General features: G+C 58.3%; 216 protein-coding genes and 6 pseudogenes (2 of these 222 running past the window's edge). 117 read left to right on the top strand and 105 right to left on the bottom strand.

Annotated features, from left to right (window positions below; translation table 11 throughout):
• The 11 genes from ABOK31_RS24595 to ABOK31_RS24545 form a co-directional block, all read left to right on the top strand.
• Positions 1-110, top strand: partial view of a DUF1932 domain-containing protein gene (locus tag ABOK31_RS24595; protein WP_349959267.1) — the 3' portion only. The gene continues 775 nt to the left of window position 1, outside the view; 110 of the gene's 885 nt are visible here — the last part of the coding sequence; its start codon lies off the left edge, out of view; the stop codon is at positions 108-110.
• A complete protein-coding gene (locus ABOK31_RS24590; protein WP_349959266.1) occupies positions 107-1306 on the top strand; it encodes a LysR family transcriptional regulator in 1200 nt (399 codons plus the stop codon). The genes ABOK31_RS24595 and ABOK31_RS24590 overlap by 4 nt, the downstream gene beginning before the upstream one ends.
• A 252-nt stretch (positions 1307-1558) precedes the next feature.
• Complete coding sequence (locus ABOK31_RS24585) at positions 1559-2179, top strand: cupin domain-containing protein (RefSeq protein ID WP_174182364.1); 621 nt, start codon at positions 1559-1561, stop codon at positions 2177-2179.
• A 122-nt stretch (positions 2180-2301) separates the two neighbouring features.
• Positions 2302-3243, top strand: a complete 942-nt coding sequence (locus ABOK31_RS24580) for a substrate-binding domain-containing protein (protein ID WP_174182363.1) — start codon at positions 2302-2304, stop codon at positions 3241-3243.
• Positions 3244-3332: 89 nt separating this feature from the next.
• Positions 3333-4130, top strand: a complete 798-nt coding sequence (locus ABOK31_RS24575) for an ATP-binding cassette domain-containing protein (RefSeq protein WP_174182362.1) — start codon at positions 3333-3335, stop codon at positions 4128-4130.
• A gap of 2 nt (positions 4131-4132) precedes the next feature.
• On the top strand, positions 4133-5140 hold the full coding sequence (locus tag ABOK31_RS24570; RefSeq protein ID WP_349961285.1) for an ABC transporter permease: 1008 nt from the start codon (positions 4133-4135) through the stop codon (positions 5138-5140).
• Between the two features lie 5 nt (positions 5141-5145).
• A complete protein-coding gene (locus ABOK31_RS24565; protein ID WP_349961283.1) occupies positions 5146-6234 on the top strand; it encodes a phosphotriesterase-related protein in 1089 nt (362 codons plus the stop codon).
• A 25-nt stretch (positions 6235-6259) separates the two neighbouring features.
• Positions 6260-7030, top strand: coding sequence for a glutamine amidotransferase (locus ABOK31_RS24560; RefSeq protein WP_349959263.1), 771 nt, complete (start codon positions 6260-6262; stop codon positions 7028-7030).
• A 5-nt stretch (positions 7031-7035) separates the two neighbouring features.
• On the top strand, positions 7036-7950 hold the full coding sequence (locus ABOK31_RS24555; RefSeq protein WP_349959261.1) for a ribokinase: 915 nt from the start codon (positions 7036-7038) through the stop codon (positions 7948-7950).
• Positions 7947-8789 carry a BtpA/SgcQ family protein gene (locus ABOK31_RS24550; RefSeq protein WP_349959259.1) on the top strand — a complete coding sequence of 281 codons (843 nt, stop codon included), beginning with the start codon at positions 7947-7949 and terminating at the stop codon, positions 8787-8789. Before ABOK31_RS24555 ends, ABOK31_RS24550 begins: the two co-directional genes overlap by 4 nt.
• Complete coding sequence (locus ABOK31_RS24545) at positions 8786-10048, top strand: Zn-dependent hydrolase (RefSeq protein WP_349959257.1); 1263 nt, start codon at positions 8786-8788, stop codon at positions 10046-10048. Before ABOK31_RS24550 ends, ABOK31_RS24545 begins: the two co-directional genes overlap by 4 nt.
• A 110-nt stretch (positions 10049-10158) precedes the next feature.
• On the opposite strand, the gene ABOK31_RS24540 is transcribed toward ABOK31_RS24545, so the two are convergent.
• From ABOK31_RS24540 to ABOK31_RS24530, 3 genes and pseudogenes are all read right to left on the bottom strand, one after another.
• Positions 10159-11154, bottom strand: coding sequence for an aldo/keto reductase (locus tag ABOK31_RS24540; protein WP_349959255.1), 996 nt, complete (start codon positions 11152-11154; stop codon positions 10159-10161).
• Between the two features lie 316 nt (positions 11155-11470).
• Positions 11471-12252 (bottom strand): annotated as a pseudogene (locus tag ABOK31_RS24535) (SDR family oxidoreductase).
• 70 nt (positions 12253-12322) lie between these two features.
• The gene (locus tag ABOK31_RS24530) at positions 12323-12853 is read right to left on the bottom strand and encodes a TetR/AcrR family transcriptional regulator (protein WP_349959253.1); all 531 of its coding nucleotides are present in this window, start codon (positions 12851-12853) and stop codon (positions 12323-12325) included.
• Between the two features lie 461 nt (positions 12854-13314).
• Between ABOK31_RS24530 and ABOK31_RS24525 the strand changes: the two genes are divergently transcribed.
• From ABOK31_RS24525 to ABOK31_RS24510, 4 genes are all read left to right on the top strand, one after another.
• Positions 13315-15513, top strand: a complete 2199-nt coding sequence (locus ABOK31_RS24525) for a molybdopterin cofactor-binding domain-containing protein (RefSeq protein WP_349959251.1) — start codon at positions 13315-13317, stop codon at positions 15511-15513.
• A 17-nt stretch (positions 15514-15530) separates the two neighbouring features.
• A complete protein-coding gene (locus ABOK31_RS24520) occupies positions 15531-15995 on the top strand; it encodes a (2Fe-2S)-binding protein (RefSeq protein ID WP_349961281.1) in 465 nt (154 codons plus the stop codon).
• Entirely contained in the window at positions 15992-16603 is a 612-nt protein-coding gene (locus ABOK31_RS24515; RefSeq protein ID WP_349959249.1) for a hypothetical protein, read from the top strand. The genes ABOK31_RS24520 and ABOK31_RS24515 overlap by 4 nt, the downstream gene beginning before the upstream one ends.
• Positions 16604-16728: 125 nt before the next feature.
• The gene (locus ABOK31_RS24510; protein ID WP_349959248.1) at positions 16729-18045 is read left to right on the top strand and encodes an alginate export family protein; all 1317 of its coding nucleotides are present in this window, start codon (positions 16729-16731) and stop codon (positions 18043-18045) included.
• 99 nt (positions 18046-18144) lie between these two features.
• Here ABOK31_RS24510 and ABOK31_RS24505 read toward each other — a convergent pair whose 3' ends face one another.
• From ABOK31_RS24505 to ABOK31_RS24465, 9 genes are all read right to left on the bottom strand, one after another.
• The gene (locus ABOK31_RS24505; protein WP_349959246.1) at positions 18145-18261 is read right to left on the bottom strand and encodes a hypothetical protein; all 117 of its coding nucleotides are present in this window, start codon (positions 18259-18261) and stop codon (positions 18145-18147) included.
• A gap of 24 nt (positions 18262-18285) precedes the next feature.
• Positions 18286-18495 carry a hypothetical protein gene (locus ABOK31_RS24500; protein ID WP_349959245.1) on the bottom strand — a complete coding sequence of 70 codons (210 nt, stop codon included), beginning with the start codon at positions 18493-18495 and terminating at the stop codon, positions 18286-18288.
• A gap of 89 nt (positions 18496-18584) precedes the next feature.
• Positions 18585-19286 carry a YafY family protein gene (locus ABOK31_RS24495; RefSeq protein WP_349959243.1) on the bottom strand — a complete coding sequence of 234 codons (702 nt, stop codon included), beginning with the start codon at positions 19284-19286 and terminating at the stop codon, positions 18585-18587.
• 61 nt (positions 19287-19347) lie between these two features.
• The gene (locus ABOK31_RS24490; protein WP_349959241.1) at positions 19348-20280 is read right to left on the bottom strand and encodes an NAD(P)-dependent alcohol dehydrogenase; all 933 of its coding nucleotides are present in this window, start codon (positions 20278-20280) and stop codon (positions 19348-19350) included.
• A 41-nt stretch (positions 20281-20321) separates the two neighbouring features.
• Positions 20322-20699, bottom strand: a complete 378-nt coding sequence (locus tag ABOK31_RS24485) for a nuclear transport factor 2 family protein (protein WP_174182345.1) — start codon at positions 20697-20699, stop codon at positions 20322-20324.
• 468 nt (positions 20700-21167) lie between these two features.
• The gene (locus ABOK31_RS24480; RefSeq protein ID WP_349959240.1) at positions 21168-23051 is read right to left on the bottom strand and encodes a monovalent cation:proton antiporter-2 (CPA2) family protein; all 1884 of its coding nucleotides are present in this window, start codon (positions 23049-23051) and stop codon (positions 21168-21170) included.
• Positions 23048-23656, bottom strand: coding sequence for an NAD(P)H-dependent oxidoreductase (locus tag ABOK31_RS24475; protein WP_349959238.1), 609 nt, complete (start codon positions 23654-23656; stop codon positions 23048-23050). The genes ABOK31_RS24480 and ABOK31_RS24475 overlap by 4 nt, the downstream gene beginning before the upstream one ends.
• 67 nt (positions 23657-23723) lie before the next feature.
• Complete coding sequence (locus ABOK31_RS24470) at positions 23724-24443, bottom strand: carboxymuconolactone decarboxylase family protein (protein WP_349959237.1); 720 nt, start codon at positions 24441-24443, stop codon at positions 23724-23726.
• 159 nt (positions 24444-24602) lie between these two features.
• Positions 24603-25241, bottom strand: a complete 639-nt coding sequence (locus tag ABOK31_RS24465; protein ID WP_350019282.1) for a flavodoxin family protein — start codon at positions 25239-25241, stop codon at positions 24603-24605.
• Between the two features lie 92 nt (positions 25242-25333).
• On the opposite strand from ABOK31_RS24465, the gene ABOK31_RS24460 reads away from it, so the two are divergent.
• The 4 genes from ABOK31_RS24460 (at position 25334) to ABOK31_RS24445 (ending at position 28123) form a co-directional block, all read left to right on the top strand.
• Positions 25334-26251 (top strand): LysR substrate-binding domain-containing protein, encoded by a 918-nt coding sequence (locus ABOK31_RS24460; protein WP_174182340.1) that lies wholly within the window; start codon positions 25334-25336, stop codon positions 26249-26251.
• A 346-nt stretch (positions 26252-26597) separates the two neighbouring features.
• Positions 26598-27512 (top strand): aldo/keto reductase, encoded by a 915-nt coding sequence (locus ABOK31_RS24455; protein WP_349959234.1) that lies wholly within the window; start codon positions 26598-26600, stop codon positions 27510-27512.
• Between the two features lie 89 nt (positions 27513-27601).
• Positions 27602-27757, top strand: a complete 156-nt coding sequence (locus ABOK31_RS24450; RefSeq protein ID WP_350019281.1) for an AraC family transcriptional regulator — start codon at positions 27602-27604, stop codon at positions 27755-27757.
• 111 nt (positions 27758-27868) lie between these two features.
• Positions 27869-28123 carry an AraC family transcriptional regulator gene (locus ABOK31_RS24445; RefSeq protein ID WP_350019305.1) on the top strand — a complete coding sequence of 85 codons (255 nt, stop codon included), beginning with the start codon at positions 27869-27871 and terminating at the stop codon, positions 28121-28123.
• Between the two features lie 231 nt (positions 28124-28354).
• Here ABOK31_RS24445 and ABOK31_RS24440 read toward each other — a convergent pair whose 3' ends face one another.
• The 6 genes from ABOK31_RS24440 to ABOK31_RS24415 all read right to left on the bottom strand — a co-directional run bounded on the left by ABOK31_RS24440 (position 28355) and on the right by ABOK31_RS24415 (position 32575).
• On the bottom strand, positions 28355-29374 hold the full coding sequence (locus ABOK31_RS24440; RefSeq protein ID WP_349959233.1) for an amidohydrolase family protein: 1020 nt from the start codon (positions 29372-29374) through the stop codon (positions 28355-28357).
• 22 nt (positions 29375-29396) lie between these two features.
• Positions 29397-29816: a lipocalin-like domain-containing protein gene (locus ABOK31_RS24435; RefSeq protein ID WP_174182338.1), complete on the bottom strand. Its 420-nt coding sequence runs from the start codon at positions 29814-29816 to the stop codon at positions 29397-29399.
• 61 nt (positions 29817-29877) lie between these two features.
• Positions 29878-30537, bottom strand: coding sequence for a type 1 glutamine amidotransferase domain-containing protein (locus ABOK31_RS24430; protein ID WP_350019280.1), 660 nt, complete (start codon positions 30535-30537; stop codon positions 29878-29880).
• 39 nt (positions 30538-30576) lie between these two features.
• Positions 30577-31626, bottom strand: coding sequence for an NAD(P)-dependent alcohol dehydrogenase (locus ABOK31_RS24425; protein WP_349959231.1), 1050 nt, complete (start codon positions 31624-31626; stop codon positions 30577-30579).
• A 52-nt stretch (positions 31627-31678) separates the two neighbouring features.
• On the bottom strand, positions 31679-31978 hold the full coding sequence (locus ABOK31_RS24420) for a superoxide dismutase (protein WP_174182335.1): 300 nt from the start codon (positions 31976-31978) through the stop codon (positions 31679-31681).
• 21 nt (positions 31979-31999) lie between these two features.
• On the bottom strand, positions 32000-32575 hold the full coding sequence (locus ABOK31_RS24415) for a flavodoxin family protein (protein ID WP_349959229.1): 576 nt from the start codon (positions 32573-32575) through the stop codon (positions 32000-32002).
• A 198-nt stretch (positions 32576-32773) separates the two neighbouring features.
• Here ABOK31_RS24415 and ABOK31_RS24410 point away from each other — a divergent pair, with 198 nt between their 5' ends.
• Together ABOK31_RS24410 and ABOK31_RS24405 are read left to right on the top strand one after the other, a co-directional pair.
• The gene (locus ABOK31_RS24410) at positions 32774-33712 is read left to right on the top strand and encodes a LysR family transcriptional regulator (RefSeq protein ID WP_174182333.1); all 939 of its coding nucleotides are present in this window, start codon (positions 32774-32776) and stop codon (positions 33710-33712) included.
• Positions 33713-34034: 322 nt separating this feature from the next.
• Entirely contained in the window at positions 34035-34802 is a 768-nt protein-coding gene (locus ABOK31_RS24405) for a carboxymuconolactone decarboxylase family protein (protein WP_349959228.1), read from the top strand.
• A 6-nt stretch (positions 34803-34808) separates the two neighbouring features.
• Here the strand turns inward: ABOK31_RS24405 and ABOK31_RS24400 are convergent, their stop codons facing one another.
• Positions 34809-35699, bottom strand: coding sequence for a LysR family transcriptional regulator (locus tag ABOK31_RS24400; RefSeq protein ID WP_174182330.1), 891 nt, complete (start codon positions 35697-35699; stop codon positions 34809-34811).
• Between the two features lie 178 nt (positions 35700-35877).
• Between ABOK31_RS24400 and ABOK31_RS24395 the strand changes: the two genes are divergently transcribed.
• From ABOK31_RS24395 to ABOK31_RS24375, 5 genes are read left to right on the top strand one after another with little or no spacing between them, the layout of a single operon-like run.
• Positions 35878-36291, top strand: coding sequence for a cupin domain-containing protein (locus ABOK31_RS24395; protein WP_174182464.1), 414 nt, complete (start codon positions 35878-35880; stop codon positions 36289-36291).
• Between the two features lies 1 nt (position 36292).
• Positions 36293-36526, top strand: coding sequence for a tautomerase family protein (locus ABOK31_RS24390; protein WP_174182329.1), 234 nt, complete (start codon positions 36293-36295; stop codon positions 36524-36526).
• Entirely contained in the window at positions 36510-36980 is a 471-nt protein-coding gene (locus ABOK31_RS24385; protein ID WP_349959225.1) for a cyclophilin-like fold protein, read from the top strand. The genes ABOK31_RS24390 and ABOK31_RS24385 overlap by 17 nt, the downstream gene beginning before the upstream one ends.
• 2 nt (positions 36981-36982) lie before the next feature.
• Entirely contained in the window at positions 36983-37357 is a 375-nt protein-coding gene (locus tag ABOK31_RS24380) for a DUF2255 family protein (protein WP_349959223.1), read from the top strand.
• A 19-nt stretch (positions 37358-37376) separates the two neighbouring features.
• Positions 37377-38360, top strand: coding sequence for an aldo/keto reductase (locus ABOK31_RS24375; protein ID WP_349959221.1), 984 nt, complete (start codon positions 37377-37379; stop codon positions 38358-38360).
• 609 nt (positions 38361-38969) lie between these two features.
• Here ABOK31_RS24375 and ABOK31_RS24370 read toward each other — a convergent pair.
• Both ABOK31_RS24370 and ABOK31_RS24365 read right to left on the bottom strand, forming a co-directional pair.
• Positions 38970-39446, bottom strand: coding sequence for a hypothetical protein (locus tag ABOK31_RS24370; protein ID WP_174182321.1), 477 nt, complete (start codon positions 39444-39446; stop codon positions 38970-38972).
• A 377-nt stretch (positions 39447-39823) separates the two neighbouring features.
• Positions 39824-42187 (bottom strand): EAL domain-containing protein, encoded by a 2364-nt coding sequence (locus ABOK31_RS24365; protein ID WP_349959220.1) that lies wholly within the window; start codon positions 42185-42187, stop codon positions 39824-39826.
• A 147-nt stretch (positions 42188-42334) separates the two neighbouring features.
• Here ABOK31_RS24365 and ABOK31_RS24360 point away from each other — a divergent pair, with 147 nt between their 5' ends.
• From ABOK31_RS24360 to ABOK31_RS24345, 4 genes are all read left to right on the top strand, one after another.
• Positions 42335-43141, top strand: coding sequence for a transporter substrate-binding domain-containing protein (locus ABOK31_RS24360; RefSeq protein ID WP_113349759.1), 807 nt, complete (start codon positions 42335-42337; stop codon positions 43139-43141).
• 599 nt (positions 43142-43740) lie between these two features.
• A complete protein-coding gene (locus ABOK31_RS24355; RefSeq protein ID WP_349959218.1) occupies positions 43741-45690 on the top strand; it encodes a TadE/TadG family type IV pilus assembly protein in 1950 nt (649 codons plus the stop codon).
• Positions 45687-46286 carry a TadE/TadG family type IV pilus assembly protein gene (locus ABOK31_RS24350; protein WP_349959217.1) on the top strand — a complete coding sequence of 200 codons (600 nt, stop codon included), beginning with the start codon at positions 45687-45689 and terminating at the stop codon, positions 46284-46286. The genes ABOK31_RS24355 and ABOK31_RS24350 overlap by 4 nt, the downstream gene beginning before the upstream one ends.
• On the top strand, positions 46283-46720 hold the full coding sequence (locus tag ABOK31_RS24345; RefSeq protein ID WP_349959216.1) for a TadE family protein: 438 nt from the start codon (positions 46283-46285) through the stop codon (positions 46718-46720). Before ABOK31_RS24350 ends, ABOK31_RS24345 begins: the two co-directional genes overlap by 4 nt.
• Before the next feature lie 1005 nt (positions 46721-47725).
• Here the strand turns inward: ABOK31_RS24345 and ABOK31_RS24340 are convergent.
• From ABOK31_RS24340 to ABOK31_RS24275, 14 genes are all read right to left on the bottom strand, one after another.
• On the bottom strand, positions 47726-48181 hold the full coding sequence (locus ABOK31_RS24340) for a hypothetical protein (protein WP_349959214.1): 456 nt from the start codon (positions 48179-48181) through the stop codon (positions 47726-47728).
• Positions 48182-48213: 32 nt separating this feature from the next.
• Positions 48214-49740 (bottom strand): tyrosinase family protein, encoded by a 1527-nt coding sequence (locus ABOK31_RS24335; protein ID WP_349959213.1) that lies wholly within the window; start codon positions 49738-49740, stop codon positions 48214-48216.
• Between the two features lie 40 nt (positions 49741-49780).
• Positions 49781-51721 carry a multicopper oxidase domain-containing protein gene (locus ABOK31_RS24330; protein ID WP_349959211.1) on the bottom strand — a complete coding sequence of 647 codons (1941 nt, stop codon included), beginning with the start codon at positions 51719-51721 and terminating at the stop codon, positions 49781-49783.
• Positions 51722-52034: 313 nt separating this feature from the next.
• Positions 52035-52460 carry a hypothetical protein gene (locus ABOK31_RS24325; protein ID WP_174182313.1) on the bottom strand — a complete coding sequence of 142 codons (426 nt, stop codon included), beginning with the start codon at positions 52458-52460 and terminating at the stop codon, positions 52035-52037.
• A gap of 146 nt (positions 52461-52606) precedes the next feature.
• Entirely contained in the window at positions 52607-52843 is a 237-nt protein-coding gene (locus ABOK31_RS24320; protein WP_174182312.1) for a hypothetical protein, read from the bottom strand.
• Between the two features lie 82 nt (positions 52844-52925).
• A complete protein-coding gene (locus tag ABOK31_RS24315; protein WP_349961276.1) occupies positions 52926-53600 on the bottom strand; it encodes a GntR family transcriptional regulator in 675 nt (224 codons plus the stop codon).
• Between the two features lie 167 nt (positions 53601-53767).
• Positions 53768-54190, bottom strand: a complete 423-nt coding sequence (locus tag ABOK31_RS24310; RefSeq protein WP_174182311.1) for a Rid family hydrolase — start codon at positions 54188-54190, stop codon at positions 53768-53770.
• Positions 54191-54236: 46 nt separating this feature from the next.
• Positions 54237-54998, bottom strand: coding sequence for an SDR family oxidoreductase (locus ABOK31_RS24305; RefSeq protein ID WP_349959208.1), 762 nt, complete (start codon positions 54996-54998; stop codon positions 54237-54239).
• Positions 54999-55033: 35 nt separating this feature from the next.
• Positions 55034-55789, bottom strand: a complete 756-nt coding sequence (locus ABOK31_RS24300; protein WP_174182308.1) for an amino acid ABC transporter ATP-binding protein — start codon at positions 55787-55789, stop codon at positions 55034-55036.
• Entirely contained in the window at positions 55786-56442 is a 657-nt protein-coding gene (locus ABOK31_RS24295; protein WP_349959206.1) for an amino acid ABC transporter permease, read from the bottom strand. Before ABOK31_RS24295 ends, ABOK31_RS24300 begins: the two co-directional genes overlap by 4 nt.
• Positions 56443-56444: 2 nt before the next feature.
• Complete coding sequence (locus ABOK31_RS24290; protein WP_174182304.1) at positions 56445-57107, bottom strand: amino acid ABC transporter permease; 663 nt, start codon at positions 57105-57107, stop codon at positions 56445-56447.
• A 53-nt stretch (positions 57108-57160) separates the two neighbouring features.
• Positions 57161-57988, bottom strand: a complete 828-nt coding sequence (locus ABOK31_RS24285) for a transporter substrate-binding domain-containing protein (protein WP_349959204.1) — start codon at positions 57986-57988, stop codon at positions 57161-57163.
• A 68-nt stretch (positions 57989-58056) separates the two neighbouring features.
• Positions 58057-59148 carry an LLM class flavin-dependent oxidoreductase gene (locus ABOK31_RS24280; RefSeq protein ID WP_174182300.1) on the bottom strand — a complete coding sequence of 364 codons (1092 nt, stop codon included), beginning with the start codon at positions 59146-59148 and terminating at the stop codon, positions 58057-58059.
• Positions 59149-59204: 56 nt separating this feature from the next.
• Complete coding sequence (locus ABOK31_RS24275) at positions 59205-59708, bottom strand: flavin reductase family protein (protein ID WP_174182297.1); 504 nt, start codon at positions 59706-59708, stop codon at positions 59205-59207.
• Positions 59709-60094: 386 nt separating this feature from the next.
• Here ABOK31_RS24275 and ABOK31_RS24270 point away from each other — a divergent pair, with 386 nt between their 5' ends.
• Both ABOK31_RS24270 and ABOK31_RS24265 read left to right on the top strand, forming a co-directional pair.
• Complete coding sequence (locus tag ABOK31_RS24270; protein WP_349959201.1) at positions 60095-61021, top strand: SMP-30/gluconolactonase/LRE family protein; 927 nt, start codon at positions 60095-60097, stop codon at positions 61019-61021.
• 54 nt (positions 61022-61075) lie between these two features.
• Positions 61076-61831, top strand: coding sequence for an SDR family oxidoreductase (locus ABOK31_RS24265; RefSeq protein ID WP_349959199.1), 756 nt, complete (start codon positions 61076-61078; stop codon positions 61829-61831).
• 214 nt (positions 61832-62045) lie between these two features.
• Here the strand turns inward: ABOK31_RS24265 and ABOK31_RS24260 are convergent, their stop codons facing one another.
• Positions 62046-62963, bottom strand: coding sequence for an AraC family transcriptional regulator (locus ABOK31_RS24260; RefSeq protein WP_349959198.1), 918 nt, complete (start codon positions 62961-62963; stop codon positions 62046-62048).
• A 282-nt stretch (positions 62964-63245) separates the two neighbouring features.
• Between ABOK31_RS24260 and ABOK31_RS24255 the strand changes: the two genes are divergently transcribed.
• From ABOK31_RS24255 to ABOK31_RS24225, 7 genes are all read left to right on the top strand, one after another.
• Positions 63246-63887: an HD domain-containing protein gene (locus ABOK31_RS24255; RefSeq protein WP_349959197.1), complete on the top strand. Its 642-nt coding sequence runs from the start codon at positions 63246-63248 to the stop codon at positions 63885-63887.
• A gap of 88 nt (positions 63888-63975) precedes the next feature.
• Positions 63976-64800 (top strand): alpha/beta hydrolase, encoded by an 825-nt coding sequence (locus tag ABOK31_RS24250; RefSeq protein ID WP_349959195.1) that lies wholly within the window; start codon positions 63976-63978, stop codon positions 64798-64800.
• A 166-nt stretch (positions 64801-64966) separates the two neighbouring features.
• Positions 64967-65857: an NmrA family NAD(P)-binding protein gene (locus tag ABOK31_RS24245; protein ID WP_349959193.1), complete on the top strand. Its 891-nt coding sequence runs from the start codon at positions 64967-64969 to the stop codon at positions 65855-65857.
• 21 nt (positions 65858-65878) lie between these two features.
• Positions 65879-66253, top strand: a complete 375-nt coding sequence (locus tag ABOK31_RS24240) for a hypothetical protein (RefSeq protein ID WP_349959191.1) — start codon at positions 65879-65881, stop codon at positions 66251-66253.
• 69 nt (positions 66254-66322) lie between these two features.
• Positions 66323-67039: an SDR family oxidoreductase gene (locus ABOK31_RS24235; RefSeq protein WP_349959189.1), complete on the top strand. Its 717-nt coding sequence runs from the start codon at positions 66323-66325 to the stop codon at positions 67037-67039.
• Between the two features lie 109 nt (positions 67040-67148).
• Positions 67149-67610, top strand: a complete 462-nt coding sequence (locus tag ABOK31_RS24230; RefSeq protein WP_349959188.1) for a MarR family transcriptional regulator — start codon at positions 67149-67151, stop codon at positions 67608-67610.
• 699 nt (positions 67611-68309) lie between these two features.
• Positions 68310-68930, top strand: coding sequence for a diguanylate cyclase (locus tag ABOK31_RS24225; protein ID WP_234910372.1), 621 nt, complete (start codon positions 68310-68312; stop codon positions 68928-68930).
• Here ABOK31_RS24225 and ABOK31_RS24220 read toward each other — a convergent pair.
• Together ABOK31_RS24220 and ABOK31_RS24215 are read right to left on the bottom strand one after the other, a co-directional pair.
• Positions 68908-69303 (bottom strand): hypothetical protein, encoded by a 396-nt coding sequence (locus tag ABOK31_RS24220; RefSeq protein WP_349961356.1) that lies wholly within the window; start codon positions 69301-69303, stop codon positions 68908-68910. The genes ABOK31_RS24225 and ABOK31_RS24220 overlap by 23 nt on opposite strands.
• A 160-nt stretch (positions 69304-69463) precedes the next feature.
• Entirely contained in the window at positions 69464-69958 is a 495-nt protein-coding gene (locus ABOK31_RS24215; RefSeq protein WP_174182275.1) for a histidine kinase, read from the bottom strand.
• A 730-nt stretch (positions 69959-70688) separates the two neighbouring features.
• Between ABOK31_RS24215 and ABOK31_RS24210 the strand changes: the two are divergent.
• Positions 70689-70881: pseudogene (locus ABOK31_RS24210) on the top strand (IS6 family transposase); the annotation flags it as partial.
• Positions 70882-71072: 191 nt separating this feature from the next.
• On the opposite strand, the gene ABOK31_RS24205 reads toward ABOK31_RS24210, so the two are convergent.
• The 4 genes from ABOK31_RS24205 to ABOK31_RS24190 are packed head-to-tail and all read right to left on the bottom strand — an operon-like array spanning position 71073 to position 75671.
• The gene (locus ABOK31_RS24205) at positions 71073-72062 is read right to left on the bottom strand and encodes a substrate-binding domain-containing protein (protein ID WP_349959185.1); all 990 of its coding nucleotides are present in this window, start codon (positions 72060-72062) and stop codon (positions 71073-71075) included.
• A gap of 53 nt (positions 72063-72115) precedes the next feature.
• A complete protein-coding gene (locus ABOK31_RS24200) occupies positions 72116-73159 on the bottom strand; it encodes an ABC transporter permease (protein ID WP_174182271.1) in 1044 nt (347 codons plus the stop codon).
• Positions 73159-74676: a sugar ABC transporter ATP-binding protein gene (locus tag ABOK31_RS24195; RefSeq protein ID WP_349959183.1), complete on the bottom strand. Its 1518-nt coding sequence runs from the start codon at positions 74674-74676 to the stop codon at positions 73159-73161. The genes ABOK31_RS24200 and ABOK31_RS24195 overlap by 1 nt, the downstream gene beginning before the upstream one ends.
• A complete protein-coding gene (locus tag ABOK31_RS24190; RefSeq protein WP_174182460.1) occupies positions 74673-75671 on the bottom strand; it encodes a LacI family DNA-binding transcriptional regulator in 999 nt (332 codons plus the stop codon). The genes ABOK31_RS24195 and ABOK31_RS24190 overlap by 4 nt, the downstream gene beginning before the upstream one ends.
• Before the next feature lie 193 nt (positions 75672-75864).
• Between ABOK31_RS24190 and ABOK31_RS24185 the strand changes: the two genes are divergently transcribed.
• Together ABOK31_RS24185 and ABOK31_RS24180 are read left to right on the top strand one after the other, a co-directional pair.
• The gene (locus ABOK31_RS24185; protein ID WP_349959181.1) at positions 75865-76305 is read left to right on the top strand and encodes an RbsD/FucU domain-containing protein; all 441 of its coding nucleotides are present in this window, start codon (positions 75865-75867) and stop codon (positions 76303-76305) included.
• A gap of 235 nt (positions 76306-76540) precedes the next feature.
• Positions 76541-76702, top strand: coding sequence for a helix-turn-helix transcriptional regulator (locus ABOK31_RS24180; protein WP_349959179.1), 162 nt, complete (start codon positions 76541-76543; stop codon positions 76700-76702).
• Between the two features lie 166 nt (positions 76703-76868).
• On the opposite strand, the gene ABOK31_RS24175 is transcribed toward ABOK31_RS24180, so the two are convergent.
• On the bottom strand, positions 76869-77759 hold the full coding sequence (locus tag ABOK31_RS24175; protein WP_349959177.1) for a LysR substrate-binding domain-containing protein: 891 nt from the start codon (positions 77757-77759) through the stop codon (positions 76869-76871).
• Between the two features lie 104 nt (positions 77760-77863).
• Between ABOK31_RS24175 and ABOK31_RS24170 the strand changes: the two genes are divergently transcribed.
• On the top strand, positions 77864-78733 hold the full coding sequence (locus tag ABOK31_RS24170; RefSeq protein ID WP_349959175.1) for an NmrA/HSCARG family protein: 870 nt from the start codon (positions 77864-77866) through the stop codon (positions 78731-78733).
• Positions 78734-79013: 280 nt separating this feature from the next.
• Here ABOK31_RS24170 and ABOK31_RS24165 read toward each other — a convergent pair whose 3' ends face one another.
• From ABOK31_RS24165 to ABOK31_RS24140, 6 genes are all read right to left on the bottom strand, one after another.
• The gene (locus ABOK31_RS24165; RefSeq protein WP_349959174.1) at positions 79014-79304 is read right to left on the bottom strand and encodes a hypothetical protein; all 291 of its coding nucleotides are present in this window, start codon (positions 79302-79304) and stop codon (positions 79014-79016) included.
• A 228-nt stretch (positions 79305-79532) separates the two neighbouring features.
• Positions 79533-80816: an NAD(P)-binding domain-containing protein gene (locus ABOK31_RS24160; protein ID WP_349959172.1), complete on the bottom strand. Its 1284-nt coding sequence runs from the start codon at positions 80814-80816 to the stop codon at positions 79533-79535.
• A gap of 429 nt (positions 80817-81245) precedes the next feature.
• Positions 81246-82130, bottom strand: a complete 885-nt coding sequence (gene purU / locus ABOK31_RS24155; protein WP_349959171.1) for a formyltetrahydrofolate deformylase — start codon at positions 82128-82130, stop codon at positions 81246-81248.
• A 35-nt stretch (positions 82131-82165) separates the two neighbouring features.
• Positions 82166-83107: an electron transfer flavoprotein subunit alpha/FixB family protein gene (locus tag ABOK31_RS24150; RefSeq protein ID WP_349959170.1), complete on the bottom strand. Its 942-nt coding sequence runs from the start codon at positions 83105-83107 to the stop codon at positions 82166-82168.
• A 24-nt stretch (positions 83108-83131) separates the two neighbouring features.
• Positions 83132-83881 (bottom strand): electron transfer flavoprotein subunit beta/FixA family protein, encoded by a 750-nt coding sequence (locus ABOK31_RS24145; protein WP_349959168.1) that lies wholly within the window; start codon positions 83879-83881, stop codon positions 83132-83134.
• A 31-nt stretch (positions 83882-83912) separates the two neighbouring features.
• Positions 83913-86354, bottom strand: a complete 2442-nt coding sequence (locus ABOK31_RS24140; RefSeq protein ID WP_349959167.1) for an FAD-dependent oxidoreductase — start codon at positions 86352-86354, stop codon at positions 83913-83915.
• A 92-nt stretch (positions 86355-86446) separates the two neighbouring features.
• On the opposite strand from ABOK31_RS24140, the gene ABOK31_RS24135 reads away from it, so the two are divergent.
• Positions 86447-87391, top strand: a complete 945-nt coding sequence (locus ABOK31_RS24135; protein ID WP_349959166.1) for a LysR substrate-binding domain-containing protein — start codon at positions 86447-86449, stop codon at positions 87389-87391.
• Here the strand turns inward: ABOK31_RS24135 and ABOK31_RS24130 are convergent.
• The 10 genes from ABOK31_RS24130 to ABOK31_RS24085 form a co-directional block, all read right to left on the bottom strand.
• Complete coding sequence (locus ABOK31_RS24130; protein ID WP_349959164.1) at positions 87388-88671, bottom strand: FAD-binding oxidoreductase; 1284 nt, start codon at positions 88669-88671, stop codon at positions 87388-87390. The two genes, ABOK31_RS24135 and ABOK31_RS24130, sit on opposite strands and share 4 nt — an antisense overlap.
• Before the next feature lie 29 nt (positions 88672-88700).
• The gene (locus ABOK31_RS24125) at positions 88701-89846 is read right to left on the bottom strand and encodes an aldo/keto reductase (RefSeq protein ID WP_349959163.1); all 1146 of its coding nucleotides are present in this window, start codon (positions 89844-89846) and stop codon (positions 88701-88703) included.
• 30 nt (positions 89847-89876) lie between these two features.
• Positions 89877-90611 (bottom strand): aspartate/glutamate racemase family protein, encoded by a 735-nt coding sequence (locus tag ABOK31_RS24120; RefSeq protein ID WP_349959162.1) that lies wholly within the window; start codon positions 90609-90611, stop codon positions 89877-89879.
• A 71-nt stretch (positions 90612-90682) separates the two neighbouring features.
• Positions 90683-91522, bottom strand: coding sequence for a transporter substrate-binding domain-containing protein (locus ABOK31_RS24115; RefSeq protein WP_349959161.1), 840 nt, complete (start codon positions 91520-91522; stop codon positions 90683-90685).
• Positions 91523-91546: 24 nt separating this feature from the next.
• Positions 91547-92209: an amino acid ABC transporter permease gene (locus ABOK31_RS24110; RefSeq protein ID WP_349959159.1), complete on the bottom strand. Its 663-nt coding sequence runs from the start codon at positions 92207-92209 to the stop codon at positions 91547-91549.
• On the bottom strand, positions 92209-92853 hold the full coding sequence (locus tag ABOK31_RS24105; RefSeq protein ID WP_349959157.1) for an amino acid ABC transporter permease: 645 nt from the start codon (positions 92851-92853) through the stop codon (positions 92209-92211). The genes ABOK31_RS24110 and ABOK31_RS24105 overlap by 1 nt, the downstream gene beginning before the upstream one ends.
• The gene (locus ABOK31_RS24100) at positions 92850-93614 is read right to left on the bottom strand and encodes an amino acid ABC transporter ATP-binding protein (RefSeq protein WP_349959156.1); all 765 of its coding nucleotides are present in this window, start codon (positions 93612-93614) and stop codon (positions 92850-92852) included. Before ABOK31_RS24100 ends, ABOK31_RS24105 begins: the two co-directional genes overlap by 4 nt.
• Positions 93615-94865: 1251 nt before the next feature.
• Positions 94866-95162: a hypothetical protein gene (locus ABOK31_RS24095; RefSeq protein ID WP_349959154.1), complete on the bottom strand. Its 297-nt coding sequence runs from the start codon at positions 95160-95162 to the stop codon at positions 94866-94868.
• 154 nt (positions 95163-95316) lie between these two features.
• On the bottom strand, positions 95317-96054 hold the full coding sequence (locus tag ABOK31_RS24090) for a response regulator transcription factor (RefSeq protein WP_349959153.1): 738 nt from the start codon (positions 96052-96054) through the stop codon (positions 95317-95319).
• 617 nt (positions 96055-96671) lie between these two features.
• Positions 96672-97760 (bottom strand): hypothetical protein, encoded by a 1089-nt coding sequence (locus ABOK31_RS24085; protein ID WP_349959152.1) that lies wholly within the window; start codon positions 97758-97760, stop codon positions 96672-96674.
• A 610-nt stretch (positions 97761-98370) separates the two neighbouring features.
• Here ABOK31_RS24085 and ABOK31_RS24080 point away from each other — a divergent pair.
• From ABOK31_RS24080 to ABOK31_RS24065, 4 genes are all read left to right on the top strand, one after another.
• Positions 98371-98946, top strand: coding sequence for a PE-PGRS family protein (locus tag ABOK31_RS24080; protein ID WP_174182253.1), 576 nt, complete (start codon positions 98371-98373; stop codon positions 98944-98946).
• 103 nt (positions 98947-99049) lie between these two features.
• Positions 99050-100765 (top strand): type I secretion system permease/ATPase, encoded by a 1716-nt coding sequence (locus ABOK31_RS24075; protein WP_349959150.1) that lies wholly within the window; start codon positions 99050-99052, stop codon positions 100763-100765.
• Positions 100766-100779: 14 nt separating this feature from the next.
• A complete protein-coding gene (locus tag ABOK31_RS24070; RefSeq protein WP_349959149.1) occupies positions 100780-102225 on the top strand; it encodes an HlyD family type I secretion periplasmic adaptor subunit in 1446 nt (481 codons plus the stop codon).
• Positions 102215-102511, top strand: a complete 297-nt coding sequence (locus ABOK31_RS24065) for a transposase (protein WP_174182247.1) — start codon at positions 102215-102217, stop codon at positions 102509-102511. Before ABOK31_RS24070 ends, ABOK31_RS24065 begins: the two co-directional genes overlap by 11 nt.
• A gap of 717 nt (positions 102512-103228) precedes the next feature.
• On the opposite strand, the gene ABOK31_RS24060 is transcribed toward ABOK31_RS24065, so the two are convergent.
• Entirely contained in the window at positions 103229-103642 is a 414-nt protein-coding gene (locus ABOK31_RS24060; protein WP_234910393.1) for an SgcJ/EcaC family oxidoreductase, read from the bottom strand.
• Between the two features lie 388 nt (positions 103643-104030).
• Between ABOK31_RS24060 and ABOK31_RS24055 the strand changes: the two genes are divergently transcribed.
• The 4 genes from ABOK31_RS24055 to ABOK31_RS24040 are packed head-to-tail and all read left to right on the top strand — an operon-like array spanning position 104031 to position 108443.
• Positions 104031-105011 carry a sensor histidine kinase gene (locus ABOK31_RS24055; RefSeq protein WP_349959147.1) on the top strand — a complete coding sequence of 327 codons (981 nt, stop codon included), beginning with the start codon at positions 104031-104033 and terminating at the stop codon, positions 105009-105011.
• Complete coding sequence (locus tag ABOK31_RS24050; protein WP_174182241.1) at positions 105008-105661, top strand: response regulator transcription factor; 654 nt, start codon at positions 105008-105010, stop codon at positions 105659-105661. Before ABOK31_RS24055 ends, ABOK31_RS24050 begins: the two co-directional genes overlap by 4 nt.
• Entirely contained in the window at positions 105658-108003 is a 2346-nt protein-coding gene (locus ABOK31_RS24045) for a PAS domain S-box protein (RefSeq protein WP_349959145.1), read from the top strand. The genes ABOK31_RS24050 and ABOK31_RS24045 overlap by 4 nt, the downstream gene beginning before the upstream one ends.
• Positions 107994-108443, top strand: coding sequence for a response regulator (locus tag ABOK31_RS24040; RefSeq protein ID WP_349959144.1), 450 nt, complete (start codon positions 107994-107996; stop codon positions 108441-108443). The genes ABOK31_RS24045 and ABOK31_RS24040 overlap by 10 nt, the downstream gene beginning before the upstream one ends.
• Positions 108444-108579: 136 nt before the next feature.
• On the opposite strand, the gene ABOK31_RS24035 is transcribed toward ABOK31_RS24040, so the two are convergent.
• Both ABOK31_RS24035 and ABOK31_RS24030 read right to left on the bottom strand, forming a co-directional pair.
• Positions 108580-110106, bottom strand: a complete 1527-nt coding sequence (locus ABOK31_RS24035; RefSeq protein WP_349959143.1) for a SulP family inorganic anion transporter — start codon at positions 110104-110106, stop codon at positions 108580-108582.
• 4 nt (positions 110107-110110) lie between these two features.
• The gene (locus ABOK31_RS24030; RefSeq protein WP_174182233.1) at positions 110111-110800 is read right to left on the bottom strand and encodes a carbonic anhydrase; all 690 of its coding nucleotides are present in this window, start codon (positions 110798-110800) and stop codon (positions 110111-110113) included.
• Positions 110801-111436: 636 nt separating this feature from the next.
• Here ABOK31_RS24030 and ABOK31_RS24025 point away from each other — a divergent pair.
• The 3 genes from ABOK31_RS24025 to ABOK31_RS24015 all read left to right on the top strand — a co-directional run bounded on the left by ABOK31_RS24025 (position 111437) and on the right by ABOK31_RS24015 (position 115126).
• Positions 111437-111712 carry a hypothetical protein gene (locus ABOK31_RS24025; protein ID WP_174182231.1) on the top strand — a complete coding sequence of 92 codons (276 nt, stop codon included), beginning with the start codon at positions 111437-111439 and terminating at the stop codon, positions 111710-111712.
• 213 nt (positions 111713-111925) lie between these two features.
• A complete protein-coding gene (locus tag ABOK31_RS24020; RefSeq protein ID WP_349959141.1) occupies positions 111926-113173 on the top strand; it encodes an efflux RND transporter periplasmic adaptor subunit in 1248 nt (415 codons plus the stop codon).
• A 9-nt stretch (positions 113174-113182) separates the two neighbouring features.
• The gene (locus ABOK31_RS24015; RefSeq protein WP_349959139.1) at positions 113183-115126 is read left to right on the top strand and encodes a MacB family efflux pump subunit; all 1944 of its coding nucleotides are present in this window, start codon (positions 113183-113185) and stop codon (positions 115124-115126) included.
• 18 nt (positions 115127-115144) lie between these two features.
• Here ABOK31_RS24015 and ABOK31_RS24010 read toward each other — a convergent pair.
• The 8 genes and pseudogenes from ABOK31_RS24010 to ABOK31_RS23975 form a co-directional block, all read right to left on the bottom strand.
• Positions 115145-115282: pseudogene (locus tag ABOK31_RS24010) on the bottom strand (IS630 family transposase); the annotation flags it as partial.
• A 331-nt stretch (positions 115283-115613) separates the two neighbouring features.
• Positions 115614-116030: a DUF3830 family protein gene (locus ABOK31_RS24005; protein WP_349959138.1), complete on the bottom strand. Its 417-nt coding sequence runs from the start codon at positions 116028-116030 to the stop codon at positions 115614-115616.
• Positions 116031-116112: 82 nt separating this feature from the next.
• Positions 116113-116841, bottom strand: a complete 729-nt coding sequence (locus tag ABOK31_RS24000) for an amino acid ABC transporter ATP-binding protein (protein WP_174182223.1) — start codon at positions 116839-116841, stop codon at positions 116113-116115.
• Positions 116838-119759: an FAD-dependent oxidoreductase gene (locus ABOK31_RS23995; RefSeq protein ID WP_349959137.1), complete on the bottom strand. Its 2922-nt coding sequence runs from the start codon at positions 119757-119759 to the stop codon at positions 116838-116840. Before ABOK31_RS23995 ends, ABOK31_RS24000 begins: the two co-directional genes overlap by 4 nt.
• A gap of 2 nt (positions 119760-119761) precedes the next feature.
• Entirely contained in the window at positions 119762-120652 is an 891-nt protein-coding gene (locus ABOK31_RS23990) for a dihydrodipicolinate synthase family protein (RefSeq protein WP_174182218.1), read from the bottom strand.
• A 16-nt stretch (positions 120653-120668) separates the two neighbouring features.
• Positions 120669-121361: an amino acid ABC transporter permease gene (locus tag ABOK31_RS23985; protein ID WP_075854636.1), complete on the bottom strand. Its 693-nt coding sequence runs from the start codon at positions 121359-121361 to the stop codon at positions 120669-120671.
• A gap of 70 nt (positions 121362-121431) precedes the next feature.
• Positions 121432-122268, bottom strand: a complete 837-nt coding sequence (locus tag ABOK31_RS23980) for an ABC transporter substrate-binding protein (RefSeq protein ID WP_349959135.1) — start codon at positions 122266-122268, stop codon at positions 121432-121434.
• A gap of 106 nt (positions 122269-122374) precedes the next feature.
• A complete protein-coding gene (locus tag ABOK31_RS23975) occupies positions 122375-123028 on the bottom strand; it encodes a GntR family transcriptional regulator (RefSeq protein ID WP_174182212.1) in 654 nt (217 codons plus the stop codon).
• Between the two features lie 110 nt (positions 123029-123138).
• Between ABOK31_RS23975 and ABOK31_RS23970 the strand changes: the two genes are divergently transcribed.
• Entirely contained in the window at positions 123139-123807 is a 669-nt protein-coding gene (locus ABOK31_RS23970; RefSeq protein WP_349959133.1) for a GntR family transcriptional regulator, read from the top strand.
• Positions 123808-123864: 57 nt separating this feature from the next.
• Here the strand turns inward: ABOK31_RS23970 and ABOK31_RS23965 are convergent, their stop codons facing one another.
• From ABOK31_RS23965 to ABOK31_RS23950, 4 genes are all read right to left on the bottom strand, one after another.
• Entirely contained in the window at positions 123865-124656 is a 792-nt protein-coding gene (locus ABOK31_RS23965; protein ID WP_349959131.1) for an amino acid ABC transporter ATP-binding protein, read from the bottom strand.
• Positions 124653-125321, bottom strand: coding sequence for an amino acid ABC transporter permease (locus ABOK31_RS23960; RefSeq protein ID WP_174182206.1), 669 nt, complete (start codon positions 125319-125321; stop codon positions 124653-124655). The genes ABOK31_RS23965 and ABOK31_RS23960 overlap by 4 nt, the downstream gene beginning before the upstream one ends.
• On the bottom strand, positions 125318-125959 hold the full coding sequence (locus tag ABOK31_RS23955) for an amino acid ABC transporter permease (protein ID WP_349959129.1): 642 nt from the start codon (positions 125957-125959) through the stop codon (positions 125318-125320). The genes ABOK31_RS23960 and ABOK31_RS23955 overlap by 4 nt, the downstream gene beginning before the upstream one ends.
• Before the next feature lie 96 nt (positions 125960-126055).
• The gene (locus ABOK31_RS23950) at positions 126056-126883 is read right to left on the bottom strand and encodes a transporter substrate-binding domain-containing protein (protein WP_174182202.1); all 828 of its coding nucleotides are present in this window, start codon (positions 126881-126883) and stop codon (positions 126056-126058) included.
• A 230-nt stretch (positions 126884-127113) separates the two neighbouring features.
• Here ABOK31_RS23950 and ABOK31_RS23945 point away from each other — a divergent pair, with 230 nt between their 5' ends.
• From ABOK31_RS23945 to ABOK31_RS23930, 4 genes are all read left to right on the top strand, one after another.
• A complete protein-coding gene (locus tag ABOK31_RS23945; protein WP_174182200.1) occupies positions 127114-127857 on the top strand; it encodes a UTRA domain-containing protein in 744 nt (247 codons plus the stop codon).
• Complete coding sequence (locus ABOK31_RS23940; protein ID WP_349959127.1) at positions 127854-128795, top strand: LysR family transcriptional regulator; 942 nt, start codon at positions 127854-127856, stop codon at positions 128793-128795. The genes ABOK31_RS23945 and ABOK31_RS23940 overlap by 4 nt, the downstream gene beginning before the upstream one ends.
• 111 nt (positions 128796-128906) lie before the next feature.
• On the top strand, positions 128907-130247 hold the full coding sequence (locus ABOK31_RS23935) for an LLM class flavin-dependent oxidoreductase (RefSeq protein WP_349959125.1): 1341 nt from the start codon (positions 128907-128909) through the stop codon (positions 130245-130247).
• 11 nt (positions 130248-130258) lie between these two features.
• Positions 130259-130798, top strand: coding sequence for a flavin reductase family protein (locus ABOK31_RS23930; protein ID WP_349959123.1), 540 nt, complete (start codon positions 130259-130261; stop codon positions 130796-130798).
• Here ABOK31_RS23930 and ABOK31_RS23925 read toward each other — a convergent pair.
• Positions 130775-131938 (bottom strand): aminotransferase, encoded by a 1164-nt coding sequence (locus ABOK31_RS23925; protein WP_349959121.1) that lies wholly within the window; start codon positions 131936-131938, stop codon positions 130775-130777. The two genes, ABOK31_RS23930 and ABOK31_RS23925, sit on opposite strands and share 24 nt — an antisense overlap.
• Before the next feature lie 96 nt (positions 131939-132034).
• Between ABOK31_RS23925 and speB the strand changes: the two genes are divergently transcribed.
• Positions 132035-133090 (top strand): agmatinase, encoded by a 1056-nt coding sequence (gene speB / locus ABOK31_RS23920; protein WP_349959119.1) that lies wholly within the window; start codon positions 132035-132037, stop codon positions 133088-133090.
• A 1022-nt stretch (positions 133091-134112) separates the two neighbouring features.
• A complete protein-coding gene (locus ABOK31_RS23915; protein ID WP_349959118.1) occupies positions 134113-134721 on the top strand; it encodes a DUF2026 family protein in 609 nt (202 codons plus the stop codon).
• A 548-nt stretch (positions 134722-135269) separates the two neighbouring features.
• Here ABOK31_RS23915 and ABOK31_RS23910 read toward each other — a convergent pair.
• The gene (locus tag ABOK31_RS23910; RefSeq protein ID WP_349959117.1) at positions 135270-137123 is read right to left on the bottom strand and encodes an ABC transporter ATP-binding protein; all 1854 of its coding nucleotides are present in this window, start codon (positions 137121-137123) and stop codon (positions 135270-135272) included.
• Positions 137124-137924: 801 nt separating this feature from the next.
• On the opposite strand from ABOK31_RS23910, the gene ABOK31_RS23905 reads away from it, so the two are divergent.
• From ABOK31_RS23905 to ABOK31_RS23850, 12 genes are all read left to right on the top strand, one after another.
• Entirely contained in the window at positions 137925-138584 is a 660-nt protein-coding gene (locus ABOK31_RS23905) for a class I SAM-dependent methyltransferase (RefSeq protein ID WP_349959116.1), read from the top strand.
• A 484-nt stretch (positions 138585-139068) separates the two neighbouring features.
• A complete protein-coding gene (locus ABOK31_RS23900) occupies positions 139069-139911 on the top strand; it encodes a transporter substrate-binding domain-containing protein (RefSeq protein ID WP_113228799.1) in 843 nt (280 codons plus the stop codon).
• A gap of 56 nt (positions 139912-139967) precedes the next feature.
• A complete protein-coding gene (locus tag ABOK31_RS23895) occupies positions 139968-140630 on the top strand; it encodes an amino acid ABC transporter permease (protein ID WP_349959115.1) in 663 nt (220 codons plus the stop codon).
• 6 nt (positions 140631-140636) lie between these two features.
• Positions 140637-141296 carry an amino acid ABC transporter permease gene (locus ABOK31_RS23890; RefSeq protein ID WP_349959113.1) on the top strand — a complete coding sequence of 220 codons (660 nt, stop codon included), beginning with the start codon at positions 140637-140639 and terminating at the stop codon, positions 141294-141296.
• Positions 141297-141309: 13 nt separating this feature from the next.
• Positions 141310-142080, top strand: a complete 771-nt coding sequence (locus ABOK31_RS23885; protein ID WP_349959111.1) for an amino acid ABC transporter ATP-binding protein — start codon at positions 141310-141312, stop codon at positions 142078-142080.
• Between the two features lie 143 nt (positions 142081-142223).
• The gene (locus ABOK31_RS23880; RefSeq protein WP_349959110.1) at positions 142224-143027 is read left to right on the top strand and encodes an IclR family transcriptional regulator; all 804 of its coding nucleotides are present in this window, start codon (positions 142224-142226) and stop codon (positions 143025-143027) included.
• 274 nt (positions 143028-143301) lie between these two features.
• On the top strand, positions 143302-143598 hold the full coding sequence (locus ABOK31_RS23875; RefSeq protein WP_174182175.1) for a hypothetical protein: 297 nt from the start codon (positions 143302-143304) through the stop codon (positions 143596-143598).
• A 269-nt stretch (positions 143599-143867) separates the two neighbouring features.
• Positions 143868-144386: a DUF4142 domain-containing protein gene (locus tag ABOK31_RS23870; RefSeq protein ID WP_349959108.1), complete on the top strand. Its 519-nt coding sequence runs from the start codon at positions 143868-143870 to the stop codon at positions 144384-144386.
• A 7-nt stretch (positions 144387-144393) separates the two neighbouring features.
• On the top strand, positions 144394-144717 hold the full coding sequence (locus ABOK31_RS23865; protein WP_174182170.1) for an amicyanin: 324 nt from the start codon (positions 144394-144396) through the stop codon (positions 144715-144717).
• Positions 144718-144797: 80 nt separating this feature from the next.
• Complete coding sequence (locus tag ABOK31_RS23860; RefSeq protein ID WP_349959106.1) at positions 144798-145478, top strand: RNA polymerase sigma factor; 681 nt, start codon at positions 144798-144800, stop codon at positions 145476-145478.
• 589 nt (positions 145479-146067) lie between these two features.
• Positions 146068-146430, top strand: a complete 363-nt coding sequence (locus tag ABOK31_RS23855) for a hypothetical protein (protein WP_349959104.1) — start codon at positions 146068-146070, stop codon at positions 146428-146430.
• A 567-nt stretch (positions 146431-146997) separates the two neighbouring features.
• The gene (locus ABOK31_RS23850) at positions 146998-148785 is read left to right on the top strand and encodes a PAS domain-containing methyl-accepting chemotaxis protein (protein WP_174182164.1); all 1788 of its coding nucleotides are present in this window, start codon (positions 146998-147000) and stop codon (positions 148783-148785) included.
• A gap of 203 nt (positions 148786-148988) precedes the next feature.
• Here the strand turns inward: ABOK31_RS23850 and ABOK31_RS23845 are convergent, their stop codons facing one another.
• Complete coding sequence (locus ABOK31_RS23845; RefSeq protein ID WP_350019279.1) at positions 148989-149273, bottom strand: GNAT family N-acetyltransferase; 285 nt, start codon at positions 149271-149273, stop codon at positions 148989-148991.
• A 917-nt stretch (positions 149274-150190) separates the two neighbouring features.
• Here ABOK31_RS23845 and ABOK31_RS23840 point away from each other — a divergent pair.
• The 4 genes from ABOK31_RS23840 (at position 150191) to ABOK31_RS23825 (ending at position 152736) form a co-directional block, all read left to right on the top strand.
• A complete protein-coding gene (locus ABOK31_RS23840) occupies positions 150191-150541 on the top strand; it encodes a helix-turn-helix transcriptional regulator (protein ID WP_349959102.1) in 351 nt (116 codons plus the stop codon).
• Between the two features lie 186 nt (positions 150542-150727).
• Positions 150728-151396 carry a hypothetical protein gene (locus ABOK31_RS23835; RefSeq protein ID WP_349959101.1) on the top strand — a complete coding sequence of 223 codons (669 nt, stop codon included), beginning with the start codon at positions 150728-150730 and terminating at the stop codon, positions 151394-151396.
• Positions 151397-151491: 95 nt separating this feature from the next.
• A complete protein-coding gene (locus ABOK31_RS23830; RefSeq protein ID WP_349959099.1) occupies positions 151492-152265 on the top strand; it encodes a hypothetical protein in 774 nt (257 codons plus the stop codon).
• A gap of 72 nt (positions 152266-152337) precedes the next feature.
• Complete coding sequence (locus ABOK31_RS23825) at positions 152338-152736, top strand: hypothetical protein (RefSeq protein ID WP_174182158.1); 399 nt, start codon at positions 152338-152340, stop codon at positions 152734-152736.
• A gap of 231 nt (positions 152737-152967) precedes the next feature.
• Here the strand turns inward: ABOK31_RS23825 and ABOK31_RS23820 are convergent.
• From ABOK31_RS23820 to ABOK31_RS23810, 3 genes and pseudogenes are all read right to left on the bottom strand, one after another.
• Positions 152968-153158 (bottom strand): annotated as a pseudogene (locus ABOK31_RS23820) (LysR family transcriptional regulator); the annotation flags it as partial.
• A gap of 167 nt (positions 153159-153325) precedes the next feature.
• Entirely contained in the window at positions 153326-154114 is a 789-nt protein-coding gene (locus ABOK31_RS23815; protein ID WP_349959097.1) for a ChbG/HpnK family deacetylase, read from the bottom strand.
• The gene (locus ABOK31_RS23810; protein WP_349959095.1) at positions 154114-155064 is read right to left on the bottom strand and encodes a glycosyltransferase family 2 protein; all 951 of its coding nucleotides are present in this window, start codon (positions 155062-155064) and stop codon (positions 154114-154116) included. The genes ABOK31_RS23815 and ABOK31_RS23810 overlap by 1 nt, the downstream gene beginning before the upstream one ends.
• A 217-nt stretch (positions 155065-155281) precedes the next feature.
• Here ABOK31_RS23810 and ABOK31_RS23805 point away from each other — a divergent pair, with 217 nt between their 5' ends.
• A complete protein-coding gene (locus tag ABOK31_RS23805; protein ID WP_349959093.1) occupies positions 155282-156766 on the top strand; it encodes a glycosyltransferase family 39 protein in 1485 nt (494 codons plus the stop codon).
• A 126-nt stretch (positions 156767-156892) separates the two neighbouring features.
• Here ABOK31_RS23805 and ABOK31_RS23800 read toward each other — a convergent pair whose 3' ends face one another.
• From ABOK31_RS23800 to ABOK31_RS23760, 9 genes are all read right to left on the bottom strand, one after another.
• Positions 156893-157534, bottom strand: coding sequence for a transglutaminase-like cysteine peptidase (locus ABOK31_RS23800; RefSeq protein ID WP_349959092.1), 642 nt, complete (start codon positions 157532-157534; stop codon positions 156893-156895).
• A 374-nt stretch (positions 157535-157908) separates the two neighbouring features.
• Complete coding sequence (locus ABOK31_RS23795; protein WP_349959090.1) at positions 157909-159783, bottom strand: KUP/HAK/KT family potassium transporter; 1875 nt, start codon at positions 159781-159783, stop codon at positions 157909-157911.
• Positions 159784-160048: 265 nt separating this feature from the next.
• Positions 160049-161089: an ABC transporter ATP-binding protein gene (locus ABOK31_RS23790; RefSeq protein ID WP_349959088.1), complete on the bottom strand. Its 1041-nt coding sequence runs from the start codon at positions 161087-161089 to the stop codon at positions 160049-160051.
• Positions 161090-161093: 4 nt separating this feature from the next.
• The gene (locus ABOK31_RS23785; protein WP_349959087.1) at positions 161094-162890 is read right to left on the bottom strand and encodes an ABC transporter permease subunit; all 1797 of its coding nucleotides are present in this window, start codon (positions 162888-162890) and stop codon (positions 161094-161096) included.
• Positions 162863-163864, bottom strand: coding sequence for an extracellular solute-binding protein (locus tag ABOK31_RS23780; protein ID WP_174182147.1), 1002 nt, complete (start codon positions 163862-163864; stop codon positions 162863-162865). The genes ABOK31_RS23785 and ABOK31_RS23780 overlap by 28 nt, the downstream gene beginning before the upstream one ends.
• Positions 163865-163902: 38 nt before the next feature.
• Positions 163903-164793 carry a MurR/RpiR family transcriptional regulator gene (locus ABOK31_RS23775; RefSeq protein WP_350019278.1) on the bottom strand — a complete coding sequence of 297 codons (891 nt, stop codon included), beginning with the start codon at positions 164791-164793 and terminating at the stop codon, positions 163903-163905.
• Between the two features lie 251 nt (positions 164794-165044).
• Positions 165045-168146 carry an efflux RND transporter permease subunit gene (locus ABOK31_RS23770; RefSeq protein WP_349959083.1) on the bottom strand — a complete coding sequence of 1034 codons (3102 nt, stop codon included), beginning with the start codon at positions 168144-168146 and terminating at the stop codon, positions 165045-165047.
• Positions 168143-169345 (bottom strand): efflux RND transporter periplasmic adaptor subunit, encoded by a 1203-nt coding sequence (locus ABOK31_RS23765; protein WP_349959082.1) that lies wholly within the window; start codon positions 169343-169345, stop codon positions 168143-168145. The genes ABOK31_RS23770 and ABOK31_RS23765 overlap by 4 nt, the downstream gene beginning before the upstream one ends.
• Before the next feature lie 139 nt (positions 169346-169484).
• Positions 169485-170156 (bottom strand): response regulator transcription factor, encoded by a 672-nt coding sequence (locus ABOK31_RS23760; RefSeq protein WP_349959081.1) that lies wholly within the window; start codon positions 170154-170156, stop codon positions 169485-169487.
• Between the two features lie 135 nt (positions 170157-170291).
• Here ABOK31_RS23760 and ABOK31_RS23755 point away from each other — a divergent pair, with 135 nt between their 5' ends.
• Together ABOK31_RS23755 and ABOK31_RS23750 are read left to right on the top strand one after the other, a co-directional pair.
• Positions 170292-170975: a winged helix-turn-helix domain-containing protein gene (locus ABOK31_RS23755; RefSeq protein ID WP_174182137.1), complete on the top strand. Its 684-nt coding sequence runs from the start codon at positions 170292-170294 to the stop codon at positions 170973-170975.
• Complete coding sequence (locus ABOK31_RS23750; RefSeq protein WP_349959080.1) at positions 170962-172305, top strand: ATP-binding protein; 1344 nt, start codon at positions 170962-170964, stop codon at positions 172303-172305. Before ABOK31_RS23755 ends, ABOK31_RS23750 begins: the two co-directional genes overlap by 14 nt.
• A 1065-nt stretch (positions 172306-173370) precedes the next feature.
• Here the strand turns inward: ABOK31_RS23750 and ABOK31_RS23745 are convergent.
• Positions 173371-174138 (bottom strand): coniferyl-alcohol dehydrogenase, encoded by a 768-nt coding sequence (locus tag ABOK31_RS23745; RefSeq protein WP_349961236.1) that lies wholly within the window; start codon positions 174136-174138, stop codon positions 173371-173373.
• 90 nt (positions 174139-174228) lie between these two features.
• On the bottom strand, positions 174229-175701 hold the full coding sequence (locus ABOK31_RS23740) for a benzaldehyde dehydrogenase (RefSeq protein WP_349961234.1): 1473 nt from the start codon (positions 175699-175701) through the stop codon (positions 174229-174231).
• A 322-nt stretch (positions 175702-176023) separates the two neighbouring features.
• Here ABOK31_RS23740 and ABOK31_RS23735 point away from each other — a divergent pair, with 322 nt between their 5' ends.
• From ABOK31_RS23735 to ABOK31_RS23720, 4 genes are all read left to right on the top strand, one after another.
• Positions 176024-177811: a sigma 54-interacting transcriptional regulator gene (locus ABOK31_RS23735; protein WP_349961233.1), complete on the top strand. Its 1788-nt coding sequence runs from the start codon at positions 176024-176026 to the stop codon at positions 177809-177811.
• A 124-nt stretch (positions 177812-177935) separates the two neighbouring features.
• Positions 177936-178997 (top strand): aromatic ring-hydroxylating dioxygenase subunit alpha, encoded by a 1062-nt coding sequence (locus tag ABOK31_RS23730; protein WP_349961232.1) that lies wholly within the window; start codon positions 177936-177938, stop codon positions 178995-178997.
• Positions 178998-179000: 3 nt separating this feature from the next.
• Positions 179001-179744, top strand: a complete 744-nt coding sequence (locus ABOK31_RS23725; RefSeq protein ID WP_349961230.1) for a GntR family transcriptional regulator — start codon at positions 179001-179003, stop codon at positions 179742-179744.
• A 79-nt stretch (positions 179745-179823) separates the two neighbouring features.
• The gene (locus tag ABOK31_RS23720) at positions 179824-180810 is read left to right on the top strand and encodes a PDR/VanB family oxidoreductase (RefSeq protein WP_349961228.1); all 987 of its coding nucleotides are present in this window, start codon (positions 179824-179826) and stop codon (positions 180808-180810) included.
• A 68-nt stretch (positions 180811-180878) separates the two neighbouring features.
• On the opposite strand, the gene ABOK31_RS23715 is transcribed toward ABOK31_RS23720, so the two are convergent.
• Entirely contained in the window at positions 180879-181283 is a 405-nt protein-coding gene (locus ABOK31_RS23715) for a MarR family transcriptional regulator (RefSeq protein WP_234910367.1), read from the bottom strand.
• 407 nt (positions 181284-181690) lie between these two features.
• On the opposite strand from ABOK31_RS23715, the gene ABOK31_RS23710 reads away from it, so the two are divergent.
• Positions 181691-182530 carry a p-hydroxycinnamoyl CoA hydratase/lyase gene (locus tag ABOK31_RS23710; protein ID WP_349961226.1) on the top strand — a complete coding sequence of 280 codons (840 nt, stop codon included), beginning with the start codon at positions 181691-181693 and terminating at the stop codon, positions 182528-182530.
• Positions 182531-182543: 13 nt separating this feature from the next.
• Positions 182544-184700 (top strand): acetate--CoA ligase family protein, encoded by a 2157-nt coding sequence (locus tag ABOK31_RS23705; protein ID WP_349961225.1) that lies wholly within the window; start codon positions 182544-182546, stop codon positions 184698-184700.
• Between the two features lie 29 nt (positions 184701-184729).
• Here the strand turns inward: ABOK31_RS23705 and ABOK31_RS23700 are convergent, their stop codons facing one another.
• Positions 184730-185629, bottom strand: a complete 900-nt coding sequence (locus tag ABOK31_RS23700; protein WP_349961223.1) for an AraC family transcriptional regulator — start codon at positions 185627-185629, stop codon at positions 184730-184732.
• A gap of 244 nt (positions 185630-185873) precedes the next feature.
• Between ABOK31_RS23700 and ABOK31_RS23695 the strand changes: the two genes are divergently transcribed.
• The 8 genes from ABOK31_RS23695 (at position 185874) to ABOK31_RS23660 (ending at position 194397) form a co-directional block, all read left to right on the top strand.
• Positions 185874-187325, top strand: coding sequence for an aldehyde dehydrogenase (locus ABOK31_RS23695; protein ID WP_349961222.1), 1452 nt, complete (start codon positions 185874-185876; stop codon positions 187323-187325).
• 69 nt (positions 187326-187394) lie between these two features.
• Complete coding sequence (locus ABOK31_RS23690; protein ID WP_349961220.1) at positions 187395-188705, top strand: ABC transporter substrate-binding protein; 1311 nt, start codon at positions 187395-187397, stop codon at positions 188703-188705.
• Entirely contained in the window at positions 188698-189465 is a 768-nt protein-coding gene (locus tag ABOK31_RS23685) for an ABC transporter ATP-binding protein (protein WP_349961219.1), read from the top strand. The genes ABOK31_RS23690 and ABOK31_RS23685 overlap by 8 nt, the downstream gene beginning before the upstream one ends.
• Positions 189462-190190 (top strand): ABC transporter ATP-binding protein, encoded by a 729-nt coding sequence (locus tag ABOK31_RS23680; RefSeq protein ID WP_349961217.1) that lies wholly within the window; start codon positions 189462-189464, stop codon positions 190188-190190. The genes ABOK31_RS23685 and ABOK31_RS23680 overlap by 4 nt, the downstream gene beginning before the upstream one ends.
• On the top strand, positions 190187-191083 hold the full coding sequence (locus ABOK31_RS23675; protein WP_174182115.1) for a branched-chain amino acid ABC transporter permease: 897 nt from the start codon (positions 190187-190189) through the stop codon (positions 191081-191083). The genes ABOK31_RS23680 and ABOK31_RS23675 overlap by 4 nt, the downstream gene beginning before the upstream one ends.
• Positions 191080-192099: a branched-chain amino acid ABC transporter permease gene (locus tag ABOK31_RS23670; protein ID WP_349961215.1), complete on the top strand. Its 1020-nt coding sequence runs from the start codon at positions 191080-191082 to the stop codon at positions 192097-192099. The genes ABOK31_RS23675 and ABOK31_RS23670 overlap by 4 nt, the downstream gene beginning before the upstream one ends.
• 39 nt (positions 192100-192138) lie before the next feature.
• Positions 192139-192924: a coniferyl-alcohol dehydrogenase gene (locus ABOK31_RS23665; protein ID WP_349961213.1), complete on the top strand. Its 786-nt coding sequence runs from the start codon at positions 192139-192141 to the stop codon at positions 192922-192924.
• Between the two features lie 27 nt (positions 192925-192951).
• Positions 192952-194397 carry an aldehyde dehydrogenase gene (locus ABOK31_RS23660; RefSeq protein WP_349961211.1) on the top strand — a complete coding sequence of 482 codons (1446 nt, stop codon included), beginning with the start codon at positions 192952-192954 and terminating at the stop codon, positions 194395-194397.
• A gap of 337 nt (positions 194398-194734) precedes the next feature.
• On the opposite strand, the gene ABOK31_RS23655 is transcribed toward ABOK31_RS23660, so the two are convergent.
• Complete coding sequence (locus tag ABOK31_RS23655) at positions 194735-195052, bottom strand: hypothetical protein (RefSeq protein ID WP_350019303.1); 318 nt, start codon at positions 195050-195052, stop codon at positions 194735-194737.
• Positions 195053-195616: 564 nt separating this feature from the next.
• Here ABOK31_RS23655 and ABOK31_RS23650 point away from each other — a divergent pair.
• On the top strand, positions 195617-196096 hold the full coding sequence (locus tag ABOK31_RS23650) for a hypothetical protein (protein WP_349961210.1): 480 nt from the start codon (positions 195617-195619) through the stop codon (positions 196094-196096).
• Between the two features lie 304 nt (positions 196097-196400).
• Here ABOK31_RS23650 and ABOK31_RS23645 read toward each other — a convergent pair whose 3' ends face one another.
• The 3 genes from ABOK31_RS23645 to ABOK31_RS23635 form a co-directional block, all read right to left on the bottom strand.
• The gene (locus ABOK31_RS23645; RefSeq protein ID WP_349961208.1) at positions 196401-197381 is read right to left on the bottom strand and encodes an SDR family oxidoreductase; all 981 of its coding nucleotides are present in this window, start codon (positions 197379-197381) and stop codon (positions 196401-196403) included.
• A gap of 199 nt (positions 197382-197580) precedes the next feature.
• Positions 197581-198222: a DUF1109 domain-containing protein gene (locus tag ABOK31_RS23640; RefSeq protein ID WP_349961206.1), complete on the bottom strand. Its 642-nt coding sequence runs from the start codon at positions 198220-198222 to the stop codon at positions 197581-197583.
• Positions 198209-198766: a sigma-70 family RNA polymerase sigma factor gene (locus tag ABOK31_RS23635; RefSeq protein WP_349961204.1), complete on the bottom strand. Its 558-nt coding sequence runs from the start codon at positions 198764-198766 to the stop codon at positions 198209-198211. Before ABOK31_RS23635 ends, ABOK31_RS23640 begins: the two co-directional genes overlap by 14 nt.
• Positions 198767-199050: 284 nt before the next feature.
• Here ABOK31_RS23635 and ABOK31_RS23630 point away from each other — a divergent pair, with 284 nt between their 5' ends.
• From ABOK31_RS23630 to ABOK31_RS23600, 7 genes and pseudogenes are all read left to right on the top strand, one after another.
• Positions 199051-199638 carry a hypothetical protein gene (locus ABOK31_RS23630; RefSeq protein ID WP_349961274.1) on the top strand — a complete coding sequence of 196 codons (588 nt, stop codon included), beginning with the start codon at positions 199051-199053 and terminating at the stop codon, positions 199636-199638.
• Positions 199639-199766: 128 nt separating this feature from the next.
• On the top strand, positions 199767-200627 hold the full coding sequence (locus ABOK31_RS23625; RefSeq protein WP_349961203.1) for a cytochrome b/b6 domain-containing protein: 861 nt from the start codon (positions 199767-199769) through the stop codon (positions 200625-200627).
• Positions 200624-201400, top strand: a complete 777-nt coding sequence (locus tag ABOK31_RS23620; protein WP_092708181.1) for a molybdopterin-dependent oxidoreductase — start codon at positions 200624-200626, stop codon at positions 201398-201400. Before ABOK31_RS23625 ends, ABOK31_RS23620 begins: the two co-directional genes overlap by 4 nt.
• A pseudogene (locus ABOK31_RS23615) lies at positions 201399-201802 on the top strand (integrase); the annotation flags it as partial. The gene ABOK31_RS23620 and the pseudogene ABOK31_RS23615, both read left to right, overlap by 2 nt.
• 193 nt (positions 201803-201995) lie before the next feature.
• A complete protein-coding gene (locus tag ABOK31_RS23610; protein WP_349961202.1) occupies positions 201996-202493 on the top strand; it encodes a DinB family protein in 498 nt (165 codons plus the stop codon).
• A 44-nt stretch (positions 202494-202537) separates the two neighbouring features.
• Positions 202538-202672, top strand: a pseudogene (locus tag ABOK31_RS23605) (integrase); the annotation flags it as partial.
• 22 nt (positions 202673-202694) lie between these two features.
• Positions 202695-202982 carry a hypothetical protein gene (locus ABOK31_RS23600; protein WP_349961200.1) on the top strand — a complete coding sequence of 96 codons (288 nt, stop codon included), beginning with the start codon at positions 202695-202697 and terminating at the stop codon, positions 202980-202982.
• Between the two features lie 86 nt (positions 202983-203068).
• Here ABOK31_RS23600 and ABOK31_RS23595 read toward each other — a convergent pair whose 3' ends face one another.
• Positions 203069-203824, bottom strand: a complete 756-nt coding sequence (locus ABOK31_RS23595; protein WP_349961198.1) for a GntR family transcriptional regulator — start codon at positions 203822-203824, stop codon at positions 203069-203071.
• A gap of 185 nt (positions 203825-204009) precedes the next feature.
• Between ABOK31_RS23595 and ABOK31_RS23590 the strand changes: the two genes are divergently transcribed.
• The 5 genes from ABOK31_RS23590 to ABOK31_RS23570 all read left to right on the top strand — a co-directional run bounded on the left by ABOK31_RS23590 (position 204010) and on the right by ABOK31_RS23570 (position 208931).
• The gene (locus ABOK31_RS23590; protein ID WP_349961197.1) at positions 204010-204996 is read left to right on the top strand and encodes an ABC transporter substrate-binding protein; all 987 of its coding nucleotides are present in this window, start codon (positions 204010-204012) and stop codon (positions 204994-204996) included.
• A gap of 88 nt (positions 204997-205084) precedes the next feature.
• Complete coding sequence (locus tag ABOK31_RS23585; RefSeq protein ID WP_349961195.1) at positions 205085-205864, top strand: ABC transporter ATP-binding protein; 780 nt, start codon at positions 205085-205087, stop codon at positions 205862-205864.
• A gap of 7 nt (positions 205865-205871) precedes the next feature.
• Positions 205872-206795, top strand: coding sequence for an ABC transporter permease (locus ABOK31_RS23580; RefSeq protein WP_349961273.1), 924 nt, complete (start codon positions 205872-205874; stop codon positions 206793-206795).
• A 20-nt stretch (positions 206796-206815) separates the two neighbouring features.
• Positions 206816-208063 (top strand): kynureninase, encoded by a 1248-nt coding sequence (gene kynU, locus ABOK31_RS23575; RefSeq protein ID WP_349961193.1) that lies wholly within the window; start codon positions 206816-206818, stop codon positions 208061-208063.
• Positions 208064-208100: 37 nt separating this feature from the next.
• Complete coding sequence (locus ABOK31_RS23570) at positions 208101-208931, top strand: alpha/beta hydrolase (protein WP_349961191.1); 831 nt, start codon at positions 208101-208103, stop codon at positions 208929-208931.
• Between the two features lie 63 nt (positions 208932-208994).
• On the opposite strand, the gene ABOK31_RS23565 is transcribed toward ABOK31_RS23570, so the two are convergent.
• The 3 genes from ABOK31_RS23565 to uxuA all read right to left on the bottom strand — a co-directional run bounded on the left by ABOK31_RS23565 (position 208995) and on the right by uxuA (position 213024).
• Positions 208995-209426 (bottom strand): glyoxalase/bleomycin resistance/extradiol dioxygenase family protein, encoded by a 432-nt coding sequence (locus ABOK31_RS23565; RefSeq protein ID WP_174182079.1) that lies wholly within the window; start codon positions 209424-209426, stop codon positions 208995-208997.
• A gap of 142 nt (positions 209427-209568) precedes the next feature.
• A complete protein-coding gene (locus ABOK31_RS23560; RefSeq protein WP_349961189.1) occupies positions 209569-211659 on the bottom strand; it encodes an EAL domain-containing protein in 2091 nt (696 codons plus the stop codon).
• Between the two features lie 186 nt (positions 211660-211845).
• Positions 211846-213024: a mannonate dehydratase gene (uxuA, locus tag ABOK31_RS23555; RefSeq protein WP_349961187.1), complete on the bottom strand. Its 1179-nt coding sequence runs from the start codon at positions 213022-213024 to the stop codon at positions 211846-211848.
• Positions 213025-213141: 117 nt separating this feature from the next.
• On the opposite strand from uxuA, the gene ABOK31_RS23550 reads away from it, so the two are divergent.
• The 3 genes from ABOK31_RS23550 to ABOK31_RS23540 all read left to right on the top strand — a co-directional run bounded on the left by ABOK31_RS23550 (position 213142) and on the right by ABOK31_RS23540 (position 219773).
• The gene (locus tag ABOK31_RS23550) at positions 213142-213840 is read left to right on the top strand and encodes an FCD domain-containing protein (protein ID WP_174182072.1); all 699 of its coding nucleotides are present in this window, start codon (positions 213142-213144) and stop codon (positions 213838-213840) included.
• A 28-nt stretch (positions 213841-213868) separates the two neighbouring features.
• Positions 213869-216337, top strand: a complete 2469-nt coding sequence (locus tag ABOK31_RS23545) for a glycoside hydrolase family 2 protein (protein ID WP_349961185.1) — start codon at positions 213869-213871, stop codon at positions 216335-216337.
• A 175-nt stretch (positions 216338-216512) separates the two neighbouring features.
• Positions 216513-219773, top strand: a complete 3261-nt coding sequence (locus tag ABOK31_RS23540; protein WP_349961182.1) for a cellobiose phosphorylase — start codon at positions 216513-216515, stop codon at positions 219771-219773.
• Positions 219774-219857: 84 nt separating this feature from the next.
• On the opposite strand, the gene ABOK31_RS23535 is transcribed toward ABOK31_RS23540, so the two are convergent.
• A complete protein-coding gene (locus ABOK31_RS23535; protein WP_174182066.1) occupies positions 219858-220916 on the bottom strand; it encodes a GSCFA domain-containing protein in 1059 nt (352 codons plus the stop codon).
• Complete coding sequence (locus tag ABOK31_RS23530) at positions 220916-221767, bottom strand: WcbI family polysaccharide biosynthesis putative acetyltransferase (protein ID WP_349961181.1); 852 nt, start codon at positions 221765-221767, stop codon at positions 220916-220918. Before ABOK31_RS23530 ends, ABOK31_RS23535 begins: the two co-directional genes overlap by 1 nt.
• Positions 221768-222094: 327 nt before the next feature.
• Here ABOK31_RS23530 and ABOK31_RS23525 point away from each other — a divergent pair, with 327 nt between their 5' ends.
• Positions 222095-222751 (top strand): DUF2161 family putative PD-(D/E)XK-type phosphodiesterase, encoded by a 657-nt coding sequence (locus ABOK31_RS23525; RefSeq protein ID WP_349961178.1) that lies wholly within the window; start codon positions 222095-222097, stop codon positions 222749-222751.
• Between the two features lie 265 nt (positions 222752-223016).
• Positions 223017-224519: a DegQ family serine endoprotease gene (locus ABOK31_RS23520; protein WP_349961175.1), complete on the top strand. Its 1503-nt coding sequence runs from the start codon at positions 223017-223019 to the stop codon at positions 224517-224519.
• 58 nt (positions 224520-224577) lie between these two features.
• Here ABOK31_RS23520 and ABOK31_RS23515 read toward each other — a convergent pair whose 3' ends face one another.
• Both ABOK31_RS23515 and ABOK31_RS23510 read right to left on the bottom strand, forming a co-directional pair.
• Entirely contained in the window at positions 224578-225531 is a 954-nt protein-coding gene (locus ABOK31_RS23515; protein ID WP_234910366.1) for a sugar kinase, read from the bottom strand.
• A 3-nt stretch (positions 225532-225534) separates the two neighbouring features.
• Complete coding sequence (locus ABOK31_RS23510) at positions 225535-226554, bottom strand: SPFH domain-containing protein (protein WP_174182058.1); 1020 nt, start codon at positions 226552-226554, stop codon at positions 225535-225537.
• Positions 226555-226665: 111 nt separating this feature from the next.
• Here ABOK31_RS23510 and ABOK31_RS23505 point away from each other — a divergent pair, with 111 nt between their 5' ends.
• The 4 genes from ABOK31_RS23505 to ABOK31_RS23490 form a co-directional block, all read left to right on the top strand.
• Positions 226666-227373, top strand: a complete 708-nt coding sequence (locus ABOK31_RS23505) for an NUDIX domain-containing protein (protein ID WP_349961174.1) — start codon at positions 226666-226668, stop codon at positions 227371-227373.
• 186 nt (positions 227374-227559) lie between these two features.
• Positions 227560-228189 carry a DnaJ domain-containing protein gene (locus ABOK31_RS23500; RefSeq protein ID WP_174182056.1) on the top strand — a complete coding sequence of 210 codons (630 nt, stop codon included), beginning with the start codon at positions 227560-227562 and terminating at the stop codon, positions 228187-228189.
• 226 nt (positions 228190-228415) lie between these two features.
• Positions 228416-229912 (top strand): lipopolysaccharide biosynthesis protein, encoded by a 1497-nt coding sequence (locus ABOK31_RS23495; RefSeq protein ID WP_349961172.1) that lies wholly within the window; start codon positions 228416-228418, stop codon positions 229910-229912.
• A 92-nt stretch (positions 229913-230004) separates the two neighbouring features.
• Positions 230005-230686: the 5' portion of a galactosyl transferase gene (locus ABOK31_RS23490; protein ID WP_349961171.1), read on the top strand. 134 nt of this gene lie beyond the right edge of the window; 682 of the gene's 816 nt are visible here — the first part of the coding sequence; its start codon is at positions 230005-230007; the stop codon falls past the right edge of the window.

The raw sequence follows: 230686 nt of genomic DNA, 5'->3' as shown, positions 1-230686 counted from the left end.
CTGTTGCGACCGCAGACTGGCAGCGTCAGATCGGTGAACTCGCGATTCGACCCGAGGCGAGTACCCTCGAAGCAAGAGCCGACATGATCTTGGAGTCCTACCCGGATTGAACGACGAGAAACCTTCGACAGCGCAAATCCAGCACAATCTTCGGCATCTGCGGGTCTTCCTCGCCGTCATAGACACCAAATCCGTGACCAAGGCCGCCGCAACCAGCCATCTTTCGCAGCCGGCGGTGACGCAGGCGCTGACCAAAATCGAGCGTGAGCTGCGGACAACATTATTCACCAGGACGCCTCAGGGCCTGTTTGCAAACAGCCGGGGCGATCTTCTGGCGGAGCGGGTAAAGCGGGCCTTCGCCTACCTTGACCCGGCATTGAACGAGCTCAGTCCACGCCTAAAACTGGTTGCGACCGCCTCGCAGCTTCGAGCATTGATCGCCGTGCGTGAGTGCGAGAACTTCACTCTTGCGGCAAAGAAACTGGGTGTCGCGCAGCCAACCGTCCACAGAGCCGTCACTCAGCTCGAGGAAGAAGCGGGACGAGCGCTCTTCGAACGGACGTCCTATGGCATCGTGGCGACACGGACGGCGAATTCGGTGGCGCAGGCGGCACGTCTTGCATTGGCGGAACTGGCCCAGGCCGAAGTGGACCTTGCCGAGGCAAATCAGGAGGAGGCCGGGACCGTCGTCATCGGCGCGATGCCGCTTTCGCGATCCTTCGTGCTCCCCAGAGCCATTGCCGAGTTCAGAAAGCTTCGTCCACGAACCCCGGTCCATGTCCTAGAAGGCCCCTATGCCGATCTGCTTGCCGGGCTTCGGCGCGGCGAAATCGACTTCCTCATCGGGGCATTGAGAGAGCCTGCCCCGATCGGCGACGTCGAGCAGCGGGTCCTATTCACCGACACGATCGTCGTCGTCGCCGGCACCGGGCATCCACTGGTTGGGCGGGCAAAACCTACTCCTGAAGAACTCGCGTCCTATCCCTGGGTCGTCGGGCAGAAGGGAACGCCGATCCGCAAGCATTTCGATGCGCTGTTTGAGGGCTTAGCAAAACGACCGGTTGCGATCGTCGAATCAAGCTCCCTGATCTTGATGCGAGAGCTTCTAAGCAGGACAAATCATCTGGGATGCATCTCCTTTCTGCAGGCCCAGGCAGAGCTAAGCCGCGGCCTTCTCAAGGCATTGCCACTGCATCTGGAGCATACGGCGAGACCGATTGGCCTAACATTACGGCGGGCCTGGCTGCCGACCGTTCCGCAACGGTTGTTTCTGGACCTGGTCACACAGACCGATACCGTCCCCTAAGGACATTTGTTGACATAAGGCAAAACCAAGCGGCTCTTGATCGCGGGCTCAAGCACTGAAGGCCTGCTGATGGGCATACACCATCACGAGAATCTCAATATAGTACCTTGGTAGTACATTGCTCGGTAAGTGGATAATATATGGGATATCCGAGGTGCCAACTCGCAACGCATGTCACCGCTGTTCGAGATAACTGGACAGAGGCAAAGGGCTGGCGTTAAGCTTTGGTTTTGTAACAGCGATACCAGAACCATGAATATGATCGACCCCCCCGGGAAATCGGGAGAAGGCAATGAGGAAAAGATACTGACAAATCCGACGCGGCTTGGAGGCCGCCTGAGGCTCGCCAGGCAAACCCGTGGCTTGACCCTCAAGGCTCTCGCCCTAGCTGCGGATTGCTCTGAAAGCCTGCTCTCGAAGATCGAGAACGGCAAGGCTTCACCCTCTTTGCCAATGCTTCATCGGCTTGTCGGCGTTCTCGGCACGAATATCGGCTGGATGTTCGAGGAGGCCGACGGTGAAGAAGGTATTGTCTTCCGCTCCGGGACAAGACCGCTGATCGGGCTGGACCCATTGCGCAGGGGAGAAGGCATTTCTCTCGAGCGGATCATCCCTTACTCGCAAGGCCATCTTCTTCAGTGCAACATCCACCACATCGAAGCTGGCGGCCAAAGCGCCGGGCCGATCCAGCATATCGGCGAGGAAGTGGGTTACGTTCTTGCCGGCGAAGTCGAACTCATGGTTGGTGAACGCACTTTCCGGCTCTCGGTCGGTGACAGTTTCGTTTTCAATTCAGAGCTCCCTCACTGGTATCGAAATGTTGGGGGCGAGCGCGCGAGCATCTTCTGGGTCAATACGCCAGCGACTTTTTAGCACCCACATCTGTCGTGCGGGCGAACTCGCGATCATCTTCAGAATCATCAATTCAAGTCACTTGACATAAATTCAAGTTACTTGAATAATCCCTATGCAATCCAAAAACATGGGGAACGATCATGCATCTCAAGAAATATTTGTTCGGTTGCGCGGTTGGCGCAGCCATCGCACTTACCGGCAGTGCCGGCGCCGCGACAGCGAATACGCTGGCCCTGGTGACGATCAACCAGCAAGCTCTCTTCTTCAACCAGATCAATGATGGCGCCAAGGAGGCGGCAAAGAAGGCCGGCGCTGATCTTGTCATATTCAACGCCAACAACGTGCCCAGCGCACAAAATGACGCCATCGAGAATTACATCACCCAGAAGGTTGACGGCATCATTTTGGTTGCCATCGACGTGAACGGGGTGAAGCCGGCAATCACCGCCGCCAAGAAGGCCGGCATCCCGGTCATTGCCATTGATGCCCAGATTCCGAATGGCGACAACATCGCCTTCGTGGGTGTCGACAACACCAAGGCGGGCGAGGAGATCGGCAAGTTCTATTCCGACTACGTCAAGGACAAGCTGGGCGGCAGCGCCAAAGTCGGCGTCGTCGGCGCACTCAATTCCTTCATCCAGAACCAGCGTCTCGACGGCTTCAAGTCAGCGGTAAAGACTGGCGGCCAAAAGGTCGACTTCCTCGATACCGTGGATGGGCAGAACGTCCAGGATGTGGCGCTCAGCGCTGCGGAAAATCTCATTACCGCCAATCCCGACATGACGACGCTCTATGCGACCGGTGAGCCGGCACTCCTCGGCGCCGTTGCGGCCGTCACCAGCCAGGGCAAGACGGGTAACGTCAAGGTCTTCGGCTGGGATCTGACCAAGCAGGCGATCGAGGGTATCGATCAGGGTTGGGTGACAGCCGTTATTCAGCAGGATCCGGCCGGCGAAGGCAAAGCTGCCGTCGAAGCGCTCGTCAAGGTGAAAAAGGGCGACAAGATCGATCCGATCATCAATGTGCCGGTGACCATCGTCACCAAGGAAAATGTCGACAAGTTCCGGGGCATGTTCAAGTAGCTCTCGCACCTCGTCACGCCATGGCCGATCGCTTCGGCCATGGCGTTGTGGCATCATGGCTGAGGCCATTTCCGCAAGGCAGCATTGATATGACAAACGCTGATACCTACCGCGTCAGGATGACCGGTATTTCCAAACGCTATGGCACGATGCAGTCGTTGGACAATGTATCGTTGACCTTGAAGCCGGGCGAGGTCCTTGGCCTTGTCGGTGACAACGGCGCCGGTAAATCGACCTTGAGCAAGGTTCTTTCGGGCGCGGTGATCCCGGATTCGGGGACGATCGAGATCGACGGCAAACCGGTTTCCTTTACTTCGCCAGCCGACGCACGCGCTGCGCATGTCGAAATGGTCTATCAGGACCTGTCTCTTTGCGACACGGTCGATGTGGCGGGCAATCTCTTCCTTGGGCGTGAGCCGAAATGGAAGCTTGCGGGCATTCCGATCCTCGACAAAAAGATGATGCATGAACAGGCACGTCACATGCTGGAAGGACTTGGCATCGTCATTCCGGACACGCGTCTGAAGGTCGAAAATCTCTCAGGCGGCCAACGCCAGTCCATCGCGATCGGGCGTGCGGCTTCATTCAATCCATCGGTCCTCATCATGGACGAGCCAACGGCCGCCCTGGCTGTTGCCGAAGTCGAGGCGGTGCTGGAGCTCATCCGCACGGTCAGCGCCCGCGGCGTCAGCGTTATTCTGATCACGCATCGACTGCAGGATCTCTTCCTCGTCTGCGATCGCATCCAGGTGATGTATGAGGGGCAGAACGTCGCCGAGCGCCTTATCGCCGAAACGAACATCGAAGAAGTCGTCAACCTGATCGTCGGTCGCAAGTTCTCCGCGCGCTCGGCCGGCCAACATACCGAGCGAGGCGCTTCCGTATGACCATGACATCCTCTCACACCCAAACCAGCCCGTCGTCTCGCCTGCGCAAGGCACGTCTCTATGACAGGGCCATAGCCAATGGCGGTATCGTTTCGATCGCCTTGTTTTTCATCGTGGTCTGCGTCTTCTTCTCCCTCTTCACCAATGTCTTCCTGACCGCACCTAATCTCTTGAACGTCCTCAGGCAGTCGGCACCCTTGTTGATCGTCGCAGCAGCCATGACCTTCGTCATCACCACAGGTGGCATCGATCTTTCGGTTGGATCCGTATTGGCCCTTGCCGCCACGCTTTCGGCGGCCTGTCTTCAGGCGGGAATCGCTTGGCCTGTTGTCGTTGTTCTGATGATGCTTCTTGGCGCTGCGACCGGGCTGATTCAGGGATATTTCATCGCCTATGAGCGGATTCCGGCCTTCATCGTCACGCTGGCTGGGCTATCGGTCATCAGAGGCCTCGCACTTCTCATCACCGGCGGCTACTCGATCCCGGTCGCTCCGGAAAGCCCGTTCACGGCGATTGGCCAGGCCTGGTTCTTTGGCGTTCCAGCACCGGCAATGATTGCGATCGTTGCTCTTGCCGCAGCCTATGTCGCCTTCAATGAAACGCCCTTCGGGCGATATGTCACCGGCATCGGTGCCAATGCCGAGGCGGTGCGCCGCGCCGGCGTCAACACGCGACGCGTCACCTTGTTCGTCTATGTAATATCGGGTGTCGCTGCCTCGATCGCCGGCATCATTCTTGCCGCACGCCTGGGGTCGGGTTCTTCAAATGCCGGGCAAGGCTTCGAGCTCGATGTCATCGCTGCGGTGGTGCTGGGTGGCACGAGCCTGTTCGGTGGACGCGGTTCGGTCGTCGGCACGGTGCTCGGCGCTTTGACCGTTGCCGTCATCTCCAACGGCCTGATCCTCTCGCACATGTCGCCCTTCTTCACGCCGATCGTAACCGGCGTCATCATCCTCGTGGCGATCTGGTTGAACTTCCGCCTTTTCAAGGGCGCAACGAGGAGCCGCTGAGTATGATGGATCATCTCTTTGCCGACACGGCCAGAATGCGTCATGCCATCGGCGTTCACACCGGCTGCGCGATGACCGTGCTCGGTCCCATCCCCGTCGCTGATATGGGGATCACGCTCATGCATGAGCACATCTTCCTTGACGGAGCGACCTCATGGAAGTGCCCTTGCCATCCTGACGAAAAGGCGATCGCCGAACAGCCGGTTGGAATAGAGATCATCGGCGAGTTGCGGATGAACCCCTATATGAATCGCGACAACGTCTCGCTGGACGATCAGGATCTGGCCCTTGCCGAACTTTCTCGCTTCCAGAAGCTCGGCGGCCATACCGTGGTGGAAACCACCAACTTTGGCATAGGACGCAATGCCGAACAGTTGCGCCGCATCGCCCGCATGTCCGGTCTGAAGATCATCATGGGGACGGGCTTCTATCTGGAGCACACCCATCCGGAGTGGCTGAAGGCCATGGATCTGGACGAGGTCACCGCCTTCATCGTCAACGACGTCGGCGGCGGCGAGACCCAGCCCGACATCATGGCCGGCATCATTGGCGAGGTCGGCGTCAGCAAGGACTTTACGGCCGAGGAGCAAAAATCCCTGCGGGCATCGGCGCGAGCATCGCGGCTGACAGGCCTGCCGCTGTCCATCCATTTGCCGGGATGGGAGCGCCTTGCCCATCGTGTGCTGGATGTGGTCGAGAAGGAAGGCGCGGATCTGCGCCACACCGTGCTCTGCCACATGAATCCCAGCCACGATGATCTCGACTATCAAAAGAGCCTCGCAGAACGCGGCGCATTCCTGGAATATGACATGATCGGCATGGACTATTATTACGCCGATCAGGATGCTCAATCGCCATCGGACGAGGAAAATGCCAGGGCGCTCCGGGCGCTCGTCGATCTTGGTTTTGCCGATCGCCTGCTTTTGTCGCAGGACGTCTTTCTCAAGATCATGCTGACCCGCTATGGCGGCTTCGGCTATGGCTACATTCTCAAGCATTTCCTGCCGCGACTGAAGCGTCACGGCGTCGATCAGCAGGCGATCGACCAGATGCTGATCACCAACCCCCAATCGGTATTTTCCGCCTCGGCCTGAAGGTCGAGTGCATCAAGGAGCAGACATGAGCAAGAAAAAGGTTCTTCTAGCGGGTGAATCATGGGTTTCGACCGCCACCCACATCAAGGGTTTCGACCAGTTTCCGACGGTGACCTATCACACCGGTGCCGACGAGTTGCTGAAGGCATTGAAGGGCAGTGCCTTTGACGTCACTTTCATGCCGGCCCATGAGGCACAGCGCGATTTCCCGCTGACGGCCGAAGCACTCGCGGAATATGACGCGATCGTTCTGTCCGATATCGGCGCCAATACGCTGCTACTGCATCCCGATACCTGGATTCATTCCAGGAGGACGCCGAACCGGCTGAAGCTGCTGCGCGACTACGTTGCAAATGGCGGCGCGCTGTTGATGTTCGGCGGCTATTACAGCTTCCAGGGCATCAATGGCGGCGCGCGCTATCATAAAACGCCGGTCGAGGAGGTGCTGCCGGTGAGCTGCCTGTCAATCGATGACCGCGTCGAGGTTCCCGAGGGATTTTCGCCTGTCGTAACGGGCGATAACAATCACCCGGTCCTCAAAGGCCTCGGGAAAGACTGGCCCTACCTTCTCGGTTTCAACGAGGTCAAGGTGAAGCAGGGAGCTGAGGTGCTTGCGACGGTTTCAAGCGAATATGGTTCGCAGCCACTTTTGGTAACCGGCACCTATGGCGCTGGCCGGACGCTCGTCTGGACTTCGGATGTCGGCCCGCACTGGCTGCCGCCCGAGTTTATCGCCTGGAACGGCTACAAGACGCTCTTCGAGCAGATGCTGGCCTGGGCAACACTCAAGGACTGACGCCTATGCGCCTCCATGTCGTTGGCAATGTCTGCGTCGATACGAGCTTCCGGCTGACGCGCCTCCCGCGTCCGGGGGAAACGCTCAACGCGCGCTCGACAGTTGAAGGCATCGGAGGCAAGGGCACCAATCAAGCCGTCGCGGCCGCGCGAAGTGGTGCCGTTGTATGCCTCTGGGCTCCGCTGGGCGACGACGACATCGCGGGCAGAGTGACCGAGATGCTGAAGAGCGACCTTGAGGTCGATCAACTGGTGCGTCTGCCTTTTCCCACTGATCGCTCGACGATCCTGGTGGAAGAAGGTGGCGAAAACACCATCGTCAGCGCTGTCGCCTGTGCGCGAGCCTTCGATCCGGTTCGGCAAACGGCCCTCGCCAAGACCTGGAACAAGAATGACATCCTGTTGATGCAGGGCAACCTGTCGCGGGAGGTCACCGCTACCTGCCTGAAACTTGCCAAAGAGTCAGGTCTGAAGACGGTGCTCAATGCGAGCCCGCTGTCGGACTTGAAGGTCGAAGATCTTGCCGATGTGGATCTTGTGATTGTCAATCAAGGTGAAGCATCCGCGCTGACAGGCCGAGAAAGCCCGGCGATGGCGGCAGACCTGCTCTCTGACAAAAGGGCGAGAAACGTCGTCGTGACCCTTGGAAGTCAAGGAGGCATCGTTTGGGATCAGGCAGATCATGCTCCCATTATTCTTGAGGCGCAAAAGTGTGCCGTCGTCGATACCAGCGGTGCCGGTGACTGTTTTGCGGGCGTCCTCGTCGGCTTGCTCGCACAGGGAGAAAACTTGGTCGCGGCCGCAAAGTTGGCGACCAAGGCCGCCGCCATCTCAGTCGCCCGGCCTGGAACGCTCGCCTCCTATCCCTCGCGGGCGGAAATTTCGGAAATCATCAAGAGATCAGAACTGGAAAACACATGAGTGGGACAATGAAACCCATCGGGCAGCTAGCGGGCAACGCCCTCATCGATCTTTTCGGGCGTGACAAGGCGATCATCGGCGTCGTTCACCTGGCGCCGCTTCCCGGTGCGCCGCGCTACTCCGGCGAGGAGATCGAGGCCGTCTACCGGCGCGGACTTGACGACGCCCGCGCCTATCTTGCAGGTGGCTGCGATGCCGTGATCATCGAGAACCATGGCGATATTCCCTTTTCGAAGCCCGATGATATCGGTCCCGAAACCTCGGCCTATATGGCCGTCATCTCCGATCGTATCCGCCGTGAACTCGGCGGTCCGATCGGCATCAATGTTCTTGCCAATGCTGCCGTTCCGGCGCTTGCAATCGCCAGCGCGGCAGGCGCAGGCTTCGTTCGCGTCAATCAATGGGCAAACGCCTATGTCGCCAATGAGGGCTTCATAGAAGGGGAAGCCGCCCGCGCGATGCGCTATCGTGCACGGCTCAATGCCCATGGCATCCGCATCTTCGCCGATGCCCATGTCAAACATGGGGCGCATGCCATCGTTGCGGACCGACCGGTCGAGGAACAGGTCAAGGATCTTGTCTTCTTTGATGCGGATGTGGTTATCGCCACAGGGCAAAGGACGGGACATGCAGCCGATCTCGACTACATAAGAATGATCAAGCAGGCGGCGGGCCTGCCGACGCTCGTCGGCAGCGGTGTGACGCCAGACAATGTCAATGACATTCTGTCGGTCGCCGATGGCGTGATTATCGCAAGCTCTCTGAAGTACGATGGGGTCTGGTGGAATGCGGTCGATCCGCTGCGGGTGACGAACTTCGTGGCAGGCATCCGCCGATGAATGCATGCCCGAAGATCAATGCGCCGCGTCTGCTACAGCGTATTGCCGATTTTGCAGCCGTCGGGGCAACCCCAGCAGGCGGGGTGAACCGTCAGGCGCTGAGCGCGGAGGATCGCGCAGCGCGGCGGCTGCTTGCGGAGTTGGCCACTGCACGTGGATTCAGCATTCACCAGGATGCGATTGCCAACCTGTTCATCCGGCGCAAGGGACATGATCATTCACTGCCCCCCGTGTTGATTGGTAGCCATCTCGACAGTCAGCCCACGGGAGGTCGGTTCGATGGTGCGCTTGGCACGCTGTCCGCCTTCGAGGTATTGGAATCGTTGGAGGATGCGGGTGTCGTTACGGAACGATCCATCGAAGTCGTGTCTTGGACCAACGAGGAAGGTAGCCGTTTCTCTCCCGGCTGCATGGGCTCGATGGCTTTTGTCGGCGCGGGCGACATACGCGGATGGCAGGATATGCATGGCGTCGATGGTGCAAGATTCAGCGATGAACTCGCAGCAACATTAAATGCACTGCCGGAAGCCGCGACACAGCCGCTTGGCCATGCCGTGTCCGCCTTCGTTGAGGTGCATATCGAGCAAGGACCCGTACTCGAGCGTGCGGGCATTCCGATCGGCCTCGTCACCGGCGTACAGGGAACCAGGTGGCTTGAGATTTCCTTCAGCGGCGAGGCGGCCCATGCGGGCACGACCCCGCTGGAATTCCGCAGAGATCCCATGGCAGCCGCCGTTGCCGCGATCGCGCAACTGCAGCTAGCCGTGATGCCAACCGATCCAATGGCGCGGCTGACCGTTGGCCGAATGACCATCGAACCCAGCTCCGTCAACGTCATTCCGAGCAGGGTCACATTCACCATAGACATTCGCCATCCGCAGGAAGACGTGCTTTCTGCCATCGAGGCACAGGTCGATGCGGAATGTCGCGCGTCGGCAGAACGCCACATGGTCGGTGTCCACATCGAAAAGCGTTTCGACTTGGCGCCCGGAAAGTTCGACACGGCCATTGTCGATGTGATCGACCACGCTTGTGAGAGGCTCGGAGTTTCCAGCATGAAGTTGGTCTCGGGAGCCTTCCACGACGCACATTTCATTAGCCGCGTTGCGCCGACGGCGATGGTCTTTGTCCCGTGCCGAGACGGCATCAGCCATAATGAGGCTGAGTTCGTCACGTCAGAAAATATTGAAACGGGCGCAAAGATACTGCTTGAAACCGCCCTTTCCCTAGCTCGAGGAACGACAATAAATTCCGCTTAAGACCGTCCGACGATAGCTAAGATATCGGAACAAAACTGGCGCAAGCGAACGCCCGTCGCGTTGACCGCCAACTCCAGTGACGATCTGCCTCTCGGTATATATGCGCCGATCTACAGGTCAGTCAGCGCCTGATCGATTTCCGCCATCACATCTGCTGGCAACGGTCCCTTTGCCAGCGCTCCGGCGTTTTCCTCGACTTGGGCAACCGTACGAAAGCCGGGAATTGGCAGCGTGCGCGGCGAACGCGCCCACAGCCAGGCAAGCGCACCCTGCGTGAGCGTGCGACCGTCCTCAGTCAGCAGATTGCGGACTGCTTCCAGGCGAGCGGCAAATTCAGGAGCAATCCTGCCGTCCTTGAAGTAGACCATCCAGTCGAGGCTCGCACCACGCACATCCTTCTCGCCGACAGCCTTGTCAGGCGTGAACTTGCCGCTGAGCAGCCCCATGGCGAGCGGACCGCGATTGATGGAGATCAGACCATTGCGCTCAATGACATCGATCATCGCCGGAACCGGCTCGAAAACGTTCATCGTATGCTGAATCGAGACGAACCCTGCGCGATGCGCATGACGAGCAGCCCGATCTGGATAGTCCGTGCTCCAGCCGAAAGCATCAATCTTGCCGTCGGCTCGGAGCGCTTCGAGTATCTCAAAGACCTCGTCCGACGCTTCGAGCGGAAAATCGTTAAGATGGAACTGCAGCAGATCCAGCCGATCGCGGCGCAGGCGGCGCAATGACGTCTCAGTAGACTGCCGGATAAAGGCGGGATCGGAAAAGGCACCCGTCGCTTGCCTGGTCCTCTCGTCCGTCGCGAAGCCGAATTTGGTGGCGATGACGATATCGTCCCGATTGCCGAGCGCCCTGCCGACCACCTCTTCGGAATGCCCGGCCCCGTAATTCGAGGCGGTGTCGAAGAAGCGAATACCGAGATCCACCGCCCGGTCGATGGCACGGGCCGATTCATCATCATCGACTTCGCCCCAGCCGAGCGGCACATCGCCAGCGTAAAACGGTCCGCCGATTGCCCAGCATCCCATGCCCAGGCGCGGAATTTCCCGGTCATTCCAGAGTGTCATTGTGGTCGCGCTATCGGGTTTGGTCAGCATGTCATCCTCCACGAGCATCTACCGTTGCAGGCAGACATAGGGAGATATGCCTGAGTGATAAACAGCCAAATCTGCAGGATGTTTTTCATCAATGAAAAACAGTTGGCTGCGTTCAATTCGAGGAACGACACACAAATAAGATGGACCGCTGAGTCTACGGTTTACAAGATTTCTTCCGCCATTTCCTTGAACTGGCGAGCATTGCGGTAAAAAAAGCAAAAATCGCGCACTCAGTGAGAATGAAATGAAGATCAACCAAGCCTCAGAACACCTGACCTACGACATACTTGTCTCTTATCTTCATGATACCGTATTTTCAGAGTGCCTTGAGCGTGCCGCCGTCGATGACGTAGTCAGCGCCGACTACATTCGGAATCCTGTCGGAAGCAAGGAAAGCTATCAGGTTGGCCACCTCGTCGGCTTCGGTGATCCTACCGCTTGTCATTTGGAAACGAGCAGGTATTTCAGATAAAAGCGCCTCGTGAGTGACACCGAAGGCGGCTGCAACCGTGCTGCCGAAGCTGTCCGCCCCCTCCCAAAGCGACGTGCGCACCGCGCCTGGTGATACCGTGTTAATCCGCACGCCTTGAGGGCCGAACTCCTCTGCAAGCGATTTACTAAATGCTGTCAGCGCGGTTTTGCCGTAGTGTAGGCTATAGGCCCGGCCGATGGCACTTTCGAGTTGATCGACGATACGTTGATCATCGCACCCCGACTTTTAAGCAGTGCTGGCAATACAGCGCGGCTCATCCATACGGCGCTCATCAGGGTGATATCGAGATTGGCGTGCCATTGCTCGTCGGTGACATCAAGGAATCCGCCAAGGGCGACTGCATCACCTGCACCGACATTGTTGACGAGAATATCAATGCGATCGGACCGGCTGGAAATGTGAGCCATAAGCTTCGGCGCCCCTTCTGCGCTGGACAGGTCCACCGCAAGAGCATCAGGGCTTAGCGCCAGTAGCTCCGGTGTCACAGTCCTGGCCGCGCCAAAAACCTTGACGCCTTCCTGCACGAGCACCTTGACCGTTGCCAGCCCAATGCCGCGGCTCGCTCCGGTTACAATCGCCGTCTTGCCTTCGAGGCCGAGTTTCATATTCATTCCTTTCTGTAGCTTTGGGTACATAATTATGCGTGCTAATTTCGATTTAGATTCCCGCTAGTTTTCAGAGGAGACGAAGAGCCGTTTCGATCGCGCGTTCAAGCCTGTCCGGGGTGTCGGCTACCAATCCGGCAATCCGCAAACCAACGATAGTTGTCAACAACAGGCTCGCCAGCGAAACCGCATCTATATCGCTGCGGAACTCGCCCGCCGCCTGGCCCTCCCCGATCAGCTTCACCAGGGCGGCCTCCGTCCTGTTAAACATTGCCTGGACAATGCGGAGCGCGCTTTCGTCCGATGCGGCCAATTCGGCGGCCGCGTTAACCGCCATGCAACCCTTCCTCACAGGCCCGTCCAGATCGAACTTGATGAGCTGCTCCAGAGCACCTTTCAGCTTGGCCCTAGCCGATATCGGCTGCTTCAGAAACTCTACCAACGCCTCGGCCTGAGAAGCGCGATACCGCTCCAGGCACAGTTCGAACATGTGATGTTTGCTTTTGAAGTAGTTGTAAAAACTGCCTTTTCCTATACCGGCAGCCTCTAACAAATCCTGTGGGGTGGTGCTCGCATAGCCCTTTTGCCAGAACACCTCCATTGCTCTGTCAATCGCTGTATCGGGGTCAAATTCGAACGGTCTAGCCATAAACAACCGATAGCAATTATGTACTCCTAGGTAAACAATTTTTGCGAGGGCAGTATTCGTTATCGCTGCTTGGTGTCGTGTAGCATCCACGCCCCGCTATTTTGCTCTTGATGGAATTCGAACGGGCGACTAGCCGAATCTGCCCGCCAAACGACTGAAATCATTCACAGAAACCATCAAATGCGTCTATGATCGCAGTAGACATCGAGCATGTTTCAGTTCAGCAACGAAGAGCTCCATCGCCATTTATCGTAGATCTCCAATCTACCTGATGGGGAAAACTTATCACCACTGATAGCTGGGGTTCCTGACTATAAGATTCCTTCAAGGGCAGAGGACTATGGAGTTCGGTGGCGCTCCGGCAGCGCGTTTGACGTCCGTAGTTTCTGCTGAAATCCGGCGGAATCAAACCTATGCTCGACACTCCTTCGACTGACGCTATTCAACTCGACCGGCGCCGTTTCATCCAGTGTACCGCGTTGATGGCGGGCGGATTCATGCTGGGTCTTTCATCCTCCGTAAAGGCAGCGAAGCTGATCGGAGCCGCAACTACTCGGGCGCCTGCCGGCGAAGTCGCTCTCAATGCATGGGTACGGGTTCAATCCGACAATACAGTGACCGTCATCGTCAGCCAGGCCGAAATCGGCCAGGGCATCAGTACCACTCTCCCCGCGGTACTCGTCGATGAACTCGGTGCCGACTGGTCGAACGTCCGGCTGGAAACGGCGCCCTATGATCCTGCCTACGCCAATCCGCTGTTCAAATGGATGTTCACCGGCAACAGCATGAGCATCCAGGTCTTCTACGACATCATGCGCACGGTCGGCGCGAGCGCTCGCGAAATGCTGATGGCGGCGGCGAGCCAGGCATGGGGACTTCCGGCTTCGGAACTGGCCGCCGAGAAGAGCTTTATCGTCCACGCTTCGAGTGGAAAACGCGCGACCTTCGGAGAGCTGGCGGCGGCGGCGGCGAAAATCACGCCGCCGGAAAAGCCAATGCTCAAGCAAGACGCCGAGCTGCAGCTGGTCGGACGAGAGGTGCCTCGGGTCGACGTTCCCGCCAAGGTCGATGGATCAGCCGTTTTCGGGATCGATTTCAGGGTACCCGGCATGCTGAACGCCGCGGTGCGCACCGGGGCGGCCTTCGGATCAGTGCTCGACCTTAACAACCGCGATGCATTGCTGCGGATGCCAGGTGTCGTCGCGGTCGTGCCTGTCGAGGGAGGCTTTGCTGTTGTCGCGGACACCTACTGGCATGCCCGTAGTGCCATGCTTAAGGCCGAGACAAGCATCCATGAGCCCGCGTCCTCCACCGCGAAGGCAAACACGCCGGCTCTGGGCACTGAATACAAGGCCCGCCTCGACACCGGACCCTTCGCGACTGCGGTTGACGAGGGGCAGGCTCCTGCGCGCATCGCCGCCTCGAAAAAGACGGTGGAACAGGACTACGAGAACCCATTCCTTGCCCACGCGACGATGGAACCGATGAACGCGGTCGCGCATGTGACGGACGATCATTGCGTGGTGTGGGCGCCGACGGCAGGTCAGAACCTCGCGTGGTATGCATTGCAGGCTGCACTTGGGCTCAAAGGCGAACAGGTGGAAGTGAACCGGACGCCCTACATGGGCGGCGCGTTCGGCCGGCGTTCGCTCGCCGATTTCATCGTCCAGGCGGCGTTGATTTCCAAAGCGGTAAAGGCCCCGGTCAAGGTCCTCTGGGACCGTGAAGAAGACATGCGCAGGGACGGCTATCGTCCCGCGACGATGGTGAAACTGACAGCGGCACTTGAGCCGAATGGCTTGCCGGAGGCAATCGTCGCCCGCGTGGTATCGCCGACCATTATCAGTCTGTGCAATCCCATGATGATCGATGAGATCAAGAAGACCCATATCGATCCGTTCTGCATCGAGGGCATGAAGGAAACCCCTTATGCGATCGACCATCGCCAAGTGGATTTTCATCTGCTGGAAACGGATGTTCCCACGTCGGTCATGCGAACAACTGGCTATGGGCCGAATATATTCGCCTTCGAAAGCTTCATCGACGAACTGGCTGGCCTGGCGAAGCAGGACCCCTACGCCTACCGGCGGCAACTTTTGCGTTCCAACGCCAAGGCGTTGAAGGTCCTCGATCGCGCGGCCGAACTCAGCTCCTGGAACCAGCCCCTTGCGAAGGGCCACGGCCGGGGCCTCGCATTTGCACTCGCATTCGGAACACTGATCGCTCAGGTGATTGAGGTCCATGTGCGTGGCAATGAGGTAAAGGTCGAGCGGGTCACGTCCGTCGCTGATCCGGGCCGGGTGTTCGATCCGGGGATCGCCAGGGCCAACATCGAAGGCGGCACCGTATTCGGATTGGCGGGCTGCAAGTCAGAGGTGACTTTCGCGGACGGTGCAGTCCGTCAAACCAACTTCGACACGTATGCCATGCCTTATCTTGGCGAATGCCCGGAACTCATTACCGAATTCATTGAGAGCGGTGGACCACTCGGAGCGATGGGCGAAGTCAGCCCGGTCGTGACCGCTCCCGCACTCGCCAATGCGATTTTTGCGGCGAGCGGAAAGCGTCTTCGCACCATGCCCTTATCCCGAAACAATTTGCAATTTGCCTGACGACGACGGGAACCTCGATCATGAAATTCACCATAAACGGCCGTGACGTCGATATTGACGCTCCTCCCGACGAACCACTGCTCTGGGTCATTCGAGAGCTGGTCGGGCTTACCGGAACGAAGTTCGGCTGCGGCATCGGCGCATGCGGTGCGTGCACGGTCCATGTGGATGGCGAATCCGTGCGCTCCTGTACCTATCCGGCCGCGCTCCTCGAAGGCAAGCGTATCACCACGATCGAGGGCCTCTCGCCGGACCGGTCGCATCCGGTGCAGGTCGCATGGGTCAAGCATCAAGTTCCCCAATGCGGCTACTGTCAATCCGGGATGGTCATGTCAGCGGCCGCACTTCTCCTCAAGGTTCCTCATCCAAGCGATGAGGATATCAACCAGAGCATCACCAACATCTGTCGTTGCGGGACCTATTCGCGAGTGCGTCCGGCCATCCACACTGCGGCAGACCTCGCAGCGAAGGGCAAGCCATGACCTCTCTCGGGTATTCTTTCGCACACGGGGTCTTTGGCGCGTGCGCCATCAGCGCCATTGCCGTGGCGATCGCCGCTGTGGCCGCGCCATCTCCGTCCGCCAAGCGGGAAGACGGTTTGGCGCAATGGCGGGTGATGGAATCTGTCATGATGAGCCCGCGCTGCTCCAACTGTCATACGCAGACGAACTTCCCCCGCCAGGGCGACGATCGCCATCGGCATAATTTCGAAGTGGTGCGCGGGCCTGAGGGACACGGTGTGCCCGGCTCCCAATGCGCGATGTGCCACCACGACACCAATTCCGACGCATCCGGAGTCCCAGGCGCTCCGGGCTGGCACTTGGCGCCGCTGTCGATGCAATGGGAACGCGCACCGGGCGTGCCGATGACCAGTCGTGAACTCTGTGCCCTGATGAATGACCAAACCAGAAACGGTCATCGCAGCGCCGAACAGCTTGTCGAGCACAACGCGACCGAGGCACTCGTCTTGTGGGCCTGGTCACCCGGCAAGCGCGCGGATGGCACCCAACGCCAAACGCCTCCCATTAGTCACGACGCTTTTGTCGCCGCGACGCGGGCGTGGGCCAAGGCTGGGTCCCCCTGCCCTTGAAAATCGAGCGGCCTAAGATGTCGTTGAGAAGCGCTGACGGAGCCACACTTGCTCTATATGTCCTGTGTGCGCTCGCAGTTCCACACACAGCATCTGCTCAAGACCAAAGCCAGGAGCCTATTGCCTTGCGCCCCGCTATCATGTTCAACCGCTGGCAGGAAGATTGGGCGGTGCTCGCCGATCCGCGCGCTGCGCGTGAACCGCTCGACAAGCTCAAATATATCCCCCTCTCCGATGCCGATCCGCAGACCTATCTCTCTTTCGGCGCAGACACGCGTGACCGGTTCGAGTCCAACAATGCGCAAGGCTTTGGTATCGGTGGGAATCGAAGCCAGAACTATCCTCTCAGCCGCAACGAGTTTCATGCCGACCTCCACGTCGCAGATCAGCTGCAGCTCTTCTTGCAGCTCCAGAGCGATTTCGCGCCTTGGAAGAGCGTGCCGCTGCCGATCGACCAAAATCGTCTGGATCTGGAGCAGGCCTTCATTGCCGTTACGGAGCCCGTAGGGGATGGAACGCTGAGGCTGAGACTTGGACGTCAGCAAATCGGGTTCGACCTGCAACGCTTCGTATCTGTTCGTGACGGCCCCAACGTTCGCCAGTCCTACGACGGCGCCTGGACAGAGTACGAAACCGGCCCTTGGCGCTTTGAACTCTTATACAGTCTTCCGGTGCAAGTACGAGACGATGCGGCGTTCGACGACTATAGCAGCGTCGGTCAGCAGACATTCGCGGGCATGCGCGTCGAGCGCAAACTCTCCGACACCACAAGCATTAGCGCCTATTACGCAAAATTCACTCAGGCAGGCGGTCGCTATGCAAATGCATCAGGCGATGAGCGCCGGGACATTTTCGACGTGCGTGTCGCCGGTCGTGACAATCACATCGATTGGGATTTGGAGGCAATGAACCAAACGGGCCGTATAGGTTCTCGCCATATTGAGGCCTGGGCGTTCGGAGGTATTGCAGGCTACACATTTGCCGACGCGCCTTGGACGCCCAGACTGGGCATTCAAATCGATGCTGCATCCGGCGACAGCAAATCGGAGGGGGGCAATTTCGGCACCTTCAATCCGCTGTTTCCCAACGGAGCATATCTTATGCTCGCGGGATACACGGGCTACTCCAATCTCGTCCATGTGAAGCCTTCGCTCACGCTATATCCCACCTCGTCAGTGAAGGTCATGCTCGCTGCGGCGGCTCAGTGGCGCGAGAACACGGCGGATGCGATCTATACCTATCCCGCAGTTCCTGTGCCGAACACCGCCGGACGCCCTGGTGCCTATACCGGAAGCTACGGGCAGATACGACTCGACTGGACAGTAGACCGCACGACTTCGCTAGCGTTAGAGGCGGTGCATTTTGCGATCGGTGATGCCCTGCGACGTGCTGGCGGCCGCGATGCGAATTACGTTGGTGTAGAGTTCAAGCGCGGATGGTAGTGTCTGTCAGACCCGTGTAGATCAAGACGAGACGTTCTTGGTGCCTCGAAGGTCGCTTCGATTCCGGCTCTCGAAAGGCGTCCCGGTCAAACATGGAGTTCATCTCCCGTCGCCGACACTATCCAGAAACATCACGTTGAAGCCTAGCAGCATCGAGGCAAGACTTCTGGCGGCTTCATACTGCGAAGATGCATACCATTCCCGAGCGATGGTCATGGATGGGAACTCGATGGCGATCACCTAATGTTCGAGATCTGCGCCGTCGGCACTCTCGAGCTTTCCGCAGAGAGATGCGAACCTACCGCCGTAGAACTCGACCGAGGCGGCGGCCTGTTCCGTGTAGCGTTTGAGGGACTCAGGATGCGCGGAATCTCGATTCCACATCATGTAGTAAGCGACCATATTCCCCTGCTCGTCTGATTGTTGTTGTAGCACCTTGCCGACGGGCATGCATCGTCACTCGCAAGCCTACCGCGGCCACCTGACAGGGAATGTCAGCATGCGAGTGGCTGGCCATACGTGCCTGCAGATCCATCACCTCAGGACATTGCGGCCCTAGCCCGCTCCTCGGCTACCTGCGCGCGCCATTGCCCGTAGAGATCGCGGCGCTGGCCGGGATAGCGATCCGCCAATAGTTCCGCCTGCTGGATGCGATCGGTTCGGAACGCCCGGAAATCCTGACGCAGTTCGCACCAGGCGGCAATGACGCGCATCGTTTCAGCAAAGGCGATCCCGATCGGCCAGATGACCCGGTCGGTATCCGCCCCCTTGCCGTCCTTGTACACGATGCGCAGCTTCATTTGCTGCTGCATGGCCTTACGCAGGATCTTGAGGTCGATCGCCTCGTCCTTCCGTGACGGATAGGAAACATGGAAGTCAGTGTCATTGAGCTTATGGCGCAATTCCGAGGGGAGCACAGCCTCGATCTTGGCAAGCGCATTCTGGGCGGCGAACGACAGCTCGTCGTCGGTCTGGCGGCTCACCCATTGCACGCCGAGCGCGATCGCCTTGATCTCCTCCTCGGAGAACATCAGCGGCGGCAGCATGAAACCGGGCTTGAGCACATAGCCGAAGCCAGCCTCGCCTTCGATCTCCGCCCCCATGGACTGCAGAAGAATGATATCGCGATAGATGGTCCGCAGCGAGACACCCGTTTGCTGCGCCAGATAAGTCCCCGAAACCGCCTGCCGATGACGGCGGAGGATCTGAAGGATATCGAACAATCGCTGACTCTGGGACATAACCCTATCCTTCGACTCATCATGCTCCAGCCCATGCGGTGGGACTGGAGCATGACTCGTCCTAATCCATGCGGACGAGGACCTTTCCGTTGGCCTTGTGGCCGCTTTCCAGTGCCGTGATGATGCGGATTGCATCACTCAGCGGCACGATCTCTCCGATCGGAAGTCGTAGCTTGCCCCTTTCGGCGGCTTCGGCAATTCCGTCGAGAACATCCGCGCGGGCGGTACAGACAATCGGCTTCAGCTTGCGGCTGAAGATCGCACGGACGAACTTGCCTGGTGTCGGATTGATGTCCAGAAACACACCGCCGGACCGCAAAAGGCCGTAGGCTGTACCCGTGTCCATTGTGCCGGCCGTGTCGTAAATCACATCAAAGCGGTCTCTGATCCCCGAAAGATCGGTGGTGCGATAGTCGAACAACGGCTTCACACCCAGATCGGCCATGCGCAGCACGGCACTTGCGCTGCAGCTTCCGGCAACCGTCGCCCCAAGGGCCAATGCCAACTGCACGGCGGCCTCGCCGACCGCACCGGCACATCCATTGATGAAAACGTGCTGGCCAGCGGTTACTTTGGCTTTGTCAACGATACCGTTCCAGGCTGTGACACCCGGCGTGCCGAGACAGGCCGCTTCCTCGAAGGAGAGGGAATCCGGCTTCTTCGCGAGGAAGGTTTCCGGAGCGATGGCTGCTTCGCCGAGCGCACCACCGTCCTGAATCCTGACGGAACCGAAGACCGCATCGCCACGCTTGAAGCGGGTGACACCGGGTCCGACCGCCGTGACGATACCGGAGATATCGCTGCCCATGGCGCGCGGGAACTTCTTGCCGGTCATTATCTTCAGATAGCCGCTGCGCACTTTCCAGTCGATCGGATTGACGGAGGCGAAATTCACCTTCACCGCCATCTCGCCCTTGCCCAGCGGCCGAAGCTCGAAGTTTTCGAGTTTCATCTGCTCCGGGCCGCCGTATTGATAGTATTGAATCCGCTTCATGCTAGATCATTCCCCTTGAGGGTTGGCCTTGTGATGCAGACTTAATGCGGTTGAACCGCAGACATGTAGGCCGCATAGGGCGTGGCGTCGTAGATCACTTCCGTGGAAGCGATCTTGCCATCCTTGACCTGGATCAGCTCGGCGACGACCGAATGCGGGACAGGATAAGTTTCCACGACATAGACGAGCACAGCCTGCGTCTCGTCTCCATATGCCGCGCGGATGTCGAGCTTCTTGATCATGCGGGCAAAACCTTCCTGGAAGCCACGGAATGCAGCAGCCCCCGTGGTCTTGCCGATCGGCGAGATGCAGACGACGTCGTCTGCCGAAATCTTCATGATCGCGTCGACCTCCTTCTTTGCCATTGCCTCGCCATAGGCTCGGGCGATCTTTGCAGCGGTTGCGTTCTGTTCAGCCATGGTGTTGTCCTTTCCTAATCATCTGTTGGCTGAAACAGTTCTAGCTTGACCTTGCGACATCAGATGTCAGCATGTCACCTTCTTTGGTTGTATTTCGCCAGACAACGCAATCAAATAATACATCGGAAAACCCACTTTCCGCCACGGTTCCGGTGCTTTTCACGATCTTTTCACAGAGTGAATTTGATGTAATTCGACAAGCCGATTCCTCGCTGCGTGAACCGGCCGGATAATTTGTTCCCTACATGGGGAAGAAAATTCCACCATGAGGGTATTGACCGGCGCGCCTGCTGGATCGCATCGGAGGCATGGACTGGTCGATAAATCCCTGCGCAGAGATAAGCGACCGACCCCAACGATTCTGCGGGTTTGCTACTGACATTCTTCCAGCCTTGCAGTCCTCGGCGCATCGCCGTGAACCACGGATAGAAGCCATTCCATGTCGTTTCGGCAATATACGGAATGCTGCTAGCGCTCGTCCTGCGGCAGCCAGGCACGCCGCGTAGCTCCCCGGGCGGGCGCGCGGCTGACGGACATCTCTTCCTCTTCCTCGGCTCTAACTTGCCGTGCCAGAGCGACATAGGCCGGATTGGAGGTGAGAGAGCTCTCGGGATCGTAGAGTTCCGCCAGCCTTCGCATCGACCGCCGATCGCCCTTTACAAATGTTCGGACGATTTTCTCGGCCTCGTAGGGATGCACACCGAGCGCTTCGAGCGAGTATCGTCCCGCCCTTACGGCGCTATCGAATGTCTCGCGGACAATGTCGTTGCAACCAGCGTTGAAGAGTTCATAGACATTCAGCCGGTCATAGGCCCGCGCGACGATGTGAAGATCCGGACGCACATGCCGCGCATGTTTTACGATCGAAAGAGCATGATCCTTGTCATCGATCGCGACGACGAGAAGCTGCGCTTCGGAAAGGCCGGCGGCTTCGAGCAAGTCAGGGCGTGCGGCGTCGCCGAAAAAGGCCTTGACGCCGAAATGGGCAAGCGTGTCGACGGTCTCGGTGCTCAAGTCCAGGACGACGGTTTCATAGCCGTTGGAACGCAGCATACGATTGACGATCTGCCCGAACCTTCCGATGCCCGCGATGATCGCCACTCCTTTCACATCGATGGTATCCTCTTCGCGTTCCTGCTCGATCGTAATCAGCGGTACGATGACGCGATCAAAGAGCATGAAAAGAAGCGGCGTGAACAACATCGAGATCGCGACGACCAGCTGGAACAGGTCTGTCAGCGGCGCCGGGATAATCGCATTTTGCGCACAGAAAGATAGCAGGACGAAAGCGAACTCGCCGGTCTGCGCAAGTCCGATGGTAAATAGCCAGCGATCACTCCCGTGCAGCCGAAAGACCTGGCCGATCACCCAAAGGATCGAAGCCTTGACGAGTATGAGCAAGACCGTGAGGCCGACAATCAGGACTGGATTTGCAAAGAGCAGCGAGAAATCGATGCGCGCGCCCACCGTGATGAAAAATAGGCCGAGCAGAAGCCCCTTGAAGGGCTCGATATCGCTCTCCAGCTCGTGCCGGTACTCGCTGTTGGCAAGTACGACACCGGCAAGGAAAGTCCCAAGAGCCGGCGAAAGACCAACCAATGTCATCAGCAGGGCAATACCGACAACCAGCAGCAAGGCCGCGGCCGTAAACACCTCGCGCAACTTCGCCGACGCAATAAAGCGAAACAACGGTCGAGACAGATAGTGCCCTCCAACGACCACGAACGCAATTGCGGCGAGCGTCACAAGCGCCATTGCCCATTCCGGCAGACCTTCGAAAATCTGAAGCCCGGCCTGCTCATGCGCCGTCGCATCGATGCCACCAGCGTGAAGCAGGGCGGAGCTGGCCAAGAGCGGCAGAAGCGCCAGCATCGGGATGACCGATATGTCCTGAAACAGGAGCACCACGAAGCTCGCTTTGCCACCGTCGCTCTTCAGCAGGCCCCGTTCGGCCAGCGTCTGCAGGGCGATGGCGGTGGACGAACCCGTAGCCACCAGACCGATGGCGAGCCCCGCGCCCCAAGCAACACCGAATAGCCAGGCAACGCCCCATATGACGATTGTGGTTACCGCCAACTGCAAGCCACCCAAGCCCAGCAGGCGATGGCGCATTCCCCATAGCTGGCGCGGTTCCAGCTCGAGCCCGACCAGAAACAGCATCATGACGACGCCGAATTCCGCAAACTCCTGGATTTGTTGCGATTCCGCACCCACGAGACCGATCAGCGGCCCTATGCAAATTCCGGCGATCAGATAGCCCAGTACCGATCCGAGGCCTAGTCGCTTTGCCAGGGGGACTGCGATAACGGCGGCGCATAGATAGACGAAGGACTGAAAAAGCACGCTATTCATGACGCTTGTCCCATCAGCGCGGAGGAAAGATTGGCATCCGTTAGAATATCGGCGTGCTGCCCTGCCGCGATATCAAAGCGGTCATCACGCAACGCTTCGAGCAGCGTGACAAACCCCTCGATATGGGCCTTGCGCCTGGCATCCTCTACTCCGGCTGCGCCAAATAAAACATAGGGCGAAAGGAACGGCATACCGCACAGAGCTGCGGTGGCCTCGACGGGCGACAGCAGTTGCCGCAACGAGAACCGGTGCCGACCTTGATCGTAGGCTTCGGCGGACGCGCCCGCCGTGACCGCACAAAGCCATGGCTTGCCCCTCAGCGCAGTTCCCTTCTCGCCGTAGGCAAACCCATGTTCGAGAACGAGATCCTGCCATTCCTTGATCAGCGATGGCGGCGAGTACCAAAACAGCGGAAACTGAAGGACAAGTATGTCGTGTGCCGCGAGGCGTTCCTGCTCTCGGTCGATGTCGATCTCGTGGCGCGGATAATCCGCGTAGAGATCGACAACCGTGATGTCCGCGACCCGTTGCGCGGCTGCAAACATAAGGCGATTGGTGCGGGAATGCTGTATGGCAGGATGTGCGAAGATCAGCAGCGTCTTCATTCGGTCTCCGCGAAGAACTCACTAGAATGACATGCAATGGCAGGCAGATGAATCACCCTATCATCGATCAGCCTTGCGGTGCATCAAAGAACTGCGTCACGACCCGCGCAGCTTCGATGGCATTGCCCCAACCCGCATAAAATGCCGTGTGGCCGAGCAGTTCACCAATCTCAACTTTGGTAACTCCTTTAAGGATCGCCCGCTTCAGATAGGACGGCAGCGACGATGCCTGACCCGAGGCTGCGAGGATTGCAATCGATGCCAAGCCACGATCCCGCGGCGCAAGCCCTGGACGCAACCAGACGTTACGATATAGGAGATCATCGGTGAAATGTTGAAGTGCGGAAGACGCCGGCGCGATATTTGCCGCGATCATGGCGACGCGGGTTTCGTCGTTCGGTAGAGCCTCCTCGACCGTAAGCAGCTCGGGAGATAATTCGGGGAGTTGGTCCGAAGAAACTCCCCGCGCATCGAAGATCACCTTTAGCGCGGCAACGGCACCGAATGCGTAGGGCCAACTCGCGTAGAATGCCAAATGCGTGATCAGTTCCGAAAACTCCGCGGCCGTCAAACCGCTGTCGAGCGCCTTGTTAAAATAATAGGGATAGGCCATGGTTGCGTTGCGCGCCACAAGGGTCGCAACCGTGACCAGCGCCCGGTCTCGCTGAGCCAGCCCCGGCCTGTGCCAGAGTTCTTCCGTTATGTTTGCCTGGGTAAACGAGAGCAGGACGGGTGAAACTCCTGCAAGCATCTGTTCGAGCGGATTGCTGTTGGCTTCGTTGCCCATTTCACTGTCTCCCGCATGAAGCGATTGATGTCCGCAATACATTGTCTGACGCCTCATTCCGGCGGAGAGATCGTTGGAGGCGCGCTCACACCGGGCGGACCTCACGGCGTGAGCGCGTCGAGCGCGGCAAACATGCAAGCGCTCGGTCAAAGAGCGAACTCAAGCTCGCCCGGAGTGGAGCTGCTTGGTGATTTCGGCGACACGCTGGCCCAAATAAGCCGCGGTATTTAGATCACTTGGGATCGGAGACAGTTCCGGAGACTCGTCATTGGATTGCGCCATCGCGCCCAACCATCCACCGACGCGGTTCTGCTCATCCGCGCTCTTGCCGGGGAAGATATCCAAACCTACCCAGATCATCCCGTGCTGGGCGGCGAACAACGCCATCGTGACAAGAGAATTCAGCTTGTCGCCGTGCATGGCGCCCGAGTTCGTGAAACCTGCGGCAACCTTGTTGCGCCATTTCTGCGGGAACCAGGCTGGCCGCGTCGAATCCTCCATGAACTTCTTGAGGCGGGAAGAAAGCGTGCCGTTGTAGGTCGGCGAGCCAAAAATAATGGCGTCGCTCGCTTCCAGCACCTCCCAAGAAATCTCGTCATTCGCCACAGCAATGAGCTGTGCCTCGGCACCGGCTACCCGGCCAACGCCTTCCGCAACTGCAACGGCCTGTTTGGCGGTATGCCCATATCCACTATCATATACGATCGCGACCTTCATTTCGTCTGGTCCTGCTTGCTGTTTGCCAATTTCAAAGGTTGAAGTCGTGTGACGAGAGCTCCGCGAGCGCCTTGCGTCCACATTTCAGCCCGCTTCATAGTGTGGAATTTTGATTTGCGGTGCGGATAGTTTTTCGCATACATGTATCCTCAAATTCTACATTGGAGGCATGAGTGCGGGATCGTCTTGATGGCGTTGCAGTGTTTGTGGAAGCCGTCGAAGCGGGAAGCTTCGCGCGAGCTGGCGACAGGCTTGCCCTGACTCGTTCGGCCGTTGGCAAAACGATCGCCCGGCTGGAAGAGCGGCTTGGTGTCAGGCTGTTTCATAGAACGCCGCGAAGTCAGATCCTGACCGAAGATGGCCAAATCTACTATGAAAGATGTCAGCGGGCGCTCGGAGAACTGCGAACTGCGGAAAACCTGCTGGAAACAGGCAGGCGTGATGTCGCCGGTCGATTGAAGATAGCGCTTCCATTGCTGTTCGGGCGTCTCTGCGTTCAGCCAATTCTGCTTGACCTCGCACAGGAGCATCCAAAACTTGAGCTGGATCTGCGGTTCACCGACAAGATTGTTGATATCGTCGGCGAAGGATTCGACCTGGCAATCAGGAACACCAGCCCGGTCCAGAACAGCGGCCTACATGTTCGGAAAATCGCGACACAAGGGAAGGCCATTTGTGCGTCGCCGCTCTACCTTCAAAAGCACGGAATTCCCAAAACCATCGACGACCTCTCCAACCACGACGCACTCGTCTATTGGCGTAACGACCAGCATGTGCCCTGGACCTTGCGCAGCGACACGGGCGAATTGGTGGAACCTCACCTCAACTGGCGTCTGCAGTTCGACAACCATGAAGCAATAGCGGATGCGGCGGTGCGAGGCATGGGAATCGCCTGGATGCACGATTGGCTGGTCCACGACCATCTAAAATCCGGGCGGCTGGTCTCCTTGTTGGAAAAGTTCCCCTCTCCCCGCATGACCACCTACGTCTTATGGCCCTCCACCCAGTATATCCCCATGAAGCTGCGGGTAACCATAGATACGCTGGCCGCCAAATTGGACCAGACCGCCACACTTGGAGTTCCCATTTAGATGTAGCTCTGGAAGCTGGCTCCGGCCCGTTATCTTAGAGCAATTCCAGGAAAAGTGCGCAGCGGTTTCCGTCCGGAATTGCGTGAAAACAAAGAGATAGAGCGGCTCAGAGATTCCGTGAAAAGCTGAACCGCTCTAGGCCCTGACAATCCGCATCGGGCAAGTTTTGAACGCATCCCCGCAGGCTACGTATGGGGGAAGAGTTTTCGCCACTCGCAAGATCGCTTCTACATTAAAGTCCAAAACGGCTGCGTGGAAACGCGGGTATGCGTGCGACTAAAGGTTTTCGATGTCGCTCATTGGCTTGATCGGCCAGCCCGTGTCGCAGCAAGATTTGGAGACCCGCATGACTGCCACACAACAGACTTTTCCCATCAGCCCCACTGTCCAGATCCCGGCAATTGGCTTCGGGACGTATCTTGTCCCAAACGATGACGTGGGAGCCGCTGTTCGTACAGCCATCGGGCTGGGTTACCGTCACATCGATACCGCCGCAGTCTATCAGAATGAAGAGGGCGTCGGCGAAGGCATCAGGGCTGCCTTGAAAGACATGGGGCTTTCCCGGAGGGACATCTTCGTCACGACCAAACTCTGGCCAGGTCACGCCACCTGGAATCAGGAGCCAAAAACCGAAAGGGAGACCTTGGCTGAGTTCGACGCAAGTCTCGCGCGCCTCGGTCTGGATTACCTTGATCTCTATCTCATCCATTCACCACACGGTGGTTCGGCGCGCATCGGCCAATGGAAAGCTCTTCTTCAACTGAAGCAAGCTGGAAAATCCCGTGCCGTCGGTGTCAGCAATTTCAACGCAGCCCATCTTGAAGAGCTCAAAAACGCAGGGCTCCCGATGCCGGATGCCAATCAGATCGAACTCCACCCGTGGTCGCAGAAGCCGGATTTGATTTCCTACATGCACAACAACCGGATCGCCCCCATTGCCTATAGCAGTCTTGCGCCACTTTCGACGTGGCGCGCAGGCCCTGGAGAAGACAGTGCAAAGACGGAAGATATGAAACAGAATGACGGTGTCTTCACGGCCCTGGCCAAGAAGTACGGCGTTACCGAAGCGCAGCTCCTCCTTCGTTGGGGAACCCAGAACGGTTATGCAGTCCTTCCCAAGAGCCTTAAGCCCGAACGCATGCGGCAAAACCTTGATCTCGATAGATTCTCCATCGACGATGGCGACATGGCTCTGATCCGCACCATGGACCGTGGCGGCGGCATTGCATGGTCGATGGGCGATCCGAGTGCCGTGGACTGAGCGAAATCGCTTTACCTGATGTCTGATCTACCTATTCAAAGCATCACGGGTCACAATCGAAATCAAAGATAGGCGCAAGCGGGCATGGTATGGTGTTGGGCAACACAACCGCGGGGCTTTTGGCCGCTTTCGAACGGCTCGTCAGGCTACTGGATGAGCCCGAATTGATTCCAGCGCTGGCGCCGCTGGCACAGCGGGAAATCTTCTATCGCGTTCTGTGCGGCGACGCCGGAAGCCATTTGTAGCAGGTGGCCTCTATCGACAATCAGAACCAAAGCATCGGCCGAGCCATCAATTGGCTCAAGGCCAATTTCCGGGAACCATTGCGCGTCGAAGAACTCGCAGCCCGGGTAAGCATGAGCTCCTCGCGGTTTCATCATCACTTTCGACGTCTCACGTCGATGAGCCCTCTTCAGTTTCAGAAGTGGCTCCGGCTGACTGAAGCTCGACGCCGAATGCTGCTCCGAGGCGTGGATGCGTCTACGGCTGCTTATGAGTTGGGTTATGAGAGTCCGTCGCAATTTAGTCGAGAGTACACGCGTCAGTTCGGGACATCACCACGCCGGGATGTGGGAGGGCTACTGCGGCAGGACCTTTCGCCTATCAGTTAGCGGACGCCGCAGAAGAATTTATTGCGCACTGATCCAACATTCAGTGCAGGCCGTCAATTGAAATAATACTTCCGTCAATACGATGGATCAAACTGCCGACACGATTGTTTGAATGCTAAGCTGCCGCCTCAACAGTTAAATCAGAATCTCCGCGCTTTGACTTTCATTCCATCTCAATATGGCTTGAGACAGCACGAGTTCAGTGCTTGCGTCGATGCGTAAACGTCCATATCACCGCTCGTCAGGAGTAGCTGTATGCAGTCGTACTTGATCCTTGCCACCGCCTGCGGTCAAGCGCTCCCAATTCCGATAGGCGAATTTCGCTTTGCTGGCATCATCTAACTCCAGCCCCGCTACGAAACCACGTGCATCGCCTCCGGGACGGTATTGGTACGGATAGTCAGTCGAGAACAGGACACGGTCGATACCGACGGCGTCGATCGCCTGCTGCATATAGGTCGGACTGAACATGCCGCTTGCAGTCAGATAAAGATTGCTGCGAATATAGTCGATGAATGGCCGCTGGAGCTTGGACACACGATCAATCATCACAAGCCGCTCAAGATAGAACAGCACCAACTCGCCCCAATGACCCAGGATCACCTGAAGGGTTGGATAGCGGTCGAAGATGCCACCCAGGATCAGACGCACGAACTGGATACCCGCCTCGAAATGCCATCCAAGCGCGAATGTGGACAAGGCGAGATCGACGGGGGCGCTAAAACCGGCGTAATAGGACTCGCGCACGCTCATCCGCGGTATCTGCGGATGGATCAGGAGGGGCACATTGAGTTCGGCCGCACAAGCGAATGTCTGTTCGAAGATCGGATGATCCAGATTTTTGTCGCCGACCCGCCCGAAAAGAACGGCACCCTTGCAGCCAAGTTGCTCGACGGATCGCCTCAACTCCAGCGCCGCCGCATCAGCCTCCGAGGATGGCAGAACTGCCATCGCCTGGAAGCGGGACATGTTGGCAGAAACGGCTTCGGCCAGCAAATCATTGGCACGACGAGCAAGATCGATGCCGTGGTGACCAAGATTGTTGAGGCCCGGTGCCGTCAAGGAGAGAACCTGAACATCGACGCCCGTCTCGTCCATCAGAGCCAGCCGCTGTTCTCCAAAGTCGGCAAGCCGTTCGCCAATGATCCCTGGATTGAGGCTAAGCGTCCCATCATCGGCGCCGGGTATGGTATTCCAGGCCTGCTTCACCTCATTGGGGAGAACATGCTCTTCGATCGCGATGATCTTCATCTCTGAAACCTTTGGATTCGCATCATCCGCGGCGCCAAACGACGCGCCATTTTTCATCATCCCGCGTGGATGTGAGGATAAGTTGATCATCCACGAAGCTGTAAGCTCGCCGGAAGTCCTGTCCCACAAGCCCGCGAACCAACGCTCCTTCGACCCGATAGACAAAGACGCCGTTCAGGGCATCAAGTGCAATGCTGCCGTAGCTCGCTTCGTATCCAGCACTGCTATATGCGCTATCGACATGATCGGGTTCGAGGTTGCGAACCTGAACCGCCATTTGACCATCGCCTGTAAAGACGAGGAGGCCTTCTACGCTGGCGCTCCTCATCGCTCCGTTCGCGTCGGGCTGCTCGATGGTCACAAGATGCCAAGCGCCTTCCAATCGGGCAAGGACCTCAGCATCTGCGGTCATCTGCTTGCGCGTACCAGCAACGATCTCCATTGGTCGAGCTTCTCTATATTTTGGCCCTCGGCCGGGTAACCCTTTGCACGAAGGGCAGCGTTCAGCCTTTCGTCGTCAACTGATCGACGATAGCTTGGCCGACGCCGTGCGCAGAAGCCGGGTTCTGGCCGGTAATCAGGCGACCGTCGGTTACGACATTTTCCGACCAATTCGGTGCAGCCTGATGCAGCGCGCCGCGCTGCTTGAGAGTGGTCGCAAGGAGATACGGCACCACCTTCGTATATCTGACCTCGGCCTCCTCCTCATCCGTGAAGCAGGCAAGCCTCTTGCCAGCCACGAGATAGCTGCCGTCGGAAAGTGTGGCGTTCACCAGCGCGGCCGGGCCGTGGCAGACTGCCGAGACGATGCCGCCCGCTTCCCAGATTTCGCGGATGACCTTTTGCACGGCCTCGCTCTCTGCGAAGTCCCACATCGTACCGTGGCCTCCGGCAAAGAAGACTGCCGAGTAGCGCGATGGGTCGAGGTCGCCGAGCACCAGGGAATGCGCAAGTGCCGCGCGGAAGTGCTTGTCATTCCAGTAGTGAGCGTTAGCCGCATCGGAGAGGTCGAAGAAGTCGATCGGCGGATGACCGCCCCGGATCGAGGCGATTTCCGCCTGAATGCCGGCGGCCTCAAACACTTGCAGCGGATGGGTCAATTCGACCATCGCGAAGCCGGTCGGCTCGCCGCTGTCACCGCGGATCGGATGGCTCGTGACCACGCACAGAACGGGCTTGATGATTTCGGCATGGATTTTTCCTCAGGATTTAAGCGAGGCCATGTCGATGACGAAGCGATATTTCACATCGCTCTTCAACATGCGCTCATAGGCTTCGTTGATCTTCTGAATGGGTATGATCTCCACATCGGAGACGATGCCGTGTTCGCCGCAGAAATCGAGCATCTGCTGGGTTTCAGGCACGCCGCCGATGAAGGAACCCGAGATCGCCCGGCGGCCGCGTACGACATTTGCAGCATCGACCGGCGCACTGAGAGGTCCGAGATAGCCGACGAGGACCAACACGCCTTCCAGCGCCAGAGTTGGCATATAGGGATTGATGTCGTGATCGTAGGGAACAGTGTCGATAATGACGTCGAAGCGGCCGGCGACGGCCTTCATCTGCTCCGCATCGCCCGACAGGACGACATGGTCGGCGCCGAGGCGGAAAGCATCTTTCTCCTTGCCGGCCGAGCGGGTGAACAGGGTGACATCGGCGCCAAGCGCCTTGGCGAGCTTCAGCGCCATGTGGCCAAGCCCGCCCAGGCCAATCACCGCGACCCTGCTGTCCTTGCCGACATTCCAGCGGTGCAACGGTGACCAGGTCGTGATACCAGCACAAAGCAATGGTGCGGCGCCGACCGGATCGAGCCCATCAGGCAATGACAGCACGAATTTTTCGCGCACGGGGATGGAATCCGAATAGCCGCCATAGGTGATGCTGCCATCCTGCCGATCGCTACCGTTATAGGTGAAAGTCGGACCCTCGTCACAGTCCTGCTCCCAGCCGTTGAGGCAGGGCTTACAATGCTGGCAGGAATCCACCATGCAGCCGACCCCAACCATGTCACCAGCCTTGAAGCGCGACACACCTGCACCGACCTCACGCACCCGCCCGATGATCTCGTGGCCCGGCACGATGGGGTAAGTCGTGAAGCCGCCATGGTTTCGGGCCAAATGGAGGTCGGTGTGGCAGACGCCGCAGTAGAGGATGTCGATAACGACGTCATCTGGCCGGGGTGTGCGCCGTTCGAAGGCGAAACGCTCGAGCGGTCCAGTGGCCGATTGAGCCGCAAAGCCCAGTGCGTTCATGGTGTTTACTCCGAATTGTCGTGAGCCCGATAGCTCGGACGCGTACGCGGAATCAGGCGTTGCCGGGGGCGAACAGCGATTCCCAGTTCGTAAACGGACCGAGCGGGATCAGCTCCCAGTCGATCAGGCCTGCCTTGGCGAGGGGAAATTCGGCGAGCGCCGCTTTGGCCGCGTTGATGGACTCGGCTTCCGCGATGATGGCGACACCGGGACGGTCCTGCCGGAAGTAGATGTCACGGATGATCCCGCCTTTGTACATCTGCCAGGCGTGGCGGGCCTCATCCTGCATATGCGGCTGATACTTCTCCAGCGAGGCACCGGGCTGTGGGACGTCGAGGCAAAGCAGTTTCATAGTCAGAATCCTTCGTTTGGTTTATGATTGGGCGGGTTGAAACCGGCTGGTCGTCTCCGCCACGCGCCGGCCGAGATACTGAGCCGTCTTCAGATCGCTGCCGATCAGCGCGACGTCCGGGGCCTGGTCTACGTTCGATTGGGTCATGACCCCCAGCCAGCTTCCAAGCCGGTTGAGATCATCCACGCTGCCAGCGCTGCTGCTATTGCCCGGCATCATGTCGAGGCCGACCCAGATCATGCCGTGCTGGGCTGCGAACAATGCCATCGATATGAGCGAGTTCAGCTTGTCGCCGTGCTGGGCTCCTGAATTGGTGAACCCAGCGGCAATCTTGTTGCGCCACGTTTGAGCCGACCAGGCCGCCTTGGTCGAATCTTCGAAGAACTGCTTGAACTTGGCGCTGATCAGGCCGTTATAGGTCGGCGATCCGAAGACAATGGCATCGCTCCGCTCAAGTGTCGCCCAGTCCATCGGACCGTCCGCAACAGCGATGAGTTTCACCTCAGCTCCCGGTACCTCGCCAACGCCGGCCGCCACGGCTTCAGCGACGCGCGCGGTGTGGCCGAAGCCACTGTCATATACGATTGAAATCAACAACTTGATCGCCCTCCGGCAATGAGAATCCGCATGACGGGAGGGCGATTTGGGCCGTGCGCCCCTGATCGCCCTGAAAATGTCATTTGCTTGATCTCATCGATATCGTAGAATGGCATTCAGCAGTGGCGATTGTTTTTCACTTGTTTATTTCCCCAAATTCCGCAATCGCGTCACAAAAGCGTCTGAAAAGGTTTCGCCATGCGCGACAGATTTGACGGGATAGAAGTCTTTGTGGAAGCTGTCGAAGCTGGAGGGTTCAAAAGAGCGGCCGACCGGCTCTCCCTCACTCCTTCGGCTGTCGGCAAGGCCATTGCCCGCCTGGAAGAACGACTTGGTGTCCGCCTGTTTCAGCGAACGACCCGCACGCAATGTCTGACCGAAGATGGCCAGCAATATTACGAGAGATGCGTGCGTGCCATCGAGGAGTTGCGCACGGGCGAATCCCTGTTGGAAACCGGACGGCGCGAGGTTGTCGGCAAACTTCGCGTATCGCTGCCTGTATTGTTCGGCCGCTACTGCGTCGCGCCCATTCTGCGTGCCTATGCCCGCCAGCATCCGAAGCTTGAACTCGAGCTCAGCTTCAATGACCGCCAGGTCGATATGATCGCCGATGGCTTCGACCTTGCCATTCGCAACGGTGCACTCGGTAATGGAACCTCATTGCGCGCACGGCGGCTTGTCAGCCAACGCAAGGCGCTCTGTGTGTCCCCGGCATATCTGGCGGTTCGCGGACAGCCGCACTCCCTTGCCGATTTCGAGGATCACGACACGCTTGTCTATTGGCGCAACGATTACGCATTGCCGTGGCGGCTTCCTGATTTGTCCGGCAACCTCGTTGATGTGCCCGTTGCCTCCAGGCTCCGCTTCGACGACTTGGAGACGATTACAGACGCCGCCGTCGAAGGCATGGGGCTTGCCTGGCTGCCCTATTGGCTCGTCAGCGATCACATTCGCGCCGGCAATCTGGTTGAACTCTGGGCGGACAGGCCAAGTGCCACGATAGAAACCTACGCAGTCTGGCCAGTAGCGCAACATCTCCCACTGCGTTCCCGGCTGGCGATCGACGCTCTTGCAAGCGAATTACCGAAACGGTTCGATCAGGAGATCGATCAACCCGTTGGGCTTTCAGCGACATAGGCTTGGCATGGTATGAACGCTTTTGGATCGCGCGAATTCCGCTCATCACCCATTGAGCTTGAAGATCTCGGCCCGGAGTTTAAGGGCACCGCAGGTCGGATGATCACGTAGGCAGCGTCTTTCTCCACAACTGCTGCAGCTGTAGGCGGATACCGTGATCGCAGTCACGATCGCGTCGGCCCAATGAGGTTGAACAAATCTTGCTTTGATAGCCGATTAATGTACAGCGCACATAAGTCCTATCAATTTATGACGCTATATCACATAGGTCGACTGCCCTACCCTCTCGGGAAACCTAAAATCCCGTTATGAGAGGAATCCTATGAAAACCTCCGCCATCACCATGCTCGCACTTTCCATCGTGGGTTTCGATAGTGCCAACGCTCAGGAAAGCGTCGCGATCTACGCGCAGGCCATTCAGGCAGTGGCTCCCGCCCTCGACCGCTACACGTCGACAACGCTCCTAGGCGGGGTCTGGAAGCGCCCAGGCCTATCGATGCGCGACCGCAGCATCGTCACCGTCGCGATCTTGATCGCCCGCAACCAGACAACCGAACTGCCCTTCTACTTGAATGTCGCACTGGATAACGGCGTGAAGCCTGCCGAGCTGTCGGAAATTTTCACTCACCTGGCGTTTTATGCCGGCTGGGGCAATGCGATGGCGGCGGTCGTCGCGGCGGCCGACGTCTTCAAACAGCGCGGCATTGGCGCCGATCAGCTGCCAAGCGCGACGCCGGATCTGATGTCGCTCGATCAGGCAACTGAAGACCAACGGGCGGCGGCCGTGCAGGCAAATGTAGGGCCGGCATCGCAGAGCCTTGTTGACTACACTGGCAGCGCGCTTTTCCATGATCTCTGGCTCCGCCCGGATCTCGCGCCGCGCGACCGTAGCCTGGTGACGGTCAGCGCCCTGATCGCCAATGGCCAGGGGATGCAAATCACCTACCATCTCAACCGCGCGATGGACAACGGCCTGACCGAGGCCGAGGCGGCAGAAGTTCTGACTCAGTCGGCCTTCTACGCCGGCTGGCCGAATGCCATGAGCGCCGTGCCGGTCTTCAAGGAGATCTTCGCCAAGCGCGCCGGCTAGCTCGCGTCATTCGCGATGGCGCAGCGCGTCAACGAGAATACCGAACGCCGGCGAGCTCTGCCGGCGCGTCGGGTAGTACAGATGATAGCCCTCGAACGGCGCGCACCAGTCGTCGAGAACCTGGACCAGACGGCCGGTGGCAAGATCGGCTGCCACAAGGCTCTCTTCCAGATAGGCGAATCCGAAGCCGTCGAGAGCTGCGTTGTAGATATGGACGACGCTGTTGCAGATCAGCTGGCCATCGACGCGAACGCGCAGCTCCTCGCGGTCCTTTTCGAACTCCCAGGCATAAAGCCCGCCATGCGTCGGCAGGCGCAAGTTGATGCAAGAATGGTTGGTCAGATCCTGGGGCACGCACGGCATTTCCCGACCGTTCATGTAAGACGGGGCGGCAACGACGATCATCCGCATCGCGGGACCGATCGGCACGGCGATCATGCCCTGCGAGACTATGCCGCCGAGGCGCACGCCGGCATCAAACCGATCGCCGATGATGTCAGTCAGGCCGTAGTCGATGATGATCTCAACCTTGATATCGGGATAGTCGATCAGGCGCTGCAGCTTGGGGCGCAGAACCGCCATCACTGCGTAATCTTCAGCTGTGATGCGGAAATTGCCGACCGGCCGCTCTTGCCGCTCTGTCAGGGCGGTCAGTTCGTTCTCGATTTCTTTGAGGCGCGGACCGAGAGTCGAAAGCAGCAGGTCTCCTTCGGTGGTAGGTGCGACCTGGCGCGTCGTGCGCGTCAGCAGACGCAGCCCGAGGCGCTCCTCCAGCCCCCGAATTGCATGGCTCAGGCCGGATTGAGACATGCCCAGTTGCGCAGCGGCTCTGGTGAAGCTCTTTTCGCGCGCAACCACCACAAAGGCCAGCAGGTCATGGATGTTTTCTCTGAGCATTTATGTATGCCTTTCATAATTATGCGGGAATCTGCTGCGCCTCTGCCGAATAGGGCATGTTGTGAGCGCCTATTCATGTGCGCAACACATAATAGCTAGCATGATTTGCGGTCTAATCGGACCTTATGGCACGGACTAGAATCTATCCGAAAACAATCATCTTCCGAAGGAACGAGACATCATGGACATCACCAGGAACGGAAGTCAGCCTTCAGGCAAAGGCCCGGCCGAGTGGTTCACCGGAACCGTGCGCGTCGACCCGCTATTCGCATCGAACGACGCGCGCCGCGCCGCCGCTGGTAGTGTGACGTTTGAGCCGGGCGCCCGCACGGTTTGGCATACCCATCCTCTCGGCCAAACCTTGATCGTGATCGCCGGCCTCGGCCGTGTGCAGCGCGAAGGAGGCCCGATCGAGGAGATCCAGCCTGGCGACGTTGTATGGTTCGCGCCAAACGAGAAACATTGGCATGGCGCATCCCCCACGACCGCAATGACCCACATAGCCATCCACGAGCACCTGAACGGTAAACTCGTCGACTGGATGGAGCATGTCACCGACGAGCAATATGGCCTCACAGCCGGAGGGATGTGAAATGCCGCACGTCGTCGTGAAAATGCTGGCCGGTCGCCCCGAGGCTCAAAAGCAGGCGTTGACTGCCAAACTGACGGAGGCCGTCATGTCCGCTCTTGGCGTCGAAGATGCCTCCATCTCGATTGCAATCGAAGACGTCACGCGCGCTGACTGGACCGACAATGTCTATGTGCCGGACATCCGGGAAAAGATTGATCAGCTTTACAAGAAACCTGGTTATGACCCGTTCGCGTAAGGGCACCATGCTGGGCCGATCAGCTCGCATCAAGCGGACCGTTGTCATCATGGCAGCGGCTGCAGGTTCGGCTGTCAATGCCAACGAATTGGGAAATGCGATGAGGATCCAAATCTCCGCGCCTGGGGGAACCGCAATTGCGGTTCTCGACGACAACACCGCCGCGCGCAATTTTCTGGCGCTGTTGCCGCTCAAGCTTGTTCTTGAGGACTATGCCGCCACCGAGAAGATCAGCGACCTGCCGCGCCGGCTCTCGACCGATGGCGCGCCTGCCGGCATCACACCTTCGGCAGGCGACATTACGTTCTATGCCCCTTGGGGCAATCTCGCGATTTTTCACAAGACCTTTCGGTATTCCGAAGGCCTGGTGAAGCTCGGCCGGATTGAAAGCGGTCTGGACGCGATCGAAGCCCCAGCCCGTGTGCCCGTCACCTTTGAACGTTTGAAGGACTGACCATGGATTGGAACCCGCAAGAATTAGCCGCCATTGCGACCGCCGATGATCTGCACATCGCCCCGTTCCGGGACGATGGCATCACCTACGGTACGTTGACCTGGATATGGTCGGTCGTTGTGGATGGCGCGCTCTATGTCCGGGCTTACAATGGCAAAGGCTCCCGCTGGTACGGAGCCGCCATGAAGCAGCGCGCCGGCAGGATCACCGCCGCAGGCCTCGATCGGGACGTATCCTTCGACCCTGTCGATGGGCCGCTCAATGCGGCGATCGATGACGCCTATCGAGCGAAATATGCCGGCAGCCGGTACTTGGCTGCCATGATCGGCGACCGTGCGCGCGGGGCGACGGTTCGCATCACGCCGCGCAATCAGTAACACAAGAGGAGACTTAGCCATGCAGAAGCGTAAACTTGGACAAGGACTTGAAGTCTCTGCTCTCTCACTGGGCGCCATGGGCTATGGCAAGGCGCGCGAGCTGCCAGACCGAGCCGAAATGATCGCCCTGCTCCGCACGGCGGTCGAGCGCGGCATGGACTTTTTTGATACCGCCGAAGCCTACGGTCCCCTTACCAACGAAGTGATGGTCGGCGAAGCGTTGGCGCCCGTCCGCAACCAAGTCAAAATCGCCACGAAATTCGGGTGGGACATCGATCCGGAAACAGGCATCCACCTTGGTGGCGTCAACAGCAAGCCCGACCATATCCGCAAAGCGGTTGAGGGCAGCCTGAAGCGCCTGAATATCGAGACCATAGACCTGCTCTATCAGCACCGCGTCGATCCGGAAGTCCCGATGGAGGACATTGCCGGCACGGTCAAGAATCTGATTGCGCAAGGCAAGGTGCGCTGGTTCGGTCTTTCTGAAGCCGGCGCCGGCTCGATCCGTCGCGCGCATGCGGTGCAGCCCGTGGCGGCCCTTCAGAGCGAATATTCCCTCTGGACCCGCGAGCCCGAAGCCGAAATTCTGCCGACGCTCGAGGAGTTGGGCATCGGTCTGGTGCCATTCAGCCCGCTGGGCAAGGGATTCCTGACCGGCAAGATAGACGTGAGCACTCAGCTCGACCCTTCCGACATGCGCAACAATATTCCACGCTTCGCAGCGGAGGCACGTGAAGCCAATCAGCGTCTGGTCGACCTGATCCGGCGCATCGGCGACCGGCACAATGCCACACCCGCGCAGGTCGCGCTCGCCTGGCTGCTCGCGCAAAAGCCCTGGATCGTGCCACTGTTCGGCACTCGCAAACTCGAACGCTTCGAGGAAAACATCGGGGCACTCAGCGTCACCCTAACGACGGACGACCTCGCGGAGATCAAAGCCGCCAACATTAAGCCGCAAGGCAATCGGTATCCCGAAGAGCATATGAAGCGGGTCGGTCTCTAACGGGGCGAGGCAGAACCACCAAGGACGTCAGCCCCTTAGCGCCTGCTAACTCCTGCCTCACCGTCAGGCAGGTCCGCAGAAGGCTTGCGCCCAAACTCGAGAGTAAAGAAGCGCTATTTGCGATGCGCCTAATAGTGAACATGATCGACCTCACTCGTATCCATCCTGCCTCTCGCTTCGTTTGCAGCAAGAACGGAATCTTGAGCAGTACCGGAGTTGGGCAGCATGTTGGCAAACATGTAACAGTTTGCTCTTGAACGGGGTTGAACCGTATTCCTATGACTAAACTGCTCAGTGACAAAAGGCGCACCAGGGTGGTTGCATGGATAGACTGCGCTCGTATTTGCGGGGAACATAAGCCAGCCGCAATCCGGCCAAGACTTGGCGGACAGCCTCGCGCATTAGACCTTGATTAGCGGCGGAAGGATGAATTGGGGCCGGCAGCACTTACTGGTGAGGCGATTTCGCTCAATCGGAGAAATAGGGCGCCAACTAGGCGATCGATACTTCTTGATGTTCGAAATCGATATGCCCAAGGATCAAAAAGGTAAAGCCCGCGCGAAGCGGGCCAGGTGTTGCATTGAGTAACGTATTCAGATTCAGTCTTGCTCACTTCTCTGTTTCGGGTTTGCCAGCCCTTGCAGTCCGCTTTGTCCGTGATGCCTTGGTGGAGGCTTTTGCTGAAGCAGGCTTGATTGAACTGGGCCGCGATTTTGCTGCATTCAGTAGCGCGGCGCGGCGCGAACGGTTGTCCTCGAGTGCCTTTTGAAAACCGAGATCCTGTTCCGCATGCAGAGCAAGATCATCGAGAAATTCGGCGACTTCCTTGACGGACTCGACAACAACATAGGTCAGCCCTTCTCCGGCGCTAACCGCGTCGCGACCAATGCTGACGCCAAAGCCGCCTGGAACACGCTGAAACCACGTCGAACGCCATTTCTTAAAACCGGCTGCATCACGCTCATATTCTTCGAGATAATTCTTTTGTTCTGCGACTCTCAAACGAAAGGAATCAATCGCATTTCGCGTGCCAGCCTTCGGCTTATCGGCCCTCTTGGCAGACCACTTCTCAATAAAACTTGTCATATACATATGCTCCATAAGATCGAGATTCTCGATCGGGCAGTCTCAAGTCCTCCAACAGGGCGTACGATAATCCATCATGCATTGCAATGATCAGTCAGCAATATGCAACCAATGCGGTACTTCACATTTGACTCATTCCACCAATATCCAACAGACCCACATTCCTTTCTCAATGTAGCATTCGCTCAACGGCCATATGAGAAAGCTCGAGCAGTTTTTCCAGCTGAGATGCTGAACGCCGATCTCGTGTCCAATATCTGCCTTCCTTCCAGACCTCCTGCTATGGCTAGAAGGCGCTTGTTGCCTTTGTGACAAATATTGTTCGGTATGGCAGATGGATTGGCATCAAATGTTGCCGGACCCATATCATTGAGTTCTCAACTTGTCTTGAGCAATTTGTCCACAGATCGAGGAATGCTGAAACAATCGAGTTCGTCGAGAGGAACAGGTCTGGAGAAGAAATAGCCTTGGAGATCCGTGCAACCCATCGCCGCTAGAAAGTCGCGCTGATATTCAGTTTCGACCCCTTCGGCTGTCGTCGCAATGCCAAGACTATTGCTTAACGAGATAATGGCGCTGACGATTGCCGTGCCGTTGGCTTTCGTGCCGAGGAGCGAGACGAATGATCGATCAATTTTGATCCGGTCAACATCGAAGCGTGTTAAATGGCTGAGGCACGAATAGCCGGTTCCAAAATCATCCAGCGAAATCTGAATACCCTCGCCGCGCAACGACTTCAGTACTGAATAGATGTCTGCATAATCCTCTATGAGCGAGGATTCAGTGAGTTCGAGCTCAAGCCGGGATGGCGATAGCCCGGTCTCCTGAAGTACGGCGCGCACTTCCTCGACAAAATTTGGCCGCCTCAGCTGAGAAGGGGACACGTTCACCGCGACAAATGTGTTTTCAGGCCAGTTGCAGGCCGCGGTGCAGGCGTCGCGCAACACCCAGAATCCAAGTGCGTCAATAAGGCCGCCTTCTTCGGCGGCGGGGATGAAACTCGCTGGCATCAGCAGTCCGCGCTGGCTATGCCGCCACCGTACGAGCGCCTCGGCTCCCGTCACCGAATATCCCTTCCCCGCTTGATGTACAGGCTGGTAGTAGACCTCTAATGCTCCGAAGTCCGGCTGGTCCGCAACCATATCACCGCGCTCACCATCGTCAGATGAAACCCGGATCTTGGATAGGACCTCACGCAATTCGTTTTTAAGGATATCGCGTGCATTCCTGCCTCCATCCATGGAGGGTGAATAGACACGCCACCGGCCCCTGCCGCTTACTTTCGCTTCATATAGCGCGACATCGGCATAGCGCATGATATCGTCGGCATTCCGCCCCGTATCAGGCACAAGCGCAACGCCGATCGAGCAGCCAACGCGGGCTACGGCTTCCCCGTTCAACAGCGGGAAAGGTTTGCTAAGCTCCGTGACGATTGCCTCGCAGATTGCCGGTAGAGCTTGATCGTGATCTTCGATGTCCCGAAGAAGCAAGGCAAATTCGTCTCCTCCGAGCCGCGCTAGAGTATCTTGTGACCGAAGGAGTGAACGGATTCGATCAGCGGCCAACTTGATGAGTTCGTCGCCGGCGGCGTGACCAAACGTGTCGTTCACAGCTTTGAACCGGTCGAGGTCAAGAAGCGCGATTGCCGGCCGCTTCGTCGAGTTTTCCAATTCGGCCAGGCACTCGTCGAACCTCATCGCAAACAATGCGCGATTGGGGAGATCTGTCAGCACATCGTGTAATGCAAGCTGCCTCGCATGGAATTCGCTTTTTTTCAACTCGCCCAGACTCTTTCGCAGACGCACAAGCAGGATTGTCAGCAGAAGCGCCATCATCAGGGCTGCGATCGAAAGCGCCGGCATCAATCGACCGATCACCCTTGATCCCGGAAGATCAGGCCGCCATACGATGAAACCGATCGGTTCGCCATTTGTCGTATCGTCAATCTGAAATGCAACTTCGTCATCACCAGCGTCGGCAGTGCGCGCGAAGCGTGCGCCATTGAGCCCCTGTTCCCGGCTCAATTCGTCCAACGCCGCTCCATCCAGGAACCGTAAGACGATCACAAATTGCCATGACGGCTGCCCTTGCCCTTCGTGCGGCTCCCTGACGGCTGCAATGCCGACAATCGTCGGCCGGCCTTCCAGGCGCAGCAAACTGGCCAAGCCACGATGAGCAAGAACTGCATTTCCAGCGGGATTGTCCAATGATCCGGGCAAGTGCTCAATCGACATTGCTCGCTGGTGTACGGCGATGCCCGCCTCTCGAAGAAGCGGCAAAAGAAGAGGCTTCATCCAGCGATAGCGTTTTTCCGTCTCGCCGTCCGCCATCATGACCAGGTCACCATGCTCGTCCACGACAAACGCCTGATCATAGCCAAAGACAGATGTTGCAGCCTGGCTGATCGCGCTTCCGGCGGCTGTCGTTAAAACCGCATTGAAGGCAGGCGAAACTGAGGATGCGCCGGAGGTCGGGTAGGCTCTGTTTGCAGCAAGGTAACCATTGCCGACTTGTCCAATGACACGCGCCACTTGATCAACTTGCTCTCTCAGACGAGTGTTCACGAGCTGCCGCTGTCTATCAAGTGCTGCAGAGTCACTTTCAGTTCCCGCCCACAATGCAGACAGTACGACAAGTCCAATTACTCCCAGAGCGCTAGCCGCAATCAGGAAGAGAATCCTTCCCGAAGCTATCCAGGATTGTTGAAAGGATTTTGGACTAGAGGAACGAATAATGTGCAAGCGCAGATCCCTGAACAACGCTGTATTAGGACGTCATCATCAAAACAAAACTACGGCTACATCAGTGCTAACAAAGAAGCGTTCACGTAGAATTAAAAGCAACTGCGCATTATAGCGAGATCGGTTACCCACTAAGGATACTCTACAATGCTGCAGCTATCCGTTCAGACAATATTGCGCAGGGCGTCAGCAGGTATTGGTATAGGCCTCGTTTTGGTCGCGACCCTGCCATTTCCGACGGCGGCGCAAGAGCGTATGTCGATGAGAATTGCTGTCGAGGGCGCGTTTCCGCCGTTTAACTACCTCGACGCAAACAACAAGCTGCAGGGTTTCGACATTGATATCGCCAATGCTATCTGCAAGGTTGGCCAACTCGAATGCCAATTCGTCGTCGAGAAGTGGGATGACATGATTCCAGATCTCGTCGCCGGAAAATATGACGCGATCATCTCATCCATGTCGATGAGCGACGAGCGGCGCCAGAAGGTTGCCTTTACGGAACGATATTACAATAGTCCGTCGGTGTTCATCGTACGAAAAGACTCGCCGATCAAAGATGTGAGCCCAGCGGCCCTTACGGGCAAGAACCTTGGGGTGACATCGTCAACAGCGCAGCAATCCTTTGCCCAACATCTGTATCCGCAAACGCATGAGACGGTCTTTCGATCTTCACCAGAATTGTACAAGGGACTGTCGGACGGAAGCGTTGACATTATTTTGGAAGATAAACTTGCCATCTATGACTGGATCGCAAACACAAAGGCGGGAAGCTGCTGCGAGTTCCGAGGACCTGATCTGGTTGATGCGACATATTTTGGCGATGGTTCCGGAATCGCTGTGCGGTTGGATGACAGCAAACGCCTTTCACGCTTGAATGCAGCGTTGCAGTCCATCAAGGCGGATGGGACCTATGACATGATCAACGCAAAATATTTTCCGTTCAGCATTGAATAGCTTCGCAGGCAAATTAAGGCGCAGCTATCTGCGCCGCTCCTGCCAAAATCCATCCGAACTAAGATGCGATCTGCTTGCTTTCGCGTCCATCATCCGCGGGCAAAAGATGTCCAGCGGCTGGGTGGTTGATGAACGCAGGTAACCTCAAGGTCGGATTTTCAAGTACCGCACGACGGTCTGTCTCTGCTCTGAAAACGATCAGCTATTCAAACAGTCGCTATCCGAATTTGGCAGGCCTTATCCAGTTCCCGCACAATAATAAGTCATACTTTTAGGCGTTAAGAATCCCTTGAGGATCCCGCCGGCTTATTGCCCGTGCGAAGATGAACTTCGCGCCGCAGCAAGGTCGTCCCTTCATTTCGCGTGGGCATCAACGACCTTTCGGCGTGTCCGTGAGATGACCTCGCTTCCACCTTCCAAAACGCTTGATTTCGTAAACCGATCGCATGTCCAGAAGGAACTGAGCGGACAGATATCAATCCATATTCTTCGTGAGGCTCCTTCGCTGTCGATCTCGATATTCGTTATCGCCTCGACCGCTGAGAAGGACCTCAGCTGCAAGCGCAATATTTGAGATTTGATTTTTTTGAGGAATAACTTTGATCCAATTCATCCGATTGGCTCTCTGGCATGGACGTGCGCTCGGCGAGGACCGGCGGGGCAGCATTGCCATCATGAGTGCCCTTTGCCTGCCCCTCGTCCTGGGATTCGCAGCTCTGTCTATCGAGTACGGATACGGGCTGCTTGTGCGGGACGAAAATCAGCGGGCTGCAGACCTTGCCTCCTATGCCGGAGCACTTGCCTATAGCAACACGAATTCTGAAGATCAGATGAGAGAAGCAGCCCTTCGCGTCATTAAACTCAATGGTATCGACACGGCAAACGCTACGGTCTCGCTGACAACGTCTCCGAAAGACGCACGCAATCAGGCCGTCCATGTGGGGGTCACCACAACGAATACGCTTTTCCTGGCGCCTATTCTGGGCGCCAGCTCCAAGCTGGACATCGCGACTGAAGCCTATTCCTCATTGGGCACAGCCCAAAACGGCTGCATTATAGCCCTCGACAAATCATCAACTGGCGTGACCTTATCCGGTGGCGTCCAGGTTAACGCCGGCAATTGTTACGTTGCCTCCAACAGTAATCTGGTGGCTCCCTGTGGTACGAACATCACCGCCAAAAGCGCTACATATGACGAGGGTTCTTCCCAACCCTGCCCTTGGTCTGCCAACATCCTGCGCACGGACGGGAGTCAGGCGCCTGTCACACAGCAATATACCAGCGATCCCCTGAGCGGCAATGCCGGCATAAGCGCATTGATCAACCGCTTCGACACCATCCGTAGCGCGTCGTGGCCGAGCAAGGCGACAGTCGGCACCAGCCCGGATGTCGAATTTGGCGGTAATTCCTCACCGGTAGACACCGCATCCGCCATTCAGGCAATAGGATGCACCTATGATCCAGCCAACTATAATCAGTACTGGACCACCAAGTGGGACATCACCTGTTCGGGCTCGAAAATCAGTATCGGCTCCCTGCTCGTGCACGGGAACATCCAAGTCAACTTCAACATCGCCGGCGGCAAAAACATCATCTACAGCTTCTCCGGCAAGATTCAGAACGACTTCGGCACGAAACTCGTCTTTGGCGATGGCATCTTCAGAGTTGCCAAGGGGGTCTACGGAGCCGATCTGACCTTTGGTGCTGGCACGTTCCATTTTGGAATGGGTGATCAGGTTTGCGGGGACGGCCGGTATAGTTTGTGCAGTTCCGGCAAAGTCCTCATCGGCGGCCCCAGCACGTTTATCTTGAACGCTGGCTTTTATACGGGCGCCGGTGCGACGTTGAAATTGGGCGCCGGGACAGCCAACAGCTACACGATCGGCAAATCCAGCAGCAACAACGGCATCGGGCTCGACGGAGGATCAATCACCTATCTGGCGGACGCAACGACGGGAACGGGCGGGTTCCGCGTCAACGGCAACATCAACGGCGGCGGCGGCGGCAGTTGCATTACAATTCCCGCCAGCGCGCAGCATGACATATCCGGCAATGTCAACCTTGCGGGCGGAGCAAGGTTGGGAGCCGGCATCTATACGATCGACGGATATTTCTCCGCAAATACCGGCGGCGCAAGCTGCGGCGATCCCATAGCCATTTCCGGAAAAGATGTGACACTCGTAGTTTCCGGCATTACCACGCCATCCGACTGGGAATGCGGTGGAAAGGCCTTCTGCCTGACTGGCGGAAACGCGATCAGCCTCACGGCACCGCAATCCGGAAACAATGCGAACCTCGCTGTCATCGGCCCTCAATCTTCCGCCAACATCGCCGGGGCGGAAATAACGTCCGGTGGCATAGGTACGATCTCAGGAGCCTTCTATTTTCCGAACGGCAAGATCGATTTCGGAGGCGGCGGCTCGCTCAGCAACGCGCCAGGCGGATGTCTTCAACTGATTGGCGCCAGTATTTCCCTGTCAGGCGGTTCTCAGGCCATGTCCGAATGCACCCTGTCGACGGGTAGCGGAAAGGTGGCCCTGGTCCAATGAAGTTGCCTCCATTTTCTCTCCGAAAGCTCAGACGATCGATCTCCCGTCACTCCAATATCTTGGGCCAGGATGAGCGTGGCAACGCCGCGGTCGAATTCGCCGTGCTTGCCCCGCTCTTCATCTTTATCATGGCGGTCAGTTTTGACATGGGCAGCCTGATTTTCGCTCGCTTCCAGTTGGAAGCCGCGATCTCGAACAGTGCCAGCTACGCGCTGGTTCACGCCGATCAAGCTGATGGTCTCAACGACAGCCTGTTGGCCAAGAGCATCGCCCTGATGATCGCCGGGCAGTACCCGTCGGCCGGCGCCAGTGCTTCAATCGCGATCAACGATGGCGTGCAGGCCAACTTCGACGGAGCCACCATCAGGATTGATGGCACTCCCGCTTCGACGGGCGCCTGCTATTGTCCAAGCGGATCGGCCGCCTCCTTCGTTTGGGGATCCCAGCAAACCTGCAGCTCGTCGTGCCCCGATGGAGCGAACGCGGGCAAATATGTGGTGATCTCTGCCAAGCAGACCTACGCTCCGCTGTTTTCTGGCTACAATATCGTCAACGACGGCTATATTTACGCAAGCGCTGTGGTGCAACTCAAATGATCCACCGCTTAGAAAAACTCTGGCGTTCACGCGAGGGAGCCAGTGCCGTAGAATTTGCCTTGGTCATGCCGCTGTTTCTGCTGATGCTGTTTGGCATCATAGAATTCGGCCGGCTGTTCTGGACAAGCCACGCCCTTCACGAAACAGCAATCGCGACAGCCCGTTGCATGGGTATTCCGCAAATCGAATGCGAGGACGGAAGTGCCTACAGCGCTTCCAAAACAGTCACGTTCGCCCAGATGAAGGCAGCCGGTTGGGCAGTCCCTCTTGATGCGACGTCGATTTCTCTGGACAATGCCGCGAGTTGCTATGGCCTGGAGGGCTTTTCGCAGGTAACGCTTACCTATAAGTTTGCAACATTGCTGCCGGAGCTTTTAACGTCCCTGGCAGGCGGTACGGATTTGACCACTCAGGCATGCTACGCAAACCAGTGAACAAAAGAGGCATCTCAAGTCTCAGCTTCCCCTTGAGACCCAAGTCTTGAACAGGGTTTCGGTGCGAAACCATCGCGAGGGACAGAAACGGCACATGGTGCAGGCCAGACGTCTCCGATAGACTAAGACGGCAACGGCCCTTATCCATCAGGATTGCCGGTCGGAAGGCTCAACCGCCTTGTCATCCACGTTTGACAAGCTGCTTGATCCCGTAGCCATACCGTTCCACATGCCACCTCCCTTTCTGGAAGGTTTGACACTCCAGTCGGATGCGGTGAACGGCGAATTCATTACTTTCGATAGGTTTGCCGCCGCTTTAAGCAGATAGTCTCGATCTTCGGTCATTTGATTTGCCATACGATATTGGTTGAGAAAATGCGCGATAACCTGCGATAGGCAAAAATGCGGTCAGTCAACGCAATGCAAAGCAGGCTCATGCGCGCATCCGCGTTTGGTCGCTATCAGGGGCGTAGCGACACCCTTACTCCGAAAATCAACGTATGCACGTCGCAGATCATGCTCATCCGTCAAGCCTTCGCAAAAATCGTGAATAATGGAGACGGCAAGAGCCTGACGTTCCTGCTTCGTCAGAACTCGCTTCTGGGCGCAGGCATGATAGAAGACTCGTTGACAGAGATCGATGCTCTCTCTGTTTGTAAGTGCACCTGTACGAATAGCATGGCTTCTGAACATTTTTGGTCGATCCGCTACATTGCGAAGATAGATCCTGAGCTATGGCCCAGACCTTGCGTGGGGCTCGCATCCAGGCACATCAGAAGTTCATCTTGCGAACCGAATATCCATTTTGCGCAATGATTTGCATGTACCCCGCTGCGGCGCGGACCAGCCGACGAATATTGCAAGCCTGACCGCTCCGCTTCTTGCCATGGTCTCATCACTCGATTTCGTCCGCATGCCGGCCCATAGCAGCTTGACCGCTAGCGGTCAGCGAACCATTCAAAAAGAGGAGAATCCCTATTAAGCGCCGAGCGGTGGCAAACCCCGCTATTCGATGCCTGCGCTACCGATCGTGATACTGGCACCCGCCCCATCGCCCGTTTGAGGCTCGAGAGCAATTTCGACTGTTTGCGGTTGCCGGCAACTCGGTTCGTCGGGCAGCGGAAAGCCGAACCGCTGAGGGTTGCTTCCGTGCGACACGGAGAATGCGTCGTTCGGGAAAATGCCAAAACGGCCGATTTCCCGCAGCGCCTCGCCGCAGCGCACAGAAACAACTATCGTGACAGGCCCCGATTTCGACGGTTCGTATGCGTTGACGGTCATGATAATTCGTTTGCCGCCATCGACCGGAGCGTGCTCCGCCACGCCCGCGATGGCTATCGTTACCGGCTTGCCGACCGTCGCCTGCATGTCGCTCCCACTGGCTTGGACCGGGCCACCGATGCGCAGCATCGTGAACGCCATCGCGCAAATAGCGATCAGCCCCCAACGATGATAGCGCATCGATGTCTCCACAACTCTGCCCGGTCCGAATGTTAGGCGGACACTATGGCTATTTCTAGCTTCGCGGGTTTCACCGTGCCGGGTTTGGCCGCCCCCGCTCCGACTGGAACGAATTGAAGGTCGATGGCCTCGCCATCCGCCTGCCCTCTTGCACCATAAACCCGCTGGATGGCGTCCGTGAGGTCGAGGACGAAGGATGGCAACGGGTGATGGCCGCCACCATGATGATCGCCGTTATGTCCAAGCACGGCGAAAGAGCCGACATAATGCGGATCGGTGACCGGCGTATCGGCCCTCAGTTCGTTCTTGCCGAGGAAAACATGAACGCTCGTCGTACTTGCGCTGGTGATTTCGACATCCCGAAGAAACGCCAGGACACGAGGAGCGGAAGCCGCCTGCTCCTGTGCAGCCCCAAAGTCCATGGTATCCATGCCGGAGGGCAGCGGCGGCTGGCTGATGATATCCTGCAGAGCGCCCGTCGGGATCTTGACCGCCAGCGAAAGCGGATCATTTTCCGTTGCCGCCTTGCTGTTGTCCGTCGAGGTGGTCGTCACGCCGGCGATTGCGGCGTCGGTTGCCGTCGCCGCTATCACGGAGGTGAGCTTATCGTTGAGGGCCAGGGTCTTGGCGCTCGCCGCCGCCACCTTGAAATAGTTTCGGAAACCATAGGTGTATCCGAGTTCCTCTGGAACATAGAGTTCGGAGACTTTCGGGGACCAGAACTGACCGTCGACATTGTAGAAATTGTCGGTGAATTGCATATCGGTCCAGAGCCGGTCCGCGCTGTTGACGTGGCGCAGATTCCAAGTCGCCCAGATGCGGTCGATGTTGCCGTGATGCATGAAGAAGATCGGATCGCGAGGCGACGACCATGTCGGCATGAAGCCGCCGATGTTGTTATGCACCTGGTTGTGCGGCGTGTATTCCAGGGTGCCCTGCGTACCGGTGCTGGTGATGACCCAAGAGGGATCGAGTGAGTTCTGCCCGGCGGGGCGGGTGGAACCGAAAACCTCGTATGGCGTCGCCGTCAGGATGGTATTGAGAACCCCCGGCCCGACGATATTGTCCGGCATCGGTTGCTTGATCGGCCAGGTGCGCGACGACACGTAAAGAGGGTTGTCCTTGCCGTCGGGCGTCTTTTGCATGGTGAACACTTCGGGCAGGTAAGGATTGGCGGTCCAATCCCAGAACGGCATGGCGAAATCGTTGTTCTTGGTTACATGCCGGACAATGCGTTCATACATCGCCGTATAGGCTCTGTGCCACGGTAGGAAATACCAATTGCCATGCGGGCAATATTTGACTCCGGCATCACTGCCGTGGATTTCCGAGAGCTTGATCCAGTTGAACTTCTCGCTGGTGGGCATGGCCTTGAGGATACGCACCGCATCGCGATAGGTGGCCACGATCGGATCGTTCCAGGCCAATCCCTGAAGAGAACGCCGCCAGGGAACCGGCGGTATCTGGGCGAACGCCTTCATGCCCGGCAATCCGCTGGCGAGCAGGCCCGCCCCGATAACACCGCCCTGAACAATGACAGATCTGCGTGTGATGCTCATCTTACTCTCCCTTGGGTTCAAAGACTGTTCGTGGCTGGGATCAATGTTGCATGGAGGCCGGCTGCTGACCGTCGGTCGGGCGCAGCAGCCGTGCACAATTCGCTCCGCCGCCGCCATTGGGCAGTTCGATGCAGACATTCTGCATCATCCCCTGATCTTCATGATCCAGGATGTGGCAATGCAGGACATATTCGCCGATGAAGCGCTGATATCGGGTGCGGATCTTGATCTTGTACGTCGACGAGGCAAGCTTTGCGGGGAAATCGGCAGGATTGCTGATCAGGCTCTTCACCCAGAGCGTATCCTTCCACACACCCTTCAGGCCGGGATATTGCGGATCGACGGTCCCGCCGGCCCGATCGATTCCTCCCGGCGCGCTGACGTCGACGCCGTTCGGATCGAGGATTTCCACGATCTGGAAAGGATTGACGTGAATGTGGAACGGATGGCCGACGAAGGCCGATTGCAGAGTCCATTCCTCGACGCCACCCAGCGGCAAGGCACGATCGACATAATTGGGATCATACGAGCGCGGCTTGAATGTCGCCGGATCGAAATTCTTCGGGTCGAAGGATTTGTTGCCGACCTCGAACTTCGCGACATTGCCGCTCAGGTCGATGAAGAAGACCAGTTCCTGCGTCCCGGTGATTTCGTCGTCGGTGACGTCCGGGTGCGGCACGAAGCGGGTCAGCTTGAGGCCGTCTTTGAGATCGGCGATGACGGCGGCCCTCACATCGGTGGGCATCGTACGCTGTGCAGCCGCGACGAGCGTATCAGTCAGGGCCGCATCGATATTGCGGACCGGCGTTCCAGCCGTGACCGACACGGTGGCAAGCAGTTGCCGGTCCTGATCGGCGCGCGTCACGCTCGCGGTGCCGGGCAACGGCTCGTTGACGACACAATAATCGCCTGCCGTCGGGAACATGACGAGTGCATCAAAGCGATATCCCGGCTGCAGCGTCGCGGTTTGCGTGGAACGGGCAACCGCCGTCGTCAACCCATCCGCCGCAACGATATGATATGGGATAGCCTCCCCGGCGCAATTCTGCCTGATGTAATCGGCTGCCGCTTCAGCCGTAGTCGCCCGATAAGCAGGCGCGCCGACACGGAGCGGACGGAAGGCGACGGTGATGGTTTCACGCACACCACCGTGAATCATTCGCCAACGTTCAACCTGCCCGGTCTTCGACTGGAAGCGAGGCTGGACCAGCCCGTTGATGGTCGTATAACGCCCGGACTCTCCCCAGGTGCCAGGTCCGAATTGGTCGTAGTTGCGCACCTCGCCTACATCCCCCGGATCGCAGATCCAGGCAACGACCTTGCCGTCCACCACCCGCGTCTTGATCTGGCCTTTCGCATCGAAGCAGGCATATTGAATCTGCTGGAAAACGAGCAACTGCTCTTGCATTGGCTTGCCGTCGGCGTTCTTCAACAGGGTATCGAGATCGCCATTGGCATTCTGTGTCGGCGGGCGATTGCCGCGCACTATCAGAGCGCCGGCCATGCCGCTGGATACCTGAAGTGCGGTCGAGCCGTGCCGGTGCGAGTGATACCAGAAGGTACCGGCGGGATGCTCGTCTGGCAGATCGTAGAAATAGGTGAAGCTCTTGCCGGGATTGATCGAGATCAGGACGTTGTCGCTGTTGCCGGTCGGGCTGACCCAAAGGCCATGAGAGTGCAGGTTCGTGCCGTTGAAGCAGTGCGGCTGATTGGCGTCGCCATGCCCGGCACAGCTGCCATCATCGGGAAGCTCGTTGTGGAGCGCGACCGTGATCCTCTCGCCGGGCGCGGCCTCGATGACCGGCGCGACATAAGGTGCGTTCGGATTGACACCAGCGCCGGTATAACCACGAAGCCTGACCTTGTCGACGCGGCCGGTCGCCGGATTGTAGATCCCGTTTTCGACAAACTTCACGGTCAGGTCGAGCTGCCTGCGGCCCGAGGTCGTCACCGCCGCCTGCGATTTTTTGAACCGGCTCATCGGCGCCGCGCCAGGCCGGGTTTCCTCCAAGACCGGAGGGTTGGAAAAAAGCGGTTCCGCCTGTTGACCGAAAGCCGGCATCGATAGGCTGCATGCCGCAAGGGCCACCGATATCGCCAAGCCATTTCGCCAAATAGTCCCACTCACCATCCTGTTCACCGACATCGCGTGCCTCCCCTATATCGGTCGAATCCCCAGAATTCGTGGCGCCAAGTCGCCGCGACAATGCCTTCATCCTGCTCCCTCGCCCCCGTTAAGACGGGCACGGCGAATGAGCCGGTGACGTCAATACTCAAATGAAATGGCTTCGCGATCAGGCCTGCCTGACGGCTATGAACGAAGCGACATAGCCGGCTGGAGAGCCGTTATGCGGCTTCGCGCGAATGACCGAGCCGACAAAGGCTGGAACCTGATTGATACCGCTCGGCCAGGTAAAGGCATCGGTGCCGTGATAATCATATTGCCAACCCGCGGTTGGTGTTCCCGACCGCCCGACACCCACCATCTTGACAGCAATTCTTGCCTCTCCGCCCTCGACCGGCACCACGGTTCCAGTGAGATCAAGAAAGTAGCCCGAGCCCATATCCAGTGCGCCGCTCACCTTGCCGCCGGAGACGGCAAGCGTAAACACGCCCTCGCCGAAGATATTCTGAAGCGCCTTTTGCGCATTGTCTCCAATGAGCGCTGGATCATTACGATAGCTTCTGTAAGTCCAGCGTCCCTGCAACGAAAAAGTCATGCGGCACCCCCAATTGCCTATGATGACGTTCCTGTCAGTGCATTAAGACACGCTCTCGCGCGTCCTTTCCGGTGCCATAAAGCAGCACGAAAAAGGAGAATTCATGTGAATTTTACAATTTCAGAGGGTATATAAAAGCAATTACATTAGCAATACATCATATTAAAATAATATGTTTTATTTACCGCGATGGCCGGAGCTGCAGCAGGAGGCAAGCCAATCGGAAATACGATTCCGCCGGCGAACCGCACAGATGGATGACGCTTGTTATCGACGCTCTCACGGAGCTTCTTTGTCAAAACCTTGCCGCCGGATAAGTCATCAGCCAGTGCCATATCCACTATGCCATTGATGAGATTTGAACCATCGACCAGCAATTTCAATGCCGCGGCGACCTAACGATGATATGGAATTTTCTCAACCGTAAGCTGATCATGCAAAACAGATATCATCCAAACGACGGCCTCATATCGCCTTGCTCGCGCCATCGGAGTTCCCGCGCTCGATGATCGAGAGATAACGTTCCGCCGCCTTAGCAAATTTGGCCTGCCAGATGGCATGCGCTTCACGAAGGTTTCGGTCACGAATGGCCTCGAACAGCTTCATGACATAACTCTCCGCATCACCCCTGCGATCCGTATAGACAACGCCCAGGAGATTGTTGAACCGGCGAACATCGCCGGTCAGTTCGGAGAAATAGCGTATCGTCCTCTGAAGACCGGTTGCATCGATAATTGCCTGTTGGAATTCGAGATCGTTGTGAACGGTCTCTTCCTGGCTTTCCAGTTCGGCCAAGCGGACGGCGTTGTTTGCCAGCTTTTCCAGGCGCTTCAGATCCGTGACGGACAATCGGTCCTCGGTCGCCATGAGATAATCGAGGGCAAGCTTTCCAAGCGCAACGCGAATATTATAGACTTCCGTTACGCTATCGGCCTCCACCGCGCTGACAGAAGCGCCCTTGTTGCGCTTGAGTTCGACGAAACCCTCGCGGGCAAGCAGCCTCAGTGCTTCGCGGACCGGATGACGTGAAACGTCAAGCATGTCCGTCAATTGCTGCTCGATTAGGCGGTCTCCGGGTTTGAAATGACCCTCTATGATGGCTTTGCGAATCTGCTCTGCAGCAAACTGCGTCGCCTCCATTGTGCTCATAGGAGTGATGACTGGATTTGAACCGGTTCTAGCCATGATGCCCTCGCTTCAATTGCAGAGCGTCATAATGTATCGGCTTGCTTTTGTCGATTATATACAAAAGATGAGACAAATTACGGGCCTGCGCTGTTCGGATGAGAAGGCGCGAGCCCGTAAAATCATAATGAGATCGAGATTTGCCTGGCCGGTTGGGCTCCCGCGCCCCGATAGGCCGTGATTTCGATTTCAAACAGATATTCCGGGCCGCCGAGCGGGCCGCAGCTCACGCAGCTTGCCGGATCGATGCCGCGAAACTTCTCGCCCATATAGGCCATGACATCAGCAACGTCTTCCTGCCGCGGAATGAAAATCCGCCGCCGGACGACGTCGGCGAGCGAGGCGCCAACGGCCTCAAGCGCGCCCTCGACGTTTTTCATCGCTTGCCTGGCCTGTTCGACTGCCGTGTCTGGCATTGCCCGGGTCTTGTAATCGCGTCCTGCGGTCAACGACATGAAAATCCAGTCCCCGACCGCCACGATGCGGGAGTAACCCTCCTTGTCCTCTAAAATGCTGCCCGACTTGACCTTTACGATTTCCGTCACTGAAGATTTCCTCACTTGAATTCGGTAGAGTTCCGGGAACGAATGCTTAGATCGAGATACCGCCGTCGATCGCGATTGTCTGACCTGTCGTCATCTTCGCGGCAAAGCCGAGATAGACGATGAGTTCGGCGACTTCGGCCGGAGTCGCGAGCCGTTTCATCGGCGTTGCGGCAATCGTCGCCTGACGGCGCTCCTCAGACCATTCGATGCCCCACGAACTGTCGACTGCGCCCGGCGCAACCGAATTTACCCGCACGTCAGGCGCAAGCGAACGGGCAAGGTTCTTCGTCAGGTTGATGACAGCTGCTTTCGAGCCGCTATAGGCGATAGTGCTCGCAACGGCGCCGAGCCCGGCGATGGAAGCCGTGTTGACGATCGACCCCTGCGCTTCTTTCAAAGCCGGTGCGGCCGCCTTGGAGCAGCGGAAGACGCTCATGAAATTCACGTTCAAAAGATTTGCCCACAGCTCTTCGGTAATCGAGTCCAGATCGGTGATCGGAATAGGATGGCGAACTCCGGGCGTCCCTGCATTGTTGACGAGGAGATCGAGACGGCCGAGATCGGCGATCGCCTTCAACACCATGTCCTTCGCACTCTCGGCATTGCCGACGTCGCCGGGCGCCGCGACAACCTTGAACCTTTCTTTTTGCAAGGCTTCGATTGCTGCCGGTCCACGCGGATCATCGGGAAGAAAGTTGATTGCAACCATCGCACCGCTGCTGGCGATGAGGCGTGCTGCTTCCAGGCCGATACCGGATGCCCCGCCCGTAATGAGGGCTGTACGTCCGGAAAGGTCGAACGAGATCATTTGAATGCTCCTTTGTGTTTAGCTTGGCGCGAGGGCTACGCGGCCGACATCTTGCAGCCGCCGGCCGGCCGCTTCTCGCGGCGCAGAAACTTCTGAGTCTGTTCCATCTGAGGATCGTCAATGACCTGTTCGGCCGTGCCGAGTTCACAGACCTCCCCCTGGTGCAGGAATGCGACGCGATCGGCCGATTCTCGCGCGAAGTTGATGTCGTGCGTGACGACCACCATGGTCATGCCTTCCGACTTGAGCAGGCGCATCGTTTCCAGAACCTCACCGACGAGTTCAGGATCAAGCGCCGACGTCACTTCGTCGAAAAGCATGTAAGAGGGCTCCATTGCGAGCGCACGTGCGATGGCAAGGCGCTGCTGCTGACCACCGGACATGCGCGACGGAAGGCTGTCCGACTTATCGCCCAGGCCCACATGCTGAAGGTGCTTAAGCGCGAGCGCTCTTGCTTCCTTGCGGCTGCGCTTCGCAACGACTCTTGGAGCCAATGCGACGTTTTCCAGAGCCGTCAAATGAGGGAATGCGTTGTATTGCTGGAAAACAATGCCCAGCTTGCGACGCAGCTTATTGATGTTGGTCTTCGGGTCATGGACGCTCACTCCATCAACAACAATCTCACCGCCCTGTATCGGCTCAAGTCCATTGATGCACTGCAACAGCGTCGATTTCCCTGAGCCGCTGGCACCGATTAGGCAAAGTAGCTCGCCCTTGCTGACGTCAAGGCTTATTCCTTTAAGTACGGTCAGCGGCCCAAAAGTCTTTCGCACGTTCCTGATTTCGATCATACGACGATCCTTCCTTCGAGGCGGCGGCTGTATCGCGACACCGGGTAGCAGATAATGAAATAGAAAAGTCCCGCTCCGATCAGAAGCAACCAGGTCTCGTGTGTCCTGGTGATGAGTATCTGGGTCGAGCGCATATACTCGACATAGCCGACAACACCCGCCAGTGCGCTGTCCTTGATCAGGCTGAGAACAAGCCCAATCCATGGGGTAAGGGCCGTCCTGAACGCCAACGGCATCGAAATGTATAGCAGCTCCTGGAGACCATTCATTCCCAGCGAACGAGCGCTCCTGCGATACTGAATGGGAACCGAAAGAAGGCCCGCACGGACCACCTCGGCAGTTACCGCCGACATCCAGGCACCAAGTGCAATGGTACCGAACCAGAAGGGCGATGCTCCAAAGCCCAGGATCGACAGAAAGCTGTTAGCCAATATCAATTGGATAATCATCGGCACGCTACGGAGGATGTCGATGTATGGAGCCGTGGCAATCCTCGCGGTTAAGGACACCGCACGTAACCAGCCGAGGACGATACCCCCAAGAGTGCCGACAACGGTTGCTGCAGCGGCGAGCCGGATGGTGTTGAACACCCCCTCGGCCAAGAAATAGGCATCCGACCATACAAGGCCTTGATTTGCAAAAGAGAACTGCACGCTCAGCTCCTATAGATAAGCCGAAAGGCCAGTTGCGATGAAATCTGCAGCGCCTTGGCGATGAGGTAGTAGATCAGCGCAGTGACCAAAAAGAACTCGAACGTCCGGAAGGAGGTTGATTGCGCGTACTGCGTGGCGCCTGAAAGCTCCTGCAGTCCGACCAGCATACCCAGCGACGTGTTCAACATGCCCCAGATGCCTTGCGTGACATAGGCGGGAAAAATGACCTTAAACATCTGCGGAAAGATCACATGAATGAAGCTCTGGGGGCTGGTCATGCCCAGCGAGCGTGAAGCGGAAAGTTGCTGTCTTGGGATCGCGACCAGCCCGCCCCTGAAGATTTCCGTCATATAGCCGGCATTGTTGAAGGATACCGAGATCAGGAGGGCGGCGTAGCTGGGAATATTGATGTGGAAGGCGCCCAGTCCGAAATAGAAAAGATAGAGCTGGAAGACCGCCGGCGTGTTACGCGACAGCTCCACCCATCCGGTCGAGAAGCGGTAGGCCCATCCCTCGCCATGTTGGCGCGCCACGGCCATGGGCATCGCGATTACCGTGCCGATAACGAAGGCGAGGATGGTGATCTGAATGGTTACCCAAGCACCGGCCAAAAGAAGCGGAAGCGCATCCCAGACGATGGACCAATAGAACTGATAGCCGTTCATGCAATCACTCCATGCGAGTGCCGGCAAGATAGCCTGCCGGCACGGACGCTATGTTAAAAGTTGATGCCTTGAGACGTCAGTGGCGGAAGTGGCCCATTGCCATAGTACTTATGGTAGACTTCTGCCCAGCGACCGCTCGCGACCTGATTAAAAACGAACACACGCGCCCAGTTGAGGAACTGCTGGTCGTCGCGGCGTACAGCGATCGAACCGAAATCGGCGAGAGGCGCTATTCCCGAAGCAACGAATTCGGGGAACTGGCCGCTTTCCGACAGCGCTTTGAACACACCAGCGGAGATCAGAATGGCATCGATCTTGCCCTGCTGCAAAGCGAGATAGCTCTCGGCATCGCTGGCATAACCGGTATAGGTGGCACCAGAGCCCTGCCAACCTTTCGCGAGCTCTTCTTTGAAAAGCTGCTCCGGCGTGGTGCCGACAACACCGCCGAGCTTCTTGGATGCAAGATCGGAATATTGGGTGATACCCGTGTCCTTGCGTGTCACCACGGTCATGATGTTGTTTGTGTAGGGCTGGGTAAAGGCTACCGTCAGCGCGCGCGCCGGTGTCGGTGTCGTGGAGGCGATCAAGACATCGATGCGGTTCGAAACGAGAGCCGGGATACGATCCGGCGAAGGCGTCTCAACGATTTCCGGCTCCGCACCAAGTGCCTTTGCCATATCCTTACAGTAGGTAACGTCATAACCGTCAGGCTGGTTGTTCTGATCGCGATAACCAGCGGGTGGGCTGTCGAGCATGATGCCGCAGCGCAGCTTCTTGCTGTTGACGATATTGTCGAGTGCCGATTGCGCATGCGAAGGACCGGCAAAGGCCAGTGTCGCAAGACCGAGACTCGCAAGAATGAGGCTGAATTTTGCTTTCATCGTAGTTCCCCTTGTTTTTAGGTTATGCTGTCATGATCGCGGTCGGGCTTTATACCCGTACGCATTCTTTAGCTGGCCTTTCTCTGCTGGCTTGCTTCGTGGCCAATCGATCCGATAGGACCGAGCTCCTTCTCGATCAGCGGCACGACTTCCTTTTTGAACCGCATGATCGAATTGTGCGCCTTTTCAATCGGCATGCATCCGAAGGAAAAGTTGCACGTGTAGTTGGTGGGATTAAGCCGCTTGATATCGGCGATCATCTTTTCCGCAACCATATGCGGGTCGCCGACCACCATGTTGTCGGCGTATTGATCGAGCGTATATTCGCCATCATAGGGTTCGTCGCGGATGTAACCCTTGTCGTCGACCGGCAGCTCGGCCTGTCGAAGATGGTGAGCCATGCGACCGACATAGCGGGCACGCTCGCCGACAGCGAGCGCTTCGCTGCGGCTGTCGGTGATGTTGACATATTGCATGATCGCCAGCGGCTTCTTCAGCGGGTTCTCGCCGATGGATTCCCATGCCTTGTTGAGCCCGTCTCCCATTTTGTACAATACGGGCGAACCCAGGGTACTTGCCGCAATGAAAGGCGTCGCATTCCATTTCTTGAACCTGTCGAGCAGCTTGGGATGCGACGTCGTTACGAAGATCGGCGGCAGCGGTTTTTGTTGCGTGCTGACCGCGAAACTCGTCTTGGGAACGCTGAAAAACCTGCCCTGATATTCGACCTCGCCGTCGACCAATGCCTTCTCGATGACGTCCCAATATTCGAGGAAGACGTCGACCTTGTCTTCGATGGCGGCGCCGTAGCGGTCGAATTCATATTGCTGGTAGCCGGTTCCCATGCCAACGACCAGGCGTCCCTCTGTCTGCGTATCGGCAACCGCGATCTCCTGGGCAACGCGCAGCGGATTGTAGAGCGGCAGCACGATGACACCCGGCCCAAGCTTGATCTTCTTTGTCCAGCCAGCCGCGTAGGAGCACATCATCAGCGGTGACGGCGAGCTGGAATAGTTGGCGAAGTGGTGCTCGGCAAACCAGGCGATGTCGAAGTCCAACTCCTCGGCGGTCTGGACCATCTTCTTCGTATCGCGCATGACGCCGACGGCACCATCGGGATGGTCGCGCAAGGTCATAAGGCTGAACAAGCCGAGTTGCATGTCATTCTCCTAAAAACATTTCTGGGGCGCCAGAGCGCCAATGGCTCTGCGACCGTTCAAGCCGCATTCGAAAGAGGGATCGGAGCGCCGATCGCGTAGAGGCCATCCTGATAGATCAGTGGCGAAACCTCGGCAGCGAAGCGCGAATTGCTCACCCTGCCGATGATGATGTCGTGCGTTGAATAGCTGTAGGCCCTATCGATCTCGCAGAAGAGATTGGCCTGGGCATCGGCGAGATAAGGAATTCCGCCCTCAAGCTCCCAGCCGCCATCGAGGAAACGCTCGCTTGCGGGAACACCGCCGCTGAAACGCCGTGAGATTTCGACCTGCGAAGCCTGCAGAAGATTGATGCAGTAGCGCTTTTCCTTGTGCAGCGGGGCCAGCACCGAAGCCTTCTGATTGATGCATACGAGGATAGAAAGGGGCGAAAAGCATAGCGACGTCACCGAAGTCACGGTGATGCCATGCCGTACCCCCTCGTTCTGACAGGAGATGACGCAAACGGTGGCCGCGAGGCGTCGCATGGATTGGCGGAAGTTTTCTTCATTCTGGTCGCGCATTGGATGCTCCCATTCAAGTGCATTTAAGTTTGCAGATTATCTACAATCCGTCAACACACGAATCCGCGATGAGGGAAGATTGTCAATAACCACATGAATTGGTTTGAAAAATTACGCCACCTACGATCCGGTGCAGGCAATTTCAAATCACCAAGACCAACATTTAGACCCATGTACGGCATCGCAGACCCAGTTCTCGTAACAGGGGGATGAAGCTTCGTTGTCTCCTTCCAACTGCTGCGTTACGACGATGGCCCCAAGCTTTTTCGCGACAGGTCGCTTCGCATGGCTTGCAGATTGTAGATAATCTGCATTATGCTTTGCGGAAGATACTCAGGGAGAGCGACGAGGCAGTCAGCCATTTGCGAGGAGCCTGGGAGGGGCAGATGTTTTCCGACGCTTTTGAAATTCATGACGACCGTTTTCGAGGCCTGATCCTTCCGAACGTTCATGTCGAGAAGCTGTGGACCGGCGGTCGATGGCTCGAGGGGCCGGTTTATTTCGCCGCAGGCCGTTACTTGCTCTTTTCGGACATACCCAATGATCGGCTTATGCGGTGGGATGAGACGGACAATTCCGTTTCGATATTCGAGAACCCCTGCGGATTTCAGAATGGACATACCATCGACCGCGAAGGCCGACTGATCGCATGCGAACACGGGGAGCGCCGCGTCTCACGCGTCGAGCATGACGGCTCCGTGACTGTCCTCGCATCGCACTACCAGGGCAAACGGTTGAATTCACCGAACGATGTCGTCGTAAAGTCCGATGGCTCCATCTGGTTCACGGACCCGACCTATGGCATCGACAGCGACTACGAAGGACATCGAAGCCCGTCGGAGATCGGCAGCTCCAATGTCTACCGCGTCGATCCCGCTGATGGCCACGTCTCGATCGTTGCGGACGATTTGGTCAAGCCCAACGGCCTTGCCTTCAATCACGATGAGACGAAGCTCTACATTGCCGACAGTGGCGCGACCCATAGCGCCGACGGCCCCAGACATATTCGCGAATTTGACGTCGCCCCGGACGGCAAGACGCTGGGTAACGACCGGATTCTCGCGGCCTGCAATCAGGGCATCTACGACGGCATGCGCCTCGATGAAAAAGGAAACATCTGGGTGAGCGCGGCCGACGGAGTGCATTGCCTGAGCAACGGAGGGGAATTGCTAGGCAAGATCCGCATCCCGGAAACGACCGCCAACGTCGTCTTCGGAGGCGCCAGGAAAAACCGCCTGTTCATCTGCGCTACCCAGAGCCTCTATGCCGTCTTCCTGCAAACCAGGGCGATGGCTCGCCCGGCGACGACATAGGCCGTCTCGATCGTGACCACCCAATCTGTAAGCTTCACTAAAGGAACCAAACAAATGAGCTCATCCTTCGCTGAACAAGTCGTCGTGGTTTCAGGCGCCGCCGGCGGCGTCGGCCGCGAGGTCGTGGTGAAACTATTGGAACAAGGCGCACGCATCTGCGCGACCGACATCACATCATCAGTGCAAGATCTCGAAAACCTCGCGCCGGGTTGCATCGTCGCCGTCGTGGCGGATGTTACACGATCGGATGATGTCGAACGAATTTTCAACCGGGCGGAACATGCTTTCGGCCCGGTCGATATCCTGATCAACAATGCAGGCTTCATCATCTCGAAATCAGTGCACGACACCAGCGAGGAGGAATGGGACAGCGTCATGAATGCGAATGCCAAGGCGTTCTTCCTGATGGCAAGACGAGCCCTCCCCGCCATGATCGAAAGGCAGTCCGGCTCGATCGTCGCGACCGGCTCGATCTCAAGCGTCGTGGGCCTCCCCGAACAAGCCGCATACTGCGCGGCCAAAGGCGCTCTGTTGCAGCTCGTTCGACAGATGGCAATCGACTATGCGCCGAAAGGTATTCGCGTCAACGCCGTGGGCGCCGGCTCCATCAACACGCCATTCCTGACACGATACCTCGAGGGATTGGAGGATCCGAAAGCCGGAGAAGCAGCCATCAAGAGCGCTCACCCCCTTGGACGCTGGGCAGAACCCAGCGAGATCGCCGATGTGATCGTCTATCTCGCAGGATCGAACGCATCATTTGTCACCGGACACATCCTCATGGCTGATGGGGGGTATAGCGCGCGGTGAGAGGTTAGCCATCAACTCGATAACAATGGAAAGAAACACCAAAGACTTGAATAGGTTACTTTTTGCTCTTGATGGAATTCGGAGCGGGGGGCGCATCATTCGCTCCTTGTAAGCCAACGATATCAGGCCGAGAATCATGATTTCCTGAAGGCACACGGGCTGAACCGGAACGAGGCTGGTGAGTTGCGGCCTTATAAGGCCTAGCGGGCTTGAATTATTCTGTTGCCCCCTGCCCGATGTGCCGCCGCCGGCGCCATTGGGCGGGACTGATACCCTCCAGCCTGAGGAAATGCCGGCCCAAATGACTTTGGTCGACGAACCCGCACGTGATGGCGATCCCGGCCAGGCTTTCGGTGGCTTGGGCCATCAGCGACTTCGCCAGTTCGATCCTCCTTCTTGTGATCCACTGATGAGGCGTCATGCCGAACGTGACCCTAAAGGCTCGCGCGAAATAGCTGGCGGAGATACCGCACTCCCGACCAAGCTCAGCAATTGAAAGGTCGTCAGCGAGATTTGCCTCGATATAGTCGCAAGCACGGCGGGCTTGCCACGGCGTCAGCCCACCCGTCGAGCTGGCGCCTCTTTGAATATTGCCATAAGTATAAATGACATGATCATGCAGCGCTAAAGCAATGTACTCCATAAATGCTGTGGTGACCGGCACTGAATTGAGTATGGCCGGCAATACAGTTAGAGCGAGGCGATAAAGGATGACATCATCTTGCCCGAGGCAACTGGCCCTGAGACCTCCGACTCGGGGAAGGCCTCTTTCATAGGCCATGCTATCGATGGTGGTTTGTGGCAGATGAATGCGTATGCTGTCATAACTCGTGTCCAGGCTGACTTCGTTTCTCGATGTTAGGTCAAATAAGTAGGCTTTTCCCGGATCCTGAATGACGGATTGTCGCCTGCCATCGATAGAGACGATCGGATAGCGTGCGGGCGCCAATGGGATATTGAAGACGAACGCCTCCTCGCGGGGAGATGGCACAGACAGGCCAAGCCGAGGCTCGAGGTTCTTGAAGTGCGAAAACGCAATTTCCGACGCGCCAGCAATCCGAGCAACCACAGTCGGAGGCAGCGGGATCTTGTATCCCTTTCTAATCGCCAAGGACACCCGATCGGCGAGCACGCGGACCTCCAATCTTGTCAATATTCCCTTGGAATTTTCCCGATCTCGCTCTCTGCGCATTGCCGCGCAAAGGAAATGCGAGCCACCAATCACGATCAAAAGCGATCTCGGTTGATTGATACCAATTCGGGCGCCTTCCTACCAGACCTCATCCCATCACATCTCTACCATTTAACGAGTGCAGGCCCCGAAACCATTAGGAGGACTGCAGGTCCCGAAAGAGGCGCCGCACAATAGACCACGACCAAGACGTCTGAACCGCCAACCGAGAGGTGACTGCGCATGTCGTTCAATGTCGAAGGTATTTCGATCCCTGACAGCAAGCTTGCACAGGAGATCACGGAACTGGTTCGCACCACGGCACCTCCGCTCCTCTTTCATCACTCGAGCCGCGTCTACTATTTCGGAGCACTCTCCGGCGTGAGGCGCGATCTGAAGTTTGATCGCGAACTCCTCTATGCCGGAGCGATGTTTCACGACATGGGGCTGCTGCATGAACACAGCAGTTCAGACAAGCGCTTCGAGGTCGACGGTGCCGATGTCGCCCGCGAGTTCCTCAAAGGCCGCGGCATCTCCAAAGCCGATATCGATCTGGTCTGGACCGCGATTGCGCTACACACGACGCTCGGTATTCCCGAGTTCATGCATCCGGTCGTCGCCCTTGTGACTGCCGGCGTCGAGATGGATGTTCTTGGTCTGACCTATCACGAATTTTCCGATGCCCAGCGCGAAGCGATCGTGAAGGCGCACCCTCGCACCATTCATTTCAAGGAGGACATCATCCAAGCCTTCTACGACGGTATCAAACACAAACCGGAAACGACCTTCGGCAACGTCAAAGCCGACGTCATCGCCGAGAAGGATCACAGTTTTCACCCTGGCAACTTCTGCACCGTCATTCGCCACTCGTCCTGGCAAAGCTGAGCCGCGATCAACGAGCTGTCGCCCGCTACCCGCTGAATATTCATTATCACATATCATCAACCGCTGAGGCGCATGAACGGAGATCAACATGGGTATTCTTAAATTACGGGATGGCACCGAACTCTTCTTCAAGGATTGGGGAGCGGGTCAGCCGATCGTTTTCCACCACGGATGGCCGTTGTCGGCGGATGATTGGGATACACAAATGCTCTTCTTCCGCGAGAAGGGCTATCGAGTGATCGCCCATGACCGACGCGGTCACGGCCGTTCCACACAGACGGATGGCGGAAACGATATGGACACCTATGCCGCCGATGTCGCGGAGCTGGTCGAGGCCTTTGATCTGCGGGATGCGGTCCACATCGGCCACTCGACGGGCGGAGGAGAAGTGACGCGATACGTTGCTCGCCATGGCAAGGGGCGTGTTGCGAAAGCGGTGCTGGCTGGGGCCGTCCCCCCAATTATGGTGAAGACAGAAAACAACCCTGGCGGACTGCCGTTGAGTGTGTTCGACGGCATACGCGCAGCACTGGCGGCCAATCGCGCTCAGCTCTACCGCGACCTGCCGAGTGGCCCCTTCTACGGATTCAACCGGCCGGACGCCAAGCTTATCCCCGGCGTCGTCGATAACTGGTGGCGCCAGGGAATGATGGGCGGAGCGAAAGCGCACTACGATTGTATCAAAGCGTTTTCCGAGACAGATTTCACCGCTGACCTCAAGATGATCGACGTGCCGACGCTAGTGTTGCACGGCACGGACGACCAGATCGTCCCCTACGAGGATTCGGCGCCGCTCTCGGTAAAGCTGCTCAAGCATGGTCGCCTCAAGGTCTATTCCGGTTATTCGCACGGCTTGTTGACCGTCAATGCGGAGGAACTGAACGCCGATATTTTGGCGTTCCTCCGAGAATAACTGCTCGTCGTGCGCCATGCTGGGCGAAGCATCGCTTAGGGCAAACCTGCAAAGTCTCAATGAACGCGTGCGACCAAATTAGAGGCATATGCTCTCTTGAATATGAGAGCATATGCTCTTATTTGGAATAGTAAGCAGATGCTCCGAAACAGGAAAGGAAGAGACCATGAGCGAAGCAACCATTCTCGTCAGCGGCGCAACCGGACGGACCGGAGGTGCCGCGATCGACGAATTGCTGAAGATGGGAAAATCAATACGCGCCTACGTGCGCTCCGATGACGACCGGGCTGCGGCATTGAGGCAGCGTGGAGTCGATATCGCCGTGGGCGATTTCACGGACATCGATGACATTAGAGCCGCGATGGAAGACATCACGTCGGCCTATTTCCTTCATCCGATCGCACCCGGCATCATCGGGGCCGCCGCATATTTCGCGCAGGCGGCAAAGGAAGCGGGCGTTAAGGCAATCGTCAACATGTCGCAGATTTCGGCACGACGCGAATCGGCGAGCCACGCGGCACAGGACCATTGGTTTTCCGAACGGGTCTTCGACTGGTCCGGTGTTCCGACCACGCATCTTCGCCCGACCTTCTTCGCCGACTGGCTTGTTTATCCGCATTTTGCCAGGGAGATATGGGCCACGAAGAAGATCGAGTTTCCGTTCGAGAATGGCCGTCATGCGCCGATCGCGACCGACGACCAGGGCCGTGTCATCGCCCATATCCTGGCCAATCCGAAAGGCCACGGGGGCAAGACCTACACGCTCACCGGCCCGATCGAACTGAATCACGCTGAAATCGCCGCTGCGATGAGCGATGTGCTTGGCGCCAGGATCGAATACGCGCCGACGTCGATCGAGGTCTTCAAGGACAAGATGGAAAACCTCTACAAGTTTCCTTCTTTCCTTGTGCAGCACCTAGTTGAAGTTGCCCAAAATTATCGCGACGGCATCTTCGCAGGTGCCAACGATGCCGTCGAGAAGATCACCGGCAAGCCGGCCCTCTCGGTCGAGCAATTCATCGCCAATAATCGCGCCGCCTTCGCTAAAGCATCCTGAAATCAAGCTGGAGATTGAACCATGTCGAGTGCGAAAGACACACGTCACCCCTTTCTCGATGACCTCACCGAGGAGGCTGAATTGACCAGCTCGGTGCTGCGCGGCACCATTAAAGGGCGCGACACGATCCGCCTGGTCGTCGACACGGTCGGGACCTTCTACGCGTCACAGAAACCGACATTTCTTGAGACCGTCGGCTCGCGGCTGTTTCTCGAATATGAGGCCGTTCTGACGAACGGAGAGAGCCTGAGCGCCGTTGTCGTCGTCGACCACAATGCCGACGGGACGGTGCCCCACGTCAGCGTGCGGATGAGCCCCCTTGGTCCGTTGTTGTCACTCGCAGCTCATCTGCGAGAGACACTTTCCAAACAGTTGCGAGAAGACCTTTTTCTTTGAACTCAACCTTCGTGGGCGCAGTGTCGAACGTCAAATGCCTGGCCCGCGCTTTAGGAAAGATATTGCGTCATGGATATCACCAACGCCACCGTTTTCATTACCGGAGCCAATCGCGGCCTCGGCCTTGCTTTCGCGCGAGAGGCACGCGACCGCGGAGCCGCGAAGATTTACGCCGGCATGCGCAACCCGAGCGGTTTCGATGAGCCGGGCATCATACCCGTCAGGATCGACGTCACGGACCCGGCGTCGGTTGCCGCTGCCGCCGCAATCGCGAGCGATACAACGCTGCTTATAAACAATGCCGGCACCGCCGCCTTGATCGACGGACCACTTGCCAGTGATTTCGAAGCACAGTCGAAGCAATTGTTCGATATCAACTATTATGGCATGGCCCGCGTCACGCAGGCCTTCGAACAGATCCTGTCGTCCAAACCCAATGCCGGTATCATCAATGTCCTGTCCGACATCGTATGGCTGCCGCGTCCCTATCTCACGCCCTATGCCGCATCGAAGGCAGCGGCGTGGAGCTACACGAACCAGCTTCGCTTTCATCTCCGGGACCGTGGCATCGAGGTCCTCGGGCTGCATGTCGGCTTCGTGGACACGGATTTGACCAACGGCATCGACGTGCCGAAGTCCAGCCCGCAGGACGTCGTACGCAAGACCTATGACGCACTTGCCGCCGGCAAGAGTGAGATCATGGCCGACGAGGGCACGGCGCTGCTCAAAAGCACGCTTGCAGCCGAGATGCCCGGCTATATCACGCCGCCGGCAGGGTTGATCTAAACGCTGGAAACGACAAGTCTGGCAGTCTACTGGCAAGCCATCATCGGCGAAGGTCCTTCACTTCGCCGATGATGGCTTCAGTGGGCAAGAAAAACTGAAAGGAAGAGAGATGTTGTCAGCAGGCCAACCGCTCGGAATAGATCAATGCAACTGCTTTGCGGTAAGAAAAGCCAGCCGGCAGATTTCTCGTTTCTACGACAGCCATCTCGAACCCGTTGGTTTGCGCATCACGCAATTCCTGACGCTGGCGGCTCTCGACGAGGTTGAGAGCGCTGCGGTCAACGCCCTGGCCGAACGGCTCGATATCGAGCGGACTGCGATGGGAAAGATGGTGGGATTCCTGGAACGCGACGGCTTCGTGGCGATAAAGCCGTCGCCTACTGATGGTCGTTTTCGTCTCGTCGAGTTGACCGATGAAGGCAGGCGCCTGCACGAGAAGGCAGCTCCGCTTTGGCAGCAGGCACAACGGGAATTCGAACATTTGAACGGCGCCCCGAAGGTCGCAGCCTTGCGACAGGGACTGCGAGAGGTCGTTGTCAGCGAATTGGCGTCAAACCCGTCTGAAGAGTGAAGCACCGTGTTTCACTGATAGCAGCTGACATCGATTCTCGACTATTTCCCGGTCCTGAGAGAGATCAGGCACCTTCGCGGCCGATCGCTTGATTTCCTCACTCACCCGGTTCTCCTAATTTCATGAGGAAGAATCCTCATAAACTTGGTGTCTAATGTGTCCAGTTGGACTGGCGCGACTTCGGTATTGAACAGGCGATATCCGAGCGACGAAGGAGAGCTTCTATGTCTCGTTCCAAATGATTGCGGAGAGGCAGTTATTTTGGCCAGGTTTGCCAGGGCCGGGCCTGCGAGTGACCAATCCTCTGAATCGACAGTCCTCTGCTAAACCAATACCGCTAGACAAGATGAGACATGCGCAGGACCATGGACCGGGATAAAGCGCTGAGGTTCTGTCGGAAACCCAGCACCAAGCGCAAACAACGGTTCCGGATATGTGTTCGAAGACAGTTAGTTCGTGAAAACAACCCTGCGAAGCAACAAATTTTACTGGATTTCTTAAGCTGGCTTTTCCCGCCCCATGTTTAGCTGACACAGTATCAAGAACGGGTATAACTCCGATATGATTCTACAACAGCGACATCCCTCCGCCACCATTTTCAAAGCCCTGCGGAGGGCCACGCTCGGCGCGCTATGCGCCGTGGTCTGTTCCGTTGGTCTTTTACTTATATTAAACTTATTGATGCCGGATCGACCATTTTTGGTCGGATTTGTCGGTGCAGCACTTATTTCCGCATTTGTGACCTGTCCGCTGCTTTTTGTCTTGCAGCTCAACAACAGCACCATCCGCAAGATGCAGGAAAATGTCACCCAGGCGGCGCGCTACGACAGCGTGACGAAGACGCTGAACGGCACTGCCTTCGCCGCGGCCGTCGAGCACTTTATCGACCGGCGCAAGCATGCCGCCACCGATACCGGTGGTATCGTTCTCGCTGTCATCGTCGATACGCTCGACGATATCGGCCGCCGCTACGGGCCTCAATGGGCCGATACCGTGATGCAATCGCTTGCCTCGATCATCCAGTCCTCGGTTCGTCGTGACGATCTCGTAGCGCGGCTTGCGATCAACGAACTCGGCATTTTCCTGCCTGGCGCCACGGTCGAGAACGCCCTCGACATCGGCACCCGCATCCGCACAGGCGTTTCTGCGGCCACCTTCAGTGCCGACGGCGCGCCGCTTTCCGTCGCCATCCGCCTCGGCGGTACCTCCTTCGACGGCCCGGCCGACTTCAACCAACTCCGCCAGCTCGCCGACCAAATGGCCTTCGAGCGCGGCGACGAGGACGACGACATCCCGATCAGGGTGCTGCCGGCCGCGTGAGGCTGGCGACCTGATCGCCGCGGCAGCCACTGCATAGGCCCAAACGGCGAGGTCCGTCTTTGATCCGGCGTGAAAGCCAGCTCGGATCTGGGTTGGCCTTCTCGATCCGCCGAGGCTGATCAGACATCGAGGGATGAGATGTCGGGGTAAGATCTCGTTCAACGGTCCTGGTGACGGAAACCTCGATTTCAACGGCCGCCGTCACATATTTCCACATCGCGACGAGCAGCTTTCCCGGCAAGGGCGGTGATGGTTGTTTCTGAGGGCGCACTTGGTTCGCCTTACCCCAATCGAGATTATTGCGCGTGCGATCTGGCTCTATGTCCGCTTCAATGTCAGCCTGCGCGAAGTCGAAGGATTGATGCTCGAACACGGTGTTTTCGCGATGACCGCAGTTGGTTCAAAATAACAAAGCATTTCATAGGCTGCCTCCACCCGGCCGAATCATCGCCGGGTGGAAAGAAGGTCAAATCAGGGCGGAATTTAACAACCCACCGGCAGCGGCGATAAGTTTACCGCTGCCACAGACTGGGTCACTCAACCGGCTTGATCGAGGCGACGATTGCCTTGACTTCAGCATCGTGCTTGTCTTCGTCTCCCTTGTCTCCCCAATACGTCACCACGAGAGCGTTGTCAGCGCTTACCTGTACGATGAGCAAGCCGACGCTAATTGGACCGTTTTCATCCTTACCATCCCACTCCAGGGTGGCCATCTGCATACCGTTGACCTCGGTGGCGGGCGTCTCCTTTTGAGTAGAGGGGTCAATCGTCACTTTGTTTTTTGCAAGAAAATCGATCGCGCCGGTAACAACTTTCTCCATGGATTTGTCGCTGGCGACCTCGGCTGAAAGATAGACCGCAGAATCCTCCGAGGTTCCCTGGACGCCGCCGTCGGTTTCCTCCGGCTTCCAGCTATCTGGAATGGTGATACTTGCGACGGGCTTGTCACCAGGAAATGTCAAGGTCGCCGCGTGCGCGGTGAGAGGAGACGTTAATGCAAGCAAGGCCAATGCGATGATTTTCTTCATGGTAGAATCCTTAGAGCTTAAAGCCGATATACAGGGCGGCCATGAGATCTCTAAATACAACATATTAATATCATGACCACTTATCGAACAAAGCAACAAGCTTAAATGGAATAATCCCAACTGATATATGCCGTTGTTACTGGCACGCTCAGCCAGATATTAATCTATAGTTGTGAGCCGTATCTTTATAATCGATGATTGCGCAAGGATAATTAGCTCGCGGATATTAAATTCCATGCTAAATTCACCCACGGTTACGCCTGATCGTCTTCTTACGGTCGGCACCGACGAAATTTTCCGATTGCGGGTTCGAAATCGCAAGCAGCCGATAATCGTCGCGTTCAGCTCTTCAATCTCGGTGCTCTTACGAGAAAACCCTGAAAATCAGGAGGGCACACATGGAGGACGCCAATTAGGAGCGAGCTGGATCATGCGTTGTTAGCGCACTCCTTGACTGTGACAGCATGCAAGATTGCCGCCTTGATTTGTGCGAGCTTTGTCCGATGCGACGCTGGGAATGGTCAATTCGCACAATTGAAGGGCATTTAACGAATTTTATTACCATCCTTTCCAAATCGAAGGCATGCCGAGTCTCACGACGCTTTACCCCCGATTTTCATTTGAGGGTGATCCGTTCAGTCACGGGGAACCAATCGATGAATCTGCTATATCGATCTCGAAGCAGGGTAACGATGAAATGCAAAGTTGGGTGAGATCTCGACGCAAATGAACAGCCTATGCGACGATCAAGGGCCTCGAGGCCATACACGCTTTGCGTAAGGGCCAGGCGGCGATTTTCTATCCGACAGGCGACATCTGTGGTTAAGTACGCATCGTTAAACGATGCCTTCGGCGTCGGGCCGAGCGCGCTGACAGAAGCCGTAGTTATGCTCGCTCTGGATCTGGAAGCGCAGGCCGCCTGACGGCGGAGAAGACAAGACTTCTTCAGCGATTTCGACGTTTGCAGCAGAGCCGATCTCGGTGGAAAGGAGACCGGCACCCTTTGAAGCGGACGTTGTGCGAAGCTGCCTTCTGTAGTAGCCAAGAGGCGGTTATCATGCGATCCGCTCAATCCGACTAGACCCTGCGCCAAGCCGGATTGAGCTGTCGAGTCCTACTTGCCCATCATCTGCTTCGCATTGTCGGGCGTAATCGCGGTTGTGTCGACCGTCACCGTTGCAGGCACCGACGACGCACAATCCAGCAATATCGACTTTGCCATGTCGATCGCCTCTTTCGCGCCTGTCGGATATGTGAAGGTCGCAGACCAGTCGCCCTTCGCGACCGCTTCGATTCCGCCTGCCGGACCCGGCAGGCCATCGGTACCGATGATCTTCACGCTCTTTCCGGCACCCTTTGCGGCAAGCAGCGCACCCGCCGCCATCATATCGTTGCTGGCATAGACCATCTTGATATCAGGATGGGCCTGCAGCATCGCAGCGAACGCCGTCTGCGCTTTATCCGGCAACCAGTCAGCCGCCTGTTCCGCCACGATCTGGATCTTGGAATTGGCCTTCACGCCATCTTTGAAGCCATTGAGCCTTTCGACGGCGGGCGTTGAACTCGGGAGGCCCTCCAGCACCGCAGCCTCGCCGCCATCCGGCAGAAGCGTCTTGCTCGTATATTGACCCGCGGCCAATGCGATCTTGTAGTTGTCTCCACCGATGAAAGATGTGTAGTCCTTGCCAGCTTCGCCGTTCGTCTTCCTATCAAGTTCGACGACCGGGATACCCGCGTCCATCGCCCGCTTGACGGCTGGCGTGAGCGGCGCAGCCTCGAAGGGCGAGATCAACAGAAGGTCGACCTTTTGGGTGATGAAATTGTCGACCTGCGATGTCTGCGTGTTGACGTTGCCGGCACCGTCGGCAATCTGCAGCGTGAACTGCGGGACGGCCTTGGCGGCTGCCTGCAGTTCATCGTTGACATGCTGGCGGTAGGGTTCCGCATTGTTTGCCTGCGAAAAGCCGATCACGAATTCGCCATTCTTGGCACAGGCTTTCACGAGCGGATCAGCAGCCTGAGCCACGTTGACAATAGCCAGACATGAGCTCGCCAGCAGGCCGATGCGCCAGGCATTTGATAATCGAAGTGCATTCCGTGTCATTATTTTCTCCTCCACGTTAATCCCGGCTCCACCCTCCGGGAGATGCCACCAGACTACCTTCCCAATCCTTCGCGGCGGCGAACAAGGGATTGAAGGACTGCCGCCAGAACGATGATTGCCGCTGTGGCAAGCAACTGCATGGCTGGCGTAATGTTGTTGAGCTGAAGAATATTGGCCAAAGCACCCAGCATGATCGTACCGGCGATTGTTCCGACCATCGATCCGGAGCCGCCGAAGAGGCTAGTGCCTCCAATGACGACAGCCGCGATGGCCGTCAGTTCGTATCCGGTCCCATCATTGGCACTTCCGAAATTGAACTGCCCGGCATGAACGATGCCAGCCAGCGCGGATGCAAAGCCTGTAATGGCGTAAACGGCGATCTTGATTGCCGAGACCGGAACGCCTGAGATGCGAGCAGCGCGCTCGTTTCCGCCGACGGCATAGACGTAACGGCCGAACCTGGTTGTGTTCAGCACAAGCGTGGCGACACAGGCAAAGATCAGAAAGACGATCGTGGCCACCGGAACGACATTGCCGAATAGTCGACCACCCAGAATGGCAAAGATGGGTGGCGCGAGACCAGGACCATCGCCATAGGAGATATTGATATATTGATTGCCCGATACGACGAGTGCAAGCCCGCGAGCCGCCTGTAAACCGGCAAGGGTCACGATAAATGCCTCAAGCCGAAACTTGCTTGAAATCGCTCCCTGGACCAACCCGAAACACGTACCCATCAGCAGCACTGCGAGCACCGTTGTAATTAGCCCGAAACCGCCTGAGACCATCAACGTTGCTGTCACGACGCTCGCAAGACCAAGTGTCGCTCCGACCGAGAGGTCAATCCCGGCGGTGATGATCACGAACGTCATTCCGATCGCGATGATGCCAGTTTCGGACACTGCGCGGACGATATTGGCGATGTTGTCGGGTTGAAGAAACAGGATGACACCATGTCGGCGCGGCGAGAAAATGATGCCGCCCGCGAAGACAAGGATAAGGCCGATCAAGCTTTGGAAGCGGACCATCACCGCGAGCGGATCAATGCGCTTGGCGGGCTGAATCGCTGGACTGGACGTGATTTGCTGTTCGGACATCAGGCCTCCCTCCCGTTGGCAGCCGCCAGGACTTCATGTTCGCTGACGCCGTCAGAAAACTCAGCAACGCTGCAGCCGTTGCGCAGAACCACTATTCGATCGCACAGGCCGATCAGCTCGGGCATTTCGCTCGAAGCGACAAGAATCCCCAATCCCTCGGAAGCAAGCTTGCGCAAGCGGGTGTAGATTTCTCCCTTTGCACCGACGTCAACGCCGCGCGTCGGCTCGTCGAGAAGCAATAGACGCGGATTGCCCTGCACTTCCTTTGCGAGAACGACCTTCTGTTGATTGCCCCCTGAGAGAGCGCCGACCGCGATACCGGGATTCTTCGGACGGATGTCGAATTGGCCGAAAGAACTCTTGATCGCATCCTCTTGGCGTCGCGCAGACAGCAAGCCATTTGGTGATATCCGGCGGATGATCGACATGACCAGATTGAGACCTACCGACATGCGCAGCATGAGGCCGGCCCCACGCCGGTCGTCGGTTACGAATGCCAACCCTGCCCTACGCGCAGCCGCGATCGATTTGAGCCTGGCCGGCCTGCCCTCAATCGCAATCTCGCCCTGCCAATGGCCCGGCACGCCTGCTCCATAGAGAGCGCTCAAAAGCTCGGTTCGACCCGCCCCCATAACGCCAGCGAGCCCGACGATTTCGCCACGCCGAACATCCAGATCGACTTTGACTGGCGCCTGCCAACCGGGAGACGCGCGATGTGGATGGAAGGAAGCCTGCCGCATCCGCAAGAGCACGTCACCAACACCATCTGCGCGGCGCGGATAAAGCTCGTTCAAGGGACGTCCGACGAGAAGCTGCACCAGCTCGGCCTGCGGCGCGTCCGGTTCGGTGACACCAGCCACCTTGCCGTCGCGCATGACCGTTACCCGGTGAGCGATCTGAGGAACCTCCTCAAGACGGTGCGAGATATAGACGATGCCAACGCCAGAGGACGCCAGGCTACGCATGATGTCGAACAGCCGATCCACTTCGCCGACGGTCAAGGCCGCCGTCGGCTCATCCATAATGAGGGCTTTCGATGCGTAGGAAAGCGCCTTGACGATGGCGACGACCTGACGCTGGCCGATGGAAAGCTCACTCACGAGCTGGCTCGGATCGATAGATCGATCGATCGCCTCCAGCCTTTTGCGCGCCTCGTGCAGCATTGCCTTGCCGTCGAGCATGCCGTGCGGATGAACAAGCTCGTGCCCGAGAAAGAGATTGGCAGCCACGCTCAGGCTCGGAACAAGGTCCAGCTCCTGGAAGATCGTTGCGATACCCGCTGCTTGCGCATCGCGCGGGCCGTGAAATCGAGCGGGTTTACCGTCGATGAAGATCTCTCCCTCGTCCGGCGTATGCACACCGGACAACAGGTTCATCAACGTAGATTTTCCGGCACCGTTTTCACCAAGCAGTGCGTGGATTTCGCCAACCTTCAGTTCGAAATCCACCCCGCGCAGCGCCTGAACCCCGCCGAAGCGCTTGACGACACCTTTTGCTGAAAGAACAACCTCGCTCATGCTGCCTCTCCACACGATTCACGCAGTCGCAAAACCGGCGACAGTCGAACGGTTTGGCAGGGGCGACGCTTGTTGCCTATCCGCTCGATCAGCAAGTCCGCGGCCTTCCGACCGATCTCATCGCAAGGCTGGGCCATCAGCGTCAGGCGCGGTTCGAAATAATCTGCCCATTCGAAATCATCGATCCCGAGCACGGAAATATCCGCGGGGACGCGAAGTCCCCGTTCCCGGATAGCCCTCACAGCTCCGATCATCGTGAGATTGTTCGATGCGAGAATGGCGGTTGGCGGTTCCTTCAAATCGAGCAGACGGTGCGTCGAAGCAGTGGCGTCAGCGGTGTTGTTATTGCTGTCGCTAATCAAGTCGTCCGGCACCTCTATTCCATTTTCCGTCATTGCAGCCCGGAAGGCATTCATTCGCTCCACGGTCGTCGCAAAACCGGGCTGCCCAAGAATGATCCCAACTCGTTTATGATGGAGCGTCACGAGATGATCGACGAGCGTGCGAATGGCAGCGACATTATCGGTCCCGACCTGGTCGAAACGGCTATCGGACAGCCTGTCAACGAGCACACAGGGAAGGTCGGATTCGATCAGGTAATCCAGCGATTTCTTAGCATCGCCCGAAGGAGCAAGAATAATGCCGTCGACGCGGCGCTGATGTAGGTGCTGGACCAGCTCCAGCTCGCGATCCGGGTCATCCTGCGTGTCACACAGGAACACGATCAAGCCTCGCTTGGAACATTCGGCTTCAATCGCGCAGATAATGTCACTGAAGTAAGGGTTCGAAATCGCCGATATCGCGAGGCCGATGGTGCCCGTGGAGGAAAGCTTGAGCGAGCGAGCGAGGGCATTGGGGATGTATCCGATCGCCTCCACAGTATCCATCACGAGCTTCACCTTCTCGGGCGAGACATAGCGCGTCTTGTTGAGAACATGCGAAACCGTGGAGACCGAAACCCCAGCCGCCTTTGCCACTGCGGAAATAGTCGTCATGAGCGCACTCCGGCTCTCACCGGCAGCGCAACAAACAGGCTTTTCAAAGTATCCTCCCAAGCGGAATTCCAACCTCCAAGAGGCCTCCCAGGATCCGCTAACGTGGCAACGCTAGCGTCATCGAAACGTTTGCGCAATCGTTTTTTTCTGATTATCGTTCTTAGTGGAGATGATCTCCTGGGAGGGAATTGTCATGCTGAAGGGTGTTCCGCCGTTCATTACGGCCGACATATTATGGATCATGGCCTCCATGGGTCATGGCGACGAACTGGCGATCGTAGATCGAAATTTCTCGGGCTTTCGCGTGTCGGCTCAGACCACCAGCGGAAAGCTCGTCATCTTGGAAGGTATCGATGCGCCGACTGCGGTTCGCGGGATACTTCAGATGATGCCTTTGGATACGTTCGTTGAAGCGCCACTCATGCATATGGAGGCCAGCGATGCACCAGGTGAGTTGCTGGAAGTGCACAGAGACGTTATCGCCGAGTGCAGTCAGGCAGAAGGGCGTTTGATAGTGAGCCAGCCTGTCGAAAGGTTCGCCTATTATCCCATCGCGATGCGAGCGTTTGCAGTTATCCAGACGGCGGAATCGCGCCCCTATGGGAACTTCATCCTTAAGAAGGGCGTGATCTGATTGGCGCCGGCTCCACGATTGGATCGATCAGGAGCCAGCGCCCTTTGTTCCTTGAGCAGTTCGTTCAATGTCACCTTTCCCAGTTTTATAATACGTGGCTTTATGAGCTGCCAAATGTTGTGTTTCCGCCATGGATGTACGGCAGCGAATGGCACTGAATCTGAGGCGAATACGGGTTATGCGGGGAATCTCGCAGGATAACCTAGCGCTTGAGGCCAATGTTAGGCGTGCCTAGGTGGGCTATCTTGAGCGCGGCAATAAGAACCCGACGGTCACGACCCTTGAGAAGATCGCTGAAGCGCTGTCTTGCGATATCTCGGAGTTCTTCGTTCCGGTGGCCGACCATCTCGTCTCAGTTAAGCCGCTGAAGAGCGGGCGGAAGCCTGTGTGCGGCTAATATTTACCGGCACTCAGCCGCAGGCTTAACAGGCTCGAATGTGATCAGTGAACATCCGAAGACCGTTCACGCAGCTTTTGCCACTTCTGATGCATCCACGCCTGGGCAACGGCGAGGCGAGCCTGATTGATTGGTCCGTGCACGCTTTCGCTTCGGCAAAGCGGCATCATCCCACATAGGCGGCAAGTTCCTCAGGCGCCCCTTTCGGAAATACGTCCTTCAGATAGTCCAGGAACGTCGACACTCGGGCGCTAAGGAGCCTCCGTGTCGGATAAAGTGCCCAAAGCGCGGTCTCAAATCCCTCCACCTCGCCCCAGCTGACAAGCATGTCAGCGGCCAGATCGGGGATGGCGAGTGATAGGGGCAAATGTGCCGCGCCGACCCCGGCGCGAACGGCATCGCGAACCATGGTGAATGAGGAGAGGCTCAAAACCGGCTTTGCCGCGAGACGCGACTTGCCCAAAGGCGTCGTTACCTCCCACGTTTCAATCTGGTTGATTGTGCCACGCACCACAGCTGGTACCGGTTCGCCGTCTGAGGGGCGCTGCAGGTCGGGACTTGCCACGACGACCAGCCGATCGCGTAGGAAAACGCGGCCGACAAGACTTTCATCCGGCTCCGGATTGACGCGAATGACCAGATCGTAGGCTTCTTCAATCATGTCGACAGCCCGGTCTTCCGTCGTAATCTCGAGCTGAACTTCGGGGTATTTCAGCACGAATCCAGCCGCTAGCCTTCCCAACGCCGTCTGCGAAAACAGCAGCGGTGCGCTGATCCGCAATCGACCGCGGGGGCTATGTCCGCCCGATGCGATCGCCCTTGTCGTTTCCTCAAGCTCGGTCAACAGCGCCCCCGTTCGCGCAAAGAGGGTCCGCCCCTCCTCCGTGAGCTTCAGCGCCCGTGCACCACGCTCGAACAGGCGCAGCTCGAGGCTTGCCTCCAGCTCGGCCACCCGCCGCGACAAGGTTGCCTTCGGACGGCCGGCAGCGCGAGCGGCCTTGCCGAACCCGCCATGGCGGGCAACCAGATTGAAATCGGCGAGAGCGAGCAGATCCATGCGTTCCACCAGTGAGACGGTGCGTCCAGATATAGCGTCTATCGGGATCAATGTGGATCATTAACTTGATGGCTGTCAACTGAACCCCAACCGGAGTAACCACAATGACCATCCTCGTTACTGGCGCCACCGGCCGTGTCGGCCACCACGTCGTCGATCAACTCGTCAAGCGCGGCGCAAAGGTCCGCGTGCTGACTCGCGATCCCTCGAAGGCCAATGCGCCAGCCGGTGTCGAAGTCGCTCAAGGCGACCTGCTCGACATCGATGCGCTGCGCCGCGCCTTCCATGGCGTAAGCACGCTCTTCCTGCTAAACGCAGTTACCGGCGATGAATTCACCCAGGCCATCATCACGCTCAACATCGCCCGCGAGGTGGGCGTGGAACGGGTCGTCTATCTGTCGGTGTTCGAAGCCGATCGGGCAGTGAACGTGCCGCATTTCGCTGTCAAGTTCGGCGCCGAGCGCATGCTCGTGCAGATGGGCTTCAGCGCTACCATCCTGCGCCCAACCTATTTCATCGACAATGAGCTGATGATCAAGGATGTGATTCTCAATCACGGCGTCTATCCGATGCCGATCGGCAGCAAGGGTATTGCCATGGTAGACGCCCGCGATATCGCCGAGGTTGCCGCGATCGAGCTGATCCGTCGCGATCAGGCTCCAAGCAAGCTGCCGATCGAGACGATCAATTTGGTCGGCCCCGACACGCTGACCGGCCCGGACGTTGCGAAGATCTGGTCGGATCTGCTCGGTCGCCCGGTTGTCTACGGCGGCGACGATCCCAGCGGTTTCGAGCAAAACATGGCGGGCTTCATGCCCAAGTGGATGGCCTATGAGATGCGCCTGATGGCGGAACACTACGTCAGCGATGGCATGATCCCCGAGAGCGGCGACGTCGAGCGGCTGACGACGATTTTGGATCGCCCGCTGCACAGCTATCGCGACTTCGCGGTCGCGATAGCGACCGGGGCCTGAGATCCCGCTGTTGGAAGAAATCCGCAAGGCGTTCGCTGGTTCGGATCATTCGTCCGCTGATGCAGGCAGGTTCGGGCGGGCCGGCTCGGACTTGGATCTAGGGCTCGGCTTCACGGTGCCGGCCAATTCGGGTCTTATCCAGCGTTTGAAGACGGGTGCGCTATTCAAAGGGGGGCGATCAGTTTACGCCGTTCGAGTGCGGAAGTTCATGCTGGTTACCCCGCACTCGATTCTCTCCGATGATTCAAAGGGTTGGGAGCAAGCACCCGCATCGGCGCTGTTATTCACAGCGCCTCATGGTTTTGGTGACCTGATCGCCGTTTTCATCCGTGCGGGTAACGCTCCTTGTCGTGCATCGGCCACGATCATTATAGCGATCGTAACGGTCACGATCGCGAACCGATCCGACGGCGATGCCCCGATCGCTTAGCGCAACATACGGATGGTGATGGCGATGGTGACGATAGCCTTGATCATAGGAAGGCCCGTCGACGATGATCTCTTCCGCAGCCGCAGGCAAAGCAGCACCGATGGTGATGGCGGCCGCGCAGGCAATAATTATCTTTCGCATTTGCGTATCCTCCTTGATTTCCCTCATGATCAACTGCCAAAGTGGAATAATGTTCCAGCCCGCCAGCCCGAGCGCCGGGCTTGCACAAAAGCTCGCTAACATCCTGACTGGCGCTGCCGTCATCTTCGGGAAGCTATCAAGGCGTCATCGCCGCGCATTTAAATTGAGCTTTTGGACCGTCTCGACCGAGACCGTGGAGCTGCGCCAACCTATATGTTTTGGGCCAGCTCAGCTCCGTCCAGACGAAACGATTTGCGCGCGGGCCGTCGCTGCGATCGACTTTGCGATCTGCAATGCCTCGATCCCAATCTGGCGAAGAAGGCCCGTGGTGGCAGGATTGAAGCCGCAGAAGTACAAATTGTCCTTTCCCGGTTGAAGCTCGTCCCTGGCCGGCTTCCCGCCATTCGAAAGCCGGTCTGCCAAATCCGGCAGAAGTGTCTCCAAAGACGGCCTATAACCTGTCGCCAGCACAATCGCATCGAATTCCGCCGATCGATCATTGGCGAAGAGCACGTTGGCACCGTCTGACATTTCGATGCCGGGGAACATCTTGATCCGACCATCTCTGATCTTCGCAATGGTACCAATATCGATCAAGGGAGTCCGGCCTTGCTCTATCATCGTGGTCACAGGGCCTTTCTGGGAGCGCTTGAGACCCAGTTTCTCGATATCGTGGTAGCGTAGATGTAGAAAAGGCGCGTTAACTGCATCAACCATTCTGTACGGAAAGCGTTGTTGAAGGATGGCGATCGTCGCGCTTGGCACGCCTAATATCTCCCTTGGAACGACATTGACCGGGCCGCGGACCGACATGGCAACATCAAGACCCGCTTCGGCGCATTCCAGCGCAATCTCTCCCGCCGAGTTTCCGAAGCCAACTATCAGGATTCGACCTGCGCCGAGGGCAGACGCGTTCCGGTATTCGGAAGAGTGGATAATGTTTCCTGGAAAATTGTTCTGACCGGTCCAGTGTGGTCTGACAGGAGCCTTCGATAGACCGGTCGCGATTACGACAGCTCGCGCCTCGAACACATCGCCCTCTGTGGTCTCGACAATCCAGTCAGTCTTTTTGGCTACACGAGCGACGGCCTTGTCGGTGAGAATTCGAAGGTTGTTTGCCCGCGCATAGCTTTCGAGATACTCGATGACCTGCAGTCGCGACGGATATCTTGGAAAACCGGCGGGCATCGGTCTCCCCGGAAGCGCTGAGTAACTTTTATCAGTATGGAGATGAAGACGATCATAGTGCTGTCGCCACGATGCGCCGAGGCTGTTCGTCGCTTCAAGGATTAAGGAGCGGCAGCCTCTTGACCGGAGTGCCGCGGCGCATGCCAACCCCGCCGGGCCTGCACCGATTATGACCGTCTCCTCATCAGCCATGTGCAATTCCTCAAATAAGCTCCTGTCTTCAACACCTGAGGCTACACCATCATCGGGCTTCAAGCCTATACCGGCAAGCGCGATGTCTGCGATGCCATTGGTATTGCCGGCTTCGACGAAGAGCCATCCCATGTCGCCCGAGCGCTGAACTTTCCCGATCGTTTACGCAGGAAAGCCCAGCAGATTGTCATTGTGGCAGCGCTCAAGGAAATGACGCACGCGGTCTTGAGGGCAGTGCACTCGCACAGCCGCTCATCAGAATTATCTTCAATGATTGCGGCCTTTTGTAAGATCTTCCCCAGAACGTCGCGACAGCAAGCGCGGCGACCGCTATTCGCTCATCGACGAGCTTCCAACAGCGGTAGCAAAGTAGGCTTGCTTTTGATGCGATCAGAGCCGTCCGCCTATCGATTGCTTTGTTTCTTTACGCAATCAAAGGCAAGTGATCAGTGCCTTCGCTAAGGATTACGAGATATCGCTTATAGGAAAAAACGCGACCTCGCTCGCGGCTCGCCACATCCTCATCCACTTCCCGTCGATCACTGTTGCGAGCGTCATCACTCACCCCATGCGCTCGGAGGCATAGGACCCCGGACTTGCCGGGAAGACGACGGTGCGGTTGCCGTTGAGGAAGGTGCGGAAGTGGATATGCGCATGGATGGCGCGGGCCAGCACCTGGCTCTCCACATCGCGGCCGATCGAGACATAGTCCTCGGCCGACTGCGCATGCGTGATGCGCGCCGTGTCCTGCTCGATGATCGGACCCTCGTCGAGATCGGCCGTCACATAATGCGCCGTCGCCCCGATCAGCTTCACCCCGCGCTCATAGGCCTGCTTGTAGGGGTTCGCCCCCTTGAAGGACGGCAGGAAGGAATGGTGGATGTTGATGATGCGGCCCGACATCTTCTGGCACATGGAATCCGACAGGATCTGCATGTAGCGGGCGAGCACGATCAGCTCCGTGCCGGTCTGCTCGACCACATCCATGATCCTGGCTTCCGCCTCCGGCTTGTTGGCCTTGGTCACCGGAATATGGTGGAAGGGGATATCGTGGTTGACCACCACTTTCTGGTAGTCGAAATGGTTGGAGACGACGCCGACGATGTCGATCGGCAGGGCGCCGATCTTCCAGCGATAGAGCAGGTCGTTGAGGCAATGGCCGAAGCGCGAGACCATGAGCAGCACCTTCATGCGCTTCCTGGCATCGTGGAACTCTGACACCATGGCGAACTTCTCGGCGATCGGCTTGAAGCCTTCCACCAGGGCTGCCTCGCCGACACCTTCCTCGGAGATGAAGGAGACGCGCATGAAGAACATGCCGGTATCGAGATCGTCGAACTGGCTGGAATCGACGATGTTGCAGCCCTCGCCGGCCAGATAGTTCGAGATCGCTGCAACAATCCCACGTGTCGATTGGCAGGATACGGTCAGGACATGGCTCGTCATGGCGGTTCACCGCTTATACTCAACGAAACCCTCATCTACGACGCCTTTTGCAATTCCGGCAGGGCTTCGAAGAGGTCTGCGACGAGGCCATAGTCGGCGATCTGGAAGATCGGGGCTTCCTCGTCCTTGTTGATGGCAACGATGACCTTGCTATCCTTCATGCCGGCCAGATGCTGGATGGCGCCGGAAATGCCGCAGGCGATGTAGAGCTGCGGTGCCACCACCTTGCCGGTCTGGCCCACCTGCCAGTCGTTCGGCGCGTAGCCGGCATCGACGGCGGCGCGGGAGGCGCCAACGGCGGCACCGAGCTTGTCGGCAACCGGCAGGATGACTTCCTTGAATTTTTCCGCCGAGCCCAGCGCACGGCCACCGGAGATGATGATCTTGGCGGAGGTCAGCTCCGGACGATCCGAAGACGACAGCGCATCGCCGACGAAGGTGGAAAGACCGGGATTGGCCGCAGCCGATACCGTCTCGACCGAAGCCGAACCGCCTTCGGCAGCAGACGCGAAGGAGGCGGTACGCACGGTAATCACCTTCCTGGCGTCGGTCGACTGTACCGTCTGGATGGCATTGCCGGCATAGATCGGCCGCTTGAAGGTGTCGGCGGAAACGACTTCGATGATCTCCGAGACCTGGGCAACGTCGAGCAGGGCGGCGACGCGCGGCAGCACGTTCTTGCCGACCGAAGTCGCGGCACCGATGATGGTGTCGTAGGAACCGGCCAGCGAAACGATCAGCGCCGCCAGCGGTTCTGCGAGATTGTTGGCAAGGCTGGCATCCTCGGCAACCAATACCTTGGAGACGCCGGAAAGCTTGGCAGCCTGCTCGGCCGCAGCCTTGGCGCCCGCACCGGCAACCAGCACATGGACGTCGGCTCCCGATGTGCTGGCGATCTTCGTTGCCGCCGTCAGCGCCTTGGCAGTCTGGTCGGAGAGATGGGCATTGTCGTGATCAGCCAGAAGAAGAATGGCCATGATGAAGTCTCCTTTTCCTGGACCTTAGAGAACGCCGGCTTCGGTCTTGAGCTTTTCGACCAGCTCGGCAACCGACTTGACCTTGACGCCCGCCTTGCGGCCCGAGGGCTCTTCCGTCTTCAGCACCTTCAGCCGCGGCTCGGTCGATACGCCGAAATCGGCCGGCGACTTCTTGTCGAGCGGCTTCTTCTTGGCCTTCATGATGTTCGGCAGCGAAGCATAACGCGGTTCGTTGAGGCGCAGGTCCGAGGTGACGACAGCCGGAAGCTTGACCTCGATCGTCTGCAGGCCGCCATCGACTTCGCGGGTGACCTTGGCGCTACCATCGCCGATCTCGATCTTCGAGGCGAAGGTGGCCTGGGCCGAGCCGAGCAATGCTGCCAGCATCTGGCCGGTCTGGTTACTGTCGTCATCGATCGCCTGCTTGCCGACGATGATGAGGCCCGGCTGTTCGGCGTCTGCAACACCCTTCAGGATCTTGGCAACCGCGAGCGGCTCGACTTGATCGTCGGTCTCGACCAGGATGGCGCGATCCGCACCCATGGCGAGCGCCGTTCTCAGCGTCTCTTCAGCCTTGGCTGGCCCGATCGACACGACCACCACTTCCTCGGCCTTGCCGGCTTCCTTCAGACGCAGCGCCTCTTCGACCGAGATCTCGTCGAACGGGTTCATCGACATCTTCACGTTCGATAGCTCAACGCCAGAACCATCCGGCTTCACGCGGATCTTTACGTTGTAGTCAACGACCCGCTTAACGGGAACCAGTATCTTCATGATGTCCTCTCCTGAACTCGACCTTGGTTGTTCACATGCGACCGCGCAGGGCATTGGGATCATAGGGTGATTCAGCGATCACGCGCGCCTTGCGCATCTCCCCCAGGATCGGCACCCCGAGTTCGGTCCCGGGATTGCCAAGCTCGACGGGAAGCAGGGCGAAAGCGATGTCGCAGCCAAGCGTATAAGCGTAACCGCCGGAGGTAATACGGCCAGCGAGCTTGCCATTGTGATAGACACCTTCATGGATGAACGAACTTGCTCCGTCCGTATCGATGGAAATCGTGACCGACCGTTGTCTGGCGCCCTCTTCCTTCTGACGCAGCAATGCTTGCTTGCCGATGAAATCTCCCTTGTCCAGCCGAACGAAGCGGTCGAGACTGCTTTCCCAGGCTGTCAGCTCCGGGTTCATGTCGCGATACATGGCACGATAGGATTTCTCCAGCCGGAGCGATTCCAGCGCCTGCAGACCGATCAAACGCAGGCCGTGCGGCTTGCCCGCCGCCAGCAAGGCTTCGAGTAGATGACGCTGATAGCAAAGAGGATGGTAGAGTTCCCATCCCAGTTCGCCTTCGTAGTTCACGCGCAATAGACGCACATCGCTAGCAAGACCAACCGTGCCCGATTTAACCCCGAACCAAGAAAAGGCTTCGTTGGACAGATCGAGTTCAGTGAGCCCCTGCAGCACTTCGCGTGCCTTGGGTCCGACGATGGTGAAGCAACCGCGCTCGTTGGTCACATTGCGCAGGTGAACCGTCCCGTCCCTCGGAAGGAGCTTCGATAGGTCGTCGAAATTCCAGCGCTCGGCCCGTGGCGTCGAAATGAGGTAGAATGTACCGTCTTCAAGGCGGGAGACGATATATTCCGCCTGGACACCGCCATTCTTGGTCAAATGATGACTGAGATTGACGCGGCCGATCTTCGGGAGGCGATTGGCGAGGATGCCATCGAGCCACACTTCGGCGCCTGGACCGGAGACCTCGAACTTCGTCATCGGCGTCATTTCGACGAGACCAACGGCGTTGCGCACCGCACCGACTTCCTCGCCGACATACTTGCCTTTTTCCGTCCAGCGCCAGCTATGCTGGTCCTTGGCCTCGACGCCTTCCGGCGCGAACCAACCCGGCATTTCCCAACCGTTCAGGACACTCCAGACCGCGCCGTGCCGGGAAAGAATATCATAGGAAGGCGCCGTCTTCTGAGGGCGGGCCGCCGGCATGTCCTGACCCGGATAATGCTGCTCGGCATGGGTCCCCCAGCTTTCGCGCACCTTGTGCCGCGTCCATTCCTTATTGGCATAATCGCCGAAGCGACGCGGATCGAGCTCCGAAGTATCGAGACTATTGGCGCCTTCGACAATGCGTTCCGACAGGTAGTAGCCGATGGCGCCGCCCCATAGGATGCCGCCCGGCACGCCTTCGGCGACCCACACATTCTCCAGCCCCCAGGCCGGGCCTACGAGGGGCAGCTCATCAGCCGTCATTTGGAACGGGCCGCGCACATTCGCCTTGATGCCAGCCCGACCGAGAGCGGGAACAAGTTCCATGGCACGCTCCCAGTTCCACGAGACGGAATCGAAATCCTCCTCCAGCAAGTCGGCGCCGAACCATTCCGGAACGCCGTTCTCCGCAAAGAGCTTCAGATGCTCGGTCTTTTCATAAGGTCCGAACATCAGGCCGTCACCCTCCTCGCGCAGATAGCCCTCGAAGCCTTCATCGCGCAGGATCGGCATTTCCGGCAGACCCTGCCGCTTACGCTCCACCACTTCCGGCACTGCGTCGGTGATCCAGTATTGATGAACAATTGGGATTGCCGGAATTTCAAGACCGAGCATGGCGCCTGTCTGGCGTGCATAATTGCCGGTCGCCGAGATGATATGCTCGCAAATGATCTCGCCGTTGTTGGTGAGAATCTTCCATCCGCCTCCCGGCAAGCGCTCGAAGCCACGCACTTCGGTGTTGAGGTAGATCTTGGCGCCACGATCGCGTGCACCCTTCGCCATTGCCTGGGTCACATCCGCCGGCGCGATGTGGCCGTCATCGGGATGGTAGAGTGCCGCCAGCATGTCCTGGTTGTTTTCAAGGAGCGGCCAGAGTGCGCGAGCCTCCTGCGGCGTCACGAGTTCGGCGCGAATACCCTGAACCGCGGCAACACTCATGTAGCTTTTGTATTCGTCCAGCCGATCACGCGTGTTGGCAATGCGCAGTTGTCCGCATTTGTGCCAGCCGACATGCTGACCGGTTTCCGCTTCCAGACCCTCATAGATCTCGATAGTCTTTGCGATCATCCGGCCGATATTGAGGCTGCGGGCGTAAGAAGGGATGAGGCCGGCTGCATGCCAGGTGGAGCCGGCGGTCAGTTGCGTGCGTTCCAGAAGCGCGACATCCGTCCAACCCCGTTTGGCGAGACCATAAAGAATGGCGGCGCCGACACAACCACCACCGATGACAACGGCGCGAGCATGAGTTTGCATAGAGAGTTCCCGAGTTGATTTCGGGCGAGACTACCGACGACAAATAGAGTTGTGACGTTGCAAAAAAATGCAAAGGCGCATAACTTCAGATTATGCACAGACTGCGATCGCTCGTTCCCTCCGCCAACTATCTTTTCGTCTTCGAGGCGGCTGCCCGGCGACGAAGTTTCACAGCCGCCGCCGAGGAGCTGAATGTCAGCCAGCCCGCCGTCAGCAAGACGATCAAGCTGCTGGAGGAGGCAACGGGACTGAGGCTGTTTCGCCGCGAACACACACGGCTGGAGCTGACCGCCGAGGGACAGAGGCTCTACAGAGAAACCCAGCAGGCATTCGATCATTTGCACATGGTGCTGACATCCTTGCGCACCAAACACTCGAACGACACCGTCAGGGTGTCGTTCTCCGCTTCCTTTGTGCAGCTCTGGCTTCTTCCGCGCCTCAAGGATTTCAAGCAACAGCATCCCGACATCGCGCTACGCATCGAGGAAAGCAGCCGCGACGATCAGAATCTGGATGAGGAGAATATCGACATTTCAGCCCGGCTCGGGGCGGGAAAGTGGCCAGGAATGCATGCATGGCATTTCGTCACCGAGGAGGTCATTCCAGTTTGCAGCCCCGATTATCTCCGGGAGAGCGGGCCCATCAATGAGCCTGCCGACTTGCTCAATCACAAGCTTCTGCATTTCGAAGAACGACATCGCGTTCGGCTCGGCTGGCATGATTGGCTCAACCGCCATTCCGTTCCCGTCGCCCGGCTTAACCAGGATTTCGTTTTCACCGACGCATTGAGCTCGATTGAGGCCGCCGTTCTCGGGCAAGGCATAGCGCTCGGTTGGAAACACCTCGTCCATGATCATGTGCGGGCCGGCCGGCTGGTCTATCCGCTGGACGCAGTTCATCGCTCCGGTCAGACAATTTACATCATCATGCCGGCGCAGCGGCCGGCAAAACATGGTGCCATGCTCTTCCGCGATTGGCTGCTCGAACAGGGTGCCGACGCACCTGTCTTCGCAGCCACCGAGACGCCATCGACCTAGAATCTCTCTCCGGAAAAGTGCGCGAGCTGGGCACCAACCTCGTAGTAGGATTCCTTGAAGCCCCTGAAGGGCTGTTCCTTCGCATCGGTGATCGGCAGCGGCAGATCGACCTCTTGCAGTTCCCCGAGAATATGGCGGGCCAATATCTGTCCGAAGACGGTACCTGGCGCTATACCGCGACCGTTGTAGCCGGAAAAACCCACGATGTTCTGCTCGAAACGATGGAAGCGCGGCAGGGCATTATCCGTCATGCCGATCTTGCCGTACCATTCATATTCGAACTCAACAGGCCCTAGCTCCGGAAAGAGCCGAGCAAGCGCGCGTTTTGCCCAACCGACATGGACAGCCGTTCCCGTATTGCGCAAGGCGCCGACGCTGCCGAATACTAGGCGACCGTCCCTATCAATCCGGAAGGACGACAGGATTTCCTTCGTATCCCATGCCCCTTCCCGACCGGGAAGGATGGAGTTGCGCAGTTCGGATGGCAGCGACCGGGTGGCAAGATTGAAATAAGGAAGATGCACTTGCTCGCGGCGAACCTTTGCCCACGGCCCTTCGCTATAGGCGTCGCTCGCGACCACAACCCATCCAGCGCTTACAGAGCCGCTTGCGGTCGAGACTTTCCAGCCGGTTCCGTCCGGCACGCATGAAAGCACAGGCGACCCGGTATGCAGCACGGCACCGGCACGCAGCGCCGCATGCGCCAGCCCGCGCACATAGCCAAGCGGCTGTAGCGTGCCCGCACGCCGATCAAGGAGCGCACCGGCATAGGCCATCGTGCCGATCCGGGTCGCTGTCTCAGCCGCATCCAAAAGCTCAACGGGCGCCCCCCGCTTCTGCCATTGCCTCGCGCGCTCGGTGATCTCCGCCAAGCCAGACTTGCCAACCGCGCAGTGCAGAGTGCCGCTGCGCTCGAGTTCACACTCGATGCCGTGCTTGTCGATGATGGACATGACGGTCTGCGGACCATCGCCGAGAAGCTGGAGCAGACGCTCACCATAGATGTCGCCGAGCTCGCCCGGCAAGTCGTCCGGCATCACCCACATGCCGGCATTTATCAGGCCGACGTTGCGGCCCGATCCGCCGAAGCCAATTTCCGCACCCTCAAGCACGACGACACTTTGCCCGGCTTCTGCAAGATGCAGGGCTGCCGAAAGCCCAGTGAAGCCGCCACCCACAATCACGACATCCGCGGTGAGCTCGCCACTCAGGGGAAATGTCCGAGGGGCCGCAATGGCAGTTCTTTCCCACAAGCCATGGGAGCGTGAATCATTCAACATGTCATGGTTCCTTCCAACCGTTTGCCCATTCAATCGCGGTCTTTGTTCTTCGGCTGACCGAACGTGTAGTCCGTGACCTTGGGCAGCAGGATTTCCCTTCTATAGCTTGGGGGCTTATCGCCGACGGATGCACCGGCATTCAGGATCGCGGCCTGATAGTCGTCTGCAAAAAGCGCGTAGGGATAGGGCGCATCAACGGCGGTGGCGGCGTCGAGTTCAGCGCGAAACTCGGAAGGGATCGTGAAATCGAGTGCAGCGAGATTGTCATCCAATTGCGAAAGTCGGCTCGCACCGACGATTGCCGCGGCGATACCGGGGCGGTTCACGCACCAGTTGAGCGCAATCTGTGCCATGCTGCGCCCCATCTCGCTGGCAACCCTTTCCAGCACGGTGAGGATGCGCAGGTTACGCTCGGTGAACAATCCGAGGCCACCACCGGAGCTATCCTGCGAAAGACGCCCCTCTTCCGCCGAGCCGGGGCGATATTTTCCGGACAGGAGCCCCATGGCAAGCGGACTCCAGGCCGTGATGCCAAGACCGAGCGTCTCGGCGAACGGCACGAATTCGTGCTCGATGCTCCGCTCGACCAGCGAATAGGGCAATTGCAAACAAATGGGCTGGGTGAGCGTGTGTGCTTCCGCCCATGCCTGGGCACGGGCCGCATACCAGCCCGGCACATCGGAAAGCCCGGCATAACGGATCTTTCCAACACGCACGAGATCGTCGAAGGTCCGCATGACCTCTTCTGCCGGCGTCATGCGGTCCCATGTGTGGAGAAGATAGAGATCGATGTAATCGGTCTTCAAACGCTTGAGCGAAGCATCGACCGCCTGCATCATCGCCTTGCGACCGTTTCCGCCGGCATTCGGATTACCGGGGGAAAGACTGTTGGAGAATTTCGTCGCGATAACGACGTCGTCACGCAGACCCGATTCCGCCACGAAGGTGCCGACAAGTCCTTCGCTCAGCCCGCCGGCGTAGGAATTGGCGGTATCGATGAAGTTCCCGCCGGCGGCGATGTAGCGGTCGAAGATCGCCCGCGCAGTTCCTTCATCTGCACCCCAGCTGCCGCCGATACCACGAATGCCACCATTGCCGAAGGTCATGGTGCCGAGTGCGAGACGGCTGACGCGCAGCCCCGAGCGTCCCAGCAGATAATATTGATCAACAGACATGATGGGCCTCCCGTTCGAAAGCGCGGTGAGTTACATGCCGCCGAGATAGGGCCGGCGCGCAACGCTCTGCTGGACGTAGTTGATCATCGTGATGAAATCGAAAATGGGACGCCCCGTGGCCGCCTGCACCGCATGCGCGTAGGGCGGCAGATCGCTGCATTCCAAGAGGATGGATCTCACATTGGGATTCTCCGCCACCAGGTGGTGAGCAACTTGGGTTACCTCACGCTCGATCCGAGCCGAATCCAGCGTCCCTCTTTCCTCAAGGATCGCCTCGCGAAATTCCGTCTGGTCCTCCATGCCGGCAATAGCCAGAGAAATGCCATCCGGCACGTTGCAGGCCCTAAAATGGCGCGGCGTGAGCCGCGACGCATTGGCCGTGATGACACCGACGCTACCGCCGCAAAGTGCGTGCATGAACGGAATTTGCATCAAGCTGGAAAGGAAGACCGGAATGTCGAGCGCCGCCGCCACCTCCTCCTGAAAATAGGCCATGAAGCCGCAGGCACCGGTAATCGCCTTGACGCCGCGGTTCTGCAATTCAAGGGCCGCTTCCACGAAAGCTTCCTTCAAGGCGGGATCACGCTGGTTCAAAAGCCTGTCGATCGACGCTCCGCACACCTCCTGAAAACGGACAGGATAGGTGTAGGTGGTGGCATTGCCGACATTGCCGGGGACGCAGGGATAGGCGGCATCGAGGATCAGAATGCCGATCTGCTCTCCGTACCATGACTGCGTCTTGCGTGTGACCGTATAGACCGTCATCACCGGTGTCTCCCTGTATCCGATCGTAGAAAAACGGGGGAGGATCACCTCCCCCCGCGCAACAAGACGTTTTACTGAACCAGGCGCGGAGCGCCCGTCTCGCCAGCCGTGCCGTCGAGACCGTAGGACTTGAGGATCTTCACGATCGTTCCGTCCTTGTGCATCGCCTCGATATTGCTATCCAGCGCTTCGCCGAATTCCTTTGCCTTCAGGGAGTAGGGAAAGGCAGCCTGTGCGGCTTCCTTGGTCGCCTTCACGCGCGGATCGGCAGCCGCGACGGCGACCTTGACATCTTTCAGCGCACCCTTCTGCGCAGCAACGACACCCGTCGAGTAACCATCGACGGCGACATCGATGCGGCCGGCGAACAGATCCTGCTGCATGTTGACGGAATTCGGATAGAGCTTCAGCGACCCGCCGAGCAGCGCCTTGAGATCCGCGACCCAGAGATAGCCCTGGACGGTACCGACTCTTTTGCCCTCGAGATCGGACACTTTCTTAAAGTCGTGCTTCGAATAGATCGCCATCTGGTCCGTGTAGAGCGGCGCTGACAGGTTCATGGCCTTGGCCCGTTCGGCGGTGCGATACCAGTCACCCGTGGTGATATCGGCCTGGCCGGAAAGAACATACTGGATCGCCGCGGCAGGATCGACGGCAACTGCCTTGACCTGCAGGCATTCGCGCTTGGCAAATTCGGCAGCGATGTCGCCGTCGATCCCCTTCATGGTGCCGCTGTCGTCGAGATAGGAATGCGGCGCGTAGGTCGTGACGGCGACCGTCAAGGTGCCCGGCTCGATGGTGGTGAATTTATGCTTTGGCGTGCAATCGGCAGCGTGCGCGATCTGGGCAGACAGAAGCATGCCGGCAATGGTAGGCAGCAGGAAATAAGTCTTAGACTTGAATGCGGGCATGCCGAAATTCCTTTCTGTGGACGGTTAACGTTGAGCGTAGAGACTTGCCCGCTTCTCGACATGGCTGACGAGGACAGCTGCGGGTATCGAAATGCAGGCATAAAGGGCACCCGCACAAAGCAGAGCCGGGAAGTAGCGGAAAGTGTTGGAGCCGATCTCATAGGCCCGGCTGACAAGCTCTGGCAGGGCGATCGCAAAACATAACGATGTGCCCTGGAAAATCAGGATCGAGAAACCGAGAAGCGCCGGCAGCGCGACACGCAGGCCCTGCGGGAGCAGGACGAAACGCAACTCGTCGGTCCGGTTAAGGCCAAGCGCCTCGGCGGCTTCGCGCTGGCCATGGGCGATCGACTGCAGGCTCGCCCGGATGATCTCGCTCGTATAGGCGCCGGTGTTCCAGGCAAGCGCAATCACCGCCGCCACAAAGGACCCGATGGTCAACCCGATGCTCGGCAATCCGAAATAGATGAATTGCAGAAGCACCAACGCCGGTGCTCCACGCCCGACTTCGACTAGAACAAGCGAAACGGCCCGGAGCGCCCTGTTACGCACCAGCACGCCCAAGGCCAGCAAAAGCCCAAAGGGAATACCGAGCAGCAGGCTGAGCGCCGTGACCTGAAGGCTGATGGAAAGACCGCTGAGAAGGTCGGGCATCCAGGAGATAATTTCCTCATAGGTTGGAAGCATCAGCGGGCCACCTTGGATCTGAGATGTGCATCGGCCATGCGCGACAACCAGGCCACAGGCAAGCTAAGGAAAATGTAGAAAAGTCCGACGATAGCGAAGATTTCCAGACCGTGGAAAGTCAGCTGCGAAAGCTGATTGCCCTGATAGACCAGTTCGGTCACCCCGATGGTCGAGGCGACGGCCGTCTCCTTCATCAAACCGATGAGATAGCTTGCCGCCGAAGGCAGAGCCACTCTGAACGCCTGCGGCGCCACGACATCCCGCATCGTATACCAGCGGCCAAGATCGAGAGCCGTCGAGGCTTCCCATTGACCGTGATGAATGGAGCTGAGTGCACCACGATAGATTTCCGCCATATTTGCAGCGGCGATAAGGCCAAGGCCGGCGAGCGCCGCCACGAACGGGCTGATCGGAAAAAGGCTTATCCCGAGACCAAAGAAGATTATGAACAGCCAGAGGATCGGCGGAATAGCGCGAATGATCTGAATCAAGATTGAAGCGAGGAGACGCACCAGGAAAAATCGACTTCGGCGTGCCGCCAGGAGCGGTATGGCAACGGTAGCGCCGATCGAGAAGGAACCGGCTGTCAGGGCTATGGTCCAGGCAAAGCCCCGAACAAACATAAGGAGGTCGGCGGCGGTCATCGATCATGCACCGCACGAAGGAAACGGCGCGTCCGCTCATGTTGCGGATTGCGCATCACCTCGACCGATGGACCCTTCTCGATAATCTGGCCATCCGCCATGATCATCACCGTGTCGGAGACGTTTTCCGCAAAGCCCATTTCATGGGTAACGACGATCATCGTCATCCCACTTGTAGCGAGCTCCCGCATGACCGCCAGAACTTCGAGCCCTAGCTCCGGATCGAGCGCAGATGTCGGCTCATCGAACAGCATCACCTCGGGATCGAGCGCAAGGGCCCGGGCAATGGCAATCCGCTGCTGTTGTCCACCCGAACAACGGCCGGGATACTGCGCTGCCTTGTCAGTCAACCCGACGCGCCTTAGCAGTTGCATCGAGCGCTCGTCCGCTTCGGCCCTGCTGCGGCCAAGCACCCGTTCCTGCGCAAGGCTGACATTGCGCAGCACGGACATATGGGGAAAGAGGTTGAACGACTGGAAAACCATGCCGACACGCCGGCGCAGGCTCGATAGCTCGGCACGAGATACCGGCTGCGCCGCGTTAATTGTGGTTGGACCAATGGTTATCGTGCCGCCCGACGGAGGCTCGAGATAGTTGATGCAGCGAAGCAAAGTGCTTTTGCCCGAACCGCTAGGCCCAATGATCGCCAGAACCTCGCCTGCACTGACCTCAAGATCAATCTTGTCCAGAACGCTATGCGTTCCATAATGCTTGCTGAGCGAATGCAGGCCAATGAGGGTTTTACCGGTCGTGGCTTTCATCTTTGACCACGCTCAACACTTGCGTTGAAACGTAAGTCTTGAACCATCGCCATTGCATACGATGTCACCAATATCATGGACTCCCGATAAAGCGCACGTTTCAGCGCGGGCGCAAACGGCCCTGGCCCATAGCGTCGTGAATATTTGCTTGTCGTCGCTTCACTTCGGAAACGCCGTGTTCCCACTTTTTGTTGGCCAAACTCTAACAGTGGCGAATGGGGATGGGAGTCGAAAAAAAATATGGGCCTGAATAACTTGAGGTTATGCATGCCAATAGCAACAGAAACATCACGAAATTGTAACATCAGTATCGTCCAAAGGACCTTACCTTCGGCAGCGCCAGACAACAGCGGATGATAATTTCGGTCACACTGAACTGAGCCGCAAAGTCGGCTATCGCCTCCCCCCCGCCGTCATGACCTGAAAGTCTCAAACTGGTCGAGCAGGTGCTTATCCTCCCCAAAGACGATTTGCGACAGGTGTGGAGGCTGCGCAACATGATCGCAACCGGATGGCCAAACCCTCGTCGCAATTCTGTGGGCCGTCCGTGGAAAACCTTTCAGGGAAATTCATGTAGATTGAGATATGTCTTTGCGACTATTGAATATCCGCTTGGTTCTACGGCAATGCCTCTTTTGATTTCATATATTCAACAGCCTCATGATCTTCGCGCCAATCCTTTCGCTGCTAGGCCTTTTTACTCTTTTCGCTCTGCCGCTTTTGGGCATTGTGGCACACTTATGCTCGTGAGTGACGCCGTGGCGAAATGGAGCCCCCAGGAACTGCCGCCTACTCTCCCGCAAAGGGCAAGCATGGTTAAGCTTCCTGATGCTTGCGAGTACTGGACTGGTATCGATCAATGTCGGCGGAGCAACCCGCGATCACCCTGTAGAGCAGCGCGCCAACGGCCAGTGACTGCATTTCAATCTCGGAACTCCGCCTCGAGTGATTGTTGATGATGACGGGCTGACTTACTGCGACAAGTTCCGTAACAGAGTGGATTTTTTGTAGAGACCAAATACTCGGGCTCTTGAAGGGAATCGAGCCAAGCCTCCCAATTGCCTTGTTCACGAACTTCCTGCAGCAGGCGATAGTATTACGCCCTGTGTGTCTTCAAATAGAGACTGAGATAGAGCAGCGGCTTGCGCAGCACTCCGCTGCAAAATTGCGGGATCTGTAGCAAATGCCACCCGCCCCCGCATCTCAACACCGCAAACACGGTGCGGCAGCAGCATACCCGATAACTCTCCCTCAGGTAGCAATATGATGACCGAAGAAGATGATTTCCGTCATTTGCGGTGGTTCAGGGAAAATGGATCGGGCAAGACCTGGAACATCATCGGGATCGTGGCTTATATAGGGGGAGCGCGTCCCTTCCTTTGGCAGCAACATGTATGCGCTACCACTTTCCGCGTTCTGGCCTTTCCAGTGTGACGCATCGTCCATACAAATCTCAATCCGCGACTTGTTGGAAGTTCCGACTTCTTCTGGAAACTGCTCCATAATGCCGCAAAATTGATAGCCGGAGCAGACAGCGGAGGTACTCATTCTCGGTATTGAACCAACCCACACGCTTCCGCTTTTGTCACTCCTTTGACAAGCATATCGAGCATAGCCATGGCATCTGCCACAAGCAAAGCTAAAGCGCCGAGGCTCTAGCGCCGCTGCATGAAAGTTCCATGGCGGGTTATTGCAATACCACCTAACTCGGCGATGCGTCCTGCCCGCCCGCGGTTCTTTGAACCAGGCGGGCAACCACCTCGGTGCGGTTTTGCACCTGCAGCTTACGCATTATGTGCTGCAAATGCATCTTCACCGTATGTCCCGAAAGATTAAGTTTTCCCGCAATTACCTTATTTGAGCAGCCGCATTGCAACTCCGCGAGAACATCCGCCTCTCGGGGTGTGAAATCGGCAATCGCCAAATGCTGCGCCCTGCCATCCAGGCTTTTTTCGACGTCATTTCCGGACAGACTACTATCGCTTGAATCGCTTGTGACAGCGCCCAAGAGCTGCGGGCAGAATGCTCCTCCCGCCAGAACGAGACGAAGGCCGGCAAGGGCGATATCAATCGGAAGCGACGTCGAGAAAAAGCCGCGAATACCCATCTTGAGTGCCTGACGGACAATGTCGACATCATCAGTATCCAGGAGCAATGTGACAGGAGCCTCAGGAAAACGTGCAACAATAGCGGCGAGATCATTACGCAGACTTGCGCTCTCAACGCCTCTGCCGGCCAGATCTAGTGCAATCAAGCGTACCTCAGATCCAAGAGCTTTATCGAGACTCTCAGTCGAGATCATATCGATAAAACTCCAACCGATGAGTTCACGCTCAAGAAGCTTCACCACAGTCGTCCGCGCGAGTGTTGAGTGCTGAATAACGACAATGGTGGGTGTATTGCGCCGCATATGGCGCCTGGATTTGGCACTGTTGGACATCTGCTTGCTCCCCCGGTGGCTATTTTAGCCCAACAGCAATACATATTATTCCCGTTATCGTTTCATGTCATGGCATAAAAAAGAGGTACTATCGATATCAATAGTCTTATCTATCGTGATAATTATCATAACATGCAAGATATGGTCAGCAGACAACCAAAGACTGCATATAACATTCAAAGCGCTATTTATGGATATATATTAGATATACAAATTGCCACATATGATAGAGTTTTTTCGGAACTCACGCTTATCGAATTAGCCAGCAATTATTTTAAACGCACTGAAAGTCATTCATTCGGTTACGATTCCAATTTAGATGACGATCAACAAATCAACCTTGCTTTGATAACATATCTCAACATAAAGCAGCCGTAGCAATGGACGGACACATCAGATGCCACGAGAATGTAGCGGCTTCCGATGGTCGAGATCTGCGCGATATAGTTGGGGCAAGGTTGAATTTTCGATATCGCAGTGAACCGGTCATTCTGCGCCATGTTTGCCGAAAGACAAAAGCCGGTTGGGGGAATTGATCCAACATCTGCATTCAAGAATTGCAGGAATAACGGCTTCGTGTCGGTCAGCCTTTGCAGTGCGAGTGGGGAAGCTGTCGGCTAGGTATGGATGAAGCCCAGAATGTCGTCCACGAGAGCCGAATGGGCGTCCGTGAGGTTGCCGCCTCCGCCGTGGCCACCGATGCCGGCCAACTGAAGCGCATGTTGATCGTAGAGGACATGATCGATCTGCTGAGCGTCCGCCGTCCCGCCAGCGGGCACGGCAATGTTGATGGGATGGAAATAGGCGAGATTGACGTCTACCACGCTACCGGTTGACGATCCAATCCCGCCGCCGCCCCCCGCATGGTTGCCGGTAAAAATCGTGTCCGACGACATGTTGAAGCCACCGCCGTTGCCGCCGACGCCTGCAATCTGCACACTGCCCTGATCGAAAATTGCATTGTTTGTCTGATGGGCCTCCGCCGAGCCGCCCGCGGCGCCTACCGCGATGTTGATCGGCGAGAAGATGGCCACGTTGACGTCGACCATGCTGCCGACGAAAAATCCAGCGCCGCCGTGCCCGGCGTAATTGTCGCCGGTAAATGTAAGCGCGGTTCCCGGGCTCATCGACGAGTCGTGAACTGCGACGTTATGGTCTCCGCCCGAACCGCCCATGCCGCCAATCTGGGTTGCTCCCTGCAGGAACATCGCGTTGTTCGATTGATCGGCGTGCGCCTCAGCGCCGGGGCCTGCCGCCACAGCGGTGTTCACTGGAGCAAACACCGCGACGCTGGTGCTTGTGAGCCCGCCGAAGAAAAGGCCGTCGCCCCCGGTGCCGGCATGATTGGCACCACCGCCGCCGCTGATAGCAACATTGCCGCTTCCGCCACTCCCGCCTATCCCAGCCATTTCGGTGGGATGCTGATTGATGAGCGCGTCATTGCCCTGGAAGGCGTCTGCAGCCGAATGAGGCCCCGCAATGGCGGCATTGGAGGGCACGAAGACGGCCAATGCATTGCTGTTGATCACGCCTTCGCTGATCCCGTCCCCGCCGCTGCCGGCTGAATTATAGCTCGGACCGGAAGCAACATCCAATGGAAGCCAAGTCGGCACCAGCGCCAGATGCCCCGCAGCCGAATTGGAGGTCGGGTTTTGATCGGTGCCTGTTTTGGGCAAGTCTTCCGATAAAGGACGAATTTCCGTCATTACCATCTCCATTCCGCGGTCAAACGCGCACCCCATCGAGCGTGCGGCAGCGTATGCAGCTTGAATTTTTCAGGCATTGTGCATCTGAACATGAGAAAAGCAGAGCCTGCAATTCGTCTACATCCCGTCGGCTAGTACTATAGCCATATGGCTGTCATGGATGCAGTACCCCCTTGTACGAGTTTGAGGGCACCAAATCCGCTTTTGGATTGGAGGTCTGGCATTCCCGTGCGCCCCTTTTCCGCCAACGGAACATACTCGTTTTCAGCCCCGAAAAGGGTCTCCCCGGCTACGCGCAACGTGATCGGAACCCCGGAATTTGGCCGCTTCGCCTCGACGGCCGTTGCTTCGAAAGCAGCATCGCTTCGCCGAGATCGCACACATAGTCATTGGCCATGCCATCCGGCGCCAAATCACGAAGCATCAAGCCGAAGCAGCGCCCCACCACCTCAAACGATACGTCCGAAGGAACATCACCGAATATCTAGATAGCTCACGAATTAAATCGCGGATAATATTAACCTACGGTTGTATTGGCTGGCGATGAGATGCTGGATACCCACGCCGTAGCAAGGAACTCGGACGAAACGAAGTTGAAGGAGGGACATCAATGCCTATTCCACAAATATCTGACACGATTCATTTCAGTGACCCGGTTGCCGGCGACGGAAGCGCCGGCAACGGCGGCGATGGCATCAGCCATGGCAACATCGACTACAATCCGGTTGCGTATGTCGCCAATGTGCAATCGGTCGAAGGAGCATCCACCGATCTGCACAACGGCGATCATGTTGGGCAGATGGCGGATTGGACTGCCGGCAGCGGCGGACCTGGTGGCTTTACCCAGGCCCAGAACGGTTTCCTGGCGGCGGTCACGAATAGCGGTGCCGGGGGCGCCGGGGGAGATTCTCACTCCAACGGCAGCCAAGGAAGCGTGAGCGGCGGCGACACGGCGGCAGTAAGCGCCGATACGACGGCGACCCAATATACGCAGCTTCTGGCTGATCAGCATGCCACCATCCTCGCAGGTGTCGGCGGCAACGGCGGCAACGGCAACGTCGCTCGCGGCGGCGACATCTCGGCGGCATTGGTTCACACGGACCCCTCAACGACGACCGTGAACAATGCTCTCGATCATTTCACGAACGACTTCGGCCATATCGATCTCAGCCATCTTGGCTCATGACCCCAGGCCCTGAGGGTCGCCGGCTTTGGCTGGCGACCCTCATAGGTTGCGGAACCCGCCGGCAGCCTCGTCTTGTCAGTATCAAGTGGAGCGAGATCGGATAATGGCAACGCTTTCTGTAAAGCCATCGCGCCCACAGACACAGCTCGTCGTTGCGCTCCGGGCTTGTGCCGGAGCCTTCGGGTTGGTTTTCCTCTACAGCTGCGGCTACAATCTCTTTCTTCTTGTGCCTTCCATCTATCTCCTGCAGATCTATGACAGGGTTCTGTCGAGCCGAAGCGCCGACACGCTCCTGATGTTGACGATCATCATCGCCATCGCCGTCGTGGTCGGCTCCACGCTGGATATCGTGCGCAGGGCGGCGCTTTCGCGCATCGGCAGCTGGCTGGATCACAGGTTGCGGCCCATGGTGCTCACCGCATCGTTCGAATATGCCGCTCGCGCCGACGCAGGAGCCGCTACGGAGTGCTATAGGGACCTGGCCATACTACGCCAGTTCCTCGATTCACCGGCAAGTTCCCTTTTCTTTGACGTTCCCTGGGCGCCGGTCTTCCTGCTGCTGCTCTTTCTTGTTCATCCGCTGCTTGGGACCATCGGTCTTTTGAGCGCAGTTGCGCTTCTTCTGTTTGCATTCCTGACGGAACTGGCGACGCAAGAGCCGCTTGCCCGCGCCAATCTTGCCCTTTCGAGGAGCTATCTGCGATTTGCGAGCGCTCTCAAAAACATCGAGGTGATCCGGGCAATGGGCATGCAATATGGCGCGGCACTGCTCGTCTATCGCGATGCGGAAATGGCAAGAAGAGCGCAGGACGTCGCGATGCATCGGACGGAGATCATTCTTGGTTTCTCCAAAGCGATCCGCACGCTCGCGCAGATCCTGATGATGGGATCGGCGACATGGCTGGTGCTTGCGAGCAACAGCAGTCCCGGCATCATTTTCGTAGCGAGCTTGCTGCTCGGGCGCGGGCTCGCGCCGATCGAGGGTGCAATCGGCGCATGGCGCTCCCTGACGTTTGCGCGGAATGCCTTCAATCGCCTGAACAGAATGCTGATCACCATGGCATCGGAACACGATGCCCGAACAGTTCCGCAACCGGAACCCAACGGCCTCATTCTCGATAACGTCGGCTATATTCAGCCATTCGCCAACCGGCAGATATTGACTGGTATCACATTGCGCCTGGCGCCTGGCGATTGCATAGCGCTCATCGGCCCGTCGGGATCGGGAAAATCGACGCTGGGCCGCGTCATAGCGGGCGTTGTGCAGGCAACGAGCGGGTGCGCGCTTCTTGGTGGGGTCGATATCTCGGCTCTGCGCCTTTGCGGAGGGACCCACCACGTCGGATACCTGCCGCAGGACATCGAGCTCTTCGGCGGAGCAATCAAGGATGTGATAGGCCGGCTGGACGGAGGAGACCCCGCCAAAGCGATCGACGCCGCAAAGCTGGTTGGATTGCACGAGGCGATCATACGGCTGCCGAAGGGCTACGAGACCGATATCGGCGAAGGTGGAAACCTGCTTCTTCGAGCTCAGCGCCAACAGCTGGGACTGGCACGGGCGGCCTATGGAAATCCGTCTCTCATCGTACTCGACGATCCGAACTCGAGCCTCGATTATGACGGCGAGCGCATGCTGTACAAAGCGATTGAGCGCATGAAATCCAGGGGGATGACCGTCGTCATCATCACGCACCGCATGGGTATCCTGCCGGTCACCAACAAGATTGCCATTATGCGTAATGGGACAGTGGCCGCCTTCGGCGACAGCGAGCAGATCTACGAAACCTATCTTCAACCGCCATCTCGAACAGGAACCTAGGGAGGGATGCTGCCATGACCCTTGTTCGACTGGACGAAACGCTGGCGAGATTATCGAAATCGTCAGGGACGGGTCAGCGGTTCGCCCAACGATCGGCAGCGACGGCCAAGCAACAGGCTGGCTATTCGACGGTGATCGAGTCGAAACAGCGCAACCCGGCTCCCCCTTCGCCCATGCCGGGGCTCAGGGGTGTCATTTGGACAGGTAACCTGTTGATCTGTTTCTTCGTGGTCGGATTGGGAACCTGGTCGATGCTGGCGCCGCTGAAAAGCGCTGCGGTTGCATCAGGCGTCATTGAACCGGAGTCCAGCCGTAAGACCATTCAGCACCTGGAAGGCGGAATTGTACGGCGGATACTCGTCAAAAACGGAGATGCGGTCACGGCCGGACAAGTCGTGATAGAACTCGATGATACAAAATCTCGCTCGGAGCGCGACAGTATTCAAGGGCAACTTTGGGACGCCGAAGGTAGCCGCGCCCGCATGCTTGCCGAGCAGACAGGCGCCGATCACGTCGCCTATCCACCAGACCTCAGGGCAGCAACGGACAGAGATCCGTCGGTCGGCGCGATCCTTGCAGGACAACAGAAGATCTTCGAAGCTCGTCGCCGGGTCATGCAGGCCGAAGTTGGGATCACCAATGAGAAAATCGCGCAGGTGCAGCAGGAAATCGTCGGACTCGGCGCCCAGAAAACAGCGCTCACTGAAAGAGCCTCGATCTCGCAGCAGGAGCTGGATCAGGTCACGGCCCTCAACGCCAAAGGATTGGAAAGAAAGAACACACTTCTCAACCTGCAGCGGGAAAAAGCAGACCTTGCTGGCCAGCAGGGACAGGTAGAGGCGCAGATTTCCCGTGCCTATCAGGTGATTAGCGAGTCACAGGCCGACCTTGCAAAGCTCGAGAGCGACCGGTTGAGCGAAGTTGCACAAGGCATGCGCGACACGGAAAGCCAGATCATGCAGTTGCGCGAGCGTTTATGGGCGATCGATGACCAGCTTTCAAGGACCGATATCCGCGCTCCCGAAGATGGAACAATCATGAACCTGCGCATCCACACAGCTGGTGGAGTGATCGGCGCGGGCGAACCACTCGTCGATCTTCTGCCACGCGCCGATCGCCTTATCGTGTCTGCCCACGTCAGGCCGGAAGACATCAATCTGGTCCGCGCGGGGCTCTCGGCACAGATTCACCTCCTTCCATACAATCAGCGCCGGGTTCCACTCCTGAAAGGTCGGGTCGAGTATGTTTCAGCGGACCGCCTCACCGATGCGCAGACCGGCCAGCCCTACTTTGCAGCGACAATCCGGATAACGGACGAGCGGTTGGTGAAAATGAGCGATGTCGAACTTGTCGCAGGCATGCCTGCACAGGCATTGATCGAAACGGGCAAAGGCAGCGTGGCATTCTATGCCATCAGGCCACTCCTCGACAGCTTCAACAGAGCATTTCGTGAGGACTGAAGCGGTGATGGGCAAGAGAAAATTCGACGATGACCAAATTACTGGTATTCTGAGGGAGCACCAAGCCGGAGTGACGGTGGCAGATGTTTGCCACAAGCACGGCATCAGCGAGCCGACCTTCTACCGGTGGCAATCCCTTCAGTTCGGAAATGCCGGTCTCGATGCCAAAAGAGTGAGAGCACTGGAAGAAGAGAACCAGAAGCTCAAGAAGCTTTTGGCCGAAGCGATGCTCTCCGCGGCAACGCTGAGCGAGATGTTGGCGAAGACATCAACGGGACGAAGTTGATCTCTGACCTGAGGTTTTATTGGCCACTTTTCAGCCCTGTACATCAGCGAGAGCATTCTATTTTGGGCCAATGAAGCCGCCTCAAGTAGAGGTCAAGGGTAGGCTTCGAAAGCTGGCAAGGTCGATTGCAACATGGCCTTGTTCTTGAACATGTAGCTGAGCACCGAAGAATTCGGAGGCCGTTCGCGGTCAATTTGCATAGATTAGTACCGCAGGCGAACCGATATCCCGCGATGCTATTCAAAAACGGCCATGTTCTTCAAACGCATATCGCCGTCCGCTATCAGCCAGGCGAACAATGCGCGTCGCAAGACCATTTGCAGGTCAGCATCCAGGTCAGTAGATAGTGGTGACTATATGAAACTATCGCGTATTTCAGATACGCGGTAATTTTATATTTGGCCATCTCCGGAAACATCTAACAATCATGTACCTTACAAATGCGACCGACCGGCAATTGCTGGCCGCAACGATGATGCTTGAAGCCTTCCATGCAGCTGATGATCCGCGCTTTGCTCGACGTGAGCTGAGCCGTCTCTATAGAATACCGAACTAACCACTTTTGACGAAGCGGTAGAACTTGGCAGTTGAGAAATCGAACCACAACATTCTCACATGGGCATCCAAGCGACGACCCTGTTTGCCTCCTCTGCATCAGATGGAAGTTTTTTGGTTGGGAAGCACCGGGACTATCCGATGCTTCCGATCGACATCCGATCAGCTGGCGTGCTTTTCGGGCATGGCAGAAGAATGGTGCGTCGAGATCAGCCACTTGCCGTTTTCGAACTGGTACGTGAACGTGTAGCGTGCAGGCACTTTGCTGCCATCCTTCAGTGTAAAGGTATAGGTTCCGGTATCGGTCGCCTTGTTGCAGCCGAGTTTGATCGTGCGGCTATCGATCTTGCCCTGCGGATGCTTCTTCAGGAATTCGACGAAGTAATCCCTACGCTCCTCCTGGGTCAGGCGCGGCTTGTTCGAAACGGTCGGCAAGAGTACCGCGTCCGGGGCATAGTTCTCAACCACCTTGTCGGGATCCAGCGTCGCAAGCGAGGCGTTCCAGCGGTCGAACAACTGCTCCACCTGGGGCTTGGTGATCGGCGCGCATTCGCTTGCGAGAACCGGCGTCGCCATCAGCGCGATCACGGAAGCGGCAAGCATATGTCTTATCATGTCAGTCTCCATCTTCGGTCTTGTGCCCCGGCGACAATCCGCGCCGGCTTCCTAGAGATGGTTTGCCACTTCTCTTCCCGCGTCTGCCGCATGGCGGCAATCGCATATGCCGGATGGCCTATGTATTGTGGCCGACGGACACACTATCTAGGGATCTAGGGAGCGCCAGGACGTCCAAAGGACCAGAACGCATATGGAAGACGCAAACGACGACGCGATAGCGTCACCCATTCGGGAGTTGCGGCGGCTTTATCGAGACGCCGAGGCTAAAGCCGCCCGCTTGAGGCTGATTGTCGACGTGCGCTCCACGCTTGATCGATCGCCGTCCGAGACGTCCGTGCATGAGGCCTTGACCGCAATCGTCGTCTTTGCCGGGGCAACGGCGGCTTCGCTTCGTTCGCAGAGCGGAGAAACGTGGCAATGCGTCGGGCAAAACGGACAGCAGCGGCCAATGATTGATCCCGCCGAAACCAGGTTCATCGGTACGGCATGGAGGGACGGCGAGCAGCTGGAGCTTCGTCTGTCCCAGCCCGCGTTCCCCATCCATGAGGACGATCGCAGCACGATCCAGATCGTGGCGGATCAGCTTGCCGTATTTTTGGCGGCCGAACGCCAGCAGTCCATTCAGAAGCAATTGACGATGGACCTTCAGGCACGCGAGCGCGATCTGGCTCGCCTGGTGGAGGCCATGATTGGTGCGCAGGAGCAGGAGCGCCGCCGGGTCGCCTACGACCTGCATGATGGCGTGGCCCAGTCTTTGGTAAGCCTGCTTTTTCACCTCGAGGCAGCGGGTATCGCGGTGCATGACGCGGGCGCGGCCAAGCAAGCGATCGAGAGCGGCATTGAAATCGCTCGAATGTCCATTCGGGATGTGAGGGGCGCAATCGCCGCGCTTCGTCCGGCCGAACTCGATGATCTGGGGCTCGAAGCGGCTCTGCGCGCGCGGCTCGACAGCATTACGGACAAAGACGTCGCTTTTCAGTCGAACCTGAATGGCCAGCGGCTGAGCGGCCCGTTCGAGGTTACATTCTACCGGGTCGCGCAGGAGGCATTGGCGAACGCCGTGAAGCACTCCTCATGCAGCCGGATCGAGGTGCGGCTTTCAACGGAAGATCCGCAATCCGTCACCCTCATGATAACCGACAATGGTTGCGGTATCGCTGTCACGCCGGCTCCCAATGCCGGGAATGGCTGGGGCGTTGGCCTGTCGGCCATGCGAGAACGAATGACCCTGATTGGAGGTTCTTTGACCATCCGCTCGACACCAGGCGCGGGAACAGCCATCCTCGCGCGAGCACCCATTATAAATCCAGTGAAAGAACCCTCTTGAAGCGCCTCCGAATATTGATCGCGGACGATCACGATCTTGCTCGTTCCGGCCTCAGGGCCATCCTGTCCACCGCAGACGATATCGAGGTCGTCGGCGAGGCAGCCGATGGCGGTGCCGCCGTCTCGCTTTGCGAAACGCTGCGCCCCGACGTTGCTCTGCTGGACATCCGCATGGGCGGGATGGACGGGCTGGAGGCGGCGGCCGAGATAGGCGCCAAATCGCCTTCAACCCGTATCATCATGCTGACCATGCATGACAGCGTCGACTATCTGGAAGCCGCGATCAAGGCCGGAGCGAGCGGCTATGCGCTCAAGGACATCCGGCGCGACGAGTTGCTGCAGATGATACGCAATGTCGCCGCGGGGCAATCCTTCTTCAATATCGAGCTGATGCGGCGCCTGTTGCGGCGCGTTTCACCCGAGGCGGCCGGCGAAATCGCCATGGAACGGCTGACCGTGCGCGAACGCGAGATTCTCGAGCGCATGACGACTGGCGAGACAAACAAGGAAATTGCCAAGGCGCTCTCGATCGCACCCGGCACGGTCAAGGTGCATGTCGAACGCATTCTCTTCAAGCTCCGGGTCAACGACCGGACACAGGCGGCCGTCGTCGCCGTCAAAGCCGGGCTGGTCGATCGGGAACGTCTATGATCCACCGACGCCTGTCTGCCTCGCTATCGAAGAGCTTTCTTGATCTACCCCTTGCACTCAAGGGGCTGATTGTCATCGCCGTTCCGTTGATCTGCTTCTTCATTGCCCTGACCTCGGTCTTCTTTGCGGATCGCGAGAGCCGCAGGGCGGAAAACTATGTGCGGGTGACTTTGGCGATCCAATCGGACATTCTGGAGCTGCACGCTCTTCTCGCCGAAGCGGCTTCCGGCGTACGCGGGTATCTCCTTACCGACAACCAGGCTTTCCTTGCGCCCTTCGACAAGGCACGAGCGGAACTTCCTGGGGTGTTTGCGTCCATGCGGCCAAGGATCAGAGATGGAGAACAGCTCGCCCGGCTCGACGAGATGGAGCCGCTGGTGATGCAAAAGCTCAAAGGCCTGAGCGCGCTCGGCGATGCCGCCGGCAAAGCCGGACAGCCGACCACGGAGGACATTCGCAGGACACTGGTGGAAAACAAGGCGCTGCTGGATACGCTTCGAGCGAAGATCGACCAAATGCGCGAGCGGGAAGATGTGCTGCTGGCGATCCGGACCGGAGAGGCCGACGCCATTCGTGACCGCGCGCAATGGATCACCTTGTTCGGCGCTCTCTTCGGACTGCTCGGCGGCATCACGGCCATCATCCTCATGTCCAACGGGATCGTCCGGCGTGTCGGTGTTCTCAAGGAGGCCGCCCACAAGCTTGCCGGCGGCCGGGAGCTGGAACGCTTCCCGACGGCACGCGACGAGCTGGGTGAACTTGCGGCGGCGCTTGAGGATGCGAGCCGTCTGCTCAAGGCGCGCGAGGATGCATTGCGTGAAAGCGAGGAGCGCTTCCGCCTCCTGGTGGATGGCGTGCACGACTATGGTATTTTCGGCCTGGACGACGCCGGTCATGTCGTCAGCTGGAATAGCGGAGCCGAACGGATTACAGGCTACAAGGCGGATGAGGTCATAGGCGGGCATTTTTCCACGTTTTACCCTGAGGAAACACGCAGGACCCATCCCGCGCAGGAACTCTCACAGGCCAAGACATATGGGCGGGTCGAGGACGAAGGCTGGCGTATCCGCAAGGACGGCTCGCGCTTCTGGGCCAACGTGGTCGTCACCGCCCTTCAGGACGACCAAGGCAAATCGCGCGGTTTTTCCAAGATCACCCGCGATATGACGGACAGAAAAAAGGCTGAGGAAGCCCTGCTTGCGGCACGCCAGGAGGCTGAGCGCGCAAGCCGGGCCAAGAGTGAGTTTTTGTCGCGCATGAGCCACGAGCTGCGCACTCCCCTCAACTCGATCCTGGGCTTTGGCCAAATCCTCGAGATGGATCTTCGCGATGAAGAGTCGCAATCTTCCGTCAAGCAGATCCTGACGGCTGGCCGGCATCTGCTGAGCCTCATCGACGAAGTCCTCGATATTGCCAGGATCGAAGCCGGACGCATGGATCTGCTGATCGAACAGATCGACGTGACCGAGGTTCTGCGTGAAGCGATCGCGTTGGCGAGGCCGCTGGCTCGGGAACGAAACATCGACCTGCATCTTGATGACGCTGAGCTGGCGCGGGCCTACTCGCATGCGGATCGGCGGCGGCTGCTGCAAGTGCTGCTCAATCTGCTGTCGAACGCCATCAAGTTCAACCACGCGGGGGGCAGCGTCACCGTCGCGGCGCGCAGGAACCGGGCGGAGGAGCTTGCGATCGAAATTAGCGATAGCGGAGGCGGGATCGCCGCCGATGAAATCGAACGCCTGTTTCAGCCCTTTGAACGGCTCGGCAAGGACCGCAATGCGACAAGCGGCACGGGATTGGGCCTTGCCCTGTCCAAGCATCTGATGGAGGCCATGGGCGGCGGCTTGGAGCTGGTGCGAACCTCGCATCTGGGAAGCGTATTTTCTCTGCACCTGCCTGTCAGCGAGAGCAACGAACATACCGAGCAGGCCCAATCGGCGCCGATCACGGCCATCGGGACGAGAAGCGGCGGAATTGCCAAAGTCCTATGTGTCGAGGACAATCCCCACAACCTCAGCCTGGTCGAGAATGCAATGACGCGCAGCTTCGATTGCAAGGTGATACCGGCCATCTTGGGCGAACAGGGCCTTGCTCTTGCCGTCGAGCATCAGCCCGACCTGATCCTTCTCGATCTCGACCTGCCCGACATCAGCGGCCTTGACGTTCTCTTGCGGCTAAAAAGTGACCGGAGGACGCAGGCGATCCCCGTTGTCGTCGTCAGCGCCGATGCAACGGGTGAGAGCCGCCAGAAGGCCAAGGCGGGTCAAGCCGCGGGCTATTTGACCAAGCCCCTCGACCTGCGTCTCCTTGTACGAACAATAGAAGATCTGACATGCAACTGAACACGACGATCGACATCCCCGCTGAGGCCCAGATACTGATCATCGACGACGAACCGGCAAACGTCACCCTGCTCACGCGGCTTTTGCAGCGCGAAGGCTTTGGCAAGATCAGCTCCACGTCCGATCCCCGCAACGCCGTGGATCTTTTTCGAAGCCTGCAGCCGGACATCGTGCTTCTGGACCTCATGATGCCGCATGTCGACGGCTTTCAGCTGCTGGAGGCCTTTTCACGCCTTGTCGGACAGCAAACCTTCGTTCCCGTCATCGTGCTTACGGCGGACGTTTCGATCGAAACCCGCCGACGCGCGCTCTCGCTAGGCGCCAAAGATTTCCTCGTGAAACCGCTCGACGCCGTGGAGACGGTGCTGCGCATCGTCAATCTGCTCGAAACACGCTTCCTCTTTCTGGAGCTGCAGAGACTGAATGCCAACAAGGCGTGATTGTAATGCGTCACCTCATATGGCCGCAGCAATGGAAATAAACGTGATGTTTAGCGCTTCGCTTCTTGCTCTTCGCCTTGCCCCGGTAAGCGGGGCAAGAACATTGTCGCTAGCTACCTGATGCATTCTCCGCCGATCAGGCAACTTCCTCTGACAGCCGTTCAAAGATCGGTTTTAGCCTCCGGTGGCGCCCGACCGGCGGATGCTCAATTTCGACGAGGCGCCCTAATTTCTTCTGTCGTTTCAGCCATTCACGCAGGGTCTCGGCGCTTGTATGGTCAAGGTAGTGCAGGCGAGCGCCCGCAATCCTGATCTTACGACCCTCGGGAAGCGTTTCCAGCATATTGAGCAGAGTAGGAACGTCCTTGCATGTGGCCACACCGACGAGGTCGAGATGGATGGTTTCATCCTCCTCCAACCTGTCGATGGCAAGTTTGCGGCACAGATACGGAAGGATTTCCAGCATGGATAGCGCAAGGCCGAGTGCCACGCCGACGAGCAGATCCTGAAGCACCACCATTGCCACCGTCGCGGTCCAAATCCCGACGGGAACCCAGCCGTGATGATTGAAGAGGTGCCGGACATGATGGAGACTGATCAGCCGCCAGCCTGTCACAAGCAGGACCGCGGCAAGCGCCGTCAGCGGCACCATCGCGAGCAGCTGCGGTAGAAATGCTACGAGCCCAAGGATCCAAACACCGTGCAGAACGGCCGACGCCCGGGTCCGTGCGCCGGCCTGAATATTAGCGGACGATCTGACGATGACACCGGTAATCGGCAACGCACCCAGCAGACCGCAAAGTCCGTTGCCGATGCCCTGGGCAAACAGCTCCTTGTTGAAGCGGGTGCGCACGCCATCGTGCATGCGATCAACCGCGGCGGACGACAGCAGCGTTTCCGCACTGGCGATCACCGCTATGACCAGTGTTGTCACGATGATACCGGGCTCGACCAGTCTGGCAAAGCCATCGAGCGTCGGCAGTGTAATGCTTTCGATGAGAGAGGACGGCACCTCCACTCTTGCGATCGGCAACTGCATCCCGACCGTCAATATCGTACCGGCCGCGACCCCCACCAGGGCACCGGGTACCAGTATCAGTGACTTCGGCCTGAACTTCTCCCAGGCGATCATGGCAAGCAAGGAAATCAGACCCACGAGGAGAGCGACCGCTTCTCGCGTCAGCCCCGCGCCCCATACGCGAGCAAAGGTCTGCTCCATGGCGGTGACGTTCTCGATGCCTCCGGCAGCCGGTCTTGCCCCCATCAGCACATGGATCTGGCCAAGAATGATGAGGATGCCGATGCCTGCAAGCATGCCATGAACGACAGCAGGCGAGATTGCCCGGAACCACGAACCGATCCGCAGGAATCCAGCAAGAACCTGCAGAAATCCCGCAACGATGAGAACCGGTCCGAGCATGGCGATGCCATGTTGCTCGACAAAACCGAAGACGATCACGGCAAGGCCGGCGGCCGGACCTGACACCTGAAGTGGAGAGCCGGCCAAAAGGCCAACGACGATGCCGCCGACAATGCCTGAAATGAGGCCCATGGCCACCGGAACTCCTGAGGCCACAGCAATCCCGAGGCAAAGCGGTATAGCAACGAGAAACACGACGAGCGACGACGCGAAGTCTCGCGAAAGAACAGAGCTTGATATCATCGACCTACTCCGCGGCTTGCGGGATCACATGCGGACGACCGCGACCCTTAACCGCGACAGGCAAGGGCCTGTCCTCAAGGATTTCCGTGAAGCGAGCGGCGGCACCGTCATAGACGAGCACCTCTCCCGTCTCGATATCGAAGAACCAACCATGCAGGGTAATGTCGTTGGTCGCCAGCTTGGCCGCGACCGAAGGATGTGTGCGCAGATGGTCAAGCTGGACAACGACGTTTTCCATGGCGATGGCGCGAACCCTTTGGCGCTCGGGCAGATCAACAGGATAGGCTTCGCAGACAATCGAATGGGCGGCATGGCTGTGTTTCAGCCAGGCAGCGACATTCGGCATCGGCTTCAGGAGATCGGGATGGCAAAGCCCCTTCATCGCACCGCAATCGGAATGCCCGCAGACGATGATATCACGAACGCCGAGTGCGACGACCGCATATTCTATCGCCGATGACACGCCGCCATTGGCCGTGGAAAAGGGAGGGACGATATTTCCGGCATTCCGGCAGACGAAGAGTTCGCCGGGACCAGATTGCGTGATCGTTTCAGGCATCACCCGGCTGTCGGCGCAGGAAATCATCAGCGCTTGCGGCTGCTGCCCCTCCTCTGCCAGCTTGCGATAAAGTGCCTGATGGTCTGGAAAGACGGCACCGCGAAAGCTGGAGATACCTTTAAGCAAATCACCCATTGTCGAGTCCTTGTGATGGGCCGGACGGCAGGCAGGGGGCGTACCCATGCCCGGCGGGTTGGAATGCGCGATCATTTCGCAAGTGCGAGATAGGTATGGGCGGCGGGAAGAAAATAGCCTTCGCAAATTTAGGTTGCTCTAATTTATAAAAATCTTGTGAGTGGCTTGTGAGATGTTTTCAGTTGACCGTCGAAACATGCGCCACTCCAAAGGTGTCGCTTGGCTGATTGGCGGGTGCCGGCCGACTCGGACATTTGGTCCGAATATTGTGATACAGCGGCAGTTACGAGTTGCATCGTCGATTGAACGATATGGGGAACTTCATGCTGCATGACGTTTGAACCGTCTCGGCAAATCAAGATCAATTGGTCTTTGAATAGGTTAGCTTATCCACTCGACAAGGTATGCCCGTGCCGCCGTTCGAAGGCGCACGTCATCTACCTAAAGGAATCTTGCTTGCCGGAGGGACCGTCCGATCAAGAGGATAGAGTCCGACAGTCCGATTATCGATTGGTGCAAGCTGGTCCACAAAGAGTGCACATCCGTGCAGATTGCAGGGTCCCCGCTCGACCCCCCATCGACTTCCGATAGTCAACTGCTATCAGCGGCTGTTTCATCAACACGGAGGATCCTCCTTTGCGTAAGAAAATCACCTCGATCGTTTTGGGCTGCGCGCTCGCATCTGCGTCTCTGCCCGCCATGGCAATCGCCAGCATTCCGCATGCGGCCGACAACAGCCTGACCGACGTTGCCGTCCCCTCGCAGAAAGGCGCATTGCAGCTTTCCGCAGCCCGCATGTCCGCTGAGCCGGTACAAGTGGCGCTGGTGAATTCCTGCTCGGATGCATGGTACTGGCGCAGCCTAATTGAAGAATTCACCTGCGGCTTCTCGGGCCAGGGTTGGATCAACTGAACAAGGACTGCGAAAGAGCGCCCGATCGGGGCGCTCTCTCACGATCACGATCAATCTTGGGAGAGTAGAATGCGGCAATTGCGTTATTGCCTTCCAAAGCCGCTGCTCGATCGACTCCGGCCAACCTGAGGGAGCGAACGATGACGATGCAGATCCGGACTATTCCTTGAGCAAGGTTCACGACAATTCCTTTCCCCGAGTGCCTCCTGCGATATGTCACTTCAGAAAAACAGCCCTTCCCGCGAAGAACAAAGCCGCTTCTCACCTGAGCGTCGTTACGAGCTGGATACGATACCCGCCGTTGAAACCAGCAGGAAACATGGCCGAGGCTGGTTGCGCCTGATCGCTCTGCTTGCTGTCGCAAGCACGGGCTATTGGTTTTGGAACCAATATTCCACTGGGCCGGCCGCGAGTGCGAAGGTGACGCAACCTGTCGTTCGCGGCGATATCGAAAATAGCGTAACCGCCGTCGGTAAGCTGGAAGCGGTCAAGTCGGTCGATGTCGGTGCGCAGGTCTCCGGCCAGTTGAAAACGCTTTATGTCCAAATCGGCGACATGGTCACTCAAAACCAGCTCATTGCCGAAATCGACCCAGCGCCTATAGAGCACAAGCTTGAAATCGACGAGGCCGAACTTGCGATGCTCGAGGCGCAGCGCATCGCAAAAAAGGCGCAGCTCGCCCTGAAACAAACCAATATTGATCGGCAACACACATTGGTCGCGGCCAGAAGCATGGCGCAATCGTCGCTGGATCAAGCCGTTGCGGATCTTGCCTCGGCACAGGCCGACTTTGACGCGACCGAGGCACAGATTCGTAAGCAGCAGGCAACGCTTGGCAGCGACAAGGTCGATCTCGGCTACACGAAAATCTATGCGCCCCTCTCAGGCACCATCGTCGCCAATCCCGCAAAACAGGGACAGACTCTCAATGCGAACCAGACTACGCCCACCATTGTCACCATTGCCGACCTGTCGACGATGGTCGTGAAAGCGCAGGTCTCCGAAGCGGATATCGGCAAGCTAAAGCTCGGCATGCGGGCCTACTTCACTTTGATCGGCGAGAGCGGCAAGCGGTTTCCCGGAACGCTTCGCCAGATTCAGCCTATGCCGAGCACGGACAATAACGTCGTGCTCTATTATGCTCTTTTCGATGTGCCCAACCGCGACGGCGAACTGATGATGTCGATGAGTGCGCAGGTCTTTTTTGTAAAGGCGGCAGCGACCGGTGTTTTGCTGATCCCCGCCGCGGCGCTCCATCCAGTTGAGGGCAAGCCCGGGGATGTGCAGGTATTCGTGACGAACCAAAACGGCAGCATCGAAGCGCGTCACGTCGACGTCGGCATACGCAACCGCGTGAATGTAGAAATCAAGGACGGACTTCGCGAGGGTGAGGCTGTCGTCGTCAATGACGACGGCAGGAAGACGCGCACCGGCGACACGCGTCCCAGCTCGCTGTTCTAAGAGAAGCCGATGCCTGTGCTCCTCTCGCTGAGAAATATCTCCAAAAGCTACGTGAACGGCGATCTCTCCACCGCTGTCCTGCACGATGTTTCGCTTGATATCACTGCCGGCGAATTCGTGGCGATCATCGGCCAGTCTGGTTCTGGCAAGTCGACATTGATGAACATTCTCGGCTGTCTGGATCAGCCGAGCGGGGGTGAGTATCGGATCGACGGCGAGCCCGTGTCGCAACTTCAAGACGACGACTTGGCCACCCTTCGCCGCAAAACCTTCGGCTTTGTCTTTCAAAGCTACAATCTCATCGCGACCGCGACGGCAAAGGAGAATGTCGAAGTACCGGCTATTTATTCCGGCATGTCCGCGCAGGCGCGACACGAGCGCGCCGATGCGCTGCTGCAGTCCCTGAACCTCGCAGACCGGCTGCATCATCGTCCAAGCCAGCTTTCAGGCGGCCAGCAGCAGCGCGTGTCGATCGCGCGCGCGCTCATGAACGGTGGCCGCGTGATCCTGGCCGACGAGCCGACCGGCGCCCTCGACAGTGCAAGCGGCAGCGATGTCATGGCACTGCTGCGCAGCATGAACGACAAGGGTCACACGATCATCGTCGTCACGCATTCACGGTCCATCGCCGAACAGGCCGACCGGCTGATCGAGCTTCATGACGGCCGGATCGTCAGCGATCGGAGACGAAAGAAACCGGAAAGCATGGTCCGCTCCCCGCTAGCGGAGCAGCCAGCGGTGGAAGGATCGGCGGCGATCGCCGACATGGGCGAAGCGGTCAAAATGGCGCTGCGGTCGCTGCGCGCCAATCTCTTCCGGACGGTCCTGACACTGCTTGGCATCATCATCGGCGTCTGCTCGGTCGTCGCCATGCTGGCGATCGGAACGGGCGTGCAGGAATCGATCCTGAATCGTATCACGGCAATGGGCTCGAATCTGCTGATCGTGCACCCGAGCATGGCCAGCTTCCGCGGCAATATCGACAATGCCGGCGCCACATTGATATCTGCCGACGCCGACGCGATGCTGGCCATCCCCAACGTCGCCTTTGCGGTGCCGGAAATGCAGAAAGCAGTCACGATCCGCCGCGGCGGCACAGACTACCGCACCACTGCCAACGGCATCGTACCCCAGTTCACGGCCGCGAAATCCTGGCAGGTCCTGCGCGGAGAGTTTCTGAACCAGCAAGACGTCGACGGTTATGCGCCGGTAGCGGCACTTGGCCAAACCGTTGCCAAGGCGCTGTTTACGGAAGGCGAAAATCCGATCGGACAATATGTTCTGGTTGACCAGGTCCTGTTCCAGGTGATCGGGGTCATGACGGAAAAGGGAGCTGGCGCCGGCATAAACGACCAGGACGACGTCGTCCTCGTACCGCTGACAACCGGCAGCGTGAGACTGTTCGGCGCGCAAAACGTCCGCAGCATCACCGTTCAGGTAGAGGATAGCGCCGCGATCGAAGCCACCGAGAATGCAATACAGAAACTGCTGGATGAGCGCCACAAGCGCCAGGATACGCAAGTAACCAATATGTCCTCGGTAAGGGAAACCTTTGCCAATACCTTTACGACGATGAAGCTCTTCCTGGGATGCGTCGCGGCGATCTCGCTGGTGGTGGGTGGAATCGGGATCATGAACATCATGCTTGTCAGCGTCAGCGAGCGCACGAGGGAAATCGGCGTTAGAATGGCGACCGGCGCGCGTCGTCGTGATATATTGTGGCAGTTCATCACCGAAACGTTGGTCGTTTCGATCGTTGGCGGGATAATTGGCATTGCATGCGGCATCGGCATCGGTCTTCTGGCTCGTCTCGCCGGACTGCCGGTGAGCTTTACCCCAGGTCCTATACTTCTCGCGCTTGCCTGCTCGTTTCTAACGGGGCTTCTTTTTGGCCTGTTGCCAGCACACAAGGCATCCCGGCTGCATCCAGCCGTCGCCCTCAGTTCGGATTAAAACTGGAGCAAATCCTGTTCAATCCGGGTCATATTCGACGGCTCTGAAGTGGTTGGCACATTCTGCATGCGTGACGCGGGGTATCAAAGCGCCGACTGCGTCGCACAGCGCATCGATCTTTCGCTCCGCGCGGCCTTGCAGCATGGCTTTCAATTCGTCGCTAATCTGCTTGTGAAAATGGATCTTAGGCCGACGCGAATGGCGACTAAGAGCTTCGAGGCGCTGATGTCTGCCGTGGAGATGGTCCGGCACGACGCGCCAGAAGTGCTTAAGGCAATCTTGGGTGCGAACCCGTATGCAGGGGATGTCCTCAAGCGCCTCAAGTTACTTACCTCTGATTTAGAGGAGCCCACGTAATTGTGGAACCGATCTTGAGATTTGACGAAAATCTCTCTCGCACTTACGGGGGTATCCACAGATGTTCAAGGGTCATGAGTGGGATCCTCAGCTCGATGAAATGCTCCGGAATCTAACCGTCTGCTTCAACTTACACGGAAACTTGCTCGAACCGGATGCTCTGCGCGCCTTCCCATAATACCAAGCGGCCCAGTTCGGGCAGCTTGTCGAGGTTCGATGTGAGCGTGATGAAATGATTTCCGGCGAGCTGCCCCATCTTTGACGAGAAATCGACACCGCCATAGGCGAGCAGGATTTCGGTTTCGCTGATACCGCCGGGATAGAGGATAACGTGGCCGGGGGCCGGATGGCTGGTATGGTTCTCGTAAGGAACGCCGAAATCTCGCTCCCCAAGCGGAATCCACACGCCCTCACCCGACCAGCGCACATGGACGATTTTTCCTTCGAAGGGCATCGCCTTCATAAATGCCTCGCAGGTCTTGGGCGCCTTTGCCGTCTCCAGCATGGCATCGAATTCAAACGGGCCGGCAGTGATCTTCAGTTTCATTCCACTCTCTCTTGCTCTGGTTATCTCTGTTGTGGTCGAGTCCGGCAGCAGCCGTATGGTTTCCGCGGCACGCGGGCATCCATCAGTGCCGAAGGATCTTGCCGAGAAAGGCTTCCGTTCTCGGATTGTGACTAGCGGTGAAGAATTCTTCACTCGGCCTGTCTTCAACGATCTCGCCCTGGTCGACGAAGATGACGCGGGTGGCCACACGGCGGGCAAAACCCATCTCATGGGTCACCACCATCATCGTCATTCCGTCCCTTGCCAGGCCCGTCATGACGTCAAGCACCTCGGACACCATTTCCGGATCAAGCGCAGATGTCGGCTCGTCGAAAAGCATTGCCAAGGGGTCCATGGCGAGCGCGCGGGCTATGGCCACGCGCTGCTGCTGGCCGCCGGAAAGCTGGCTCGGAAACTTCTTCGCATGATCGATCAGGCCAACGCGGTCGAGCAGTTGCATGGCCTTGGCTTCGGCCATCGCCGGGCTACGTCCGAGCACGATTTTCTGAGCCAGCATGATGTTGTCGAGGATGCTGAGATGCGCGAAGAGTTCAAAATTCTGGAAAACCATGCCGACGCGAGTACGCAGGTTCGGCAGATCCGTTTTCGGATCGCCCACCTCGATCCCGTGAACCTGAATGGACCCCTCCTGGAAGGGCTCCAGGCCGTTGACGCATTTGATCAAGGTCGACTTACCCGAACCGGATGGGCCGCACACCACGACGATCTCGCCGCGCTCAACCTTGACGCTGCAGTTCTTCAGGACCTGAGAGGTGCCGTAGAATTTGGAGACGCCGTTGATCTCGATCATGAGCGGCCTTTCGTAAAACGAGTGATGGAAAAGGGTTGCAGCGCCCTGCCGGTCTCACGGCCAAGGACGATCTGCGCGGTAAGCTGGCCGACCAGGGGGCCGAGTGTATAGCCGTTGGAGGTCACGGCGTTGAAGAAGCCGGGCTGCAGCGGATGTTCACCAAGGATGGGGGCGCCGTCGATATTGATGTTCATCGCCGCCCAGCTGCGGATGACGTGCAGCTTGCGCAGCGCCGGAACCACATGCTGGGCCACCCAGAGATTGCCCTCAAGGCTCGACAGCAGCGTGCGAGGATGCTGATGCACCGGATCAAGGCCTGCTGTCCAGCCGCCGCCGATGATGAAATTGCCGTTGCTCGCCTGCTTCAGGGTCAGATGCCGGTCCGCATGGGCGACTAGGCAGGATATCAGCGGGGCAGCAGCCTCTGTGACGACCATCTGCAACGGTGCGCCGAACACGGGAATGTCTAGCCCGAGCATGGCACCGATGCGCGAAGAAAAGGCGCCGGCCGCATTGACGATGCGTTTCGCCCTGATGATGCCGCGCGATGTCCGTACCTCAAAGCCGGACGCCGCAGCAGTGATGGCGACGACTTCGCATTTCTCGATGATGCGGGCTCCCTTTGCACGCGCGGCATCGAGGATATGCTGGGTCGCGACGAGCGGGTTGATCTTGCCTTCCTGTGGACAATAGGCAGCCCCGACGAATGCGGGTGACAATGCCGGCTCCAAAGACCGCAACTCGTCTCGATCGATCAGACGGCACTCGATACCGGCGCGTTGCTCGACGACGACCTTATCGGCAAGGAAGCGCATATGCGCCTCGCTCTCGGCAACCATCAGGCCGCCGGTCACCTTCATCTCAAAATCGCAACCGAGCTCCCGCTGCAAGGCGGCCCAAAGGGCGATGGAATCGCGCTGCAAGGGCAGCGTCTGGGCCGCCGGCCCGCCACCACCTTCGGCGCGCACGCCGTGATCGAAGGATAGAAGCTGCGCATGCAAGCTGCCGGCATTGCCTCCGGAGGCAAGCGAATTGGCAAAGGCGCGTTCGACAACCGCAACGTCCTCACCTTCTCGCGCCAGGAAAAGCGCGGTCGATAGACCGGCGATCCCTGCCCCGATTACCAATGTCGATGTTTCACGGAACGGCAAAGGCTCAGCCGATTGCAACGGCTGCCTCTCGGGCAGCATTGCCCGCTTGTGCCCTCCCCATTCGGGCTTTTCGACAGCGAGCGCGGCCAGCGGAATGGGCCGCAACGGCATTTGCGGCGCCAAAAAACCCTGCGTCTCTCCGGCGTTGCGCCTCTCGCCTGCGATCTTAGCCAGCGCATGACCACAATAACGGCTCTGGCAGCGTCCCATGCCAGCACGCGAAAGTCGTTTCAACGTGGCGATATCCGCTGCGCCTTTTGCAATGATCGCCTTTAAAGTGCCCGCCGCTACACCTTCGCAGCGACAAATGATCGTCCCATCGGCAAGCGTCTCGCCTCGATCGACGGTTGCCGGCTCGAAAGCCTTCCACAGAGCAGCCTGGAAGGTGCGATGGCGGGCAAGCCTGCGCTCTGCCTCACGATCGGGTGCGCCGCCAAAACCCAGCTTGCGCGCAACCGCGAGCCCGGCCAGCCGACCCTGTGCTTTGGCGATATGAGCACCGCCAAAGCGGGCGGCCTCGCCGACGATATGGATGTGAGGAAGCGTGGTCTCGCCGTCATCGGCACCCTGAACCACCAGATCGCCACCAGCGACCGCGTGGCCACAGCCAAGCAGGCGCGCAAGCTCGTTCGAGGAGGCAAAGCCGCCGCCGATCAGGACAGTATCGGCATCCAGTGTCCTGTCACCTTTCGGGCCGGATATGATGACTGAGTGGACGCCGGCGGGTCCATCGATGGAGGCAATCCTGCTTTCCCAGCAGATTGGGATACCGGCTGCCTGCAAAGTCGCAAGCTGCCGGGCACCGTGGATGGCAACGCCGCCACCGAGCTTCAATAAACTCAAGGCTTCGAAAGGCTTCGACCATGGCGACGCTGCGGCTTCGACCAGCGCGACCACCGTGCCGCCCGCCCTGCGGATCTCGTTGGCGACCTGGATATTAAGAGGCCCGTTGCCGGCAATCAGGATCCTGCCGCGAGGTACCGTGCCGTAGCTTCTAAGGAGGGTCTGCGCCGCCCCTGTGGTCATGACGCCCGCACGCGTCCAGCCTGGCACCGGGTATGGCCGCTCGTAGGCACCGGTTGCAATCACGATCATTCGAGGCTTGCAATAGAATGCGCCCGACGGATTGTAGCAGGCAATGATGGTGCCGCCTTCACCGTTTTCAGCGCCCCAGACAACCGTTTCGCCGATCAGGGTCGCTCCAGCCTCGCCGGCACTTCGGATCAGGTCCAGTCCTTCGCGGGCCTGCGCATCGTGTTCCAGCTGCGCCACGGCCGTCGACGTCGCAGGCTGTTTATAATATTGGCCGCCTGCAATCTTGCGTTCATCAACGATCGTGACCTTGGCACCGGCGCTTGCAGCCGCTTCTGCAGCCGCAAGACCGGCTGGTCCAGAGCCAATGACCAGCAGATCCATCTCGATAGTTGCGATCGATCCGGGGACATTGGAGAGATCTGCAATGTCCCTCGACGCGATAGCTGGACGCGAAGATGGCCTGCGAACCTGCATGCCGGCCTCGACGGTGATCATGCAGGCGCGTTGGCTGGTTTTGCCGTCGACCGTCACGAGACAATCCTGGCAAGCCCCCATACCGCAGAAAAGCCCGCGCGCCTCGCCCTTCAATCCGCGCGAAAAGCCGTGATGCCCGCCAGCCTCGATCGCGGCGGCAATCGTCATGCCGCGCTCGGCATGAAGAGAACGGCCATCGACGAAGAATTCGATGGTCGATTCAGCCACAGATCGAGGAGCGGTTGACACGGATGGCATCCTCAGGCGTCGAATTTCAGGCTGAAATCCTGAACCAGTTTTTTCATGGCCGCATCCTGCTCGGCGGGTAGAGGCAGACGCGGCGGGCGCGGCGCACCGGCGCCAAAACCCATATGCCGCAACAGCGACTTCGAACCGGCGACATAGGCCTGCCCGCCGACGGCCTGAATGATCGGCAGCCAGTGCAGATAAAGGGCGCGGGCCTCGTCGATCTTCTTTTCGTCAGCCACCAATTCGAAAATGCGCGCCATCGGCCCTGGAGCAACGTTGGAAGCGACCGCCACCCAGCCCTGCGCACCCATAACAAAGGATTCGAAGCCGAGAATGCCGCCGAAGACCGTCATATTGTCGCCTGCAAGCCGGATGATATCACGCACGCGCGTGACCTCCAGCGTCGACTCCTTGATATAGTCACAGCCGTCGATTTCAGCGATCCGCTCGACCAGCTCCGGCTTCAGGTCGACATTGGCCGTTGCGGGATTGTTGTAGACCATGATGGGAATGGAGATCGATGATGCGACGGTGCGATAGTGGTGCACCAGTTCGTCATCGGTCGGGGTCGAATAAAAAGGCGGGATAATCATGACGCCGTCGGCACCCATCGCTTCCGCCTTGCGGCTCAGACGAACACATTCCCGCGTGTCTTCCGCACCGGCGCCGATCAGCACCGGCACGCGGCCGGCCACGGTTTCGATCACCGTGCGTGCGACGCCGTCGCGCTCGTCCTCGCTGAGCGAGAGAAATTCTCCCGTCGACCCCAACGGTATCAATCCGTGGATGCCTTGGCGAACCTGCCAATCGGTGAAGGCGGCGAGCGCCTTCAGATCCACCGCGCCATGCTCGTCCAGCGGCGTGATCATCACAGTATAGACACCGCGAAATTTCTTGGTCATGTCGATTATCCTGCTTCTAGCGCTTTTCCGTCATGGACAGCCGGGAGTCTGCCTGACCGAAGCGTTTCTCGATGTGGCTCTGGAAAAAGTCCCAGAGCGTGGTCAAAAGGAGGTAGTAGATGGCAGCTACCGAGAAGAGCTCCAACACCATGAAGCGCTCCTGGATAAGGACCTGAGTGCGGCGCAGAAGTTCTTCCATGGAGATGACCGAGGTCACCGACGTCGTTTTGAGAAGACCGTTGACCGAATTTCCAAGCGGCGGAATGATCACCTTGAACGCCTGCGGCATAACGATATGACGCATGATCTGCCGCTCGGTCATGCCGAGCGCGCGTGCGGCTCTCGCCTGCCCTTCGGGAACGGCTTCGATACCGGCACGAATGATCTCGGCCAGATAGGCTGCCTCGTTGAGCGCCAGCCCGATCAGTGCCGCCTCGACAACCGAAAAGCGGATGCCGAACTGCGGCAATGCCGTGTAGATGGCGATCAGTTGGACAAGCAAGGGCGTGCCGCGGAAAAGCCAGATATAGGCCTTGGCTACCAGCTGAACCAAACGCGCCTTGGAACGCCGCATCAATGCCAAGGCAAATCCGAGGATCAGGCCTGCACTCAGCGAGACCACCGTCAGCCATATAGTGGTGAAGACACCCCCGAGAATGAACGGGTTGAAGAGGTATCCGAAGAAACCCGACCAGCTCCAAAGCTGCATGAACGTAACCTTCCTTCCGAAGCGCGCGGCCAAGCCGCGCGCAGCCCTTCCGATGGACCGATCAGTCCAATCAGCGGCCGGGTCCCTTTACGGAATAGTCGCCCGTCACCATCGGCAAGCCATACTTGTCGAACAATGTCTTTAGCGAACCATCGGCCTTCATTTCCTTCAAGGTCGCCGAAACGGCATCGGCAAGCTTGGAGTTTTTGAAGGCAAGAGCGACGGGGGCAGGATAGAGGCCACTCAGGGCGCGCTTGAAGTCGCCGCGCGCATCGTAGTCCTTTGCAACGGCATCGATCGAGACCACGCCTTGAACCTGACCGGCGCGAAGGGCCTGGTAGGCGAGCGCGAAATTGTCAAAGGTCTGGATCGTCAGGCCCGGCTTGCCAGCATCCCGCAGTTCCTTGTCCAGCAGACGCGTCTTGGTTTCCTCGAAGCCGCCGATTTCCACACCGATCGTCATGCCGGCCAGATCGTCCTTGGCAGCGATCTTCTTGTCGTAACCGGGCGCGACGGAGACACTGATCGCCTGATCCTCGTAAGGAATCATCTGCATGATCTTGGCTCGTTCTTCGGTAAAGAAGATGCCGGTATCGATCATATCCCAGCGCCCGGACTGCAAGCCCGGCACCATGGCCGAAAACTCGATGCGAATATATTCGGGCTCAAGGCAGAGACGTTTGGCGATCTCGGTGCCAAGTTCGATGCGCATGCCTTTCAGGTCGCCGCTGGAATCGACGAATTGCAGAGGCGGCAAGGTCGGGTTCGTCGACATGACGAGTTTGCCGGGGGTAATCAGATCACCTGCCGCGACCTTCGGCGTGCAGGATTGAGCGAGAGCGACTGATGTCGTCAAGGATAGAAGCGAAGCGGCGAGCAGGCCGCGTGACATTGAAAATCGAAACATGCTGACCTCTGGAGTTATTTTTGTTATGCCCAGACACTTGCATTCATCTGGGATCCCAGTTTTATACAACACTTTCCCATCGATGCAAGAGATGACTCGATTGCCGTCAGAAATTTGTAAGAACGCCTTGGCGAACCGCCTCGAGATGACGCGTCATCGCTTGACGCGCGGCCTCGGGATCGCTGCCCGCCAAGGCGGCAAGAATGCCGCGATGTTCGGCAACGCCGGGCTTGGCCCGGACGACGGCCATCTGCCGCTCGAAGATCGTGGTATAGCGGCGCATTTCGCCGATCGTTGCCGCCATGAAACCATTGCCGCTCGCGTCGGCAATCGACATGTGCAAGGCATCGTCGAACTGCCAGACAAATTCCGGATCAGGCTCGGCATCCGCCTCGATCGCATCGAGCATCGCTTCCAGCGAATGCAATGTCGTCACAGCCATGCGCCCTGCCGCAGCGGCGGCGGCGCTGGGTTCCAGCAACATGCGCATCGCAAGGCTATCGAGATAATCCTTCAGGGTAATGACGCGCACGCACAGTACGCCCTTGTCGTTGCGGACAAGCAGCCCCTCGCCTTCGAGGCGTCCGAGCGCATGGCGCATCGGCGAGCGGGATACCGCATATCGGCTTGCCAGCCGCCTTTGCTGCACCACCGATCCGCCTGCAAGCCGGGCCGAGAGGATTTCCGCGAGAAGCAGCCGATAGGTTTCTTCAGCCAGGCTTTCTTCAGCTGTGTCGTCTATCACATCGTGGTCGTCCATGAGTCCCCTTTTTGCTTCTTCATGAGTTCGGCTATCATATGTAACACCAAGTGCGCCAAGGGAAGCCGGCTGTTGCCAACGGTGCCGACCATACGCAGAGCGAGGAAAAGGTGAGTGACATTCCAATCGTGCAGAACGGCGCTTCAACCAGCGGGCAGCACAATCTCGCCTCGCTTGCATACAAGGCCGTGTCGGACATGATCCGTCACCGCCGGCTGAAAGGCGGCCAGGTCATCGTCGAGGCGAGGCTTGCCGAGGCGCTGGGCATTTCCCGAACCCCGTTGCGCGAAGCCCTGCAGCGACTGGAAGGTGAAGGCTTGGTGCGCAAGGGAGATGGCCGCAACTATATTGTTCGCCATATCGACATCGGCGAATATCTGCAAAGCCTCCGCCTGAGACTTTTGATCGAACCCGAAGCAGCCGTGTTGGCGAACCCCAACATACCGCGCCGGCAACTGATCGTCGTCAGGCGTGAAATCAACGATCTTCTCGATGCGACGGCCTATCACACGGATGCCCATTGGGTATCGGACGACAATCTGCACAATCTCATCATCGACCATTGCGCCAACGCGGTGATGGCGAAAGTCTTGCGAGAGCTACGCGCCACGACGCGACTGTTCGAGATCGATCGACTGAAAGATCGGCTCAAGCCGGATTCGACAGAACACCTGCTCATAATCGAAGCATTGGAACGCGGCGATGTGGAGCAAACACGCCTTGCCGTAGCTGGCCACATAGAAAGTCTTATTGCTTTCGCGAGAGATCAATTGGAATGATCGCTCTCAAAACAATGAAGCTGTCGAACCATGCGGTACCACTCGCCACGGCTGCGCTTAAAGAAGCATCGACGCGCCGCGATCGAGATAGGTGTCCAGAAATTGTTCCAGACGCGGATTTCGCGGTTTCTTGAATACCTCCTGCGGCGCCCCGGTGAACAGTATCTTGCCGTGGTCGAGGAAGATGATCTGCTGGCCGACCGTCGCGGCGAAACCTATTTCGTGCGAAACCACAACCATGGTCATGCCCTCGGCCGCTAGGTCGCGCATGACGTTCAGAACTTCGCCAGTCAGTTCCGGATCGAGCGAAGAGGTCGGCTCATCAAACAGCATGATCTTCGGCTTCAATGCCAGGGCGCGGGCGATCGCCACGCGTTGCTGCTGTCCGCCGGAAAGCTGCGAGGGATAATGCCCTGCCCTCGCTTCAAGCCCCACCTTCACGAGCTGCACCATGGCCGCATCTTCTGCCTGCTTTCGGCTCATCTTGTGAACCGTCTTCAATGCCTCGCTGACATTGCCAAGCGCGGTCATATGCGGCCAAAGATTGAATTGCTGGAACACCATGCCGATCTGGGCGCGGATCGAACGATTGGTAGCCGCCGAAATGCGTTCACGGCGCCCTTGAGAATCCTCGGCAAAGCCAAGGACCTCACCGTTGATGGATATCGTCCCGCGCGTTGCCTCTTCAAGGAAAGCCATGCATCGCAAAAGCGTGCTTTTGCCGGAGCCGGATGGGCCGATGAGACAGGAGACCTGCCCCGGCTCGATGGCGAGATCGATGCCATGAAGGACCGTGGTCTCTCCGAACGTCTTGACGAGATTCCTGACTGCTATAGCGGGGACGCTCATGCGTTGAAAAACCTGAATCTGGAAAGTTTCGTTTCGGCAAGGTTGCCAAGCCAGCCGGTGACTTCGACGAGCACCCAGTAGAAGAGCGCCAGGGCCGAAAGCGCCTCGACGAAGGCATATTGCTGTGATCCGATCGCGCTGAGCGTTGCCGTCAATTCTGGCACGGTGATGATGGAAAGCACCGCCGTCTCCTTCATCAGGATGACGACCATGTTCACGGAGGGCGGCAACACCAGCATGGTCATCTCGGGCAAGAGAATGCGCCTGATGATCTGCCCGCGCGTCAAGCCGACGCATTCGCCAGCCTCGATATGGCCTTTCGGCACAGCCTGAAATCCGGAACGGAAGATTTCGCTGAAATAGGCGGCACCGTAGATCGAAATGCCGATCAGTCCGGCAGGCAGGGGATCGAGTTCGAGGCCGATGAAAGGCCCACCATAGTAGACGAGGAAGATCTGGATGAGAAACGGCGTGCCGCGCAGTACCGCCACGATAGCACCCAGCACCTTGTCGACCACCAGGCCGCCATATTGCCGGGCGATCGCCATCAGGAAGCCGATGACAGCCGCGGCAATGGTGCCGAGAACCCAGATCATGATCGTTACGCCGGCGCCGCTGAGGATCGCAGGCCACTGCCCGATCAGGACGTTGATGTCGAAGGTCATCGCGGCACTCCGGGCAATCTGCTTTCGATCAGGCCGCCGGCAAGCGCCACCACCCAATTGATCAGGAGATAGATGAGGCCCGCCGAGGCGAAGATCTGCAACGGCAAAAAGGTGCTACCAGCAAGATCCTGCGCCATGCGGGTGAGTTCGACGATGCCGACAACGGAGACTAGTGACGATGCCTTCAGAATGAGGATCGCCTCATTGACAAGAGCTGGAAAGGTCAGACGCAGGGCAATTGGAACCTTGATGCGGCGGAAGATCTGGTGCGGCGTCAGGCCAACCATCTCAGCCGACTCCACCAGGCCGATTGGCACGCTGGCAAAGCCGCCGCGCAGATTCTCTGCCTGGTAGGCAGCCGTGCAGAGCGACAGGCCGATGATCGCGGCGACGATGCTCGGCACGTTGATGCCGATGGCTGGAAGCAGATTATAGATCAGCAGCAATTGCACCAGCAGCGGCACGCCGCGAAAAAAGCTGATGAAAATCTGGGCAGGTCGCACGAAAAGGCTGCGCCTCGTCAGCAACATTCCCGAAATAAGGATTGCGATAGCGAAACCGATAAAGATCGACACAAGGCTGATCGTCACCGTGTAGATAGATGCCTGCAGAAGCAGCCCGAAGAGCTCGATGGACATTGTTGAGTTTCGCCCGCGTGGTGACCAGGAAGCCGCGATCTCGGTCTTCGGCCATGCCCGACAGCAGTGTGGGCACGGCCGAAGACCGAGAATTGATCAGAATGCCGGGTCCTTGACAGCGTCAGGCGTATCGAAGCTTGCGCCGAACCACTTCTTCTGCAGCGTCGCCATGCGACCGTCAGCCTTGATCTTCAACATGGCGGCATCGATGGCGTCCATCAATGGCGTGTGATCGGCATCCTTCAGGCCGATAAAGCCGAAATAGGATTTTTTGCCGAAGGGCGGCAGCACGACTTCGAACGTGCCTTCACGCTGTTTGGCGACAAAAGCAATATTCGGCAGCGAGTTGGCGACGCCGGCGATACGACCGGCTGCGAGATCTGCATAGGATTCCGTAAATGCCGGATATTCACGGATATCAGCCTTAGTCGGCAAGGTGTCAGAAAACTCCTTGAGCTGATCGAGCTGGGCGGTCGCCTTGCCGACACCGATCTTCTTGCCGGCAATGTCTTCCGGCTTGTTGATCGTCTTGTCACCGGCCTTCTTCAGGATCGCGATGGTTGCTTCGGCCAAGGGCGGCGTGAAGCGATAGCGCTCCATGCGCTTCTTGGTGATCGTCGCCGGCCCCGCAACGACGTCGAACTTGCCGGCTTCAAGCGCCGGGAAAACGCCGTCCCACGGCAAGGTGACCCACTCGATCTTCACGCCGAGTTCCTTGCCGATCTCATCGAAGAGGTCGACGTTCAAACCGACATGTTTTCCGGCGTCGATGAAATCGAACGGAGCAAAGGCCGTCTCGGTGCCGACCTTCAGGGTGCCGGCAGCCTTGACGGCGGCAAGCGTATCAGCCGCATGGGCCGAAATCGTTGCGCCGAACAAAAGTGCTGCGCCAACCAGCCCCTTCAGAAGCGAATTCTTCCTCATGTTTTCTCTCCAGTTTTGTACCCTTCCTTTGGAAGGTTCAGGTTCCCCAGGCATTGTCCCGTCTAGGCGGATTTCTATGATCCGCTTTTGTCTATACAAATAGATACAGGCCGGCCTACACTGTCAAACACAAAACACAACAGACGCAAGATTTATGCCGCATGATGCCGATGAATCTGGCAGACGCGGCTTCCACGGACACTGAATTCATTGCCGGAGCAAGGTGAGCGTTGGTTCCAATTCATCAGAGAATTCTCAAGGATATCGAAAGTAGGATCATGAGCGGCATCTGGCCGCCCGGTCACCGAATACCCGTCGAGCACGAGTTGCTGAAAGAATATCAATGCTCCCGGATGACGGTGAACAAGGCGCTTTCGACCCTGGCTGAGCGTGGCATGATCATACGTCGCCGCAAGCTCGGTTCCTTCGTCGCCTCGCGGCAGATCGACCGCACGGTCATGGACATCCAGGACATTTCCACGGAAGCGGAGTTGGCAGGGCATCAACACAGTCACACGATGCTGATGCGGAAAGTCGAGAGGCTCGATTCTGCCACCGCGATGCGGCTTGGCGAAACCATAGGAGCGGAAATCCTTCGGCTCCACTGCCTGCATGCGGTCGACGGCAAGGCGAATGCGCTGGAGCGGCGCATCATCATGCTGGACCTGGTGCCATCAGCAAGAGCTGAGAGTTTCGCATCCGTACCCCCCGGCAAATGGTTGCTGGACATGGTACCCTGGTCAAAAGCCCGGCATGTCATTCGTGCCGTCTCGGCTGATGCCACGACGGCGCGCCTGCTTGAAACCGAGCGCGGCGAAGCTTGCCTGACGCTCATCCGCCAGACATGGCAGAGCAGCCGTACGGTCACCTATGTCGAGTTCATCCATCCCGGCGACCGGTTCCAGTTCGCCGGCGACTTTCATCCCAATGAAAGCAGGACCATCGATCAACCGCTACAAGGAAGCGCTTCTTGAACGAGAAACGGATCAACAGGGCAGTTCCGCTCAAGGGCTTGCAGGCCTTCGAAGCCGTCGGCCGTTGTGGCAGCGTGAACGCCGCGGCGGTGGAGCTCAAGGTTTCGCCCGGAGCGATCAGTCAGCAGATCCGGAAGATCGAAAGCTTTCTCGGCATCACCTTGCTCGAGCGCAATGGTCGCACGGTGGAACTCACCCACTGGGGACGGCTCTATCATCAGGAAATATCGAAAGGATTCGAGCAATTCGCAGCCGCGGAACAGATCCTTGAACGGGCACGCAACGAGAATGCCCTTGTACTCAGCGCCCTGTCCTCCGTCGTCAACAAATGGATCGGGCGCCGGATTTTCGACTGGCAGGCCCTTCATCCAAACGCGCATGTCAGGATCGTCGGGCGCGATAAGGAGCCGCGCATGGGCTTCGACGACATCGATTTCCGCATCAGCTACGGGTCGGACGTGCTGCAGCACGAACATTATACGGAGCTGTTCCGCGATTGGGTGGTTCCCGCCTGCTCGCCGGCATTGCTCAAGGGTAAGACGCCTTCTGCCGCGCAATTGCTTGAATATCCGTTGCTGCACGTCGAATGGGAGCGGCATTTCACGCCCTATCCGAGCTGGCTTGAATTCGCCTCCAAAGCGCAGACCGCTCTTGAAGAAACCACTGCCGGCCTTTCCTTTACCTTGTCGAGCAGCGCAATCGACGCCGCCGTCAACAAACGTGGCGTCGTTCTCGCGCAGATGTCGATGATTGCAGATGAGCTCGAGGCGCAAACGCTCGTTATTCCCGTCGACATACGCATTACCTTGCGCGAAAGTTACTTTCTTGCCTGGGATCGGGCCGCCTTGGAAAAACCTCACGGGCGCCAATTTCGCGATTGGCTCGTCAACATCTCCCGCCAGCAGGGCCTGATGTCGGCTCCCGGATCAACATTTTAGAAAAACTAAAACGGAATCCAGTTGCGCGATATTGATGGAATTTTGCGCCTGACGATAATTTGCGCATTCGCCTTCAAGGGGACGGCGTGAATGACATGATGGGAGAGTTCGATGGCACGGACCGACAAGATGAAGCTTGGAACTTTCGTCTATACGTTCGGCTTTCATCCGGCCTCCTGGTTGCATCCGGCAAGCGATGTCAACGGCGCCAACGACTTCGCGCACCTGCTCGATGTCGCCAAACGATCCGAGGCGGCGAAATTCGATTTCATGTTCATGGCCGATTCTCCGGCAGCTGCCGTTGGCGATCCGAATGCGCTTGCCCGCATTCCCACAAAGATGAATCGCTTCGAGCCTCTGTCGTTGCTCTCGGCACTTGCGGTCACGACCAACGATCTCGGTCTCGTGGCGACGGTCTCGACAAGCTACTATGAACCATACAATGTCGCCCGTCTGTTTTCCTCGATCGACCATCTGAGCAAGGGCCGCGTCTGCTGGAATGTCGTCACGTCAGACCATGACGAAACCGGCTATAATTTCAATCGCGAGGGGCTTGATCCGCACGCACTGCGCTACGAGCGTGGCAACGAATTCGTCGACGTCGTGTTCGGCCTTTGGGACAGCTTCGAGGAAGGCGCGCTCCTTCTCGACCGCGAAAGCGGCGTCTACTATGACAAGGACAAGCACCACACGCTCAATCACAAGGGCAAGCACTTTCAGGTTCGCGGCCCCCTCAATATCGCGCGCACGCCGCAGGGCCGTCCTGTCATCGCCCAGGCAGGCGGTTCCGAACCCGGAATGGACATGGCGGCACGCACGGCCGAGATCGTCTTCAGCCTCGCATCGAACATCGAGCGGAACCGATCCTTCTACGACAATGTCAAAAGCCGAATGGCGGCCTATGGCCGCGATAGAGACGATCTGAAAATCATGCCGGGCATCGTTGTCAACGTCGGTGAAACCGAGGCCGAGGCAAAGGCGAAGGTAGACTATCTGATCGACAAGATGCATCCCGATGTCGGGCGATTAATGCTCTCCGAATTCCTGGAGGCGGATCTGCGTGGCGTGGCTCTCGACGAGCCTTTTCCGATGGACCGGCTGCCGGCGGCGCCAAAGGGATCGCGCGCCCTGTTCGATGAACTGGTCGATTTCGTCAAGAGCGGCCACACAGTCGGCGAGCTGATCCGGCACTATGCCGAGAAACACACCGGCAACGGCATAACAGGCACGCCGGTCCAGATCGCCGACTACATGGAGGAGTGGTTCGAGACACGTGCCGCCGACGGCTTTATCCTGATGTTTCCGACCTTGCCGTCCAGTCTCGACGATTTAGTGCGGCTCGTCTTGCCGGAGCTTCGCCGCCGCGGCCTGTTCCGCGAAGAGTATGAGGGCAAGACCCTGCGCGAAAACCTCGGCATTTCAACGCCGGCAAACCGTTTTGCCAACACGTGAGGGCCAGTCCGATGGCTGACGAGGCTCTGATCAGCGACATGGAATTCAGGCTATCCATGCGTCATCTGGCCGGTGCGGTCAGCGTCATAACGGTCGGTGACGGACGGGACCGTACCGGCTTCACGGCAACATCGGTTTCCTCATTTTCGGCGGAACGGCCTTCCGTGATCGTCAGTGTCAACAGGGCCTCTTCCTCCTGGCCGGCGCTACAGCGGTATGGCTGCTTCTGCGTCAACGTGCTTGCGGCCGACCAGCGGCATGTGGCGCAATCCTTCGCCGGCATTGGCGGACGCAAGGGCGCCGATCGCTACGATGGCGCAGGGTGGTATCGCCTCAGGACCGGTGCGGCCGCCCTTGAAAAGGCCCTGACTGTCCTTGATTGCAAGCTCGAAACCGTATTCCATCATCACTCCCACGCCATTCTGGTCGGGCATATCTGTGCGATGGAAATCCGGCAGGACGTCGGACCGCTTCTCTACTGGCAAGGCGGCTATCATGACCTTCCGACGGCTGTCGATGAGCGCTGCCTAGCGGAGCCGATCCGGCAATAACCCGATCGAGGCGACATCGGCATTGGCAAAGGCAAGTCTGAGATAACGCTCCTGCCCTTCCCCGAAATAGGCCCCGGGAATGCAGACAACACCGCGCTCTCTGGCAAGTTCTTCGGCAACCTCGGACGACGATCGATCCGCTAGAGGATGGCGAACAAAGGCGAAATAGGCGCCGATCGCTGCAATCTCCCAGCCAGCCAACCCGGAAAAAGCCAGTCTCAAAGCATCGGCACGGCGGGCGATCTCCAGCCGGTTGCCAGCCCGCCAATCGGCAAGCACCGGCAGAGCCGATGCAACGGCGATCTGAGCGGAACGCGGGGCGCAGATCTGCATATTGTCCATAACCTTGGCGATCTCTGCAATGAGCTTCGGCCCTGCTGTGACGGCACCCAGCCGATGGCCGGGAATGCAGAAGGATTTCGAGAAGCTGTAGAGAAGAACGAGCGTATCCTCCCAGTCTGGTTCCGACAGCAGAGCGTGCGGCCGGCCGTAATCTTCGGCGAGGAAATCGCGATAGGTTTCGTCAACGACCAACCAGGCGCCGTATTTTCGGCACAGCGTGAAAAGCGCATGAAGCAGGCCAGGCGGATAGACGGCTCCGGTAGGATTGTTGGGCGTAACGACGGCAAGCATCTTTGCGCCGGCAGCAAGCGCGGCTTCGGCTGAACCGAGATCGGGAAGAAAGCCGGCGGCGGGGTCGCAGTCGACCAGTCGCCGCCCGATCCCCAGCATCGATAGCGTCGTGTCGTGATTGAAATAGAACGGATTGGTGAGTGCTACGGTATCGCCGGCGCCTGCAAGCGCAATCGTCGTGCACATGAATGCCTGATTGCAGCCGGCCGTAATATGGATATTGCCGGCAGATATGTCAGCGCCGTAAACTTCGGCGACATGGGCGGCATAGGCCTGTCGCAGCAAAGGTTCGCCCTCGATCGGACCGTATCCCGTCATCGCCTGTTGTCCGGCCGCCTCGCCAAGAAGACGCAGCATTTCCGGGTGCGCGGGGTAGCCGGGTACGGCCTGGGACAGATCGATGAGTGGCCCCTTCAGCCCCTTGTAGTCGCGGCCCCAGGCGACGACGGAAGGGATGGGTGGAGCGGAGAGACTGGCAACGAGCGAGTTGGATTTTGCAGCGGTCATATCGATTTCTCTTTGATACCGATTGCTACAACGATACCAATTGCTTTCTCAACCTCTTTGTTGGCTGAGGCGGACCTCAAGCGGAGACGCATGCACATGGTGTGGGACAAGATGCGGCTCGAACAGCTGCGCGCGGAATTCGCAGATGGCAAAGGCGGCGAGATATTCGATGAGAAGTTTCGCAAAGTGGCGGAGAAAATCATCTCGAAGAATGGCACGAGACTGGCGCCATATGCCGGAATCCCGACTTTCCTCAGTGCACCTTACATGCAGGTCGCAGCCGACGAGCCAGACTTTGGCAATCTCCAGGTCGCCATCACGGGAATCCCGATGGATCTTGGCGTCACCAATCGTCCCGGCTCCCGCTTTGGACCACGTGCCCTTCGCACGATCGAAAGGATCGGTCCTTACAACCACGTTCTCGGAACGGCGCCGGTCTTCGATCTTCGGGTCGCCGACATTGGTGACGTGCCGTTCCAGAGCCGCTACCGGCTGGAGCTCAGTCACGACGACATCGAGAAACGTATCGGCCAGATTGTCGATGCCGGCGTCGCACCGCTCTCGGTCGGGGGAGACCACTCCATCAGCCATCCGATCTTGAAGGCTGTCGGCCGGAACCAGCCGGTGGGTCTCATCCATATCGATGCGCACTGCGACACCAGCGGGGCTTTCGATCAGACGAAGTTTCATCATGGAGGACCGTTTCGCAATGCCGTGCTGGATGGCGTGCTCGATCCGACAAGGACAATCCAGATCGGCATCCGTGGCTCGGCGGAATATTTGTGGGAATTCTCCTATGCGTCGGGAATGACCGTGATCCACGCAGAAGATATCAGCGCAATGGGAATTGCAGCCATCGTCGCCAAAGCCAAATCCATCGTTGGTGACGGCCCCACCTATCTCTCCTTCGACATCGACAGCCTAGATCCAAGCTTTGCGCCAGGCACGGGCACGCCGGAAGTCGGTGGCTTGACCACCCGTGAAGTCCTTGAATTGATACGCGGGCTGAAGGGCATAAATCTGGTGGGCGGTGACGTCGTCGAGGTCGCTCCCCAATATGACGCGACGACCAACACCGCACATGCCGGAGCTCAAGTGCTCTTTGAGATTCTGAGCCTCATGGTGTTCAGCCCATCAATCGGCAAACGCTAGGCGCAAATGAGCTCTCGGTAGTGCCGCCCGGAGCCGGCGATCAGAAAATCGCGCTGTGGGCGAGCAATTATTGCGGCTCGAGGCTGCCACGCCAATGGCAGAAAATCGCGAGAAAATGATATCAAATTCCACTGCCTCGGTGGCGCCAGGACCTTTGATTCTTTAATTCCGATATATCGATCAGCCTTTCGACAAAGGATACAATCGCAGCTCTTGATGGGATTGGAACCGGAAGCCGTAGTTCTTTTCAGCGATGAGGCGATTTTTCCAAGCCTTTCAATGAAATTCGTTAGAGGCAGCTTCTACCATGGCGCAACAGCAACGATGTCGCCAAAGTGCTTCGTTCTACGCGGCGAACTTATGTCGTTTTGCACTGAATCGAGTTCTTCCTCACTTTATGTGGTCCATCCGTTGTTAGCGACGGTGTCGCTATGGGCGGGCATACGAACGGAATCGAAATGGTCGCCCGGCCCAGAGGCAAGATACTGGGTGTCGTGCTCACTGTTGATGACGGTTGGATTGTTTCCACATCCGGCTTCACGACCGGTACTTGCCTCGATTGTGGACGTCGAAGCCGAAATCCATCCAACATTGTAGGCATTTTCAACCCCCACTAAGGAGGAGTGCACATATGGTGACAGATCTTCATATTTCATTGGCAACCCGCAAATTCAAAAGATCAATATCTACAGGGCTCTTTCGTCTTGCCTGGAGCGAGGCCATTCGCTTGTCACCCGCAAAAAGGGGCGGCCATGCCGGTCCGGTTCGCCATGCCTAAGGCTGCACAACTTTTCTGCGTTTCCAAGCGAGACCTGCTAAAAAGCATCATCGAACCTATAGGCTGCTTCCTGATCCATCTTCCGAAGCAAGCGTGAAATCCTGCTCTTAGCTCTGGGTACACGTTTACCTTCATTACTCTGCTTAAATCGAATTTGTCGCGGCAACCCGCCGGATATGGAGTTTACACGGCCGCCGCCGTCACTTACGGAAATGTCAACAATCTGGATTAAGGGCGACCGGTGATGTTGATCACGCAAAGCGACTACAATCGGATCTACCGGGTCATCAATAGCCTGCTAGTCAACGAAAACGCCAATGCTGCCACGGCTTCGATGTATTTTAGCACCTTCGGAGCCTTCATCCTTGAACATCACTTCAAGGTCAAGGCAAAGGCAAAAAGCGGGCTAGCCGCTTACAACCTTGACGGAAAGTACATCCTCTTCGCTGACCAGCGCGAGGATGGTTACGTCTCTGGCGCTGGCGAGAACTTCCATTGCTGGGTCGAGGCTGACGATTGGGCGATCGATTTCATGGTCCCTGCATTCTCACAGACCGCGCCGGGTTTGGTGATACCGCCGAAGATGTTTCAGCGGCCGCTCTCATCGATGCGCCAGTCCATCAATGATTTGAGCCAGTCCGGCGACTTCTTCTTTCGTTCTGAACCCGATGCAACGAGCCGACGTTTCGCAGACTGGCGCAAGCATCCGATGATCGGAGACCTTGCCAGCCTTGCCGCGAACTGGTTCCGGAAATCTCCCAGGAAGATGCAGGCATCGATCACAGTGCGGCATCAGGATGGCAAATCCAGCACCGTACCGCTCATCGGCAACTCCCTCATTGGTGCCTGGTAATCGTCGCAGGAACGCGTCCGCAAACGCTTGGAATATCCGTGTATTATTGCTGAATGAACAGCATGGCTGCTTCAAATCTGCTGAAAGTAGCGTCTTTTATATTAAAAACACATCCTAAGGATGCATAATTACGTTGCCTTTCGCATAGGTAGAAATCGACGGCGCCGGAGATGTCCACACTCTCGCGGCTCAATGGCTGGCCTGCATGTTCCCCTGTCAAAACTTCACGAGCAGCCTCACGACTATCCGCACATCACTAGAGATCAATAAGGATCGCTACTCTTTCATCGTAATGGATTTGCACTATTACTTCTCGCCGGTTTAAGCCGCTTGCCACCGGATGCCACGCGTAGCGCTTTAAGGTACGTGGGGCAAATCGATGGCAGCATTTCAGCGAGCGAGCATAAAATAGTGTGCATAGCTACACCCATTGAGAGAGCACAGGTGAGGCTGGGGATCACGGATCGCAGCTTGGTGCGGCTCGCTCTTCGTGGCCTTTCAAGGGGTTCCCCTAGCGATAAATTATAAATTTTGCGACAAAGGCTAGGCTAGCTGATGTCGTCAGGAATAAAGCCGCCCGTCTGACGTTTCCACATGCGGGCAAACAATCCGTCCTGCTCGACCAGTTCCTCCGGCCTGCCCTCCTCGACGATGCGGCCGTGATCCAGCACGACGATGCGGTCCATCCTGCTAATGGTCGAAAGGCGGTGGGCGATGGCGATCACCGTCTTTCCCTCCATCACGAGGTTCAGCTTTTCCTGAATCGCAGCCTCGGATTCGCTGTCCAGCGCCGAGGTCGCTTCGTCGAGCACCAGGATCGGCGCATCCTTCAGGAGCACACGAGCGATGGCCACTCGCTGGCGCTGACCGCCCGACAGTTTGATGCCGCGATCGCCGACGAAGGCGTCATAGCCCTTGCGGCCCTCGCTATCGGCAAGATCGGCGATGAAGCCATCGGCGCTCGCCATCGTCGTCACCCTTTCGACCTCTTCCTGCGTCGACTCCGGCCGGCCGTAGCGGATATTGTCACCGACGGAACGGTGCAGCAGCGCGACATCCTGGGCTATGACGCCGATCGCGCGACGAAGGCTTGCCTGCGTCACCGCCCGGATATCCTGCCCGTCGATCCGGATCGCACCGTCCTTGATATCGTAGAAGCGCAGGAGCAGGTTGGCGAGCGTCGTCTTGCCGGCGCCTGAGAGGCCGACGAGGCCGACCTTTTCGCCAGACCGCACCGTCAGCGACAGGTCTTCGATGACGGGTTTGCCAGATTTATAGGCGAAACGAACGTTGTCGAAGCGGATTTCGCCGTTCGGAACAACAAGGTCCTGTGCGTCCCGCTCGTCGGTGATGGTGGGCGGCGTGGTCATGACCGGCATGGCGTCCTTGATCGTGCCGATCGCCTGGAAGATCTGCTGACCCATCTGCAGGAATGTAAATGTGTGACCGGAGAAGCGGTTGAGAACATAGACGGCAGCAGTGAATTCGCCGATCGTGACGAAGCCATCCACAAGCCCGGTAAAGCCGATCGACAGGATTGCCAGCCAGTGCATCATGTTGAGGACGACGACGATGACCTCAGCGGTACGGTAGATGCGTTGTTCGCTCTGCTGCGCCTTGATCGCCTTACCGATGATGCCTCTGATGGCGCCGGCCTCGCTGTCTTCCGCGGCGAATTGCTTGACCATCTGCATATTGGCGTAGAGATCGGTGATGGCGCCGGAAATCAGGCTACGACGCTTGGCGGAGCGGCGTGAGCGCTCGGTGAAGACGGGTGCCAGCCTGACGGCGAGAAGCACGTTGAGCGTGATCCAAACGATGGATGGAAGGGCAAGCTGCCAGGAGAGAGCGCCCAGAAGAATGACGGAGCCGATCATCTGCATGACAAAGCGCGGGATGGACTGGAAGGCCGAAATGACCTGCTGCTGCACGGCTGACGCTACCTGCTGCAGGCGCGAGGCGACCTGGCCGGCATAGAGATCATGGAAGAAGGCGAGGTCCTGCCGCTCGACCGCCCTGTGACCCTGCCATTGAATGGCGGCCGGCATGCCGATGCCAAGCGTATGCGAGTTCAGCGTATTGACGAGGAAGGAGCCGATTGGGATGCAGGGGAAAAGCATCAGACCGAGGAAGATCAACAGCATCCGATCGTTGTGCAGGAAAGCGGCGGCTCCCTGCTGCGTGACGCCATCAACAATGACGGACAGGCCCCAGACGATGGTCAGGCTCATGACTTCAATTGCCATGGTGCAAAGGGCGAGCGTGATCAAGATGCCGCGAAACATCAGGATGAAGTGAAGAAGGACGGCCCATGGCCCGTTCGACGGCAGTGGCCGGTAGGGGATGTCGAGCGGCCGGATCAGGCTTTCGAAGGGGCGGTAGATCGCATCTGAAATTGACATGGGTGCTCGAACTCTAAATGGATGGGAGGGCGAGGACTCGGCAGCCGGAACAAGACCACCTTCCGGCTGCAATCTCAATTAGAACGTCTCAGTAAATGTCAGGATTTTTGCGATGGTGATCGTGCAGAAGGCTTCCTGGCATGCACAAGCGGCTTTGAATTGCGACGGACAGCGAAACCTGTTTATCTAATGAGAAGTTGCAAGTGGCTGGGCAGCAAAAGGCTGCGTTTGAGATGGCGTCTTATCTGCTATTATTTTTCATCTTTGTCACATGCGGCCTCGTCAATATGACGCGCCCTCGAAACTCTATTAGACCAGTGAGTGACCGAGACACCAAAAATGCTTATAAAGCGGCTTTCAAAATTGAATCCAAGGAGACGGTAGAGCGACGAATGCTCATAAACCTTCTTCTGGTGATTGCATTGTTAATCGACATGCTCCTCATCGTGTGGATAGTTCGCTTCGCCTAATAGGTAGGCTTGCTAAACGCGAAGAGCCCTCTGGATGGCGGGGTGACTTCCATTCCACGAAATATGTGGGATGGTCTGGAAAGCGCGTTTGTGTCTCCAAATCTGCCGCACTTACGATTTCGGGTAAGTGGGGCATACGATGACGACGATGAAATCTTCGGGAAGCTCAAGCTCTAAATAGACCAAAATTAGATCAGGTTGGAAATCGTTGAGGCGGCTCTGCGATGAGACTCGGAAATCGAGATTTCCGGCGGTGATCCAACTTGATACTTCGCCGGAACAGCCTGTCAACGATGGCCAAAACCTGAGAGCGGGAGGGAGAGCCGCTGAGATGACGCATCTCGAATTGATCCGCGAAACACGCCGGAAACTTGCGGACGACGGACCGCCACGGACACGAACGGTCGACGATTTCAGTATGGTCTCGTTGCCTGAACGTGACTGCGACGCAATTCGTGATGTCTTTGCAGCGGAAAGCCCAAATACGCTCATAGAGATCGGCCTTGCCTATGCGAGCTCGGCGCTGGCGATTGGCGAAGCACTTGTCTCAGTCGGTGGAAATCAGCATCTGATTATCGATCCGTTCCAGGATAGCGAATTTCAAGATGCAGGCTGGGACGTGATCTGCTCAGCTCGGCTGGACAGCATTGCGACCCTGGTGAGAGAGAAATCCCAGATCGCGTTACCACGGCTGGTCTCGGAGAAGTTTTCGGCGGATGCGGCATTCGTTGACGGCAGCCACCTGTTTCACAATGTATTCGTCGACCTCTATTACCTGCAGATGATCATACGGCCTGGCGGGCTCATTGTTCTGGATGACTATTGGTGGCCAGCGATCACGACAGCATCCCGCTACTTCGAGACCAATCTTGGCTGGCGCGGGGAAGATATAGCCAATGGTACGCCGGGACGCCTACGCGCATTACGACTACCCGAGTCGCCTCTGACGGTCGATTTCAAAAAGCTAACACCCTTTTGGCCCCAAGCATGATCGTCAGATAAAGAGACCCGCCGGTTGCGTTAGAAGCATCCTTGACATACCGAGCTCTGAACCTTCGCAGGACTTTCGGCATGTGAGGCGGTCCACTTTGCTCTCGATGGGACCCGTACTGGCGACCTGCGACGAAGGTGCGTGGACAACGCCTGACAATAGATCAAACAGGGCGCTCAGATTTCGCGGTGCACCCGAATATCCAGCGCCTCCCTCGGCGCCGACGAGAACCTCCATCCACGTGATGATACTGATAGCTTTTTGATATCGCGCCAGCTCATGGCACGCCTGCAGTATCGCCTTGGCATAGTCGACCAAGACATTTGTGTCGAAAGCGCCTTTGCCACTCCCACCTTCGACGATCAGCAACAGCGGTCGCTATTGACAAGTTGCCTCGTATATCCCTTGATACGACCATCCGAGATAACAGACAGATGTCCGGAATATTGGATTATTCGAAAGCCGTTAAACAAGGGGAACAACCATGACCATTTCCTTCCGCGTCGGCCTGATGTCGCTGGCCGCGGCCACACTCCTCTCTTCCACGCCCGTTCTTGCCGATGGCAGCAAACTCGATGAGGTGCTTGCACGCGGCCATCTCGTTCTTGGAACCGGCAGCACGAACGCGCCGTGGCACTTCAAGAGCGCCGATGACAAGCTGCAGGGCTTCGACGTCGACATGGGCCACATCATCGCCAAGGCCCTCTTCGGCGATCCCGACAAGATCGAATACGTGAACCAGTCGTCCGACGCCCGTATTCCGAACATCACCACCAACAAGGTCGATATCACCTGCCAGTTCATGACCGTGACTGGCGAACGCGCTCAGCAGGTTGCCTTCACCATTCCCTATTATCGCGAAGGCGTCGGCCTCATGCTGAAGGCGGATGGGCAATATGCCGACTACGCGGCGCTGAAGGCGGCAGGCTCTTCCGTCACCGTTTCGGTTCTTCAGAACGTCTATGCCGAATCCATGGTCCATGCCGCCCTGCCCGACGCGAAGGTCGACCAGTACGAATCCGTCGATCTGATCTATCAGGCCTTGGAATCGGGACGCGCCGATGCCGTTGCCACCGACCAGTCGTCGCTCGCCTGGTACATGACGCAGAACCCGGGCCGCTATAAGGATGCGGGCTACGGATGGAACCCGCAGACCTATGCCTGCGCGGTCAAGCGCGGCGACCAGGACTGGCTGAACTTCGTCAACACCGCTCTTCATGAAGCCATGACCGGCGTCGAATTCGACAGCTATGCCAAATCCTACAAGACCTGGTTCGGCAAGGACCTCACCCCGCCGCAGATCGGTTTTCCCGTCGAATACAAGTAACGGCGGATCGGAGCGGGATATCCTCCCGCTCCACCAGTCTGAAAGGGGCGGCCCGCATGGGTTACACGCTGAATTTTGCCGCCGTCTGGCGCAACTTTGATTTTCTTATGAGCGGTCTGGCGCTCAGTCTCGGCCTGGCGATCATATCGATTCTGATTGGTGCCTTGATCGGCCTGATACTCGCCTTCGCGCTGACGTCGAAAAGGCGGGTGGCAGTTGTCCCGGCACAGGTCTATGTGACCGTGATCCGAAACCTGCCGATCCTGGTACTGGTGTTGTTCGCCTTCTTTGCCTTGCCGCAGATGGGCTTCCGTCTGGACAAGATCAAAAGCTTCGTCCTGGTCCTTTCTATCTACTCTGGCGCCTATCTTGCCGAAGTGTTTCGCTCGGGGTTGCTGTCGATCCCGAAAGGTCTCTCGGAGGCCGGCCTTGCGATCGGCCTGACGCCTATGCAGATCCGCGGATCGATCATCGCACCGTTGATGCTGCGCAATGTACTGCCGTCGCTGTCTTCGACCATCATCTCGCTGTTCAAGGATACCTCGCTTGCAGCCGCCATCGCCGTGCCGGAGCTGACATTCGCCGCACGCAAGATCAACGTCGAGAGCTTTCGCGTCATCGAAACCTGGATGGTCACGTCAGCTCTTTATGTCGCAACCTGCTTCCTCATCGCAGCGCTGATGCGTTTCGTCGAGCGCAGGCTGGCTTTGCCGAGGTAACACCGGATGTCTCATAGTTTTCTCGAACAACTCTGGATCGCCCGCTACGTCATCATCAACGGGCTCGGCGTGACGGTATCGATTTCTCTTCTCGCCATTCTCGCCGGTTCGATCGTCGGTGTCTTCGTTGGCCTCGCGCTTGTCTATAGCGGCGCCATCCTGCGCCTTCTGATTCGCGCCTATACCGACATCATCCGCGGTACGCCCGTGCTCGTGCTCGTGCTGGCAAGCTACTACGTCTCTTCCGCCGTTGGCCTGGATCTAGGTCCCTTTTCCGCCGGCATTCTCGCCCTTGCGATTTTCTGCTCGTCGCATGTCGGGGAGATCGTGCGCGGCGCGCTGCAGGCTATCCCGAAAGGTCAGACGGAAGCGGCGAAGGCGATCGGCCTCACCTTCACCCAGACCTTCACTTCGGTCCTGTGGCCGCAAGCGATGCGCCAGTGCCTGCCGGCCTGGGTAAATACGGCAGCCGAGATGGTCAAGGCATCAACATTGCTTTCCGTGATCGGCGTCGCCGAACTGCTGCTGCGCACACAGGAGATCATCTCCCGCAATTTCATGAGCCTCCAGTTCTATTTCCTGGCTGGTGGCCTCTATTTCATCGTCAACTTCGGTATCGAGCGTTTCGGCAAATATGTCGAGCGCAAGACCGCACTGCCGTCCTGAGGAGATCGGACCGATGGGCAAGACAATTCTAGACATTCAGGGCCTGCGCAAGACCTACGGCCAGAACGAGGTTCTCAAGGGCGTCGACTGCACGGTGCAGGAAGGCGAGGTCATTTCCATCATCGGCTCATCCGGCTCCGGCAAGACGACGATGCTTCGCTGTATCAACATGCTGGAAGAATTCCAGGGAGGCAAGATCAGCCTCGATGGCGAGGAGATCGGCTATCATGCCGACGGCAGCACCCGCCGCCGCAAGAGCGAGAGGGAGATTGCCCGCCAGCGCGCACTCACCGGCATGGCTTTCCAGCAGTTCAACCTTTTCCCGCACATGACGGCCGCCGAGAACGTGATGCTCGGCCTCGTCAAGGTGAAGAAGATGTCGAAGCCGGAGGCACGCGCCGTCGCCGAAAAATGGCTCGACCGCGTCGGCCTTGCTGCCCGCGCCAACCATTATCCGGGCCAGCTCTCGGGCGGCCAGCAGCAGCGCGTCGCCATTGCTCGAGCCATCGCCATGGCGCCACGGCTGATGCTGTTCGATGAAGTGACGTCGGCCCTTGACCCCGAACTTGTTGGAGAAGTTCTTCAAGTCATCAAGGGGCTCGCCGCCGACGGCATGACGATGCTCCTCGTCACCCATGAAATGCGCTTTGCCTATGAGGTCTCGTCACGCGTGATCTTCATGAACCAGGGCGTCATTTGCGAAGAAGGAGATCCAAAAGACATGTTCGTGCGCCCGAAGACGGAGCGGCTTGCCGAATTTCTCAAGACCTCGAGTTTCAATTGAGAGGAACGAAGAGCGCGGCGTAGGCGTTGCGCCATCGCACGTGTGGATGTTATCGCAGCGTCTTGCTGAGATCTGACGGCACCATGTACTGGTGCGTCGCAGCGTGCCGGTTACGGCCGGTTTAGGAATATTCGGAGAAGAGCGTGGCCGAGACTGCAAACGACATTGTATCCCGACGCATGCGAGGCCTCGATCGCGCCTTCGAAATCCTGGAGTTTCTGCGGGTCAGACGCCAGCCCATGCGACCAAACGAAATCGCCACGGAAATCGGCGCGCCACGCTCCTCCATCTATGAGCTTGTCAATCTTCTGCTCGGTCATGGCATGCTCGATTATCAAGGTGGCGACGGCCGGGTTTTTCTCGGCCGCCGTCTCTATTTTCTCGGAACCGCCTATGCCGAACAATTCGACCTGATGCGCGAATGCGGCCGTATGCTGGGCATGCTGGCTGAGGAAACGCGCGAGACCGCGCAAATGTGCCTGCTGGAAGGCAATAAATATACGGTCGCCATGATGCGTGAAGGCATCCGCCCCTTTCGCATTTCCTCGAATGTCGGTGAGCTCGTCGCTATTCCCTGGACCGCCTCGGGACGCTTGCTCGTCGCACATCTTTCGGACCAGGAAATCCTTGATTTCATTCCGCCGGAAGATTTCGTTCTGCCAAATGGCAAGCGGCTGGAACCGGCCGATTTCATCGCTCAAGTGCGAAAGGCCGCTGAAGACGGATATTTCACCTTCAACAGCGAGGTGGAGAATTTTACCCATTGCTTCGCCGTCCCCATCTATCAGGCCAACGGTGCGTGCATCGCCACACTCTGCCTGGTTACTCCGCGCGAGGATGGTCTGCGCAACCGCGCCGCCTATCTCGACAGCCTCTTGAAAGCTGCTCATGAGATCTCCGAAAAGCTCGGCTTCCGGTCATCGAAAGACCGCTTCTTCGGTTCCTAAACCTAACAAGTTTTTTCGCGAAAGTGGCAAATCTCCGCTCTTGACTGGAACCGAGATATTGGCGCCAAGTTGATTGGACTAAGCTCTCGATAAATATGCCACTGCGCGGCACCGTATCAAAAAAGAGCCGGAGGGCTGCCGAGGCGAGCCAGTCGGAAGTCCACCCGGCATCGATCCTGACACCATTGAGGGATTTCGTCGTAGATCGTCTTGAAATGAATGCCGAATTCTGCTGCCGACACGTCTTCGAGCCAGTTGAGATTAGGATAGCACAATGGGTAATGCGTTGACCTGCACATCGTGCGGATTAGACAAAACCGAGGCGGTCGTTCACGGGGGCTCATACATTCTTCGATGCGCCGCCTGCGGCGAAGCGATTGTCGCGACGTCGTTCATGGCGATGCTCGACTCGGAACACGAATGGGCCGCCTTTATCGATTCGGGCCCCGGAAAAGTCCCTCGGCCAGAGGCGCTTGTCGCGCGTGGACCACTTCATCAGATATCAACGGCAATCAACATCGCGGCATGTGATGGAAATTCGATACGTCTGATCCCTGAAACAGAGGATTGAAGCGCTGCCGCTGCAATCAACGAAGAGAGACCGTCAGAATCCTCCAACCCCTGGCATCATCAAAACATGCTGGATATTCCTTTGCGCAGCAGCCGTGCCTCATCGTCATACAGTCTATTCTATCGGGGCTTCGCCTCATTTGATCCGCGACCAACCAGATTCAGGCAATCAAGAAAGATTTTCGGGAACCTTTTGATGGAAACCGCATCCAATGGGTGTTTCAGGGGCCAAACGCGTCTGGAATTTTCTCTCGAGGATAGGAGACCAATATGTTCAAGGGACTTCTCACGGCAACGGCGATGGCGGTATCACTTGCGACTGCATCATACGCCGCCGACAAGCCGACCGATCCGCAGATCGCACATATCGCCTACACCGCCGGCGAGATCGACGTCGCCGCAGCCAAGCAGGCTCTGAAGATCAGCAAGAATGCAGAGGTTCGGGACTTCGCCAAAACCATGGAGCGCGACCACACTGCCGTGAACCAGCAGGCGCTTGCCCTCCTCAAGAAGCTCAAGGTCAAGCCCGAAGACAACGATACCAGCAAATCGCTGTCATCTGCCGCCAAGACGGAACTGGCAAAGCTTGCCAAGCTTCATGGCGCAGCCTTCGACAAGGCTTATGTCGACAACGAAGTGGCGTATCATAAGCAGGTCAATGGCGCGCTTGAGATGCTGCTGATCCCATCGGCTCAAAATGCCGAATTGAAATCGCTGCTGCAGACGGGCTTGAAGCTCTTCCAGGAACACCAGATGCATGCCGAACATCTTGCATCCATGGTCAAGTAGGCTCGCCATGCACTCCTTACCCCGCGCTCTTGCGGCACTGGCACTCGTCGGGTTCGCGATCAGCGAACCCGAAAGCGCAGCGGCGGCCAATCGCGAAATCATCATCGCCAAGATGCAATTCGGCATCGTGCCGGCCTTGCATGTCGGCGACGTGATCACCTGGCGCAATGATGATATATTTCGCCATACCGCGACTGCACGCGACAAGAGTTTCGACATCGATCTTCCGCCGAAGTCGCAACGAAGCCTGACTGTCAAACAGGCGGGAAAAGTGGATTTCTATTGCCGCTTTCATCCGATGATGACAGGCACGCTCGATGTCCAGCCATAGGCTGGGCAGCAGATACGCTACTTTATGTTGGAGCGATCATGGTTGGCATTCCCCGCACGGCGCCGCAGCGCATACCGGACATGGCAGCACTGTCCGATGCCGATCTCGTCGTTCATGCAAGGACAGGCGACGAGATGGCCATACGCATCCTGGTGCAGCGGCATAATCGTCGCCTGTTTCGCTCGGCGCGCGCCATCATCCGCAACGATGCGGAAGCGGAGGACGTGGTCCAGGCCACTTATGTGCATGCCTTCACCCACCTCGACGCGTTTCGCGACGAGGCGCAACTTTCAACCTGGCTCACACGGATCGCGCTCAACGAAGCGCTCGGTCGTGTTCGACGCCGTCGACCCAGTATCGGACTTGAGGAGGTTGACATGACGGCAGGATCAGGAGGCGGCGAGCTGCTGCAATTTCCCGGCTCACTCTCGGTCGCCGACCCTGAGGCCGAGTTTTCCCGCAGTGAAACGCGCCGTCTGCTCGAACGCACGATCGACGCGCTTCCCGATGAATTCCGCGCAATCTTCATGCTGCGCGACGTCGAGGGCATGACCACCGAGGAGGCCGCCTCACATCTCGGCATCAAGCCGGGAACCGCAAAGACGCGTTTGCATCGGGCGCGCAAACTGATGCGGGTTGCCATCGAGAAACAGTTGGCGGGGACATTCTCCTTATTGTTCCCGTTCGACGGCGCGCGATGTGCCGCCATGGCAGACCGCGTCATTGCGCAATTGCCAAACATTCAGTCGAGCATGGTCTAACCGACAAGGCATCGCATCTGACGTAAAAGCATATCTTGCACTATTGATCGGTTAAGCTGGAATCGGAAAGGCAGGCAACCCACATGGGCGGCCACGTAGAGAACTTCGGTCGATCGACATCTCGAAGCCTGAAGGAATGCAGGGCTACTTAGGAAGTAGGCCCGGTCTACGCCAACCGGGCCTTAAGAAGATGGCTATCGGCAGACACGCTCTTCCGTAACGACCCTACGGCCGTGGTGCCACCCCTTCACGACCTTGGTAAAACAGTGACGGCGATGATCATTCCAATCGCCGCGATCATGATGGTGATGGCGGTGATAATAGGGACCATCGTCGTTCACAAGGACAATGGAAGCGGCTTGGGATGGAAGAACTGTCGCCGCGAGAGAGGCGATTGTAAGTGCAGAAGCAATAAAAAATTTGTTCATCGGGGGCTCCGAACATTTTGCTATTTTGCAACGTCTTTGAGGACGTTGGATCAAGGCTAGCATCGGCCCGATGAACGGGAGATTACCGCAGTGTTCACGCGAACTTCATCTGGAGATGGTTCTCGGACACCGCTGGCTAGCGGCGGATGGGAAAGCGAGCCATGTTCAACCTGGCGGCGAAGCAGCACTACGCTGCCAATGGCAAATGGATACCGAGTTGGAGCGATTGGGCCAGCGCTGGGATGAGAAGGGCCGAGCCCTTGCCGGTTCGACTTTCAAATTACCACCGAAAAAACAGACCGCCGGCAGAACGCTTCAATCTCACGCTCAAACCGATCGAAGGCCTCATAGACCCAAGGCTCGTAAGGATCCACGACGCCATCAACGCGGCGCAGGCTACGCGATCTGAGTATCCTGAAAAGCCGCAAATCTATAAATCGCATCGCCTTCAACCAAAACGGAGCTTGCGGCCTATAACATCATGGACCCGCTGGCTGTCCATCTATAAGAAACTCGAAAACTAAAGGACTTGGCAGGTGTTGCAAAATTGATGGCCGACGCCTGCAGTACTTCGCCGCACCAAATAGTTAAATAAGACAGTCTGTCTCTTCATCACGGTTGAGATCGGCGCAAGGTACCAATGCGATCGACCACCGCTATGCTCAGATGCGCTTGCGCTGGGCGATGCCCCGGATCAAATGCGACACCGACGACAATAGTCGGTCCGACCTTGTCGTAGTTGGCGCGCCTGTTTCCGTAGCACGGCTCAGGCTGCATGGACCTGTCATACCTATTTCGGCTCTACCCTCCGCGATCGGGATAAATGGCGATTGTTGCTCCCACGGCGGAAACATCCCAACTGTCTCCATCAATGGGCGCGGTGCTCGGAACCCTGCCCCCTAGATCAGGCGGGTTTCGAGCTTGGATCCTGTTCGGCAGCCGAGCACCTCCCTATGAATTTGTATTAAATATTGAGAAAACAATGCAATATTAGCAAATCTTAATTATACTTAATCGCATATTAATAAGTAAATTATAAGATTTGCCGCATATTATCTTTGGACATACAGAATCAATACAGAGGTGATCGAATGACTATTTTTGATCGCGGCGCAAATGCTATTGCAGTACTTACCGCATTATCAAAATCTCAGGCCATGATCGAATTCGATCTTTCCGGCAAGATTCTCACCGCCAACGAACATTTTTGCCGAGCGCTCGGCTATGAACTCACCGAGATCGTCGGGAAGCATCACAGTATGTTTGTCGAGCCAGCTTACGCACAGTCTTCGGAATATAAGGCATTCTGGTCGAAACTTGCGGCCGGCAATTTCGACCAGCAACAGTACAAGCGCATCGGCAAGAGCGGAAGGGAGGTCTGGATCGAAGCCTCTTATAATCCGGTCTTCCGCCGAGGAAAGCCAATCAAGGTCGTCAAGATTGCCACCGATATCACGGCGAGCAAACTGAAGACAGCCGAGGATGCGGGCAAGATCGAGGCTCTCTCACGAGCGCAAGCCGTGATAGAATTTACGCCCACTGGCGAAATCCTGACTGCCAATGAAAATTTCCTGTCAGCGCTCGGCTATTCGCTTGCGCAAATCCAGGGCAAGCATCATTCGATGTTCTGCGAGCCGTCCTATACGGCATCGAGCGCATATCAAGACTTCTGGAAGAAGCTCGCTGCTGGCGATCTGGTTGCGGACGAATTCATGCGGCTTGGGAAGGGTGGTCGAAAGGTCTATATTCAGGCGTCGTACAACCCGATCTTCGATCTTAGCGGCAAGGTTTTCAAAGTCGTCAAGTTTGCGACCGACGTGACCAGCCGCGTGGAAAATGTCAATCAACTTGCCGGATGTTTGACAAGTCTCGCCGAGGGCGATTTATCACAAAAGATCGAGAAAGCATTCATTCCTTCACTAGAGCGACTGCGGACAGACTTTAACAGTGCGTCCGAAAAGCTGAAGCACGCCATGGCAACCGTCGCTGAAAACGCCCATGCGATTGCCTCAGGTTCGAATGAAGTACGGATTGCAGCTGACGATCTTGCCAAGCGTACGGAGCAACAGGCAGCCTCTATCGAGGAAACCGCTGCCGCGCTTGAGGAAATCACCACGACGGTAAAGAATTCGAGCCAAAGGGCAGAAGACGCAGGAAGACTTGTTAGCCGGGCGCGCAACCATGCGGAACATTCGGGCGATGTCGTGCGAAATGCCATTGGCGCCATGGATCAAATTGAGGCTTCTTCCCGCGAAATCTCCAGCATCATCGGAGTGATTGATGAAATCGCGTTCCAAACGAATCTTCTGGCGCTAAATGCCGGCGTTGAGGCGGCCAGAGCCGGAGACGCCGGCAAAGGTTTTGCCGTTGTGGCGCAAGAGGTGCGCGAACTTGCGCAACGATCCGCAAAGGCGGCAAAAGAGATCAAGACGTTGATTACCGCGTCCGGCGCTCAAGTCGCCAATGGTGTTGCCCTGGTGACCAATGCGGGCGGAGCTCTGCAGGAGATTGCCAGTCAGGTGCAGGAAATCGACACCAATGTCGTGGCGATCGTGGAAGCGGCAAGGGAGCAGTCGACGGCGCTGGGCGAAATTAGCCAGGCAGTCGATACCGTCGATCAGGGCACGCAGAAAAATGCGGCCATGGTCGAGGAGCAGACAGCCGCCAGCCATAGCCTTGCACGCGAAGCTGCCGCATTGTTCCAACTGCTCGGCCAATTTAAATATGGCGAGGCGACGCGAACGGCGGAACCGGCCAAGCAACTTACTCGTCCGTCCAATCCTGCCTTTGAAGGTAGCGGGCGGCGTGTTCGACCGCAATTTCAAGCGCAAGGCTCCGCCGCGCTGGCTGTGAGCAATGACAGTTGGGAAGAGCTTTGAATGACATTAACTTCTTGATATCAAGATCAAAAGCGCTCTGCCTCGAGAATGAGCACAGTCTCGGCTCCAGATAGTCGCTGGCGACATAGCCCCGTGTTCTGCCGGATTGCCGCGCCTGGGCAGAGAACTGGAGGGAGACAGGTTTCCCGCACATCCGAGCGCAGGCACCTCACTTGGGTTGCGATAGCACGAGGAAGCTTGGATCAGAGTTCCATCACCATCTCATGCCACCTCATTCCACCATGCTCCGAATCCGAAACCCTGACGTATCGGTATCCCATCCTCTCGTAGAGGGGGACGTGCCGGTCCTTGCACATGAGGTGGATCGTCTTCTTGCCAAGGGCACCCATCCGCCGGATGAATTCCTTCATAAGCGTCCCCGAATACCCCTTGCCTTGTTCGGCAACATCCACGACCACTGACATGATGACCACGTTCGGCGCGGCGGAATCATGGCCGACAAGGTCCTTGAACTCCTCGTCCGACATTTGAACGTCAAAAGCGCCCCGCTGTTAATGAAGCCGACGATGCGATCCTCGGCTTCGAGAAGCAAGAACCCCTCCGGATATTCTACGATACGCTTCCTGATCTTCTCGAACGTGGCGGCCTCGTCCCCTTCATAGGCGGAAGTTTCGATTTCGTAGCATCGATCTGCATCTACTTCCGTGGGAATGCGGAAATTGTGGAGGATGGCCACTTGGCGTTCCTTGCGAAAAGAGTGTCGTCGAGCATGCGCGCGCTCGATCGGATTAGTTCCGACGGAGCGTGCGACATAACAGTTTGCTGGAGAGCTGTCGCTCTAGCCGTATCGCACGCACCGATAACACATTTGCCTTTAAATCAACCACGCTAATTCGCCTCTTCGTTCATGAAAGCCGTGGTGCTTTGTTTGCCCTTTGGTGCCTGTTGATATCGGCAAATCGGTCTGTCGAAAGTACAGCGTCAGCCCAAGACACCTCGCACGTTCCTGAATTTCTCGATGGCAAACCGCCTCGATATTGCGGCTATCCTGGTTCAGATAGATGCCATCGACTTGAAGATACTCTTGGCCAGATCGAAGCCGGTCGTGGAGATTGCCGTGCGGATGCTCCTTGTTTCTCTATCCGACCGTAAAACGGATACCATAGGAGCGGTTCTCTCAGGCAGAGGCGTCCACATCATCACTCCATTGGCACCTGGCGCTACAAACGTATCTGCGACGCTTTATTGGGCTTGCGGTATAGCATTGACGCTTGCGCTATTGCATTTGGTTGTAGCACTAAGACAATCTCCAATAGGCTGCATCAATAAGACGAACGGCGGATAGGATCCGCTTGCCGTCCACTCCTTGGATCAGCATTCCATAACAGATGGTTCCGCCTTTCGCTGGTTGCGGATTTCAATGCAACCAGTAGGGGAGTATTCTGTGACTTACGATCTCGCTCGTGGTAAACGTATTCGCGAGGCAATGTCTCGCAGCAATATCCGGAAAATTCACGCGGTTGCCGCTGAGCTCAATGTATCCGTCGCCGCCGTCTCACGCTGGCAAAATGGCGGCCACACCTCGCTGGAAAGCGCCTGCGCCCTAGCCAACCTGCTAGATGTTTCCCTCGACTGGCTACTTCTTGGGCGCGGCACCATTGACCGGCATGAGGACACATCAATCTCGACAACGGAACTGGAATGGGTACGGGCATTCCGCAGTCGATCCACGACTATCCAGTCTTGCCTCATGCGGATCTTGGAGGCCATTCCTCCGGAACTTGAATTGCGCTGAGCGCAAAATGTGTTCTCAATTTTTACTCTGAGCTCAACAGCTTCAGGTTGATTAGAAGTAAATTATATTAGATATTTCTAATCAGGGTTTCAAACAGAGCACCGAATGATCGGGCGGCAAGCTCCTTGAGCTTCAGCCGCGGGAGAGACCCTGTGCTTCACTCTCAACGCAAAAGGATTGTTGACCATGTCTACATTGCTGACCATCAACGTGAAGAATTACCAGCCGCAGACACAGAGCTTCTACTTTTTCCAGCAGCCGGCCATCTATACCGGCGGCGGACAGGTTTATTCAAACAGCCTCTTTTCGCAATCTCTCGGCAACTATGATGCAACCGGCGCAATCCTGACCTTCCAGGTCAATCTGCAATATTATGCCGGCATCCAGCAGGCGAACACGCCGCCGCAGATCGGATCGTCCTCGGGCTTTGCCTCCGCCAGTCGTGCCATCGACCTTGCCCCGAGTGCGGGCGGCGGGTCTCCGAACGATTGGACGACCGCAACGGTATCGCCGCTGGGTCTTTCCGCACCGGTCAACGGCCAGGGCGTCCAGCCAGGCGCCTTCCGTATCACGACGCCGAGCTTCACCTCGCCTCCCTACTACAATGTCGGCTCGGCGATCGCCGTCAATGGCGGCATCGTGCTGTCCAACTTCGTGCAGGCAAACCCGATGAACAACATCGATTGCCAGCCGATCCTCAAATACTTCGTTCAGACTGGTACCTACACTCCGGGCAACGTCATGAACTTCTCGCAGTCGAGTGTGAATGCCGCGCTCTCCGACTTCACAGGCGGCTACACCATCTGCAACGTCAGCTTGCAGGCTAACGGCAACTGGAGCACGCAGCTGCAATAGGCCGACTGCGGACACGCGGGTGAAAAACGCACCTCCTCACCCTCACCCGCGTGTGCCCGGCACGCGCCACCTGATGTCCGCCGCCGGCAAAGGCGGTGGACAGCCTCACCCCGACGGGCCTGAATCTTGAACGGGATTGTCAGAACACCATGAACAGTTTGTCCTATCAAATCATCGTTCAGAATCTCTCGCAGACTGCGCAGTATTTCTATGTCTTCCAGAAAAGGGCGACCTTCGGACCATCTACCAGCACCATCTACTGCTGCAGTCTCGGCTGCCAAAATGTCGGCAACTACGTCAGCTCTGGCGCACAGATAGTCTTCGGCCTGGACAAACAGATCTACGCGGGCGCTATCAGCACCGCGGCGCCGCCACCGCCGCCATCGCTGTCTACCGCGTCGGTCTCGTCCGGAACTTCGCGGCTCTTGGTCAGCAACGCGACGACGAAACAAGCAATCTCGCTCACGACCGGCACCGGCAGCAATCCGCCGACAAATTTTACGGAATTGACACTCAGTCCGCTGGGGCTGTCAGCGCCTATCTATCAATCGGGGATCCCGGTTGGAGCATTTGCGATCAACGTGCCGCCCTATACGCCGGCACCGCTTCCCGCGCTCTTCAGCGGCGTCGCTGCGGTGAACACTAACCAGGCCGTTATCCTCTCAAGCTTCGTGGCGCCCGTACCCAACGCCACGATGAGTTGCTCGCCGACACAGATCTTTTTCGTAAAGACGGGCTATCAGCCGGTCGGGAGCCTCCTGACCTATGACGAAAGCAACTCGGCGCGCTGCGATTTCACGACCGGCTTTGCCACGATTATCGCCACCTACAATTCAAACGGAACGTTTTCAACCACAGGAGGATCATAGACCCAGAAGATCCAATCTAACCTTGAAGCTTGAACAACCCATCAAACTCTCAAACCACAAAGGAACATAGATATGTCGACCCATTCCCAATCGAAGCCCACCAGGCGGGACCGCAAGCTGATTATCGGGCTGGCACTGAGTGCCATCTCCATGCTGGCAACGACTGTGCCGGCCTCGGCACAACTGGCCTTTTCATCCGATTGCCGAAACCACCAGCCTATTGCAGTCGTACCACCGCAGAACGCGATCCTGTTCACCAAACAGCCCGTACCACATCCCACCGGGACAGCTTCGGTTTTTGCGATCAATAACCTGGACACATATGTTATTCCGGCAGGATCCAACTCATGCATCGTTGCCGCGCCACATGCGAACGACGACTATTGCTTCATCGCTCGCAACGATGCCACCATCAACACCGTCGGTTTCGCAGCAATTCAGAACCCGGGCGGCTTGACTGCCTGTCAGTAGCTGCGGCCTTTTCGCAGCCAGGATTCCCTCTCCTCATTAGACGCCTGTCCAAGTGAGGAGAGGTAGAATGATCCCGTCTCCCAAAAGCTACGTAGAGGTACCCGAACTTTCGACTCCTAGTCCATTGCGCCCACGAAAGCGGTATATTTTATTTTTTGCTCTTGAAGGGATCAGAACCGTCGACCCCTACGCCCTCCTCCCCGATAACAACAGCCGCGCCGGCGACTACGGTATATGGTCTCCAATTTCGGGATGATCGGCTCGCACCATGCAGGCAAGCCGGTTGTCCAGAAGATGCTGTATTGCGAGATTGTCGGAGGATCGACGATGCGGTCAAGCACCATGGCCGTCGTTCCGGAAATGACGCCGGTCTCAGTGAGATCGTTGCCAAATAGCGTCATCCGGAGCTTGATGCCGGGCGCAATTCACCTGTGCCAATGATGCAACGGCAGCAACGCATAGAATCGACAAAACTCCTGGGTCGATTGGCATCCCAGAAGCTGCTTTTTGATGGTGCAGGCGTCGCAGGTCTGACTCATCGACAACTGACTGCAGGCAATGGGATTGAACCGCCCGCTTCCCTTCAGAATTAACGAAAATATTGCCGTCGAAGGCCGTTGAATTCCGTTGGTCTTGCCAGGATCATTTTATCCCTGTCGATGAGTGTTTCATCTACCCAGCCGGGATGGCACATCAAAACTGTATTTTTCGACAATTTGCCTTGAAGCCGGTCGATCATCTTAAAAAAATCGCCGGGGCGCTTCCAATTATAAAACCCGACCAAAGGACCACGCACGGGAAACCCCGCGGCAGTCATCTGGCGATCAAAACCGGCTGCAATCAACCCAACGAAAGCAATTTTCGCCTTCATCCCAATGTCTGGCGCGAATCGCATCAAAGGGGCTCCACGCAACCACGGCAGACGGCCATCATGCACGAGCCGATCGGTGCGCGCCTCCAGCCATCGCCGCACGGCCGGTAAAAAATGTACATGCTGGTGTCCATCAATGAAATCCGGCAGCCTTCCGATACCCGCAACGAAGCGGTCGAGTTGAGCATCGAGCTCGGCGTCGATCGTCTCCTGATTGAGCTGCTGAAAGAAGGCTGCGGATAGCAGCCGTGGGAGTGATGGTAAATTCTTATCAGCGTCCCACCGGGAGAGTGGCGCAAAATCAGTCAGCGTCAGATGCAAACCAATGTCGGCCCCAGACTCTGGATTGAGCTGGCGAAGCAATCGCGATTGCTCCAGCCACTCCGGAAAAAGCGTCATGCATCCGGTACCCGTCAACGTGCCGGAATCAATCAACTCTCTGATGGCACCACTGACACCGGGGGACAGGCCGTAGTCATCGGCGACGACATTGACTCGCGACGCCATCAAGCTGCGTCATCCGATCGATGGAGCCGCCGCACGATGTAGAGGGGCCGATCCTTCACCTCGCCGATGGTAACCCAGATATACTCACCAAGCAGGCCGAGAAGAGCGAGATTGAAGCCGCCAAGCACGGAAATGGACGCCATCAGGCTAGGATAGCCAGGCACATTGGTGCCAAATAGCAAAGCCTCAATAATGATCTCGCCTCCGTACAGCATGCCGAGGATGCCGATAACAACACCGACGACCGACATTGAACGCAGTGGCAGTGCCGAGAAGGATGTAATCCCCTCAAGCGAAAGGGAGGCAAGAGCTCGCTTCGACCATTTGGTCCTGCCTGCCGCGCGTGGAGCCGGAATATAGGAAATGCCCTTTTGCCTGAAACCCATCCAAGCATAGAGCCCTTTGTTGAAACGTCTCTTGTCGCGAATGCGCAGCAGAGCTTCTGCCACCTGACGCCGCATGATGCGAAAATCACCTGCATTCTCGGGCATGTCGAAGCGCTGACCGGCATTGATCAGACTGTAGAAAAGCTTGCTCGCGAGCGCCTTCGTCCAAGATTCCGTCTTTCGATCAATTCGCACGGAGTACACGACATCAAGATCGTCATCGGCAATCAACGTTGAAATCAGCTCCATGCAGACGTCGTACGGATGCTGTAAATCGGCGTCCACCATCAAAATAAGATCGCCGCTGCTTTCTTCGATGCCGGAGAAAAGTGCTATTTCTTTTCCGAAATTTCGACTGAGTTCAACAATACGCCAATTGCCTTCAAGAACCGCTCGATATCGGCCGATGCTATCATCGGTGCTGCCATCATCAACGAGAACGACCTCTAAATCGAGCCCAAAGCGGCTTTTGACATCGCGTGCAAGTGCTTTTGAGAATCGTGCAAAGGCTTCCGCCGACGCTTGCTCGTTCAGAAATGGTGAGACAATAGATAGTACTGGCATTTGGCACTCATATCGACGAATAAATTTATCCAATTTTCGATTGAACCGTGGCCTATCTTGGTGAATTCAAACTGAGTTTCGCGGCAAATAATTCCTGTATGCAACCTAAAATCTTACCAACTCGGCGGGAAGACGGATGTCACAATGATCGAAGACAGCGAGTTGCTCGACTTCGCTATGGCGCAATGTCACGGATGTGAATTTAGGGAACGATTTTTTGCAAACGGCTGTTAACACCATTTTCCGACGCCCCACAAATATCCTGTGGCTTCTTATTGCCTTTCAACTCGTCGTTCTAACGATCATCCCAACAGCATTTAGTTCCGCGCCGCCGCTGGACGTCGTTGAGGGTTGGACCTGGGCACCCCATTGGCTAATCGGCACATATAAGCATCCACCCGGGCCTGCATGGTCGATCGAGATCATGCATTATCTGATACCAGGCTATTTGTTTGGCCCCTATCTGTTGTCACAGATCGCCGTCGCTTTGACCTATCTGTTTGTCTATCTTGCGGGTTGCGTCTTCACGGATAAATGGCGCGCATTGGCAGGTACCCTACTGCTCGCCGGATCGTTATACTTCAATTATTTCACGACCCAGTTTAATCATAATGTTCTGCAGCTACCATTTTGGTCCGCAATCATTTTAGTTTTTGCCCATATATTGAGGAAGCCGGCAAGAACATCGCTCTGGATTATCCTCGGAATACTCGTCGGCGCGGGAATGTACGCCAAATACTCCGTCTGCGTAATTGCAATCACGGCAGCGATTGCCGGTGTCGTTTTTTCCAACGTCAGAGCGCAGCTGAAGACACCGAGACCCTATCTTGCGATCACGATCGCCGGGCTGATCTTCTTGCCTCACGTTGTGTGGTTGTTTCAGACCGATTTCCTGACCTTCAAATACGTGTCGGACCGCACCGCCGGCCGCAGATTTGCTGAAGAGCCCTTCATATTCTTGCTCATGCAAATCCTAAATCACATACCTATGCTGCTGTTGTTGAGTTGTGTCGGTTTTTCGGCCCTTAGTGTAAAGGGCGACAGAGAGAGCTCGTCGTCAACGAAGTCGTTCTTCCGCTTATTCACCTTCACACCTTTAGCAATGCTGATCATTGGCGCACTCCTAACTGGAAAAGGCCTCGTCACCATGTGGGGGATGCCGATGTTCACCACTGTCGGGCTTTGGGTCGTTGCCGAAATTGATAGCGTTTGGAATACGACCATGATCAAACGCCTAACGATCGGTGCTGTGACGTTTGTTTCCCTCGTAGGCACCGTGTTTATCGGCGAAGCCGTCTGGTCGAAATCGCATAAACCGCAGAGAACATCCTGGCCGATGCAGGAGCTTGCGGAAAAAGCAAATTCTATCTGGAAAGCCGAAGTCGATACTCCCCTGCAAATCACTGGAGGAAGTATGTGGCTTGCAGGTCTCGTATCACTCGGCCTGCCACAGAGACCCAATGTGGCCGTTGATCGCGATCTCAGGCTCTCCCCCTGGGTTACGGCAAGCGACGTAGCGACCAAGGGCATGCTGTATATGTCTGACACCAAGGACGATCAACTGCCGCCCTATTGCACTGCTCATGGGCCAAGCCACCCGATCCGGCTTTCAAACAGCCACATTCCACTTATTTTTGCAACGGTCTGCTATTCCGCTTCGACCCTCCGGACCGACTTCCAATATACCGACCCGCGACAGTGACATCGAGGCGGTGACCGACGGGATCAATAAAAAAGCGCTTTTTCAGAATGATGTTAGGAACAAATGCCACCCACGAGGGGCGCCTCTTCCCATCGAACCTAATTGTCGACAACGGGCGCGCGATCACTATTTCGTAAGATTGGCAACGACGGTCTGCGGCTGCAGGATATCCACCCAACGACCGGTATCGTCAGTCGCCTGCCGCTTCAGAAAGTGATACGGCGTCTGTGTCCAGTTCTTCACCTGATCGCTCAGATTGTCGAGGATGAAATCCCCGCGGTCGGTGCGCACCGTGACGACGGCATGACCTTCGCCATCCGGAAGGCGCACCACCGTAATCAGAAGATCGGCAAGTGATATGCCTTTTTCCATCAGTTCCCTGCGCTTCTCCAGTGCATAATGCTCGCAATTGCCCATGCCGTCGTCAGGGTAATTCCAGTATTGCACGACACCATAATGATCGAGGTCGCTGATTGGTTTGACCCATTTGTTGACGGAGTCATTGACTGCGACAATCTTGTCCCAGGTTTCTTGTGTAAGCTTGATTGGGCGCAGATCGGTGGGATGGATCTCACATTCCATCGGGCGCCGCTTGCAGAAATCGTAATGGCCGATCGGCTGCGATGTGATTGAACCCGTTGGCATGAACGCATTTGAAGCCGCGGAGGCGCCTGTGTCACAGGCTAACAATGCTGCTGCAAAAGCCAGAGCTGAGACCATGGTCTTGCCTGCGCGGAACAAGCTGGCTGGCCGGACGACGCAAAACATACAAACGCCTTTGCCTTAGGGAGCAGTGTTAATAAATGGTTAAATTCCACAGTCGGCGAAGTCAATTTGGGTCGCGCCACCGGCGTCGCAAATCTTAATTATTGGTTAATGCGCGAGTGCCGCCAGCGATCGGCAAAGGTTGGATCCCGGTATCAGGACTCGGCTGGGTATTGCGAAATTGAAATCCTACGCACCGCGTCGCCGGCGTTCCATCGGCGAACGAAGGAGGCGCTCCCACCGAACGCTTAATTCAAAATGAGGCGGGGCTCTGAATGGAGTATTTCCGTCCTAAACGGAACTGCGGAAGTGCTCTATCTCTTTGTTTTCACGCAATTCCGGACGCGAAGCCGCTCTGCACTTTTGCCGAAATTGTTCTAAACGGCAACTTCATGGCCGAGATCGAGAAGCTGGCCGGCGGGGATACGGAAAAAATCGTTCATGTGGGCGCTATTACGCATCATGACCGCAAAAGTCGCGTGCTGCCAATAAGGCAGACCACGCCCATCCTCGCGTCGTACGATCTTCTGCGTGCCGATGAAGTAGTTGATATTATCGAGATCGACGGGACATTTCAGCGACTCGATCTGTCGAACAAGGGCGGGAATGTCGGGACGCTCCATGAAGCCGTAGCGCGTGACAGCCCGCCAGAAGCCCGGTGCCTCCTCGGAAAAAACCACCCGGTCGGCCTCAGCCACCCACGGTACCGATTCCGTCCGCAACGTGATAGTCAGCACCTTCTTGTGCAATGAATTGGAATGATTGACATACCATTGGATGAGCAGAGGCGTATTGGCGGTCGAACGCGTCAGAAAGACGGCCGTACCCGGTACACGGGCTATCTGCCGCTGGGGCAGGCTTGCGATGAAGTCGCCGACCGATATCGGGTTTTCCTCCATGCTTGCCGTCATCGCCAGCACACCACGGTGCCAGATATACATGATGGCATAGACGAGAGCGGCAAGGATAAGCGGCACATAGCCGCCATCGAGGAGCTTTGTCAGGTTCGACACGAAGAATGCAGTATCTACGAGGAAAAACAAACCGGCCACCACACCGCTTGCAAGCAGGCTCCATCGCCATATCTCCCGCATTGCCATGAAGAGCAGCGTCGTCGTCATCAGCATCGTGGCCGAGACCGCAATGCCGTAGGCGGCCGCCAGATTGTCCGATTTCTTGAAACCCAAGGCGAGGCCGATCGTCACGATCATCAATAGCCAGTTGACGGCTCCGACATAGATCTGGCCATAACCGCCGGCAGATGTCTGCACCACTTTCAGCCTCGGCATCCAACCAAGTGCGATGGCCTGCCGTGTCATGGAGAATGCGCCGGTAATGATGGATTGGCTGGCAATGATCGTCGCCGCCGTCGACAAAAGGATCAGCGGCAGGGTGAGACCGGGCGGACAAAGACGATAAAAGATATTGCCGTCGGTCGGCGCTCCGGCAAGGACGATCGCGGACTGCCCCGCATAATTCAGAACGAGGCTCGGAAAGACCATGAGCGACCAGGAAAGCTTGATCGGCCCGGGTCCGAAGTGCCCCATATCCGCATAGAGCGCCTCCGCGCCGGTAACGCAGAGAAAGACGCCACCGAGCACGAGAAAGCCAATGCTGCCGTGGTGAAGAAGAAAGGACAGACCGTAAAGCGGATTGAGCGCCCAAAGGACCGCCGGATGCTGAACCACGCCCCATATGCCCATCAGCGCCATGGAAAGGAACCAGATGCTCATGATCGGACCGAAGGCGTGTCCGATCCGCGCCGTGCCGAAAGGCTGGATGAGAAATAGGCCGAGCAGAATTGCGACTGTCAGTGGCAGCACATAGGCCTGCAACGATGGAGCAACGATATTGAGACCCTCAAGCGCAGAAAGCACCGAGATCGCCGGCGTTATGGCCCCATCGCCATAGATCAGTGCGGCGCCGAAAAGGCCGAAGGCGACAACAAGCGGCCTGACCTGTCGCTTGATGCCAAGCAGGGCCATGAGGGCCAGGATGCCGCCTTCGCCATCATTGTCGATGCGCATGGCAAATCCGGCATATTTGACCGAAGTGATGATGACGAGCGTCCATACGATCAGCGAAAGCACGCCCAATATGGTTGCCGGATCGCCCGTGCCGGTCATGTCGAGCACGGTTTTGAACGTATATAGCGGACTGGTGCCGATATCGCCGAACACGATGCCGAGGGCACCGATACTCGCCAGGAACCAAGAGGATGAATGCGTGGTCGAACGCTGGATTGCCGACATCAACTGCTCCCGAATCTCAAGGTCGAGGGCCCCAGCGGCACATTAAACACTTTCACATGAAGGCAAGATGATTGCCGAGATCGCAAGGGAGACGGCCGCAAAGACAGGTCCGGTCCCGTCGACATCAAGACCGAGTGCGGGGATTCATGAACCGGCGATCCGGGGCAATTCCCGGAAAATGCATAACGATCCTCTGCCTTAAATTTAGTAAAAACAAAAAGATAGATCGCTCTTACGATTCGCGGAAAAGCAGAGCGGTTCCAGGCTATGCGGGAAGGACCGTGCAGCGTTCGGGCGGAAGCGAAAATGAGAGAGAAGCCCCTCTTTCCTCCTTACGTGGCCAGTCGAGACGAACAACGTCGCAGCCGATGCGAACCTGAACGCGCCAGCACCTCCCTTGGAATGCGCTGTCGACGACTTCTCCGGTCAGATCGTTATTGCCGGTAGCTGGCCGCCCGTCTTCCGGACGAACGACGAGAACGGCAGGTCCTTTCATATAAGGCGAAGCGTGATGCATGACGCCGCCATTGTCGGAGACCTTGAAACTGTCGTCGCAAGCCATTCCCTTGAGTAGGGAGAAGCCTCCAAGGAATTTGGCGACGAAAGCATTTGCAGGCGCCTCGTAGATCGCCTGGGGTGCGGCAAATTGCACGATGGAGCCGCTGTCCATGACCGCAAGGCGATCCGAAACCGCCATTGCCTCAACCTGGTCATGCGTGACATAGACGGCACTCATTCCCTCCGCGCGGATAAGCTGCATCATGTCCGCCCGCAGGTCGTCGCGAAGCGCCGCGTCAAGATTGCTCAAAGGCTCGTCGAGCAGGAGGAGTTTCGGCCGCATGGCGAGACATCTAGCAATGGCGACGCGCTGCTGCTGGCCGCCGGAAAGCTCGCTGGGCCTACGGTTTGCCAGCTGCTCGAGATGCGTAATGGAAAGCGCATGGTCGATGCGGCGCTCGACCTCGGCACGATCGTAACCTTTCACCTCAAGGCCGAAGCTTAGATTCTCTCGGACGGACATGTGAGGCCAGAGCGCATAATCCTGAAAGACCAGGCCGACATTGCGCTGCTCGGCCGGCACCCGAACGCGGCGTGACCAGACGACGTCCCCTTGGATATGAATGTCACCCTCGTCCGGCTCCACAAGGCCGGCAATGGATCGCAGCAACGTCGATTTGCCCGATCCACTGGCGCCGACGAGGGCAATAACCTCGCCCGCCTCGACAACAAAGCTCAGGTCCTTGAGAACTGCCTTGCCGCCAAGCGACTTGGTGATGCCCGAACATATAAGAGCAGCCTTCGTCATGACGTCATCTCCTTCTGACCCGCGCTCGACCGGGTAATGCGAGTACCAGTCCCCAAATGAGAGCAACTGCCAGCAAGGCGACAAGCGCCATGGCGCAGGCAACGGCATCCCTGTCCTGGGTGAAATCATCGACGATCAGCGCAGGCAGCGCCGGTCCGGCCTGCGGCATCAGGAGCTGTGACATGGGCAGCTCAAACACGGTGCGCACCATCGTCACGCCAAACGCGGCCGCAATCGCGCGCCCTGCCAGTGGCGCAACTATCCGGCGCAGGTATTGAAAGGGGCTTGCGCCCGCCAACCGCGACGCCTCGCCAATCGACGGGCCGAGCCGATCCAATGCCGACCACATGAAGATCAGGCAGTAGGGCAATGCCGCCGCGCTATAGCCAAGAACGAGCAAGGTTCTCGTGCCATAAAGATTGAGTTCCGTGAAACCGGGCACGCGATCATAAAGGAGAATATAGCCGAAGGCGGGAATGATCCCCGGCACGGCAACCGTAACCATTGCCAGGGCGACGGCGATCGTGCGTACCCTGCTTGACGCAAGCGAAACCCGGAAGGCGAACAGCACCGCGAAGGCGACCGTTACGAAAGCTGCCGCAAAACCATAAAGAAAACTCGAAACCAGTGCCTGTCCTGCGACATTCGATAGGTCCAAGACGGCCCTGATCGCATCCAGGGAAAAATTCGCCAAAGCAAGCCCATCTCCCAGGGAGGTCGTAAGCGCTCTCAAAGTGACGGCCAGCAACGGCAGCGCGGCCGACAAGACAGCGACCAGCATCAGCAATCCGACAGCCAACGGCTGCCAGCCTCCGAGCCTATAGGGCCGCAGATGCCGGTTGCGGCCGGAAAGGAACCGAGCCTCGCGCTGCGTTCCGCTCATGGCGGCAGCACTGACGGATCCGGACACCAGCACGGCCAGAAGCAACGCCTGGGCACCGGCGCCTGCGAAATCGACAGGAAAGCTCGAGGTCGCGGCATAGATGTTGTAGGTCAGCAACCCGAAGTTCATCGAGCGCGCGATCGTATTTGCCAGACCGAAATCACCGATGACTTCGGCAAATGTCGTCAACAGCGACAATCCGATTGCTGGCATGAGCATGGGAACAATGATCTTGACGACCGTCCGCATGGGGCCGGCGGAGGCCATACGGGCAGCGTCGATATATTCGCCCCCAATGCCTTCGAGGCGGGCACGGATGATGAAATAAGGTACCGGGAACAGCGAAAGCGCCATTACAAGCAACAGACCGGGCGGACCGAAAAAGGCCGATGCCTGCATGGGCGAAAGCACCCCGAGATAGACCAGATAGCCGCCCTGCGACATCAACAGCACCCAGGCAAGCCCCTTCAAGTAGCTTGGCGTTGCAAAGACGATCCAGGGTAAAGCGGTCCAAACCCTGCGAAGACGAACATCGCTCAGATGGACTATCAGCGCCCACGCGGCGCCGAGAAGTGTGGAAACCACAGCACCGACCATGCCGAGAATGATGGTGTTGACAATGCCGCGCAACAGGCGCGGTGAGGTGATCATGCGCGCTAGCGCATCCAGCGACGGCCTGAGACTTGGGCTTGTGGGATCGAAGAGCTTTGGGAAAATGGCCTGCACGAGCACAAGGAGCATCGGCAAGCCGACCAGAATGAAGGCGACAAGCCACAGGAGCGGCGCGTTGCCGCCCCAGCGTCTTCCGTGAGATGTGAATGGGCGCAATGCAACGTCCCTGATCGACCTGCCCCTGGCGGAGGCGCGGGCGATCCGCGCCTCCGGTTCGGTCACGGTACGAACTGATCCCTGAACCATTGCTTCCACTCGGTTTCGTTTGCGGCAGCTGCCTTGTCGTCGAGAACCTGCCAGGTCGCAGTATTGTCGATGCGGGCACCCTTGGCTTTCACGCCTTGGATCAAGGGAGCAAAGAACGCATCGCCGCCCTCGGTTTGCTCCATAGCCGCATTGCCATCCTTCGTGAGCAGGAACTGCACGAAGGCCTTGGCATCCTCTTCATGCGTCGTCGTGCGGGCAATACCCGCGCTTGAAGGGATCGCGACTACGCCTTCGGTCGGATACACGACCGAAATCGGCTCCTTCTTGTCCACGAGGGCATAGATGGAGGTGTCCTGCTGGATCGCGACGCTCGCATCACCGGTGATCAGAGACTTGTTGACCGCACCGCCGCTTGGGATGCCGCTCAGCTTCCTGTTCGTCAGAATGCTTGAGAGTTCCTGCTTGCCGGCATCGACGCCCTTGGTGGCAAAATAGCCCGCCAGCCATTGGAACGCCGGGCCAGACAGGTTCGGGTCCTTGGCGGCAACGCTTCCGGAAAAGCCGACCAGATCGCTCCACGAACGAGGAGGCTTGGCGCTTCCGATCTTTTTGGTGTTGACGGCGATTGCCGTCGTCGAGACGGTGATCGGAAAATAGGCCTGGTTCGTCGGAACAAGGCGTCGTCCAAGCGTGGTGTAGTCGACCTTGTCCGCAAGACCCGGCTCCGGCTTGAGGATCCCCTGCTCGGCGAGCCGGTGCATGACGGCCGAACCCTCGACCCAGAGAATATCGAACTTGGGATTGTTGCCTTCCGCTGCGACTTTTCCGAGCAACTCACCGGTGGAAAGCCGGACCAGATCGACTGGAATGCCGGTCTTCGCCGTAAATGCCTTGGTCGCCGTATCGACGGTATCAAGAGCCGAATAGACAACAAGATGATCGGCCGCATGGGCGGAACCAAAGGCGGTCGCCGCACCAAGTAAGATTGCACTTACAAAAGAAAGCTTCTTCATCGATATATCCTTGAGGGCTTAGAATGTTCGAACTGAAATCACTTCTTCACACCGCGTTTCAGCCAGTGTTTGTCGATGGCGCCGCGCAAGGCGCCGAATTTTGCAAGCGATGAAAGGGCTGAAGCTTTATCTTCCGCGGCAAGCGCCACAATCATGGCCTCGATCAGAACGATCGTCGTACCGTGCATGGCAAGGTGGTCCGCCCGCCCCCGCGATATCGGCAGGACTTCAGCGACCTGGCGGCTGACATGAGGGTAAAGACTGTCGCCGACCAGTAGGACCGGCACTTCGTGGGCCTCGGCATAATCAAGCACAACCGAAACCTCTCGGTAGACGGGTGCATGGGCGATCATCAGGATGGCATCACCCTTCTCAACCGAAATCAACCGGTCAGCCAGGCCGATGCCGCTGTCGGACAGAGCCGTTGTCGAAAGGCCGAGCCGATTGAACTGCAGCGCCGCATATTCGGCGACGTTTCCAGAAGGGCCGATGCCGAACACGAACCTGTGCCGAGCGGAAAAGAGGGCCTGAACCGTCCGTGCAAAGGCCTCGGAAAACGCGACAGACGACATGACCTCAAGGCTTTCGCGATGAGCTCGCAGCACAAGACCCAAGGCACCTTCGGAAGTTGCCCCAAGGTCTTCCAACGTGCGGCTGAGACGGCCCTCAGGGCCGGCCGCGGTCAGATCGGCAAGGATTGCCTCGCGCAAATCCGCAAGACCGTCAAAGCCCAAACTTCTCGCGGTGCGAACAACGGTGGCGTCACTCGCCCCGACCTTAGCCGAAATTTCAGCTGCGGAATTCAAAAGGACCGCTTGCTTCTGGCTTCGAAAATACGAGGCCATCTTCTGCTCGGCAGGCGACATCGACGGAAGTGCGGCATCAATCCGTTCGTTCAGCGTCAATTGATCGGGGGCTTGTTCGGTCATCATCTCAGCTCGGTCGCAAACATTTCATGCGGCATGATTAGGAAATGTTTATTTCATGATGATGACAGGGAATGCCGTGTTGGCAGTCAGCCTTGTAGGGGCGTTCGACCCTTAAGATGCATCTGCGCGCTCGCGAATAAGAACGAGCAATGCCGATCTGAAAGTCTCCGGACTCAGTATTCCAGTCGGTATTGCCGACATGGGCGGCAATACCGACAACATTCGAAAGCCTTAGCCTTTTTCCAGCCGGTCTATCGTTGCTTTGCGGAGAGCACGACCTGCAAATGCGACGGCTGTTTTGAGCGGTGTCCCCGCAGCCAATCGAATGCCAGATAGATGACCGGTGTCGTAAACAGCGTCAGTGCTTGCGAGACGACCAGGCCACCGACGATCGCAATGCCGAGGGGAACGCGCAATTCGGATCCAGGCCCGGTTCCCAATGCCAGTGGAACGGCCCCGAACAATGCAGCAAGCGTCGTCATCATGATGGGCCGGAACCGCAGCATACAGGCCTGTCGTATCGCATCTTGCGGCGCCAGCTTCTGCGTTCGTTCGGCAACAAGCGCAAAGTCGATCATCATGATCGCATTCTTTTTGACGATGCCGATCAAAAGAATGATGCCGATCATCCCCATGATGGACAGGTCCAGATTGGCCAGTTTCAGGGCCAGCAAGGCTCCAAGTCCCGCGGATGGCAGCGTGGAGATGATCGTCAGCGGATGAACAGCGCTTTCATAGAGAACACCCAGCACGATATAGACCGCAACGATGGCAGCCAGAATGAGCCAGGGCTGGCTTCGCAGCGAATCCTGGAATGCCTGCGCCGTCCCTTGGAAGGTGCCGATGACGGTGGCCGGCATGCCCGCGCCCGTCTCCGCCGCCTTGATAGCCGTCACAGCATCGCTGAGGGCGCTGCCCGGCCTCAGGTTGAAAGAGATCGTCGTTGCCGGGATGGACCCCTGGTGATTTATGGAGACCGGCAGAACACCCGTCTTCAACGATCCAAGCACGCTAAGTGGAACAAGCTTGCCGCTGGTGGAAGACTTGACATAGAGGTGCGACAGCGACTCGGGTGACAAGGCGAACTGCGGCGCAAGCTCCATCACGACGTGGTACTGGCTGACCTGCGTGTACATCGTAGCGATCTGCCGCTGCCCGAAAGCGTCGTAAAGCGTTTGATCGATCTGGGAAACGCTGACACCGAGCCTGGATGCCGTCGAGCGATCTATATCGAGCGTGAGGCTGGTCGCAGCCTTCTGCTTATCGGAAATCACATCCTGCAGCTCAGGGAGGCCCTTCAAGACCTTGGTCATCACCGCCGCCCATTTGTCGAGCTCCGCCGTATCTGGATCTTGAAGCGTGTATTGATACTGCGACGCGGAAGACCGTCCACCGATCTGGACATCCTGGCGAACCTGCAGGCCGACCGTCAGTCCCTCCAAACCCGCGGTCGCAGTTCGCAGACGCGCCAGCACTGCCGACGCCGGGCTTCGCGTGCCGATCGGCTTCAGATTGATCTGGAGCTGGCCGACACTGGCCGACGGACTGGGATTGATCCAGTAGGCAACGTTGTCGACGGCCGGGTCGACCATGACGATATGCGCGAGTTCCTGCATCTTCGTCGACATGTCCGCAAAGGATATGTCGGTTGCCGCCTGCGCCTGCCCTTGAACCCATCCGGTATCCTGTTGCGGGATGAAGCCCTTCTGGATGGAAACGTAAAGCCAGCCCGTCACCGCCATCGTGGCGACCGCAACGATAAGGACTATGATGCGGCTGCGAAGGACGACATCGAGCGCTCTTCCATACCCCGCCGTGCATTTTTCGAAAAATGCCTCCGACCAGCGGAAGAGCGCACCGTGCGGCTTGTCGTGATCATGCTTGATCAACCAGGCGCACATCATCGGGGTGACCGTCAGCGAAACGAGCCCCGATATCGTGATCGCCACGCTGATCGTAACGGCAAACTCACGGAAAAGGCGACCGACAATTCCGCTCATCAACAGGATGGGAATGAAGACGGCAACCAGGGAGACAGTCATCGAAACGATGGTAAAGCCCACCTCTCGCGATCCCTCGACAGCGGCCTCGAGAGTGGACTTTCCCTCCTCGACATGTCGCATCACATTTTCGATGACCACGATGGCGTCATCGACGACAAACCCGACGGCGATGGTCAATCCCATGAGCGAGAGATTATCGAGGCTGTAACCGGCGAGATACATGACGGCAAAAGTACCGATCAAGGACAGCGGAATGGTTGCCGCCGGAATGATCGTCGCCCACAGATTTCGCAGAAAACTGAAGATCACCAGTACGACGAGGCCGATGGTGATGAGGATCGTCACCTTGACGTCGTCGACCGAGGCCTGGATCATGCCCGACCTGTCGGCGACAACCGACAGCTTGATGCCGGCCGGCAGCCCTGCCTCCATTTGCGGCAGCTTCGCCTTGATGCCCTGAATGGTATCAAGCACGTTTGAACCAGCCATTTTATGGACATCCAGCATCACCGACCGCGTATCCTGCAGCCAGGCCGCCTGGTTGACGTCCTCCGGAGCCGACACTACCGTCCCGAGATCTTCTGCGCGAATGGGCGAGCCGTTCTTATAGGCAATCACCATCGAACGAAACGCCGGGACGTCCATGATCTGGTCGGTCGCATCGAGAACGATGGTCCGTCCGTTGCCGGCCAGCTGCCCCTTGGGCTGATTGACCGTCTGAAGGCCGACGGCGCTTCGAATATCCTCCAGCGTCAATCCTCGCGCCGCAACCTTGTCCGGATCGAGCTGGATGCGGATCGCCGGTCGCTGGGGACCATGGTAATCCACCAGGCCCACGCCATTCATCTGCGAAACCTGCTGTGCGATGATGTCTTCGGCATAATGATCGAGTTCGGTCGTCGGAATGCGGTCGGATGTGAGCGCTAGCGTCAGGATCGTCGCTTCCGCCGGATTGCTCTTATGGAAGTCAGGAGCGGCCGGCAGATCCTTGGGCAATTGACCGCTGGCGGCACTGATCGCGGCCTGAACATCCTGCGCGGCGGCATTGATATCCCTGTTGAGATCGAATTGCAGCGCGATCGAAGTTCGCCCGGACGAACTCGTCGACGTCATCTGGGATACGCCCGAGATCGTCGAAAGTTGATTTTCCAGCGGTGTGGCAACCGATGTCGCCATTGTCTCGGCGCTAGCGCCGGGAAGAGAGCTTGAAATCTGGATCGTGGGAAAATCGACCTGGGGCAGCGATGCGATAGGCAACAAGCCATAGGCAATTGAGCCAACGATCAAAAGTCCGGCAGCCAGGAGGCAGGTTCCGACCCTGCGTTGGATGAAGATTTGTGAAAGGTTCATTGGACCGCCCCCTCGCCGCCGGCGGCCAGCTTCTTGTCGTCAGGGCCTTGCGTGGAGACGACGGTTCCATCGGCAAGCCGGGACTGACCGGAGGTGACGACGATCTCGCCGCTGGAGACGCCTTGCATGACTGCAGTGAGGCCCGAGTAAGCAATGCCGGCGGTCACCGAGGCGGTGGAAACCTTGTTGCCCGGCTTTACGACGAAGACATACGGACCTGTCTGCCCGTTCTGTATCGCCGATGATGGCACGACCGTCGAATTCGGATCGGTGCGCAGCGTTATGTTTGCCGTTACCAGCTCTCCGGGCCAAAGCGACAGGTCCTCGTTTGCAAACACGGCCTTCAGCTTCACCATGCCGGTGGATGAATCCACCTGGCTGTCTATCGCGCTTAGTTTTCCGTCGGCCAGATGCTTGGCGCCGTCGCGGCTATATGCCGAGACGGTCAGCTGGCCCTTTGCCTGTCCCGCAACCAAATCTGGAAGATCATCCTGCGTCAGCGTGAATTCGACGGAGATGGGGCGCATCTGCGTGACGGTCACCACGCCCGTCGCATCGGTTGTACGCAGGATGCCTCCTTCCTGCTGCTGGCGCAGGCCTACCCTGCCGGTAATCGGAGCCGTGACGGTTGCGAACTCCAGATTGAGTTTCGCAGTATCGAGCGCCGCCTTTCCCGATGCCGCTGTGGCATCCATGACCTTGACTTGCGCCGCCGCCGTCTGGGCCGCCTGGGTCGTGCCGCTGCCCGTGGTCGTGAGCTTCTGTGCCCGGGCCTCGTCGATCTTGGCCTGATCGAGCTGGGCCAGCTCCTTGTCGTAGTCCGCCTGCGCTTGTGCCACCGCCGCCGCGTAGGGGCGAGGGTCGATCGTCGCAAGGATATCTCCAGCCTTGACATCCTGTCCTTCGGCGAAAGCGATATGCTGGAGCTGGCCGTCGACGCGGACCTTCACATCTACGGCGGTCAACGAGGAAACCACACCGAGACCACTGCGCACGACAGGCAGATCTTTTATTGCTGCCGTCGCGGTCTGCACCGGGACCGGCGCGCGTTCGGATGCCGATGCTTTGGTTTTGCTAAGACCGGGCCCCGGCCAATAGACGAGATACCCGGCTACTGCTCCGGCTACCGCCAAAGCGCCTATTCCCAGAAGGTAAAATGGCCTAGCTGAACTGTTTGACCCTGCACGGGAACGATCCACTGCAAAACTCCATAAAGCGTTCAAAATTGCGCAGGGACACGGAGACCCGTCACGCGATGCTTGGAAATGTGACGGATCGCAAATGGCTGGTAATTCGCGCCAGGATGAAAAATTTTTTATGTTTCGCCGAAGCCGCGGATTATGGCTTGATGAGATACCCGGCGCCTGGAACCGTGATAATCATGCTTGTCGTTGCGCCCATGTCGATCTTCTTGCGCAAACGATGGACATGCATGTCGACGATATTACCTCGGGGATCGAAGTCGTAGTCCCACGCGGCCTCAAGCAGCATCGCACGGGTTACGACGGAACCTGCGTTGCGCATAAGAGCCTGCAGAAGGAGGAATTCCCTGAACTGCAGATCAATGATGCGTTCCTTCCTGCGCGCAATTCGCCGCCGAAGATCGAGCGACAAATCGCCCACGACCAGCGTGTTCTCGTAGCCATCCGCTACGAAGTGCTTCGTAATGGCCTCGATGCGGGCAAGGAGTTCGGAGAAGAAGAAGGGCTTGGCGAGGTAGTCGTCGCAGCCGGCACGCAACCCCTCCACACGATCCATCGAGCTCGCCAGCGCGCTCACCATGATCACCGGCACATTGACCTTCATCTCGCGAAGGCGCCTGACGAGCTCGATGCCGTCAAGCTTGGGCAGAAGCCGATCCACCACCAGGCCGTCGTAGATCAGCTCCATTGCAAGTGCAAGGCCGAATTCACCATCGCCTGCGACATCAACGACATGCCCGGATTCGGAGAGGCCTCGCTTCAGATAGGCCGCACTTCGGTCATCATCTTCAACTACCAGCAGGCGCATTCAATCCTCGTTGAAGACAGCACGTCGTTCCAAGCGCTCGCGAAGATGAAATTGATTTCATGTTCAGGCGAACGAATATTCAAGATTGATTATCTAGATAATGTGCGAAAGCTAGTCAGCATTCTTGGAGGAAATGTGTCGAAGATACTCGTGGTCGAGGATGATCTGGGGACGGCGTCGGAAATCGAGGCGGCACTTGTGGACCACGGCTGCACCGTTACACAGTCGGTCGACGGTCGGGATGGACTGGTCAAGGCGATTTCCGGCACATTTGATGCCATCGTGCTCGATCGCATGCTGCCCGGCACGCTTGACGGGCTCGGAATGCTGGCTGCCTTACGGGCCGCGTCCGTGCAGACCCCGGTCCTGATTTTGAGTGCGCTTTCAGCGGTCGACGAAAGGGTACGCGGTCTCAAGGCCGGCGGCGACGACTATCTGACGAAGCCGTTTGAAGCGCTCGAGCTGACGGCGCGGCTGGATGTCCTCATGCGCCGCCGAACCAACACGGCTCAGGAGACGGTTCTCAAAGTCGGCGATCTTGAAATCAATCTCCTGACACATACCGCCAGCCGGGCTGGCAACATCATCGATCTCCTGCCGCGGGAGTATCAGTTGCTTGAATATCTCGCCCGGCACTCCGGTCAGATCGTTACACGCACGATGATGTTCGAAGAAGTCTGGCACTACCGCTACGGCGAGGCGACGAACGTCATCGACGTCCATATCAGCAAACTTCGCAAGAAGCTGGATCTGCCTGGCCTTACGCCCCTGATCCGAACGCTTCGTGGCTCAGGCTATATTCTCGATGCGGCCAATTGAACTTTTCAGGACGAGCGGCTTCCGCTTGGCGCTTGCCTTCCTGCTCGTGTTCGGCGCGGCAGCAAGTGCTTTGTTTCTGTTCGTCGATTGGCAGATGCAGGACTTTCTCGACCAGCGAAGCGACGAATGGCTGAGGCGCGAGATGCAATCGCTTCAGAACCTGCCGACGGACGCGGTCGTTTCACGCCTATCCGCCCGAAGCCGAGATTTGACGAACACCGAGCGCCCCTTTTCGCTTTTCGATCGGGATGGCAAGCTCGTGGCGGGAATCCCGCTCACCTATCCCGAAGGATCCGTTGTCGACGCTCCCTTCGATTTCGTCGACCACAGCACCCCAAGGAAATATCACTATAGAGGGTTGCTGCATCGGCGCGCCGATGGCTCCTCCATCCTTGTCGCACAAAGTCTGCATGAGCAGCGCGAATTTCGCGAGCGTCTCGAAAATGCGACGTTGTTCGCGGCGCTGACAACAGCGATATTGGGACTTGCGGGCGCAATCGCCGTCGGCTTCGGCGCGGTTCGTCGGCTGGACGCCATGTCTGGCGCCGCAGCGCAAATCATGAAGGGAGATCTCAAACAGCGACTGCCGACAGGCCGCGCCGGCGGCGACATCGATCGCCTCGCCAAAGTGGTCAATGAAATGCTCGACGAAATCGAGCGCCTGATGCAGGAAGTCAAGGGCGTTTGCGACAATATCGCCCACGATATGCGTACGCCGCTCACCCGCCTGCTGGGCAGCCTTGAGCGCGCGCGCCGGCGCGCGACCAGTATCGATGAATATCACGGCTATATCGACGAAGCGCTCGACGAGATACGCGGCATTCTCAAGACGTTTGGCGCACTTCTGCGTATCTCGGAAGTGGAGGATGGCCTGCGGAGATCAGGCTTCGTCGATATCGATTTGAAGGAGATCGCACGCGATGCCGTCGATTTCTTCGAGCCCGCAGCCGATGAATGCGCGGTCACTCTTGCCTATATGTCGAGCACGGAGCAGCCAGCGATCATCTCAGGCGACCCGAGCCTGATCTTCGAAGCGATCGCCAATCTGATTGACAACGCGATCAAGTTTACGCCGCCGGGAGGGAGCGCAACCGTCCGCGTCGAAGGCACAGAGCGCGGAGTGGCTGTGACCGTCGAGGATACCGGCATAGGGATCCGCGCAGAAGAGGCCGACGCCGTGCTTCGCCGCTTCTATAAGGCCGAGAAAAGCCGACATGCCCCCGGCAATGGTTTGGGATTGAGCCTGGTTTCAGCGATCGCAAGGCTGCATGGCATGCGCCTCGAAATCACGACACCAAATATTGGCACCCACGTTCGGCTCGCAACCTAAACGTCAATGCCGATCGCTTTCAATAGAGCTTTTTGCAGTTGATGGGATTGAAACTGACGACCCTATTGTCACAGAAGTCTTCCGCCTCAAATTTTCCAATAGCATACATCGGCCTAACCTCGATAGAATGACCGATCGGGGGCTGGCCGGCTTCTGGGTGTTAAATATCAGTAGGATTTGACCGGTTTTTCATTTGGCGTTGCCCGATTAAACTGAGCCAAAAGCTCTGCGAAAACAAATCCTTCCAATTAGTGCTAAGCGTTATTTCTGCTGTTGTTTTCTTTGATGAGACCGTGACCGGAAGAATGATTTTCCGCACACTTCTCGTAGTTGGTGCAGGCGTATGGATCCTATCGTATCGGGTCAGACAAGTTCAGACTCTCCGCGTCAACTACGAGCCGCCAATGAGGTAACTGACGATGTTGAAAGCCCTCAGCACTGCAAGTGATGTGAACGATCCGCGCAGTTCTAATGAAAATTCCGAGCCTTCACCTTTAGCGTATCGATATGAAGATCGGGGACTTTCAATCCCTTGGTTCAGGGACCAGACGTAGTAGAGTTCCATCGCTCGCCGCGGCGTTGATTGCCGTTGATATCTGATGAAGCGGTCCACGCGTGACAAGCGTCTTCGACAGAGGAGGTTTTCATGGACCTGGATCGAAAAAGGCTGAGTAAGTGTGATCCGGATCGAGCATCGTCATGAACGATGTTGCGACGATTGCAAAGCCGAACTTATCGAAATCGTCGCAAGGCGTACCCCCTATCTCCATCTGAAAGATGCGGAAAGAACCGTCAACGCAATCCTGGAGGAAATGGCAGGAGCGTTGATACCGACGCTCAGATCGAATCGAGAGGTTCTGGCGCCGTCACTATTCGACACCGGTTGCCGCGCGTGGGAAACCAACCGGAAACGACCCAGTCAATTTTTGCCAAGGAAAAGTGAGTGCCATATTTTAAGGCCGAAACACGCAGTTCCCCTCCCCGGGCAGGAGCCTTCGCAGGCCACCGCCCATGGCAGGGTCGAGGGCGTCGGGTAGGCGATCAAGAACCAAAGACTTTGATCGATCAGAGAGCGGTCGCCGCCAGGCCGCCATCGACTGCCAGGTTGACGCCGACCACCCAGCGAGCGGCATCCGAGCAGAGGAATAGGGTGGGTCCGGCAATCTCGTCAGCAAAGGCAGGGCGCTTCATCAGGCCCGCGTCTCGCTGCACCCGTTCTTCGCCCAGCATGGTGACGAAATCGCCAAGGATCGGAGTGAAGACCGGCCCCGGTGCCACCGAATTCATGCGGATGTCGTACCGCATGAACAGATCGGAGCTACGCGCGCGCGTCCAGACAATCAGCGCCTCCTTGAAATACTGATAGCAAGTCTCTTGTGCGACCGGGTTGTCGTTTAGCCAGGCCAGTCCCTCGGCGAAGTTCTTCGTCGCGGCGAGCGCATGATGAGCCTCGACACGTTTGGGCCACTCAGCGCCAAGAATGGAGGCAAAATTGACGATCGATGCCCCCTTGGGCATCCGCGCCACCAGCACTTCGGTGAGGTGGCGAAGCCCGAGGTAATTGACTTTCGCGACGAGAGCCCGATCGGCGGTTCCGGGCACGCCCGCCGCATTGATCAGCGCGTCGACCTGCCCGGGCAGTGAGCGCACGGCTATGTCGATTGCGGAGGGATCACTCAGGTCGGCCTTGATGAAGCCGTCAAGCGTCAGCATCGGATCGTTCCGATCAAGACCGATAACATGTGCGCCATGAAAGCGTGCCAGGCGAGCGACTTCGCCCCCAATGCCGGAGGACGCGCCGGTGACGACGATTGTTTTTCCGTGAAAGTTCATGGGTATCATCCTTGTTCTGGAAGGCGTCGAACCGGGCGCAGTCAGGCGGTCCGGGGCTCGATCGCGAAAATGGACGAAAATGCAGGCAGATCAGAACGGATAGGGTGTTGCGGCGTTCTTGATCGAAACCCACTGCCATTGGGTGAATTCTTCGATGTCCGCCGGGCCACCCACCCGCGTGCCGTTACCCGATTTGCCGCGTCCGCCGAAGGGGGCATATGGCCCGCCATTGACCGTCTGGTCGTTGATGTGCAGTTGGCCAACCTCAAGCTCTTGTCCGACTGCCATCGCCCGGCCGATATCGGCGGAAATGACCCCGGCGGCGAGGCCGTAGTCGGATCGGTTGGCAAGCGCTATCGCCTCTTCGTCACTGCGGAAAGAGACGATACAGGCGACAGGGCCGAAGATCTCCTCCTCGAAGGCGAGCATGCCGGGCTTCACGCCAGAGAGCACGGTTGCGGGATAGAAGCGCCCCTTTCCGCTACCGCCGGCGAGCAATCGGGCGCCTTTTGTCACAGCGTCGTCGACGATCGCCTGGATCGCCATCACCTGGGCATCCGAAATGATCGGCCCGAGCGCCACCTGGTAGCTCGAGGGATCGCCAACTGGCAGCTGCGCGGCCTTTGCGACCAGCCGCTCAGTCACCGCCCGTTCGATCGTCTCGTCAACGAGAATCAGGCCGGTTGCCATGCAAATCTGACCCTGGTGAAGGAACGCGCCCCAGGCGGCATTGGAGGCCGCGACGTCAGGATCGGCATCATCAAGAATGATTAGCGCGTTCTTGCCGCCAAGTTCGAGCTGAACACGCTTCAGGTTCTTGCCGGCTATCTCGCCAACCTTGGCACCGCCGCGGGCGGAGCCCGTGAAAGAGATCATCGCCACGTTCGGATCGCTGCAGAGAGCTTCGCCGGCATCTGCGCCGCCGGGCACGATATGCAGAATGCCCGCCGGCAAGCCGGCCTCCTCGAAAATACGGGCAATGATGATGCCGCCGGAGATCGGCGTGCGCGGATCGGGCTTGTGCACCACCGCATTGCCGACCGCCAGCGCGGCGGCAATGGAACGAACCGAGAGAACGAGCGGAAAATTGAACGGCGAGATGACGCCGACGACGCCATGCGGCACACGTCGGGCATAGTTTTCACGATCATCCATGCCGGGAAGGAACACGCCGGAGGGAGCCGTGGCGAGTGTTGCCGCATGGCGAATGAAAAGCGCTCCGTGCTCGATCTCAATCATCGCCTTCTGATGGATCGAGCCGGACTCCTTCATGATCCACTGGGCGAGTTCCTTACCGTTTGCCTCCAGCAATTCCGCGGCCTTGTTGAGGATGCGCGCACGCTCCGCGCCAAGCATCTTTGCCCAGGCCTTCTGGGCAGCGCGTGCCTCGCCAGCGGCACGGGCGATGTCTGCTGGCCCACCAAGCCCGACGGAGGTGAGAACCGTTCCGTTGGCGGGATCAATGACATTGATCGTCCCCGCTTCGGTCCGATCCCAGCCGCCGAAGAAGGCGCGGCCGGTCCAGCGCTCGGCATCGATGAAACTATGGATTTGGATATTCATGCTGTGGGCCTCCTCAGATCCTCTTGTCATGAGAGAAAGGCATCGCTTCACCATTGCACGGTCCGCACAGTTCGACCGACGTCGGCTATGATAATGCTGCAATCCTCCCGGCCGCTGCTCCTCAAGCGGTCACTCCCTCCGCAGCAAGGCGCGTGCCAGTTTTCTTTTCCGCCGAGCCGGACGATGATCGCGGCAGATAAACGCTTCCACCAACTTGATTTTCAGGGGATCGAGAGATCAAAGCCGTTTCGGAAATTGGCTTGCCGAAATTCATTAGATGATGAATAGCTTCGTTATTTTCAGAATTCCATGAAAGATGATCATGCCCAAGCGCACGCTTCCGCCGCACCTGATCTCCCTGGCCGATGCATCCAAACGGACCGGCAAGATGCTGTCGCGCGGCGCGTATAGCGAGCTCGACACCGGGGCGTCCCCGACATTGACCGAGTTGACCGAGGCCCTTCACTTCGCAATCGGGGATGGACGCATCTGGCTGAACGATCAGCGCATGGTATTGATGCAGTCGCAGGTTCTGGGCCGGCTCCGGCAGGAGATCATCGAAGCCTTCGGGGTCGAAACCGCCACGGCCATGTTCATGCGGGTCGGCTACATGCAGGGCGTGCGCGATGCGGAGTTGATCCAAAAGCGTTTTCCGAACGAGGATCTGACCCACGCGCTGGCGGCCGGGCCACGGGTCCACACCCTCGAGGGCTTCGTCAAGGTCACCACCCGGCATTTCGAATTCGACAGCGCCCGAGGCACCTACTTCGGCGAGTTCGACTGGCACGATTCCTCCGAAGCCGCCGAACACATCGCCCATCACGGCCTTGCCAGCGCGCCGGTCTGCTGGATGCAGACGGGCTATCCCAGCGGCTATACCAGCACGCTTTTCGGACGCCCCGTCATCTTTCGCGAAGTCGAGTGCGCCGGCATGGGGGCATCCCATTGCAAAGTGGTGGGCCAGAATGCGGAGGAATGGGGCGACGACGCACCGGAACGCGCTTACCTCGGGCTTGAATGGCCGAGGTCCCGCCGCATCGTTCGTCGGAGCGCCGAGCCGACATTGCAGTCGACCGAGCCGCCGGCGAAGGCCGGTCCGTCCGAAGCCGCTGGTTCTAGCCAGGTCATCGGCGTATCGGCAAGTTTCCTGCGCGCCCGGCTGATGGTGGAAAAGGTCGCCGATACCGAGGCCACCGTGCTGCTGATCGGCGAATCCGGCGTTGGCAAGGAGGTCTTTGCGCAGCAGCTTCACCGGCTGAGCGGCCGGGCCAGTGGCCCGTTCGTGCCGATCAACTGCGCTGCGATCCCCGAAAACCTGGTGGAATCGGAGCTGTTCGGCGTCGAAAAGGGGGCCTATACCGGCGCAATCGCATCCCGGCCGGGATATTTCGAGCGGGCTGCGGGCGGCACCATATTTCTGGACGAGATCGCTTCGCTCGCCTATGCCGCACAGGGAAAGCTGCTTCGCGCCATCCAGGAGCGGCAGATCGAGCGGGTCGGCGGCATCCGCACCATTCCGGCCGACGTACGGGTGGTGGCGGCATCCAATGTCAACCTTGAAGGCGAAGTGCGCGCCGGACGGTTTCGGCAGGACCTCTATTTCCGCCTCTGTGTCTTCCCGATCGTCATTCCCCCGCTGCGCGACAGACGCGATGACATTCCGATGCTGATCGATCATTTCCTGCGCATTTTCCGGGAACGCCACCGCCGCAATATCATGGGCCTGTCGCGACGAGCGATCGATGCGCTTTTGGCCTATGACTTCCCGGGCAATATCCGTGAACTGCAGAATCTGATCGAACGCGGCGTGATTTTTGCCGAGTCTGGTGGCCTCGTCGATATCCACCATCTCTTCACGAGTGGCGAAGCCCCCCTGACGTTTCCGCAGACGTTGAACCGGGATGGGCGGATAAAGCCGAAGGATATACCCATCGCTGTCTCGCATCCTGGCCTTATCGCCTCGCCAGGCGACCTTGCCGCCGCCGAAGACACGCTCTACCGGGAGGCGCTGCGGGCCGCGGCCGGCAATGTCTCGGCCGCTGCCCGCAGCCTTGGCCTCACCCGCGCCAAGCTGGAATACAGATTGAAAAAACTTGGCCTTATCAGTTGATTTGACTGTATACAGCGACGAGATAAATACCGCCATAAACGTCATATTTTCGAATTTTTACTCTTCATCTTGACATAATGTATACATCGTGCGCTCCTTAAGCCATCTGAGGAGGACAGATGAGATGAAGCGATCAACCTTTCCCCTGAATGCCTGGTATGCTGCCGCCTACGATGTGGAGCTGAAGCGCGCGCTGCTGCCGCGCACCATCTGCAACAAGCCAATCGTGCTGTATCGCAAGGAAAATGGCACGCCCGCAGCCTTGGCGGATGCCTGTTGGCACCGGCTGGTGCCGCTCTCGTTCGGTCGGCTTGATGGCGACAACGTGGTATGCGGCTATCACGGCCTCGAATATGACGAGACCGGCCGCTGTGTATACATGCCGTCACAGGACACCATTAATCCATCGGCCTGCGTCAAATCCTATCCAGTCGCCGAAAAGCACCGCTTCGTCTGGATCTGGCCGGGCGAGCCGGCACTCGCCGACCCGGCGCTGATCCCTGACCTGCATTGGAACGACGATCCCGGTTGGGCCGCTGACGGCAAGCTGATTGAGGTGAAATGCGATTACCGCCTTGTCGTCGACAACCTGATGGATCTCACCCATGAAACCTTCGTGCACGGTTCCTCGATCGGCGATCGCGCCGTGGCGGAAGCCCCCTTCGAAGCCAGCCATTCCGACCGCTTCGCCTATGTGACCAGGTGGATGCATGAGATCGACCCTCCACCCTTCTGGCGCAAACAATATGGCAAGCCTGGCAAGGTGGATCGCTGGCAGATCATTCGCTTCGAGGCTCCTTGCACCGTCACCATTGATGTCGGTGTCGCGGCCGCCGGTACTGGCGCCGAGCAGGGAGACCGCTCGCAAGGCGTGAACGGCTACGTCCTAAACACGATCACGCCGTCGACTGAGAACACCTGTCTGTATTTCTGGGCCTTTGCCCGAAATTACGACCTGCATAACCAGGCTCGCACGCATGAACTGCGCGAGGGCGTCGCCGGTGTCTTCCGCGAGGATGAGGCGGTGCTTCAAGCACAGCAGATCGCGATCGAGGCCAATCCCGATCATCAATTCTACAATCTCAATATCGATGCCGGTACGATGTGGGCTCGCAAGCTTATCGACCGGATGATCGACGAAGAAATCAATCCACGAGAAAACGCCACCGCTGTGGCGGCGGAGTAGGGCATGGCGACAGAACAGGACGGCGCCCCCAAACAGCAGACGGCAAAGGCCCTGACCGGCCTTCGTGATCTCGTGCTCAAAGGCGAGGTGCTGCCCGGAGAGCGGCTTTCAGAAGTGGCGCTCGCCGCCCGGCTGAAGGTGTCTCGTACGCCGTTACGGGCCGCCCTGCAAAAGCTGGAACAGGAAGCGCTGGTCGTCATGATCCCCTCGGGCGGCTATGCTGTCCGCGGCTTCAGCCGCCAAGACGTGATCGACGCCATAGAACTTCGCGGCGTTCTCGAAGGCACAGCCGCGCGGCTGGCAGCAGAACGCGGCGTGCCACCGGTAAAGCTGAAGGCGATTTCGGACGTGGTCGCCAATCTCGACCGTGTCGTCGAGCCGGGACCGGGCGCCATGGATTTCGGGCTCTATGAAATGCTGAACGAACGTTTTCACCGACAACTCGCAGCCCTATGCGGCAGCGATGTCCTGAGCCGAGAGATCGAGCGGATCACCAGCCTGCCGTTTGCCAGCCCCAATGCATTCGTCAATACGGAAGCGGACGTGCCGGCCTTTCAACGCACGCTGGTGGTCGCGCAGACGCAGCACAGGGCGATCATTGCCGCGATCGAACTGCGCGAAGGCGCGCGCGCCGAAGCGCTGGCGCGTGAACATGCACGCCTGGCACGTCAAAACCTGGATTTCGTCACGGAAGAACAACCAGACCTGCGCCGCAAGGTGCTAGCGCTGGCGCTGATGTCCGGCTGAAGCGCAAGAGGCTCGTGGGGAGCAGGCCTTTGCAGCGGATAACCGCCTGATCATCGAGATTCATCAAAGGGAGGGAAATATGCGGTCCAGACTGGAGTGGCGCAAGGCGCGGGTCATTGAGGCACAAACGATCGCCGAGAATGTGCGGGCGGTGACCTTCGCCGTCGAAGGCCTGCGTGCCGGCTTCGATCCCGGCTCACACACCAATATCAGGGTACAGATCAACGGAGAACCGACGATCCGCACTTATACCGTTGTACCCGGACGGCCCGGCACGCTTTCCATAGCCGTGAAGCTTCACCCGAACAGCCGCGGCGGCTCGGCGTTCATCTGGCAGCTGCAACCGGGTGATGACACTGAATTGACGGAGCCGGAGAACCGCTTCGAGCTTTCCTGGCGCGCCTCCCGTTATCTCCTGATTGCCGGCGGCATCGGGATTACCCCGATCTATGGCATGGCGAAAACACTCGCCTCGCGCGGGCAGAAACTCCGGCTAGCCTATGCCGCGAAGAGCCGTCGGCAAATGGCCTTCCTCGACGAGCTTGCCGCGCTGCTTGGCGACGGGTTGCAGGTCTTTGCTCAGGATGACGGCGAGGCTCTCGATCTCGACTCCGAATTTGCAGCCCTGCCGCCGGATGGCGAGGCGTATATCTGCGGCCCGCTCGGCCTCCTGGAGGCAGCGCGGCAGGCTTGGCAGAAAAGCGGACGATCGATGAGTCGCCTGCGCTATGAGGTCTTTGGCGATAACGGCCGCTTTGCCGAGCAGGCCTTCGATGTCGAAGTCGCTAAACTCGGTGCCCATGTTCGGGTTCGGGCCGACCAATCCATGCTCGACGTCTTGGTGGAGGCCGGCGTCGACATGGTTTTCGATTGCCGCCGCGGCGAATGTGGACTCTGTGCCGTCAACATCATCGAAGCGGATGGCGTGATCGACCACCGCGATGTTTTCTTTTCCGAAGCCGAGCGGCAGGAAAATTCACGCATGTGCGCCTGCGTTTCGCGGGCTTGCGGCGGACGGATCGTCATCGATACCGGCTATCGCCCCGACCTCACCGCAGCAGAATAATCCAAGCACGTCCGGAAGATGCGTAGATAGATAGCGCTGCGGCGACCGACTGTTACGGTTTTAGCCGATCAACCACCAGTCGGGAGCTCCAGGTTATCCTGGCGCGAGGCCCCTTCCCCCTCTTGCCGGATACTTCGCAGGACTTCCAACGCCGCCTCCCGCAGCTCGGGCGCGAAAAGGCGCAGAAACCGCGCCTCGTGTGCGCCGATGATGGCATGCACTGTCTCCACCCTCTCCATGCCGGTCCTCGTGAGGCGAAGAGCCTGCGATCGGCCGCCAACCGGAGCTCGGTCGACAAGCCCGGCTTTGGTCAGCCCGAGCATCAAGGGAACCATGTTGGCGCGCTGGATGCCGAGGCTGCGTCCGAGATCGCTCTGGGTACAGCCGGGATTGGCATCGATCAGCGTCAGAATGGAAGCTTCGACCGGCCTGAGTTCGATTGCCTGCAGCCTTGAGCCCAGGTCAGCCATCATCACATTGGACGCCCTCCTCAGCTGATAGCCAAGCAGGGTCTCGAGCGGGTCGTTCAATTTCGAAGTGCGGGCGTCGATATCCATAATCCACGTATAATGCTATTGCACATAACAATCAAACAATGCTATGAGACATAACATTACCGGCGAGGAGGTCATTTGCCGGTACTGGAGGAATTCCGTTTGAAGAATACCGGCAGGTACACCGCGATCAGTTGATCCGCGAGGCAACAGCTCTCCCGGTCCGTAGTCGGCCGTGCATTCGCGCCGGCCGACATGGAACTTTTCATTTCGGTTGCACTGCGGCTCACATGGCGCAGTGAGGTTTACTGTATTCAACGCGGGTCGCGACTTTGCGGCCGGTTCCCTTTTGATGTGCAGGCCCGAACGGCAAGAAGGACAGCATCATGACAACAGAACATCCCGAAAAAGATACCGTCGCCTTTGTCGTTGAAGCCGGTATCGCCTGGGTCAGCTTCAACCGCCCGGAGAAACGCAATGCCATGAGCCCCACGCTCAATCGGCGCATGATGGAGGTTCTGGACGAGGTCGAGTTTCGGGCCGATGTCGGTGTACTGGTTCTGTCCGGCGAGGGTACGGCCTGGTCAGCAGGTATGGATCTCAAGGAATATTTCCGCGAGACCGAGGCTTACGGTCTACAGGGTACGCGTAAGGCACAGCGTGAGAGCTATGGCTGGTGGCGCCGGTTGCGCTGGTATCAGAAACCGACCATCGCCATGGTGAACGGCTGGTGCTTCGGCGGCGGTTACGGGCCTCTTTTCGCCTGCGACCTCGCCTTTGCCGCCGATGAAGCCAAATTCGGACTGAGCGAGATCAACTGGGGCATTCTGCCCGGCGGTGGCGCCGCCAAGGTGGCGACCGAGCTCACATCCTTCCGCAACGCCATGTACCACGCGCTGACCGGCGAGAACATCGGCGGCAGGAAGGCGGCCGAATGGGGCTTCGTCAACGAGTCCCTGCCGCTTGCGCAGTTGAAGGCGCGCGTGACCGATGTCGCCAACATCCTGCTGCAAAAGAACCCTGTAGCACTCAAAGCCACCAAGGATGCCATTCGCCGCGTGCGGGAGATGACCTACGACAATGCGGAGGATTACCTCGTGCGCGCCCAGGAAGCGGCCAACAGTTATGATAACGAGGGACGCAAGGAAGGTATCAAGCAGTTCATCGACGACAAGACCTACAAGCCCGGTCTTGGGGCCTATGACAAATCCAAGCACCAGGCCTGAGGAGCGCCCTACCATGACGGTCGAGACCACTAGCGCGCGCCCATCGGCTCTTCCCAGCGGTTCGATGGAACGGCTGCTGCGTCCAAGATCGGTGGCGATCGTCGGCGCCTCCGACAAGCCCGGCGCGCTTGGCGCTTCGGTATTGTCCAATCTCGACCGCAGCGGCTATGCCGGTGCCATTCATCTGATCAACCCCAAACGGACCGAGATCGGCGAACGGCCCTGCCTCGCCTCGATCGATGACCTGCCCGACGGCGTGGATGCGGCCGTTCTTGCCGTGCCGCGCGCAGCCGTGCTTCCCTCGATCGAGGCGCTTGCCCGCCGTCGTGTTGGTGCGGCGGTGATCTTTTCGGCGGGCTTTGCCGAGGGCGGCGAGGAAGGGTTGGCCGATCAACGCGAGATCACCCGCATAGCGGCCGAGGTGGGAATGGTGATCGAGGGGCCGAACTGCCTCGGCATGGTCAACCATGTTGACCGCATCCCCCTGACCTTCATCGAAACTGCGTCAGAGGAACTCGGCGCCAGGCCGGGCATTGCGATCGTGTCGCAAAGCGGTGCCATGGCTGCCGTCCTTGGCGTGACCTTCGCCAGCCGCGATCTGGGCCTCTCCTATTCCATTTCGACCGGCAACGAAGCCGCAAGCGGCGTCGAAGACTATGTGGAGTTTCTGGTGCAGGACGCCTCCACGAAGGTCATCGCGATGATCGTTGAACAATTCCGCAAGCCAGTCCGTTTCCTTGCCGCGGCGCGCAAAGCATATGCGAAGGGAAAGCGGATCGTCCTTCTTCATCCCGGCCGGAGCAGTGCGGCGCGTGAATCCGCCGCAACCCACACCGGTGCCTTGGCCGGTGACTATCAGGTCATGCGCGCCAAGGTCGCGCGTGCCGGCGTCATTCTGGCCGAGACGCTCGAGGAACTTGGTGACATCGCCGAGATCGCCCTGCGGTGCCCGGCCCTTCCGGCTGGAGGCCCAGCGGTGCTTGGCGAATCCGGCGCGTTCAAGGCGCTGACGCTCGATCTGTGTGAGGAGCTTGGGCTGGATCTTCCTCCGATTAACGATGAGACCGCGCCGGCGCTGCGCGCCGTCCTGCCGCCCTTCGTGGGCGTCAGCAATCCGCTGGATCTGACGGCACAGGGCCTCGTGGAGCCGGACCTTTACGACAAAACGCTCACCGCCCTCTTCGACGATACCCGTTTTGCTAGCATTGTCGCCTGCATCATCCAGACCGACCCTGTCACCTCAGCCATCAAGCTGCCGCCGATCCTGAAAGCGGTGCGAGAGCGCAAGCCGGCAAAACCGCTGATCTTCGCCGGGCTCGATGAGGGTGCTCCCATCCCGGCGGACTATATCGCGCAGTTGCGGGCGCTCGGCATCGTCTATTTCCCGTCGACCGAACGGGCCTTCCGAGCGCTGAAACGCATTGACGCATTCGCGGCTCGCGACATCGCCACCCGCACCGTGGCACCGGTCGCGATTGCCGGCCTCCCCTCGCAGGGAGGTGTCATTCCCGAATATCAGGCCAAGCAAATCCTGGCGCCACTCGGAATTCCCTTTCCTGCAGGCCGCCTGGCAACAACCCTTGAACAAGCCCTCGCGGCAGCTGCCGCGATTGGGTATCCCGTGGTGCTGAAGGCGCAATCGCCCGATCTCAGCCACAAGAGCGATGCGGGTGGCGTCGTTATCGGATTGGTGGACGCAACCAGCCTCAAGGAGGGCTGGCTCCGGCTGCATGCCGATATCGCGCGCCATCGCCCAGGCCTCGCCCTGGACGGCGTGCTGATCGAAGCCATGGGCAAACGCGGCATCGAGCTGATCATCGGCGCGCGCAATGATCCGGATTGGGGACCTGTGATCCTCGCGGGCTTCGGCGGCGTTACGGCGGAGATTCTTGGGGACGTCCGCATCTTGACGCCCGATCTGCCAGATGACGCTATTATCCGCGAGCTACATCGGCTGAAGAATGCGCCTTTGCTACGCGGTTTCCGCGGCTCGCCGCCGCTCGACGTGAATGCCGCCGCCCGCATCATCGCCACGCTCGGCCAGCTGCTACTGGCCGAACCGGCAATCCGTGAAATAGACCTCAATCCCGTCGTGATCTATCCCGACGGCGAAGGTGCAGTGGCGCTGGATGCCTTGATGCTGACCGCACCCAAGCCTATCCATGCCTGAGCTGCAAAGCCTGCCCGTTCGCAATCTGATCACGGCCAATCCGAATAGCCCGACGAAAGCATGTCGCTGCGGGCGACTTCCGCCTTCCTGGCGAAATCGCGATAGGTGGCGGGTGAAAATCCGGTCTTTCTCTTGAAGAAATGACTGAAATAGGTGGGGTCCCGAAATCCAAGACTGTCCGAAATCTCCTGGACGGTCCTGGCGGAGCGTTCCAGCCTCAACTTCGCCTCCTGGACGACGCGTTCATGCAGGAGCTGTACAGGAGAGCGCGCGAGCGCGCTGCTGCAGATGGAATGCAGGCGGTCGGTGGTGACACCGAGCTCCTGCGCATAATCGCTGATCGGCCGGTGCTGCCGAAACCAGATCTCCACCAATTGCCGGTATCGCTGCAGGATCGAAGCGCCGCCGCCGCGGCCACGCTGCTCGGCCGCATCACTGCCGCCGGTGCGCCACAGCGTCATGAGGATCAGCCGCAAATAGGCGGAGATGACCATCCACGAGGCGCGCGAGGGATCGCCAAGCTCCCGCACGAAGCCCGCCACCAGCGGCTGCGTCTCTTCGACTGCATGCGGCTTCGGTTCGTCCGTCAGCCAGGGCCGCTCGCTGAAAGTCCGCAGCGCATAGGATTCCGCCTGGTCGCCAATCGCGTCCACCATGATCTGCGGCGACGCGCCGATCAGGAAGCCTGCTGCACCCGCAGCCATGCGCAGCTCGCACCGCGCCTGCGGTGGCAGATAAGCGAGCGCCGGCCCTTGCAACGATCGTTGCTCCTCCGGCTCGAACAACAAGGCGGCCGTTCCAGCCTGCAGCAGAAACAGATGGTGGAAATCGGCATAGATGCCTTTCTGAAAACGGATCGTCCGGTGCGACAGCGATGGCTCACGCCACTCGCCGTGTGCATGGTGATGGATGCCGCCATCAGAAACCATGAAGTGCGCCTCCTGCCGGCACCGCGATACCGCCGCCGGGAATGCCAGATAATTACAACATTAACCCAGAAAAACACATTCCTTCCCAATTGCAATGGCGTAGTCTCATCTCATGAGCCTCTGGGAGGAGGACTCCACACAACAAATGCCGATTGCGAGGCCTATCCTGGCCGCGCGCGTCTGCGCGCGCCTCCTCCCGTTGATGCGTTTGAGGAAAAGACCTACGAAGGAGCGGACGATCGCGATGTTTGTGGCAAAGCTTCTGATCAATGACGAGACGGTGGATGCATCAGATGCATCCACCTTCGAATGCCTTGATCCGGCGACCGGCGATGTCGCGACCATCGCGCCTGCGGCCTCGACATCGGACGCAGCGCGGGCGGCCAACGCCGCCGCCGCTGCCTTTCCCGTATGGTCGGAACTAGGACCGGGTGAACGCCGCGCCATGCTCAATCGGGCGGCGGATATTCTCCTTGCGCGATCGGCGGATTTCGTGGCGGCGATGATCGCAGAGACCGGGGCGACCGCCCTTTGGGCCAGGATCAATTGCGATCTTGCCGCCGACATATTGCGCGAGGCGGCCTCGATGACCACGCAGATCGCCGGCGAGATCATCCCCTCAGGCATTCCCGGCAACGTCTCCATGGCGGTGCGCCAGCCCGCCGGCGTCTGCGTCGGCATCGCGCCCTGGAACGCGCCGATCATCCTCGGCGTGCGGGCGATCGCCATGCCGCTTGCCTGCGGCAACACGGTCGTACTCAAGGCTTCCGAACTCTGCCCGAAGACCCATTGCCTGATCGGAGAGGTCATGCGCGAGGCGGGCTTTCCGCCAGGTGTGGTCAATGTCGTCACCAATGCTCCCAAGGATGCCGCCACCGTCGTCGAAGCCCTGATCGCCCATCCGGCGGTGCGGCGGATCAACTTCACCGGCTCGACGCGCGTCGGGCGGATTATTGCCGAGACATCGGCAAGGCATCTGAAGCGCTGCCTGCTTGAGCTCGGCGGAAAGGCGCCCTTCATCGTGCTTGCCGATGCCGATATCGACGAGGCGGTCCGTGCCGCTGCCTTCGGCGCCTTCATGAACCAGGGCCAGATCTGCATGTCGACCGAGCGGATCATCCTTATGGACGAGATCGCCGATGAATTCGTCGAGAAATTCAAGGCAAAGGCTGAGACGCTCGTCGCCGGCGATCCGCGCAACGGCAACACGCCGCTCGGGACGATGATTACGGCCGAAGCCGCACGGCGCGTTCGTACGCTGGTCGAAGATGCCACGCAGAAAGGCGCGGTTGTCGTCTGCGGCGGTCACGCCCGCGGCACGCTGATCGACGCGACGGTCATCGATCATGTCACTGCAGCCATGCGCATATACCGCGAGGAAAGCTTCGGACCGCTGGCGGCGATCATCCGCGTCGACAGCATCGACGAAGCCGTGACTGTCGCCAATGACAACGAATACGGTCTTTCGTCAGCCGTGTTCAGCCGCGACATCAACCAGGCGCTGGCCGTTGCCAAACGTATCGAGACCGGCATCTGCCACATCAACGAGGCGACGGTTTCCGACGAACCGCAAATGCCCTTCGGCGGGGTGAAGTCCAGCGGTTATGGCCGCTTCGGCGGCAGGGCGGCGATCGACGAGTTCATGGAACTGCGCTGGATCACGCTTGCTTCGGGCAGGCGCGACTATCCGATCTGACATTACGGATCGGCAAAACACAAGAGAACACGGAGTTTAAGAGGGCTCCGCCAAAGAGGGAGGAATTGCATGACTGGTTCCAGGGGAAGGATTTCGAGAGCAGGACTGACGCGTCGTGATTTCATGACTGCGGCGGCAGCAGGCACGACTGCACTGGCCTTCGGCGGGCGCAAGGCTTTTGCCGCCGATGACACACTGAAGGTTGGCTTCGTCAGCCCCCGCACCGGACCGCTTGGCGGCTTCGGCGAAACCGATGGCTATGTGCTCGATCTCGCGCGCAAGGCGCTAGCCAATGGATTACAGGCCGGCGGCAAGACCTGGAAGGTCGAAATCCTCGACCGCGACACGCAATCCGACCCGTCGCGGGCCGGCCAATTGGCAAAGGATCTGATCAACAATCAGACCATCGACCTGATGCTGGCGGTCTCGACGCCTGAGACCATCAATCCGGTCGCCGATGCCTGCGAGGCGGCGGGCGTGCCGTGTCTCTCGACAGTCATGCCGTGGGAAGCCTGGTATTTCGGCCGCGGCGCCAAGCCCGGTGCGCCGTCGCCGTTCAAGTGGACCTATCATTTTGGCTTCGGCGTTGGTGAATTCCTGAAGACCTATATTTCGCAATGGAACCTGATCGAGACCAACAAGAAGGTCGGCGTCATGTATCCGAACGATGCCGATGGCAATGCAATCCGCGCCAATCTGGCGCCAGCGCTGGCCAAGGCCGGCTTCACGATCGTCGATCCCGGCGCCTATGAGACGGGTACGACGGATTTTTCCTCACAGATCGCGCTTTTCCGTCAGGAAGGCGTCGAGATCTTCAACAGTTTCCCGATCCCGCCGGATTTCGCGGCCTTCTGGCGACAGGCGGCACAGCAAGGCCTCATCCAGCAGATCAAGATCTGCCAGGTCGCCAAGACCGGGCTGTTCCCCTCCGATATCGAGGCGCTCGGCGACCTCGGCGTCAACATCGCCAGCGCCGCCTATTGGCACAAGGCCTTCCCTTACAAGTCGTCGCTGACGGGCGTTTCCGGCCTCGAACTTGCCGACGGCTATGAGGCGGCAAACGGCAAGCAATGGACGCAGCAGCTCGGCGCGAGCTTGTCGCTTATCGATGCCGGTTTCGATGCGCTCAAAGCTGCATCGAATGCGAAGAGCAAAGAGGCGGTTGCCAAGGCACTGAGCACGCTGAAAACAACGACAATCGCCGGCAAGGTGGATTTTACCGGCGGTCCTGTCGCCAATGTTTCTCCCGGACCGATCGTCGGCACGCAATGGGTCAAGGCGCCGGCCGGCTCGAAATTCGCGCTTGATTATGTCGTGACCGAACACGCCACCGATCCGAATGTCCCTGTCGCCGCCAAACTCATCGCTTACAATGGGTAAGGCTATCGTGCAGGGACAAGAAGGACATCGGCCGAGAGGGGAGTTTCTCTCGGCCAAGGGGATCCACAAGCGCTTCGGGGCGCTTGTGGTCCTCGAAAATCTCGACTTTTCCATGGGAGACGGCGATGCCGTCGGTATCGTCGGTCCCAACGGAGCCGGCAAGACGACGTTGCTGAGCGCGCTGGCAGGCGCCTTTCCGCTGAATGCCGGAACGATCAGCTTTGACGGTCGGAACGTGACCGCTTTGACGGCGGCCGATCGTTGCCGATCGGGTCTTGTCAGAACGCATCAGATACCAAAACCTTTCAGCGGCATGACGACATTCGAGAATGTCTTCGTTGCCGCCTCGCATGGCAAGGCATCGAGCCGTGACGAGGCTTATGAGCGCGTTGTCGATTCTTTGCGGCTCTGCGGCATGCTCGGCGTCGCCAATCGTCGCGCCGATACGCTCGGCCTGCTCGATCGCAAGCGGCTTGAGCTGGCCCGCGCGCTTGCGACCAGTCCGCGCCTGCTGCTGCTCGACGAGATCGGCGGCGGGCTGACGGATGGTGAAGCGAGCGAACTCGTCGGCACCATCCTCGAACTGCGCCGTCGCGGCATCGGTATCGTCTGGATCGAGCATATCGTTCACATCCTCCTGCAGGTCGTCGAGCGATTGATCTGCATGGATGCCGGCAAGATCATCGCCGATGGCGATCCGAAGGCAGTCATGAGCGATGCCGAAGTGGTGCGCGCCTATCTTGGGGGAGCGCCCGCATGAGCATTCTTTCCGTTCGCAATCTCGATGTTCGACACGGGCTGCTGCAGGCGGTGCGCGGCATCAGTTTCGATCTCGCCAAGGGAGAGGTGCTGGCGCTCGTCGGCGCCAATGGCGCGGGCAAGACGACGCTGCTGCGTTCCATTGCCGGTGCGCATCTGCCTGCTGCCGGCCAGATCGTGCTTGACGGCGAAGATGTCACGACCGTTCCGTCGCATAAACGTATCGCCAGGGGCATTGCACTCGTTCCGGAGGGGCGGCGACTATTCTCGCAGATGACGGTCGAGGAAAATTTGCTGCTCGGCACCAGTGCCGGCCGCACGGGTGAGTGGACAATCGAGCGGATCTTCGATGCCTTTCCAAACCTGAAACCGCGCCGGCACGCCAAGACCGGTCATCTGTCGGGTGGCGAACAACAGGCCACCGCGATCGGACGGGCGCTGATGAGCAACCCCGACATTTTGCTACTCGACGAGGTTTCCCTCGGCCTGTCGCCGCTCGTCGTCGATCGCGTCTATCAGCAACTGCAAGGGCTCTTATCTTCGGGCACGACCATCGTGCTTGTCGAACAGGATCTGGCACGCACCATGAGCGTCGCAACCCGCGTCATCTGCATGCTGGAGGGCAGTATCGTGCTCGACAGACCGGCAAATAGCGTGACGCGCGAAGAGGTGACCCGAGCCTATTTCGGCCTGCATCGGGCGACAGCCGAGAGGAGCGTCTCGTGACCAACACCCTCATCCAAGGCATTCTGCTCGGCGGTTACTATGCCGTCATCGCCTGTGGCCTATCCTTCATGTTCTCCGTCATGCGCATCATCAATCTTGCGCATGGCAGCCTTGCTGTCGTCGCTGCCTATGGCCTCTGGCTGCTGGCGGCGAAACTTGGCATTCCGCCCTTCATCGGCTTGCTGATCATGCTGCCTGTTATGGCTGCCATCGGCTGGTTTCTACAGCGCTTCATCCTCGATCGCAGCGCGCGTGGAGGGGCGTTGCTGCCGATCCTGACGACCTTCGGCTTGTCAATCGTCATCGACAACCTGCTGTTCGAGCAATTCGGGGCGGATACGCGCTCGCTCGCCCCCTTCATCGGCAATCTCTCCTATGCGTCCTGGCAGCTGCCGGGTCATGTGTTCGTCGGCAAGCTTGCGGTGCTGATGATGGTGACGGCAATCGTCATTATCGGCGGACTGCAGTTCTTCCTGAGCCGGTTTGCCATCGGCCGCTCGATCCGCGCCACGGCGGAGGATCCGGATACAGCCGGCCTCGTCGGCATAGATGCGCGCCGCGTCAATGCCGTTGCGACCGCGATTACCATGGCCACGGTCGGCATTGCCGGCGCGTTCCTCGCCATGCGGGCGACCTTCAATCCCTATTCTGGCGGGCCGCAATTATTGTTTGCCTTCGAGGCGGCCGTCATCGGCGGCGCCGGTTCGCTCTGGGGTACTCTGCTTGGTGGCATCGTACTCGGGCTGGCGCAATCGATCGGCGCCCAGATCCATCCGCAGGGCTTTCTGATCGGCGGACATATCGCCTTCCTTCTCGTTCTTTTCGTGCGGCTACACCAGTTCGGCTTCCTGAGCCTCGGTAAAATCCACAAACGTCTTCGGAGTCCATCATGAGTACGATCGCACCTGAAATTTCCGTCGAGCGCTGGACTGCATCCTCACGATTGACCCTGGCTGCCATGATGGTGGCGATCGGTCTTCTCGCCGCCGTACCCAACGTCTCGAGCGCTGGTGTTACCGATCGCATGACCGCTCTCTTCATCTACGTGATCCTCGCGGCCATGTGGAACGCACTGGCCGGCTTCGGCGGTCTCGTCTCCGTCGGCCAGCAGGTTTTCTTCGGCCTTGGCGCCTATTTCACGATTCGTCTGGCAGATGCGGGGCTCGATCCCTTCGTCTCACTCATCGCTGCAGCCGTCGTTACCGGCGCGATATCACTGCCGCTCTCATGGCTGATGTTGCGGCTGAAGGGAGGCGAATTTGCCATCGGCATGTGGGTGCTTGCCGAGCTTGCCCATCTTCTCGTCAATCTCGACCGGCTCATACAGGGCGAAACCGGGACCTCACTGATTTCCTTGAACGCCTATGACAGCGGCACGCGGCGCGGTGTGATCTATTGGCTGGCGCTGACGGCCATGGTCGCTCTTCTCGGAGCGCTCTTTGCTCTGATGCGAAGCCGGGCGGGGGCCGCCATGCAGGCGATCCGCGACAATGAGGAGGCAGCAACATCCGTGGGTGTCCGCGTCGCGGCGACGAAACGCCTGCTCTTTGTTCTTGCCGCCTTCGGCATTGCTGTTGCCGGCGGCCTATGGCTGGCAACGGCAGTCACCTTCCAGCCCAAAACCTATTTCAGCGTACAGTGGACCGCCTACATGATCTTCATGGTGCTGGTCGGCGGCATCGGCAAGTTCGAGGGCGCGATCCTCGGAGCCATTCTCTTCTTCGTCATCGAGACTGTCTTCGGTGGAACAGGGGTCTGGTATCTGGTCGGCCTCGGCGCGACCGCGGTGCTCTTCTCCCTCTACTTGCCGCGCGGTCTCTGGGGCGAAATCGAACGCCGCTTCGATCTGCAGCTTTTACCCGTGGGTTATCGGCTGACGATTTCCGATCTCTTCAAGGACAAACAATAGCGGCGAGCATTCGCTGCATTTCATAGGAAAGGTAAAATCATGCTTTTCGGCAAGACCATCCTCATTACCGGCGTTGCCTCGGGCATCGGCGCGCGTGCTGCGGAGCTTGCGGGGCAAATGGGAGCCGATGTCATCGGCGTCGATATCCGAGAACCGTCCTCGGGCATCAGCTCCTTCATCAAGGGGGATGTCTCGACTGCCGCTGGCGTCGAGGACATCGTCAAGCAACTGCCCAACCGCATCGATGCGCTGGCCAACGTCGCCGGCCTTTCAGGAAACACCGGCGTCACGGCGACGCTGGCCGTCAACTTCTATGGCCTGCGTGCCCTTTCGGAAGCTGTCGCGCCTCGGCTGCGCGAAGGTGGGGCGATCGTCAATGTCGCCTCTATCGCCGGTTATGGCTGGCGCGCCAATCTGGAACGGACAACGAGGTTGACTGGGATTGAGGGCTTTCCGGATGTTGCCGCGCTGGTCAGCGAACACGGACTGAAGAACGAGGAAGGCTATCCCCTCTCCAAGGAACTGCTGCTGCTTTGGACGATGCGTGCCCCGCACCAGCCTCTCTTCAAGGATCGCGGCATTCGCGTCAATGCCGTCAGCCCCGGTCCGGTCGAGACGCCGATCCTCGAGCAATTCCGTGCCGTGCTCGGCGATGAGCGCGTCAACAGCGACATCACGCGCGTCGGGCGGGCAGGAACATCAGCCGATATCGCGCCTGCAATCCTGTTCCTGTGCTCCGACGGGGCACGCTGGATCAGCGGCGCCAATCTTCCCGTCGATGGCGGCCTTGAAGCCTCTATCAATGCCGACGTGCTCGGTTTTTGAAATAGCATCCTCATCAGGAGACAAGAGATGAACATTTCCCTTCTCATCAACGGCGTCGACAAGCCGGCGGCCAGCGGCCGCACCTATAACCGACATGATCCTTTCACGGGAGAGCTGGCAAGCACGGCGCCGGCCGCAGAGCCTGAGGATGTCGCCGCCGCGATCGAGGCTGCCTCTAACGCCTTTCCCGCATGGTCGAGTACAGGTCCTGGGCAGCGCCGTACGATCCTGGCCAAGGCCGCAGATATCATGGACGCCAAGGTCGGCGAGTTTACGAAGCTGATGATGGAGGAGACGGGAGCGACCGCACCCTGGGCCGGCTTCAACGTCATGCTCGCGGCCAATATCTTGCGCGAGGCGGCTGCCATGACGACGCAGATCGGCGGCGAGATCATCCCGTCCGACAAGCCTGGCACGCTTGCCATGGGCGTGCGTCAGGCGGCCGGCGTTTGCCTCGCCATCGCGCCCTGGAATGCACCTGTGATCCTGGCAACGCGCGCCATTGCCATGCCGATTGCATGCGGCAATACCGTGATCCTCAAGGCATCCGAACAGTGCCCCGGCACGCAACGGCTGATCGCAACCGCACTGACCGAAGCCGGTCTGCCGGCTGGCGTCATCAACGTGATTACCAATGCGCCGGAGGACGCACCTGGTGTCGTCGAGGCACTGATTGCTCACCCCGCCGTTCGCCGTGTCAATTTCACCGGTTCAACGAAGGTCGGCAAGATCATCGCCGAGCTCAGCGGCAAGCATCTGAAGCCAGCTCTTCTGGAACTCGGCGGCAAGGCGCCTCTGGTTGTGCTTGAGGATGCGGATATCGATGGTGCGGTCAACGCTGCTATCTTCGGCGCCTTCATGCATCAGGGCCAAATCTGCATGTCGACCGAGCGTATCATCGTGCATCAAGCGATCGCGGATACCTTCGTCGCCAAGCTTGCGGCACGTGCGGCCGTATTGCCCGCCGGCGATCCGCGCGGCCATGTTGTCCTCGGCTCGTTGATCAGCCTCGAAGCTGCTAAGAAGATGGAAGAGCTGATCGCTGACGCTCAGGCAAAGGGTGCCAAGCTCGTCGCCGGCGGCAAGCGCACCGGCACCGTGGTCGAGGCAACGCTGCTCGATTTCGTCACGCCGGATATGCGTGTCTATGGCGAAGAATCCTTCGGGCCAGTAAAGCCGATCATCCGTGTGGCAAACGAGGATGAGGCCGTGCGGGTTGCCAACGATACCGAATACGGTCTTTCGTCGGCGGTCTTCAGCGCCGATGTGCAGCGGGCGCTTGCGGTCGCCGGCCGCATCCAGTCCGGCATTTGCCACATCAACGGCCCGACTTTGAACGATGAGGCGCAGATGCCGTTCGGCGGTGTCAAGGGCAGCGGCTACGGCCGCTTCGGTGGTAAGGCAGCCATTGCCGAATTCACCGATCTCCGTTGGATCACCATCGAGGATCCGGCGCAGCATTATCCGTTCTGAGCGCCAAGACTGCGCCCGCGGTCGTTGAAACACGCGAAGCGTTGTCGTCGAGATGGTTGAGGATCGCAAGAACGTGACGCTTGATAAAATCGTCGAGAGCTTGGAGGGCGTTCGCGCCCTCCAAGCCACATCAATCAATTCCCGATCGCTTGTTCGACATCAGCGATCTTTCTAAAGCCACTATGCAAGCCGCGGTTCTAACAGACCTCGAATCAGCGACTTGTCGCCGCTACGATGTTCATGCGACCGCGGTCACGTTTCAGGCCGTCAGCCTGTGGAGCAGCCCGCTCGAATTGGCCGGACAGAAGTCGACCAGGGGCCGAAGACCCGCGAAATGTCAGAATTTGCCGTTCTGGTTCTGCCAATCGGCCTTGGCCAGGATGGTTTCGATCGTATCCCAGCGCTCGGCGATATTGCCGTTCTCGATCCGGAGCAGGTCGCAGAACGACGTTAGCTTGCCCGCGAATGTGCCTTCGCTAACCGTCAGGACAAAATTCCCCTTGCCAAGAACCCTGTAGACCGTGTCGCACTTCATAGTTATGCCAGCGTCCGTCATTGCTTTCAGAGCTGCGCCCAGTTCCGACAGGCCATCACCGATTTGCGGGTTGTGCTGGATATATCTGTCGCCATCGATATAGCCCGCGAGCTTCTCCATGCGACCTTTGACAAGAAGGTCATCGACAAAAGCAGAAAACAGCCTCTTGTTGGGTCCCGTCTAGGGTCTAGGCCCTTGGCTTCTGTCGGTCCATCGCGCAAGTGAAGTGCTAAATCGGGAGTATTGCCGGACACGCGCCCCAAAGCTGCTGTTTGCCAGCAATCTGATAAGCTTATGCTCTTGAAGAGATACAAACCCACGGGGATCGAATCAGCCATATCGACTTTTGAGCAAAATCCTCCAATTATATCAAATACCTGTTACAGTATTTAGTACCAAGATCTACTTCACGTACACCGCGCAAGACCGGCTCCGGTTCACGCCGTAGCTATTCAACGTCGCGATAGCAAACGGTTGTCCATCCCAGCAAATCACGGCCGATATATTCGATCACAGGATCCCCCACAGTGAAGCTATGCAGCTCGTTTACGCCAGACTGCTGCGTCAGTGCCGACGAAGATCTCGTGTGATTCCGGGACAACGCCCTTGAGATGGCATGATATCTGTTGACCTCCGATCGGTGTTCGTGACTTCCTCTGACGCGAGACACATCAGAGGGCTGCCATGTATCGCTTCTCCATCATCTTCGCCGTATGTGTGTTCGCCACGCCGGTTGTCGCCGCGGACTTCAAACCGTACGAAAACGGCCGCTTCGGGTACGTGATCGACCTTCCTGCAGACTTCAAAACGGTTCTGACGTCCGACAACGGCGACGGGATCGGTCTCGAGAGCGCGGACGGAACGGCGAAGCTATCGGTCTGGGGCAACTATCTGACGGAAGGCGGCTTCAGCCAGGAGAGTGACCTTCGGAAGAAGTTCGAGACCGAGGACGGCTGGAAGTTCACCTACGAGAAGCGGGGTTCATCATGGGCCAGCTTTTCGGGAACCAAGGGCGACCGGATCATCTACATGCGGCAAATCGCGCTCTGCGATGCCGCAATGGGGAGCTTCACATTCGAGTACCCCGCAGCGCAACAGAAGCGGTTCGGGCCGCTGGTTGACAGGATGGTGAAGACGCTTGAGGCACCGAAGCGCTGCGACTGAGCGCCGCCAGCTGGATCATCACAGAGCGTGCCGCATTGCGCGCCAGAATATCGACAAGTTCGTTGTCACCGGCCCCGGAATGTCCTTTGCATTATTCCGTCACGACATGAGTATGCCGTTCCAGAAGGCGGTCGAATTGCTGCCAGGATGTGAGGATTTCAATCCGATCTTACAGAAGCAAACAAAACCAACTCTTTCAACAAGTTGGGGGCGCGCAGCGGGTAATGGTAAAATGTGCAAGTGGGTCATTTTCAGCTGGTAATCAACAGGCAGTGCCCTAGGCAGCACTCAAAAGATGCCTGTCCTATCCCAAAGCGCTTTGCGCTGCGCAAATTCTGTCGATCAGGGCATCAAGCTCGCCCTTTGGTGGGCGATTTTTGGCGAGGCGCTGCTTCAAGTGCATGATCGGTTCGGCCAGGATTTCATCCAGGCTCTCCGCGCAAGTGAAGTCGCCCGCCACGCGCTTGACCTTCGAATTGTCGAAGATCGCGGTCCAGGCCTTGTCGCCGACCAATGGGCCGATCCAATCCGGATTATATTTGATCAGCGTATCCGTCGGCACATGGACGATCTTCGCCTCGACACCCAGCAACCTGGCGATCGACTTTTGAATATCGTCCCATATATGGGCGCGGTCGGAGGTGATGTGGAAGATTTCATTGAGGGCTGCCTGCTTGCCGAAAAGCGCGACGAAAGGCACTGCGAAATCGACCGAGCGCGTCAGTGTCCACGGCGTGTGGCCATCACCCGCGACAATCGTGGGCTCGCCATCCAGCATGCGTCTCGCCATTATGTCGCTGTCACCCATCATGATCGGCAGGCCGGTACGCACGGTGTGACTGGGGCGGACGATCGTCCAGGCCAGATTCCTCGACGCCGCGAGCAATTCCTCGCAGGCAATCTTGGCCTGACTATAGGGCCAGTAGGGATTGATCGCCGGTGTCTTCTCGGTGATCACATAATGGCGTGCCGGCTTCTCGTAGACCGAGGCCGAAGAGATGAAAACGTACTGGCCGCAATGGCCCGCAAACACCTCGACGTCGCGCGCAACCTGATCCGGCGTGAAGGCGATGAACTGGCAGACGACGTCATAATTGGCCTTGGCGAGATCGGCATAGGCGGCCGATCCGAGTTCGCCGGTGATCGACGTCACACCGTTCGGCAAGGGGTCACCCCTCAGGCCGCGGTTATAGACACTGACGCGATGCCCCTGACCAACGGCGCGCTCGACGCAGGGATATGAGATTTGGCCGGTGCCGCCAATGAAAAGCACGTTCAAAGCCATGTGGGAGACCTCGGTGTCTGATTGGTGGGATCAATGATTGCTATTCATAACGTGAAAAAGCCTGATCGTCTCCCGCCGATCGCTCTTGCGATGACCGTCACCGCCAGAAAATTGGTAAAGCTTCGGATCCGCGCCGCGATCTCCAGGGACTCACCCAATCGGCCGCGTGCCTGGGGCATGCCGCCTGGTCGCGATAAACCTACCAGCGCAGGCTGAATTTGCCGATCAGGCTTCCGACCAGCCCGCCCAGCAGGATGCCGAGCGTGTACCATATCGCGATGAACGGAATGCCGTTTTCGACGCAGGCCCAGGAATACACCCAGCCGCCGACGCCGCCGGCGCAGGCACCCGCCACAAAACCGGCAAGCGCTGGACGCGTGGGGGCCGCGCGCCTGAGAAACCACATGTTGGCACAGAAAGCGGGAACGCCGAAAGCCATGATCAGGAACGGACAAAAAGACGCCGAAAATCCGACGATCAAACCCGGATAGGATGAGACCGGCGACAGTCCGAGCTGCGCGATTGCCAGCAGCGCGACGATGCCGAACGCCGCGCCCAGAACCCGAACCATATTGCCAATCGAACCCTCCGGTCGCGCAATCCGCTCAAGGGCGACGATCGTCGCGCTCATCAATACGGCTGTATATAAAAACTTCACCCAGAACGCCGCCACCGTCACATGATGCAGATGCGGGCGAAAGGCGAGCGATATGAGCAGCGCAACAGCCGCGCCGATCACGCCGACAACGATCGCAAGTGCAAGCCGCATCCGCAGGGCATGACGGCGAACCGGGGTGAGATCGCTCACCAAAGCCTCGATGAATTCATCATTTTTCGTCATTGGCAAAACCCAGCTTGCGTCCAATCGCGCGCATCCCTCGGTGAATGCTGACGCGAACCATTGCTTCAGACTGTCCGCTCTCGATCGCGGCTTCAGCAGTGGTCTTTCCGGCGATCTTTACCTGCCGCAGAAGCTCCCTCTGTTTGGCGGGCAGTTGATCGAGAAGACGATCGACGTCGAGGTGGGCAAACAGTGCTTCCTCTCGAAATTCGGCCGCGATCTCGTCTCCCAATGCAATTTCGACACCTCTTTTGCTGCCATTCGCCCTGAAGTGGTCGATCAACTTGTATTTCGCGATCTGGAAGAACCAGGCGGTAAACGGTCGTTCCCGATCGTAGGTAATGCGCCGGCCATGCACTGCCAAAAGCACCTCCTGAACCAGATCCTCGGCGTCGCGGTCGGCATTGGACCCAAGCCTCCTGCGATAAAACGCCAAAAGCAGATCCCGCAAAATAACGAGCAAACGCCTGTACGCAGCCTCATCGCCATCAAGCGACAGAAGCATCAAACCTTTCAGGAGCTGTTCCGATACCGATTTAGTCATTCACGGGCAGTCATTCGTTGATCGGCGCTACTTGTTACATCCCCATCCGAATTTTTTGTCCCCCTTCTTACGATCACAACGGCGTGATCACTGTAACGCATTCGCGAAGGCGCCGAATGAGGGAGCGGAATTAAGGGACAATCCGGTGTCGTCGACACGATGCCAATTGCGGATTGTCCCGTTTCCAAAGCGATCACCCTACCCGCTCCAGAGAACCGGATGGGGATCATGTCGAGAAGATCGAAGATATGGAGAGCAGAATGTCGCTCACGAAGTTGAAGATCATGGGTATGGCGCTGGCGCTCGGCGCGGTGACCGCTCTGTCCGCACAGGCTGCCGACAAGGCACGCGTTCGCGGCGTCGTTGAGAACCTCAGCGGCGATACGCTGATGGTCAAATCGCGCGAAGGCAAGGACGTGACGATCAAGCTGAAGTCCGGATGGGCCGTCAACGGCATCGTCAACGCCTCCGTGACGGACATCAAGCCCGGGGATTTCGTCGGCATCGCTTCCGTTCCGACAAACAGCGGCGTCAATGGTGCGCTTGAAGTGCTGATCTTCCCGGCCGCCATGAAGGGCACCGGCGAGGGCGACTACGGCTGGGATCTGAAGCCGAAGAGCTCGATGACGAATGCGACGGTTGCCAGTGCCGTCACCTCGGTCAACGGTCCTACCCTGTCGCTCACCTACAAGGGCGGCGAGAAGAAGATTTCGATCCCGCCGGGCACGCCGGTCGTCACTTTCGGCAGCGCAACGAAGGACGATATCAAACCCGGCGCCGGTGTTATCATCAACGGCACGACCGCTGGAGACAACACGGTTGAATCCGACCGTGTTCTGGTCGGCATAAACGGCGTCATTCCGCCAATGTGACGCATCCATGCCGACATTAAGGGTTGCCCGGCTGCCGAAGGCCTCCGGGCAACCTCAATGAACAACGACATCGTCGCAGCACGTAATTTCAGATGCCGCTTCCCGGCGACACGTCAGGAGAGTAATCCATGGCAAGCATCGAAGAGATCGGCACCGCGCCACCATCTCGCCCCGCCAAGATCTTCATTCGCCGTCATTCGGTTCTCACGCGGATGACCCACTGGATCAACGTGCTGTGTCTGACATTGCTGCTGATGAGCGGCATGCAGATCTTCAATGCCGACCCGCAATTGCATTGGGGCAATTACGGCGCCGTTGAAGATCCATCGTGGTTCGAAATCGCCAGCAATCAGAATGGCGACAACATCACCGGAATATTGCGCATCGGCCGGTTGTCGATCACCACCACCGGTGTGCTCGGTGCTTCCACGGCCGACGGCGAAATGACGCCGCGCGCATTCCCGGCCTGGGCGACGATACCCAGCTACCAGGATCTTGCGGCTGGCCGGCGTTGGCATTTCTTCTTCGCTTGGCTGTTTGTCATCAATGGGCTCGTTTACATGGCCTATGGCCTGATCGGCGCTCATTTCCGCCGCGATCTGATGCCGACGATACAAGATATCCGGCCCGGAAACATCTGGCATGAGATCAAGGACCACGCCCGCCTGCGCTTCCCGAAAGGCGAAAAGGCACGGCGCTACAATGCACTGCAGAAGCTGACCTATCTCATCGTCATCTTCATCCTGCTACCGCTGATGATCGGCTCGGGATTGACCATGTCACCCGCGATAGACGCCGGTTACCCCTTCCTGCTCGATATTTTCGGTGGCCGTCAATCGGCCCGCTCCATTCATTTCATCACCGCCTGGAGCCTGGTGGCTTTCGTCGTCGTGCATATCGCAATGGTCGTTCTCTCCGGTGTTTGGAACAACATGCGTTCGATGGTGACCGGCCGCTACGCGATCATCAACGAGGAGGCCGATCGATGAGCTCCATTTTCACCCGCCGCCGCTTTCTTATCGGCTCGGCCGCGAGCCTCGGCGCCGTAGGCCTGACCGGATGCGACGACATTTCTCAGAACCAACACGTGCAGAAGGTGCTCGCTCTGGCTGAGCGGCTAACCATGGGCACACAGCGGCTCATAGTTTCGCCGCAAACGCTTGCCCGAGAATATACCGACGCGGACATTTCACCGAGCTTTCATCCGAATGGATCAATTCAGCCAAACAGCGCCGAATATGTCCAGATGGTCGAAACCAAGTTCGCCGACTGGCGTCTCAAGATCGACGGCATGGTCAACCGGCCGATGGAATTTTCGCTGGCCGACCTAAAGAAACTGCCTTCCCGCACCCAGATCACCCGCCACGACTGCGTCGAAGGCTGGAGCGCCATCGGTAAATGGCAGGGCGTTCCTCTCGGGTTGATCCTGCAGACTGCCGGATTGAAGCCAGGCGCTCGCTACGCTGTCTTCTATTGTGCCGATGAACTGGAACAGACGCTCGATGGCAGCGGCCGCTATTACGAGAGCATCGACCTGATCGATGCCTTTCACCCGCAGTCGATCCTCGCCTACTCACTCAACGGCAAGGATCTGGAAGTCGAACACGGCGCCCCCTTGCGCCTGCGCGTCGAGCGTCATCTTGGCTACAAACATGCCAAATACGTCATGCGCATCGAAATCCGTGATCGGTTTGATGATCTCTGGGGCGGCAATGGCGGATTTTGGGAGGATCGTGGCTACGAATGGTATGCCGGCATTTGAGATGTCACGCCAGACATCAATAATTGGGCGCGGCGATCCGAACGATACCGCCTCCCCTCTCCTGCCATGTCTCACCATCAATCTCGGCCGCACAAAGACGACGACCGCGGACGACCAAGTCCACGTCGTTCTGATCGGCCGGCCGGTCGAGGCCTTGAGGAACTGGATTGAGGCCGCCGCAGTCGGTCAATCTGATCCTGAAAAGCAGGTGCAGGCAGGTCTCGATCCGGAGGTGTTTCGGCGCACGGGCTCCGATCGGGCTATCTGCCCGAAGCGGCCAATCGCGGCGTCTCCCTGCAGGAGGCGATGCGGCAGTCGCTGCATGGATCGGTGGCGCAAGCCGCAAGCTACTACAACAACGCCGAGCGGAAGAACGGGCGGGCGGCAAGGTTTGCCATTTAGAAGGTACCCCGTGATGCAAGCTTAGGGTTGTCAGAGAACAGCAAAGAGCCTAATCTCTACTCCCAGTGCAGCAAATACCGTCGCTCAGGCGTACAGCCTTACGCCCAGCAATATGACGCGGATTGCATAGGACAAAAATATTCGTCCGGCACTGTATTCCAGCCACGCATCGATGTCTTTTGGAGGATGAGAAATGATCTCAGCCGGATACTGCCGACTTATGGCCCGTTACAACACCTGGCAAAATAGTTCTTTGGTAACGGCCGCCGATGGGCTCACCAACGAGGAGCGCTGGAAGGATCGAGGTGCGTTCTTCCAATCGATCGCAGCTACATTAAACCATCTCTATTGGGCCGATGCCCTGATATTGGAGCGATTAAAAGGGAACGAGCGTCCGGAGAAAACCATCAGGCACTCTCTTACAAGTCCATCGGATTGGCCTGACTTCAAGGCGCTCCGTGTGGAGAGGAACGAGGAAATCGAAGAGTGGTCCGCGAGATTGCGTGACGCGGACATGGAGGGGATGCTCGTGTGGTATCCCGGTGATGGCTCCACCCGGATCGAGAAGCCAAAGGCGCTCTGTGTCATGCAGCTTTTCAACCATCAGACACACAATCGGGGTCAAGTCCACGCGATGCTAACGGCAGCGGGCGCACATCCAGAGCCGACTGATCTTCAAATGCTGGAATAGGGAACAGGCGCGCGCCGATCCGAACAATATCGCCTCCCCTCTCCTCCGAGGCCGCCAACCGCGGCGTTTCGTTGTAAGAGGCCATGCAGCAGTCCTTGCATAAGTCGGTAGCCCACGCCGTAAGCTACTATAACAGTGCCGAACGGAAAAACGGACGGGCTGCAAGGCTGGTAGTTTAGGAAAAAAGTTTGGGAGGAGCGGATGCGATATTCGACTGGCCAACCGGTGGCAGCAGGCGATCACGTCCTTGCAGATGGCATGGACGGGATAGTCGTTTGCGATTTCGACAATCGCGTTTTCCTTGCCGGCTATACTCAATGGGACATGCCGGACGCGAAGATGATAGGTGGTGGTACCCTTTCTTCGGGGATCATGATCAACACGACTGAAGCAGGTTTGATCCATTACCAGGAAGGCACTGGACACATTGTGTTTGTGAAATCCGACTGGCATCTGCACTTCGGCACCAATGGGGAGACGGAAGATTGATCCTGCGTTTGACGATGTCGACGGCAATGGCTCTTTGCCTGTGTCGTGGGTGGGTTTCGACGACGACTTGTCTTCCGGCCTTGGCGTCACGACGTCTGGGGCGCAGCGGACGGCCCGGGGCCACTGGCTTCCGAGCGGATATAAACCTGCAGCGTGTAACCGATATGCTCGGTCATCAGCGCTCTGGCGCGTACCAGATCCCGGTCGAGAGCCGCTTCCATCAGTGCCGTATGATGCTCGATCGCCATGGCGTCCTGCAGGGCGGCAACCGCTTTTTCATAGCCGATCGAAAGACCAGCTGCCGCGCGCTGCGTCGGCGCAAGGCCGAGAAAACGATGATGGCGGCGAAGCTGATCCGCGATGGTGGACTGGAAACGCTGGAGCCAGTTCGACGTTGCCGCGCTGACAAGCGCGGCATGAAAGGCGTTGTGCTTCTCATCCCATTCGTCCGCCATCTCCTCCGAGGCGGAGTCGGGCACGATCTTACAGCGTGAGAGGCGATAGTGTGCGGTGACGACGGCCGATTCCCAATCGGGACCGCCCTTTTCGATCGACTCCATGAGTAGCGGCAGCTCCACGACCATGCGCGCCCGTGTCAGGTCCTCCAGTTCGGCGCGCGATACGGGAGCGACCGCGAAGCCCCGATTGCTGATCGCAGTAACAAGCTTCTCGGCTTCCAGCCGCGAAAGCGCCTCGCGAAGCGGCGTCCAGCCGACGCCGTAAGTATCGCGAAGAGCCCCGAGCCGCAAAGAAGCGCCGGGCCTGAGCTTGGTGTTGAGGATATCGCGCCGCAACAGCCAATAGGCCACCTCCGTCTTGCTCAACGCATCCTTATCCTGCATGGCGCTTGTCCCGATCCTCCCTAGCCGCGGATTATATATAATATAGCCGCAACAGGAAAATATATATCAAAGGCGCCTGCGGTGTATATCATATATCACAAATTGACAGGATTGCAGCAGCCGCTATGATCCCTGCCCAAGAGAGCCGGCGGAACACGGCTCCTTGTCACATCCGGGAGGAAAATATGCTGAGATCTACGTCCAAATGGCTGGCCGGCCTCGCTGTCGCCGGCGCCTTTGCAGCAAGCGTTGCAACCGCATCGGCCGAGCCCATCAAGATCGCAATCGCCAATTTTGGCGAGCATCCGCAGCTCAATGCTTCGATCGCCGGCTTCAAGAAGGCTCTTGCCGATAACGGCTTCGTCGAAGGCAAGGATGTCGTCTATTCCGAAAGCAACACCAGCTTCGACGCCTCGCTCGTTCCGCAGATGATTGCCAAGCTGCAGTCCGAACATCCGAAGCTGATGTACACGGTGACGACGCCTGTGTCGCAGATCGCCAAGAAGGCGCTTGCCGGCTCCGGCATTCCGATCGTCTTTACTGCCGTCACTGATCCGGTCGCCGCCAAGCTCGTCCCGTCCTGGGACGCGGGTGACACCGGCATCACCGGCTCGAGCGACCTGCAGGATATTTCCGCCATCCTGACCTTCACCAAGAAGCTGCTTCCGAATGCCAAGCGCATCGGCGTTCCCTATAATCCGGGCGAAGCCAATGACGTCGCGCTGATCGACAAGGTCAAGGCGGCAGCCCCGGCAGCCGGCTTCGAAGTGGTTCCAGTCGGCGTCGACAACGTCAACGACATCCAGCAGCGCATCGCCTCGCTCGCCGGCAAGGCAGACGTGATCTACACGCCAGCTTCCAACCTCCTGCAGCCGGCAATCCCAGCCGTTGCCGCCGCCGCCCGCCAGGCGCAGATCCCGATCGTCAACTCCGATGACGCCGCTGTCCGCAATGGCGTCGTGCCGGCAAGCTTTGCCGTCAACTACGAGCAGGTCGGCGAAAATGCCGGCAAGATCGCCGCGCAGATCCTCAAGGGTGCCGATCCGAAGACGATCAAGCCCGCCGTTCCGGCCTATAAGGATCACGCGCCGCTGATCAACAAGACCGTGCTGAAAGCATTCGGCGCCGAAGTCCCGGCTTCGCTTGCCGATTGCAATTGCTTCACGAAGTGATAGGCGGCATCTTCTAGGGATCAATCCGATCCATGGCGGCGTCAGGGACGCCGCCATTTCATAACCCTACACTGCAGGGGAGGCACGGATGCTTGATATCAAATCCGCGCGCAAGGTTTTCTATAAAGGCCAGCCCGACGAGAAGGTCGCGCTCAACGGCCTGACGCTCTCCCTCAAGACAGGCGAATTCGGCGTCGTCATCGGCTCCAACGGCGCCGGCAAGAGCAGCATGCTGAACGCGATTTCCGGTGCTCTCAGCCTCGATTCCGGCCAGATCCTCATCAATGGCAATGACGTGACGAACATGCCGGTCCACAAGCGCGCCGCGCGCCTGGCTCGCGTGTTCCAGGACCCGATGAAGGGCACCGCTGCCAGCATGACGGTCGGTGAAAACATGCTTCTGGCGGAACTGCGCGGCAAGAGCCGCGGATTTCGTCCCGGCCTGAATGCCGCCCGTCTCGCCGCCTACAAGGAACGCCTCGCCGTTCTCGGCCTTGGCCTGGAGAACCGGCTTGACACCAAGGTCGAGCTTCTTTCCGGCGGGCAGCGTCAATCGCTGTCTCTCATCATGGCAGTCGGCGGCTCGCCCGACGTGCTGTTGCTCGATGAACACACGGCCGCACTCGATCCCCGCACCGCCGATATCGTCATGCAGGCAACCGTGCGCACCGTCGAGGCGCTGAAGCTGACGACCCTCATGGTCACGCACAACATGCAGCACGCCGTCGATTTCGGCGACAGCATCATCATGCTCGATGCCGGCCGCGTCCATCTCGAAATTACCGGCGATGGCAAGCGGCGCATCACCGTGCCCGAGCTGATCGGCCACTTCGCCGTCAAGACCGACCGAATGCTGCTGGTGAGCTGAGATCATGATGGACTTCATTCAGACAACCGTTTCGAGCTTCGTCTCGCTCATCCCGGTCACACTGGCGCAGAGCTTCATCCTGAGCTTTGTCGTCCTTGGTATCATGATCCCGTTCCGGATGCTGAGCTTTCCGGATCTGACCAGCGAAGGCGCGTTTCCGCTCGGCGGCTGCGTCTGTGGCATCCTGCTTGCCGCCGGGGTCGCGCCGCCGCTTGCGATTATCGCTGCTTTCATCGTCGGCCTCGGAGCCGGCTGCTGCACGGCCTTCATTCACTTACGCTTCCGCATCCATACGCTGCTCGCCGGCATCCTGATGTCGACGATGCTCTACAGCGTCAATCTTGCCATCATGGGCAAGTCGAACCTCTCGGTCTTCGGCGCGCCAACCGTGTTCGATGTCGTGCCATTCACCGAGCCCGGTTTTCCGGCGAGCAAGATCGTCATTGCCGGCCTGCTTGCCGTTATCGTGCTGATCGCCCTCAACCTCTACTTCAAGACGGAAAAGGGCACCGCCATGCGCGCCGTCGGCTCCAACCCCGATATGGCTGAGGCGCAGGGCATCAATGTCTGGGCTGCCACCATCGGCGGTGTCGGCATCGCCAGCGCCTTTTCCGCGGCGAGCGGTGCACTCATGGTCCAGTCGCAAGGCTTTGCCGACGTCAACATGGGCATCGGCATCCTGATCAACGGCCTGGCGGCGCTCATGATCGGCGAAGCCTTCACCGGCAAGCAGACCGTGGTTCGTCAGCTGCTCGCGCCCTTCGTTGGTTCGATCATCTACTACCAGCTCGTATCGCTCTGCCTTGCCGCCGGCATGCCGCCGCCGAACCTCAAACTCGCAACCGGCCTGTTCGTGCTGATCATGCTGGCGCTGCCGAGCATCCGCCGCAGCCGCGGCGGAGCCGCCACCCGAGAAACCATTCGCGAATAAATTTACGAGGCAACGACATTATGGATAGCCTTCCCGATCTCGCGGCCGTCGAGGCCATGGACGAGGCCGACCCACTGCGCGTTTTTCGCAGCCGCTTTGCCCTGCCCGCCGGCATCATCTATCTCGACGGCAATTCACTTGGCGCGGCCTCGCACGAGGTCTTTGCCGAAGTCCGTCAGGCCGCCATGGAGGAATGGGGCAACGGCCTGATCCGCAGCTGGAACAGCGCCGGATGGTTTCACCTGCCGCTTGAGCTCGGCGATCGCATCGGCCGGCTGATCGGTGCTGCCGAAGGCCAGACTGTCGTCACCGACTCCACCTCGATCAACATCTACAAGACCTTGCATGCGGCACTCGCTATGCGACCGGATCGCAACGTCATCGTCGCCGAGGGCGACAGTTTCCCGACCGATCTCTATATGGCGGAAGGCGTCGTCTCGACCCGGCCCGGCGTCACGTTGCGTCTTGAAGGCCGCGATGCCGACACCATCGAGGAACTGATCGATGAAAACGTCGCTGTCGTGCTCATCAATCACGTCAACTACAAGAGCGGCGAACTGCGCGACATGGCGGCGCTGACGAAGCGCATCCAGGCGGCGGGCGCACTCGTCATCTGGGATCTGTGCCACAGCGCCGGCGCTCTGCCCGTCGATCTCGATGGTGCCGGTGCCGATTTTGCCGTCGGCTGCACCTACAAATATCTGAACGGCGGCCCGGGCGCTCCAGCCTTCATCTATGCCGCAAAGCGTCATCACGCCTCGATCGTCCAGCCGCTCAGCGGCTGGTGGAGCCATGCCCGCCCCTTTGCCTTCGAACAGAGCTTCGACGGCGACGCCGGCATCAAGCGCTTTCTCTGCGGCACGCAGCCGATCCTGTCCTTGCGGGCATTGAAGGGGGCACTCTCCATCTGGGACGAGGTGGACATGGAAGCCTTGCGCCGGAAGAGCATAGCGCTCACCGATCTCTTCATCCGCTTGGTCGAAGCCAAATGCGGCCAATATGGCGTGGAGCTTGAGACGACGCGCGACAGCGAGAAGCGTGGCAGCCAGGTGTCCTTCATCCATAGCAATGCCTACGAAGTCATGCAGGCGCTGATCGAGCGCGGCGTCATCGGCGATTTCCGCGCACCTTCGACATTGCGTTTCGGCTTCACGCCGCTCTATGTCGGCTATCGCGACGTCTGGCGAGCCGTGACGGTGCTGGAGGACATTCTGAGCAGCGGATCATGGAAGGAAGCACGCTTTACGGTGCGTGCGGCCGTGACCTGATCACCACGCGTCGACCGCTGGAAAGAAGGAGCCGAAGATGAGCTATTTCAAGGTCACCGATTGGGAGGCCGTCTACACCAACGGCGCCTATATCGTCGACGGCGATCAATGGCCTGCAGCCTGGGTCGAGCCGGCAAAATCCTTCCGCGACCGGTTGACGGCGGCAGGACGCGCAAAGCTCGATCTCGTCTATGGTCCGGCCGCGCGCAATCGCTTCGATCTCTTCCTGCCCGAAAGCCAGCCGAAGGGATTGGTTGTTTTTGTCCATGGCGGCTACTGGCTGCAATTGGACAAGAGTTACTGGTCGCATCTGGCGGCCGGCTCGATTGCGGCCGGCTATGCCGTGGCGATCCCGTCCTACACGCTCTGCCCAGATAATCGCATCGGCGGAATTGGCAAGGAAATCGCAGCGGCGATTACGGCAGCGGCCGATTTGGTCGAAGGTCCGATTATATTGACTGGCCATTCGGCCGGCGGTCAACTTGTTGCCCGGATGATGACAACGACCTCGCCGCTTGGCGAGGCGATCCGCGAGCGCATCCGTCACGTGCTTGCGATTTCCGGCGTGCACGATCTGCGTCCGATCATGAAGCGCAAGATGAACAAGGAGCTTCGCATCGATGATGCCGAGGCGGGAGCCGAAAGTCCCGCACTTCTCGAGCCGGTCGACAGCATTCGCCTCACCTGCTGGGTCGGCGGTGCCGAGCGCGCCGAATTCATCCGCCAAAATGCACTGCTGGCCAATATCTGGACCGGGCTCGGCGCGGCAACTGCGGTAGTCGTCGAGCCGGACAAACATCACTATTCGGTTCTGGACGGGCTTACGGATGCCGAGCATCCTCTCACGCGGACCCTGCTTTCCGATTAGCGTCTTCGCAGCCGCATCGAAAGAAGTGCCCTCGGCGCGGTAAGGACCGAGGGCATTATTGTATCAGCCGTTGACCGGCGCATTCATCGCCCAGGCAACGCCGAAGGGATCGCGCAGCTGGCCCCAGCGATCGCCCCAGAACATCACCTGTGGCTCGACAACGACTTCGGCTCCGGCATCGACAGCCCGCTTCCACCAGAAATCAAGATCATCGACAACGAGCTGCATGGTGAAGGACTGCGGCTTTTCCAGCGCATGGCCATATTCCGGAAAAGCATCGCCGAGCATGACCGAGCTGCCGTTGATGTAGAGATGGATGTGCATGGTCCGGCCTTTTTCATCGACCGGATACATGAAGGCCTGTTCGGCACCGAAGGCGCGCTTGTAGAATTCGGCCGCCTTGACCGCGCCGTCTACCGTCAAATAGGCGACGACACCACCACGAACCGGCACGCGCGGCGGCTGGGACTGCGTCTGATCTGCTGTATCGGTCATGTTCGTCTCCTTGGGAACGGTTCATCGTGTCATGCCCTTTTCGATGGGCTATCCCAAGGACGCAGGTCAATCACCCTTCCCGACAACGGGAACCAAATTTTTTGACTATTTTTCGCGACGGCGACGCCAACCGCTTCGGCGGTCATCCATGCGCTGGCTTTCGGGCACGTAAAGTCCGAGCGGGATAGGTCTCACTGAGAATTCGCGCCAAGGCATCCTCACGCGGCATTGGCCGTCCGAGAAGAAAACCCTGTACCTCATGATAGCCCTCGGCCCGCAATTTCGCCAATTGCGCTTCCGTCTCGATGCCTTCGGCCAATGTCACGGCATTGAAGCCGGAGGCTATGCCGACCACTGCCCTCACGATTGCGAGGTTGCCGGGATCGGCATCCATGCCGGCAACGAAACTGCGATCGAGCTTGATCTTGTCGAAAGAGAAGGAGCGCAGATAGCTGAGCGAGGAATAGCCCGTGCCGAAATCATCGATCGCTATGCGGATACCCAGCTCTTTGAGAGCACGCAGCAGCGACAGGCTTTGCTCGACCTCGGAAAGCAGGATGGATTCCGTGACCTCGATTTCGAGGCGCCCAGGGCAAAGGCCTGTTTCCTCGAGCGCCGAGACGACGGTGGCCAGCAGGCTCGCATGACGAAACTGATAGACCGATAGGTTGATGGCGACCTTCAGGTTCCCGGGCCATTCCATGGCGGTCCGGCAGGCTTCCCTTAGCACCCAATCGCCGATCGGCACGATCATCCCGGTTTCTTCGGCGACGGGGATGAATTCCGCTGGCGCAATGAGCCCATGCTTGGGATGACGCCAGCGGATCAGAGCTTCGAAGCCGGAAAGAACATCCTCGTCCAGCCGGATGATCGGCTGGTAATGGAGTTCGAATTCGTCGTTCTGCAACGCCTCGCGAAGCTCCAGCGTAAGCTGGTGGCGCCGTTCAGCTTCGAGCCTCATTTCCGTCTGGTAGAAACGATAGGTTGAGCGGCCGCTGGCCTTGGCTGCATAGAGCGCCAGATCCGCATCCCGCATCAGGACATCGGCGTCAGTGCCATGTTCAGGCGCCATGGCAATGCCGATGCTGCAGGTCACATGTTCCCGCACACCATCGAGATCGAAGGGTGCAGAGAGCGATTGCAACAACAGATCGGCGAAGCGCCGGGCTCGCCCGGCATCCATCATCCTCAAGACCAGCGCGAACTCGTCGCCGCCCAGGCGCGCGACGAGATCACTCCTCTCGGCAAGCTGCTGGAGGCGTTCGGCAACCTGACGCAGGAGCATGTCACCCGCGGCATGCCCCTTGCTGTCGTTGATATGTTTGAAATGATCAACATCGATGTAGAGCAGCGCGATTGGCTTTTCCGGTGTGGCGGCAGCCACCTGCCGTACGATGCTCTCGGAAAAGAAGGCTCTGTTCGGAAGGCCTGTCAGGGAATCATGCATGGCAAGATGCGCAAGCCTCGCCTCGACGCTGCGCTCCTCGGTCACATCCTGGGAAATGCCGAGAACATAGCGCGGTACTTGCCCTGACGGCGCGGGCAGCGCCCGCTTCGCCGTCTTCAGGATACGCAACGCGCCATCTACCGTGTGAATGGTTTCCTCGAAGTAGACGGTTGTGGCAGTTTCGAAGGCAAGCTTGTCCTGTTCCCGGAAAAGCGCCGTCTGCTCATCCGAGAATATGGCCCTATCGGACTTGCCGATCATATCCTGTGCGGCCTGCCCGACGATACCGCCGCACGCCTCGTTGAACAGAATATAGCGGCCATCCCGCTCCATATCCTTGACGAAGACGCCGACGGGAAGATTGTCGACGATGCTGTCGAGCAGCGACTGGGTGGCATCCACCTGCCGCCGTGCCGCATTGACCTCGGTGCGGTCCTGCACGATCGCCAGTATCGCCATCTTGCCGTTGAAGCGAATCTCCCGCCCATAGGTCAGTACTTCGAACGTCTCGCCATCCGCCTTCAGATGCGTCCAGCGCTGTGCCGTCTCAATGTCGGTGCGGTGGTGCACGGCATCCAGCATGCGCTCGCGTTCCACGGATGGCCTGATGTCAAGCACGGTCATGACCGCGAAGTTCGCATGGCTATAGCCATAGAGGTCGCGGGCCGCATCGTTGACGATCAGAAACTTCAACGTCTGCGGATCATAGACCCACATCGGCGACGGATGCGTCTTGAAAAGCGACCGAAAATCATCGTTCGGGGCATCGAGCCAAACGGAATTCATAGGAAGGTCGACCTTGCCAATTCGAGTTTGAAGATTAGCGAATTGGACATTGATAGACGAAAAAACTAAATAAAATCAAAATTGTAACAAGACTAAACTTTAGGCAAAAGCCTACCGAATATGCAACGGGAGGCTTTATTCCCTTTGCCCCGTTTCACCGATATAGAGCGGCAAATACCGTGAGGTTCAAAGCCCCGTCTTGCCGATCGCATGGATGACACCATGCAGCTCGCCAAGGCCTTTCAGGCGACCGATGAGGGAATAGCCGGGATTGGTCGGCTTATCGATATCATCGCCAATAAGATGCCCATGGTCCGGCCGCATCGGGATCATATGGTCTTCCCGGCCCTCTTTGCGACGCCGCGCCTCCTCCACGAGCAATGTGCGCAGAATGGCATACATATCGCTGCGTCCCTCCAAATGTGAGGCTTCCACGAAGGATCCATCGGCTTCGATCGCAACGTCGCGCAGATGCGCGAAATTGATGCGCGAGGCGAATTCTCTTGCAACGGCAAGCACATCATTGTCGGCGCGAGAGCCGAGAGATCCAACGCAGAGCGTCAAACCATTGGCTGGGTCATCGACGCTACCAAGGATGCGGCGCAGGTCCACCACAGTCGAGACAACACGCGGAAGGCCAAAGAGCGAGACGGGCGGATCGTCGGGATGGATCGCAAGCCTGGCGCCGAATTCGGCGGCAACCGGCACGACCTCCCGCAGAAAAGCGTCGAGATTGGCCTGGAGATCTTCTGCTGTCATTCCGTCGAAAAGGGCGATGGCAGAGCGGATGGCTTCGCGGCCATAGCTGTCCTCGCCGCCGGGTAGACCGGCGATGATATTGTTCTCCAATCGCTGTACGGCCTGCGGCGAGAGTCCCTTCATACGCTCCTCGGCACGCTGCACCAGGTCCGGCGCATAATTTTCTTCCGCACCCTTCCTGCGCAGGACGAAGACGTCATAGGCGACGAACTCCACCATGTCGAAACGCAGGGCCAATGCCGTGGTCGGCATTTCGAAGCGCAGATCCGTGCGTGTCCAATCGACCACCGGCATGAAATTATAGCAGACGGTTTTGATGCCGGAGCGGGCGAGATTCGCAAGGCTGTCCTTCCAGACGCCGATCGCAGCTTTTGCGCCTGCGCCGCCGAGCTTTATGGCGCTTGGCACCGGGATCGATTCGCAGACGCTCCAGCGCAATCCCGCCGCCTCGACGAGTGCCTTTCGCGCCTCGATTTCGGCCGGCGTCCAGACGCGCGAATGCGAGACTTCGTGCAGGGCCGTGACGATGCCTGTCGCGCCGGCCTGGCGGGCGTGCAAAAGCGGAACGAGATCTTTCGGACCAAACCAACGCCAGCAGCTTTCCATGCGACACCCCTCCATTTGTCGGTCAAAATACCGCTGAAAAGCGAAATGTCCATCATTCCATGTCGCTTGACACCCATTATTGACCAACAATATGCTTTCAACAACGGAGGAGAGACGGTGGCAAAAACCGCTGATATCGAGGATAGAGCTTCAGCGGTCGATCAGGTGGTCGACGCATTGCGGCGACTGATGCGCGAGCGCAATCTCGGTCTCGGAGACGCGCTACCCTCGGAGGCGGAGCTCGCTTCCATGTTCAATGCCAGCCGCAATACGGTGCGCGAAGCGATCCGCATCCTGAAGGCCTACGGCATCGTCGAAAGCCGCCAAAAGGTCGGCGCCGTCATAACGGATCGCCGCCAGCAGGCGCTGATGGACCTTTTTTCCTTCGCCATCGACATATCGGCGGAAAGCTTTCTCGATATCCAGGGGTTTCGTCGCCTCATCGAGGTCAATCTCAGTGACCTTCTGTTCGAAACTCTCGATGAAGCCGCCATCGACAGGCTGCGCTCCATCAATGACGCGATGAAAGCCGCGCCAGGACTGACCGAGGCCGCGGAGCTCGATTTCAGGTTTCATGCCGCTCTTGTCGGCTTCGCCGGCAATCAGACTCTGTCACAAGTCTATGGCATTCTGCAGCCATTGTTGCAGCGGCTCATGGAGGCGGGCAAGCGCTCTCGCGAGGCCGTCGACAGCGCCTATAATGACCATCGCACTATCATCGAAGCGTTGGAACAACGGGATCGAATCGCCTACGCCTATCATATGAACCGCCACCTGCAGGCGGGCCTGCAGTTCATCGCGCCAAAGGCTGTTTGAGACAAACATTCCATAACGGACACATGACATGAAAAGACAGACGCTCGACACCGGCTGGACCATCTCGCGCCTTCGCGCACCCTCCAGCGCACCGGCCCTGCCGAACGCAATACCTGCCGCCGTGCCGGGCAACGTTCATCTCGACCTGATGGCGGCGCAGTTGATCACCGACCCCTATCTCGACGTCAACGAGATCTCTCAGGATTGGATCGGTCGCTCCGCCTGGCGTTACCGCCTGGCCTTCGATTGGGACGGCGAGGACGCCGAGCGCATCGATCTTTCATGCCTCGGCCTCGATACAGCTGCGCGCCTGGAGCTGAACGGAACCGCGCTTGGCGAAACCCGCAACATGCATCGCAGCTATCGCTTTGACATCGGCGACCACCTCAAAAGCGGCCGCAACGAGCTGATTGTCGATTTCCAATCCGCCTATGAGCATGGCGATGAGGTGCGCAAGCAGCTCGGCAGCGCCGCCGATATTCCCCAGAATTACCCCGGCCCGAGCAACCTCATCCGCAAGATGGCCTGCAATTTCGGCTGGGACTGGGGTCCGACAGTCGTCACCTCGGGCATCTGGAAGCCGATTGTCATCGAGAACTGGTCAAAGGCGCGTCTCGGCAGCATTCGCCCGGAAATCACACTACAGGGCAGCCAGGGCGTTGCGCGCCTGCATGTCGAGATCGAATGGGCCGACAAGGGCACGGATAGCGCGGCCCTTGTCCTCTTCATCGGCGGCAAGCGCGCGGAAGTTCGTGTCGCGCAAGGAGAGACCCATGCGCTGATCGAATGCCGCATCGACAATCCGCAGGTCTGGTGGCCGCATGGAATGGGCGGCCAGCCGCTTTACGATCTCGACCTGCAACTGCTCGGCTCCGATGGTGCGGCACTCGACGGCTGGAAGCGGCGCGTCGGCTTCCGTTCCGTGCGGCTGGATACGACACCGGATGAGATCGGCTCCGCCTTCACCCTCGTCGTCAACGACGTGCCGGTCTTTGCCCGCGGCGCCAACTGGATCCCTGACGATTGCTTCCTGCCGCGCGTGACGCGAGAGCGCTATCGGGAAAGAATCGCTCAGGCCCGCGACGCCAACATGAACATGCTGCGCGTCTGGGGCGGCGGCATCTATGAGACCGATACCTTCTACGAGGAATGCGATGCCGCTGGCATCATGGTCTGGCAGGATTTCCTGTTTGCCTGCGCCACCTATCCTGAGGAAGAGCCGGTTTATAGCGAGATCGAGGCGGAAGCCCGCGAGGCCATCACAAGGCTCATGCCCTATGCCTCGCTGGTCATCTGGAACGGCAATAACGAGAATATCTGGGGCTATTTCGACTGGGGCTGGCAGGATGTGCTCGGCAATCGTCCGTGGGGTGCCGGCTACTATCTCGATCTGCTGCCAAAGCTGGTGGCCGGGATCGATCCAACACGACCTTATTGGCCAGGCAGCCCCTATTCCGGCTCGATGGAGATCGCGCCGAATGCCGATGAACACGGCTGCAGGCACATCTGGGACGTCTGGAACGAGGTGGGCTACGAGACCTACCGCAACTATATCCCGCGCTTCTGCTCCGAATTCGGCTGGCAGGCGCCACCGACCTTCGCAACGCTTGCCCAGTCCGTGCGCGAGAAAGACCGCGCGCCAGCCTCTCCTGCCGTCCTGCATCACCAGAAGGCAACCGGCGGCAACGACAAGCTTCTGCAAGGGTTGGAGGGCTGGTTTCCCCGCCCGCAAAATTTCGACGACTGGCTTTTCGTCACGCAGTTGAACCAGGCGCGGGCGATCAGTTTCGGCATCGATCATATGCGCTCGCATCGGCCGACCTGCATGGGCACGATCGTCTGGCAGCTCAACGATTGCTGGCCGGTCACCTCCTGGGCGGCTGTCGATGGCGCCGGCCGGAAGAAGCCGCTCTGGTACGCCTTGAAACATAGCTATGCGCCGCATCTCCTCACCATCCAGCCGCGCGGCGATGGCTTGGCCGCAGTCGCCGTCAACGACGCGACCCTGTTTTGGCGCGTACCCTTCACCGTCGAGCGTTTCGACTTCACCGGCAAGCTGCTTGCCCGCCACCACGTCTGGCGCGTTCTGTGCGATCGTTTCGAGAATGCAGATATCGAGATCCCGGCCGAGGTTGCGACACCGGGCGATCCGCGCCATGAATTCCTGCGCGCCCGCCTCGGCGATGCGGAAGCCTGGTGGTTCTTCGAAAAGGATATGAAGCTGCAATACCCGCAGCCCCGCTTCGACATCGAGAGCGTCCAGATGGCGGACGGGATCACCGTGACCATCACGGCGCAGTCGCTCCTGCGCGATGTCTGCCTGTTCGTCGACCGTATCAGCCCGAATGCCGAGGTCGACGACATGCTGGTCAATCTCGCGCCTGGCGAAAGCAGGACGTTCAAGGTCAAAGGCATCTCCAAAGAAGCCTTTGACGATGCCGATCTCTCGACTGTCATGCGCATGGCCAACCAGGTTGCCCAGCCTCCGCACCATTGAAACCGTGCGTCCGCGCACCAAAAGATCCGGCGCATTGCGCCGGATCGGACCCCGCGTCCTCGGCAAATCGTCACAAAAGATTGCACGGATCAATGGCGAATTGCCTCCTATGATCGGGCGCCGCCTTGTGATCTAGTGCCTCCCATCCGATCCATGAATCAGCGAGATTACGCTTATGTCCTCGGACTCCAATCGCAGTTTCCAAACGCCCCGCCGCGAAGAACTCGGTCTTATCACGCTCGGCAACAATGCCGGTCTATCGGCTTCGGCCCTGCCGAACGGCACACTGTTTTCGATCGACTTCGCCGACCAAAAGGGCGGCGTCATGATCAACCAGGTGCTCGGTTCGCCTGTCTATGGCGGCATCGGCCGGCTCTATCTGCGCGTCGGCGGCGCAAAGCCGGCAACAGCCGAAATCGTCGGACCCAAGGCTGCGGTAAAGTTTGGCCATGGCAAGAGCGGTTTTGCCTGGAGCGGCGAGACGGCCGGTGTCAGACACACGGCCAGCCTGCGGCTGCACCCGAATGAGACCGCATGGTTCTGGCAAATCTCGTTGGAAAACGGCACCAATGCGGCGCTTTCGGCCGATCTCATCCTCGTTCAGGACGTTGGCCTCGGCGATCGTGGCTTCCTGATGAATAGCGAAGCCTATGCTTCGCAATATATCGACCATCATATCGCCGGCCATGCCGCCTTCGGCCCGGTCATCATGAACCGGCAGAACCTCAAGCAGGGTGGCGGACGAAATCCGTGGCTCGCGCAAGGCTGCCTCGAAGGTGCAGCGGCTTACGCGACCGATGCAATCCAGCTCCTCGTACCCTCCGAGAGCAACGACGGCGTCATGGTACCGGGCTTCGGCAGCGACCTGCCAAGCGTGCGCCGCCAGCATGAGGTCGCCTGCCCGACAATCCAGTCGAAGCCGCTTTCCCTTGCAGCAGGTGCATCAACCACCACGACCTTCTTCGGCCTCTTCATCGCCGATCATCCGGCCGCCTCCAGCGATGCCGATCTTGCCCATCTCGATGGCCTGCCGAAGCTTCAGCGCGAGTTGGCAATGGACGCGATAGTATCAGCGCAATCAGCCCGCAGCCTCGTGCAGGATGCGCCGCTTGCCGAGAGCGACGACCTGGATCAAACCGCGATCGATGCGCTCTATCCCGAGCGGATGCTGGAAGAGCATGCGGATGGAAAGCTGATCTCCTTCTTCGTGCCGGATGGGCCACATAACAGGCATATCGTGCTGCGCGAAAAAGAACGGCTGGTGGCGCGCCGTCACGGCGCCATCGTCCGCAGCGGCCAGAACATGCTGCTCGACGACCAGACGCTGGCGGCCACCTGCTGGATGCAGGGCATCTTCGCCGCGCAGCTGACCATCGGCAACACCTCCTTCCACAAGCTGTTCTCCGTTTCCCGCGACCCGTACAACCTGACGCGATCGAGCGGCCTGCGTATCCTTGTCGACCTCGGTGACGGCTGGCATCTGCTTGGCGTACCCGCCGCCTTCGAAATGGGCTTGAGTGACACGCGTTGGATCTACAAGCTCCCCGGCCGCACCATCACCGTCTCGGCAATCGCCTCCGGCGACAATCCGGCCATGCAGTGGAGCGTCTCGGTGGAGGGCGAAGCCTGCCGCTTCCTCGTCTTCGGCCACATCGTGCTCGGCGAACGAGATTATGAAGCGGTGGCCAATATTGCGGTGGATGCGGCCGCCAAGCGCATCTCCTTCCGTCCGCAGCCATCCTGGCTGTGGGATCGCTACCCGAAGGCCGGCTATCACCTCGTCACCTCGACGCCGGACGCGGTCGAGGCAGTCGGCGGCGATGAGCTGCTCTACAGCGATGGCGCTACCCGCAATGGCCCGTTCATTGCGTTGAAATCGAAACCAACGAAGGCACTGCGTTTTGCCGTCACGGGATCGATGACCGATCCGGATGCGGCCGAAGCCCTTGCTGCGCGCTACAGCGCCGGTGTCGACAGCGAAGAGATGCTGGCACCGGCCCAGCGCTTCTGGAGCCATGTGACGCGAGACGCGCGTATCGACGGCAACGGCCGCGATGTAGAGGCACAGGCTGTGATGCTGCCCTGGATCGCGCATGACGCCATCGTGCATTTGAGTGTACCGCATGGGCTCGAACAATATACGGGCGCTGCCTGGGGCACGCGCGACGTCTGCCAGGGGCCGATCGAATTCCTGATCGCCTACGAGCATGACGAAGAAGTCCGGCAGATTCTCTCCACGCTCTTTTCCGAGCAGTACCGCGATCGCGGCGACTGGCCGCAATGGTTCATGCTGGAGCCCTACGCCAATATCCGCGCCGGCGAGGCGCATGGCGATATCGTCGTTTGGCCGCTGAAGGCGCTCTGCGATTATATCGAGGCGACCGGCGACATCACCTTCCTCGCCGAGATGGTCCCATGGCGTGCCGACGACACCATGCAACTGACCTCGGAACGTGCGACGATCTCCGATCATATCGAAAAGCTGCTGGACACGGTCCGCAGCCGCTTCGTACCTGGCACAAGCCTGATCCGCTACGGCGAGGGCGACTGGAACGATAGCCTGCAGCCGGCCGATCCGCATTTGCGCGACTGGATGGTCAGCAGCTGGACGGTATCCCTGCTTTACGAACAGCTGGTGCGCTATGCCAACATCCTGACGCTTGCAAGCCGCAATGAGGAAGCGCAGTCGCTTCAGGCGACCGCGGTTGCCATGCGCGCCGATTTCAACCGGCTCCTGATGCGCGATGGCGTCGTTGCCGGCTACGGCGTCTTTGATCCAAGCCATGACGGCGTCGAACTTCTGCTGCATCCCGAGGACACCCGCACCGGCCTGCATTATTCGCTGATCGCGATGACCCAGCCGATGATCGGCGGCCTCTTCACGCCTGACCAGCGCCACGCCCATATGAAGATCATCCGCGAGAACCTGCTCTTCCCCGACGGCGTTCGCCTGATGGAAAAGCCGGCGACCTATTCCGGTGGCCCGGAAAAACTGTTCCGGCGCGCCGAATCCTCGGCCTTCTTCGGCCGCGAGATCGGGCTCATGTACGTGCATGCCCATCTGCGCTACTGCGAGGCGCTCGCCCTCGACGACGACGCGGAGGCCGTCTGGGCGGCGCTGGCGGTTGCCAACCCGATCGCTGTCAGCGGCCGGGTGGAGCACGCCTCGCTCCGCCAGCGCAACACCTATTTCAGCAGCAGTGACGCGGCCTTCGACGACCGCTATCAGGCTTCGTCGGAATGGGGGGGCGTCAAGGCGGGCGACATCGCCGTAGATGGCGGCTGGCGCATCTATTCGAGCGGCCCCGGCCTCTATACCAAGAGCCTGATCGGCAACATCTTCGGCTTCAAGCGCCAGTTCGGCCAGCGCATCCGCAAGCCGCTCTTGCCGGCCTCGATCGGCGCTTGCGAGGTCAAGCTGGACTTCAAAGCCTGAGAAGCCAATCATGCTTGACAAAAGGGCCGCATCAGCGGCCCTTTTTCTTGCGTCGCGCAATCTGAAAACAGCAATCTGAAAGTACTAGGCGCGGATGGCGTCGATCGCCTCCTCGTCGCAGATGATATCCCGGCGCGACGGCTCGATCGCCACTATTTGTGGTTCTGTGTCCCTCCCGACCGCTGGCGATGGGTCGGAAGCGTAGTTCTTGACGAAACAACGCATCGCATGAGCGACGCCGCGTGAATTCACCTCGCGATAATCGGCCTCGTAATAAAGACCGCCGGCATAGCTCCCCGTGATGATTTCGTAGGAAGGGAAATAATCGACCCAATCGAAACGCGAAACGACCTGATCCGCAACCACCCGCAGGACCGACTTGCTATAGGTCGTTGATACAAGCACGTTCCTGTTCTCATAGGTGGCAATGAGCGGCACCGGGGAAACGGTCAGCAACAGCTTGATGCGCGGGTTTCTTTTCTTGAGCTTCCCCAGGAAGGTCAAGAGATCGGCTTCGACATCAGCGACGCCGAAATTGATGAATTCGTACTGCTCGGGATCAAAGGAGCCTGCGACCACTCCGGGCGCAAGCGGAAATACCGAGCCGTCGATCTTCGATCGCCATGCTTCAGTAAGCCCAAGCGTGAAGACCAACACATCGGCCTGCGTGAAGACCGAGCGAATGCTGGCAAGGTGCTGGTTTCGAGCTTCTACCACGGCTTCGATCGTTTCGAAGCCATCCGGTTCGATCTGGGGTCGATAGGGATCGACATAGCGCCCATCCTCACGCCGCCATGCCTTCTCGGCAGGCTTTCTCTTCTCGAAAACCTCCTCGAATAGCTGGAGCAGCTGCCGGGCGGTATAGAGATTGCCGTAGCGCCCGGAGAAAACGCCGAAATTCCGGCGGGTACGCTCATCCTCCGGCAGTCCCTCCCCATTCTCGGGAACGAAGTAATGGAAGCCGATACGCTGGAGCTGCCGGGAAATATGCTGGGCAAAGCAGCTGCCGGCCGTCGCGATCTTCGTCGTTCTGTTCAGACGGAATTTCGGATTGACCACCGGATCGAAAAGATGCGTCTCGATCCGCGCCACGGATCGCCGCCAGAGCTGGTAGTTCTCTATCCCGGCATAGGGGTTTGTCATCAGGCTGCCTCCGCCACGACTGCTTTGACCTTTTCATAACGCGCACGAACCGCCCCTTCGACGAGGATGGAGCCGGGTGGTAGCCGCGAATAGACGGCAAAGCTGAATTCGATGAACTGCTCCAGAGTGATGAGCCGATAGTCATTCGGCAGCTTGAAGAGATATGAGCCGCGGGCTCCAAAGGCTTCGGCAATCTCGGGATAGACCGGATAGCATGGCCCATTCAGGAGATTATCTGCCGGCATGATCTCACCATCGACAGGCTCGACCCCGAGCCGCTTCAGGAACGCACGGGCAATATCGTAGATGCAATGAATTTTGGGATGGTTCACCGAATACATGAAAGCATCGCCGCGAGACCACTGCGTGAACGAGGGCAAAATATCCAGGCCATGTTCCGCAAAGTGCTTGAGAAGCTGCGCCCGCTCCTGTTCCCATCGTGCGAAGAAGCCGCAGCCTTCAAAGACATCCCGCCGGAAAAGCTTCCGGGTTGCCTCTATCCCGAGCCCGGCCTCGTATGCCGCCAGAACGATCATGGAATGATAGGACCCCATCGGGCCTTCGATCGGGCCATCCGAAAATGCGTAGCAAATGTCTGGATGATAGGCGTCGAAATTGATCGAGGGAATGAAATCAAGATTCTGCGCAATGCCGAAATCGAAGTCGAGGCTGCGAAACTGCGGATGGAGGAGGACCCTGAAATAGCGGGGTAGTTCCTTCTTGTATTTTTCGATGCTTTTCCTGAATGCCCATATGTCCATTGCATCGATATGGAAACGAGGGCCAAGAAGCTTCAGGGAATTTGCAAGACCGAATGTCTGGCAATTCGAGACCACAAGCCATGTTTCCATACGAAAACCATCCCAACTAGCCACACGCGGACTTCGTACTATCTCATTGAAATACTGAACAATTACGCCGCTGGAATTTCCCCGGCACAGTGACGCGGTTTAGAAGCTCATTGTTTTATGGCGGATTTGGCTTGTCTATATCGATGACGTCAGTGCTGGGTGAATTGCGGCAAAAGAGGCATCTTACGCGCACGGAACTCCTTGTTTGATGAACCGGCTTGCGACATGTCTGGACCTGACTTTGCCGCCCGCATCCATGGCTTTATCGACGTTCTGGTTAACCGAATCGGCTAATCTCATGCGGATATGCAAAGCTCGGAGGCGGATTTGGAAACGGCGCTCTATCTCCCGATCAAATCATTTCTCGAAGCTGCCGGCTATGCGGTGAAAGGCGAGATCGGCGGCTGCGATCTCGTCGGCCTGAGTGATGGCGAACCGCCCGTCGTCATCATCTGCGAGCTGAAGATGACCTTCAATCTCGAGCTGATCCTGCAGGCCGTCGACCGCGCCGCGGCCAGCGACGAAGTCTGGATCGCCGCCCGCGTCTCGGCAAAGGGCAAGGGGCGCGAAGGCGATCGCCGCTTCCGCGATCTTTGCCGTCGGCTCGGCTTCGGTATGCTGACCATCTCAGACAACGACCAGGTCGATGTCATCGTCAGCCCCGTTTCGCCGATGCCGCGCAAGAATGCGCGCCGCAGATCACGTCTTGTTGAAGAGCATCGGCGGCGCAAGGGCGACCCGGCACTTGGCGGCAGCACCCGCAAACCGATCATGACCGCCTATCGCCAACAGGCCCTTGCCTGCGCGGCAGCGATCGAAAGCGGCATGCAACGCCCGAAGGATATGCGTGAGGCGGCACCGAAGGCCCCGCAAATTCTGAGAGATAACGTCTATGGCTGGTTCGAGCGCATCGACCGCGGCATCTACGCTTTGACCGATCTTGGAACGGAAGCGCTCAAGCGGTGGCCGGCACCGCAGCTTTAAATATGGAAAAATTCCGGTCAACCAACATTAAATTCATGTAATATCTTAACATTTCGCAATATAAACATGATCAATATTTAATTTGTAAAAGACAACTGGCGGATCATATTACTCCTCAGCGCCAGTTCGGTTTTATACTCTGTCTCCCCAAAGTAAAGGCGGGAAACAAAGGCTCCCGAAACGAATTGACGCGGCTCCATTCGACGCCTGTCCCGGACATGGACAAGACGCCAGTTCGCCAACAATCTCGCAAGGGACTTTTGCCATGTCATCTCTCCTCCGCAAGCACCGCACAGCCGCTATCGTCGGCGCCGCCATCATCGTCGGTGCCGGCGCATTGCCTTTTGCCTTCAGCACATCCGCAACCGTCGCCTCGGCCGCCGAGCCTGCTGGCATCATCGCGCCCGGCGGTTCTTTCGCCCCGATCGTCGACGCCGACAAGCCGGCTGTCGTCACCGTCACCACCACCATGAAGGCGACCGACACCAGCGCCGACGGCAGCAACTCGCCGATGGACGAGCAGTTCCGGCAATTCTTCGAAAATCAGGGTATCCCCTTCCCGAAGCAGATGCCGCACCAACAACAGAACCAGCGCGCCATGGCGCTTGGCTCCGGCTTCATCATCAGCCCTGACGGCATCATCGTCACCAACAACCACGTCATTCAGAACGCGGTTGATATCAAAGTGACGCTCGATGACGGCACCGAGCTGCCTGCCAAATTGCTGGGCGCCGATGCCAAGTCTGACCTTGCCGTCCTGAAGATCAACGCACCGAAGCCGCTCGCCACCATCGCCTGGGGCGATTCCGACAAGCTGAAGCTCGGCGACCAGATCCTCGCGATCGGCAACCCCTTCGGTATCGGCACGACCGTCACCGCCGGCATTGTCTCGGCCCGCGGCCGTGACCTGCATAGCGGCCCCTATGACGACTTCATCCAGATCGATGCCCCCATCAACCATGGCAATTCCGGCGGCCCGCTGGTCGACCGCGAAGGCAATGTCGTCGGCATCAACACCGCCATCTACTCGCCGAATGGCGGCAGCGTCGGCGTCGGCTTCGCCATCCCCTCCGACGAGGCCAAGGCAATCGTCGCCAAGCTGGAGAAGAACGGTTCGATCGATCATGGCTATCTCGGTGTCGCCATTCAGCCGGTGACTTCGGATATCGCCAATGCCATGGGCCTCTCGCAGACCCAGGGTGCACTCGTCGCCAGCGTCAATGACGATACCCCGGCCGCGCGCGCCGGCATCAAGAGCGGCGATATCGTCACGGCTGTCGGCAATGAGACCGTCAAGACACCGAAGGACCTGTCGCGACTGGTCGCCGATCTCTCTCCCGGCGACAAGCGTTCGGTCACGCTGTGGCGCGACGGCAAGAGCATGGACGTTAGTGTCACCATCGGCGGCAATGACGACAGCAAGCAGGCTGCCAATGATGCCGGCGACGGCAAGGTCCAGCCCTCGAACCAGCCAAGCATCGGCGTCGGCCTTGCCAATCTGACGCCCGACGTACGCCAGCAGCTGAACCTGCCGCATGGCGTCGAGGGCGCAGTCGTTGCCAGCGTCAATCCGGACAAGTCGGCCGCGGCTGCCGGCATCCAGACCGGCGATATCATCGTCTCGGTCAACGATCAGCCGGTACGAAACGCCCATGAGGTGCAGATGGCCGTCGCCAAGGCCGGCAAGGATGGCCGCAAATCCGTCCTGCTCCTGATCGAGCGCAATGGTGATAAGACCTTCGTCGCCGTCCCGTTCTCGGCCGCATAAAAAGTCTGAGATATTCGACAATCGGCCCGCTTCCTTCGACGAAGCGGGCCGATTGTCGTTATGTCACCAGCAAACCTTGGCGCTCAGCAAGACCGATCGTCGCCAGCGTTCCGGCATTGAAGGGGAGAAAATCCGCCTCGATACCATCACTGAAGATGACGCCATGCTCCGCCATCTCAGACATCACGGTCATCGGCATCTCCGCCCCGACCTGCCCCGAAACCAGCGAAACGCCCGTCGTCCGGCTAGGAAACGGTTCCCGCACAAAATAATGCAGGAAGTCTGCATCCCAGGGAAACGAGGCGTCGGCAATGCCAGCCGGCAGCTCCACGCCACAGCTTGCAGCCGCTCCCGCCCAGCCGGCATAGAGGCTTTTCAGCCATCCCGTCGACCCCATACCCGTCGAAACGATAATACCGCTCGATGATTGCCTTTCGTGCCGTTCGCCGACCCGAAGATCGTAACGGGCCGAAACATGGCTGCGTGGGCCGATGAAAAGGTCGTTCACCGCATAGAGCACTTCGCCGGTGTTGAGCGCCGCCTTGGCCATGCTCACGCGCTTGAGCGGCCGGCGCTGCGCCAAAGCTTCCGGCATGATCCGGCGAACATCGGCCGCCTGGAATGGCAACAAGACGCCGTCCCATCGCTTCGGGTCCGGATTGACGCCAAGCACATTCTGGCCGTCTAGATATTTCAGCGTATTGGCAACCAGGCCGTCCTGCCCCAAAACGACGACGAGATCGTCGACGCCGAAGATGAAGTTTGCGAGATAGCGCCGGTTGAGCGTCTGCACCCGGGCGACAGTGCGCAGGCTTGCTTCGACATCGCGCACTGCCGACTGATAGTGTTGCTGCTCGGCAAGATAGTCACCGAAATCCGCGCCCAGATGCTCGACATAGAACTGCGCCTGCTGGACCGTATTGAAGCGCGTGACAAGCTCGTCGAGGCGGGTGTCGCGCACGATGAGCACGATCTTTCTGTCTTCGGCCTTTCCACCATTTGCCATGGGCATGGCTCACCCCCTTGCCTGCGGCTGCAGCATTTCGCGCAGGAGATCCGGGGTGACGTTCAACTGACCGATCTTGGTGGCGTTGTCGGCAAGATCGCGGAAGGCGAGCGCCATCAGCTGGCCGGGGTCCATGCCGACCGAAGCCAGCGCCTGCAGCATCTTGGGATCGGCATCGCCGAACGACTTCATCATGGCAGCCAGGCCATAGGCCTTGGCGTCTGCCTCCTCACGGGCGTTGCCCGAAGCGAGTGCGACAAGCGCCTTGTTCTGCTCTTCAAGCGCGATCCTGCCGGTCATCTCCTCCCGGCGGATCTGCAGCTGCCGCTCCTGGACCGAGCGTTCCGCATCCATCTGCGCTTCACGGACCTGGCGCTTCTTGTTTTCGACGGCGATTTCGGTCGCCAACTCATTCTCCTTGATCGTCCTCTCCTGCTCGACGCTTGCGTTGCGGCGGGCATAGATCGCTTCGTCGGCGCTGCGCAGCAGCGCTTCACGCGCGCCGGCTTCCAGTGCCTTGGCGGTTTCGGGCTTTGGCTTCACCGCCAGGATCGACAGGCTCAGGAGCTCTAGACCCAGCGCCTGCAGCACCGGATGACCGTGCAGCGTGGTTGCCACGCGCCCGACCAGCAGTTCGCCGGCCGCCAGCACCTCCTTCAGCGACAGGGCCTGCACCTCAGCGCGCATGACGACCTGAACCTGGTCGATCAACCGCTGCGACAGCTTCTGCGGATCTTCCGAGCCGTAGACGCCTTTGGCATTGAGCGAAAAATCAAGCAGTTCCGCCGTCCGCTTTGGCTCGGCGATGCGATAGGTGATCTGCCCCTGGACCGTGACTTCCTGGAAATCCGAAGTGACCTCCGGAAAGATGAAGGGCTCGTTGACGCTGGCCGTCGGCACCACGACCAGCGAGGTCGACGGCGCGAAATACCAGAACGAAAGCCCCGCGCCCTCGCGCTGCGGCCGGCCTCCTTGATACTGGATCACATACTGGGTCGGTTGAGCCTTGATGAAACGAAATCCGAACATGACTGCCTCCTGAAAAGCGGCGTTGCAAACTGCGATGACGCCAACAAACACGACTTATTGTATTTTGTCAACTAAGTTAGTTGAAACTTTACACTAAGAGGCGGTCGCGCTATGTTTGCAGTCATGAGCAACACCGAAGACCTTCACCAAAGACCGATCGTTTCGGTCGATCTCGCAATCTTCGCGTTGACGTCGGATGGGCTTGAAGTTCTGCTGGCGCGCCGCGGGGCGGAGCCGTTTTCCGGTCACTGGGCATTGCCTGGCGGCTGGATCCATGTCGACGAAGACCGTAACCTCGAAGCAGCGACAAAACGCGTGCTGAGCGAGAAGACCGGCGTTGCCGCGCCCTATTTCGAGCAGGTCGGCGTTTTCGGGGATGCGGCGCGAGATCCTCGCGGCTGGAGCCTGAGCGTCACCTATATGGCATTGATCGCGCAGGATGCCGTCATTCTACAGCATGGCGGCAACGTCACGGATGTCGCCTGGCATCCGATCGCAGGCGACACGACAGCGGAGCCCCTCGCCTTCGATCATGCCGCTATTCTGAAGGCGGCGATCACCAGATTGCGCAACAAGGTCGAATATACGACCCTGCCGGTACATCTCTTGCCGGAAGCATTCACTCTGAGCGAATTGCAGGCTGTCTATGAGCGGCTTCTCGGCCGCCTTCTCGATAAATCTGCCTTTCGCAAACGCATCGCGGAAGTCGATTTCATCGAGCCGATCACAGGCGAAATGCGTCGCGCCAGTAATCGCCCCGCCCAGCTCTATCGACTGAAACAGGCAGGCTCGACCGTCTTCTTCGACCGGACGATCTAGGCCGGCACATTTCCATGCACGAGACAGTTCATCTTTGACATGGGCTTCTTTTTGTCCAAACTCTGCCTTTGTGATGGTACAAATAGCGCCGGACCCGATTGAAACGGGCTGGCGGGAAGTTTAAACCGCGCCGGCAGTATCAGCGGCAAGGGCCTTAAAACAGGAATAGCGGCGGCAGGAGTTGGAGTGACTGATCCATACGATATTCTCGGCGTTGCGCGTGATGCGGGCGAAGAGCAGATCAAGGCAGCCTATCGTAAGCGCGCGAAGGCAGCCCACCCGGATTCCGGCGGCGACACCGAGGCTTTCGCGCAGCTGCAGAAGGCCTATGAGCTGCTTCTCGATCCCGTGCGCCGCAAGGTCTTTGACGATACCGGCTATGACGTCGAACTGACCGACGCCGTCGACCTGCAGGCGCTGGTCGCCATCGAGAAACTCATCACCGAGATAGTGCTGGACGAGCGCGAGCCGGGCACTTTCGACCCGGTCGCCAAGATGCGGGCAAGCCTTCTGGAAGAAATTCGCAAGGCGAATTTCAGCAAGAGCGAGCTCGAGCGGCATTCCAGTCGTATCGGCCTTCACCTCGACCGGCTGGGTCAGCGCCCCGGCAAGGATGTGGTCGGCCACATGCTGCGCGCCCGCATCAAGGCGATCGCCACCGCCATCAGCGAAACGGAAGCCAAGATCGGCGCCAGCGAACGCGCCTGCGACATGCTCGAAGGCTATCTTTACGAGATGATCGAGCCCCAGCACGAAGCCGATGCTGCTCCCGAAATCGAATGGGACGAGCCAAGGGTACGCTCGGCCGCACAATAGAGGCGGCGCGTTTCGCCGCTCTGAAGCGACAGATTTCGCGTTTGCCTTGATCGCGAGATCACTTTCGGCAACGCAATGTTGCAATGCAACAATCCTCCCTAGACAAATCGAGGGGCTGGCCTAAATCAAGCATCCAACACGCCGTCCTGCTCCATCGAACGATGGCGAAGCGGCAATGGCGGGCGCTGGAACTCCGGCATCCGCTGCAGATCTAAAACGGCGAGGTATGCGTTTGCTGGCGTCCGAAGCGGATGAAGTCGTCTTTGAACATCTGAGCGAAAACCGATCGCGGGCCGCGTTGAGGGGCGCCTTCTGGTCGGCGCTGGATACGCTTATCCCGACGGCACTCAACAGCCTTGTCTTCGTCGTCACCTCCCGTTTTCTTCTGCCACAGGATTTCGGTCTGGTAGCGCTCGCCTTCGCTATCGTCAGTTTCGCCTCCGGCTTCGGACCGACGGCCTTCGGCGAGGCCCTGATCCAGCAGAAATCCATTCGACGCAGCCACCTTGATACGGTCTTCTGGCTATCCTTCGTCTCCGCGGCCATCCTTTATGCCGCGCTGTTTCTGCTTTCACCGTTTCTCGCCCATTGGCTCGGACACGATGATATCGTCAAGCTGCTGCTGATCATCGGCCTCAAAATCTTCTTCGACATGATGATCATCGTCCCCAACGCCCTGATCGGCCGGACGATGTCCTTTCATCTTGCTGCAGCCCGCACCGCGATCGCCACCTCTGTTTCGGCGGTTATCTGTCTCTCGCTGGTTTTTGCGGGTTTTGGCCTGTGGGCGCTTGCGATCGCCCAGATCGCCGCGCCGGCGGCCGCCTGCATCGCCGCTTTCTGGGGCGCAAAATGGCTGCCTGGCTTCAGGGTAAAGTTCTCAAGCCTGCGCGAACTGCTGCATTACGGCATCTTCGCCTCGGGCAACCGCTTCCTCCAGACCATGAATCTCGACCAGCTGATCATCGGCACGCTGGTAAGCCCGGCCGCTCTCGGTATCTATAATTTCGCCCGACGGCTCTATGAGATGCTCAACAACGTCGTGGCGGGCGGACTGAATTCGGTCAGCCATGTGCTGCTCTCCTCCCTGCAGCACGATAAGGACAAAGTGCGCGAAGCCTTTCTCATGGCGACCTTCGGCTGCTCGCTGGTATCGTTTCCGGCCTTCATGGGACTGGCGGCGGTCGCCGACGATGCCATTCCGCTGATCTTCGGACCGCATTGGGCGGCCGCCGTCTGGCCCGTTCGCTTCTTCTGCGTGATCGGCCTGATGGCCGGCATCGGCATCATCCAGGCATCCCTGATCACCAGCCAGGGTAGATCCGACTGGTGGTTCTACTATCAGTTGGTGCGCAATGTCGTCTCGATCCTCACCGTTTTCATCCTCCATAAATATGGTGTCGCAACCGTCGTCTTCGGGCTCATGGTCGGGGTGCTGATGCTCTGGCCGGTGACGCTTTGGATGGTGTCGCGTTTGATTGGTCTCAGCATTCTGGAATATTTCGGCCAGTTCCTGCGGCCCATAGCCGCCTATCTCGGCATGCTTGTCGTGGTGCTGGCAGCCTCGTCGGCCTTGTACGACCGCTCCCTCGCAACACGTCTCATCTGCGAAATCTTGGTCGGCGGCCTCACCTATTCGGGTCTCATCCTTCTCTTATGCAGAGAAAGGGTCCTCTTCCTCGTGCGGACGACACTGCAAGGTCGCCGTGCAAGGGCACAGTAGCAAGGCATCGTGGCCATCGGATCGAAGCATGGCATTCCACATGGGGCCTTCGATCCCTGCGGTAGCAATAGCAAATGTCGGAAAGGCGCCTCATGACACTGGTTACGTTCATCATTCCCGTTCGCCATCAGGCCAATTCCAACGATTGGCCCGCGCTGAAACAACGACTGTCACAAACGATCGCATCGATCGCCGGGCAATCCAACAATAACTGGCGCGGCGTGGTCGTCGCCAATGAAGGCGCCGATCTGCCCGATCTGCCGCCGAATTTTACGGCCGAGCGCGTGACATTTCCACCAAACCAGCTCCACGACATCAACGGCGCCGATCGCGAGAAGGTCTACGACGCCTTTCGGCTGGACAAAGGCCGCCGCGTGCTGAGCGGCATGCTTTCGGCGCGCGATACACGTTTCTTCATGATCGTCGACGACGATGATTTCGTCAGCGCCAACATCGTCGATTTCGCCGCCAGAAATTCCGACGCCAATGGCTGGAAGATCGACCGGGGCTATCTCTGGAACGAAGGCGGCCGGCTGCTTCTGCATCACAACGACTTCGCCAATTATTGCGGCACGTCGCTGATCATCCGCTCCGATCTCTATCGCCTGCCGGCGACCTTCGAGGATGCCGAGATCGATTACATCAAATCCATGCTCGGCAGCCATGTGCGCATCGGCAAGCTGCTGGCCGACGGGGGCTCGCCGCTCGGTTCGCTTCCCTTCCGCGGTGCGATCTATCGGGTCGGCCATGCCGGCGCCCACAGCAAGTCCTCCA

This window comes from Rhizobium sp. ZPR4 (genome assembly GCF_040215725.1).
GTDB classification, from domain to species: Bacteria; Pseudomonadota; Alphaproteobacteria; order Rhizobiales; family Rhizobiaceae; genus Rhizobium; species Rhizobium rhizogenes_D.
The sequence above is the reverse complement of the archived record's forward strand: the minus strand, read 5'-3'. Positions and strand labels throughout refer to the sequence as shown.

Excerpts from the sequence above, each read along its gene's own strand:
- ABOK31_RS23730 (WP_349961232.1), top strand. The coding sequence starts at position 177,936 with ATGAAGCGATCAACCTTTCCCCTGAATGCCTGGTATGCTGCCGCCTAC.
- ABOK31_RS24585 (WP_174182364.1), top strand. The coding sequence starts at position 1,559 with ATGAATATGATCGACCCCCCCGGGAAATCGGGAGAAGGCAATGAGGAA.
- ABOK31_RS24400 (WP_174182330.1), bottom strand. The coding sequence starts at position 35,699 with ATGCTCAGAGAAAACATCCATGACCTGCTGGCCTTTGTGGTGGTTGCG.
- ABOK31_RS23600 (WP_349961200.1), top strand. The coding sequence starts at position 202,695 with ATGCGATATTCGACTGGCCAACCGGTGGCAGCAGGCGATCACGTCCTT.
- ABOK31_RS24405 (WP_349959228.1), top strand. The coding sequence starts at position 34,035 with ATGAAAACCTCCGCCATCACCATGCTCGCACTTTCCATCGTGGGTTTC.
- ABOK31_RS23705 (WP_349961225.1), top strand. The coding sequence starts at position 182,544 with ATGACGGTCGAGACCACTAGCGCGCGCCCATCGGCTCTTCCCAGCGGT.
- ABOK31_RS23975 (WP_174182212.1), bottom strand. The coding sequence starts at position 123,028 with ATGGACGACCACGATGTGATAGACGACACAGCTGAAGAAAGCCTGGCT.
- ABOK31_RS23815 (WP_349959097.1), bottom strand. The coding sequence starts at position 154,114 with ATGGCGTCGCGAGTCAATGTCGTCGCCGATGACTACGGCCTGTCCCCC.
- ABOK31_RS24385 (WP_349959225.1), top strand. The coding sequence starts at position 36,510 with ATGACCCGTTCGCGTAAGGGCACCATGCTGGGCCGATCAGCTCGCATC.
- ABOK31_RS24140 (WP_349959167.1), bottom strand. The coding sequence starts at position 86,354 with ATGCAAACTCATGCTCGCGCCGTTGTCATCGGTGGTGGTTGTGTCGGC.
- ABOK31_RS24255 (WP_349959197.1), top strand. The coding sequence starts at position 63,246 with ATGTCGTTCAATGTCGAAGGTATTTCGATCCCTGACAGCAAGCTTGCA.
- ABOK31_RS23990 (WP_174182218.1), bottom strand. The coding sequence starts at position 120,652 with ATGACCAAGAAATTTCGCGGTGTCTATACTGTGATGATCACGCCGCTG.
- ABOK31_RS24580 (WP_174182363.1), top strand. The coding sequence starts at position 2,302 with ATGCATCTCAAGAAATATTTGTTCGGTTGCGCGGTTGGCGCAGCCATC.
- ABOK31_RS24330 (WP_349959211.1), bottom strand. The coding sequence starts at position 51,721 with ATGAGCCGGTTCAAAAAATCGCAGGCGGCGGTGACGACCTCGGGCCGC.
- ABOK31_RS23885 (WP_349959111.1), top strand. The coding sequence starts at position 141,310 with ATGGGCAAGACAATTCTAGACATTCAGGGCCTGCGCAAGACCTACGGC.
- ABOK31_RS23785 (WP_349959087.1), bottom strand. The coding sequence starts at position 162,890 with ATGGTTCAGGGATCAGTTCGTACCGTGACCGAACCGGAGGCGCGGATC.
- ABOK31_RS24060 (WP_234910393.1), bottom strand. The coding sequence starts at position 103,642 with ATGGCGACGCCGGTTCTCGCAAGCGAATGCGCGCCGATCACCAAGCCC.
- ABOK31_RS24390 (WP_174182329.1), top strand. The coding sequence starts at position 36,293 with ATGCCGCACGTCGTCGTGAAAATGCTGGCCGGTCGCCCCGAGGCTCAA.
- ABOK31_RS24305 (WP_349959208.1), bottom strand. The coding sequence starts at position 54,998 with ATGATCTCGTTCGACCTTTCCGGACGTACAGCCCTCATTACGGGCGGG.
- ABOK31_RS24550 (WP_349959259.1), top strand. The coding sequence starts at position 7,947 with ATGAGTGGGACAATGAAACCCATCGGGCAGCTAGCGGGCAACGCCCTC.
- ABOK31_RS23905 (WP_349959116.1), top strand. The coding sequence starts at position 137,925 with ATGACGCATCTCGAATTGATCCGCGAAACACGCCGGAAACTTGCGGAC.
- ABOK31_RS23620 (WP_092708181.1), top strand. The coding sequence starts at position 200,624 with ATGAGCTCCATTTTCACCCGCCGCCGCTTTCTTATCGGCTCGGCCGCG.
- ABOK31_RS23710 (WP_349961226.1), top strand. The coding sequence starts at position 181,691 with ATGACAACAGAACATCCCGAAAAAGATACCGTCGCCTTTGTCGTTGAA.
- ABOK31_RS24490 (WP_349959241.1), bottom strand. The coding sequence starts at position 20,280 with ATGAAGCGGATTCAATACTATCAATACGGCGGCCCGGAGCAGATGAAA.
- ABOK31_RS24570 (WP_349961285.1), top strand. The coding sequence starts at position 4,133 with ATGACATCCTCTCACACCCAAACCAGCCCGTCGTCTCGCCTGCGCAAG.
- ABOK31_RS23535 (WP_174182066.1), bottom strand. The coding sequence starts at position 220,916 with ATGACAAACCCCTATGCCGGGATAGAGAACTACCAGCTCTGGCGGCGA.
- ABOK31_RS23925 (WP_349959121.1), bottom strand. The coding sequence starts at position 131,938 with ATGACCGCTGCAAAATCCAACTCGCTCGTTGCCAGTCTCTCCGCTCCA.
- uxuA (WP_349961187.1), bottom strand. The coding sequence starts at position 213,024 with ATGGAAAGCTGCTGGCGTTGGTTTGGTCCGAAAGATCTCGTTCCGCTT.
- ABOK31_RS24130 (WP_349959164.1), bottom strand. The coding sequence starts at position 88,671 with ATGTTGAATGATTCACGCTCCCATGGCTTGTGGGAAAGAACTGCCATT.
- ABOK31_RS23875 (WP_174182175.1), top strand. The coding sequence starts at position 143,302 with ATGGGTAATGCGTTGACCTGCACATCGTGCGGATTAGACAAAACCGAG.
- ABOK31_RS24020 (WP_349959141.1), top strand. The coding sequence starts at position 111,926 with ATGTCACTTCAGAAAAACAGCCCTTCCCGCGAAGAACAAAGCCGCTTC.
- ABOK31_RS23985 (WP_075854636.1), bottom strand. The coding sequence starts at position 121,361 with ATGCAGCTTTGGAGCTGGTCGGGTTTCTTCGGATACCTCTTCAACCCG.
- ABOK31_RS23775 (WP_350019278.1), bottom strand. The coding sequence starts at position 164,793 with ATGACCGAACAAGCCCCCGATCAATTGACGCTGAACGAACGGATTGAT.
- ABOK31_RS24410 (WP_174182333.1), top strand. The coding sequence starts at position 32,774 with ATGCGCGACAGATTTGACGGGATAGAAGTCTTTGTGGAAGCTGTCGAA.
- ABOK31_RS23625 (WP_349961203.1), top strand. The coding sequence starts at position 199,767 with ATGGCAAGCATCGAAGAGATCGGCACCGCGCCACCATCTCGCCCCGCC.
- ABOK31_RS24370 (WP_174182321.1), bottom strand. The coding sequence starts at position 39,446 with ATGACAAGTTTTATTGAGAAGTGGTCTGCCAAGAGGGCCGATAAGCCG.
- ABOK31_RS24500 (WP_349959245.1), bottom strand. The coding sequence starts at position 18,495 with ATGCCCGTCGGCAAGGTGCTACAACAACAATCAGACGAGCAGGGGAAT.
- ABOK31_RS24325 (WP_174182313.1), bottom strand. The coding sequence starts at position 52,460 with ATGACTTTTTCGTTGCAGGGACGCTGGACTTACAGAAGCTATCGTAAT.
- ABOK31_RS23850 (WP_174182164.1), top strand. The coding sequence starts at position 146,998 with ATGACTATTTTTGATCGCGGCGCAAATGCTATTGCAGTACTTACCGCA.
- ABOK31_RS24090 (WP_349959153.1), bottom strand. The coding sequence starts at position 96,054 with ATGTCCAACAGTGCCAAATCCAGGCGCCATATGCGGCGCAATACACCC.
- ABOK31_RS24540 (WP_349959255.1), bottom strand. The coding sequence starts at position 11,154 with ATGCTGACCAAACCCGATAGCGCGACCACAATGACACTCTGGAATGAC.
- ABOK31_RS23750 (WP_349959080.1), top strand. The coding sequence starts at position 170,962 with ATGCGGCCAATTGAACTTTTCAGGACGAGCGGCTTCCGCTTGGCGCTT.
- ABOK31_RS23935 (WP_349959125.1), top strand. The coding sequence starts at position 128,907 with ATGGCACGGACCGACAAGATGAAGCTTGGAACTTTCGTCTATACGTTC.
- ABOK31_RS24085 (WP_349959152.1), bottom strand. The coding sequence starts at position 97,760 with ATGACGGAAATTCGTCCTTTATCGGAAGACTTGCCCAAAACAGGCACC.
- ABOK31_RS24040 (WP_349959144.1), top strand. The coding sequence starts at position 107,994 with ATGCAACTGAACACGACGATCGACATCCCCGCTGAGGCCCAGATACTG.
- ABOK31_RS24125 (WP_349959163.1), bottom strand. The coding sequence starts at position 89,846 with ATGTCTGTTGATCAATATTATCTGCTGGGACGCTCGGGGCTGCGCGTC.
- ABOK31_RS23630 (WP_349961274.1), top strand. The coding sequence starts at position 199,051 with ATGGGTATGGCGCTGGCGCTCGGCGCGGTGACCGCTCTGTCCGCACAG.
- ABOK31_RS23595 (WP_349961198.1), bottom strand. The coding sequence starts at position 203,824 with ATGCAGGATAAGGATGCGTTGAGCAAGACGGAGGTGGCCTATTGGCTG.
- ABOK31_RS24150 (WP_349959170.1), bottom strand. The coding sequence starts at position 83,107 with ATGGCCATTCTTCTTCTGGCTGATCACGACAATGCCCATCTCTCCGAC.
- ABOK31_RS23655 (WP_350019303.1), bottom strand. The coding sequence starts at position 195,052 with ATGGAGAAGCTCGCGGGCTATATCGATGGCGACAGATATATCCAGCAC.
- ABOK31_RS24445 (WP_350019305.1), top strand. The coding sequence starts at position 27,869 with ATGAGCTCCTCGCGGTTTCATCATCACTTTCGACGTCTCACGTCGATG.
- ABOK31_RS24285 (WP_349959204.1), bottom strand. The coding sequence starts at position 57,988 with ATGAAAGCAAAATTCAGCCTCATTCTTGCGAGTCTCGGTCTTGCGACA.
- ABOK31_RS23665 (WP_349961213.1), top strand. The coding sequence starts at position 192,139 with ATGCTTTTCGGCAAGACCATCCTCATTACCGGCGTTGCCTCGGGCATC.
- ABOK31_RS24230 (WP_349959188.1), top strand. The coding sequence starts at position 67,149 with ATGTTGTCAGCAGGCCAACCGCTCGGAATAGATCAATGCAACTGCTTT.
- ABOK31_RS24345 (WP_349959216.1), top strand. The coding sequence starts at position 46,283 with ATGATCCACCGCTTAGAAAAACTCTGGCGTTCACGCGAGGGAGCCAGT.
- ABOK31_RS23510 (WP_174182058.1), bottom strand. The coding sequence starts at position 226,554 with ATGTTCGGATTTCGTTTCATCAAGGCTCAACCGACCCAGTATGTGATC.
- ABOK31_RS23530 (WP_349961181.1), bottom strand. The coding sequence starts at position 221,767 with ATGGAAACATGGCTTGTGGTCTCGAATTGCCAGACATTCGGTCTTGCA.
- ABOK31_RS23795 (WP_349959090.1), bottom strand. The coding sequence starts at position 159,783 with ATGTCGGCAATCCAGCGTTCGACCACGCATTCATCCTCTTGGTTCCTG.
- ABOK31_RS23560 (WP_349961189.1), bottom strand. The coding sequence starts at position 211,659 with ATGAATTCCGTTTGGCTCGATGCCCCGAACGATGATTTTCGGTCGCTT.
- kynU (WP_349961193.1), top strand. The coding sequence starts at position 206,816 with ATGGATAGCCTTCCCGATCTCGCGGCCGTCGAGGCCATGGACGAGGCC.
- ABOK31_RS23580 (WP_349961273.1), top strand. The coding sequence starts at position 205,872 with ATGGACTTCATTCAGACAACCGTTTCGAGCTTCGTCTCGCTCATCCCG.
- ABOK31_RS24555 (WP_349959261.1), top strand. The coding sequence starts at position 7,036 with ATGCGCCTCCATGTCGTTGGCAATGTCTGCGTCGATACGAGCTTCCGG.
- ABOK31_RS24080 (WP_174182253.1), top strand. The coding sequence starts at position 98,371 with ATGCCTATTCCACAAATATCTGACACGATTCATTTCAGTGACCCGGTT.
- ABOK31_RS23870 (WP_349959108.1), top strand. The coding sequence starts at position 143,868 with ATGTTCAAGGGACTTCTCACGGCAACGGCGATGGCGGTATCACTTGCG.
- ABOK31_RS24275 (WP_174182297.1), bottom strand. The coding sequence starts at position 59,708 with ATGCGCGACCAGAATGAAGAAAACTTCCGCCAATCCATGCGACGCCTC.
- speB (WP_349959119.1), top strand. The coding sequence starts at position 132,035 with ATGGTGTGGGACAAGATGCGGCTCGAACAGCTGCGCGCGGAATTCGCA.
- ABOK31_RS24070 (WP_349959149.1), top strand. The coding sequence starts at position 100,780 with ATGACCCTTGTTCGACTGGACGAAACGCTGGCGAGATTATCGAAATCG.
- ABOK31_RS23770 (WP_349959083.1), bottom strand. The coding sequence starts at position 168,146 with ATGAACCTTTCACAAATCTTCATCCAACGCAGGGTCGGAACCTGCCTC.
- ABOK31_RS24135 (WP_349959166.1), top strand. The coding sequence starts at position 86,447 with ATGCACAGACTGCGATCGCTCGTTCCCTCCGCCAACTATCTTTTCGTC.
- ABOK31_RS24480 (WP_349959240.1), bottom strand. The coding sequence starts at position 23,051 with ATGAATAGCGTGCTTTTTCAGTCCTTCGTCTATCTATGCGCCGCCGTT.
- ABOK31_RS23670 (WP_349961215.1), top strand. The coding sequence starts at position 191,080 with ATGAGTACGATCGCACCTGAAATTTCCGTCGAGCGCTGGACTGCATCC.
- ABOK31_RS23520 (WP_349961175.1), top strand. The coding sequence starts at position 223,017 with ATGTCATCTCTCCTCCGCAAGCACCGCACAGCCGCTATCGTCGGCGCC.
- ABOK31_RS24565 (WP_349961283.1), top strand. The coding sequence starts at position 5,146 with ATGGATCATCTCTTTGCCGACACGGCCAGAATGCGTCATGCCATCGGC.
- ABOK31_RS23640 (WP_349961206.1), bottom strand. The coding sequence starts at position 198,222 with ATGACGAAAAATGATGAATTCATCGAGGCTTTGGTGAGCGATCTCACC.
- ABOK31_RS24190 (WP_174182460.1), bottom strand. The coding sequence starts at position 75,671 with ATGACGACTATTTCCGCAGTGGCAAAGGCGGCTGGGGTTTCGGTCTCC.
- ABOK31_RS24470 (WP_349959237.1), bottom strand. The coding sequence starts at position 24,443 with ATGGGCAACGAAGCCAACAGCAATCCGCTCGAACAGATGCTTGCAGGA.
- ABOK31_RS24290 (WP_174182304.1), bottom strand. The coding sequence starts at position 57,107 with ATGAACGGCTATCAGTTCTATTGGTCCATCGTCTGGGATGCGCTTCCG.
- ABOK31_RS23890 (WP_349959113.1), top strand. The coding sequence starts at position 140,637 with ATGTCTCATAGTTTTCTCGAACAACTCTGGATCGCCCGCTACGTCATC.
- ABOK31_RS24495 (WP_349959243.1), bottom strand. The coding sequence starts at position 19,286 with ATGTCCCAGAGTCAGCGATTGTTCGATATCCTTCAGATCCTCCGCCGT.
- ABOK31_RS24245 (WP_349959193.1), top strand. The coding sequence starts at position 64,967 with ATGAGCGAAGCAACCATTCTCGTCAGCGGCGCAACCGGACGGACCGGA.
- ABOK31_RS24455 (WP_349959234.1), top strand. The coding sequence starts at position 26,598 with ATGACTGCCACACAACAGACTTTTCCCATCAGCCCCACTGTCCAGATC.
- ABOK31_RS23745 (WP_349961236.1), bottom strand. The coding sequence starts at position 174,138 with ATGAACTTTCACGGAAAAACAATCGTCGTCACCGGCGCGTCCTCCGGC.
- ABOK31_RS23635 (WP_349961204.1), bottom strand. The coding sequence starts at position 198,766 with ATGACTAAATCGGTATCGGAACAGCTCCTGAAAGGTTTGATGCTTCTG.
- ABOK31_RS24315 (WP_349961276.1), bottom strand. The coding sequence starts at position 53,600 with ATGGAGGCGACGCAGTTTGCTGCAGAGCAGATTCGCAAAGCCATCATA.
- ABOK31_RS23685 (WP_349961219.1), top strand. The coding sequence starts at position 188,698 with ATGGGTAAGGCTATCGTGCAGGGACAAGAAGGACATCGGCCGAGAGGG.
- ABOK31_RS23965 (WP_349959131.1), bottom strand. The coding sequence starts at position 124,656 with ATGAGCGTCCCCGCTATAGCAGTCAGGAATCTCGTCAAGACGTTCGGA.
- ABOK31_RS24450 (WP_350019281.1), top strand. The coding sequence starts at position 27,602 with ATGGTGTTGGGCAACACAACCGCGGGGCTTTTGGCCGCTTTCGAACGG.
- ABOK31_RS24240 (WP_349959191.1), top strand. The coding sequence starts at position 65,879 with ATGTCGAGTGCGAAAGACACACGTCACCCCTTTCTCGATGACCTCACC.
- ABOK31_RS23855 (WP_349959104.1), top strand. The coding sequence starts at position 146,068 with ATGTTCAACCTGGCGGCGAAGCAGCACTACGCTGCCAATGGCAAATGG.
- ABOK31_RS24270 (WP_349959201.1), top strand. The coding sequence starts at position 60,095 with ATGTTTTCCGACGCTTTTGAAATTCATGACGACCGTTTTCGAGGCCTG.
- ABOK31_RS23700 (WP_349961223.1), bottom strand. The coding sequence starts at position 185,629 with ATGGTTTCTGATGGCGGCATCCATCACCATGCACACGGCGAGTGGCGT.
- ABOK31_RS24280 (WP_174182300.1), bottom strand. The coding sequence starts at position 59,148 with ATGCAACTCGGCTTGTTCAGCCTTATGACCTTGCGCGACCATCCCGAT.
- ABOK31_RS23495 (WP_349961172.1), top strand. The coding sequence starts at position 228,416 with ATGCGTTTGCTGGCGTCCGAAGCGGATGAAGTCGTCTTTGAACATCTG.
- ABOK31_RS23720 (WP_349961228.1), top strand. The coding sequence starts at position 179,824 with ATGCGGTCCAGACTGGAGTGGCGCAAGGCGCGGGTCATTGAGGCACAA.
- ABOK31_RS23515 (WP_234910366.1), bottom strand. The coding sequence starts at position 225,531 with ATGCCCATGGCAAATGGTGGAAAGGCCGAAGACAGAAAGATCGTGCTC.
- ABOK31_RS23930 (WP_349959123.1), top strand. The coding sequence starts at position 130,259 with ATGGCTGACGAGGCTCTGATCAGCGACATGGAATTCAGGCTATCCATG.
- ABOK31_RS23565 (WP_174182079.1), bottom strand. The coding sequence starts at position 209,426 with ATGACCGATACAGCAGATCAGACGCAGTCCCAGCCGCCGCGCGTGCCG.
- ABOK31_RS24340 (WP_349959214.1), bottom strand. The coding sequence starts at position 48,181 with ATGCGCTATCATCGTTGGGGGCTGATCGCTATTTGCGCGATGGCGTTC.
- ABOK31_RS24250 (WP_349959195.1), top strand. The coding sequence starts at position 63,976 with ATGGGTATTCTTAAATTACGGGATGGCACCGAACTCTTCTTCAAGGAT.
- ABOK31_RS24300 (WP_174182308.1), bottom strand. The coding sequence starts at position 55,789 with ATGATCGAAATCAGGAACGTGCGAAAGACTTTTGGGCCGCTGACCGTA.
- ABOK31_RS23610 (WP_349961202.1), top strand. The coding sequence starts at position 201,996 with ATGATCTCAGCCGGATACTGCCGACTTATGGCCCGTTACAACACCTGG.
- ABOK31_RS23590 (WP_349961197.1), top strand. The coding sequence starts at position 204,010 with ATGCTGAGATCTACGTCCAAATGGCTGGCCGGCCTCGCTGTCGCCGGC.
- ABOK31_RS24425 (WP_349959231.1), bottom strand. The coding sequence starts at position 31,626 with ATGAACGCACTGGGCTTTGCGGCTCAATCGGCCACTGGACCGCTCGAG.
- ABOK31_RS24170 (WP_349959175.1), top strand. The coding sequence starts at position 77,864 with ATGACCATCCTCGTTACTGGCGCCACCGGCCGTGTCGGCCACCACGTC.
- ABOK31_RS24420 (WP_174182335.1), bottom strand. The coding sequence starts at position 31,978 with ATGAAACTGCTTTGCCTCGACGTCCCACAGCCCGGTGCCTCGCTGGAG.
- ABOK31_RS24110 (WP_349959159.1), bottom strand. The coding sequence starts at position 92,209 with ATGCTTCCAACCTATGAGGAAATTATCTCCTGGATGCCCGACCTTCTC.
- ABOK31_RS24000 (WP_174182223.1), bottom strand. The coding sequence starts at position 116,841 with ATGATCGAGATCAACGGCGTCTCCAAATTCTACGGCACCTCTCAGGTC.
- ABOK31_RS23915 (WP_349959118.1), top strand. The coding sequence starts at position 134,113 with ATGTTGATCACGCAAAGCGACTACAATCGGATCTACCGGGTCATCAAT.
- ABOK31_RS23585 (WP_349961195.1), top strand. The coding sequence starts at position 205,085 with ATGCTTGATATCAAATCCGCGCGCAAGGTTTTCTATAAAGGCCAGCCC.
- ABOK31_RS24530 (WP_349959253.1), bottom strand. The coding sequence starts at position 12,853 with ATGGAGGTGTTCTGGCAAAAGGGCTATGCGAGCACCACCCCACAGGAT.
- ABOK31_RS23835 (WP_349959101.1), top strand. The coding sequence starts at position 150,728 with ATGTCTACATTGCTGACCATCAACGTGAAGAATTACCAGCCGCAGACA.
- ABOK31_RS23860 (WP_349959106.1), top strand. The coding sequence starts at position 144,798 with ATGGCAGCACTGTCCGATGCCGATCTCGTCGTTCATGCAAGGACAGGC.
- ABOK31_RS23725 (WP_349961230.1), top strand. The coding sequence starts at position 179,001 with ATGGCGACAGAACAGGACGGCGCCCCCAAACAGCAGACGGCAAAGGCC.
- ABOK31_RS23980 (WP_349959135.1), bottom strand. The coding sequence starts at position 122,268 with ATGTTTCGATTTTCAATGTCACGCGGCCTGCTCGCCGCTTCGCTTCTA.
- ABOK31_RS23995 (WP_349959137.1), bottom strand. The coding sequence starts at position 119,759 with ATGCCATCCGTGTCAACCGCTCCTCGATCTGTGGCTGAATCGACCATC.
- ABOK31_RS24265 (WP_349959199.1), top strand. The coding sequence starts at position 61,076 with ATGAGCTCATCCTTCGCTGAACAAGTCGTCGTGGTTTCAGGCGCCGCC.
- ABOK31_RS24015 (WP_349959139.1), top strand. The coding sequence starts at position 113,183 with ATGCCTGTGCTCCTCTCGCTGAGAAATATCTCCAAAAGCTACGTGAAC.
- ABOK31_RS24350 (WP_349959217.1), top strand. The coding sequence starts at position 45,687 with ATGAAGTTGCCTCCATTTTCTCTCCGAAAGCTCAGACGATCGATCTCC.
- ABOK31_RS24435 (WP_174182338.1), bottom strand. The coding sequence starts at position 29,816 with ATGGAGATCGTTGCTGGTACGCGCAAGCAGATGACCGCAGATGCTGAG.
- ABOK31_RS24045 (WP_349959145.1), top strand. The coding sequence starts at position 105,658 with ATGATCCACCGACGCCTGTCTGCCTCGCTATCGAAGAGCTTTCTTGAT.
- ABOK31_RS23505 (WP_349961174.1), top strand. The coding sequence starts at position 226,666 with ATGTTTGCAGTCATGAGCAACACCGAAGACCTTCACCAAAGACCGATC.
- ABOK31_RS24205 (WP_349959185.1), bottom strand. The coding sequence starts at position 72,062 with ATGACACGGAATGCACTTCGATTATCAAATGCCTGGCGCATCGGCCTG.
- ABOK31_RS24440 (WP_349959233.1), bottom strand. The coding sequence starts at position 29,374 with ATGAAGATCATCGCGATCGAAGAGCATGTTCTCCCCAATGAGGTGAAG.
- ABOK31_RS24515 (WP_349959249.1), top strand. The coding sequence starts at position 15,992 with ATGACCTCTCTCGGGTATTCTTTCGCACACGGGGTCTTTGGCGCGTGC.
- ABOK31_RS23680 (WP_349961217.1), top strand. The coding sequence starts at position 189,462 with ATGAGCATTCTTTCCGTTCGCAATCTCGATGTTCGACACGGGCTGCTG.
- ABOK31_RS24095 (WP_349959154.1), bottom strand. The coding sequence starts at position 95,162 with ATGAGTACCTCCGCTGTCTGCTCCGGCTATCAATTTTGCGGCATTATG.
- ABOK31_RS24105 (WP_349959157.1), bottom strand. The coding sequence starts at position 92,853 with ATGACCGCCGCCGACCTCCTTATGTTTGTTCGGGGCTTTGCCTGGACC.
- ABOK31_RS23810 (WP_349959095.1), bottom strand. The coding sequence starts at position 155,064 with ATGCCAGTACTATCTATTGTCTCACCATTTCTGAACGAGCAAGCGTCG.
- ABOK31_RS24165 (WP_349959174.1), bottom strand. The coding sequence starts at position 79,304 with ATGCGAAAGATAATTATTGCCTGCGCGGCCGCCATCACCATCGGTGCT.
- ABOK31_RS23895 (WP_349959115.1), top strand. The coding sequence starts at position 139,968 with ATGGGTTACACGCTGAATTTTGCCGCCGTCTGGCGCAACTTTGATTTT.
- ABOK31_RS23760 (WP_349959081.1), bottom strand. The coding sequence starts at position 170,156 with ATGCGCCTGCTGGTAGTTGAAGATGATGACCGAAGTGCGGCCTATCTG.
- ABOK31_RS23695 (WP_349961222.1), top strand. The coding sequence starts at position 185,874 with ATGTTTGTGGCAAAGCTTCTGATCAATGACGAGACGGTGGATGCATCA.
- ABOK31_RS24185 (WP_349959181.1), top strand. The coding sequence starts at position 75,865 with ATGCTGAAGGGTGTTCCGCCGTTCATTACGGCCGACATATTATGGATC.
- ABOK31_RS23900 (WP_113228799.1), top strand. The coding sequence starts at position 139,069 with ATGACCATTTCCTTCCGCGTCGGCCTGATGTCGCTGGCCGCGGCCACA.
- ABOK31_RS24195 (WP_349959183.1), bottom strand. The coding sequence starts at position 74,676 with ATGAGCGAGGTTGTTCTTTCAGCAAAAGGTGTCGTCAAGCGCTTCGGC.
- ABOK31_RS23650 (WP_349961210.1), top strand. The coding sequence starts at position 195,617 with ATGTATCGCTTCTCCATCATCTTCGCCGTATGTGTGTTCGCCACGCCG.
- ABOK31_RS24475 (WP_349959238.1), bottom strand. The coding sequence starts at position 23,656 with ATGAAGACGCTGCTGATCTTCGCACATCCTGCCATACAGCATTCCCGC.
- ABOK31_RS24485 (WP_174182345.1), bottom strand. The coding sequence starts at position 20,699 with ATGGCTGAACAGAACGCAACCGCTGCAAAGATCGCCCGAGCCTATGGC.
- ABOK31_RS24100 (WP_349959156.1), bottom strand. The coding sequence starts at position 93,614 with ATGAAAGCCACGACCGGTAAAACCCTCATTGGCCTGCATTCGCTCAGC.
- ABOK31_RS24115 (WP_349959161.1), bottom strand. The coding sequence starts at position 91,522 with ATGCCCGCATTCAAGTCTAAGACTTATTTCCTGCTGCCTACCATTGCC.
- ABOK31_RS24380 (WP_349959223.1), top strand. The coding sequence starts at position 36,983 with ATGGATTGGAACCCGCAAGAATTAGCCGCCATTGCGACCGCCGATGAT.
- ABOK31_RS23910 (WP_349959117.1), bottom strand. The coding sequence starts at position 137,123 with ATGTCAATTTCAGATGCGATCTACCGCCCCTTCGAAAGCCTGATCCGG.
- ABOK31_RS24215 (WP_174182275.1), bottom strand. The coding sequence starts at position 69,958 with ATGAAGAAAATCATCGCATTGGCCTTGCTTGCATTAACGTCTCCTCTC.
- ABOK31_RS24505 (WP_349959246.1), bottom strand. The coding sequence starts at position 18,261 with ATGACCATCGCTCGGGAATGGTATGCATCTTCGCAGTATGAAGCCGCC.
- ABOK31_RS24560 (WP_349959263.1), top strand. The coding sequence starts at position 6,260 with ATGAGCAAGAAAAAGGTTCTTCTAGCGGGTGAATCATGGGTTTCGACC.
- ABOK31_RS23570 (WP_349961191.1), top strand. The coding sequence starts at position 208,101 with ATGAGCTATTTCAAGGTCACCGATTGGGAGGCCGTCTACACCAACGGC.
- ABOK31_RS24075 (WP_349959150.1), top strand. The coding sequence starts at position 99,050 with ATGGCAACGCTTTCTGTAAAGCCATCGCGCCCACAGACACAGCTCGTC.
- ABOK31_RS23825 (WP_174182158.1), top strand. The coding sequence starts at position 152,338 with ATGTCGACCCATTCCCAATCGAAGCCCACCAGGCGGGACCGCAAGCTG.
- ABOK31_RS24375 (WP_349959221.1), top strand. The coding sequence starts at position 37,377 with ATGCAGAAGCGTAAACTTGGACAAGGACTTGAAGTCTCTGCTCTCTCA.
- ABOK31_RS24575 (WP_174182362.1), top strand. The coding sequence starts at position 3,333 with ATGACAAACGCTGATACCTACCGCGTCAGGATGACCGGTATTTCCAAA.
- ABOK31_RS24200 (WP_174182271.1), bottom strand. The coding sequence starts at position 73,159 with ATGTCCGAACAGCAAATCACGTCCAGTCCAGCGATTCAGCCCGCCAAG.
- ABOK31_RS23780 (WP_174182147.1), bottom strand. The coding sequence starts at position 163,864 with ATGAAGAAGCTTTCTTTTGTAAGTGCAATCTTACTTGGTGCGGCGACC.
- ABOK31_RS24005 (WP_349959138.1), bottom strand. The coding sequence starts at position 116,030 with ATGAAACTGAAGATCACTGCCGGCCCGTTTGAATTCGATGCCATGCTG.
- ABOK31_RS23955 (WP_349959129.1), bottom strand. The coding sequence starts at position 125,959 with ATGTCCATCGAGCTCTTCGGGCTGCTTCTGCAGGCATCTATCTACACG.
- ABOK31_RS24360 (WP_113349759.1), top strand. The coding sequence starts at position 42,335 with ATGCTGCAGCTATCCGTTCAGACAATATTGCGCAGGGCGTCAGCAGGT.
- ABOK31_RS24335 (WP_349959213.1), bottom strand. The coding sequence starts at position 49,740 with ATGAGCATCACACGCAGATCTGTCATTGTTCAGGGCGGTGTTATCGGG.
- ABOK31_RS23790 (WP_349959088.1), bottom strand. The coding sequence starts at position 161,089 with ATGACGAAGGCTGCTCTTATATGTTCGGGCATCACCAAGTCGCTTGGC.
- ABOK31_RS24525 (WP_349959251.1), top strand. The coding sequence starts at position 13,315 with ATGCTCGACACTCCTTCGACTGACGCTATTCAACTCGACCGGCGCCGT.
- ABOK31_RS24545 (WP_349959257.1), top strand. The coding sequence starts at position 8,786 with ATGAATGCATGCCCGAAGATCAATGCGCCGCGTCTGCTACAGCGTATT.
- ABOK31_RS24035 (WP_349959143.1), bottom strand. The coding sequence starts at position 110,106 with ATGATATCAAGCTCTGTTCTTTCGCGAGACTTCGCGTCGTCGCTCGTC.
- ABOK31_RS24160 (WP_349959172.1), bottom strand. The coding sequence starts at position 80,816 with ATGGGATGGCTCTTCGTCGAAGCCGGCAATACCAATGGCATCGCAGAC.
- ABOK31_RS24175 (WP_349959177.1), bottom strand. The coding sequence starts at position 77,759 with ATGGATCTGCTCGCTCTCGCCGATTTCAATCTGGTTGCCCGCCATGGC.
- ABOK31_RS23865 (WP_174182170.1), top strand. The coding sequence starts at position 144,394 with ATGCACTCCTTACCCCGCGCTCTTGCGGCACTGGCACTCGTCGGGTTC.
- ABOK31_RS24030 (WP_174182233.1), bottom strand. The coding sequence starts at position 110,800 with ATGGGTGATTTGCTTAAAGGTATCTCCAGCTTTCGCGGTGCCGTCTTT.
- ABOK31_RS23540 (WP_349961182.1), top strand. The coding sequence starts at position 216,513 with ATGTCCTCGGACTCCAATCGCAGTTTCCAAACGCCCCGCCGCGAAGAA.
- ABOK31_RS23545 (WP_349961185.1), top strand. The coding sequence starts at position 213,869 with ATGAAAAGACAGACGCTCGACACCGGCTGGACCATCTCGCGCCTTCGC.
- ABOK31_RS23950 (WP_174182202.1), bottom strand. The coding sequence starts at position 126,883 with ATGAGGAAGAATTCGCTTCTGAAGGGGCTGGTTGGCGCAGCACTTTTG.
- ABOK31_RS24145 (WP_349959168.1), bottom strand. The coding sequence starts at position 83,881 with ATGAAGATACTGGTTCCCGTTAAGCGGGTCGTTGACTACAACGTAAAG.
- ABOK31_RS23715 (WP_234910367.1), bottom strand. The coding sequence starts at position 181,283 with ATGATGGCTGACCTGGGCTCAAGGCTGCAGGCAATCGAACTCAGGCCG.
- ABOK31_RS24235 (WP_349959189.1), top strand. The coding sequence starts at position 66,323 with ATGGATATCACCAACGCCACCGTTTTCATTACCGGAGCCAATCGCGGC.
- ABOK31_RS23800 (WP_349959092.1), bottom strand. The coding sequence starts at position 157,534 with ATGTTTTGCGTCGTCCGGCCAGCCAGCTTGTTCCGCGCAGGCAAGACC.
- ABOK31_RS23645 (WP_349961208.1), bottom strand. The coding sequence starts at position 197,381 with ATGGCTTTGAACGTGCTTTTCATTGGCGGCACCGGCCAAATCTCATAT.
- ABOK31_RS24120 (WP_349959162.1), bottom strand. The coding sequence starts at position 90,611 with ATGACGGTCTATACGGTCACACGCAAGACGCAGTCATGGTACGGAGAG.
- ABOK31_RS23845 (WP_350019279.1), bottom strand. The coding sequence starts at position 149,273 with ATGTCGGACGAGGAGTTCAAGGACCTTGTCGGCCATGATTCCGCCGCG.
- ABOK31_RS23740 (WP_349961234.1), bottom strand. The coding sequence starts at position 175,701 with ATGAATATCCAAATCCATAGTTTCATCGATGCCGAGCGCTGGACCGGC.
- ABOK31_RS23690 (WP_349961220.1), top strand. The coding sequence starts at position 187,395 with ATGACTGGTTCCAGGGGAAGGATTTCGAGAGCAGGACTGACGCGTCGT.
- purU (WP_349959171.1), bottom strand. The coding sequence starts at position 82,130 with ATGACGAGCCATGTCCTGACCGTATCCTGCCAATCGACACGTGGGATT.
- ABOK31_RS23660 (WP_349961211.1), top strand. The coding sequence starts at position 192,952 with ATGAACATTTCCCTTCTCATCAACGGCGTCGACAAGCCGGCGGCCAGC.
- ABOK31_RS23960 (WP_174182206.1), bottom strand. The coding sequence starts at position 125,321 with ATGACCTTCGACATCAACGTCCTGATCGGGCAGTGGCCTGCGATCCTC.
- ABOK31_RS23735 (WP_349961233.1), top strand. The coding sequence starts at position 176,024 with ATGCCCAAGCGCACGCTTCCGCCGCACCTGATCTCCCTGGCCGATGCA.